The following is a 230,686-nucleotide window of genomic DNA, read 5'->3' on the forward strand; positions in this document are numbered from 1 at the left end:
TAGCTCGTCAGGCTCATAACCTGAAGGTCACAGGTTCAAATCCTGTCCCCGCAACCAAAATCACAAACAAAACAGCGACATACCGACCGCCCCCTACGCAAGCAGGGGGTTTTTTGCGTTAGCACGCCGCTAGCACAAATTTGACTTTTGCCGGCAATTGTAAAAAACTGCGCCCATTGGTCCACTTTGTACCGGTAGCGTCGTCATGCAGCGGCACGAAATCCTTGGCGGAAAAGTCCAGATCTACAGGCGCGCGGAGGGCGGAAGCTGGCATTGCTCCGCCTCTGTCGGCAACAAGCAGCGCCGATCGAGCACCAGGACGGATAGTCTGTCGCTCGCCAAGCAGGTCGCGGAGGACTGGTATCTCGGCCTGCGCGGCAAGCTTCATGCCGGCGTGCTGAAAAGCGAGAAGACCTTCAAAGAAGCGGCCTCACAGTTTACCCGCGAGTATGAGGTGATCACCGAAGGGCAGCGCAGCGTCCGCTGGACCCAGGGGCATGCCATCCGCCTGCGGATTCATCTGCTGCCGTTCTTTGGCGAGATGGGCCTGTCGGAGATTACCGCGGGCAGGGTGCAGGAATACCGCGTGCATCGCATGTCGTCGCGCGGCGTGGCTAACCCTCACTCGCTCAGCAACCGGCCGGTGACCGATAAGACGCCGGCCTGGAAGACCATCCACAACGAGATCGTGACGCTGCGACAGGTGTTGCATACCGCGGTCCGTCACGGCTGGCTTTCGCACGTACCCGACATATCCAGTCCGTACCGCGCCTCCAGTAAGGTCGAGCATCGGCCGTGGTTCAGTCCTGCCGAGTACAAGCAGCTGTACAAGGCGACGGGCGCGTATGCGAAGGAGCCGTTCCACGAACACTATCGCTGGAACGCCGAACAGGTGCACGACTATGTGCTCTTCATGGCCAACACCGGGCTGCGTCCGGACAAAGCTTCCAATCTCGAGCACCGCGATGTCGAGATCGTGATCGACGACGGACCGGACAGCGCATTCTCGAGATTGAAGTTCGCGGCAAGCGCGGCGTCGGCTTCTGCAAGAGCATGCCGAACGCGGTTCGCCCCTATGAACGTCTACTTGGACGTCCCAAGCCGGTTCAGGGCGAAACACGCCGACAGCGTAGGCGCCGCGAGCTGGAGGGGGTCACAGAAGCGCCGGAGACGCCCCTGGCCGAACTGCCCAAGCCAAACGACAAGGTGTTCCCCGGCAATCACGTGAAGCTCTTCAACGGCATTCTCGACAAGGCCGATCTCAAGTTCGATCGCGATAGTAAGGCGCGCACCGCTTATTCGCTTCGCCATACCTATGTTTGTCTCCGCCTGATGGAGGGGGCGGACGTGTATGCCGTCGCCCGTAATTGCCGCACCAGCGTCGAGATGATCCAGAAACACTATGCCGCGCACATCAAGAACATGATCAGCGCGGCCTCCGTCAACGTACGGCGCGCCAAGCCCAGCGCTCGGCGTAAGCCGCAGCCGGTTCAGTTCGAAGACGACGACCAAAGCTGACCGGGTACCGGTCTCCACACCCGGGCGCGAGCCGTTCACCGGCGCGCGAGCACCCCTTGCGGGGGCGTCCCCGGATGAGCGACCTTGCGGCGATCATCCGCGCTCGTACGAGCGTTTTCCTACTTAGCCGGCTGATGCAGCCTCTTGTGCAAAGCGGGTCACAGCGACGTAAGCTCGCGTGATGGCGCAGAGGTTATAAATGCGGACGGTCCGCATTTCGGCAAAACATGGTGGAAAGCGGCCCGGCCGCTTTCGGATGACGATCATCGTAAGCGGACGTTCGTTCATTTGATGGGGCAGGGGGGCCAATCTCCCAATCGGACTACGCACGATCGCTGATCGCGCGCGGAAAATATTTCTCGTGAATCCAGGAATCAGGTCGAAGGCCTTACTGGCCGTAGGACGTCACAAAGTTGCGGCTAGCTTTTAGTGGTCTAGCAGGTCACTCTCCCTCCAACGCCCGTGCAATGGGTTGAGAAGGGTACGGAATGCCGACCGTCTTCGAAATGTGGAACGGTGACGATTGGGAAGTTCATGTTCTTCGATTGTTGCATGATCGTCATGGCCCGACCAACGTCCAGAAGGTCCCGGCCCGCCACAAAGGTGATTGCGGTATCGACGCATACTGCCTGTCCGAACGGGCGGTCTACCAATGCTACGCCGTTGAGGAGCCTTGCACGGTAGCGTCACGCGCCGAGAAGCAGCGCGACAAGATAACTACCGACATCAACAAGCTTATTAACCCTGCGAAAGGTGCCGCGACTCTGTTCAAGGAGCACCCGATCAAGAGATGGATCTTGGTAGCACCGCTGCACGACAGTCAGGATGTCAATCGGCATGCCATCCGGAAGCAGGCGGAGGTACGAGCGTTGGGGTCCGCTCACATCGACCCAAATTTCGAAATTTTGATTCATGATCGTGACGACTTCGACGAAGAATCGTATGCGCGTCGGGCTCAGCAACGAGCGAAGATCAAGGCGATGGCCCGTGCTGCTTCGGATGCAGACGTGGTGGCGCTACAAGCCGGCTCGTCCGACCTTATTGCTAATCTCCGGCGCAAGCTGAAAAAACGGCTGCGTCCAGACGAACCGCTGGAGGATGCGGCCGACTTGGCGATGCGGGAGTATATAACAACGCAGAACGCACTCGACGATTTGCGCGTGCTTGCGCCTGAGCCGTACGAGACGATCGTCGCGTTAACCAACCAGCGACTGCGGCGCCTGCGGATGGTCGGCAGCCGATCGGGCCAGACTCCGGGAGAAACTCTCGAGGCCGAGATCGAGCTTTTTATCGCCGGACTGCGCGAGCGCTTGCCGACGCTCGACCCGGAAACTGTTGAGCAGCTCGCGATGGGAACGATCAGCGAGTGGCTAATGCTATGTCCGTTGGATTTTCATTGAGATGACCGAAGCACGTACATTGCGCGGGCTTCTGCGCGGTGGCTTCACCGTCTCCGCGCGACCGCAGCCGTTGCCTGGTGATCTTCGATTGGGATGGGGTGTCGCGCTGTTAATCTTGGTACTCGGCGCCTCTCGCGGGCAGCGCGCCAGTATCCAGAAAATACATTTTCTGGCCCATCTTGCCCGCGTCAAGGCAACCCGCGAGCAAACCCGTGCAGTGCTGAAGCGGACGATTGGACCACAGGCCCTTTCGGTGCGAGTCGAACCTTGGGTCAACCGCGCAATGGCTTTTGCGATCGCGGAAGGGGTGGCTGTTATGCGCGACGGGAAAGCTGCCGTACTCACCGATGCGGGCAGAGCGGTCTACCGCGACCTCGTCGCAATGCCGATTTTGGACGAGGAGAAAACTTTTCTGGCGGAGGTGGGTCCGCGTGCTACGGAGAAGGTGATAGAACAAATCATGAAGATGGAGCAGTTCTGATGGCGCTGCGGGTCCGGCACCTCCGGCTGCGGGTACAAACTACGGGTGGCCTGTTCGGTGCCGACATCGGCTTCGATGGCGCTTTAACGGTCTTGCACGCGCCTAATACGTCAGGCAAATCGACCTGCCTTCAAGCGCTAATCTACGCGCTAGGGCTTGAGCAGATGCTTAGCGCGAAACGCGAAACTCCGCTGCCATTTGCCATGCGGCAGTACATCGAGGATCCAGACTCTGGCATCACATACAACGTGACCGAATCGTTCGTTGCCGTCGAACTCGAAAATGGCGAGGGACAGCGGATCACGGTCCGCCGCAACGTCGTTGCGGACACCGACAGGCGGCTCATCACGGTGGTGGAAGGGCCGGCGCTGACAGAGCCATACAGTCAGCACGAAGCTCGCGACTATTTCGTCCATGATCCCGGTGCTGCCAAGCGCGATGCCGGCTTCCATCGCATGCTTGCGCAGTTCATGGGATGGACGCTGCCTACGGTGAAACGTTACGATGGCGGCGATACCATGCTGTATCTCGAGACCATCTTTCCGCTTTTCTACGTCGAGCAGAAGTCTGGGTGGAGCTCGATCCCGGCGGCTATCCCGACGCATTTTCGGATTCGAGATGTAGCGAAGCGCAGTGTCGAGTTTTTGCTCGCGCTTGAGACACACGCATTAGAACTACGGAGGCAAGAGCTCGAACTTCAGTTGGGCATCGCGCGGACTCGCTGGTCGGCGACTATCGACGAGATTCGCTCGCTTACCGGGGCTCAAGGCCTGCGGGTGCAACAACTATCGCAGGCGCCGACTACCATGCAGGCGGAGATTCAAGGTGCGTATCTCCAGGCGGGGCACGGGGATGAATGGCGCAACCTCGACGCGTTACTAGCCGAGCTTCAAGAACGCCTTGAAACGTTTGACACCGTCGCCATCCCCAACGCCGAAGGTGTAGCTGTCGAAGCGGCCGCCGAGGTGGACCGGGTGACGCTTGAAATCCAAGAAATCAACCGCGAGCGGAATGATATATTTCGCGGGCGTCAGGCCGAACTCGTCCAGCGCCAATCCACAATGACGCGGATCGCGCAGATCGACGAGGATCTCAAAAAGAACCAGGACGCCCTGAAGCTCCAGAATTATGGTTCGAAGGCGAGTGTCGATCTTTCGCCTCATCATTGCCCGACGTGCGAACAGCCGCTCATGGACGCGCTACTGCCACAGGGAACGATCGAACCGCTCATGTCGCTCGACGACAACATCGAGTTTTTGTCGGCGCAGCGCGCAATCTTCAAGCGCCTGGTGGGCCGATCGGACGTTGTCATCAAGGAACTAGACCTTGACCTCCTGAGCACCGGTGATGACGTACGTCAAAAGTCCGCCCGCCTGCGTGCGCTAAAATCGGATCTCATCGCGCCAGCACATGCAGCTTCGGCCTCGGTGATCGAGGAGCGCCTCCGGCTGGATGCCAGAATACAGCGGTTGTCTACGGTGCGAGACCATTTCGATGGTCTAGTGTCTCAGCTCATTGGTCAGGCCGAGATATATGGTGGGCTCCTTGCCGCCCAAGCAGAATTACCCCGCGATCGCTTAAGCGATGCGGACCGGGACAAACTACGTTTATTCGAACGCTCGATCCGCGAGCAGCTTGGCCGTTACGGGTTTAAGACCTTCGCGCCCAAGGAACTCGAGATCTCAGAAGACACGTATCGGCCGCAAAAGGAGGGTTTCGAGATCGGTTTTGAGTTGTCAGCCAGCGACGCAATCCGGCTGAAATGGGCGTACCAGCTTGGTTTTCTTGATGTCGGCCTGCAAACGATAACTCATCATCCCGGAATCCTCGTCCTTGACGAACCGCGTCAGCAGGAAGCTGCAGAGGCAAGCGTCAATGGTCTCCTTAGAACGGCAGCATTGCTTGCCGAAAAGGGATCGCAGATCCTTATCGCGACCAGCGAGCAGCTGGCGAACGTGAAGCAATTCGTGGCCGAATTGCCGTGCCAGCTCCTAACCTTCGACGGTCCGATCATTCGCCGCCTCGACGCGGAAGCGACGATGAATTGACGTACCACCCCGCGGCTCAACCGGCGCGAGCATGAGGTTCTTTACTCGACTCCAATCAGAGCCAACGAACCAAATCCTGGTTCGTTTGACAGTACCGACATTCACCGCTGCCTGCCGCGTGCCGTCGGATGAGATTGGTCGAGCCCGGGCCCGGCCCCTTGTGCCTGATCCTTAATAGGCTTTAGCTTTCTTTGATCAGGTAGTGCGGTGAAGGGGGTTGGGGATTGGAAGACGACGCGCGGGCGCTGGAAAACCTCGCCCTCTGGCCGCATCAGCTGGCCGCCGCGAGTGATGTAGAGAAATACTTCGCCGCTCGCAGCGAGAGGGGCTGCCTGGTCCAAATGCCGACCGGAACCGGGAAGACGGGTGTTATGGCCGTCGTCGCCAGCCGGCGTTGCACTGAGCGGCCGGTCCTCGTCGTTTGTCCCTCGGCCGCGCTGGTCGATCAGCTGGGCACGCAGTTCCGCGAAAGGTTCTGGGAGAGGATCGGAGCAGCTGCCGAGTGGCGCCCCGACTACGTCTGGCACGTCCTCCCGAGCGAGGTGGACACGCTCGCCGCACGGCTTGACGCCCTTGGGATTGAGCGTGTGATCCTGGTCGCGACCGTGCAGGCGATCCAGCAGATCGATGCCGACGGAAAGATCGATCGGTTGCACGGGCGCGTCGGAGCAATCCTGTTTGACGAGGGGCACCGCGAGCCGGCGCCGTCGTGGGCGCGGGTGATCCGGGGCTTTGGGATCCCGACGGTCCTGTTCAGCGCCACGCCGTTCCGTGGCGACCTCAAGGTCTTCGAGGTGGACGACGCCCACATCCACTTCCTGTCCTTCTCCGAGGCGGTGGAGCGTCGGCTCATCCGGGACGTGGAGGTCGTGGAGGATCAGCTGCCGGTAGACCCCGGAGCCTTCGCGACCGAGCTGGTGGCGCGGGCGGATGCTCTGCGCGCCGCTGGAAGGCTGGATCCCGGGGCTAAGGTGATCGTGCGCTGTGCAAGCGAGGAGAGCGTCTCCGAGATGGCGCAGTCGCTCAGGCACGCCCTCGCCGGGCGTGGCGACGGCGTGCTCGCCATCCACAACAACTTTCGCCCGCGGGCGGCCGAGGGCTTGGCTAACACGGTGCCAGCGGACCTCGCAGCGCGTACGGAGCGCTTCCTAGTTCACCAGTTCATGCTCATCGAAGGGATAGATGATCCGGCGTGCGCAATGCTCGCCCTGTACGAGCCCTTCTCGAACACGCGCATGCTCGTTCAGCAGGTCGGGCGGCTGATCCGCCACCCGGGGCCCCTCGGCCAAGCTGCGAGCGGAGCGTACGTTCTAGCGCCTGTCGACCATGCTGTCGCGTCGGACTGGCGTAGCTTCCTCGCGTTCGATCAGGCCTCGCGTGAGAACGGCGGCAAGCCGTTCCTTCGCAATGACGCGAAGATTCTGGACGACCTCATCGCGGCGCTGCCGACGCTCGACTACGTCGCGGGAAAGTTCCGCAGGCGCATCGACCTGGAGGACGAGGGGCTGCTCTCTGACCTTCGCTTCCCAAGTGCGGCCGTCGCGTTCACGGTAGGACCGGCGATGAGCATGGACGTGTTTCAGGAAGACGTCACCACGCTGCTCGAGCAAGAGGATCGTTATGAGGCCGTGGTGGGTCAGACTGCCGACGGGAGTTGCCGTTACCACATTTCGCTGCGGCTGACGCCTTCCCCGTTCCTTGCAGGCTACCTCTTCCAGGCTCCGAGCCTAGAGGCGACGATCTATACCAGGTGCGGCGACAGGCTCTTCTTTTACGACAGCGCGGGACTCTGGATCGACGATACCGAAGGCGTCGGCTCGCGAGCCGGTCCGAAACGCCTTGGCGCCCTGCTTCCCGAGGGTGCGGACAATCAGGTCTCCTTCATGAACGTAAAGAACACCGATCTGGGCCCGCTGGCACTACGGTCCCGCAGCCTGTCGGCCCGGTCACTGGATCGCGCAGGCGTCTTCGTGGGCGAGCACATGAACGTCGTTACGCGGGCGACCGGCTTGGTTGCGCAGGCCAACGGGAGCCGTACGAGGCGATCGGTCGGCTTCTCTCGTTCTCGCGTTCGTGACGGGCGGGGCACCCAACTCACGGCCGACGAGTTTGCGAGTTGGTGCGCGGACGTGAACGTCGAGCTGGACTCGGCCGCCGCCACCGCCACGATCTTCAGTCGGTTCGCCGTTCCCGCTGACGCGCCCGCCGACACGACCCCGGTCAACATCCTCATCGATATGCTGGAGGTCAGCGGCGGATTCGAAAAGGGAGGGGCGACGTCGACGTTCGAGGCCGAGGACCTCTGCGTGGCTGTCGTGCCCGAGCCGGACGCCGCGGCTCCTGGCCGCTACACGTTCGTTCTGCGGGTCGACGGGGTCGACCATCGGGTATGGGTCGATTGGAACACGCGCAAGCGCAAGTATTGGCTGACTTCTCCCGGACTGAGCAGCATCAAGTCGAAGGAGAACCCGCGCATTTCGCTGGCGCGCCGGATAAACCAGTCGCAGCCGTTCAGGATCATCACCGCCGGTCTCGATCACATCTACGTCAACGGGAGCTTCTACAAAGTTGATTTCGACCTCGCGAGGGCCAAGGGGCCGGGCAGCCTGGTGCTCGACCTGCTCACGCCTATCCCAGGGTTGGAGGCAATTACGTCGGAGAAGGGAGTTCTCACGCCGGGCATGCAGCAGGGCTGGGCGACCAGCTCTCTGTTCGCCTTCATCGACCAAGCCCTTCGGCCTGATCAGGGGCCGCACGTAATGGGCGAACCCTTCCCCGATCTCGTCTGCGACGACCTGCAGGACGAAGTCGGCGACTTTATCGGCATGGACGGACGTTCCGGAACTACGCGCGCCACGCTGGTCGTCGCGAAGTGGAAGACGGGCGCTCCAGGCGTTTCTGCCTCCGCGTTCTATGACGTGTGCGCGCAGGGCGTGAAGAACTTGGCCTACATGAAGTCAGACGGGGAGCCGCTGCCAGGCACGGCGACCCGCTTCGACGGGCTGTGGCGTCTCAGCTACAAGGGAAAGACGGTCACCCAGACGGTATCGCGCAGGCGGCACGGTCGGGGATCAAGGGCGTTCCGAAGGACCTTCCAAGAGATTCGCTCCGCCCCCACAACCGAACGCTCCATCTGGCTGGTATGCTCGGGCGGGATGCTCTCCTACGCGAAGCTAAGGAGGGAGTTTGCGAAGCCGCAGCCCGAGCCGCACGTGCTGCAGTTCCACCATCTTGTCATGGCCACCTACTCGGCGTGCCAGTCGGTGGGTGTCCAGCTTCGGATCTTCTGCGCTCCCTAGCGTGCTGCGCTGAGGCGGCTGTATCGGCGCGGGTGGTTGTCTCAGCGGCTGATACGAATGTGCGCCCAGCGTCGACGGAATCACCACATCGTTGATAATCGCCGGCACCCAACCGCTCTACTTCGCCTGGAATGGCATCGAGCGCAACGCGGGTCGTGGGAAGGCGTGGCTCCCCGCCGACCGCAGGTTGTCAGCTCAGGCATGAGCGTTGAGTTCCGGAACGCCGCGCTGAACGTTGGTGGCCTACGTTTCAGGCCCCGATCATATCACGATAGAGCTTATGCAGCCGACAGCCAGTTAATGGGCCGGTAAAAGCTTTGCCGCCTCTTCATCCTTTTGAAAGCTGGCGAGGCAGCGGGCAGGGCCGAGGCTCAGCACTTTCTCTGCTGCAATACTGAATGGATGGCAAAAATTGGGGAGCCAGAAAGAAGCCGCGAATGACCGCAAGTGGGTCTCCGCGCGGATAAGTAGCGCTGGCGGATGAATAGGTGCAGCAAGTAACTTCGAATACTGAGCTGCCCATTTGTCGCCCGCCGTAGTTATCTGGCGGAAGGCAATGTTACCATATTCGTACGCGGTCGGCCGGCACCAGATACTGCTTCTGGCTAGGATCAATCTTCCATGCGGCGTACCAAGCATCCACGTTGCGTAGCGGGTTCACCGCACGGATCTGGCCCGGCGAGTGCGGGTCGCTGACCAACTGCTGTCGGAGTGCCTCGTTGCGGAACAGCGTCCGCCAAACCTGTCCCCAACCCAGGAAGAAGCGCTGGTCGCCGGTGAAGCCGCCGATCACGGGGGCAGTCTTGCCGCCAAGCGAGGTATGATACGCGTCGAGCGAGATCAGCACCCCGCCCAGGTCGCCGATGTTCTCGCCCATCGAAGCGCGGCCATTGATGTGAATGCCGGGAAGCCCGTCGAAGCTGTACGCCTCGTATTGTTCGCCAAGCCGTGCCGCTTGCGCCTCGAACTTGGTCGCGTCCTCCGCCGTCCACCAGTCGCGCAGGATACCGCGGCCATCCGACTTTCGGCCCTGGTCGTCGAAGCCGTGGCTGATCTCATGGCCGATCACGCCGCCGATGCCGCCATAGTTCACGGCATCGTCCGCCTTCGGGTCGAAGAAGGGCGGCTGCAGGATGGCTGCGGGGAACACGATCTCGTTCTTGACCGAGTTGTAGTAGGCGTTGACCGTCTGTGGGGTCATTCCCCACTCGGCCTTGTCGACCGGTATACCGATCCGCGCCCGCCGGTAATTCCATTCGAAGCGTTGCGCGGCCTCTGCGTTGCCGACGAGGTCGCCTGGCTTGATCTGGAGCGCGGCATAGTCGCGCCACTTGTCCGGGTAGCCGATCTTGACGTTGAAGCCCTTGAGCTTGTCGAGCGCCTGCTCCTTCGTGGCGGCGCCCATCCAACTCAGATTGCGGATGCGTCCGGCCAGCGCCACGCGCAAATTGCCGACGAGCTGGTCCATCTTCGCCTTGGACGCGGGCGGGAAGTAGAGCGCGACATAGTCTCGGCCGATCCCCTCACCGACGCCGTTCTCGGCGAACGCCACCGCACGCTTCCAGCGCTCGCGCTGCTGTGGTTGGCCGTTCAGGAACTTCGAGCGAAACTCGAACTGCGCGTCGACGAAGCGCTTCGACAGGAGTGGCGCGATGTCGTCCGTGATGCGGAATGCCTCCCACGCCTTCAACGTTGCGAGGTCGCTATCGGCGAACACCTTGGCGATGCCGGGGAAGGCGGTGTTCTGCGCCACGATCGCGCGGTTGGCGGCGTCGACACCAGCGGCCTTGAAGAAGGTCGCCCAGGGAAAACCGGGTGCCTGGCTTGCCAACTGCGCGGGCGTCGTCGGGTTGTAGGTCTTGTCGCGGTCGCGGCTCTCTGCGCGCGTCCAGTGCGCCTGGGCGAGCTTGGTCTCCATCGCCACGACGTTCCCCGCCGCGGTCTCGGCGTCCGGCCATCCCGCGAGCGTCAGCATCTGCGTCACATATTGGCGATACCGCGCGACCTGTGGGGCGAATTTGGGGTCGAGATAAAGTTCGCGATCTCCGAGGCCCAGACCGGACTGGCGCAAATAGAGCGCGTATACGTCTGGCTGCTTGGCGTCGTCGTTGACGCCCGGCGCGAAGAAGCTCGCGCCGAAGCCGCCGAGCGAGCGTCCCATGAATTGTGCGATGTCGTCCTTAGACGTTGCAGCCTTCAGCAGCGCCAGTCGCTGGACCAGCGGTGCGGCGTCGAGCTTCTCCGCCGTCGCGGTGTCCATAAACCCGGCGTAGAGGATCGCTGCCTTCATCCGGTCGGGATGCTCGATATCGGAGGGACTGTAGCGGCCGATGAGGCTGCGCAGCCGCTGCTCGGAGATGTCGCGTAAAACCGCAAATGCACCGTAGGACGAGCGATCCGGTGGGATCTGGGTTCGATCCGCCCATGCGCCGTTGACGAAGCGGAACCAGTCGTCGCCGGGCTTCACGCTACGATCCATCCCGGTGACGTCGAAGCCCCAACTGCCATAGCTGGTCGCCGCGGTGCTATCCGCCGGCGCTAGTGCTCTTGACTGCGGAGTCTGTCCTGTAACTGCGCTCCCGATCGCGACGACGCCGAGGAGGGCAACAAGCGGCATATGCTTCAAAACCAACCATCTTCTCCGATCAAGGACATTGCACCTTACCTTTATGAGGGCTTCGCGCCAGCGGAAAACATTCAACAAGTGGCCCACATCAAGATGCTGCCGAGCTCGTTTGGATATTCAATGGATGCGTAGGTCTCGAAAGCGGAGAGGGGCGCGCGAATGCCAGCTATGGCCTTCCATGCCGCGGGCCATTCATATTCGCTAGTTCGCCGAAAGCCTGGGAACCTTTCTCAAGTCGTACACCTCCCGCTTGGATCGTTCATGGTGCATCGGATGGCTACAGCTACCAACAGCCTTGGCGCTTATTGCAAGATGTAAGAAGGGCATCCGAGTCGCCTCGAATGCCCTAATTTTGCAAGCCGCTTGGGAGCAACCTGCCTGCAACTCTAAGCGCTTAGTCTGTTAGATGCCATTCGAAAGATTGGTATCCGGATCGTTGGTGCGCATGTCTTCAGCCTGATTCTGGCCTGTCGCGCGTACTGCGTCGGCCTTGTTCTCCAGGCTTGCTTCAGCTGCTTCGTTGCCCGTGGCATCGGCCGCGTCTTCGAGGTTATCGGCGACGGCTTCTGTGTTCGACTCGATCTTATCGGCCGCCTGCTCGCGCGGGCTGGTGTTGCAGGCGGCGAGCGAGAGCAAGCCGGTGACGACGGCGACAGCGAAAACTTTCTTCATGATCAACCCTTTTTGTGGTGCGGTACGGATACACGACGGCGGTTAGAACTCAACGCCGATCCACTTGGTGGGGTATAACGGGCCAGCGGCCAGCGGCCAGCGGCCAGCGGCCAGCAATGCCTTGCCTAAGCGATCCCCTCAACTGGCTGGAACCAGTGGCTAAGCCCATGCGCTCCGAGCGGCACCACTAAGGAAACAGCGATGGATGAGTTTGCGCGCATGATGAGTATGGAGGGTGTCCGTCCGCTTGATACCCCAAAAGAAACATCCCGGCGGGTCTTCAAACAGCCATCTCCAGTTTCGAGCCAACCGTTAGTAACTACGCCGGAATTGGGGGCGGGCGGTTATGCATGGGTTACAGGAAAACGTGCGCGCACTGCGCTCGAGACGGCGTTGGAACGCTTGGCCAGCGAGATCCGCAGCGGACGGCGCGGCTGGGCAACCGGCATTCTTCAGGATGGCAGGACAGTCACATTGCCTGCTTTGTCAGGAGCGGCGTCACTGCTTGGCACCGCAGATCGACAATCGTTACGCCTAATGATTGTCGGCGGCGACGGCTGGACCTTCGTAATGCATCCGATGATGGGAGTCGCTACGCTAGATAACGATCCTGCCTAGCCCGATGAACAAGCGTCAGGAAAGGGAACGCAGGTGGAGCGGCTTGAACGTCGAGAACTAGGTTGTCCTAACTAAGGGGCGGCGGTCCGCGTTACTATTGCTGATCCGCCCCTCGTTGAGCCCTTTCGTTGGATTGTTGTTTCTGCCACGGCCAGCGCCCGTCAATCTCGACCTCGAGCGAAAAGCTCAGGAACGTCCTGATAAGAACAATGCCAGCAAGAACGAGCAGACTTTCGATTGTCGGCTCGACCGCTACCGTGTTGATGATGTCGGCCGCGACCAGGAACTCGAGGCCAAGAAGGATTGATCGGCCAAGACCCGACCGAAAGTCGGCGACTAGCACTGCTCGGCTGGTTTTGCCCCGAGCGAGACCGAGCAAGAACGCGGCCAGCGTTCCGAATGCCCCTACAACGATAATGGCTGTACCGACGATTTCGACGGCACTCGTTGCTAAGTGGATCCACTGGGCTTCGTTCCTGATCATGGTGCTTCATGCCTGAGCGGCTACAAAGGCACAAACTACCAGAGGGCAGGTTGGCAGTCCGACTGGTTGGAAGCGCCGCGCCTGCTTTAACGAATACGGCGTGGATAGATCGGGCCCATCGACGCGTTGCTGCGCCGCACAATTTGGACACCGTGATATGCCTGCTGCCAACACTACCTGCTCAGCAAGCGGGCCACGTCGGTCCGAAGCTAGGCGTGCTGTTACTCGAGGTTCGCAAAATCCTGACAGCCGCGTTGGTTGCGGAGCTTGGTCATGAACGCATCGTTAGCACCACAGACGGTCCGTCGGCCGCTCATTCTCGCGGCGGTAATGCTGGCTTCGTTCATGATTGCGATCGAGGCAACGATTGTATCGACGGCAATGCCCCAAATCGCAGGTCAGCTTGGTCAGCTTCAATACTATGCCTGGGTCTTCTCTTCATTCCTGCTTGCGCAGACCGCTACTACGGTGGTGTTCGGCAAGCTGGCGGATCTATATGGGCGGCGGTCGGTGCTGCTGGTTGGCATCAGCATTTTCCTCCTTGGATCAATTTTGTGTGGGTTCGCCTGGTCGATGCCGGCACTCATCGCGTTCCGTTTAATCCAGGGGCTGGGTGCTGGTGCGATCCAGCCTGTCTCCATCACTGTCATCGGTGATCTTTATGCGGCGCACGAACGTGGCAAGGTGCAAGGCTGGCTGGCAAGCGTCTGGGGCGTGTCATCAGTGATCGGTCCGCTTGCGGGCGGGTTGATCATCCAGCATGTCAGTTGGGCGTGGATCTTCTGGATCAATGTGCCGATCGGATTGGCCGCAGCCGCCGGCTTCTTGCTGTTTCTGCGCGAGACGGTCACGACGCACGAGCGTAGCGTCGACGTAGCAGGGGCGGGCCTGTTCACGGTCGCGATCGCGTCGCTGATGGTCGCGCTGACAGAGGCCGGGGCTTCGGACGGGCGCTTCGCGGTGCTAGCTGCGGCAGTATGCCTTGTCGCGGCCGCGTTGTTCGTAGTCCAGGAGCGGCGTGCTCGTGATCCAATGGTTGCTTTCGCGTTGTGGACGCGTCGCGCGATTGCCACCACCAATGCCGCAACGCTGTTCAGCGGCATGGCGGTGATCGGGCTGACTACCTTTTTGCCGATGTACGTGCAGGCCGTCATGGGCCGGTCGCCGCTCGAAGCAGGCTTTATGTTGACCGCGATGGTACTGGGCTGGCCGATTGCGGCGACGCTTGGTGCCCGTAACTTTGGCCGGTTTGGCCTACGGCGAATCCTTGTTTTCGGTGCCGCGCTACTACCAGTAGGCGCTGTACCGTTCGTATTGCTGTCACCCACCACTTCGCCTCTGGTGGCAGGTCTCGGTTCGCTGATCATGGGTTTCGGTATGGGCTTCCTGAGCACTGCGGCAATCGTACTCATCCAGGACAGTGTCGGGTGGACGGAACGTGGTGCTGCTACAGCATCAAACCTCTTCGCTCGTAATCTCGGCAGCACTCTTGGAGCCGCAGTGCTGGGCACGGTGCTTAACGCCAGCCTCGCACGAGACCATTCGGGGTCGTTGCAACAGGTACAGGAGCTGCTGCACGGCCAAGGGGCCATCGTCGGTGCAGCGGCAAGCCGCGCCGGCCTAGCTCATGGGCTTCACCTGACCTTCTGGGGCGTGTTGATCATAGCGCTGCTTGCTGTGTTACTTTCAGTTTTCGTTCCCCGCGTGACATTCGGGACCCGACCGCCGGAGTAGTTGGCATCCTAACTGCACCTGAACGAGCGTCTGAAGTTGGAAAGCCCAGGAGGACTGTGGAATGTCCACCAGTGGGTCGCGGCAACCGTTCGAACTCCGATTGAGTTTCAATCCAAAACTGGTCGCTGGCTACATCAGCTTAATGACTTGACGGTCGCGCGGCCTTGTTGGGTCTCACCATCGAAGGCCGCAGCGTCCGCGCATTTAACTGAAGAGCAAAGCAGTAGGCGGCGACCAGTTCGCCACTTGGGCGTTTAGCGGTCGAGCAAGCTTTTTGTTAGGAACGAGACCAACCTTATGAAGACCGTCGTAGTAACGGGAGCGAGCGCCGGCATCGGCCTCGCGACTGCGGATCGCTTTGCACGTAGCGGATGGCAGGTTGCAATCATCGCAAGGGACCCGACACGTCTTGATGAGGCTTGGGCGATGCTCGAACAGCATGGTGGTCGAGTCCTGGCGATCCCGGCAGACGTTGCCGATGCGAAAGCCGTCGACGAGGCCGCCGATAAGGTGGTCGCCGAATTTGGCGCGATCGACGCCTGGATCAACAACGCCATGTCGACGGTGGTTGCTCGCGCGCACGACATTACGCCGGATGAATATGCCCGCGTCACCGCCACAACCTATCTGTCGCAGGTCTACGGAACGCTTGCCGCGCTGCGTCACATGCGTACGCGGGATCAGGGGGCAATCATCCAGGTGTCGTCCGGCCTCGCGATCCGGGCCGCTCCCTTGCAGGCCGCGTATTGTGGCGCGAAGGCTGCGGTGGGCGGGTTTACGGACTCGCTGCGCTCGGAGCTGATCTCGGACAAATCAAAGATCACGCTCAGCGTCGTGTATCTGCCCGGCGTCAACACGCCGCAGACGAGCTGGGCACGCACCCACACGGGACGTGAGCAAATCATTCCCGATCCACTTTTCGACCCGCGCCTCTGTGCCGAAGCGATTTGGACCGCAGCGCGCGATCCTCAACGTGAGTTCTGGGTTGGGCGTTCGACACTGATGATGGCGCTCGGGCAGTCGGTCGCACCAGGCTTCTCCGATCGTGAGGCAGCCGGAATGCTCGACAAGCAGCAGGGCGATCCGATGCCCGATCGCATTGGCAATCTCGACGAGGCGGTTCCAGGACCGGCGCAGATCGACGGCGACGGCAAGGACCGGGTAAAAGGAAGCCGCCGCGAGTTCTTTACGAGCCGTCAGCGCGATATGCTAAAGCTAGGCGTGGTAGGTGGTCTGCTGGGTGCGGGTGCTTTGATGGGTGTCGGTGCGTCACGCGCGCTGCCGCGTCTGCTTCGTTGACCGGGATGCTGGAGCGGCTGCTGCCGCAGCATCATGAACGTATCGAACTCGGCGTTCGCAAGGACGGCTATCTGCCGCTTGAGCAATATGGCGCGCTTGGGGATGGCCGATCCGTCGCATTGTCCGGTGCCGATGGATCGATCGACTGGTGGTGCGTACCCAACATGGACTCGCCTCCACTGTTCGACCGATTACTCGATGGCGAGAATGGTGGGTGCTTTACGCTACAGCCCGATCGCCCCTTCACGGTCGAGCGCCAGTATCGCCCGGGCAGTAATGTACTCGAGACGATCTTTACGACGCCGAGTGGGAGAGCAAAACTGACCGAGTCTCTCAACAGTGGCACGGCGGGGCGTCTGCCATGGGCCGAGCTGGCGCGGCGGGTCGATGGGCTGGATGGCACTGTTCGCTTTAGGCTGACGATGAAGCCTGGTCGGCGAGGCGATACGGTCAGTCCGTACCACTCGAAGATTGGGGGCCACACGGTTTTCCATGTCGAGCGCGTCCTTGGTCTATTCGTTCACAGCGACACGGTACATTGTGACTGGGCCGACGAAGGCATCACGGGCGAAGTGACGGTGGCTGCCGGCGAGCGTCAGACCGTCGCAGTCGTGGCTGGTCGTGACGAGCCGCTGGTGGCCCCAACGATTGAACAGATTGATGCACGCATCGACATATCGGACCGGGAATGGCGAGACTGGTGCGAGCATGTCTCCTACTTCGGTGAAGACCGCGAGGCATTCCTACGCAGTGCACTGGCGCTGAAGCTGCTACTCTACTCGCCGTCTGGCGCCATCGCGGCCGCAGCAACAACGTCGATTCCGGAAGGTATCGGCGGAGCAAAGAATTATGACTATCGCTACGCCTGGATCAGGGATGCCGGCTACACGATCAAGGCGTTCCTGACGGCAGGCCTCGAAGCCGAGGCGAAGGCTGCGTTCAGCTGGCTGCTCGACCAGCTTCGCAGCGTGGGCACGCGCGTGGTCTATACCCTCGACGGCAAGGTCGTGCCCGGCGTGTCCGAATGGGCAATGCCAGGGTATCGCGGTTCGACCCCGGTCCGTACCGGCAATCAGGCTACCGACCAAAGTCAGCACGGCGTCTATGGTGACATCTTCGAGACCGCCGCCTGCTTCGTTGGCTGCGGCAACATCCTCGACCCCGCGAGCGCGGAGTTGCTTTCACACCTCGCCGACGAATGTGCTGACCGTTGGCGTATGCCCGATGCAGGTATGTGGGAGCTGGAGGAGGCGCAGCACTACACGATGTCCAAGGTCAGCTGCTGGCAGGCTCTGGCCCGCGCCGTGGAACTGGCGGACCAGGGTCAGCTGCCGACCACCTGCCGGGAACGCTGGTCGCGCGAACGCGACCGCATCAAGGACTGGATCGAAGGCGAATGCTGGTCGGAGAAGAAGCAGGCCTTCGTCATGTACCCGGGTACCGACAAGCTCGATGCCTCGTTGGCGCTTGCTGTCCGTTTCGGATTTGATGGTCATGATCGCCTGCTGGCGACGATGGATGCGATCGATCGTGAGCTCGGCAGCGGTGCTTTTCACTACCGCTATACCGGCATGGACAAGGAAGAAGGGTGCTTCCTCGCCTGTTCCTTCTGGATGGTGGAGGCCCGGGCGGAACTTGGTCAACGGCCTGAAGCGCGCCAGCGGTTCGATAGGCTGAACGAAGCATTGTCTCACGGACACGGCATCCTCGCCGAGATGATCGATCCGGCGAGTGGCGCGTTTCTCGGCAACCTTCCTCAAGGTCTCAGCCATTTAGCGCACATCATGGCGCTGTCCGTCCTCGACGAGGCAGCGGCCTGCAACTGACTCTGATCCTATCGCAACGGAGATAAGCATGACCGACCGTCTGACTATGCAGGATCCTCGCTCGCAGTACCCGCAGCCGCCTTTCCCGCGACAGCCGCAGCCCGTTCCCGGTGAAGCGGCGAAGATGGATCCCGTGCCCGACCATGGCGAAACGAGCTACAAGGGCTCAGGCAAGCTTGCCGGGCGCAAGGCGCTAATCACAGGCGCCGACAGCGGCATCGGTCGCGCGGCTGCTATCGCGTTCGCACGTGAGGGCGCCGACGTTGCCCTGTCGTATCTCGAGTCCGAGAAGAACGACGCGGCCGAGGTCATCCAGCTGGTCGAGGCAGAGGGGCGCACCGCCGTCGACCTTGCCGGTGACATCACCAACGAGGAGTGGTGTAAGACACTCGTCGCGCAAGCTGTCGAGAAGCTTGGCGGGCTCGACATCCTCGTCATCAACGCCGGACGGCAGCAGAACCGTGAGGACGTCTCGAAGGTCACGTCGGAGGATTTCGACAAGACCATGAAGACCAACCTCTATGCTATGCACTGGATCGCGCAGGCGGCTGTGCCGCACCTGCCGGCAGGCGGCTCCGTCATCACCACCGCCTCGGTGCAGGCCTATGAGCCGTCCGCGATCTTGCTCGACTACGCCACGACCAAGGCTGGGATCGTGGCCTACACCAAGGCGCTCGCCAAGCAGCTACTGGAGAAGGGCATCCGCGCCAACGTCGTGGCACCTGGCCCCTTCTGGACGCCGCTCCAGGCATCCGGCGGTCAGCCGCCTGAGGCGGTGATGAAGTTCGGTTCGGAAAGCCAGTATGGCCGTCCGGGTCAGCCTGTCGAAATCGCCCCTGTCTATGTGCTGCTGGCGAGCCAGGAAGGCAGCTACATCAGCGGCGAGGTGTACGGCGTCACTGGTGGTGCTGGCGTCGCCTGACAGTACAGAGCCCCGGTCAGTCCATACTAATCGGGGCCTTCAATCTGATATGGCATCTTTTGCCTCAAAGAGGAGGGCTCGCCTAAGTCATCTGCAGCGTCCCGATCGTTGCGCCAACTGATTGCTTCATCGAAGATCATTATGAACGCATGTCTGAAGAGGGGAAGCGGGCAGGGAGCTTGGAATAAACGTATCTGGATCACGCGACTTTAGCAGGGTTAATCGGAACGGCCCCAGATGTTCGTGGCGCATCGTAGGCAAGATCGTGGTGGTTCGGGCTGGGGTTGAGGACCTTAGATGGCCTTCCTTCCGTTCTCATCCGACGGTCCGCCTCCATCCAATCGGGCGCGATAGCATGAGCCTGTGTCCAATGAACAATACTGGCTTCGTCGCACCAGACGAGCAGCTTGGGCATGGCCTTCAAGTGCGCCCCGCTGGTGATGTATGCCCGCATGGCGGCTTGATCACGCCAGAGGCTGGCGGTCCAGAATGTGCGTTTACGATCAGCAAGTAGAGAGCCATCGATAAATCCATCCGCCCGCTTTATCTGCCTCCCGGTCCACATCGTATGAACGAGAAATTGCGGCATAAATCGAAGCGAGCGGATGCGTAGCCGGGTGATGCTGACATAAGTCATCATTCTGGCATCGGCTAAAATCGCATTTCGCTCAAGTCAGAAGCTGAATGAACGGCCATTTGTCAGAAGCAGTCCTTAGGGGCTAGGCGTCGGCCGTTGGGTGGATGAGCTTTGAGGCTGTTGCGCAACAAGTGGACGCTTTACGTCGTTTGCGGGCCGAACGGGGCGACTCATGCGCATGGCGCTGACACGCCAGGCGAGCGAACGTGGCGGACGATGCGCAACGAGGCGGTGCGCTTAGTGATGCAGTTGACCGACCAGCTGATCATACCGAATGGGGCGTGATTGGATTTTATGCGGCCCGTTGCCCCGCTCAAGGATAATGGTGTTGCGATGTTGATCTTCACAACTGGACGATCTTCAACCGGTACGTCGCCTGATGCCGTGGGTTCCAATAGCCGACTTTGGCCACGTGACCGACAATTGATCGACCTGCGCAATGAAGAAAATCAGCTTTTTCATTGCATCCGGATACATCACCGTGCGTTGGGACCTCGCATTATCGAGAAGGAAATCTGCATGTTTGAGAAGCTGCGCATCAAGGAGCATATGGAAATCGCCGGTTCGGACGGCGAACATGTCGGCACCGTCGACAAGGTCGAGGGCGAACAGATCAAACTGACGAAGACCGACGCCGCAGATCATCAGCATCATTACATCGCGCTCGATCAGATCGACCGGATCGAGGACAATCGTATCTATCTGAAGGTCACCAAGGCCGAGGCGAAGACCATCGTCGCCTGACCTTCAGCTACAGATCAGCGAAACGCCGCGGTGCCTTCGGTACCGCGGCGTTTTCGTTCATCCGGCGATGGTGAAGACCGAACCGGAATCGACGCGGATACCGGCGCCGTTTATGAAGCTCGCCCGTTCCGAACACAGGAAGGCGACGGCCGCGGCGACCTCCTCGGCACGGCCGCGCCGCTTGAGCACCATCCCCGGCCGCTCCTCCGCAAGGAAGCTCTCGATCGCCGCGTCGAAGCTCTCGCCGCGTTCCTCGGCGCGCTTGCGCATCATCTTGTCGGTCATCGGCGTGGCGATGAAGGCCGGCGACACGGTGTTCACCAGCACGTTGTCGCAGCCATAGGCCTTGGACAGACCCTTCGCGAGCGCGAGGATGCCCGCCTTCGACGCGCAATAGGCGAGTTCGTCGACATAGGGCTGCACCGCATCCTCCGACGCGAACAGCACGATCCGGCCCCAGCCGCTCTCGCGCATCGCGGGAATTGCCTCGCGGCACATCCGCACCGCGCCCATCAGGTTGATGTCGAGCGTCTGCTGCCAGCCGGCGTCGTCGACGTCGAGGAAGTCCCCCGTCGCCCCCGTCACGCCCGCGGCATTGACGTAGATGTCCGGGTTGCCGAACCGCTCGCGTACCTCCGCCCAGATCGACTTTACGTCGTCGGGGCGGGTCACGTCGCCGGTCACCGCGACGACCTCGCCCAGCGGCGCCAGGTCCGCGACCGCCTCGTCCAGCGTGCCGCCGGGCTGGTCGGTTATGGCGACGCGCACGCCCGCCTCGAGCAGCAGCCGCGCCGTCTCCTTGCCCATGCCCGAGTCCGCGCCGCTGATCAGCGCGATACGATTCCCGATGCCTAGATCCATGATGAACTCCTCAACGGTGGGATGCGAGAAAACGGTCGGCGGTACGCAGAGACAGCGCCATGATCGTCAGCGCGGGGTTCGCCGCCAGCGCGCTGGGAAAGATGGAATTGTCGCAGATCAGCAGATTGGGAACGTCGAAACTGCGGCCGTTGGGATCGACCACCGCCGCGTCGCCGTCTGTTCCCATGCGGCACGTACCGATCGTATGGGCGGAGCGGTCGACGGCAAAGATGTCACTGGCCCCCGCCGCGGCCCAGATCTCGGTGAGCGTGCGCCGGGCGTGGCGGTCGATCGCGCGTTCGTTGGCCCGATAGCTGAAGTCGATGCGCGCCTTGCGGTGGCCGAAGGCGTCGACCTCGTCGGCCAGCGTCAGGCGATTATCGGGATGCGGCAGGCATTCGCCGTTGATCCCGATCCCCGCCATCCGGTTGTAGCCCCGCAGGACGGCCTGGAGCCGCTCGCCCCACATGCCAGCGCCGCGCGCCAGCCCGGTGGCGAGGGTGACGGGCAGTACGCCAAGACTCTGGATCAGATAGCCACCTGCGCAGCCCGCATCGCCGGGCCGCATCATATCTTCGCTGATGAGTGACGAAGGATAGCCGCGGTTCATTCGCATGTCGGCATTAAATCGACCCCAGACCTGCGTCGCGACATGCGCCATGAAGTTGCGTCCGATCTGGCCGCTCGCATTGGCGATGCCAAGGTTGAGGAGCAGCCGCGGCGTCTCCACCCCGCCGGCGCACAGGAAGACTGCCGCGCAGCGCTGGCGATGATCCTCGTCACCTTGTCGATAGACGACCGCGCTGATCCGGCCGCTGCCGTCGAACTCGAACGACACCACGCGCGCCTCCGCGCGGATCTCGGCACCGTGCGCGACTGCAAGGGGCAGATAGGTGGTATCCATGCTGGTCTTGGCGGCGGTGCGGCAGCCCTGGTGACAGGTACCGCAATTGATGCAGGCCTGCCGCTGTCCCCAATACGGTTGGTCGCGATCGCGCGAGACCAAGGCGGCGGGTGCGTCGGTGGCGGTGATGCCTACCGCCGCACAGCCTCGCGCCATCGCATCGGCCGCAGCGTTGCGGGCGACCGGCGGATATGCGTAGCGGCGCGCGGCGTCCCACGGATAGTCAGGCGGGCCGGATACGCCGGTGAAATGCTCGACCTCAGCGATGTAGCGGATCAGTTCGGCGTGATCGATCGGCCAGTCCGCGCCCTCGCCGGTCAGCGTCTTGAGTTGCAGGTCGCGCGGATCGGGGCGGGGGCAGAAGGCGCCCCAGTGCAATGTTGATCCGCCGACCCCCATGCCCGAATTGTTCGAACCGAACGCAGTCGGCGTCGCCCCGCCGCTCAGCCGTTCCTCCATCCAGTATATGTCGGCCGCGACTTCGTCGGCGACGTGATCGTCGGGCCGGAAAGCGCGGCCCGCCTCCAGCGCCACCACCGACAAACCAGCTTGTGCTAGCCGCGCGGTGAGCGGCGCGCCGCCAGCGCCCGTCCCGATCACCACGGCATCGACGACGTCGGTTCGCGCGTAGCGTTTCGCCCTCACGACAGGCGCTCCCGCGCCTGCTGCCATGCTTCCGGATCGTCAGCGCCGGTGCGGATATAGCCCTGTTTGCGGCGGCCATCGCCACCCACGGCGAAGCCGTCATAGCCGATCGCCGCCATCGTGGCTGGCAGTGACATCCAGACGCGCACTGTCTCGGCGCGCACGTCCTCGAACCACAAGACCATCTGCTCAGGCGAGAGCTGTGTGATGTCGCCGGTGCTGCCGACCTCGCCGCCGTCGACGCGTTCGAGCAACCGGGTTTGCGCATCAGGATGGAGTGCGGCGAAACCGCCCGCCGCCTTTGTCAATGTCGCAAGTCCGCGCCGCCATGCCTCGCGATCGGGTGGCAATGCCGCGAAGCGCCAGCCGTCGCCCGCGCCGTCGGCGATGCCAGCGAGCATACGACCCGCCAGGACGGCCTCGCCGGCGCAATCGGGCAGGATTTGCGCGACCAGCGCGGCGACGGTCCCCTGCTCCTCCGTCGTCCAGACCGAGCTGGACGCCGGCGCGCGCATTCGATCCAGCAGCGTTGCGCGCGTCCTGTGGCTAACGCGATCGGAGTCGAGCAGGGTCGCGAAATGCGCAGGGAGGGCGGCTAACGCGACGTTCGTCGCGTGACCGTCGATCAGCGCGGCGAGCGCCTGCGGCTGTTCGTACGGGATGAGGTGCGCCGCGCCGCGCACGACCTGCATATGCGCGGTGATGTAATGTGGCAGGTTGAGCCGGCGCTGAGCATCTTCGCCAAGATCGCCGTCCTCGGCGCCGGCGAGGATCAGCGCCGGGATTGCGATGCGTCCAGCCTCGGCGCTCCAATCCTCGCGACTGCCACGTTCCAGCCAGCCGAGCCACGCCTCTCGGCTTGACCGTCGGACGTCGTCGATCGCGGTGTCGCGCAGAGGTTTGGCCAGTGTTCTGGCGGTATTGGCGTCGACGAAGGTCGCGGCATTGACGCCTTCGATCTGGCCGTTGGCGAACCAGTCAATCATCTGGTTACGGCGCTCTTCGTCCATCGGTTCGGGTGACGGTGGCGATGCCGCGACTAGTACGACCCCAAGTACGCCTGACAGGCCGATTTCGCCGGCTGCGGCGCGGGCCGCGACGAGCGTAACGATCTTGCCGCCCATGCTGTGACCGACGAGCACGCATGAGGTCAGCGCACGGGAGCGGATCTCGTCCGCCAGCCAGTCCGCCATCACTTCGACATCGCAATGCCCCGCCTCCGCCGCGGCGCCGAATCCTGGCAGGTCTAGCGCTACGCACGCTTGGTTTGGCAGGTGATCAAGAACTTGCTTCCACTCTCCTGCGCTGGCGCCGAGGGCATGAAGAAATACCAACGTCGGTCCGGTCATGCATCCTCGCTAAATCAACTGCATGCCCGACGTTGCAACGGTCAGTCCGTTCCGGTGTAATGCGTATTTCGTTGATTTATCTCACGATAAGGCGGCGACCATGATCGCTTCCCGGCGTCAAACCGACTGAAAGGGTTTTCCGTCAAGCCGCTAGAGCCCAACGAATAACTGATGGGCCTTTTCCTGCTGATCCTCACCGCCGCACCGATCGCTACAATCCAGGTGCTGTATAAGGAGGAACCCGGATTGGCATCTACAGTCCGACGCAGCGTCCCCACTAATCCCGTACCTAAGCTTCCCGCAAAAGCCGTCTGCAGCTCATAGGGAGTAAAACCTAAACTTGGACAGCCTTCCTGCCAAACTATCGCCCAGCTGCGACATTCGAGTTCGCAGGTCAGGCGCCAAAGCGGGCGTTACGCGGAGATGAACCAATGTCTGGAGTTGGGGAGAGGGGAAGGGCGCGCGAATGACCGGATGTGGGTCAGCGTGCGGAGGGTATCGTAGTGTAGTCGAAAGCACGAAGTTGCGGCTGGGCATTGGGTAGCTGACTAACCGCCCGATGCTCAGCGTACCATCGTAGCTGCCTTTCTCAGGTAGGGCATAACGTCGACCGACACGTAGCCTGGCGTCGTGGCCGCGAAGTGTCGCAGCCAGAAACCGTGTCCCGCCCCGTAGACAACTAGGATGCGATCCCCGGGACGCGCCACGTTGATCAGCTTGGCAAAGATCTTCGCGTTGCGCAGGTACCACATCGCATTCAGGTCAGCCCCAGGCTGGTCCTCGCCATTCCCGAAGCGCAGCATCGAGTAATAGAGGTCCTGTCCTGCCATCGGGGTGGAGGGATCATTGTAGCGGATCAGCATCTGGGGAATGCTTGTGGTTGCTTGCTCGGCCTCGAACCGCTGTGCTGATGCCTTTACTGTCGCGAACGCGGCATCGAGATATGCCTGCTCGCCATGCTTCTTAGCATAGGCCTCGACGGTATCGATCGGGAAGTAGCTGGGCTCGCCCTTGCCAGGTTGTTCGTCGATACCCTGGACGCTCTTGAGACCAGCCCTGGCGGCAATGCGGTAGCCGATCTGCGTTCCCTCGTCGCGATCGGTGAGGAGGGTCGCGGGTGAGAAGCTTGCATAGTCGGCTACGTCGTAGGTCGGGCCGGGGCGCTGCGCCTCCACCATGACCCTGGTCGGCTTGAACTCCTCGATGGCCTCCGCCAACACTTCCAGCTCCCGCTGCCGACGAGGCACCGTGACGTCGTCGACGCGCACGTTCACCTTGTCCAGGCCCGGGTTACCGAAATGGTACGTGCCGAGCACCATCACCTGGATCGGTGCCGGCTGCGGAGCGGGCGTTACGGTGGCGGTAACCGCTGCGAGAATTGCTGTCAGCATCATGACCCCAGGCTAGGTGACATGTTTGCATAATACACCTTACAGGACACTGTCCAGCATGTGGTGGTATGATCAGCTCCGCTGGCCCGACCTTATGGGAAGGCTCCGTCCGTCCGGTTGTCGTTCGTGCTGGCGATGAGCACCTGATGTCCATATGCCTCGGGATGAGATCGGGGGAGCAGCAATGATCGACAGGCGCGAGCTTATCATAGGTGGCCTGGCGGTAGGCGTTGCGACGGCCGCTCCTGGAAAGGTGATGCTTAGCGCCAAGCGACAGGCGATCGATGGGATCGAACTGCCAGCCAACTTCAACGGCGTGCTTGCGTACGGCACACAGGGCAAGCTCGAGCACATCCGCTGTGTCGGATTGGCCGATGTCGAGGGCAAGCGACCTGTTACCGCGCACACGCAGTTCAAATGGGGGTCGGGTTCGAAGTGGCTGGCAAGCGCCACTGCGCTTCACCTGGTCGACCGCAACGTGCTGTCACTCGATGCCCCGATCACCATCTACTTGCCGGACTTTCGCCGGGATACGGGTGACCATGTGCTGGTCAGGCATCTGCTGTCGAACACCAGCGGTATCACTGATCTCCTCGTACCGGCCATCAAGGCTGACCGATCGCTGCTCAACTCCACGGCGACACCAGCCGCGATCGTGGCAAAATATGGTGCAGGCGATCTGAAATTCACGCCTGGCGCTGGATGGGATTACGCCGCCCTCAACTGGGTGATTGTCGCCGCAGCGTTGGAACGGCTGACTGGCAAACCCTTGGCCGAGCTCGTCGGGCAGACCGTGCTCCGACCGCTGCGGATGACCGACACCGGCTATGCTCAGGTCGGTCAGCCGGCGATGCCGATGTTGGCCGCGGCGTACAGCAGCGTTGTGCCGCCAGTCCGCAAGATGACAGCTGTTCCCGCATACCTGGCCGGCAGCGGCAACACAGCCAGCACCGCACGGGACGCGATCCGCGCTGCCCATGGCCTATTCCATACCGGGCTTCTCAGCGCCGCATCGAAGCGGGAGCTTACGAAAAGCCAATGGCCGGATCAGGAATATGCTCTGGGAGGGCGCGTTCACCCGATCGGCAACGAGCCATGGGCATGGGAGACGGGCAAGGTCGAGGGATACCGGGCTCACATCGCGCATCGCCTGAGCCGCAGTGAGACCATCGTGGTCTTCAACACGACTGACATGTCGCAATCCCAGATTGCCGGCTGGGTGGAAACTATCGCCACGGCTTGAGCGGATAGCAGCCGTGATCAATCGGAGGCGGCACCTCCGTTTTCTTCGTCAGGGGGCTGGCTCACTAATGAGTGGTGAGCGGCGCCCGCTAACGCCTGCCATGGACATGAACAAACGTCTGGAGTTCGATACTGCCGGAGAGGGTGTGAATGACCGGTTGTGGGTCGATCCCGCCTGCCGCGTCCGACTATCAGGTGCTACAGGCCATAGGGTGCTGGTGGCCGTCGAACGACGTAACCGAACGGCTCGCCGATACCGTCTGAGGTCTTACGTTAATGGAGTAACTACCGCCTTCATTCGGCTGGCAAGTTCGCGTTCGACTTCGCGAGCCATTATGACAAGAAGGGACTGATCAAAGTCCCCCGCCAGCGGCTCACTGTCCGCAACGCATATCGCGCCAAGCGCCAGTCCCGCGGGATCAGTAATAGGCGCGCCAGCATAGAAGCGGACGAATGGATCATTTATAACACTGTCGAACTCTTCGAAACGCGGATCGCTGCGCGCATCGGGGATGACCAGCATCTGCCCGCCCTGCCGAACCGTGACGGCGCAGAAGGCCGTGTTTCGCGGGGTTTCGGTGACACCCAGTCCACGTTCCGCCAACAAAGTTTGCATGCGTTTGTCGATGATTGAGATCGCCGCATACTGCGTCCGATAGTAATCGCGAACGACGTCCACAATGCGCTCAAGCTCCTCGCTGCCGCGCATTGCTAACGCTCCGCTCTGATCTACGGCAAGCTGTCGCTTCTTCTCATTAGAAAAAACGTCCAACCATGAACCGACGTGTGCCCCGTACACATCCATCTCCACACATTACCGTCGCACAGATATAGAATGGTTTCATAAAGCACGTGCAAGGAAATTATCATGTGCTAGAAACGTAAATGCATAATTATAGCGTAATTACAGGGTGGAGCTTACGCCAAACATGCTTTATAGACGGTTGTTATTGGCCATATTGGTTATTTAGCGATATGTTAACTGACGGTCCCGTCATAGTTGGTACGACGAGACCTTTATAAGGTTGTCGTCGGGATCACGCACATAGACCGAACATATCGGCCCCCGCGCGCCCTTTTTGATGCCGGGGCCGGTTTCGATCGCAATGCCGAGGTTGCGGAAGTGGCCAGCGACTTCGGCGGGGGGCGTATCGGTCAGGAAGCAAAGATCATCGCTGCCGAGGTCGGCGTACGCGCGGTAAACCACGCCTCCTGCGAGGCGGATATCGGGCGAAGGTTGATCTTGTTGGGGCCAAATATCATGCTCATGCGAATTGGACCGTCATCCGAGGATGAAACATGCCGCTCCATGTCGAGCGCCTTCTCGTACCACTCCGCTGAAGCATCCACGTCGCGCACGTTGAACACGACGTGATCGATCGCCTTCACTTTCATCGACTGCCCTCTCGGTCGCTGCGTCGGGGTGAAGCGGTTGATGTACGATCCGACCTCTGGGTGGTGGTCTTCATCATGTCCGCCACCTTCAATGCCAACGCCTGCATGGTGAACGGCTTCGTCAACAGCTCCATGCCAGGTTCGAGATGACCATTACCGACCGCGGCTTTCTCTGCGTATCCTGTGATGAAGAGCACTTTCAGCCCCGGTCGCAGGGTCCGTGCCGCGTCGGCGACCTGTCGTCCGTTCATACCGTTCGGCAAGCCGACATCGGTAATCAGCAGCTCTATCTTGGCACCGGACTGAAGGACCTTGATCCCGGACGCGCCGTCCGCGGCACCTATGACCGTGTAACCGATCTCGTCGAGGACCTCGTCGATGAGATGGCGGATGCTTGCTTCATCATCGACGACCAGAATGGTTTCGCCGCTTGCGGATGCCGCTGCCGCCAGAGCCTCTTCCTCTTCGGGAAGTAGGGCCTCCCCCATGTAGCGTGGCAGATAGACACAGATCGTCGTTCCTTCGCCCACCTCTGAGTAGATGCGGACCTGTCCGTTCGACTGACGGGCAAAGCCATAGATCATCGACAGACCAAGGCCGGTTCCCTGGCCGATCGGCTTTGTCGTGTAGAAAGGCTCGAACGCCCTTTCGATCGTCTCGGGTGTCATACCTGTCCCCGTGTCGGTCACGCAGATCGAGAGGTACTGGCCAGCGGGAAGGTCCCGCTCGCGCGCAGCATGGTCATCAAGCCATTTGTTGCCAGTTTCGATCGTCAGCCGGCCTCCATCCGGCATCGCATCACGGGCGTTGATGCACAGGTTCAGTATGGCGCTTTCGAGCTGCGTGGCGTCGATCATGGCGGTCCACAAACCAGCGGCTCCGATAACCTCGATGTTGTTTGTAGGGCCGACCGTTCGGCGTAGCAGATCCTCCATACCGACGATCAAACGGTTTACGTCAGTGGCCTTGGGATCGAGCGTCTGACGGCGGGAGAAGGCAAGCAGCCTCTGGGTGAGCGATGCCGCACGTCGGCCGGCCCCTTGCGCCGCGAGGATGAAACGTTCCGCGTCGTCGAGCCTGCCCCGTGCAAGGCGTAGCTGGAGCAATTCCAGATTGCCCATCATACCGGTCAGCAGATTGTTGAAATCGTGCGCCAGCCCACCGGTGAGCTGGCCAACCGCTTCCATTTTTTGTGCTTGCCGAAGCTGGTCCTCGGCGACCGTAAGCGCTTTTGCGGCAGCGCGTTCTTCGGTGGAGTCGCGGCCTACCGCGATAATCTTTTCATCCCCCGGCCCAGCGGCCCAGACGATATCACGATAGCTGCCATTCTTGTGTCGGTAGCGGTTCTCGAACCGGGCATAGGTCTGCCCGCTCGCGATGCCGGAGGCGCCGGTGATCGTGTGATCGAGATCCTCTGGATGAATGAGGGAAAATAGCGAGACACCGATCAACTCGGCTTCCGACCATCCGAGAATACGCGTCCATGCAGGATTTACGGCTTCGATATCGCCGTCGAAGCTCGCTACCAGCATCAAATCGGACGAAAGCTGCCAGAGCCGGTTTCGATCAGCTGTCCGTTCGGCGACCTGTTGTTCCAGGGTGGCGTTCCACCGCTCAAGATCCTGCCGGGCCTTCTGGCGCTCTGTCTCATCACGAGCGATTTTGATGAAGCCCTGGTCATGGCCCTGAACGTCCGCGATGAGTGGATGCATCGATCCGCTTAGGAAAACAGGATGGCCATTTTTCTTTATATGCCAGCGTTCATCGGTAGCGGAGCCGTCCCGCGCGGCGCCAGCAAGCTCGCGAACATCGGCACCGCTAGCACGATCCTCATCGGTGAAGATCATTGAGATTGATTGTCCAACGGCTTCGTCGCCAGACCAGCCAAGCACGGCAGTCGCACCGGCTGACCAAGAGGTAATGATACCGCCAGTATCAACGGTCACGATCACATGATCCTTGGCGCCTTCGATAACGAGGCGAAGGCGTTCTTCACTTTGGCGTAGGGCAGCATCGCCAAGGACACGATCAGTCGTTTCGTTGGTGAGGATGAAGAGGCCGGCGACCTCGCCCTCTGCATCAAGGATGCGTGAATAGGAGAAGGTAAACCACGTATCCGCGGGCCCTCGGTCGGTCGCGAGCTTCCATGGCAGGTCCGTAAAGCGTTGGCTCTTGCCCTCGAAGGCATCGTCGATGATCGGCTTAGCCTGCGTCCAGGCGTCCGCCCACACATCCCTGAAAGGCGCCCCCATCGACCACGGAAGCCTAGGCCCGAGAAGCGGGAAATAGGTCTCGTTGAAAAAGAAGGTCAGCTCTTCGCGACCCCAGGCCAAAATCATAGATTCTGGTGAGTTGAGCACTGTACTTAGGGTCGACTTCAGAATGTCGGGCCAGCCCTCGGGAGGACCCAGAGGGTGGTTCGACCAGTCGCGATCAACGATGAGACGACTGGCTTCGCCGCCCCCCGCAAGAAACTGCAGCCCTGCTGGGAGGGAGGCGGGGGTACGAAACACGTCAGAAATCATGTCGATCCAGTGGATGGCGCCGGCGCTAGCAGGTCAAACCTACAGGCTGTGCCTACGATCCGGCAAGTCGGCGAAAAGCTTTAGGCAAACCCCTACTGCTGAGCAGGCCGATGCTACTGCGTATGGAGACGCCAGATTGGGACGCCGCAGGCGTCCCTGATCAATATGGTACCCCGATTGCCTTGGCCTGGGAACGCGATCCAAACCAGACGGTTACGATTAGATGCACCGACTAATCTATATCAGCAAATCGTTGATCGGGACCGATCGCAGCGATCTTGACGCGATTGTGAAAACCTCAGCCGTTCGCAACGCCTGCGCCGGCATCACCGGGGTGTTGTGGTTCGACAAGAATAACTTCGCACAAGTTCTCGAGGGTGATCGAGCAGCAATTATCGAAACTATGGACCGGATTAACGCCGATGAGCGCCACACGGATATCGAGATCATTTGCGACCGCGAAATAAAGCAGCCAATGTTCGGGAACTGGTCGATGACGCTTCCACGCGAAACCCCGGAGGGCATCGAGGCCACAGCTTTTCTGATCGGCTTTGCACAGAACGAACAAAGCGCCTCAGCAAGGAAGCTGTACGAGATCGCCATCGTCGCCGACGATCTTGGGTGATCAGCGATCGGTACCGCGCCTCTGAAAACAAGTTCTTAGTGCCGTGTGCCTTCCTGATTGTTCATCCCGACCGGGACGCAGGTTCCGCAGGAAAACTTGGTTTCGGACTACAGCACAGGCCGAACTCGATTGACGCATTGTCCAAGGCGCTGCGGGAGGTTTGATGCCTAGGATCGTGACGTGTTCTCGGCCCACCAGACGTCCGCGCGGCGACTGAAACAGGTCCCTTCCACGACCTTAAGACTTCGCTCGTTAGCGCCGGAAGGTCAGCCTGACCGACAAGCCGCTGTCATCCCAGTCGTAGGCAATGATCCCGCGACGGGCGCGCACGATCCGTTCCATCAATCGCAAGCCCAGTCCGCCGGTCCGATCACGCGCTAGGACCGGCTGGTTAGAACGCTCGACCCATAGGATCGTCAAGCTTTCGAGCTCTTCAACTGCGCTCACATGCACATTCCCGCCATGATGCAAGGCGCCGTGCTTGGCGCTGTTTACCGCCAGTTCGCCTATTACCAACGCAATGGCGTTCGCTTGGCCCTGGTCGACGATGGATGAGGAAAGCCGCTCGATCGTCACAGGACACGCCGGTTGATCGAATGGCGTCACAAGTGCGGGTATGAGGCGATCCAACTCCAGCGGCACCTCATCAGAAACAAATAGCGCCTGCGCGGTACTGAGCGCACCCATTCGCTCGGCCATCTCGTGCGCGAAGGCTTCGTTGTCCGCATTGCCCTTGGCGAACCCGATCAACAGGCTGCCGATCATGGAATAGGTATTCTTCAACCGATGTTTCATCTCAGCTGCCGCGATCTCGAGTGCCTCGCGCGCGGTCTCCGTCTCGGTGATATCGCGAGACACAGAGAGGTAGCCGGCGTGGTCGCCGGCATTGTCCGTCACCGGTGAGACAGTTACGTCCCACCACCTAGGCGATCCCTTTGCGGTCGGGCAAAATGCCCTGAACCGTACGGTTTGCCCGGTCGCTGCCTGCGGATACGATCCGATTATCGCCTGTCGCGCTTCGTCCGGCCACAGATCTGCCCATGGCTGACCTTCGACGGCGCAAAAATCGTCGATCTCCATCGCGCAAATGCCGTTGCCGTTCATGTACCGGATGTTGCCGTCGAGACCGATCAGCTTCACGCAATCCACGCTCTGATCGAGGACCGATGCGAGCGCGACGGACGAAAGACCGCTGACAGCGTGTGGCGCGACAATGAGTGCTTCGTTTTTCAAACCATGAACCCGACAAGAGCCCCGTGTGGTCAAGCTGACCGCCGCATCCGTCCATCTCGGCGAACGACTTCTTCTAACGTAATCCGATAGTTCGCGCCAATGCCTTGCCAAAACTGGTGAGCCGTCCCCGCTCTACCTGTGGTCCGTCGGCGATCCAGCGTCCCGCCTCGCCAATTGCTCTTGCACCAGTTTAACGAGCTGATCCGTCGCATACGGCTTGGGCAAAAACTTGCCGGAATCTGGAACTTCGGCCGAGTCCAAGCGAACCCCACCAGAGGTGACGATGATCTCGATGTGCGGCCAGCGCTTTGTCACCTCCTCTGCCAGATCAAGTCCGTCGAGATCACCCGGCATGTTGATGTCGGTAAAAATCAGGGCGATCTTCGACGAACGCTCCAGTATCTCCAACGCCTCGCGTGCGTCACCGGCTTCGATGATGGAGAACCCCCGGTCCTCCAGAGCATCAGCGGCGATCATCCGGATGAACATCTCGTCTTCGACGATGAGAAGCGGTTGCTGCGGGGTGTCGGTCATTGAGGTCTAACGCATCAGCGCGATAACCGCTTATCGCGCCTTAAATTTCTTTGATATTCGGCGACTTCGCTTCGCCACGTCGGTAACCTGTCACTAGCGATCGTTTAAGCTATAACGATTTCAATTGCCCCTGCTTTCTGGGAAAGGCGGCATATGTTCAAAGTCGCCTATCGCCACCCACCTTTTTAAAAGCGGAAGGTCCGCTCTCCGATCCCATCACGACATTTGCGAGCGGATAGCTGGGCGTCAAAATCGGTCATTCGCGAAGATGAACCAGCGTCCGAATTTAGGAAGCGAGGGAAGGGGCGTAAGCGTCCGGATGTGGGTCTGACGGAAGCCGTAGGGCAGGGCGTGTTCGCCCACTTGCGATCATTCCGATTGAACCGATAAGTTAGTGAAATGACATTGCATCCTGATGTTGCTCGGCTTGCTGAAACACTCGAGGCAATGACGACATTGCTGAAGCTGCACGGTGACAACAGATGGGCCGAGCAGGTCGAGCGATGTAGATCTAGTATCGCACAATCCGACTATCACGGGGTCGACCGATTTTTGTGTCTTTACGGTGGAATGGGATCGCTAAACGACGTGATTCTGCAATCCGGTGGAGTTACCCCGGCAGAAGACAACGAGCGGTTTGACGCGCTTCGAACTGATGCTTGGAAACAGGCGAATGCACTGGCGCGATAGGCAGTTCGCGGTAACGGCCGCTAACCTCTCCATCACGACCTTCGCGAGCGGATAGCCAGCCTTCAAAATCGGTCATTCGCAAAGATGAACCAGCGTCCGAAGTTGGGAAGCGAGGGAAGTGGCGTGAGCGTCAGACTATGGGTCATTGCGCAGTTTTTAGAGATCGGAGCGGGACTGGGGGGGGGGCTCGACCGGTAACAGGACCGCTATCGCCGGGGTATCTCCAACCGCTTTCCACGCGTCGGCCGAGGTATTCTGGCATATCAAAACGAGTAGGAGAATGGTTCATTCTGAGTCCTATCTCGGCTCTCACAGCCGCAGCGACAAATGTCATTAACTATCTGCAACCTTAAGTTTCAATCCCGAACCAAACATCGGTCTTGTAAATTTATGAACTTCGAATGTAACATAATTTAAGACAGTAGGCGGGGCGTAAATGACTACAGGATCAGCCAAGCGAGCCAACGGCAGATCTTGTCCACGGCCCGCCATATGGGGCGCGGCATTCACCGGTGTCGTTCTGCTATCCACGGCCGCCACGGCACAGGTTTCATCGCCCGCCGATCAGGAACAGGCCCGCATCCGCGCGCAGCAGCAGGCCGCGGAACGGGCGGCGCGGGAGGCGGCGCCGGTCGCAACGATCGACCGCGCCGCACCCGCGCCGCTAGGGCCTTTTCCGGTGGAGGCCGGCTGCTTCACGGTGCGCGACATCGTCGTCGAGAATGCTGGACGCGCAAAGCTGCGGTGGGTGCCGGGGTTCGTCGCGCAGTATCGCGGGCGGTGCGTCGGGACCGCTGGTCTCGACTACATCATTCGTAGTTTCCAGGGCGCGTTCATCGACCATGGTCTGGTGACGACGCGCGCGGGCCTGCCGGAACAGGATCTGGCCAGCGGCACGCTGCGCATCGTCGTGGTGCCAGGCGTCGTCGAGGATATCCGGGTCAACAAGACAGGCAGAACCAAGGCATGGGGCCGTGCGACGCCGGTCGGACGCGGCGACCTACTCGATCTGCGTGCGCTCGAACAGGGGCTGGAGCAGATGCGCAGCGTTCCCGGTCGAGCCGTCGCGGTCGACATCGTGCCGGGGGATGCGCCGGGCCAGTCGATTCTCGACGTCACGGTAGATCAGGCGCGGCCGATCGCCGGATCGCTGTCGATCAACAACTTCGCCGGCGAGCGGGTCGGTCGCTATCAGGGCTCGGCGCAGATTGCCGAACTCGGGCAGCTGGGCTTTTCGGAGGTCATCAGCGCCTATTACAACCGCCGGACGGATTCGCCGGGCGTGCCCGCCGACAGCCGCGGTGTCGGCGGCTCGATCTCCGTGCCGGCCGGCTGGTGGACGTTCAACGCGAGCGGCTCCGCCAATCGCTACAGCCAGACCGTCAACGGTGAAGTCAGCAGCTTCGGGACACGTGGCACGCTCGACCGGGTCGCGATCGGTGCCGAACGTGTCTTCTACCGCGATCAGACGACCAAGGACTCGATCAGCGTCGGGCTGGCCCGGCGATGGGGTCGCAACTTCATCAACGACGTCGAGATCGGCATCCAGCGGCAGGATCTCACCGATCTCGAAGTGCGGCTGATCGACCGGCGCACGTTCGGCGCTGCGCGCTTCGACGGGTCGGTGGGCGTCCGGTTCGGTCTCGGGATCCTCGGGGCGCAGAAGCAGCCGGACGATCGGCCCGATGCGCTGCCGAGCGCACGCTACCGGATCGTCAGCGCCGACTTCGGACTGTTCGTGCCCTTGGGGCAGGGCTTCATCGACGGGTACCGTGCCGAGTTTCACGGACAGGTCAGCGACCGGAATCTGTTCGGCTCGGACCTCATCCAGATCGGCGGCCCCTACACGATCCGTGGCCTGGATACCGACACGGCGGAACTGGGGCGTGACGGCTTCTACCTCCGCCAGGAGCTGGGAGCCAAGATCACCGATGGGTTCCGTCCATATGTGCTGTTCGACATGGGCGAGGTCCGCAAAGGGACCGGCGCACGCGGCGGCGCCGGCCTCGGGCTGAGGGCGCGGCGTGGGCCGTTCTTCGTCGACGTCTTCGGGGCGCGTCCGGTGTTCGGGCGCCAGATCCCCAATCGCAACCGCGTTCGGTTCGGCCTTTCCGCCGGTGTAGGATTTTGAGCATGACCAAGCTGACCTTCGCCGTGCTGCGTCGCCGGATGCGTTCGGCCAGCGCGCTGTCTCCGCTCGGCGGCGGCGCGGGGCTCGCGGCGCTGTTGCTGGTCGCGACGGTGCCGGCACGGGGCCAGGACGGCGGTGCGCCCAATCCCGTCGTCCCGGTCCCCGGTGGCGCGACGCATCTCGATTACGGCGCGAACGGCGTGCCAGTGGTCAAGATCGCAACGCCGGACGCAAGCGGGACCAGCTACAACCGCTACCAAGCGTTCAACGTCGATGCGCGCGGCGTGGTGCTCAACAACAGCGACAAGATCGTCCAGAGCCGGCTCGCCGGCTATATCGACGGCAACGCGCAGCTGAAGGCATCGGGCGGGGCGTCGCTGATCGTCAACGAGGTGGTGGCCGCCAATCCGTCTAGCCTGCGCGGCTATATCGAGGTCGCCGGCAAGACCGCCGATCTGGTACTCGCCAATCCCTACGGCATCGCGTGCAATGGTTGTGGCTTCGTCAACGCGCCGCGCGTGACGCTGGCGGCGGCACAACCCCTGGTCGACGGCGCCGGCGCGCTCAGCGGATTCCGGACGGCGACCGGCACTATCGACGTGTCCGGCAGCGGGCTCGATGCGACGAACGCGCGGCTCGACCTCTTCGCGCGCGCCGTCTCGATCAACGCCGGCCTATATGCGGATACCGTGACCGCCAGCCTGGGCGCTGGCGACATCACCCGCGACGGCGACATCGTGGTGGTCGGGCAGCGCACGGCAGCGCAGCCGAATCAGCCTGCCTTCGCGCTCGACGTGGCGGCGCTCGGCGGGATGTATGCGCGGTCGATCAAGCTGATCGGCACCGAACGCGGGCTCGGCGTCAATGTCGCCGGCGATCTCGCGGGGCTCGAACAGGGCGTGACGCTGTCGTTCGACGGCAAGATATCGGTCCCCGGCGCGATCACGGCGAAGACGGCGGTCGCGATCGAGACCGCCGGTGCGCTCGACGTCGCCGGTCAGATCTACGGCGAAGGCACGACGACGCTGAAAGGCGCGAGCCTGGCGGGCAACGGCCTGATCGGCAGTGGTGGCGACCTCACGATCACGACCGGCGCGCTGAGCAGCGGTGGCACGCTCGCCGCCGGGCTGACCCGCGACGGACGCGTCACGCAAGCTGGGACCTTGCGCCTCGACGTCGGCGGCACGGCGGCGCTGACGGGACGGGTTCTGGCGCGCGACGCCGTGTCGCTGACGGCCGGCAGCATCGTCAACCATGGGCTCGCGAGCGGCGGGACGCTAACGCTGCGCACCGCGACGCTCGACAATAGCGGCGGCACGATCGACGCGCGGACTGCGCTCGACGCGCAGGCTGGCGCGGTCGCCAACATCGGCGGCGTGGTCCAGTCGGGTGGGGCGCTGACGCTTGACGGGAGCAGTCTGGCCAACGAGCGTGGCGCGGTTCTGGCGCTAGCCGACGGCGCGCTGACGCTAGGCTTCACCGGTGCGGTGGGCGGCAGCGGTGGGCAGATCGGCGGCAACGGCGACGTGTCGGTCAAGGCTGGTTCGCTCGGCATCGACGGCGTGGCCGGCAGCCTCACAGCGAGCAAGGCGCTCGCTCTGATCGTCGGTGGCGATCTCGCGATCATCGGTAAGGGTTTAATCGCGGGCGGCGGTGCGACGACGACCAATGTCGGCGGCGTACTCAGCGTTATCGAAGGCGGCTTGCAGGGCGGCGGTGCACTGACCGTGCGCGCAGGCTCGGTCACGATCGGCAGCGGTGGCCAGATCAGCGGCGGGAGCGTGACCGCCGACACGCTCGGTGCGATGACGAACGCCGGCCTCGTCGCGAGCGCGGGCCGCGTAAACCTGACCGCGGCAACGCTAGCGAACACCGGCACGATTTCAGGCAGTGCCGGTACGAGTTTGAAGGCTGCCGGCCTATTGGCGCAGGACGGTCTGGTTGCGTCCGACGGCGCCATCGACATAAGCGCAGGAGCCTTCACCTCGCGTGGCGGCACCGTCGAAGCGGGTGGTGCGCTCGGCGTCACGGCCGGATCGATGGCGCTCGATCGCTCCAGCCTGACCGCGCTCGGATCGGGCACGCTTACGCTGGCAAGCCGGGACGCCTTGACCGCAGTGGGGTCGCGCATCGGCAGCAACGGCAATGTGGCGATCGGCGCCACGAAGCTGGCGTTCACCGACAGCCGGGTCACCGCGCTCGGCGCGCTCGCGCTCGATGCGACGGCGGGCGATCTGGCGTTCGGCAGCGGCGCGACGATCGAGAATGGCGGCGACCTGACGCTGACCGCGACGGGCACGTTGAGCCACGCCGCCGACATCGTCGGCCGCGGACGAAATCTCACGCTGCGCGCTGCGACGATCGACAACCGCGGCGGCGCGATCCTGCATCTAGGCACCGGCACGCTCGCGCTCTCGGGAACCGGCGCGATCGACAATGGCGGCGGTCGGATCGCGACTAACGGCGCGCTCTCGCTGATCGCCGGCACGTTTGCCAACACCGGTGGAACGCTGACGTCGGCGGGCGGCGCCGGTCTGACGATCGGCAGCGATCTGGCCAATGAGAATGGCCTGATCGCGACAGGCAGCGGCCTCACGCTTCGGGCCGGTGCGACCCGCAACGCCGGAGGGTCGATCGAGGCCGCCGGCCCGCTGGATGCGCGTCTCACCGCGCTTGACGGCGGCACGCTGGTCGCGACCGGTCCGGCGGGAGCGCTGACGCTCGACGTCCGAGATGCGATCAGCGGCTCGGTCCTGGTCGGCGCCGCTACCGACGCCACCGTCACCGCGAGTTCGCTCGACCTTGCCGGCCGCTCTCGCCTGACTGCAGGCGGAACGCTGACGGTCGGCGCGCGAAACGGGGACATCGTGCTGGCTGGGGGCACGCTCGACGCGGCGAAACTCACGCTGAACGCCGCGCGCTCGATCGTCACGGGCGATGGCGGGCTGACCCAGTCGACTGGGGCCACGGCGATCGTGGCGGACTCGCTGACCACGACCGGCGGCCGCATCGTGGCAGGCGGCAGGCTCGACGTGACCGCGAGCGCTCTCGACAATCGCAACGGCGTGCTGGCGTCGGGCGTCGATGGCGCGACCTTTACCGCCGATAGGCTGACCAACGATCGCGGCACGCTCGGCGGCGACGGGTCGGTCGCCGTGACGGCCAAGAGCGTGGACAATGGCGCCGGCACGCTCGCTGCGGGCGGCGATCTGACTTTGTCGACCGCAAGCCTGGTCAACGCCACCGGCGGGCAGATCTGGGCGGACCGCGACGCGACTGTGACCGCCACGGGGACGCTCGCCAACCGCGGGAGCATCGCCGCGGCACGCGACCTGACAGTGAAGGTCGGCACGCTAGAAAGCGGCAGCGGGACCGGCGCGGGCACGTTGGCGGGCGGACGGCTGCTCGACGTCACGTCGGGCGGCGGCACGTTCGGGCGGCTGGTCGCACCCACCGCGCTGACGCTGGGCATCGCGGGTGACATGACCAACGCGGCCGGCGAGACGATCGCGACGCCGGGCGCGCTGACGCTCAACATCGGCGGCAGCTTCGCCAACGCGGGCACGGTCCAGGGCGGCACCGCAGTCGGGATCACCACGGGCGGTTCGATCGCCAACCAGGGAAGCGGCACGATCGTCGCGCCGACGCTGACGCTGACGGCCGGCAAGACGCTGGAGAACCAGGGGCTGGTCAACGGCGGTGCCGTGACCATGGGCGCCGCACAGATCGCCAACGGCGGCGCGATCTTCGGCGACAGCGTCGCGCTGTCCGGTACTGGCGGCATCGTCAACGCTGGCGAGAACGCGGTGATCGCGACACGCGGCGGACTGCTGTCCCTGTCGAGTGGCGGCGACATCGTCAACCGCGACGGCGCGCTGCTCTACAGTCTCGGCAATCTGGTCGTCACCGGCGTCGGCGGCACTGGTCGAGCAAGCTCGCTGCAGAACCTGTCCTCGGACATTCAGGCGCAGGGCAGCATCGCGATCGCCGCCACCCGCCTGCTCAACGACCGCAGCGTGTTCACGACCGAGGAGGCGCTGCTCTCCACGCGCCACGTGGAGGACGAGGATCGGCGCGACCGCGAGCACCGCACGGTCACCGAGTTCGACGAGACGGTCAAGGACACGCGCGTCACGGCGGACAGCGGTGCGGCTCGCATCATCGGCGGGAACATCGGCATCGACGCCGCCAGCGTCGTCAACCACCTTTCCACGATAAGCGCATCGGGCAATCTGAGCGTCGGCGCCGCGACGGTGACAAACACGGCCTTCACCGGCTACAACACCACGACGCAGATCGGCACGATCAAGGACGAGAAGCGCAACTGCTTCCTGTTCTTCTGCGGCGACTGGGACACGCGATCGACGACCCCGTTCACGAGCGTCGACGCGCTCCCGACCTTCACCATTCCCTCGACCATCACAGCGGCCGGCACGCTGACGATCGACGCGGTGAGCATCGACAATCTCGTCCTGGTTCCGGGTGGCGGCACCGCCGACATCTTCGCCGCGAGCGCGCGTCCCGGTGCCGTCACGGCCGGTGGCGCCGTCGCCGTCGTGACCACGGGCGCGGTAGTCGCACCGGGCGGCGCGCCTGGCGTGATCGCCGGCACCGCGATCGATCCGACCTTCGGCTTCGCGGTGAAACCGCCGACCGATCGCGCGAGCGGCGGTGCGGGCAGCGCGACGCTCGATCTGGGCGGACTGTTCCAGTTCGCCAGCTCGAGTTCGCAGGTGCTGGTCCAGGCGGACCCCCGGTTCAACAATTACGACACCTTCCTGTCGAGCGACTATTTCCTCGACAAGCTCGGTTATGATCCGTCGCGCGTGCAGCGCCGTCTCGGCGACGGGCTTTACGAGCAGCAGCTGATCGCCAATCAGCTCGTTGCGCTGGTCGGCGCGCAGCGACTGGTTGGCTATGGCGACAACCAGGGTCAGTATCGCGCGCTGCTCGATGCAGGCGCGACCTTCGCAAAGACGTACAATCTGGCGCTCGGCGTCTCGCTGTCGCCGACGCAAATGGCGACGCTGACCAGCGACATCGTGCTGCTCGTGGAAACCACGGTGCAGACCCCGTCGGGACCGCAGACGGTGCTTGCACCGCGCGTCTACCTGACCAAGGCGGCCGCGGGTGATCTGACCAGCGGCGGCGCGATCATCGCCGGGCGCGATATCCAGCTGCGCGCATCGGACTCGCTGACCAACGCGGGCGTCATCCGGGCAAGCGCTAGTGGCACGCTGGTCGGCGGCACGATCGTCAACAGCGGTCGCCTCGATCTAGGCAACCGCGGTATCGTCTCCGCGACCGGCGACCTGATCGATCGGGGCGGTTCGATCACCGGCGGCGAACTGACACTCGCCGCGGGCCGCGATCTGACGCTGGCACCGGTCGCGACGACGCGCACCGTCGCGACGCGCTACTATGCCGGACGTTCGGATCAGCAGGTCTCGCTGACGACCACCACGACCAATCGCGGCAGCGACATCGCGGCGACCGGGAACCTCGACCTGTTGGCGGGGCGAACGCTGTCCGTCACCGGCGCGAGCGCGGCGGCAGGCGGCAATCTGGTCGCCTCGGCGGGTCAGAACGTCGCGATCGGCAGCGCGACCGACAGCGGCACCGCGTTCGCGATCGGTCGCGAGGGCAAGACACAGTTCAAGCAGACCCAAACCGACCGCGGCAACGTCCTGTCGGACCTGAGTGCGGGCGGCAACGTCACGCTGGCGACGCCCGGCGCGCTGACGGTGAACGGCGGCACGATCACGGCCGGCCGCGCGCTTACGGTGGACGCAGGCAGCATCGGCGTGACCGGTGTCGTCGACGGCACGCAGCTTCAGCGCGACACGCTGAAAAAGTCGGGCGGTTTCCTGTCCTCGACCAAGACCACCACGGTCTATAATGGCACCGATCAGAGCGTCGTCGCCTCGACGCTGTCTGGCGACACGGTCGCGCTGCGCAGCACCGGCGACACGCGGATCGCTGGATCGAACGTCGTCGCCAACAACGGCGTATCCATCGCCGCGGGCGGCGCTATCGACGTCGGCACGCTGACCGCGACCGACACCGAGCAACAGTCGACGCGCGTCAAGAAGAGCGGGCTGTCGATTGGCAGCGGCGGGCTGTTCCTGGGCGTCGCAAAGAACCGCAACGACGTGGACACGACCAGCATCACGAACACTGGCTCGCTGATCGGATCGACCGCGGGCGACGTGACGATCGATGCCGGTCGCGCGCTGACCGTGACCGGCAGCCAGGTTACCGGCACCGGTCTCACCCGGCTCACCGGCGAGAGCGTCGCGATCCGCAACGCGACCGACTTGACGACCACCGACACGCTGAGCAAGTCGTCGAGCATCGGGGTCAGCGTCGGCGCGCAGAGCCCCGTGCTCAGCGGGCTGCAGGGCGTGCGCGATTCCGGGCGCATCCTCGGCAACGCCAACGCGAACGCGCGGACCAGCGCGGTGGCTGGACTCGCTGGCGGACTGGCAGCCTACAACGCCGCGGATGCGCTCAAGGGCGGCGTCACCAATCTAGCCGCGATCGGCGTCAGCTTTGGCGTGTCGAGCAGCAAGGCGACCTCGAACACGCGCTACGAGACCAACGTCGCCAGCCGGATCGCCGGCAACGACGTGGCGATCGCGGCACGCGGCGCCGGCGCAGCCTCGACGATCGCGGTGCAGGGCAGCGAGGTCACCGCGTCGCGCGACTTGTCGCTGACCGCGTCGGGTGCGATCACTCTCACGTCCGGCACCGAGACCGACACGCTGACGCAGGCGAACAAATCCTCCGGTCTATCGGTCGGCGTGCAGATCGGCCTGTCGGGCGGCGTCACCCCTAACGCGTCGTTCAATGCGGGCAAGGGAAGCGCGAGCGGCACCGACCTGCGCCACGTCGAGAGCGTCCTCAGCGCCGGCAACGCGGTCTCGATCGCTACCCCTGACGCGCTTACGCTGCGCGGCGCGCAGGTGATCGGCAACCGCGTCGACGTAAACGCGGGTTCGCTCGCGATCGTCAGCGAACAGGACCGCGCGACCTATGCCGAGCGTCAGCGCAGCCTGGGGCTGTCCGTCAGTCCCGGTACCGTCGCCGGCAACCTGACCTCTAACCGTCAGACCGGCGACTTCGCCAGCGTGCGCGAGCAGTCGGGCATCTATGCCGGGCAAGGTGGCTACGGAATCACCGTGGCGGGGAACACCAACCTCGTCGGCGGCGTGATCGCGAGCGACGCGGCAGCGGCACAGAATCGACTGACGACGGGGACGCTGACCGCCGCCGATCTCGCGAACCGCGAACAGTACAAGGCGAGTTCGCTGACCATTGGTGGCGGCATTGGCGGCGTCGGCAAGAACGCGAAAGGCGAGCCTAGCGCGTCAGGCACCCCGGGAAGCACGCTCCCCGGCATTCGTACGGGCATAGGCACGATCAGTGCCAGCCCACCGGTCGCGCTAGGTGCGTCGGGCAGGCAGGCCAGCACCACCTATTCGGCGATATCGCCGGGCACCGTCGACATAACGTCGGGCGATACCGCCAGCCGCATCGTGGCAGCGACGATCGGGCGTGACACGACCGGCGCCAATGCCGGCGCACTGACGCCGCAATACGACGCGAACAAACGCGAGCAGATTTCTCTTGGCTTCGCCGCGGCCACCCAGCTGGCAAACCAGACCGGCACCTTCTTCGCCAATCGGGCGCGGGATGAAGCCGCTTTGCGCAAGCAGGCGGAAAGCGGCATCGGCAGGGATGGCGGCGCTCTGAGTCCCGACCAGCGGGCTGGGCTTCTCGCGGATGCAGATCGACTGAAGTCGTCCTACGGTGCCGGCAGCGCGGCCCGCATCATAGCGACAGCGCTGAACGGTGCTGCCGGGAGCAACGTGACCGGGTCGTTCAACAGCCTCGTCCAGGCCAGTGCCGTGAACGTGCTGCAGAGCTTGGCCGTCAGCCAGGTCAAGACTCTTGCCGATGGACTGGGCGCGCGCAACGCAGATGGGAGCTATCGCACGAACATAGACGGCAGCGTCGTGCAAACCCCGCAGAGCGAGACGTTGCGTGGTGCGCTGCAGGCGCTCGCCGGCTGCGGGGGGGCGATTGCCGGCGGGTCGGGCGGATGCGGCAGTGCCGCGGTCGGGGCATCGGCCAGCGTGGCGCTCAATCTTCTGCTCAATGGCATCGACGACGACGATCCGCGAGACAAGGCTCTGCGCTACGATGCCAACGGCAAGGCGATCAACCAGTCAACACTGGAACAGCAGGAGGCGCGCAGCAGCCTGGTCGGAACGGTAGTTGCCGCTATCGCGGAAGGGGCAGGCCTTGATGCGGCCCGGTCGCTTACCGCTGCACAGATCGAAACCGAGAACAATCAGCTCAGCGTTTCGGGACGCATCAATCGGGCGAGTCTCGTCGCGAACCCGACGCCGGCACAACTTGCGACGATCGCACGAAATTGGGGCGGCTATTTCGCGAGCCCGGATGGATCGCTCGTCTTGAAAGCCGCGGGCGGCGATCAGGCTCTTGCAAAGACCTGCTTGGCCAGCGCCGGCTCTGCCGCGTGCGGCGCCGTCCAGCTTCGACTGGATGGGCTGCGCGCAAACTATGCCAGCGACACCATAGCGACGTTGGCCGGTGCCGATCTCGACCAGCAGCGCGCGTTGGGGCAACTCGGCTACGGGCAGTTGACGGAACTGGGTGAGTACAAGGCGGCGATCGAGGCGCTGTCACCGGAGTCCAAGGCAGCACTGATAGCTTCGCTGCGAAACCGCAGTTCCGACGATGTCGGTGCCAACCTGCTTGCGTTCCTCGTCGAACCGGGAACCGCGGTCAACGTCGCCGCCAATCTGGCTCTGCTCGAACAGAGCGGGCTCGGTCGGACCGTCGCCGCGGTTTCAGCATTCGACAAGGCTCTCGAAGCAGGCTTCGTCGATCAGGGCAAGGACACCGTAGTCAGCTTGGCGAAGCTGCTCGGCAACACGGTCCGTTTCGGTGCCGACACGTCCAACGTCGGTGACGCCGGCGACGTGCTTCGCGCCGTATACCGCGATCAGTTCGGAGGCGAACTGCCAGCCTCCGTCGCAGCGCTGGTTCCATCCCGTCTGCGGGGCGATCAGAGCGCAGCCTATCTGAGTGACATGAGTTCCGCCTTGGCAACATATGCCAGCACTCGCGCCCAGGATCCTGCAAAGTTTGCTCAAGACGTTCGCTACGTCGTAAACAAGTACCGCGACGAGCTTGGAACGGCTTATGCGAAGGCAGAAGCCGACGGCACGCTTCCTGAGTTCTACGGGCAGATCGCGGGCCGCGTCGCATTCGAAATGGCGACGATCATCCTGCCGACGAAATTGGCCAAGGCTGGTTATGCCGGCGACGCACTAGCCACCACTGTCCACGGCGTCGACGAGGTGATTGATGCGCGTAGGGTCATCGACACGGGCGGCGGGCTGGGCGGCCAAGGCCCGTACAATCCACAGCAGGTTCAAGCCGAGCTGGAAGCGGTCTATGGCGCGGAAAGCGTTCGAGCAATGACGCTACCGGAATCGGCTTCGCGGTATCCCGCTCTTGCCGGCACTTCCAAAACGCTGAACGACGGGACGCGCGTTGCATTCGATAACCGGGGTTTTCCGATATTCGACGACTTCGCGGCCTATGAGACTCGGATCACCATGACCCCTGGTAACCGACCCATGGATCTACGAGCCGCCACTAGAGATTTGCGGGACGCGATAAATCAAGGAAAAGTGTCAAGCAGCTTGTTCCAGCCTAACCAGCTGAAAGCAATACAGGCTGGGGAACCCAGCATTCCGGATTGGACGTGGCACCATCATCAGGATACCGGCCGCATGCAACTGGTCCCGCGAGACATTCATAGCCGGGTCGATCATATTGGAGCTGTTTCGTTGCGAAAGGCGGACAAGTGAAAGTAGTATTTGGTGATTCATTAGATCTAGGCATAGCGCTCGCTGCTCTCATTAACGAGACCGTCAGTAAGGATGAAATAGGCAAGTGGGCGGTGCGCGTGATCGACGACATGGACGACCCTCCCGAGTATATATATACGATGTTGGATCTCGAAGGATATCACGGCCGCGGACTGCGTTACGACATTGGATTCGCACCGACCACCGGATTGGAATCGGAGGATGAATTTCAATATCTTAGAGAAGTGGCGGTTCGTCGAGGTTTTCAGGATAGATCATTTCTCGGTGGTAAGAAATTAACGAATCTCAGTTCGGAGCGTAAGCAATTTATCGATGGATTGCTTTATGAGAACTTTAAATTTATTGTCGACGATCTGCCGCCACTGTAGGCGTGGTCATCTTACCATTCAGAAGCCGGCCTCTGACATTACCCGCCAGACTTTTCGACATAACGGTTAGGCAGTGACGAAGAATCCGCCGGCGCCTTCCCGGTCCCCAACCGCTGAGTAATTTAATGTGTCGCGAACGATCGGCGCCGTCGTTCTGAGAAAACGACAACAACATTAGAAGAAGCGAAGCCGGTGATGAACGAATTTGAGAATCGGGCCGAAATAATAATTAGGGTCAGGACCCATTGATCTGAGAGGCAAGATCTGATTCGGGCTCTGTGAGGAGACCGCGCATGAGCGACCTGTACTGGCTCACCGACGAGCAGATGGCGCGGCTCGAGCCATATTTCCCAAAGAGCCACGGCAAGCCGCGAGTTGATGATCGGCGGGTGTTGAGCGGCATCGTTTTCGTCAACCGTAACGGACTGCGCTGGTGCGATGCACCCAAGGAGTATGGCCCCCACAAGACGCTCTACAACCGGTGGAAACGGTGGGGCGAAAGGGGTGTCTTCGTCCGCTTAATGGAGGGGCTGGCTGCCGCGAGCGCCACGCCCAAGACGATCATGATTGACGCAACTTACCTGAAAGCACACTGCACAGCATCGAGCCGGCGGGTTAAGAAGGGGGCCTTGGGCGCCTCATCGGACCCACCAAAGGGGGCATGAACACCAAGCTGCACGCCGTCACCGATGCAGACGGTAGACCGCTCAGCTTCTTCATGACCGCTGGCCAGGTCAGCGACTACACCGGCGCTGCCGCGCTACTCGACGATCTACCCGCGGCGCAGTGGATGCTGGGCGATCGCGGCTACGACGCAGACTGCTACAGGGACGCCCTTCAGGCAAAGGGCATAACGCCCTGCATTCCGGGCCGAAAGTCCTGGATCATGCCCGTCAAATACGACAAGCGCCGCTACCGAAGCCGGAACCGTATCGAGATTATGTTCGGTCGTCTGAAGGACTGGCGTCGCGTCGCCACCCGCTACGACCGATGCCCGACCGTCTTCTTCTCCGCTGTGGCTCTCGCCGCCACCGTCATCTTCTGGCTATGATCAACGATGCCTGACCCTAAGAGGGCGAAACAAGCCGCGTAGATGGAGCTGAAACACCCGTCACCTAGCCGCACGTGAAAGCGGCCATATCGCGGAAATGAACGAACGGCCGGAACTGGGGAGCGAGGAGGGTAGCCTGAATGTCCACTTCTGGGTCATGGAACATTGCGGTCTCTTGGCGAGCTCGGTCCGGGCTCGTCGACATCCCCCCTTAAAACCGCAACGAACTTTCAACACCGAACTCCTGCGGCCGACCGGGTGTGTAGCGGTCGATGCCAAAGCCGCCGAAATACCCCGTACGGGCCTGCTGTGTCACCTTGTCCAAGACGTTGGTCCCGTAAATGCCGATCCGCCAGCGCCCGTCAGCGTCAGGCGAATAGTCGAGCCGGAATCCAACCAAGGCATAAGCCGGCAAGCGGCAAACATAGTCGGCCCCTGACTGGCACGCGGGCTTCTTGCCGACACCGCGGACGTCGACACTGGGTGTCACAAGCCCATCTCCAACATGCAGATCATAGGCTACGGCCGCGCTGTAAGTGTATTTCGGTGCGGAATTGACCGGCGTATCGAGCGTTAACGTTACGGCGTTCGGGCGAATGCTGTCATAGCCCTGCGTCAGATACGAGACGTTGCCCCGTACCGTCAGATCCCGCACCGGCCGCAGCACGAATTCGCCTTCGAACCCTGCCTCGTGAGCAGACGCCGCGCTCTGAACCTGGCGCGTAGAGACGTTGCCGACCAGGACGTTCACGCTCGCCTGGATGTCGGTGTATTTCTGATAGAAGCCGGAAAGGTTGATTACTGCTCGCCTATCGAGAAGGTCGAGCTTCACGCCGGCTTCGTACGACCACAGCTTTTCGGGGTCGTAGGAAGACGGGAAGCGTCCGTCGGCTGAAGGGCCGCCCAATTGCTGGTTGAAGCCGCCGGAATTGTAGCCGTGTGCGGCAGTCAGATAGGTGAAGACCGTGTCGGACCAGCGATAGGAAAGCTGAAGCTTCGGATCGAAGCCGTCCCAGTGATCGGTATCGCGCGCTGTGAATGGGGCACCACCGCAGTTGGCGATGCCTCCGAGAAAGTCGCCGTTGAAATAGCCGCACTGCGTCGGCACGCCGTTGTAGAGAAACGTGTTCTCCCGCCCGGCGAAGAAGACGTAGCTGGAGCCCGTTTTGCGATCATAGGTGTAACGCCCGCCGAGAGTCGCCTCGAGTTTCGGCGTGATCTTGTACGACGCCTGCGCGAAGGCCGCGTAGCTGCGATACTTGAGCGAGGCGTCGTACACATAGCCAAGCGGATCGATCCAGTCGGGTCCGGTATCCTGGAGGAAGTCGGTCTTCTGCTGGAAATAGAAGGCGCCCGCGAGAAACGTCAGGCGGTCGTTCAGCACGGTGCCGCCGATCGTAAGCTCCTGCGTGAACTGCGTGCTGCGCGTGTCATCATACTCTGCGTAGATGTCATTCGGGGCGTCGTTCACTGGCGTGTAGAACTGGGCGTGCGAGCGGCGATACGCGGTGATCGAATGCAGGGCGATACCGCCGCCCAAATCGTAGCCGAGACGGCCGTTTAGCGTCGTCGCGTCGGTGTCGTTGAAGGGGCCGCGGCCCGCATAGCGGGAAATACCGCCCGCATCGCCACCGCGCGCGATGCCAGTCACGGCCGCACTCGTAGGCGCAAGGAGAGTGGCGCCGCCATAGACGGTGTAATCCTTCCCGAGCACGGGATAGGCGGTGCAATAGGGGACGGCGTGCAGCGCATCGTAGTTTTGAATGTATCCCGCCGTGGAAAGGCAGCCGACGGGTATGGTCGCGCCGCCATCGGTCTTCGACCGGTTATACTCGCCGAGCAGATCGATCGTGAGGGGCCCGCCCTTGTCGACACGCAGCTGAAGGCGGCCCGACTGATTGTTGACGTTCGCGCTGCGGTCGTCGTCCAGAACGTGCTTGATATAGCCGCGTACGCTCTGCGTGCGAAAGCTTGCCCGGGCATAGATGTCATCGGTCAGCGGCACGTTGAGCGCACCCTCGGTATCGATCCGCCTGAAGCTGCCAGCGCGGACCTGCGCATAGCCTTCAAACCGATCGGTCGGACGCTGCGTCGTGAGCAACACCGCGCCTGCCGTCGTGTTCTTACCAAACAGCGTTCCCTGCGGGCCTTTTAGGACCTGCAGCGACGCGACGTCGTAGAAGTAAAGGTCGTTGCCTTCCTGCCGGCTGACGTACATCTCGTCTACGTAGAAGCCGGCCTTTGTGTCCGAATTGACCTGATTGAACGTCTGTCCGATCCCGCGAATGGTGAAGCTCGTGCCGCCGGACAACAGGGGTACCAGTTCGAGATTGGACACGGCGCCGCGCAGATCCTGGAAGTTGCGGATGTTCTGCTGGACGAGGTTCCTGCCCGACAAGACCGTCGCGGAAACCGGCGTGGTCAGCAGACTCTCTTCCCGGCGGCGAGCGGTGACCGTGATCTCGCCGACGTCGTCCGTAGGGGCGGCTTCAGCGGCGTTGGGCGACTGCGCGATCGACTGCGCGGTAACTGGCGAAGCTGCCATGCCTGCAACCAATGCAAGCGCCGAGAGCGCGCGCGTCGTCGATGACGGATGTGCTGCCATGATACCCCTTTATGTCAGCGTTTGCCGCTGCTTGCCCTGTATGGCGATATACCTATGCTGACGGTGGGGATTGTGGACAGAGCTTTTGTTTTGCGCTGCATCGCTCGGCTTTCGGTGCCTGGCATGGCATGATTTTCATCCTGCAGATCAGGTTGCAGACAATCGAGTAGATGAGGGCTGAGAAATGATCACCAAGCTGGCGGTGTTGCTGTGATCAGGCCGATATTGAAGATGGGGGATCCGCTCCTTCTCCGCATTGCGCGGCCGGTGGTCGACCTCGCCGACCCGAAGTTGAGAAAGCTTATTGCTGACATGCACGATACGATGGCTGCGGCAAACGGCGTCGGCCTGGCAGCGCCGCAGATCGGGGTTGAGCTGCGCGTCATGGTCTTCGGCTTCGACGACAACCCGCGCTATCCAAAAGAACCGCCGGTGCCCATGACCACGCTGATCAACCCGCAGGTCGACACCCTGACCGACGAGACCGAAGACGGGTGGGAAGGATGCCTGTCGATCCCGGGTCTGCGAGGTTCGGTGCCCCGCTCGACGCACATTCGTTACCGTGGCATCGGCGAGGACGGTCGCGAGCTCGTACGAGAGGCCCGGGGTTTTCACGCACGGGTCGTCCAGCACGAGCTCGATCACCTGAACGGCGTGCTGTATCCGCAGCGGATTGCCGACATGACGAAATTCGGGTTCACCGACGCTTTGTTCCCCGACAGCGGCCTGGCCGCGCTCGAGACGGATCGGTGATGAGATCGGGTTCGAAAGACGCGAATGAGGTCGTCAGTCCAGACCGGGTCGGTCTCGTTCGCTCGCTCGGACGGTGGGGGCTGACGGCGCTTACGATTAATTGCGTCGTCGGCGCAGGAATCCTCGGACTGCCAGGCAAGGTCTACGCGCTTGCAGGCGCCTCGACCGGCTGGGTCGTAGCCGGTGCAGCCATCCTCGCGTTAGCGGCCGCGCTATGCCTTGCGGAGCTTGGCAGCCGCATGGACGGAAGCGGGGGCCCTGTCGAATATTGCACGGCGGCCTTCGGTCCGGTTGCGGGGTTCGCGGCGGGCTGGCTCTTGTGGGCGGCGACCGTCTTGGCTGCAGCGTCTTTGCTCAACCTCTTCGCAACGATGGTGGCACCTGACGCACACACTTTGATAGTAGTCAGTACGGGACTGGGACTGACCGTCCTGACCTGTGCAGGCATGGGGCGCTCGGCCATCGCGAGCGGTGCGTTGACCGTCCTCAAGCTAGGACTGCTAGGGGGGGTGGCTATCGCCGGCCTTACCGCATCAGCGGCTCCCGCTGCCTTACCCACTACAGCCGCCCAGCCCGTAACGGCGCTGATCCTGATGTTCTTCGCATTCGTCGGGTTCGAACGGCCAACAGCGGTCGCAGGTGAGGTGGTAGACGCGCGCCGCGCAGTTCCGTTCGCCCTGCTTGCCGGTATGGCGGTGGTCACCGCGCTGTATGCAGGCGTGATCGCCGCATGCTGGCGCGGCGTGCCGAACCTTGCGCTGAGCGAGCGTCCCGTTGGAGATCTGCTCGGTCGTCTGTTTGGGAGCGAGGTCGCGCGCGGCGCCGAGCTTGCCGCGGCGGTGATCGTGCTCGGTACGCTCGTCAGCCAATGGATCACGGCGCCGCGCCTCATGCTCGCGCTGTCGGAAAGCCGCCAATTGCCGGCGATATTCGGCCGCATCGCGTCAGGCAGGGGGACGCCGGACGTGGCCATCGTGACGACGGGCATCGTCGCCGTTTTTCTGGCGCTCGGAGGCGATTTCGTTACGGGCATCGCAGCGTCAAGCGCATCGCGGTTGTTGATCTTCATGGGGTGCGCCGCGGCGCTGCTCCGTCTTCGTCGCCAGCGCGGCATTCCGGAAGCGCGCTTTCACTTGCCGCTTGGAGCGGCAGTCGCCACCTGCGTGATCCTGGTGTGTGGGGCGCTGCTCGTTGTGGCATCGGCCGAGCTTGCGCGGCTGGGTGTTCTGATCGTCGTTGGAGGATTGCTTTGGCTGATATCGAACGGGAAACGCTGATTCCAGCGGGTGTGACCAACACTACGGGCCTATCGGTTGCGCCATCCGGTCCGGTCCTGGGTGCGGAGATCTCCGGCTTGCGCATCGACGGATCGATCGATGCCCAAGTGGCGGCGGCTCTTCGTAATCTGCTGCTGCACTACAAGGTCCTGTTCTTTCGACATCTCGATCTCACCCACGAGCAGCATCTGACGCTGGCCAGGGTGTGGGGCGACCTCGAAGGGCATCCGGTCATCAAGCATGTGCCGGGATATCCCGAGATCCTCGACATTCGCGGTTCGGAGGGACGCGTCGAGGACAACGCCGGCAACCAACGCTTCCAGACGCTCGACAAGTGGCATGCCGACGTAACCTTCCGCGCCGCACCCTCGATGGGGGCCGTGTTGCGCGCCCGTGAAATCCCGGAGATTGGTGGAGATACGTTGTGGGCCGATGCCGCCGCTGTCTACGCTGGGCTTCCCGACGACGTGAAATCCCGGATCGCAGGGCGGACCGCAACGCATGACCTGCTCTTCGATTTCGGCGACCGGATCGCGCCCGAGCGACGGGCGGCGTTTGCTCAAGAGTTTCCGCCTCAGCACCATCCGATCGTCCGCGTGCACCCCGAGACGGGGGAGAAGGTCCTGTTCGTCAACGCGAGCTTCACCAGTAAGATCGACGGGATGGATGAGGCCGAGAGTGGAGAGTTGCTCGGGTATCTGCTCGATCGGTTCAAGGTGCCCGAATATCAGGTTCGCTTCAGATGGTCGCCGAACGCGGTCGTCATCTGGGACAATCGAGCGACGCAGCATTATCCCGTCGCAGACTATTGGCCTGCGCGCCGCAGGATGGAACGCGTAACGATACGCGGTGACATTCCGGTCTGAACGCTTCTTCGCTTCCAGCATCGATGTGCTGCAAAGCAGGGCGGGCGCCGCACAGGCTGCCAATGACGCAACCGAGATTAGCCGCCTGATGATGGGGCGGGGTGGTCATCGCAGGTTCGGGTAGCCGAAGCGGATCGCCGTTTGTTGCAGCGCGTGGATCGGGGCCAGCGCGTCGAGGTTCGCGGTGACGATCCCCGCCAGCCCGAGGCTGGCTCGAGCCTCCGGCAGCCATGGGTCCGTCATGATTTCCTGCAAGGCTAGTCGCAGCGCTGCGATGGTCTCGACGCTCGTCGCAGCGGATGTCACGAACGGCAGCGTCGGAGAGGCCGGGCTACGGGCAACGATCTTGAGGGGGGCGGTCAGATCTGGTTCGTGACGCACCAGCGCCGCATAGGTGAACATATCGATCGCCGCGATATCCGCGTTCCCTGCGGCGATCGCCGCGACGCTGCCGCGATGCGATCCTGTCTGGACAACGCGAGCGAAGAAGGCACTGGTCTCGGCTATCGGCGCTAACGTCGCGCGGAAAAGGTTCATGCCTGTGTTCGACTGCGGATCGTTGGTCGCGGCGCGGGTGTCGCGGTAGTCGACCAGCGACCTCCGTCCATCGTTCGCGCGCGCCACCAGTACGCTGGCATGTGTCGCGTCGCTACTTGTGAACCCCGGCATATCGTAGATCGGTAAGGCGATCACTTGAAGAGCAAGGCTATCGTCGGCGATCAGCGGGTAGCCGCACGCCTGCCCGAACAGCAGGTTCGGGTCCCGCTAGAGATCATGGACGTGGCGCGTGCGGTCGAGGACGTCCGGCACGCCGTCGACCCCCCGTTTGCGCAGGATGCGGACGATCGCGGACCAGATCCGGTCGTTGGCGGGCTGCTGCGCCGGATGATCGTACATTCCGAGCGATGCGACCAAACGGGTCATGCGGTATGTTGCCGTGCACCGGGATGCAGCATGTCGTCATGCGATCGAAACGCGAAACGCCGGACGATCTCACCATAGCCGCGATAGACGGGCGCGCCTTGCGCCACGAACCGGTCACGGTGGCTGCTGTGATAGGACGGGAGGCGATACCAGGGGAGCCCCGGACGTTCGTGATGCGCGGCATGAAGATTGTTGTTGAGGTACAGCAGCGCGAACAGGCCGCCGCGCTCGACGATGGCGGCGCGTCCGGGACTCGTGAGGTCGGCGCGATGCTCGGCATAGGAGCGCAGCATCGTCAGCGCGGTGCCCGGATAGACGAATGCCAGCACATACCTGGCGAGGCTCAGTCCGACATGATCCAGCCACCACAGGATCGCAGCTACGCCGAGCAGATGCGGCACCCAGTCCCGCGCGACGGCAACGGGGTTGCGAACGGCGCGGCGGGTCTCGCCGAACAGGAATCGTCCGATCGACAATGCCGGGCCGAAGATCATCTGGCCAACCACAGTCGATTGTAGCGAGGCGATCAGGGCGTCGTGTCGGGATAGATGGTAGCGCGATTCAGGATCGTGTCGGGGATCGGTGATCACCTCGGCACCGTGATGCGCAATATGGCTTCGGCGATACAGCCGATACGGCAGCCAGAGCGACAAGGGGGCAAATCCGATCGCGCTGTCGATCCGGCCAATCCCGGTCGGATGGCCATGGATCGTCTCGTGCTGCAGCGATCCCTGCCAGGCGATAAACCATCCGCCGAGGACGATAAGTACGGGCAGCGGAACCTGCGCGTGAAACGCGGTAAGCGCGATCCAGCTGGCGTAGATCAGCACCGCGACCGTGAGCGTGGGCCACTCGATGACGGACATCCTTGCGAAGAGATTACGCATATCCAACTCCTTGGCTGATGCTAACATCCCCCAGAGTGATAGGAATTTAAAGCAAGCAAAGGTGCGCGGCTGGGATAGGTTTGCTTCGTCACGAGGATACGCGGGCTCGCCAACCCCAAACACGAAGTATGATCTTCGACAGAGCGCTCACATTGCCTGACGTTCGGCAGGTCTTACTGGGCAGCCGGCGTCCAGCTAGGCGTCCCCGATCGCCTGGATGATGCGATACGCGGCAACGACGTCGCGCTCGACGACAGCCGAGGTAAAGCGTTCGATGATGGCGCGGAGGCGGTTGGTCGGCGCCGTCGCAGCGTTCAGGAGTGGGCCATCGATGAGGCGACTGCCCCATTCCACGCCCAGGCGCTGCGCTTCGTCATCGGCGCCGACGACGATCGATGGGAAGGGCAAGCCGATTTTTGGCGCCGCGAAGTTACGTTGGTCCAAGCTCGTGCCTTCGGGGGCGACCAACAAGGCGCCGGCAACGTTCGCGGTATAGGCTTTCGGTGAGAGTCGCGCCCACCATGCGGCGGCCGCGCAGGCGCTGCCCTGCGCCAGGAGCATGACGGCACGATCAGACGCCGATACGGCGGCATCGATCCGCGCCGCCAGCGCCGTTCGCTCAGAAGCGGTACGGCTGCGAACAGCGATATGCTGCGGATCGCCAAACCGGGGAAACTCCCGAAAACGCCCGAATATAGAGGCGGCCTTTTCGGGAACGAGCGCGATGAGCGTCAGCCGATGGCTATCTAGGACAGCAACAGACACAATCCGGTCTCCCTTTCCGTGAATGCGTAAGCTGCCTTCTTCCGGTCGACGGTGCAACGCAGCTTCTCAGATACGCGCCAAGCCGTTCTATCTTGGGTTTCGGTCGAAATCAGAGCGATCAGATTTCATGCGAAATACCGTCCCATGCGGCAAGTCATTTTAAGCGGCGCATTCTCCCTTCTCATCAAATAACGGAGCGAGAAAAAAACCTCCGTCTCGCTCTAGTTCGAACTGTGAACGTGAACGTGTTGCGCTGACCCGTTCACGTTGGATCTTCTGTCTCTCAGTGCGATGCGAAGTAGGTCGCGAGATCGTAGATATAGTCGCGGCCACGGTACAGGGCATCAGTCGAGATGCGCTCGTTCAGCCCATGCGTGCCGGCCGTAGCAGGATCGTTCCACAGCCCGGGAATGCCATAGGTCGGGATGTTCAGCTTGCTCAGGTATGTTGCATCCGTTGCTCCTGCCGACTGTGTCGGGATGACTGGGATGCCCGGGAAATGCTTGGCGCCGATCGCCGCGATCGGTTTCAGGATCGCGGGGTCCAGTGGCGGGGTCACCGCTACGGGACGTTCCTGGATCTTGCTGCGAAGCACTTTGACCTGCGGGTCGGCGATAACCTGCTCGATGGCGGCCTTGGTTTGATCCGCAGTTTCGCCAGGAGCGATCCGACAGTTGATCGAGGCGGTGACGCGCTGGGGCAGGGCATTGGCGGCATGCCCGCCTTCGATCAGGGTCGCCACGCAGGTGGTGCGTAGCAGCGGATTCAAGCTTAGGTCCGACGATACCAGCGCGGCCGCCTTCGCGTCGTCAGGTTCCTTCGCAAGCTGGACCATTGCAACCCCGACGGCATCCTTTCGCAGGGCCCCCGCCTGTGCCAGATACGCCTTCGACACCGGGTTGAGGTTCACTGGAAATTGCAGCGTGCTGACCTTGGTAAGAGCCGTAGCCAGGCGATAGATCGCATTGTCGGGTTGCGGCTGCGAACTGTGTCCGCCGCGGTTGGTAACCTCCAGGATGAAGTTGCGCGGCGATTTCTGCGAGACTTGGACGCCGAGCGTCTCCGGGCCTCCGCCAGGTGCCGTTCGGCCACCGCCGCCTTCGTTGAACGCGAACCCCGCCTTGACCAGTTCTGGCCGGTTGTCGACCAGCCAGCCGGCACCGTTCAGCACGCGTTCGTTCGTCCCTTCCTCGCCGCAGGTCAGCGCGAGCTTCACTGTACGGCGTGGCTTGAACCCCGACTGCTTCCAGCGGATCAGCGTGTCCGAGAAGATCGCAGCCTGAGCCTTGTCGTCGCTGCTACCGCGCGCGTAGAAATAGCCGTCCTCCTCGATCAGCGTGAACGGGTCGCGGACCCAGTCCTCGCGCTTGGCTTCGACGACGTCGATATGCGCGAGCAAGAGCAGCGCCGGCTCCTTGGCGTTCGATCCTGCGTAGGTCGCCACGAGGCCTCCGTCGCGAGGGCGGCCGTCCGGCACGTACATTGTGAGATCGCGGTCAATGAAGCCGGCCGTGCGGAGCCGGGCCGCAACCTGCTGCGCGGCCTTCGTGCAGTCGCCGACCGACGAGGTCGTGTTCGTCTCGACCAGTTCCTTGTAAAGGCTTCGAAAGGCCGTTCGATCGGGACGTTCCCCCGCTCCCTGAGCGGTCGCAGCAAGCGGCAGGGTCAGGGCGACGGTCGCCATCAGGGCAGGCGCAATGTGCTTCATGCTATGTCTTCCTGGTCGATGAGATTGGATAAAGTGCCGGGAACGGTGACGCAGTCGACCCGGCAGGTTGTCTTCAGAAGCTCTTTCGGGCGTTGATACCGATCGTCCGGGGTCGGGAACTGACGTAATAGTCCGGTACGCCGGTCGCGGAGGCAACCCGGTTCAGGCCGTATTTGTTGAAGACGTTGTTCGCGAACAGCGAAACAGCAAGCCCGTTCTGCGCATCGACGCCGATGCGCGCGTTGAAGATGCTGAACTTGCCGATCTCGCGATAGAACGCATTGGTCTCTCGCAATTCGGTGTTCATCCGCCCGGTATAGGTCCAGTCGAACCGTACCAGACCCGTCAGCGTATCCGTCAGGGGCGGGAAATACTCGACACCAGCCGACGCCGTCGTCTTCGGGATGTACGCCAGCGTATCGCCGGTGCGGCCGGGAGCATTGATGAACCCAGTGGAATCGATCTGGTCCGAGGTCAGCTTGGCGTCGTTGTAGTTGACGCTGCCATTGATGCTGAGGTGGCGGACCGGGCGAACGCTTGCTTCGACCTCGACACCCTCGACCCGAACGCCGGCGAGATTGTAGATGAAGTTGAAATTGCCACCGCCCTGCTGAAGCGTCGATACCGAGGTCTGTACCTCGTCCCAGTCGGTCCGATAGATCGCGACGTTGAGCGTCGCCTTCCGATCAAACCACGACGTCTTCGCGCCGAGCTCGTAATTCCACAGCGAGTCCGGACGGTAGACGAGATATTGCGCCGGCAGATTGGGAATGTTGTTGGCGCCGCCGGGACGAAACCCCTGCGCGGCGTTGGCATAGATCAGCGCATCACGCGTGACACGGAGTTCGGCGTTGAACTTTTTCACCCAGCCCTTGGCGTTGGCCTTGGTTTCCTCATAGGGGCGCGGTTCTTGGCCGTTGGTGAAATTGTAGCCGAGATACTCGCCGCCAACGGTCTTGGTATAATCGAAGTGGCGCAGACCGACCGTCAGGGTCAGCGGCGACAGCAACCGGTAGCCGACCTCGCCGAAGAACGCGGTCTGCTTGACGCTGGTCAGGATGTTGCGACCGCCCAGATTGTCGACCGGATCGCGCTGCCCGCCGCTGACCGGGTCGCCGGCAAAGGGCAGGGTGTCTACGCGGTCGAAGCGATCCTCGTGGAACACGCCGACGGTATAGCTGAGTGGGCCATTCCCGTTCGAGCCGAGCCGTGCTTCCTGGATGAAATTCCGGACATAGCGCGGCTGATAGGCACCGAACGGCGCCTTCGACCGGGCATAGGCCTGATACGCGGTACGTTGTGCAGGGGTACAGGTCGTCGTCGGAATGCCCAGGGCGACGCGGGTATAGAGCGGGCACCACCGTGCGCCCGAAACCACGCTGGCGAACGCGGCATTGTTGTCGTTGGTGCTCTCCACGTTCCAGCGATACCAGGACGCGCTGGTCGTCAGGGTCGCGAAGCCGAGATTGAACCTCCCGACGCCGTTGTAGAGTTGCAACTTGTCATGCCACGGCTGGAATATCTGGAAGTCCGCGCGGAACGGCCCGAGGACCGAGTTATACTGCGCGGTGCCATCGATATTCTGGGTCTGCAGCAACGCGGTCGCGGTGATGGAAACATCGTCGCTCGGCGTGAAGCCCAGCATGACGCGACCGCCTTCGAGCGTCGCGCGGTTGGTGTTCTTCCGGTCGAGCAGCGTGTAGTCGACATAACCGCCCTGCCGCTCGCGGTAGCCGACGACACGCAGCGCGAGCTTGTCCGCGATGATCGGGACGTTAAGCGCTCCCTTTGCGAAATAGCCAATACCGCCATTCTGCGTGGTGGTCGCCTGGAGTTCCGCCGTACCTTCGTATTTGCTCGCATCGGGCTGGTTGAACAGCACGCGCAGGGTGCCGCCCATCGATCCGGATCCGTAGAGCGTACCTTGCGGACCGCGCAGGACTTCGACGCGTTCGACATCGAAGAGATTGAGGTTCGGCGTGTTACCGGCGGGGTCCGAATTCGTCCCGGAAGGACCGGTCAGCGGCGTCTCGCCGTAATACAGTCCGACAGTGCTTTCGCCAGCCGCCTGAACGCCGCGGATCGAAACGCGCGTGCGTCCTGAATCGCTCTCCGTCAGCTGCAGTCCCGGGACTTGCCGAATGATATCGGCAATGGTCGTCGCGCCGAGCTTGGCCAACTGGCCTTCCCCCAGCGCCGAGATGGCGATTGGCGTGGTCTGTACCGTCGATTGACGACGGAGCGCCGTGACGACGATGTCGCCGGAAGCATCCGCACTTTCGGCAGGCGCGGGGGCTGATGGCACGTCCACGGGAACGGTTTGCGCCAGCAAGGGGCAGGGCAGGGCTACGGTCGTTAGAATTAAAAAGCCGGATCGCACGGATACTAGCATTCCGCCCCCATTTGTCGTTTCAGCGTGTCCTCTTCAGGCTCACGCTCCGGGAGAATGGACTCAAATCCTAGTGGCTCAATGGGATATGGAATTGGAGCTGGCGAAGATAATCCATGTTGCACAAACCTGTCCGATCGAGGCCTCGTTCGAGCTGACGACGCGGCGTGGGATACACACGCCAGAAATAGTGTTCCCCATTCGTTCGTTTTGCGATATTCCGCTCGACCATGGTCGTTGAGCTCAGCCGCAAGATCATTCACGTCGATATGGACGCCTTCTTTGCCTCTGTGGAGCAGCGGGACAATCCGGCGCTCCGAGGCCAGCCGGTTGCGGTCGGTCACGCGGGGGCTCGTGGCGTCGTCGCGGCCGCCAGCTACGAGGCGCGCGAATACGGGGTAAAGTCCGCCTTGCCTTCGGTGACGGCACAACGTCGCTGTCCGAACCTGATATTCGTGCCGCCACGCTTCCAGGTTTACCAGCAGGTGTCTCGACAAATTCACGCGGTATTCTCGCGCTACACGACCTTGATCCAGCCGTTATCGCTGGACGAGGCTTATCTCGATGTCACCGACAACAAGGTGGGCCTGCCGACGGCGTGGCTCACCGCGAAAGCCATCCGTGCGGACATATTCCGCGAGACCGGACTGACGGCATCCGCGGGGATTTCGTACAACAAGTTCCTTGCCAAGATCGCGTCCGATCACCGAAAGCCGAACGGTCAGTTTGCGGTCACTCCGGACATGGGGCCGGCCTGGGTCGAAACGTTGGCGGTCGCCCGGTTTCACGGCGTCGGTCCTGTCACCGCGGCCAAGATGAAGCGGCTCGGTATCGAGACGGGAGCCGATCTTCGCGCACAGTCGCTGGACTTCCTGCGGCGGCATTTCGGCAGTTCCGCCGAATGGTATTACGGCATCGCTCGTGCGCGGGACACGCGTTGCGTCAATCCGAACCGGGTTCGTAAGTCGTCAGGTTCGGAAACGACGTTCGACCGCGATCTGACGGACGAGAGCGAGATCGAAAACGGGGTGCTGCGGATGGCGGACGATGTCTGGAACTGGTGCGAACGGCGCCGAGCGTTCGGCCGGACGGTCACCGTTAAAATCAAATACGCCGATTTTCAGCAAATCACGCGAAGCCGCAGCCAACCGGCTGTCGTGACGACCCACGACCAGTTGCGCCAGGCTGCGATCGATCTCGTGCGCTCGGTCTTTCCCGCGGCCAAGGGCGTCAGGCTGGTCGGCGTAACGGTGTCGAACTTTGCCGAAGCGACGGCGGCAGAGGTGGAGCAATTGCCGATCTTCGCAAAGGCCACAGCGGCATGATGCTCGACCTGTTCGATATGCCCGTACTGCCGGGGCTGCATGCGTGTCCCGACTTCCTCGATCGGGACGAGGAGCGGGCACTGATCGCGCGGATCGACGCGACCGATCCGACCCCGTTCAAGTTCCAGGGCTGGACCAGCAAGCGCCACACCACGTCATTCGGCTGGAGTTACGGTTTCGAGGTGGGACATCCGGTGGCTGCCGAACCGCTTCCCGATTGGCTGCTTTCGATCAGGGATCGCGCGGCACGTTTTGCCCAGCTGGACTCGACCTTTCTCGTTCAGGCACTGTTGATCCGGTATGATCCTGGTGCAGGCATCGGCTGGCACCGTGATCGACCGGTCTATGAGGATGTCATCGCCATATCGCTCGGCGAGCCAGCGACGATGCGCTTCAGACGTCGGTGCAAAGGTGGCTTCGAGCGGGCTAATGCCCCGCTCGATCCCCGCGCCGCTTACCATTTAAGCGGAGCTGCTCGCCATGACTGGGAACACAGTATTGTCGAGATGGATCGACCCCGGTGGTCGATCACATTCCGCAGCCTGTCTATAATCGGGCGAAAGATTTTGGCTGGAGAACCCATCTCCCGCTGTTAGATCGTAACATGCCGTATCTGATTAACGAATGTCCGAAATCGGACGGCGGAAAGTCACCCGCAAATGTCCACAACTGATGACGTGGACGGCTCTCCAACCCTCAAGCAGTATGTCCTGCGGAGAGTCGAAGGAGAGTCACGATGGGAAACGTCACAACGATCGGTCTGGATATCGCGAAGAACGTGTTTCAGGTGCACGGAGTGGATGCTGATGGCGCAGCGGTTGTTCGCCAGCGTCTGACGCGTGGGCGGATGTTGAAGTTCTTCGCCAAGCTGCCCCGGTGTCTGATCGGCATTGAGGCGTGTGCGACATCACACTTCTGGGCGCGCGAGCTGGTCGCGCTTGGGCATGACGTGAAGCTGATGCCGGCGCAATACGTGAAGCCGTACGTCAAGCGAGGCAAGAACGATGCGGCGGATGCCGAGGCGATCTGCGAGGCAGTGACCCGGCCGACCATGCGCTTCGTCGGGATCAAGTCGCCCGAGCAGCAGAGCGCGATGATGCTCCATCGTGTCCGCCTGATCCTAAACCGCCAGCGCACGCAGCTGTCGAACGCGATGCGGGCGCATTTGGCCGAGTTCGGGATTGCGGCGCCAATTGGTAGAAACGGCATCGAGCAGCTCCTCGACGTGATCGCTGATCCTACCGATGAGCGCGTACCGGCCGATGCGCGGTTCTGCCTGGAGATGCTGGCAGCGCAGCTGCGCATCGTAAAGGAGCAGATCCTCGAGAACGATCGTCGCATCCTGGCGAGCGCACGCGAGACCGAGCTCGGTCGCCGGCTGATGGAGATACCCGGCGTGGGTCCACTGCTCGCCAGCGCCATCGTCGCCACGGTTCCTGACCCCGCGATCTTCCGCTCGGGCCGCAACCTGGCTGCCTGGATCGGCTTGGTGCCACGGCAGAACTCGAGCGGTGGAAAGGAGCGGCTGGGCAGCATCACGAAGGCAGGCCACCAATATCTGCGTCAGATGCTGATCGTCGGCGCTATGGCAGTCGTGCGCTATGCCGAGCGGAACGGGGCCAAGCGGCCCTGGCTCGTGCAACTGCTTGCCAGGCGGAAGGCCAAGGTCGCCGCGGTCGCGCTAGCCAACAAGAACGCCCGCATGATCTGGGCGATGATGGCCAGTGGCGAACGGTATCGCGAGCCGCAGATCGTGTAACAGAATACGGGGCGGGCGACCGCACCGGACGAGGTTGGAAAGGGCGGATAGGAGCTAATGCAACAAGCCGGTTGAACCGCCGGATCGGGAAAACCCACAAAGACCCAAGCGCATCAAGCGCGTATAACTGATCGGGACCCGAACCGCGCGAATGGCATTATGGCCAGCGGCGCTATGAGCCGCACTAACAGGTCGGACACATGGCCGCACCAACCAGCATTGCAACGCGACTGTTCAAGCTTGCCAACGGAGGGCCGTCCACACATGGGTCTCTGAGGTTTATGATGACCTCGCGACCTTTCGTATTGCCGCCACCTATCAGCAACCAAGGCGCGCGGTTTAGCGAAGCACCGCCTCGGCGTTGATGACCGTCATGTCGTGCATCTGGTCGAGGTAGCGTTCAAGGTATGGCTTATGCGAGGCGCCAACGACGATAAGCCCGCGGATACCTGGTTGCACCGCAAACATGTCACGGATGTTTGAGGCCATGCGCAGGTTGCGCGTTTCCCAATAGCCGACATAGCCACGGCCAAAACGGTCTGCCGACGGCTCTTCTAAGGCAGCGCCGAAGTCGCTGGTAAATATGAGCTTCGCTTGGTCAGCCCGATTGTAGTCACGGTACATCGCAAGCATCGCGCCGGGCTGCCCGAGCCGGGCGGTCAGCGCCTCATCTCTTACCTTGCGCTTGGCCATGGCGGCGTTGTCCCACGCTTTAGAGATGACAGCTTCGTAGCCTTTCTCGTCGGCAACCGGCGCGTCGGCAGTGTGATCGTCCATCGCGTACACGCGCTCAAGCCCGAGCCGGGCAGCCAAGGCGGCTGCGATTAGCAAGCTCTCGTCGTTCCGAGTGCGGAGGCGTTCGAGCCTCGCGACTAATGCAGTATCAAGGGCCTCGCCGGCGTGACGCTCGTTCTCGGGGAGGCGAAGCCACTGAACCAGCGCGCTGGCGCTCTCGCCGCCAGCAAGGAACAAGGCGGCGAGGCGACGTCGGTCGGCAGGCGAAGGCGCTGAGGGCCAGGTCGCGAGCAGCTGGTTCCAGGCGGCCGTTGCCGCTGGCACGTCCAACCCCGTAGCTTTGGCGGCGGGTACCGAGTCCCAGCAGTAGCTTTCGACGCTGTCTTTGTAGCGTTCTGGGTAGTGCCGCATGAAATCGCACTGAGACCCAGACACCGCCTCGATCGCGATCGCCTGTGGACGCCACGCCGCCAGCTTGTCGAGGACCGGACCCAGTTGTTCAGGTCGGAACGTTGCAGGCATGTCAGAAAGGTGCGTGCTCCCAAGCACGAGCAGCTGGTTCTGCGGTCCGGACCGCGGTCCCTTCAACCGGCTTGTGTCGAAGGGGTGGTACGTCTGCGCCACCGCGGCCGACATGCCTGATACCGCCGCGATCGTTACTATGAACCTCGACAACCAACGCATTTTTGACCCTTCGATGCAGCTGTGACACTCACCTAATACAGCAAGGGCGATCAGGGAAGCGTTGCTGGCGGCTCCCAATGAGGGAAAGAGCAATCTGACCGGATTGGGGAGGGAGCCCGTTACCAAAACCCGTTTACCGAAGATCAGGCCCGCCCGCCGAACCGGTGTCGTGGCAAAACCATCGACGTCAGCGAATGGCACGTCTAAACGGCCACCATAAGCTATCCGGGGTGCAGGATTAAGTGACAGGGTCCGCCAGGATACGATCTGCAACCGTTGGGACGCCAGGCGGAATGCCACCGGTGATCTGGTTAGGCATCACAATCATTCTCACGATCGTCGACGCCTTTGGTGTCTCTACAGCGTTCGGATTTGCGCTCGGCCTCGCTTTCTGGGGCGCACTGGTCGGCGTTAACATGTTCGGCTGGTCCGTTTGGCGACGATCGCTGCCGGGGACGCGTGACCATGCCGGGCGGATGGCGCTAGGTGCCCTTTTCCTTAACTTGCTGCTCGCGATCGAGGTGCCGCTGCTCTACCGCCTGATGGGGCGGGGCGACGCCTCAGTGGACTCGAGACCGTTCGTCTATGGTTTGCTGGTTACAGGCTTCGTCATGGTCCTACTCCGCGCCACGCGGGCACGGCATACCCCGGCCAGGCAAGACAGTGACGTGGAAGACGCTGCTCACTCGCCAGCGACGCCGACCACGAGTTTCGGCATTCTCGCCCGCGCTGGCATAGACCCGGCAGACCTCCTGTCGGTTCGCGCCGAAGATCATTACTGCCGCCTTTCCGTGCGCGGTGGGGGCGCGCTGCTGGTGCATTATCGCTTCCGCGATGCAGTCGGCGACCTCGCCGACGTGCGGGGCGCGCAGGTCCACCGGGGAGCCTGGGTCGCAGACTCCGCCATTACGGGCAGTGAGCGAACCGGGCGGCGCTGGTCGCTTCACCTCGCCGACGGGTCACGCGTGCCGGTCAGCGAGACAAGCGTCGCGCTGTGTCGAGCGCGTGGCTGGCTGGAGCGCGGCGGACTCGCGTAACGCCAAACCGGTTTCGCGAAATCGGAGGCTTTCCGGCGCAATCACACCTTACCCGACCGCGGTCTATTGACCATCACGTCTCCTGGATCTGGGATTGGGAACGGACAATGGGTAGGATATCGGCAATCGGCGCGGCGCATGTCGCGATGGGAAGCGTGGCGCTAGTCAGCGGCGCCGTCGTATTGATGTTGCCCAAAGGGACAAAGCGACACAGGCGCGTAGGCACGGTCTATGCCGCCGCGATCCTCGCGATCAACGGTACTGCATTGTCGATGTACGACCTCACGGGGCGGCCCAACGTCTTTCACGTTATCGCGCTCGTCAATCTCGCGACGTTGGCAATGGGTCTGCTGGCGCTACGTAGTTGGCGCCGGATGCGCGAGCCTGATGATCTTGTCACCCACCAGCGACGGATGGCAATGAACTATGTCGGCCTGTGGATGCGTTCGTCACCGAACTGCTGGTCAATCCAATGATGGGCGTCAGCCGGATCAGCGACCCGCGAAGTCACTGGCCTCTGATGATCGCACTGAACCTCGCGCTGTTCGGCGCCGGTGGTTGGCTAGTGCGGACGCGCCTAACCGCTACATCGGTGCGGGCATGACGCCGCGGTCGTCTACCGATCCGCGCGCGCCACTCGCAGACGTCGTCGCATTGGCGGCGCTGGCGTGGGTCGCGGCGGCCACGCTGCACGAGGGGATGGGGCACGGCCTCGCCTGCACTGCAATGGGGGGCGATCCAACGAACTGGAGCACCTTCCACTTCGGCTGCAACCAAGAAGCCATGCCGCTGTGGGGCGGGCGGATCGTCGCAGCCGCTGGAACCGCGGTCAACGTCATCCTCGCCGCGCTTGGCTGGCTCGTCTGGCGAGGAAGCGGCTCGCTGAGGGGGCGGCTCGCCGGTTGGATCGTGTTCGCACTCAACGGATTGACCACCTTCGGCTATCTCGTCTTCTCCGCAGTCTTCGGCATCGGTGATTGGAACGGGCGCGGAGTGATGGCGGGGGTGACCGATCCTGGTCTCGTGCGTGTTGCGCTCGCGGTCGTCGGCATCGCCGGTTACTATGCCGTCGTCCGCCTCGCTGCGGGAATGCTGTCGCGCGTGCTTAACGGTGAAGGTGTGGCGGCGCAGGCACGGCGGTGTGCGGTCATTGTGTGGATGACGACAGGGGTGATCTCGCTGGCTGCGGCGCTGGCGGCGGGTAGTGATTGGCGGTCTACGATCGGCGCGTCGATTGGGGTCGCCCTCGGCGGTAATGCCGGGCTGTTGAGCATGGGACGGTTTGTTAAGCCAACGGCTGCCGCATCGGCGACCACACTTTCGCCAAGTTGGCTGCTGCGCGTGGCTGCTATCGTCGGGACGGTAGCGTTTGTTGCGATCCTCGGCCCGGGGATCGCCTTGTAATGCAACGGACTAGGGCTTCGCTGAGCAGTCAGAGGACTGCCTGCGGCACTACCTCGCCTAGGACATGAATGAGTGTCTGAAGTTGAGAAGCGGGGAAGAGCACTCGAATGGCGGGGTATGGGTCGTCTTACGAACGTCCGCGAATGGTTTGTATGATGCGCGTGCAAGATGGTGAACTTGCACGCGCTACCTTTATGGCTGACCGCTACCGCCCGCGGCCCCATAGATTTGACCGTTGGCATAGCTAGCGTCTGAGGCGGCGAGCTGGACGTAGATAGAGCCGAGTTCAGCAGGCTGTCCGGGCCGCCCGAGGGGGGTATTGCCGCCGAACTGCTGAAGCTTTCCCATCGTCGCGCCGCCCGAGACTTGGAGTGGCGTCCAGATCGGCCCTGGTGCCACACCATTGACGCGGATACCCTTCGGCCCGAGCTGTTTGGCTAGCGACTTCGTGAAGTTCATCATTGCCGCCTTGGTCATCGCGTAATCGACCAGGTCCTTCGACGGATCGTAGGCCTGCTCCGACGTCGTCTGAATGATGGCAGAGCCGGGTTTTAGATGCGGCAACGCCGCCTTCGTGACGTAGAACATGCCGTACAGGTTGGTCTTCATCGTCGCATCGAAATCCTCGTCGGTGATATCGAGCAACGACTGTTTCTGCTGTTGCCGGCTGGCGTTGTTGACGAGGATGTCGAGACCGCCGAGCTGTTTCACCGCGGTATCGACGAGCTTCAGGCAGTAGGCGCGGTCCCGCAGATCACCGGGTATGGCAACAGCCTTGCGCCCCGCCTGCTGGATAAGCGCGACCACTTCGCGCGCGTCCGGTTCTTCCACAGGAAGGTACGCGATCGCGACATCTGCGCCCTCACGCGCGAACGCAATTGCCGCCGCGCGGCCCATACCGGAGTCCCCTCCAGTGATCAGCGCCCTCCGTCCCTTGAGCCGGCCCGATCCTTTATAGCTGGTTTCACCGTGATCGGGGCGTGGCATCATCTTGCTCGCAAGCCCGGGAAACGGCTGAGACTGGCGCGCAAATGGGGGCTTCGGATATTGGGTTGTCGGATCGGTCAGCGGCGTATCTGACATGGTACCAGCTCCTTGAGCAAACGCAGGGGCGGCGGCGGCCGCAAGGCCGATCGCCGCACCGCCGACGACACCGCGCCTGCTCACATGATCGGACCCGCTCATGCCTTGGCACTGCCCGGCTCGGCCATCTTGCGATGCTGTTCAGCAAGTACCGAGCCGGGGACGACGTTGGCGATAACGCCCTGAACCTTGGTCATCCAACCCGAGAAGACCGACGCCTTGCCGCTCATCAGCGCATCCCAGCCGTCCTTGGCCACATCGGCGGGATCACGCTTGTTAGGATTTGCACCCACGGACGTGTCGTTCATGTCGGCGCGGTCGAAGAATTCGGTGTCAACCGGCCCCGGCATCAGCGTCGTCAGCGTGACGCCGTCTGCGTCCTTGATCTCGTTCCGCAGTGCTTCGGTAAAGCTGTCGATAAACGCCTTCGAGCCGTTGTAGACCGCCTGGAACGCGCCGGGAATGTAACCGGCAACCGACCCCGTCACGAGGACTTTGCCGTCGTTGCGTGCGACCATCGCCGGCAACACCCTCTGAACGAGGTACAGCGTGCCCGTGATGTTGGTGTCGATCACGTTGCGCCAGTCGTCGAGCTTCTGGTCGAGAAAGCCGTGGCCGAGGCCGTGGCCGGCATTTGCGCACAGCACATCGACTTTCCGCCCGTTGGTCGCGGCGAGCAGCGCATCGACGCCCTCGATCGTCGAGAGATCCTCCTCGACCGCAGTGACGTCGGTGCCGATCTGCTTGAAGTCGGCTGCGGCGGAGTGGATCAGCGCTTCGTTGGCGACGACGAGGATGTCGTAACCGTCCTTTGCGGCGAGCGTGGCGAGTTCGAAACCGATACCCGTCGAGGCACCGGTGATGATTGCGAATTTATCGGCCATGATCTCAGATCCTCTCAGTTAAAGCCGGGCTTGAGCACGACCTTGGTCACTTCGTTTTGGTTGTTCTTGAACATGTCGTAGCCCTTGGGGGCATCCTCCAGATCCATGCGGCGCGAGATCAGGAAGGTCGTGTCGATCTTGCCCTCCATGATCGCGTTGAGCAGCGCGGGCATGTAATGCTGGACGTGCGTCTGGCCTGTCTTGAGCGTCAGCCCCTTCTCCATCAGCGCACCGAGCGGGAACTTGTCGATGAACCCGCCATAGACCGCCGGCATCGACACGCGCCCGCCCTTGCGACAGGCGATGATCGCCTGGCGGATCGAATGCGCGCGATCGGTGCCGAGGAAGGTCGACGCCTTGATCTGGTCGAGCACGTTGTCGACGAAGAAGCCGTGTGCCTCCAGGCCGACGCTGTCGATCACTGCATCGGGACCGATCCCACCGGTCATCACCATCAGCGCCTCGTAGACCGCGCTTTCCTCGTAATTGAGCGTCTCCGCGCCGAACTTCTTCGCCAACTCAAGACGATGCGGGAAATGGTCGATCGCGATGACGCGCTCGGCACCCATCAGGAACGCCGACTGCACCGCAAACAGCCCGACCGGACCGCAACCCCACACCGCGACCGTATCGCCGGGCTCGATCTGCGCATTCTCCGCTGCCATCCAGCCGGTCGGCAGGATGTCCGAGAGGAACAGCACCTTCTCATCCTCGACGCCGTCGGGGATCACGATCGGGCCAACGTCGCTGAACGGTACGCGGACATATTCCGCCTGGCCGCCCGCATAGCCGCCGGTCATGTGGCTGTAGCCGAACAGGCCGGCCATCGGCTGACCATAGAGCTCCTGCGCGATGTCCTGATTGTCGGCGGGCAGGCCGTTGTCGCAAGCCGAATACTGGTGCTTACCGCAGTGATAACAGCTGCCGCACGCGATCGTGAACGGGACGACGACCTTCTGCCCCTTCCTCAGCGTGGACTTCGCACCGACCTCGACGACTTCGCCCATGAATTCGTGACCGAGAATGTCGCCCGCCTGCATCGTCGGGATATAGCCGTCGTACAGATGCAGGTCAGAGCCGCAGATCGCAGTCGCGGTGACCTTGATGATGCAGTCGCGGGGATTTACGATCTCGGGGTCGTCGACGGTGTCGACGCGGACGTCGTGCTTACCGTGCCATGCCAAGGCGCGCATCAGGCCATCTCCTCTTCGCGTTGCTTACGGTTCATCGCTGCGGTCGCGATCTCGCCGGTTTCCATCAATTGCTTGAAGCGACGCAGGTCGCGCCGTGCCTGGATCGCGGGCTCGCGCTGGAACATCTTGGCGATCAACTTGCCGACGACACCCGCGGGCGGATCATAGGCGATCGTCGCGGTGACGACGGTGCCGCGAGCGCCGGCATCGCGAAACTCGACCCGGCCGCTGTTCGCGACATCGGCGCCGGGCTCTGATGTCCATGAGATGGCGCGATCTTTTAAATCTTCGGTGACGATTGCGTCCCATTCGACCGTCTTGCCAGCGGGAGCCTTCACCACCCAATGCGACAGGGTGTCGGTCAGAATGTCGATCCGTTCGACGTTCTCCATGAATGTCGGCAGGTTTGAGAAGTCACGGAAATACGCGAACACTTCACCAATCGGTCGATTGATCGTTACGGCGCGTGCGACAATTAAGCTGCCCTTCTCCTCGGGAATAGCCGCCTCCGCGACAGCATCACCTTTTTTCCACGTCGTCGGCGGTGCATCGTCGCCATGCACGATTTTATTGTCGGTCATGTCGGTTAATCCTGTCCTGGAGCAATCGTCTATGGCGATTTCGCCTGCGTGCCCGGTTAACGCGCCATGATTAAAATGGGCTCCAGCCAAGATGACGATTTTGCTCGCACTGTCCGGTGACTGAAGATTAGAAGCGCGAGAGGGGGGCGGTAACGTCAATTCATGAGCGCTTGCAGACATTCAAGGCGCATGTGAAAGTAGCGTCGATGGAGGGTGTCTGTGACTGTATCGGCCAGTTCTCGAGCAGCTAATCTCGTACGCTGGCGTCCGGCCCTTTGGGCTTCCCTTGGGGTCTTACTCCTCCTTCCGGCCATCGCGATGTTGTTCACCGACGAGGTGCGTTGGACAGGTGCCGATTTCATTGCGGCTGCCGCCATTTTCGCCGTTTTCGGCTGTGCGATTAAGGTGATTGTTCGGTTCGTTGACCAGTCGGTCTTACGAATGGCTCTCGTTTGCGGAGTGATAATAGCGGCCTTGGCGATCTGGGCCGATGGTGCAGTGGGCATCCTCTAGCTTCTTTATCGGGACGACGATTTTCCTCTCGCATCACGACATTCGCGAGCAAATAGCCGGGCTTGAAAATCGGTTATTTGCACAGATGAACCAGCGTCCCAAGTTGGAGAGCGGGGGAAGAGGCGTGAGCGTCTGCTTGTGGGTCTTGATGCTTCAGATCATGGCTCATGAGCGACACACTGTAACCATAAGGTTGGTCGCCGGTGCCAAGCACCTAAATATTGGAGCTGCTTTCGGCTGGCCTGGTTTCGTACGTTAAGCCGCCCCCGAACTTGAACGCCCGATAAAAGTATATGGTACCTGAATCGATCGTGCGGGCCGGTCGCCGACCTGTTGATACAAGGGGTCGGCCAGGATATCGATGGCCACACTTGCAAGAAGGGCATTGGGTTGACGAATGGTCGTCAGTTGAGGCCACGCCATGCGAGAAATAGGCGCATCGTCGAAGCCCACGACGGACAGGGCCCCGGGTACGGCAATGTTCCTGCGCGCGGCGCTGACCAGAACACCCAGAGCCATCTCGTCGTTGGCGGCGAACACGGCGCTGGGACGATCGTTGGTCGACAGAATCGCGTCGCCGGCCGCCATACCCGACCTGAAGCTGAAGTCGCCGGCTTGAACCCAAGCTTCCCTGATGCCGATCCCCGCGCAACGCATCGCGTCGCAAAAGCCCGCCAGTCGTTTGCCAGCCGCATCGTGCGATACGATCCCCTGAACGAACGCAATGTCGCGATGCCCCAGCGTGATAAGGTGATCGGTCATATCGCGCGCGGCCTGGTAGTCGTCGATGTGAATCACCGCGGCCGATGAGCCGGTTCGTGATGAATTCAGTTTCACGACCGGGATGCCGCGGGAATCGAGCAGGTCGGTGAGATCGGACCAGTCGCAGATCGGCGGGGTTAGAATGACCCCGGCGAGCTGCAAGGCCTGCAACGTTCTTGATACCTCGTCGAGCGTCTCGGGCCCGTCGCGGTCGATCCTTTCGACGACGAGATGATAGCCGTGATGGCGGCAGCGGGCCATTGCGCCCAGTTGGACCTCTGCAGCGTACCCCGATGCCGGATCGTCGAAGAACAATCCGATGAGGTAGGACCGCGAACTCGACAGGCTGCGGGCGTAGGCGTTCGGGCGATAACCCAGTTCCGCGACGACACTCAGCACATGGTCCCGCACCGCTGGCCGAACATGTGCCTCCGCATTCATCACCCGCGAAACGGTCTTGGGCGACACGCCTGCAGCGCTCGCAACATCCTTGATGGTTACCGGCGGCATCATCGTGTTATCAATCCCATGTGCGATGCCGCCACCACGCGAACGCCGCGATGAACGTGTAGCAGATGCCAGGGAGCATGAATGACATCCTCAAGCCGACCGCGTCCGCGACAACGCCGGTCAGCAACGGGATGACGGCGCCCCCGACGACTACCATGCACAACAGCATCGAGGCATAGGTCGCGGTGGAATGATCGTCGGGCAGCGAAAGCGCGAAGATCGTCGGATACATGATCGCGTTGCACAGCCCGACTGCAAGCAGCGCCGTGGCAGCCACGGGCCCGTGCAGGCCGATCGCCGCCGCCACGAGCGCGACGGCGGCGATCGCGCAGCCGAGCAGCATCGTCGGCGCACCATAGCGGGTGAGGTAGCGGGCGCCTACCAGTCGGCCGACCAGCGCACCGGTCCAGTACAGACCTACAAGTTGCCCCGCCGCGACCGGCGAGACGTTCAGAATGTCGGGCATCGCCAGATATTCTACGAGTAGCGTGCCGATCGTAACCTCGGCGCCGACATAGGCGAACATCGCGCCGCCACCTGCCAGCAAGCGCCGGTTCGACAACACGCCGACGATGCCCGAAAGCGGGACGCGACGCGGCGCTGAGGACGCGCGCAGCAGATCGCGTTGGCAGATGAAGGCTGAGGCAAGCACAAGTGCTACCAGCGCGACCGCAAGGAATGGCAGAAAGACCCGTATGTGGTCTGCCAGTTCACCAAATCGTTGCCGACCCGTCCCGAGCAGCAGCGCGGATCCTGCCAGGGACGCCAGTACGGTACCAAGCGAGTTGAAGCCTTGCAGCAAGGTCAGTCGCGAGACGGCGCTGCGCGCCGGTTCGACAACCGGGACGACTATGTTGGCGGCGATCTGCAGGAAGGTGACGCCGCCGGCAATCGCGAGGAGCGCGAGTAGAACGGTCATGTACCCAAGCGACCCAAGCGAGGCAGCCAGCAGGCCGCAACCCAGCGCGATGACGACCAGCCCCGCCGCGATGCTTCGCATGTAGCCGAACTTCACCACCAGCACGGTGATCGGCACTGCGAAGAGGAGATAGCTTGAATGGAACGCGAACTGCACCAGCAGCGAGCGCGTGTGGTTCAGGCCTTCGATCATCCGCAACCGGGGCACCAGCAATCCGACAAGCGAGTTGAGGAATCCGCCGAGGAAATAGACGCCGATACAAAGCTGGAACAGCAGTGTCGCGCGCTGTTCGCCGGTAGTGGGCGCAAGGGGCATGCTGCTGGTGTTCACGCCTCATCCTAGCAAGGCGGGGCTGCTGCGCAATGTATGACGACGGCATCGTGCTTCGCATTGACATCGATGTCGGAGTTGGCGATCACGCTGCCAAGCCGCTCGGGAAAATGCGGCATGGGAGGATATCTACGATGAGCACGGGATTTCCGCGCATCGCCTGCGCGCTGCTGAGCGTCGCGCCAATGGCACTTTCGGCGCAGGCTCTGCCAGGGGTGGGGTCTGCAAAAGAATCAGCTCCCAAGGTGGCTGGCGGAACGGGCGCAAGGACGTCGGAAATCTGGCGTGACACGACGAGAACCGCGGCGGACCGGGCTGACGCTCTGGTAAGGGCGATGACCAGGGCCGAAAAGCTGCTGTACGTGCACGGCATATTTCCGCCGATGGCGAAGCCGATGACATCCGACATGATTCCGTCCGCCGGTTACGTGCCCGGAGTCCCCCGTCTGGGTATACCGACGTTGCGTGAGAGCGATGCGTCGCTGGGCGTTGCCAATCAGGTCGAGCAGCGCAAGGGCGATGTGGCCACTGCGCTTCCCGCAAGCCTTGCCACTGCCGCGAGTTTCGATCCCGCCATCGCCTATGCCGGTGGCGCGATGATTGGCAGCGAAGCGCGGGCGAAGACCTTCAACGTGTTGCTTGCGGGCGGCGTGAACCTGACGCGTGATGCCTGGAACGGGCGGAACTTCGAGTATCTCGGCGAAGATCCGCTGCTGACAGGCGTCATGGGCGCGGCGTCGATCCGGGGCGTCCAGTCGAACCATATCGTCTCGACGATCAAGCATTTCGTCCTGAACAGCCAAGAGACCGGGCGAGCCGTTCTCGACGCGCGGATCGATCCGACGGCACTACGGGAAAGCGACCTGCTGGCGTTCGAGATCGCGATTGTGGATGGGAAGCCGGGCTCGGTGATGTGCGCGTACAATCGCATCGACGGCGACTATGCTTGCGAGAACAAGTTCCTGTTGACCGACGTCCTGCGCAGGGAATGGAGATATCCCGGGTTCGTCATGTCCGACTGGGGTGCCGTACATTCCACGGAGAAGGCGGCCAACGCAGGGCTCGACCAGGAGTCAGGCCAGGAACTGGATGCCAAGGTCTATTTCGGCACGCCGCTTGCGAACGCTGTCGCTGCCGGGCGGGTCTCGACGGCGCGGCTCGACGACATGGTGCGCCACATCCTGACCGGGGTCATCGCCAGCGGTCTCTACGAAAATCCCACGCCCAAATCCGCACAGCCGATCGACTATGCCGCCAACGCCGAGATCGCACAGCGCACTGCCGAGGCAGGTATCGTTTTGCTCAAGAATGAGAATGGTCTTTTGCCGCTTGCCAAGACGGTACGATCGATCGTGGTCATCGGCGGTCATGCTGACGTCGGCGTGCTGTCCGGCGGCGGCTCGTCCCAGGTTCGCTCCGTCGGCGGCGTGCCGATCGAGATCCCGCTCAAAAGTGGCGCGGCAGCCTCGTTCGCCCGGATAACCTATCACTCGTCATCGCCGCTGCGGGCCATCAGGGCTCTGGCGCCGAACGCGCAGGTGACGTTCGTCGACGGCGCCGACCCGGTCGCCGCTGCCAAGGCGGCCCGCGCCGCCGACCTCGCGATCGTGTTTGCAACGCATTGGCAGACCGAAGCACAGGATGCGCCCTCCTTGTCGCTCCCCGATAATCAGGATGCGGTGATCGACGCAGTCGCCGCCGCCAATCGACGTACCATCGTCGTGCTGGAGACCGGTGGACCTGTACTCATGCCATGGGCTACGCGGGTGCCGGCGATCGTCGAAGCCTGGTATCCGGGCCAGCGTGGCGGTGAGGCGATCGCGCGCGTGTTGTTCGGCGAGGTCGATGCGTCGGGCCGGCTGCCGATCAGCTTCCCGCGGAACATCGAGCAACTCCCTCGCCCTCGGCCCGTGACTTCGCCGACCGGCGCGACCAGCAACGACGCCTCTGCCAATGCCGGTGCCGGAGATGCCAGCCTGCTTCCGGCCTATCCCGTCACCTATCAGGAGGGGGCGAACGTCGGGTATCGTTGGTATGCCTCACGCAAGGACACACCGCTGTTCCCCTTCGGCTTCGGGCTGAGCTACGCCAACACGAAGATCAGCAACCCACGGTTTTCGGGCGGGACCAATGCCAGCGTAACGTTCGCTGTCACCAATCAGACCGCACGTACCGGCACCGCCGTACCTCAACTCTACGCGACGTCGCCGGACGGTGGCGCGCCTCGGTTGGTCGGCTGGTCACGTCAAACGCTGGCGGCCGGCGAGACCAGGAACGTGACGATCACAGCCGATCCACGCGCGTTGGCACGGTGGGAGACCTCCGGCTGGCGCTTAAAGGGCGGCGCGTATGCGCTCAAACTCGCAACGGACGCTCAGACGACGATCGGCGCAGGGACGGTCATCCTGACTGACCGGCGCCTAGCGTCGGCCCGTGCTGCTTTTGACACACCTTGAAACAAATCCGCGCCTGCTGGACGTCGATGTCACGCTCTGATTGACATCGATGTCGGACGGCAGCACGGTTGAGTGATGCGGGGTTACACCGCCAGAATCATATACCGGTAGGGACATGCCGGTCAGGGAGGATGAGTATGAGGGGATCTATTCCGTCGGCGTTCGCGCGTTCGACGTCGGTGTTCGCGCTGGTGGCGGGGCTAACGATGCCCGGCTTGGCGAATGCGCAGGCCGCTCCAGATCAGACGCCGTCCGTTCAGGCTCAACAGGGCACGCCACAAGCCGATACGTCGCCAGGCGTTCCGCAGGTTGAGACCGGTGCGACCGCGACCAACGCGATGCCCGACCAGGCGCCAGGCGACGAGATCGTCGTGACCGGCGTTCGCGCCTCGCTCGAGCGGTCGATCGCGATCAAGCGCGACTCGTTCGGCGTCGTCGATGCGATCAGCGCCGAGGACATTGGCAAGTTCGCCAACACCAATCTCGCGGAATCGCTGCAGCGCATTACGGGCGTGTCGATCGATCGCCGTAATGGGGAAGGCTCGACCGTCACGGTTCGCGGCTTCGGCGCGCAGTACAATCTCGTCACGCTCAACGGCCGTCAGCTCGCGACATCGAACATCGTCGCGGTGGGCGGTGATCAGGGCGGCGACGGCGCGGGCGGCTTCGGTCGTTCGTTCGACTTCTCCAACCTCGCTTCCGAAGGCGTAAAGACGCTGGAGGTCTACAAGACCGGCCGTGCTGCTATACCCTCTGGTGGCATCGGCGCGGCCGTGAACGTCGTCAGCCGTCGTCCGCTTGATTCCAAGGACACGGGTCTGCTGGGCTCGCTCGGCGTCAAGGGCAGCTACGACAACAGCTCATCAGACTGTTTCGACTGCGGCGCGCGCGTGACGCCCGAAGTCTCGGGTACCGCCAGCTGGAGCGATCCCAACCAGCGCTTCGGCGTGTCGCTGTTCGGCAGCTACCAGAAGCGCAACTTCAGCTTCTCCAGCGTCGCGCCGGACAACTGGAACATCCGGTCGCTGACCGACTTCCTCAATCCCGGCAACGGCTTCGTCAACGGTCAGACGGTGATCAATAACCGTCCGACCAACGGCAACGTGCTGGTCTCCGTGCCGAACGACTCGCGCTATCACTTCTCCGAGGCGAGCCGCGAGCGCATCAACGGGTCGGGCGTCATCCAATTCCGTCCGACTGACACGCTGACCTTCACTGCAGATGGCCTCTATGCGCAGTTGCGCCAGTCGGAACGTCGCTCGACCCAGTCGAACTGGTTCAACCGCCCGTTCGGCGTGGTCACGTTCGACGACGCCAGCAACGGCATCGCGACGACGAGCTTCCTGTCCGAAACGATCAACGGCGTGAAGGACGAGGCGTTCGAGCAGGCGTATCGTGCGCAGAAGAACAAGCTGTACGACTTTGGCGGCAACATCGAATGGAAGCCGACCGACCGCTTCTCGCTCGCTATCGACGGCCACATCGGTCGCGCGGACAGCTCGCCTGACAATCCCAATGGTCAAACTTCGACCACAGTCGCCTTCAACGCGCCGGTCGTCGCCGCACATTCGCTTACACTCGGCAAGAATGGCTTCCCGCAGCAGACGATCGCGATCAATGACGGTTCGGCCAGCACGACGCCGACCGGCCAGTCCTTCATCAAGGGCAACGGCAACGGCGTGATCGATCTCGGCGACCTGTCGAGCGCTGTGCAGCGTCAGTTCGCATCCAACCAGACGCAGCGGGTCAAGGAACTTCGCGCGGACGCGGGATGGGCACTGAACGATCAGCTCCGCCTCGACGCTGGTGCTGACTACCGCACCACGAATACGCGTCAGACGCAGTATAACACGCGCCAGGTCCTGGGTGACTGGGGCAATTCGTTGCCGCCCGACATCGCGCGTCTCGCGCCCGGTCAGGTCTTCCAGTTCTGCAACGTGTGCAAGTTCGAGCACAACGATGGGAATCCGGACGCCAACACCCTGGTGGCATTCCGCACGCAGGACGCGACGAAGCTCTACAACACGCTGCACGACTATTATCTCGGCGTGACGAACGACGGTGTGAACCACGCCGACAACATCGACGCGAACGACGACAACCGCGTCCGCGAGAACATCTGGTCGGGCTATGTCCAGGGATCCTGGAACGGCAAGCTGTTCGATCACAACGCGCAGCTGGTTGCCGGCGTTCGGTACGAGAACACCAAGGTACGAGCGGTTTCGCTCCAGCCGGTGCCGACTGCGGTCGTGTGGACTGCCGACAACGACTTCTTCGTGTTGAACACCGCTGATCGGCAGACGCTGTCGTCGCGTGGCGGTTACAGCAACTGGCTGCCGTCGGTGGATGCCAAGTTCGAGGTCGTCGACAACCTCTTCGCCCGCGCCTCGTACAGCAAGACGATCTCGCGTGCAGGCTATGGCGACCTGTTCGCCTCGACCAACGTCGCCGGTCCCGGCCGCCCGACGGCGATCGGTGGCATTGCCACCGGCACTGCGCACAACACCGATCTCGATCCGCTGTCGTCGGACAACATCGACGTCTCGCTCGAATGGTATCCGCGCAAGGACGTGTTCTTGTCGGCGGGCTTCTTCAACAAGAAGGTCCACAACTTCATCGGCCAGACGGTGGTCAACCGCAATCTGTTCGGTCTGCGCGATCCCACCTCGGGCACCGCCGGGACGCGTTCGGGTACCGCGCGGGAGCAGCTCGCCGGTACGTTCAACGCCGACATCACCGACGTGAACCTGTTCACCTACACGGCGCTGCTGCAGCAGAATGCGGGCAACGTCGCGACGACGAACGCCCAGTTCGCGGAAAACTACAACACGCAGAGCCGCGCGTTGAACCAGGGGTTCGTCGATCAGATCCTCGGCCAGTACGATATCACCGCCAATGGGCAGGATCCGCTGTTCAACTTCGCGGTGAATACGCCCATCAACAACCAGGACGCGCACATCTACGGCGTCGAACTCGCCGGGCAGTATTTCCTCGGGGATACGGGCTTCGGCGTGGCAGCTAGCTACACGCTCGTACGCGGGAACATCGGCATCGACATCGCGGCTGATCCGAGCGTCAACACGTTCGCACTGGTCGGTCTGTCTGATACCGCCAACGCCACGCTGATCTACGACAAGAACGGTATCTCGGCGCGCATGTCGTACAACTGGCGCGACAAGTTCCTGAGCGGCATCAACCGCGGCGGCGATCGTAATCCGGTGTTCACCGCTCCCTATGGTCAGCTCGACCTGTCGGTGAACTTCGACCTCACCTCGCGTTTTGCACTCGGGTTCGAAGCGATCAACATCACCGAGGAGGGCGTGCGCTCCTACGGCCGCGACAAGAGCAACATCTGGTACCTGTCGGAAGGGTCCGCCCGGTATCTGGTCGGAGCGCGATACCGCTTCTGACCAAGCGGCGAGAAGGCCGCTGACGACAGCGGCCTTCCTCGTCTAGGATCATCTCATGGCGTCCTCGATACTTCTCAACAACATCGACCACCGCGACCTGCGTGTCGCGGTCGGTCATCACGCGCGCTACGGCGATGCAATCAACCAGACGCGCGTCTTCCCAGCCGAGTTCGAGGAACTGCAGCGCGACTATGCGATCCTGTTGCGGCGCGACGAGCACGGCGCCCTCTTCGCGACTGTTCTTTTAGGGCTCGATCCGGACGAGAACCTGTTTCTCGACGGCGAGCGGTGGGACGCGCGGTACGTGCCGGCGGCACGGGCGCGCGGTCCCTTCTCGATCGGCGTGGATGCCAATGGCGAGCCGATGATCCACGTCGACCCGAGCCATCCGCGCATCGTCGACAACGGCGAGCCGGTGTTCCGCGACCTAGGCGGGAACGCGCCGTTGCTCGATCACGTCTCGGCGATGCTGCAGCGAATCTATGTCGGTCTGGAGACCGAAAAGGCGATGTTCGAGGCGTTTGAGGTGGCCGGTCTGCTCGAACCCGCAACGCTGCACCTCGATCTTACCGATGGGCGGCGGTACGATATTCCTGAACGGTTCACCATCAATGCGGGGCGGCTTGCAGCGCTCGACGGCGATACCCTGGCACGGCTCCACCGCGACGACTTCTTGCGTCCGGCCTTTTGGATCGCCTCTTCGCTCGGCAACCTTCGACACCTGATCGATCGGAAGCTGCGGAAAGAGCTCCATGGCTGAGAAATTGCACGTATCGCGACGCGTACGCGAGATCGATCACTCCGGTGTCCTCGATCTGGAGGCATTGATAGCGACAGAAGAGCCGGTGATCCTGCGCGGGCTCGCCGCCGACTGGCCGCTGGTCCAGGCCGGACGCAGGTCGCCGCAAGAGGCTGCCGCCTATCTGCGCCGGTTCGACGCTGGCCGTCCCGTCACCGGCTATGTCGGCGATCCCGCGATCAGGGGACGCTTCCATTATGACGAGACTGCGACTGCGATGAACTTCGCCGCAAAGCGGATCGCTCTGGGCGAATTCCTCAATCATGTGCTCGGTCATCTTGGCGACGCCGGGGCACCCGCTTATTATATCGGCTCCACCGATCTCGACACCTATCTCCCCGGCTTCCGCGCCGAGAACGATCTGGTGCCGCACGGTGACGTCTTCGATCGCCACCCGCCGCTCGCCAGCATCTGGATTGGCAACCGCACGGTCGCGTCCGCACACCACGACATGTCGAACAACGCGGCTATCTGCGCAGTCGGACGGCGACGCTTCACGCTGTTCCCACCGGATCAGGTCGCCAACCTCTATCCCGGCCCGCTCTCGCCGACTCCCGGGGGGCAGGTGGTGAGCATGGTCGATTTCGCCGCGCCGGATCTCGATGCCTATCCACGCTTCGCTGCCGCTGTCGCCGCCGGATCGGTGGCGGATCTGGAGGCCGGCGACGTCCTCGTCTACCCGGCTTTGTGGTGGCACCATGTTGAGGCGCTCGACGACTTCAACGTGCTGGTGAACTATTGGTGGAACGCGGCGCCCGCCTTCATGGACACGCCGATGGATACGCTACTACACGCGCTGCTCAGTCTGCGTGACCGGCCAGCGCAGGAGAAGCGCGCGTGGCGCGTGATGTTCGATCATTACGTGTTCGGCGATGCGGAGGCGGTTGCGGCGCATCTGCCGCCACCGGCACGCGGACCGCTTGCGCCGCTTGACGAGCATGCTGCACGCCAGTTGCGCGCTTACCTGCTGCACAGGCTGAACCGATGAATGATACGTCTGAACCTCCACGTACCCGCGTCGTGGTCGCCGGCGGTGGCACGGCCGGATGGATCGCCGCCGCAGCGATCGTGCGGCAACTGGGATCGCTAGTCGATGTGACACTCGTCGAATCGGACGAGATCGGCACCGTCGGCGTCGGCGAGTCCACCATTCCGACAGCGCGCAGCTTTCACGCCTTTCTCGGCATCGACGAAGCGGCGTTCATGCGTGCCACGCAGGCGACCTTCAAGCTGGGCATCGCATTCGAGAATTGGCGCCAGGTCGGAGACCGATATTTCCATCCGTTCGGCAGCGTCGGCAGGTCGGTGGCGATCGCCGACTTCCAGCATTTCTGGCTGGAGGCACGCGCACGCGGGTTCGGTGGGGCGTACGGCGACTATTCGCTCGAACAGCAGGCAGCCGGCGCTGGCCTCTTCGGTCACGACGAGCAGCATTCGCTGGCCTATGCCTATCACCTCGACGCGACCGCCTATGCGCGGTTCCTGCGCATGCTGGCCGAACCCTGGGGCGTCCGCCGCGTCGAGGGATGCATCGAGCGGGTCGAGCGGGTCGAGCGTGACGGCGAGGGGGGCGATATTGCCGCGCTCGTCCTCGCCTCAGGCGAGCGGATCGCTGGCGACCTGTTCGTCGATTGCACCGGCTTCCGCGCACTGCTGACCGAAGGCACGCTTGAGACTGGATTCGAGGACTGGTCGGAATGGCTCACGACCGACCGGGCGCTCGCCGTGCAGACGGAGACGGTCGGGCCCCCCGTGCCGTACACGCGTGCGATTGCACACGGTGCCGGCTGGCGCTGGCAGATCCCGCTGCAGACGCGGACGGGCAACGGTCTCGTCTATTCCAGCGCGCACATGAGTGACGACGAGGCGCACGAAACGTTGATCGGTGCTTTGGATGGCCGCCCGCTGTTCGAGCCGCGACCGCTGCGCTTCCGTTCGGGAATGCGACGCCTGGCTTGGAACCGGAATTGTATCGCGCTGGGCCTGGCAGCGGGCTTCATCGAGCCCCTTGAGTCGACCAGCATCCATCTGATCATGAATGCGGTGATTCGCCTAATCCAGCTGTTCCCATTCCGTGGCGACGATCACGGTGCACTGGCCTCGCGCTTTAACGCGCAATCGCGACACGAGTGGGAGCATGTACGCGACCTCATCATCCTCCATTACCACGTCACCCAACGCGACGATTCGGCGTTCTGGCGGGAGTGCGCGCGCATGACTATTCCTGACAGCCTTGCTGAGCGGATCGCACTTTTCACGAAGAGCGCTGGCGCCTGGCAGGGACAGGACGACCTGTTCAGGATCGATTCCTGGGTCTCAGTCATGCTTGGGCAAGGCGTCGTGCCCCGCGCGCATCATCGCATCGCCAGCATCATCAAGGTACAGGAGTTGCGAACCTCCTTCGAAGATCTTTCCAGAGGAATAGCAAGTACGGTGCGGCTGCTACCGCGACATTGCGACTTCCTAGCCCGGTATTGCCCGGCTGACGGCTGATGCATTACGTAGCCGCTTGTTAGGACGGATATGTCAAATGAGGGAAATACCTTAATGTGAGGAGAAGGTGTTCTCTAGAAAGAGTGTTCCTATCCACAGGTCACTGATTTCTATCAGCCATCCGCGCTCCAGTTTCAAAAGGCGGCGCCGCACCCTCTCTCAAGATGAACGAGCGTCCCAAGTTGGAGAGCGAAAATGGACACCGGAATGTCCGGAAGTGGGTCATTTACTTACGATTGCACGTTGGCCGACGCGTTTAGCCACAATTGCAGAAGCGCGGCTATATTTGCCCGACAGGAAAATTACACTGCCGCCGATCAGCAGAAGGATGTCTACTCCCAAGCTGGCCGGCGTGACGAAATAAGCCGTAAGATGGCATGCGCCTAGTGTGATCATTGCTACTGCCAGCGCGAGACGTAAGCCGTGCGCGATCGCAGTCGCTGGAAAGCGCAGCGCCCCGGACCCTGACAACAGAACCACGGTTGCGACGAGCCAGGTCCATAATGCCGCCCCGCCAGTTGGCACGGCGATCGTTACGAGCGCGGCCAGCGCGAACGCGAGCGGTTGCCCCCAGGCGACCGACGCCCACAACCGTTCCCATTGCGGCACCGCGCGGCCCCGGTCGCGGCGGCGGGAAAGCCAGATGGTCACGCCGCTCGACGTGAGCACGCACAGTGCAAGGCCGAGTAGACCATAGATGATCCGCACCGGTAGCCCGCCATACCAGCCGAAATGCAGCTGACCGACACCGCCCAGGATCTTTGTCCCCGCGGCCAGATCGCGGGGGTGCCGATCCTTCAGCACGCGGCCCGCCGCGTCGAAGCTCGTGGTGTCTTGCGGGACGAGTAGCCGTAGGCGTTCGGAGGTGACCGTGATCCGTGCATCGGCGCGACCGGCGTTCTCGATGATCAATTGATGCGGCGCCGCCCCGGGTGCACGGCGTCGCGCCTCGGCGAGCAGGGCAGCGAGCGGCGGCAGTAGCGCGGGCGAGGCGTTCACGGCGGGCGGCGCGTCGATGAAGAGGCCGTACACTTTCGCCGTATCGCCACGGTACAGCAGCATGGCCAGCACCCCGACGATCAGGGTGCTGAGCCCCAGCAGTGCTCCGGTCAGCGCGATGACGACATGGAACGGAAGTGCCCATATGCCCAGCCGGTTGTGCAGGTCGGCCTCCTGCAACCGGCGCGAGCCGCCGCGGCGCAGGTGGAAGGCGTCCTTGAGTACACGCGGATGCGCAAGGATCCCGGACACCAAGGAAGACAACAGTGCCACGCCGGCCAACCCGACGATGAACTCGCCCCAATTACGCGGCAGGTGCAGCGCGATGTGGAGGTTCAAGACAAATTCGGAAAACGCGGTAGCCTTTTCGAGCAGTGCGCCCTGCGCATCGATCGACCATTCACGCTCGAATTTGGGTGAATACGCGGTGATCCCGGCGCCGGGTTCGTCAGCCGACGGCAGCGAGGCGTAGAGCGTCGTGCCCATCGGTACTTGCGCGCGCGCTGTGTCGAGCGCACGCATCATCGCCGTATCGTCGATCCGGGACACGACTGGCGTGGCCGGCTGCTCCCAGCGTTCCAGATCGTGGACGAACACCGTCAGCGTACCCGACAGGCACACAAGATAGATCACCGCCGCAAAGGCGAGTCCGAGGATACCGTGCCCGCTGAGTACCGCGCGCACCGTTGCAGGCGACAGCGGCCAGCGGTTCTTCACCTTCGACATGGTCATGCGAGGCCTCGCATTGCCGCCAGGGCGAAGCCGACGACCGTCGTTCCCACCAGCACCCCCAGTGCGCGCAGCAGACGCTGGTCGGCCAGCGTCCACGTCATCGCCAGCGCCCAGGCGACGGGCATCAGGAGGCCCCCGATGATGATCTGTGTCCGTGGATCACCCGGCGCCCAGGCGGCGTAGCAAAAGGCGACGCCCATTGCCGCGGTCATGCCAAGCGGACCGGCGAGCAGGAACTTCATCCACCCGCGCCACGCGCGCGACGGCCCCTCCAGCGGCTCCGGTGCCAAGCTGTCGCGCGATGCCCGCGCCGCACGTCGCACGCGGCCCTGTACGACGACGCCAAGCGCACCGATGCCGATCGCTGCAACCCCCACCGCTATACCCTTTACCGGCCCGATGCTCCACGCGGCGAGCAAGACGGTCGCGAGCAGCGTCACCCATCCGGCCGCAACCAGCACAGGGCGCTCGCGCGTGCGATCTGCCCACGCATGGCGCAGCAACACAGCGCCACCGGCGCCGCCCGCCATGCTGGCGAGCGCCACTGCCAACATCAGAAATGCACCTCCACACCGCCGCCGAACGTTTGCGGATCGCCGAGGATCGCACGGCTGCTGCTGGCGAAATCATACTGCTTGTAGTCTTCGTTCAGCAGGTTGCGCGCGAAGGCGAAGATCGTGACGTGATCCATCTCCCAGCCCAGTCGCGCATTGACGACTGTACGCCCGGACAATCGCCCCTGCACCTGCGTCACGCCGACATCGCTGAACACCGGCCCGCGGTAATTGGCGTTCAGGTTGCCGACGACAGGCCCCACGCGCGTGTTCACGCCGCCCGCGATCGTCCAGTGCGCGGCATAGGGAAATTCCGATCCGGCAAGGTCGACAGCGCTGGTCGAACCGTTCGGCAGCGTGAAATCGTCGAATTTGGTACGGACATGGCCAACGGACACATAGGCGTCGACCGCGCGGCTGATCTGCCCCTGCGCCTCCACCTCAAACCCGTAGAGGTGCGACTTGCCCGCATTGACGGTATTGTAGTCGAATTCGTTCAGGCCGAAAAAGGCGTTCGTCTGCTGATTCTTCCAGTCGATGTAGAAGACGTTGGCATTCAGTGTCAGCTTGCCATCAAGCCAGCGCGATCGCAGCGAGCCTTCGTAGTTCCAACTATATTCGGGGTCATACGCCACCAGCAGCGCGCGCGCCGGGTTTTGGCTCGATCCGCCCGAGCGGTAGGCGCGCTGCACGGTGAAGGCGGTGCTGACATCGCGTGTCCATGCCATGTTGAGCCCTGCCTTGGGCAGGAAGGCATCGAAGCTGCGTGCATTGCTCGCCCGCGCCGAATTGGCGTTGCCCACCAGACCAAGCACGCCTTGATTGACCGCAGAGACGGCGAGGAACAGCGGAGTTCCCGGTGCGCCGAACGCGGTGGGGCTGGGCAGAGTGCCGGTGAAGGTCGCTACCGTCTCCGCAGTATAGCGGTTGGTCTCGTGATCGTAGCGGAAGCCGCCAATCAGCGAGAGCCGGTCGGTCAGCTTGTAGCGCGCATCCCCGAACAACGCGGCTGTGCGCACGCGCTGTGGAAAATCCGCAGCATACGCCACCGGGATGACCGGCAGCGCCACGGTGTAGAGGTTGGCGATCTGCGTCGCGGCGGCTGCAGGGAAACCACCGCCCTGCAACAGTGCAGCGATCGTGCCCGTCGGCGTGTTGATGTTGAGCCGGTTCGCCGCGACAAGTCCGCCGGAGCGGCTGTAGGCCCAGGCGCCAAGCACGCCGCTCAACCGGTCGCCTTCGTAATTGAGCCGCAGTTCCTGCGTCCACGTGCGGAAGTCGTTGGTGTTATCGACCACCTGCAGGTCTGCCGCCGTCCCGTCGGTATCGATCACCGCGCGGGTATGAGTCTTGTTGAACGAGGTGATGCTGGAGAGCCGAAGCCGAGGCGTGATCTCGTAGCCGGCGTTGAGTACGGCGATGTCGGTCTTGATATGCCCGCGGCTTGGCGCGTCGCCGGTCGAGACGCGATTGTTGTAGAAATCGGGCACGTCGGTGCGGCTGTATTCGTAGAGGTAGCCGCCATCGCGCCGGACGCGATTGTAGCTTGCCTGAACGTCCAGCCCAGGCAGTGCGTGCGGCGTCCATTTGAGTTTGCCGCGTAAGTTCAGAGATTCTAGCGCATCGTCATAGCCGCCGCGGGTGACGTTGCGGATCAGCCCGCGATCGTTGCGGCGCTCCGCCGAGATGCGCACGCCGAGTTCGTCCTTCACCAGCGGGCCGCCGACTGCGGCCGAGAAGGTGCGGTCGTTGAACTCGCTCCATAGCAGGCGCGCATCGGCGCTGTAGTCGGTGGTCGAGGCGTCGCGGGTCTTCACCACGATCGCCCCGGCGAGCGCGTTGAGCCCCTGGATCGTCGATTGCGGGCCGCGCAGGATCTCGACCTGCGCCACGTCCCATAAATCTGTAGGGCCACCGAACAGCGCCTCGCGCGGGATCGGCGCTCCGTCGACATACACGGTCGCGGTATCAGCACTGCCTCCGGCGCCGACCCCCTGGTTGCTGATCCCGCGGATGGTAAATCCCGCCGCGCCATACGTCTCTGCGACGTTGGCAGTGCGGCTGTAGATATCCTGGATCGTCAGTATATTTTCCTGCCGGATCCGCTCCGGCGTTGTGACCGCTACGCTGGTCGGCGTATCCTGCAACGTGCGGTTCGACTTTTCACCGGTGACAATGATGTCGTCGCCTTGCGGCTCGTCCGTTGCCTGCTGAGCGCTCGCGGAACTCGCCCAACATATTGCGCACGCGAGCGCCGAGATATGAATAATACGCATTGTGTCCCCCACGATCGACGCACTTGACGGAGGGGCTAACGCGAGTCAATCGCATTATCGTTCAGCAGGTCTTCGCCGGCTGGCGGATCGGCGTGGCACACTGGGGTGACCGCTGAATGAGGTCGCACTCTGGGCGTTCGATCCGCCGGATTCCACGTAGCCGGGTGGCGTCGTAATGCCGGCAATACAGCCAACGTGGGTCATCTGAAGATACACGTAAGATGAACCTGGCGGTTGACGGAGGCGCGCTGTCTTAGTCGATTTCGCACGAAGCTGAACGAACGTCCGAAGCTGGAAAGCGTCTCCGACCGTCGCAGCGTCCACTTGTGGGTCGACCTTCCCCTCCGATTCCTCCACGTTCGTCGGCGCAGTGAAGAATTTAGTTTTAGCCGAGCCGACCCTCCCATATAGAAGTCCACTCGTTGATGCCGAGGTGGCTCGGTTTGAGGATCGTAGAACAATGCGTGCAGGAACGTTTGTTCGCCGGCTGGATGTTGGGGCAACCTCTTCCTTCATCGCGATGGGTCTTGGAATAATCGCGGTCGCGCCGACCGAGGCCGCTGTACAGTTAGTCGAGCCGTCTCCAGCGGCAATGCTGAGGCTTGATGCATTTGCGCAGTGCTTGGCAAAAACATATCCGGTTGAAATGCACAAGTTCCTGGCGGCGCCGCAATCGACCGAGACGGCGCGTGCGTTCCGCACCTTCATAGCAGCACGTCGGGCCTGTCCTTACACAGCTCCTGGCCCTGACAACTTCGTCTATTACACCGGTGCCGCTGCGCGCTTTTACCTACGACAGGCCCGTTTTCAACTTATGGGTCGAAACATTGCACGTTCTGTCAATTCGACGGGGTATATCTGTATCATGCAAAAGGCACCAAGGATGGTTGACCGCATTCTTGCTTCGACCCCGGGGACCGCTAGCTACGAGCAAGCTTTCCACGATGTCCAGCCGATCGTCGATCTGTGCATTGCCGATCCCCAAGCGCGCCCGACGCGTTATCTAGCGGGCGCGGGGCTTTCAGTCTTTACCTATCGCTTCGCTGGCCTTCGATAATCTGAGGCGTAAGCCGGACCTGAACGAACGTCCGTTTGTGGGCACCGCAATTTTGCGCTCGGATGTCCGCTCATGGGTCACAGGTCCCCAGTTGGTAAAGCCGGCCCAAGCAGAAATCTGTTCACTCCTCGAGGGTTGAGCGACAAAGCAGAGCCTCGGCTGCCGTGTCAGCGACGGCAAGCAGTCTTGGTTCGTCCCATCCCTCTCGCGCTGCAGCCGATAGGCCGAGCATTGTCGTAGCAACGTAATCTGCGACACGTCCGGAAGCTTTAATTCCCGCATCGTCTAGAAATTCCGTCACCCTACTGCGGTTTTCTCCCGCAATTTGTTTGGCTGCGATGCCCCAATCCGTTGTGCCCGCTTTTGCGTGTTCAAGGATCAGGCAACCACGCCGCTGCGGACTATTGGTATAAGCGTGCGCCGCAGCTCGCAGCATGTCGCCAAGCGCCGCCATCGGCGCTGCACCCGGTGTGAGGAAGCGGTCCAGCGGCACCACGGTGGCCGAGTAGAGCCTTAGGCTCTCTTTAAAGAATGCGGCCTTGCTGCCGAACGCTGCATAAAAGCTCGGCAGGGAAATCCCGATCGCCTCGGTCAGCACGGCCACGCTGACTTTCTCATAGCCGTGCTCATGAAACAGATGCTGCCCGGCTTCGATCGCAGCCTCAAGCGCGAACCCACGGGGGCGCCCCCGTTGTCGCTTATTTATATAAACGTCCATTACAGAATTCACTTGCCTCTGAAAGTCGCATTTATATAGCGGTCATTAACGGAAATAGCGATGCCTCAGAACCGTCACGGTGCAGAGGCGGGCATTACATCGACGAACAAGGACACCCATGCCGCCCTCCTCCAACAAAATTGGCGTTCAAGCGGGCTCAGCGGCGCGCGCCGCACTCCCGATCGCGGCCCTTGCCGGCCTCGCCGCCAGTGGCTTCCTGTGCATCGTTACCGAGACGCTGCCCGCTGGCCTACTCCCGCAGATCGCATCCGGCCTGCGAATCTCCGAGGCGATCGCGGGACAACTCGTTGCCGTCTATGCGCTTGGGTCCTTGCTCGCAGCTATCCCGCTCACGAGCCTGACCCAAGGCCTTCGCAGACGACCGGTACTGCTTGCCACCATCATCTGCTTCGTTGTGGGCAACACGCTGACCGCTTGGGCCGGATCGATCACGGTCGTGCTGGTCGCGCGGTTCGTCGCCGGGTGCGCGGCGGGTCTCGCCTGGGGGATCCTTGCGGGTTACGCGCGTAGCATTGTGCGTGCCGATCAGACCGGCCCGGCAATGGCCCTCGCCATGGTCGGCGTGCCGCTGGCGCTTTCAGTCGGTGTTCCCATAGGCACCTTCCTAGGCGGTTTGGTTGGGTGGCGCGGATCGTTCCTGATCCTCTCGGCACTGAGTGTCGTGCTGATCGGCTGGATTATCTTCAAGGTGCCCGATGCTCCCGGGCGGACGGGTGACGATCGTCCTTCTCTGCGCCGCGTCGTCGCGACACCGGGTATCATACCGATCCTGCTCGTCATCCTTGCATGGATGACGGGCCACAACATCCTCTATACCTACATCGCGCCGTTCGCGACCGCTGCGTCCGCGCGGGTCGATCTCGTCCTGCTGGCGTTCGGCATCAGTTCGCTCGTCGGCATCTGGATCGTCGGGCGACTGGTCGATCGGATGCTGCGCATGTTGGTATTGCTCGCGATCGGATCGTTTGCGGCCATTGCAGTTCTTCTGACGTTTGCCGGTGGGCAAGGCCTTGCCGTCTATGCGGCAGCCATCGTCTGGGGCCTTGGCTTCGGTGGTGTCGGGGCGATGATGCAGACGGCGTCGGCGGACGCAGCAGGGGACGGCGTAGATCTGGCGCAGGCGATGGTGACCACGGCCTGGAACCTGGCGATCGCGGTCGGCGGGGCGCTGGGCGGGGTGCTCCTTACAACGGGGGGGACCACGCTGCTGCCGCCCGCTGTCGTCGCGCTGACCCTGATCGCTTTCCTTATCGTGTTGGCCGCACGCCGTTTCGCCTTTCCACCGGGTCACCGCTCAATGCCGGCCAGCTAACTTTAAAATACTCCCAGAATGCCGTTCCCATTGAGAACGCCGGCCCGACATCGAGTTGGAATTGGTTCAGCACTCCTTAGCCACCAACATGAATGGACGGCAGAAGTTGGGCGGTGGTAAAGGGGCCGCGAACGGCCGTTTCTGGGTCTTCCTGGGTTAGACCTAGGCGGGTGGGCACGGTCCGTACAAAGTATCGATTTGGGCGGCGTTTTGCTTGAGCGACCCGAGTTTTGCCTTCGCGCGCAAAGCGTCAGTGACCGCATTAGTGTTCGCCAGTGGTAGCGGCACGCGGTTGCCGCGGTTGCAGGACCATTGTGTACCGTATCGCTGTTTACCGGAGAGCTTGAGCTCGACGCGGTCCGTTAACATCGCAAAGTTGCGCGGATCAATCTCGTCTTCAGAGGCCAGCGGTGCCATGAGGCGCAAGGCAGTCAGCTGGAAGGCTGGATTGGCATCCGCGTGTTGGACAAGTAGCCAAGCCGCGCTGGATGCAGCGTCACCTACTTTTGAACGCGTTGGCCAGCCTTCATGAGCCACCTTGGTCGAAAGCCATGCCGTATTACCTTGATCGCGGTCGTCTAGGGCACGCAGAAGAATGCCTTCGTACACGATCCGTTCGAGCGACGAATAAGCTGCAGTTTGCCCCTCATGACGCTGGCTTTCGACCCATGCGAAACGCAAGGTCTGCTCGCCAAGTGGTCGGGTGCGCAGTTGCTCGGCATAGTTGCCTTGATCGATCACCTGCTGCTCTTGAAGCGCAGTCGCACGAATAATGCCGAGTGCATATGGCCGGACGCGATCGAGCGCAGCGGAAAACGCTGACCATGTCACATCCGCTGGTATTGGGAGCTGTACGAACTGACGGCACGGTGCAGGCCGCGTATAGACGTCCTTACCAGGATAAAAACTTTGGCCCATCGTGGCCAGCAGGCCTTTCATCGCCGTACGCGACTGGTTCTCACACTTTTCATTCCACTCCAAAGCAGCGATGAATACCTGCTTGTCCACAGCTGTCGCATCAGCAAACCGCCCGCGTAACCATCGGTAGTCGCCGGGTTCGACGATGTCGTTGTGCAAGAAAGAGGTGAGGGCGGTTGGGACACCGGGGACACTCTGCGGCTGAGTCCCCGCACTGGCGGAAGCCGATCCGAGGAGTATGGCACTCAAACCCAGTTGGAATGCCCGCACCGATATTCTCCGTCAGCATCAACTGATTGATGCGACGGGCCGCTTGAAAAGACAACAGCGGCAATGATGTTCGATCTCAGCTCCGGCGTGCCCTTGGAAGGTAGCTCCGCTGGGTTCTCCGACTTATACCATCCAGCTAGCGGATCCCTTTCGAAACCGGTCTTTGACCGATTAACGAATGATCCAATCTGAAAAGCTTAAACAAGGCTGCGGATTTCTGGAATTGGGGCTCGCACTCCAAGCCGTGGCCGTGCGCATGTAGCAATTCCCTGTCTTAAGCGATTGAGCGAAGTCTCGGGGCAGTTGAAAGACGCAACCGCTTCCCGGCGCGTGAGCGGTTGCATCTCATGAGGTAAGCTTGTCGGTCTGCCACTTGTATGATCAGGGGAGGGGTGTGCTCGGCGGCGCGATGAACCCTCCGGCCATTCTTCCATTCGCGTCTAGGAAAGCAGACATCAATACTCCACCGTTGGCGAAGACCAAATTGTAGACGTCGTCTCCCATTCTGCCCTTTCCTTTGTAAGTGACCGACCTCAACTCGCCCATGGATTTGAACATAGGTTGTGACATCGGCATATCGCTCCGCACCAGATCACCGAATTTGGGGGCAAGTTTGTCGTAATCTGGCGAGCCACTCGCCAGGCCAGCAACAAGGTGCCTCACTGCAGCCTCAGTGCCAGGTGATGGCATCTCTGCAGAAGGGAGGCGGTTGCCTGGTTGCATTATGCCGCCCGCCATTCTGCCCTCGGGATCAAGCGCGGCCGACATCAGCACCTGACCGTTGGTGAAGACGAGGTTGTAGATGTCATCATTCTTCATGCCGCGTGAGCGAAACGTCACAGATCTCAGCTCGCCGAGGGCCTTGAACATGGGGTGTGTCATGGGGAGATCGCGTTGAACGACCTTAGCGAACCCAGGCGAAAGTTTTCCGTAATCGGGTGAGCCGCTCGCGAGGCCGGCGACAAGCTGCCGCAGCATAGCTTCGGTGCCTGCGCTTGGTGCTGCGTTCGCTGATGTTGCTAGCGCCGCATCGGCAACGGCTGGTGGAATTGCATGTTGGCCGCCAGTGCCAGGGGCCTGGAGCCAGAGGATAAGGGCGGCTGCCGCGACTAAAATCATAAGGAACGCTCCTGAAATCACGTAGATGGAGGGTCGCCGCTCACCTCGCGTGGTCAACAGGTGCGGAATGGCGGCAGCGACATCCTCAACGATCGCGTTGGTTCCCGAAAGTCCGGACGTTTGGGGTACTAGTCGATTGACCTCTTCGGCTGCTTCCACCAGCTTTGCCGCCTCAAGCGAGGACGTCACGCCCAGTTTGGCACGCGCCATCTTAAGGCGCTTTTCGACAGCGTGAGGAGAGACGCCAAGATCCAGCGCCATCTCCTTGGCCGTCTGATGACCCAGACAACGCTTCAAGCATTCCCGCTCACCTATCGTAAGGCGCAGGATCGCGGCCTGCATGCTGTCGTCTATCTCGTCTGTCTTCATGCCGGCCATGGTAGCGCTTAAGGAGAAAGTACCAACTATGGCGTCTGGTACCGCTCTAGTACTCTGATTGGGTACCAACCCGTTCCGGCGGCGTTCCGAGTCCGCATTTTGGCGAGATCGATTAGCCGATCGGCATTCGAGAGCCGAGGATAGGTCGGTGTCGTGCTGCAAACCAACCGTTCCGATAAACCTGGGCAGTCATAGTTCTCCGTGTTGATAAGCGGAGCCTAAGGTACGTAACTTGACACGTAACCTGTTACCGAACATTCTTTGAAGATGGCCGACTATATCGAGTCACATGGAAGCGCATTCCTAGCGCATCGACTGCGCCGTTCGTCGGACCGTATCGTCGATCAGATAAGCGGTGTTCTTCTCCAGCTAGGCCTCGACGTCCCACCGCGCGGCGCTTCAATGCTGTTGCTGATCGTTGAGCACCAACAGATCGGGGTAGTAGAAATCGCGCGACGCCTGCGATTGTCTCACCCGCTTATCGTTCGCATGGCACGGGAGTTCGAAGAGCGCGGCTTGGTCGAAGTCAACGCTGATCCGTCCGATGGCCGGCGACGGGTCTTAAGCCCGACGGACAAGGCACGTTACGAGGCTGCCGCGCTCAGCGCTTTCAACGCGGACCTCAACGCCCTGTTTGATGGCCTGTTTGCGGACATCGACGCTTCTCTGATCTCAGTTCTCGATCGCTTTGACGCCCAGCTTGATGCGTCATCGATCCCAATGCGCCTCGCCGCTCTCAAGTTGACCAAGGAGTAATCGATGTCCCCCCGTCGCCATGCCCTCGTTATGCTCCTCCCACTGTTAGCTTTGACCGTGCCACCGTCTGCCGGCGCTCAAACGGCTACAGCTTCGGCCACGCCTGCACGGACTTCGAACCTCGACGCGGCCGCTCGCACAGCTATTGTGGCACAACTGGCGGCTGAGTTGCGCAGCCGATACGTATACCCCGAAGTTGGCGAGCGGGGCGCCACCGCGATTACCGCCGCCGCAACGTCGGGCGCCTACGATCGGATTGTGGATCTGCCCGCACTCGCCACGCGACTGACCGAGGACCTCCGCGGCGTCATGGCCGACAAACATCTGATGGTGTTCGATACATCCAACCGGCCAGCGCCGGGCGTCGCATCGATGCCATCCGGCGAGGCCGGGATCGTCCGCGCTGATCGGCTGCCCGGTGGGATCGGCTATCTCCAGATCGATGGGTTCGCTAATCCCTGGGCGTTCAAACCCGCGCTCGACCGCGCGATGGCGGGGTTGAAAGGCAGTCGGGTCTTGATCCTCGACGTGCGCGGCAACGGTGGCGGCGATCCCGCGTCGGTAAGCTACCTGGTCAGCTATCTCGTGCCTGCGGGCAAGCGAACCGAGATCAACAGGATTGTCGAGCGTAAAACAGCGACCACCGAGTTCAAGCGCGATTCCTTCTTCAGCGAGCCGACCCCGGTCAGCTTCGCCGGTGTGCCTGCCTATGTCCTTACGAGCGGCAATACCTTTTCCGGCGGCGAGGAGCTCGCCTACGATATGCAGACGCTGAAGCTTGGCACCGTTGTCGGCGAGGTGACCGGTGGCGGCGCGAACCCCGGGGAGCGTGTTTCCATTGGACACGGTGTCATGGCGTTTATCCCGACCGGTCGCGCGGAGAGCCCCGTTACCGGGTCGAACTGGGAAGGACGTGGCGTCCAGCCCGATCTCAAGATCCCCGCCGCGGATGCATTCGCCACGACGCTGCGCCGCCTAGGCCAAATGCCTGCTGCCGCCACGATCGAAGCGGCGTCCCCCGTCTCGGTCTTCGCGCCACGGACCGTAGCGCTCAAGGGCGGGGAGGCGATGCTGCGCCGCCTCTTTGCCGGCCGTGCTGCGTCCGAGCCTGATTACACGTTGATGAAACCGGACGCCTCAGAGGCAGGCCGCGCAGCGCTTGCGGCCACGCACCGCCGCTTGCAACCGCTCGGCATTCCGCAGGCCATCCGCTTTCGACGGCCCGATGGGTTCGGGTTCGACGAGTTTACGCTCGTCTATCCCGATCGCACCCTTCTCATCGGAATCATGCTCGACTCAGACGGCAAGTTTATTGACCTCATCGGCCCTGATCGCAGCAAGTGAGTTTCGCGCTGTGCCTTTTCTCAAAAGGGAAGCGATGATTGGGAATGGAGGGGTGGATTGCGAACGACTTAGACCACTGCTTTTCCCCCGCCAGCCATGTTGTTGTCCAAATAATGTGAAAATTGAACCGGCACGGTCGCCATTGGAACGGCCGATAAGTATTACCGTGGCAGGAGATGAAGCTGTGCTCGTACGGAATGCTTCATGGTAATGGCCGCAGCTGTGGCTGCCTTTTTTGCAGCGTCTGGTGCTCAGACTACCATCACGCCGCGGATGGCCGAATTCGATCTTGAGAAGGTTCATCATAAAGAAGCGACATGCGCAGACCGCAGCCCCGCCGATGAAATAATAGTTTGCGCTCCCAAGAACATGAACATCTGGATTTCTGACGCGGATAAGGCAAAATTTGCACCGAAGCCGCTACGCGGTGAGTTCACCGGGCCGCTTAACGCAGAAACGAAGCTTCATGTCATTCAAAGCCAAAACCCTGCAGTTGTAACACCCGCTGCGGTCGTAACCCTTAAGTGGCGCTTCTAGCCCTTTTGCCCCCCGCTTTTACGTGAACGAACGACCGGTTTGAGTACACTGGGAAGAGGCTGTCAGTGTCTGCTTGTGGGTCGTCGCAACAAATCCATCAGTCGCCGGCTAACTACGCAAACCTGATAGCAGCCGTAAACATGATCTACTTGCCTAATGCACGTAGCGCCCGCCACGGTCCGATATTCACGACCCGCAATTGGTAGCGTCCGGGCGGAAGCATCAGCGCGACGTCATCCCGTGCACGGATCGCGACTCGGTCCATTGGAACGGAGGTGGCTGGCTCGCCAACTGGTCGGGCCTCGACGACGTTCCAGCCATTCTCTTGATAGAGCGCTCGCGGAATGCTCACCGGTAGATCACCCGCCTGCTGTCGCCATATTGGGCGCCCACGGACAAAGCGCGCGGTGGGATGGTCCACGACTAAGTCGAACGTGCCTGCCGGCTCATCGGTTGGCAGCGCAGACAACTGCACCTCCCCACTGCCACCGCGACAGACGGTTTGCGAGATGGTGAGCGGATCAATCCCGGTCATCTTCTTGAACCGTGCGGCCATCCATCGGGTGCCGTCGGGGCGTGGTACCTCTGCGGCGTGTGAATAACCGACATGGATTAGCAGCTTCGCACCTGGGTGAGCATGCACGTATGCAGCTAGGTTTCGCGCCTGCCCTTCCTCGCGTGTCGCAACTCGCTGTTCCATCGTAGCGTCGGCCGCCTGATGTTCATCGATGAACTCGTAGGCGAGGAGATGATAACCGAGCGCTTTGGCGCGTCGACCAAGCCGCCCGTATCCCGCCTCCGAGAGGTAATGGCCGTCGCCGTCCTCGAAATAGGGCAGCCTTGGCTGCCGGACGAACGACGGTAAATATCGCTCCGGCGTGCCGGGCATCGACGGAGACAAGGTCTCTAGTGCCAGCGTATCAAACCCTAGTGGTCGCAACCGGGTGGCGAGTGTTGTGCTGAACCCCCGATGTTCCGAGCGCTCGTGGCTTTCAGTTATAATGACGACCGACGTCTTCCGCGCGCGTCGCTCAATCTCGGTCAGGACGTCCGATGCTCCCTTGAGCGGCGCGCATCGGCTAGCTTGATAATCCGTACTGCTTGCTGCGATCAGATCCTCCCTGCCGAACAAGCTCAGCGTCTGGCCAGCGTTTTCCTGGTCTAGCGGGTGCGTCGGATCAATTGCCGCGAGCAGGATTATACTAGACGACAGCTCGGGTACGCTGGCGGCCGTAACTCTCTCTACCGGTCCAATGAAGCGTACGTCCTGCGGCGGAGGCATCTCTTCGGCCATTGACGAGGCGCTCAGCGTGATGAAGATCAGCAGGGGCGCGATGCGTGGTGCGGTAGTGACGAGCATAGCCAATTGTATCAAGCTCAATGCCTACTTTCTACCGCCTTAAGTCGCACTCCAAAGTTGATCAGATGCACCATAACGTCCCACCCGATCGAACTCTGGTATCGGGTGGGACCTTACTTTAGAAAAGCTTGTCGAGCGACATGCGCGCGCCAGCATAGAAAACGCGGCCTAGCACGTTGTAGGGCGTCCCGATGCCGGTCCGGTTGCCGACATCACCAATCTTACCCGACAGGTTATTCACGCCACCGTAAAAACTGAACCGATCACCAGCCCTCACCGATGCCTGAATGTCGTGCTCCCAGCGTTCCCGATAGAAGAAGTACTGTGGATCGGCGTAATTCGGGTTCGCGGTAATCTGGTCGACCGTAAAGCGCCGCGTCTTGCTCTGATACGTCAGGCCATAGTTGAGTGTCAGCGGCCCGTTCGTCCAGGTTAGGTCCGCCTGGCCACTATATTTCGGTGCCGACGATAGCAAGCGGCTGTCCTCGACTTCGGCACCTGGCGTTGGCACGAAGGTCAGCTTGTCTAGATAGTTCCCGTTCACCCGCAGACTGAATGCGCCGACTTCAGGCGATACGTCAAGCGTATAGGTCAAACTCAAGTCGAGTCCCGACGTGCGGAACGCGGCGACGTTCTGCGGTGCGAGGAAGTAATCGCTGACATAGCCCGTGGTCCCACTGCGGGTCACGTTTGCGCAATAGACGTTATCGAGCGAAGGCTGGTCTACGCATAGATCGACCAACTCCTGTGCTGAGGCCGTACGCACCGCATTCTTCAGTTTCACGTTGAACCAGTCTGCGGTAATTGTCAGGCGTGGCAGAAAGCGTGGTTGCAGAACGACACCGACGGTCCAGGTTTTTGCGGTTTCCTCCAGAAGATTGCGGTTGCCGCCTGCACGACCCGGGAGACTGACCGTCGCCGACGGATCGTTGACCGGATTGAATGCCGCTATCTGCGCTGGGCTCAAACCCGCCGCAGTCAACGTCGCCTGGCAATTTGCGACGCGATATTGCGTACCTTCGGGCAGATTTTCGGCGTCGCACGGATCGTCGATGAACGAGAAGGTCCCGTTCGTCGGCGAGAAGAGTTCGGTGATATTCGGTGCGCGGACTGCCTGCGAATAGGTGCCACGAACACGAAAATCGCGGATCGGCGCATAAACGCCACCCAGAGAATAGGTCGTGGTACGGCCGACGGTCGAATAATCCGACAGACGGATCGCGGCGTCGAAGCTCAGCAATTCGGCGAACCGCATGCCCTTAAGCAATGGCGCGCTAAGTTCCCCGAACGCTTCCTTGACGTCGAAGCTACCCTTTTCCGGTAGCACCTGTGCCAAGTCTAGCAACGCGCCCTGCTCGGCATAGGGATCGGAGTTGAACGCACTCTTCTCCTTCCGGTATTCGCCGCCGAAGGCAAACGCGATCGGTCCACCCGGCAGTTCGAAGAACTGGCCGAAGTCGCCGGAGATGGAACCCGAGAGAACGTGTTGCTGGACCTTGTAGCGGTTGACGAGATCTACGTTGATAAAGTCGAGCGCGGCTTGGCTCACTATGCCGTCGCCTAACAGGTTGAGGGGCTGGCAACCGCTGTTCGCGCCCGGCGTGAATGTGCTTGCCGCCTGGCCATAGTTGTTGGGGTCGATAAGCGCTGCCGGGTCGAGGTTCGATCGGCATACGATCTGTCCCGTTGATGGATCGCGCACTGCGTCGAGCGCCGCGTAATACCGGTCGGCCAGACGGTAGTTGGTGCTCAGGAACCGGCTCTTGGTCTGGCCATAGACATAGGACAGTTCGTACTTCGCATGGTCCGAAATCTGGCCGTCGGCACCGATCACGCCGCGTAATGTCTCTCGCTTGGTCGACTCACCGCGTACGCCCAGATCGTAATTGTCGCGCGACAGTAAGGCGCCATCGGAGGCGAGGCCGCCGAACCGGTCGTTCAGATACGCGTTATCCGGCGCGAGAAAGGTGAAGAAGTCAAAGCTAGGCTGCGCTATCGTGTAGCTCTTGGTATTGGCATACTTGCCCTATGCGAACAGGCGCAAAGCTGGAGATACCTGGAAGCTCGTCAGTAAATTGATATTGTGGATGCGGTTCTGCGGCTGGAAATCTCCCTGATATCCCGCCAGCGGTGTGCTGTCCCCGCCCTGGGTAAGGCCGCCCGGCAGCAACAATCCTCGATTATAGACGGTACCGTCACCGGTGAAATCCGGCAGGCCATCGAAATCCACGTCAATCGCGCCGTTTCGCGAACTGTCGGCATAGCGCAGATTGTTCTGCAGTATACGGTCGGGCCCTGCGTTGAGCGCCGGCGTATTTGCGTGGCGGGCGAACGAATATGTTTTCAGCGGGTCGCCGGTATCGTCGCGACTAAAGCTGGACAGTCGATCATCGTCGGTGAATTCATACGACAGCGCGACGTTGCCCCGCCCGTCGGCAAAGTTCTTTCCGCCCGTAATCGCAAAGAACTGGTTGCCGGCATCACCGTCCTCGGTGGCACCGGCCTGCCCACGTACCCGAAGGCCCTCGAAATCGCGCTTCAATTTAAAATTGACGACCCCGGATACGCCGTCCGCACCGTAAATGGCTGAGCCCCCGCCGCCTGTCAGTATCTCGGTACTTTCTATCAAGTCCTTGGGAATCGTATTAATATCGACTGCCGCCGTTCCAGGAAGCCCCGCGACGTGGCGGCGCCCATCAACCAATACCAAGGTGCGATTGGAGCCCAAATTACGCAGATTAAGCAGGTTCGTGCCCGCGCCGCCAAAGCTCGCGGTCGAGCCGGACTGGTTTGCGCTGGTAGTGGAGCCCAGCAGCGCAGGGTTCTGTACGAGGAAGTCCGTCAGGTTCGTCCGGCCTGATTGCTCCAGCGTCGCGGAACTGATCGACACAACCGGGCTTGGCGAGTCAATTTCTGGGCGAGCAATGCGCGATCCCGTCACGACAATTTCACTGTCAGTGGGGGTGGGGTTGACCACGTCGAGCGCGGTCGGCGCCACGTCCTGTGCAGCACCTCTAACAGACGGATCCGGAACTGGCGCAGTCTGCGCAGATGCTGCTCCGTGAATCAAAGCTACCGCGGAAATGGTTGCAAAATAGAATGATTTTGAGGTGTACCCTGTTTTCATCTGATCCATGCCCCACCTTATTTGACCTTTAAAGTCATCGATAAGGACATGATTGTCACCCTATCTTGCGGCTGCCCTTTGCGATTATTTGCGAGTGTGACAGTGCTGCAACATCCGCAAAATCTTCGAACCTGACGAGACGGTAATTTCTATTGCTGACTGGAAGGGGTTCAGCGGCAAATGATCAATCGCTGGTCCGTGAGACCTGAACGAACGGGCGCTTTCAGGCAGCGGGTACGATCCGTTGAACGTCCGTAACTGGATCGGAGGCGACGAAGGCATCGAGCGTGACATTCTGGCCATAAGGCCGGCAGCTGGATATCCCGTAAACACGGGGGGAGGGTGCACTGGGCTTCGCACCGAACGTGCATTAGGATGAGCAATCATGCGTCGTGACCTCGATCATCTGCCGTCCGCAAAACAGCGCGAGATCGAGCGCGTCGTGCAGATCTTGTTCGAGGAGTTCGACGCGGCCAATGGTGATGCCACGGGCCCCCGCAAGCGCGCACGGGTCCTCAAGGTCATCCTCTACGGATCGTACGCGCGGGGCGGCTGGATCGACGAGCCACACACCGCCAAAGGCTATCAGTCCGATTTCGATCTGCTGGTTATCGTCAGCCAGAAAGAGGTCGTCGACCGCGCCACCTATTGGTACAAGGCGGAAGAACGACTGAACCGCGAACGGGCGATTACCAGGACGTTGCAGACGCCGGTCAATTTCATCGTTCATTCGCTACAGCAGGTGAATGACGGTCTCGCGCACGGCCGCTACTTCTTTATGGACGTCGCCAAAGACGGGATTGCGCTGTACGAAGCAGACGAGGTCGAACTTCATCAACCGAAGCCAAAGACACCTGAGCAGGCGTATGCGATGGCAAAGAATTATTTTGAAGAATGGTTTCCGACCGGTGGCGAATTTTTTGATAACTATGAATTTAATCTAGCGCAGAGTCGAAATAGTAATGCAGCATTTCAACTTCATCAAGCTGCTGAGAGGCTTTACCATTGTGTTATGTTGGTTTTGACATTCTATACGCCGCATAACCACAACCTCGGCTTTTTGCGCACGCAGGCCGAGCGGTTGGATCCCCGCCTTCAACACATCTGGCCGATGAACAATCGGCGCGAGCGCGCGATGTTCGAGAAGTTGAAGGATGCCTATGTGAAAGCGCGGTATTCAAAGCATTACCGGATCAGCGCAGAGGAACTTACCTGGCTTGGCGCACGTGTTGAAGACCTGGGCCGGACTGTTCACGAAGTGTGTTCGGAGCGTTTGGCCGCGCTACAGTCCCGGCGCCTCGGCGCTGCTTAGTAGAGTACGTCACCCAGCCAAAAATGCGTGTGACCGGCCCCGTCTACGCTCTCACACTTGAGCTTATACCGCCAGAATGGATGGGAGCCAAAATGTCCGCACACAGAGCAGGCTTGTCAATCGGCGTCCAAAAAGGGCTCTGACTCAATTTTGATGCAGTTATGAGGTCTGATGGCGTTAGCTCCAGATGGGATCATCGTCATGCACAAGGCGCTTCACCCCTCGTCCCTCATCCCTGCTGGGTTTGCGATGGTCGCGGCGTCCAGCGATGGCGACCGAACGACCGTTAAGGTTCGCAGCATTTCGAGATCAAGCTGTTGTCCTACGTGTGGAACTGACAGTCACCGGGTTCATAGCCGCTATCAGCGTCGTGTCGCCGACCTGCCACTGGCTGGGAGATCGGTGCGCCTGATCGCCGAAGTTTGCCGTTTCCGATGTGCCGCGACGCAGTGTGAGCAGCAGATCTTTACTGAGCAGTTCGCCACTGGGGTATTGGCGCCTTGGGCGCGGCGTACGGGGCGTCTTGACGGCCTCGTACATCATCTCGGGCTGGCGCTTGGTGGCCGGCCTGCCGCGAGCCTAGCCAAGCGACTAATGCTCCCGGTCAGCAACGACACGTTGCTAAGAGTGGTACGTCGGCGCGGATGCCCGGTAAGGCCGGCGCCGACGGTCATAGGTATCGATGACTGGGCGTGGCGGCGGAATCATAGATACGGCACGATCATCTGCGATCTGGAGCGGCGAAAGCCGATCAGCCTGCTCCCGGATCGTGAACCGGCAACCGCTCAGGCATGGCTTACCACCCAGCCGCAGATCGCGGTCGTCGCCCGGGACCGAGGTGGGGCGTATGCGCGGGCTGCCGCAAAGGCCCTGCCGCACGCAGTCCAGGTCGCGGACCGCTGGCACCTGATGGAAAATGCGAGCCACGCATTTCTTGAGGCGGTCCGCCGGTCGATGCGGCAAATCCGCCGGTCCGTCGGCGCCATGACTATAAACCCCGTCCTGCTGACAGCGGCAGAGCGCCTGCAATACGAGGGCTATCTTCACCGTGAGGAGACAAACGCTTCCATCCTGACGATTGCCAAGGACGGGGCATCTATCAAGGAGATCGTGCGCCGCACCGGACACAGTCGTGGCCTAGTCCGCCGAATTTTGCGTGGCGAACGTAGCGATGTGTTCAGGGTTCGGGAAAGCTCCTTGGAAACCTATCTGCCGTGGTTGGATCGAGAGTGGGCAGCGGGATCTCACAATGGTGCTGACCTCTGGCGACGCATGAGATCACAAGGATTTCGTGGGTCGTTACGGGTCGTAACCGAATGGGCTAGCCGGCGACGACAGGCTGAGCGGGTCGATACGGAGTCCCTCCACCGCGTGCCGTCGGCAAGAACCATAGCCAGGTTGATGACGACCGGACGCGATACCCTGTCGAGGGCAGAAACTGTGACGGTTGCTGCGGTAGAGGCCGGCGTACCGACGCTCGTTGAGGCGCGTACCGTCGTCGAGGGGTTCCATGAGATGATCCGGCCCAAAACAGAGGAAGATCTTGTTCCCTGGATCGAACGTGGCCGAGGCAGCTTGGTAGCGTCTTTCGCCAATGGAATTGCACGCGACGTAGCCGCGGTTCGAGCCGCCATCGTCACCTCTTGGTCAAACGGGCAGACCGAGGGGCAGATCACCAAGCTCAAACTCGTCAAACGCCAGATGTACGGACGCGGTAAACTCGACCTACTTGAAGCGCGATTGGTCGGCACCGCATGGCTCTGAGATCATCAAATGTGCGTCAGAGCCCTTTTTCCACGCCGATCCACAACCTTGGCCGAAAGTCATGCCGTATTTCCTTGATCGCGGTCGTCCAGAGCACGCAGAAGAATGCCTTCGTACACGATCCGTTCAAGCGACGAATAAGCGGCAGTTTGTCCCTCATGGCGCTGGCTCTCGACCCATGCGAAACGCAAGGTCTGCTCGCCGAGTGGTCGGGTGCGCAGTTGCTCGGCGTAGCCGCCTTGATCGATTACCTGCTGCTCCAAGAGCGCGGTCGCCCGAATGATACCGAGGGCATATGGCCTGACGCGATCGAGCGCAGCGGAAAACGCAGGCCATGTCACATCTGCTGGTATTGGAAGCTGTACGAACTGACGGCACGGTGCAGGCCGCGCATAGGCGTCCTCACCAGGATCAAAAACCTGGCCCATGGCGACTAGCAGGCCTTTCATCGCCGTACGCGACTGGCTCTCACACTGTTCATTCCATTTCAAAGCAGCGATAAACACCTGCTTGTCCACAGCTGTCGCATCAGCAAACCGCCCGCGTAACCATCGGTAATCGCCGGATTCGACGATGTCTTTGTGAAGGAAAGAGCTGAGGGCGGGTGGGACACCGGGGACACCCTGCGGCTGAGTCCCCGCACTGGCGGAAGCCAATCCGATCAGTATGGCGCTCAAACCGAGTTGGAATGCCCGCACCGATATTCTCCGTCAGCTTCAACTTATTGATGCGACGGGCCGCTTGAAAAGACAACAGCGGCACTGACGTTCGATCTCAGCTTCGGCGTGCCATCGGAAGGTAGCTCGGCTGCGTTCTCCGACTGATACCATCCCGCTAGCGAATTCCCTTTGAGAAGGGCGCTGGCAACAGCGGTGTGCGTATAACGATCGTTTGTTGGACATATACAAATGGTACTGCCGAGACGTCTTATGTACATATCAGCGTTAATTGCACTCACTGTTAGCGGTAATTGTCAGAACAAAACCTGGACGCGTCCTAAGATCCTGTCTCCAGCGTTGCTTCGATCGGCAAACCTGCTGGCGGTGGCGGTGCGGGAAACGTCAGTCCCTACATATTCGACGCCGATTGTCAGACGGTTGCGACGATGTTCGAGGCCGAGCCGCCAGTTGGTGTAGCTGCCGCCCGGACGAAGACGCTCCGCCCGGACGGGGTCACTAACGCTGCCGGACGAGTGGCCGATTTCGGCGAGCATCGTGAGCGGCGTACCGGGAATACCGACGTTGGCGGTCGCATAGGCATGCACGTTGCTGCCGCCGATTGCACGCTGCGAGGGCGCGCCGATCACGCCGAGCGTGGCGTAGAGCGGACCATAGGCATAACTGGCCGACGCACCTGCCTCGACATAGTCCATCCGCCCCCGTGCGCCTGCGAATGCATGGCCTGTGGCGTCGGTGTGTATCCGCACCGCACCTAGATTCCAACCGGTTCCCACCGACAGATCGACGACTGCATCGGCACCGCTGTGTCGCACGCTGTTTCGAAGCGTTATCGTTCGCGCCGATACGTCAAGCCGGCCGCGCGAGACGCGAAGGTCGCCCGCCAGCGCGGCACGTCCCTCACTCCAGCTCAGCCCGCGCCGTTCCTCCTCGCTCATAAGCTCCAAGGTTGCCGGCCGGGCATCCTGTGCAAATGCAGACGTTATCAGACCGCAACTCGCGGCACCAAGCACGCCCGCCATTCGAATGCGCCGGATCATCCAGCGCGCTGCGGCCCGTGGATACGGTCGAGCTCGACGCGCAGCATCTGCTCGTCTTCCTCCGCCAACATCATCAGATGTTGCTGCATGTCCGCCGCCTTTGCCGCAACCTCCTTCTTGATGGCGCCATGGCTCGCGACGCACCAGCCGGGCCGCGTGCCCGAAACTACGGGTTTGCTGTCTATGCTGCGCACCAGCCTAGTACCCGACGCCGCGACCGCGTGCCGCGCGACCGATATGCTTGCGGCCCAGTCGCAGCGTAGCGACGACGCTCTGCCGCCTGGTGCGACCGCGCCCACCTGCTTGTGCGTGATGACGACGTCACCGCGATATTTGACAGCGACCGGACCGCTGCGATGATCAACCTCGTTCTGGTGATCGACAGTCATGCCGAGGGCGGCGCCGGTGGCGGCAAGCACCAGACCGGCGGTTAGGAAATAGGCCATATTCGTTCTCCTGTTGCCATTCCGATCCATTCTGATCGGTAAAGCTGATCGCTGCGGACGATGATTCTACAACGACGCTGCGGCGCGTCGGTTCAGTTCAATTGCGGCCGTAAGGTGCGGGCGCGCAGCCGATCCTTCACGTCGAGGCGCAGACGTTTTAGGCGAAACAGCCGCAAGCTATTGGGGATGCGCCGCTTTATCTCGGCGCGAATCTGCTCGTCCAGCCGCGCGTGCAACTGGGTCAGCTTGTAGGAAAATATATGCAAAGCCGCCCTCCAACCAACGATTGAACGATCGGATCAGTCGCGATGAAAGCAGGCAAACAGGCCAGGCCTAGACATCGAGGTAACCCGATGCGGTCCGACATCACGCTCGTCCTGAGACGACCGCCAGAGGGGCCCGGCCCGCTCCCTCAAACTAGGGTTTCGCCGGTCAAGGTCAATAGGATGCGACGAGATCTTGCACGAGTTGACATTAGGGCTTGGGTTGCCGATGTTGCTGACATGTACGCTCCTGCGACACATAAGCGTTTTCGCGACCACGCCGGCCAACTCGCCGCACGCGCGTAGCCCGAGCTCGCGGCTGCGGCCGTTCGAGCTCGGGCTTTATTCGATTTGACCTTTCGGGGCGCGTTCTGCGCGCCCTTTATCTCGGATAAGTGGAAACCATGCAGTGGCAAACCAAGTATCGAAATCCGAAGACTTTTGTCAGGATGATCGTCAGCATCAAGTGGCAAATCCAGCACCTCAGCCTTTCCTGCAGATGAGATCGCAAGGCGTCTTCTCGAATAAATTTAATTTGGAGATTGTGGAAGACTATTCAAAGGCTGATGCCGCCGATCTCGATAACCCTGATAAGAATTGGCTCAGCCGATTTATGGAGCTCAACCTATTACTCTTGATTGTTTTTGTTGGCGTTCCGGTTTTGGTATATTGTATCTTATCGTCCGCAGGTTGAAGTAGGACATCGGCGGGCAGCCAGCGTCGCATTTGGAGCTATCGATCCTCCGCGCGCTGTATTTTTGATCGGACGTGCTGCGCGAGAAGCTGATCGTAGCACGTCCGCTAGCGAAGCGGGCGCCAGTGCGTGACCTGACGATGATATGGCGTTCGTCATCGAAGCGGGAAGCCACCTATCGGCGCCGTGCGAAATGATGCGGCGTTGCGTAAGGCCGTGGGAAAAACCCGTACACGGGCGAACCGGCAAAGATATCGACCGGCTGGCAGTTCTAAAACACTATCTCTTTTGAGAAAGCCTGGCGGTCCAAGGGAGGGGCTCGCCGTCCTAACGTCACTCTGGCCGGGGACATGAACAAACGGCCGAAGTTGGGAAGGCCGAAGGAGCCCGCGAGTGTCTGATTGTGATGACGTGGACGGCTCTCCAACCCTCAAGCAGTATGTCCTGCGGAGAGTCGAAGGAGAGCAACGATGGGAAACGTCACAACGATCGGTCTGGATATAGCGAAGAACGTGTTTCAGGTGCACGGAGTGGATGCTGATGGCGCAGTGGTTGTTCGCCAGCGTCTGACGCGTGGGCGGATGTTGAAGTTCTTCGCCAAGCTGCCCCGGTGTCTGATCGGCATTGAGGCGTGTGCGACATCACACTTCTGGGCGCGCGAGCTGGTCGCGCTCGGGCATGACGTGAAGCTGATGCCGGCGCAGTACGTGAAGCCGTACGTCAAGCGAGGCAAGAACGACGCGGCTGATGCCGAGGCGATCTGCGAGGCCGTGACTAGGCCGACCATGCGCTTCGTCGGGATCAAGTCGCCCGAGCAGCAGAGCGCGATGATGCTCCATCGTGTCCGCCTGATCCTCAACCGCCAGCGCACGCAGCTGTCGAACGCGATGCGGGCGCACTTGGCCGAGTTCGGGATTGCAGCGCCGATTGGCAGAAACGGCATCGAGCAGCTCCTCGACGTAATCGCTGATCCTACCGATGAGCGCGTACCGGCCGATGCGCGGTTCTGCCTGGAGATGCTGGCAGCCCAGTTGCGCATCGTAAAGGAGCAGATCCTCGAGAACGATCGTCGCATCCTGGCGAGCGCACGCGAGACCGAGCTCGGTCGCCGACTGATGGAGATACCCGGCGTGGGTCCACTGCTCGCCAGCGCCATCGTCGCCACGGTTCCTGACCCCGCGATCTTCCGCTCGGGCCGCAACCTTGCTGCCTGGATCGGCTTGGTGCCACGGCAGAACTCGAGCGGTGGAAAGGAGAGGCTGGGCAGCATCACGAAGGCGGGCCACCAATATCTGCGTCAGATGCTGATCGTCGGCGCTATGGCAGTCGTGCGCTATGCCGAGCGGAACGGGGCCAAGCGGCCCTGGCTCGTGCAACTGCTTGCCAGGCGGAAGGCCAAGGTCGCCGCGGTCGCGCTAGCCAACAAGAACGCCCGCATGATCTGGGCGATGATGGCCAGTGGCGAACGGTATCGCGAGCCGCAGATCGTGTAACAGAATACGGGGCGGGCGACCGCACCGGACGAGGTTGGAAAGGGCGGATAGGAGCTAATGCAACAAGCCGGTTGAACCGCCGGATCGGGAAAACCCACAAAGACCCAAGCACCTCGAGTGCGTGATTGTGATCGGGACCCGAACCGCGCGAATGGCATTATGGCCAGCGGCGCTAAGAGCCGCACAACAGGTCGGACACATGGCCGCACCAACCAGCATTGCAACGCGACTGTTCAAGCTTGCCAACGGAGGGCCGTCCACACATGGGTCGTCGCGCCGCAAGCATCGTCGTCGGCGCAAGAAGCTGGCTAGCGCAGTATAAGCTTTTGTCGGGCTTGTCTGATCGTACCTGACCGACTGGAATTACGCCGCAAGCAGGCTGATGGTAGCGCGGTTGCGGCCGTCACGCTTGGATTGATACAGTGCCATGTCTGCCGCCTGGATAAGTGTAGAGCCATCCCGGTCCATGGCGTCGGACCAGGTCGCGATGCCGAATGACATGCTGGTCGAGCCCAGCGTGCGGTTGCCATGCCGGACGTTCAATTCGGCGATCGCCTGACGTACGATCTCGACGCGCCCGGCAAGCGCCTCCGCCGTCGTACCCGGCGCGATGATTGTGAACTCTTCGCCGCCGAAGCGGCAGATAACGTCGCCGTCACGGAACCGACTGCGCATTTCTGCGGCTACCGTCTGCAGCACGGCGTCGCCGGCATCGTGGCCGAACTCGTCGTTGAACCGCTTGAAATGATCGATGTCGCACATGACGAGGCTCAGCGGACCGCTAGCACGGGCTGCGCGGGCAATCTCCAGCTTCAACGCTTCTTCCATGTAGCGACGATTGAACAGACCGGTCAGCGGATCACGGATCGTCTGCTCGCGCAGCGATCGCTGCAGCCGGTGGTTCACCAGCGCGGACGCGATGTTCTCGGTCAGCACGCTCATCCTGAAGCCGTTCTCGGCTTCGATCCGTCCTTGCAAATAGAGCACGCCAATGACCTCGCCGCCCGCCAGCAACGGTTCGCAGTGATAGACCTCGTCCTCGGCCACGTGACCGCAGACGATTTCGCGGCTGGGATCTTCGACGGAGTGGCTCTGGCCGCGGCGTAGCGCCCAGCATCGTTCGGGCGCAAATCCGTCGATCGCCACGGTGATGCCACCCCAGGTCGCGACAGGCACCAGGCAGTTGCGCGAATTATTGTGCGCATACAGGGCGCCCGGGATGGCCGGGAGCACCTGCGGTACGAATACCCGGATGATCTGCGCCAACTCGTCGTCGGTACGCGCAGCCTGCATGCGATGCGCCATGCCGCCGAGCAGTTCGATTACGTCGCCACGTTCCCGAAGCGTCCTGGTATTCCGCTCCAGTTCCTTATTGACGACCTGCAATTGGCGCTCGCTGGCACCTTGGTCGGCGACGGCGCCCTCCAGTCGGTCGGCCATCGCATTGTAGCCCGTGGCGAGGCGGGTAAACTCGCGTGAGCCCATCGCGATCTCGATGCGCGCCTCCTGCTCGCCACTTCCCAGCGCGGTCATCGCGCGCATCATGGTATCCAGGGGGCGGCGGATCGCCCGTACCAGCAATGCAAAGCTGCCGACGACGAGAAGCGCGACGGCGATCGCACCGAGGATCGCGAGCCTTTTGCCGCTGCGCAGGCGTTGCACCGCGGCATCCTGCCGCATGGTCTGCAGCGCGCGTTCCTCATCGAGGAAGCCATTGGCCCGCACGCTGATCGCATCCATCAATTCCCGCCCCCGGCCACTCGAGATCATCGCGACCGCCCCGGAAAAATCACCGCGACGGGCACGATCGAGCGGCTGCAACAGGAAGGCGGAGCGCTCCTTCATCAGCGACGCGATCTCCTGCGCGCGCGCGTGCTGAAGCTGGTTGTCGTCGGTCTGCTCAACCACTCTCGCTATGGTCCGGGCGGCGCTGTCGACACGTTCGGCGAACGACCGGGCATAGGCCGGATTGCGGGTGATGACGAAGCCGCGCTGGCCGGACTCGGCCTCGCGCAGATCGCCGAGTGCGGCCTCGGTCGTCTCGATGATTCCGGCGGAATGCGCGGCCCAGTGGAAGCTCTGGCTGGCCTGGTACGACGCATCTGCGAGTAGCCCCGCCAAAGAGCCCAGCGCAAGCAGGACTATGAGCCCGATCGCGGCGATACGGGCGGTTAGCGAGACGAACATGGCAGCATGCTTAACGGCAAAGACTTAGCGTTTGGTTACTCGGCATTATGCATCGCACCGGTCTTGCTTCGTCGAGTTAGAAAGAGTGATCGGATCGATAAGAATGTGAATGAATGGCAAGTCACGAACCAGGCAAACCGCTGCTGAACGACCTCTATTGAGTCCTGCCCGTCCTCGGCGTGGAGCAGTAGCATGCGCGGTTGACAAGAACGCTGGGAAGGAAGGAAATATCCGGCCGACACGAGTGACCTCCGCATCGCCGGCAAAGCCGACGATACCGATCTGATGAATGCTGCTGACCCGAGAGCAGGCGGTCTCAACGTAGATCGCAATGATATCGGGGCGGGGCAGAGGAATAGCAGGGGTCGCTGCCGCGCGATGGCATGACAGCCGCCGGAATCTCTATCGGACTCCATCGCCCTCGGACAGGACATGCCGGGCGAAGTCGCGTCGGATAGCAACCAGCTTGGGGTCGATATAGCGTCGGCAAAACGGTCGGGTCGGATCGGTACGGTAATAGTTGCGGTAGCGCTCTTCCGATGACCGGAACCCGGCGAGCAGGAGCACCTTCGTCCGCGCAGCGGTGTCAACCTCCTTCCCAAGCCGGGTGATCGCCGTGCCAGCCTGATGCCGCTGGTTGGCATCCGCAACGTAGACTGCGCTGCGATAACGCCCGTTCGGCGTATAGCCGCTGTTTGCCGAATGGGTGCGCAGATGAACCTCGATCAGAATGTCGAGCGAAATGATCCCGGGATCGAAGCGGAGCACTACTCCTTCGGCCCAGGCATCATCGGGTGCGGTCGATTGCAGGAAGCCTTGATGGACCTCGGAAACACCGCGCAGGATTTGGAACACGCCTTCTGTGCACCAATGACACCCGCCGCCGAAGCCTGCCGTTTCCATGCTCATCCTTTCCATCCGGTCCAGCGAGATGGCGTTCCGCTTTTCGCGTTCAATGGCGGCAACGTGGAACGTTGATCGCATAACGGCCCAGCATCGGCCGAACCGTCGTCTCCACGAGCCTGTACGCCAACGGTGCTGACGGATATCGGCCGACTTACACCCGCTGGACGAGCGGCTGGTTTCGAGAGACGCGCAAGTCGCTTTGACCGTCCGTTTGTGGGAGATCGGGAATAGCCTATGACCGTCTGCTTGAGGGTCTGGCCGGAAGTCGTAGGGCAGGGACGTGCTTGCCCAGTTGCGGACGGTAGAGATCGCGGAGTTTGCATGCAACGCAGTGCATCGTCTGCAACTTCCACACAGGCAGCTTCCTGCGGACGAAAGAATACGCACGATGAGCCTCGCAGCAGCGACAGTTCGCTGGCGAGAAGGCGGGTATGCAGCACGCCCGACGCACTTATCGTGTTCGCCAATCGCGCTCTGTGTCACACAAAGGGCAACGGACAAAACCAAGTATCGACCGGCCTAGTGCTGGGCGCGTCAGCGTGGGGGGCGGCACAGGCCTAGGAGTTAGTCGTCGCATTTCCCTGCGTAGGATCGGATCGTCGTCTCCCGGAAATTTGCTCACCTCGATATGGGGCGAGAATTGACGCTCAAGGTCACGGTTTCGGCCCTGCTTGGGTTGAGCGTTGTATAGGTCTCTTTCTCTAGGTCGACCTTCGAAGGCAGCGCACAGATGTTTGTGCCGTCGGCGCATACTCATTGCAACAAAATCGTCTGATCGAGTCCGTTGGCCGGGCCGGCACTCGAATATGAGAATAAAGTAACCTCTTCTCGCGGTATGCGCCCGACTTCTCGGTGTTGGCGATCTGTCGGCCAAGCTACATGCGACGTCTATCAGAACGAGAAGCGCATCCCCGCCGTGAACTGTCGTCCGCTATGCGTCAGCACATTCAGGCGGTTGGTCTCGTCGACGAACTGGTCGTTGACCTGATCGGTGAGGTTGATCGCCTCGATGCTGAACTTGAGGTTGTCGGTCAAATTGTACGACATCTGCGCGTCGACGTTGGTGGTGCCGCTCGTGCCGTTATACGCGTTGCCCTCGGTGCCGGGGACGGCCGTCAGATAGCGCGAACGATAGGCGATCGAGCCGCGGATCTGGAACTTCGCCGTCTCGAAATACAGCGTGCCGTTGGCGGCGTGCTTCGACAGCCCGATCAGCGGCGCCGTCACCGACGTGCCACCGGTGGCAGACGTGAGATACTGGATGTTCGACGTCACGTGCGTGTAGTTGGCCAGCACGCCGAAGTTGGACAGGAAGCCCGGCAGGAAGCTGAAGGGCTGCTGGACGTTGACCTCGAAGCCCTTGAGCCGGCCACCGCTCGAATTGACCGGCTGGCTGACGATGAACAGATCGGTCGGCGATGCGCTAGTGCCAGCCAGGAGCGAGTCCGGCAGGCCCAGGCTGCTGAACGGAACCGTGGTGCTGAGCGACTGAACGAACGTGCCGATGTCTTTCTGGAACGCGGACACGGCATAGATCGCGCCGCGCGTCGGATACCATTCGACCGAAACGTCGAGATTGTCCGATTCCGTCGGCTTCAGATCGGGGTTGCCGCTGCTGAAGGTGCGGTTGCCGCCCGAAACGCTGAGGTTGCCGCCCGGTGCGATCGCCGAGATGCCGGCTCGTGCGAGCGTCTTGGCCGCTGCGAAGCGCACCAGCAGCGTATCGGTGACGTCCATCACCAGGTTCCCCGACGGCAACCAGCGATGATAGCTCCGGTCGGCGACGACGAGGTTGGTCGCGGCGCCCTGGCCTGCATAGCCGGTCGAGCGCTGATCGGTGTTGGCGTAACGCACGCCGACATCGCCGCGGATCGGCAGGCCGCGATCGGCGAAGTTAAACTCCGCCATGCCCCAGCCGCCGATATCGTCCTCACGCACGGTGATGTACGATCCGCGGGCGCTCGCGTTGGTCACCCCGCCGGTAGTGTAGAGCGGGTTGGAGTAGATTCCGTAGAGTTCGGCGAACTTGGCCAGATCGGGGACGACCCACGCTGTCGGTGTACCGGCTGGCGTGTCCAGTCCCTTGCCAAAGCCCGAGAAGAGCGTCGTGGCCGCGGCGAGTTGCGCGGGCGTCAGCGTCTGCACGACCGACTCCCCAGAGAGGCGCCGCTGCTCGGTCGAGCTGTAATCGAACCGGCGCCAGTCGACGCCGACCTTCAGCTTCAGCAACGGGTTGACCGTCCATTCGGCAAACGTCTTGGCGTTGGTGAAGCTGTTGCTGACGGTCTGCGGGCGGATACGAACTTCCGACGTGCCGTTGGTAAAGGCGAAGCTATTCGGATTGGTCAGGTCGACGCCCGGCCTGATGGTCGGAAACCGGGTGCGGAAATCGTAGAAGAAGTTCGGCGTATTGGCGGCATCGATCGTGACGGTCGACTGGATGGGATTGCTGAACTTCGAGTCCGCATAACCAACGACCGCACCGATCTTGAAATTCTCACCGAACTTCTGGTCGAGCGTACCGGTCACCTGGTAGAAATCGGTGACCAGCTTGTCGTAGCGTGACTGGGTGCGCAGATCGACGTTGTCGAACGTGCCGCTGATGATGTTGTTGTCGCCGTCGACCACGCCGTCGCGGATGATCGTCTGGGGCTTGCCCGTGCCCGAACGGCTGAAGCTGATCGCCTGCAGCTGCGATTCCTTGCGAGTCCCGTCGAGCCGCGAATACAGCGCGTCGAGCGAGATCAAGGTCTTGGGCGTCGGCTGGAACTGGACCGATCCTGCTGCACCGAGCCGCTTCTGGAAGATGTCGTAGCTTACCAAGCCGGGGATGCGCGGATGGTACAACCCGGTTGCGGGGTTCGGATCGTTGATCTGCGCGAGTGTCTTGCCCGGCAACCGCGACGCCGCGTTGAACCCGGCATTGAACCCGCCATAGGTCCAGCGGGTGATGTTCGCGCCTTCCTCCTTGATCGCACGCTCTTCGTACGCGACCGACAGCAGCACGCCGAACCGGCCATCGTCCGTGGTCTTGGTGATGAGTCCCGAGATCTTCGGCGTCACCTTCTCGCGCAGGTCGTTGTAGCTGGCGCTCGCCGAGATGACCGCGGTGGCCTTCTTGTAGTCGAACGGGCGTGACGATTGCAGGTCGACGGTGCCGCCCAGCGAGCCTTCCTCGACATCGGCGGTCGCGGTCTTGCGGACTGCGATGCTGTTGAACAGGTCGGACGAGAAGATGTTGAAATCGAACCCGCGGCCACGGTTCACGCCGCCCGAATTGTCGGTGCCGCCAGTCGTGCCGATCGCCTCCATCCCGTTGATCCGGACGCGCGTGTAGTCGGGGCCGAGACCGCGCACCGAAATGTTGCGACCCTCGCCGTTGACGCGACTGATCGAGACGCCGGGGATGCGCTGCAACGATTCCGCCAGGTTGAGGTCGGGAAACTCGGCGATGTCCTCCGCCTTGATGATATCGACGGTCGCGGTCTGCGTGCGCTTGATGTTGATCGCGGTGTTGAGGCTCGCGCGAAACCCGGTGACGACGATATCCGGCGCATCCGCTGCGAGCGGCGCGTCGGTCACGGTCTGCTCGGGCGGCAGGGCGGGGGAGGCGGGAGGCGCGTCGGTATCGGTCGTGTTGCCAGCAGCCCGAGCGTCTTTCTGCGCGGTCGTTTCCGGCACGCTTTGCGCGTGTGCCATCGTCGCCAGCGAACACGCGACGATCGCGCTCGACATGGCCAATACGGATTTGAAGCTGCGGATCCCGGTCATACTCACTCCCCTAACTCCGGCACGTTCGTGCCCGCCGCCGGCTTCGTTGGAGCCGGTCTGTCGCAATCTGTGTTAGGCCGGGTTTCGTTGCCTAAGCCAATCTCATTCAGGCATCGATCGATGCGAATGATGCACTGATCCGGCGTCGGCTTGGCGCCAAGTCACTCGATCAAGTCGCGGCTTGACTGGATCAACCCGTTTTAGGACTTGGACCGTCCGCCTTCCGCTCGATACACCGGACCGGAACACTCGCGCAGATCGAGTGCCGGACAGGAGAGCGAAGCATGACGATCGCCGCAGCAGCCCCCGCCAAAGACGCGGTTGCAGGAGGCGTGGCCGAGCGCCCGACCGCGGTGCGCTACCGTGTGATCGCGCTGATCTTTCTGATCACGTCGATCAACTATGCCGACCGTGCGACCTTCTCGATCGCGGGGTCTGCTGCATCGACCGAACTCGGGCTGTCGTCGGTCCAGACCGGCTTCATTCTGTCCGCGTTTGCCTGGGCCTATGTCCTCGCACAGATCCCCGGCGGGCTGCTGCTCGACAAGTTCGGTACCAAGCGCGTCTATGCCGGCGCGATCCTCGCCTGGTCGATCTTCACCGCGACCCAGGGGCTGACCGGTTTGATCGCGGGCGTTTCCGCGGTCGCCATGTTGTTTGCGCTGCGCTTCCTCGTCGGCCTCGCAGAAGCCCCATCCTTCCCTGGTAACGCCCGCCTCGTCGCCGCCTGGTTTCCGGGTGCGGAGCGTGGCACCGCGTCGGCGATCTTCAATTCGGCGCAGTATTTCTCGCTCGTCGCCTTCGCCCCGCTGATGGGCTGGCTGGTGCACAGCTATGGCTGGCGCGCGGTGTTCTGGGTGATGGGCGCGATCGGCTTGGCCGCGACGGCACTGTTCGTCCGCTACATCCACAGTCCGGTCCGTCATCCGAAGATCAACGCCGCCGAACTCGCGCATATCGAGGCTGGCGGCGGCCTGATCCGAATGGAGGATGCCGCCAACCGTCCGCAGGCCTTTTCGTGGACGAACCTGCGCCAGCTGCTCGCGAACCGGATGCTGCTCGGCATCTATCTCGGCCAGTATTGCATCAACGTGCTGACCTATTTCTTCGTCACCTGGTTCCCGATCTACCTGGTCAAGGAGCGCGGGCTGAACATCATGGAGGCCGGCTTTGCCGCCGCGGCACCAGCGCTGTGCGGCTTCGTCGGCGGGCTCGTCGGCGGCTACACGTCCGATCTGCTGCTCAAGCGCACCGGCTCGATCGACATCGCGCGCAAAGTGCCACTCGTGTTCGGGATGCTGCTGGCGACGCTGATCATCGCCTGCGTGTTCGTCGAAGCGGAGTGGCTGGTCGTCACGCTGATGGCGGTTGCGTTCTTCGGCAAGGGCGTCGCGTCGCTCGGCTGGGCGGTGATGTCCGACGTCGCGCCGAAGCAACTCGCCGGGCTGACGAGTGGCGTATTCAATATGTTCGGCAACGTCGCCGGGATCGTCACGCCGATCGTCATCGGCTTTATCGTCGGCGCTACGGGCTCGTTCGATTGGGCGCTGGTGTTCGTCGGCGCGCATTGCCTGCTGACGATCTTTTCGTTCCTCGTGATCGTCGGCCCGATCCGCCGGGTCGAGCTGGCTGCATGACCGTCGATCGCCGTACGCTGCTCGGGGGTGCCGCGGCCGCGCTCGCCACCTTGCCCGCCGCCGCCCGTGCTGCACCCGCGGTGCTGCGGGTCGCGACACCGATGCCGGCCCCGGAATGGGCGGTCCTGCAACGCCGGTTGCTCGCCGCCAATGCCGAGGCGTGCGAGGCATTCTACGCGAAATATGTCGATCGTCGCGGGTGGCTGCGCGTATTCGAGCGCTGGGGTGCGAACGACGGCCCCGACGATGCGGCGGAGGCGACGAACGACTGGGCGATACTCCACGCGCTCGGCGGCCCAGATCGTATCCGCGATCTCTATGCGCGAGCTTGGGAAGGCCACCTCAAGCAGTTCGCCGCGGCGCGCACCGTCGACGTGCCGATTGCCCGCGAGGGTATGTATTTCCGCGAGTTTCCCGTCCAGATGGACTGGCAGCACAATGCGGAAGGGCTGACGACCTTCAACATGATGGGGTTGTCCGGCCCGCGTGACCTGAAGCTGATCGAGCGCACGCGTCGCTACGCCGATTTCTACACTGGCCGCGACCCGACTACGCGCAACTACGATCCGAAGCTGCGGATCATGCGCAGCCTGATGAACGGGAGCCGCGGGCCGATGCTGCGCCGCGCGACCGAACTCGACTGGGCGGGCGATCCGTTCGCCGCCGGCGAACGCTTCCACATGGAACACGGCGAGACGACGTACGCGCAGACGCTCGCCCATTATGCCGACTATGGCGACGTCGTCGGCGACAATCCGCTCAACCTTCAGGCGACGACGCTCGGGCTCAACGCGTATGCGCTGGGGGCAGGGGATCGATACCGGACCTGGGCGCTCGACTATCTCGACGCGTGGGTTGGCCGGGCAAAGGCGAACGGCGACATCATCCCCAGCCGCGTCGGTCTGGACGGCATCGTCCCGCGCGACTGGTGGAGCGGCGTATACGGCTGGGGCTTCTCGCCAATCGTGCCGCAGACCGGCAAGCGCGAGAACCGTAACCGCGTGCCCCGCTCGATCACGGCGTTCATGACCGGCACGCTGCTGACCGGCGACCAGCGCTATATCGACATCTGGCGCCGCCAGACAGCGCGGATCAATGCGCAAGGCAAGACGATCGGCGGCGTGTTGTCGACCCCGACGATGCACGGAGCTGACGGCTGGTATGGCTGGCAACCCGGTCCGTTCAAGACCAACGGCTTCGAGATCTGGTACATGTCGCAAGCCCCGGCCGATCGCGCGGCTGCCGGTGATCATCCGTGGGTAAGCTTCCTGGAGGGCACGAACCCGACTTATGCCGTAACCGCGTTGCGCGCCGATTTGAAAGGTGTCGACGACCGAGTTGCCGCGCGTCTCGCCGACCCTACGACACCGCAAACCCGGCTTGCAGACTGGCCGATCGACATCAACCCCGCCTACGTCACCAGCCTCGTCCAGCTGATGACCGGCGGCCTCCACATCGCCCGTCCGCCCTGGTCGAAGACCTCGCCGTCGCAGGGCGGCGTGCCGCTCCACTGCCGGCTCCGCTATTTCGACGCGGACCGCAAACGCGCTGGTGTGCCGGAAGACGTCGCGGCGCTGGTGCATACGCTGGGCGACACGACGACCGAGGTGACGCTGGTGAACCTGAGCACCACGCAACCGCGAACCGTCGTGGTGCAGGGCGGCGCCTATGCCGAGCACCGGATCGAGGCGGTGACGATCGATGGCCGGACGGCGGACATCGCCGGCGCCGCGTTCACGATCCGGCTCGAGCCTGCCTCAGGGGCGCGCCTTAGTCTGCGCCTGCGCCGCTACGCCAACCGCCCGACGCTCGCCTTTCCGTGGGACCGCTAGCCGCCCGGCTTGATATACGGAGCGACCGCGAACAGCAGGCGTTCCTCGCGCCGGGGATCGTCTTCTATCTGCACCGCCCGATCGAAGATCATCGTCGAGCGCCGCGCCAGGTCATAGTGACGCCAGGTCGGCACGCTCGCACAGTTCGGATCGCCGGTCCGCGCCATCGCGATGAACGCATCCGCCATCCGCCCGGCCAGCTGTCTCGCCTCCGGCCCATCACCCGTCCGCGCGCTCGGCTCCCGCGTATTGTCGAACACCAGGCCGATATCGAGCGTATGGAACGCGCCGAGCACGCCGCCCGCTTCCGGCGAAGGAAAGTCGAGCTGATACATCCAGGTGGGCGCACCGATCTTCGCGCGTTCCTCGGCCTGGATCAGATGCCCGGGCCAGGACCGACCCGCGGTCGATGCCGCCAGCAGGATCTGCCCCGGCGTTCGATCTGGATAGAGGTCGCGGTAGCGCGCGATGACGTGATCGGGCTCGAGGTCCTTGGTCATCTCCCGCACCAACCGCGCGGGTAGGTTCTCCCAATTCGTGTCGCCGCGCTTCAGGATCTCGCCGATCCACAACCCGGTCTCGTCATGCGTATTGCCGACGATCAGCGGGATATGCGCCGCCTCGCGCGGGGCATCGGGAAAGAACGGATGACGCGTCAGCACATGATGATCGAGCGTCGAGGTAAAGCTGATCTCGCCCTTGTCCTCGATCGGATCGGTCGTCGCCATCGCCTCGACCAGCCGCTCGATCGGCAGTGCCTTAAGAGCCGCAAAGTCGCCCGCGCCGGCCTTCGCCATGAACGCCCGCGACCGGATCGTCGCGTGGTTCGGCCCCGCCGCCGTAACGTGCTGGCCGCTCATCGTCGCGGCGGCGTGGAACAGCGGGCGCGCCTCCGCCATCGCCATCAGCGTGACGATCTTGGCGCCGCCACCAGATTGGCCGAACAGCATCACTCGCCCCGGATCGCCACCGAACGCCGCGATGTTGTCGCGCACCCATTGCAGCGCGAGGACGATGTCGAGATTGCCGACATTGCCCGACTCCGCCGGCCCGCCGAGTTGGGCGAGATACGCGTAGCCGAGCGCCGCCAGCCGGTGGTTCAAGGTAACGACCACCACGTCGCCGCGCCGCACTAGATTGCCGCCATCATACAGCGGATCGGACCCGGACCCGTGCGCATGCGCGCCGCCGTGGATATAAACCATAACCGGCCGTCGCGCTGCGTCGAGCGCAGGCGTCCAGATGTTGAGGAACAGGCAATCCTCGCTGATCGGTTCAGTCGCCTTGGTCTGCGGCGAGGCCGCGCCGTAGCGCGTCGCGTCGGCAATGTCGGTCCACGGCGCCGGCGGCACCGCACGCCCAAACCGCCGCGTCCGCGTATCCGCGCCGTAGCGCACCCCGCGAAAGACCAGCACGTCGCGGTCGACCGTCCCTCGCACCCGCCCGTATCGCGTCGTCGCGACGGGGCTCGCCGGTGTACGCGCAGCAACCAGTGCCGGTGTCGCCGCGAGCCCGGCGAGCACCGCGCGCCGGTCGATCACGCCGCGGTTTCGGCGCACAGTCGCCGCATCGGCTCCAGCGCCGGGTTACTGTTGTCGCGCCGCCACGCCATGTGCAACTCGACCGGCTTCTCGGGCTCGGTCGCAAGCCGGCGGAACTGCACGTCGTTCATGTGCAGCCCCGATGCGGATTCAGGCACGATCGCTGCGGCCAGCCCCGCATGGACGAGCCCCAGCATCGAATGGATCTGCGTCACGTGCTGGACATAGTGCGGCGACACGCCGGCAGCGTCGAACAGCCCGATAAGCATCTGGTGGAAATACCCCGCGCCCTGCCGCGCATACATGATCAGCGGCAGGCCATCGAAATCACGCAGTTCGAGCACCGCCTTCGCCTGTCGCGGATCCCCTGCGGGCAGCGCGACGACCAGCGGCTCGACCTGTACGCAGACGGTGTCGAACTCGTGACGATCGAGCGGCGGCCGGACGAAGCCGATGTCGATCAGCCCTGTCAGCAACGCATCGACCTGATCGGTCGTCACCATCTCGCGCAGTTCGAGGTCGATATTGGGTAGGCTCGCTCTCGCTTGCGCGACGATCTGCGGCACGAGGTTATATCCCGAAACCGCGGTGAAGCCGATCGCGACGCGTCCCGCATCGCCCTTCGCCACGCGTCGCGCCGACAGCGCCGCGCTCTCCGACAGCCGCACGATCCGCCGCGCCTCGATCAGGAACACGCGACCCGCGGGCGTCAGGCTCACCTGCCGGCTGGTGCGTTCGAGCAGCGTCACGTCGAGGATCCGCTCGAGCAGCTGGATCTGCCGGCTAAGCGGCGATTGCGTCATGTTCAGGCGCTGTGCCGCGCGCCCGAAATGGAGTTCCTCGGCGGCGGCGACGAAGCAGCGAAGCTGGCTCAGTTCGAACATCATCGCCGGACTATCCATTGATTTTCGCCCGCTGTCACGCCGCCTTGGCGAGAGCAGCGGGGGCAACCTTCTCGATCAGCACGCGGAGCCGCTCGTCCTCGGCTGCGGACAAATCGGTCAGCGGCGAGCGCACCGGCCCGGCATCGCGTCCGACGACGCGCATGCCCCCCTTGACGATCGACACCGCATAGCCGCGGCCCTGGTTGCGCAGCGTGATGTACGGCAGCACGAAATCGCGGAGCTGGTTCAGCACCTCGACCCGGTCGTCGGCGCGCACCGCCTTGTAGAAGGCCAGCGCCCATTCGGGCAGGAAGTTAAAGATCGCCGACGAATAGGTCGTGACGCCCATCGTCAGATACGGCGTCGCGAACGTCTCGGCGGTCGGCAGGCCGCCGATATAGGTCAGCCGGTCGCCCATCCGCGCATAGACGCGCGTCATGAGCTCGATGTCACCGACGCCGTCCTTGAAGCCGACAAGATTGGGATTGCGGTCGCACAAGCCCGCCAGCGTCTCGTCGTCCAGGATCGCATTGTCGCGGTTGTAGACGATCACGCCGAGCCCGGTCGCCTTGCAGACCGCCTCGACATGAGCGGCAAGCCCTTCCTGCTTCGATCCGACCAGATAGGGGGGCAGCAGCAACAGGCCGTCCGCGCCCGCCTTCTCCGCATCGCGCGCGATCCCGGTGGCGATCGCGGTGCCGTAGCCGCAGCCCGAGATCACCGGCAGCCGCCCGCCGGCTTCGGCCACCGCGGCGCCGACAACCTGCGCGACTTCGGCTGGCGTCAGCGAAAAGAACTCGCCCGTGCCGCCCGCCGCGAACAGGCCGGACAGTTCGTGCTCGAGCATCCATGCGCAATGCTTGCGATAGTCGTCCTCGACGAACGCACCCTCCGCATCGAAATGGGTGACAGGGAACGACAGCAATCCGCCGCCAAGGCGCTGCGCCATCTCGGTCGGGCTCATGGTCGTCATAACGTGCATCCCCTCGATCGTCTGGCCGCTCTCAGGTCGCGGCCGTTTCGAGGGTGGTGGTAGGTCGCGGGACGACGCGGGTCCAAACCAAAGGCGCGCTAGATCGATGCACGCAGTGGCTTGATCGGCGCAATTGTACCGATCAAACTGCTATGTGACGTTCGCTGTCGAGTCCATAAATGGCGGCTTCGTCCCAGGTCACGTCGTTCCAAAGAGTAGTGATCGCCGTGGACATGAACAAGCGGCCGGAGTTGGTGAGTTGTCCCGATGTTCTGAGCGTCCGCTTATGAGTCAACTCTAAATCTTTTTTTGCAGATGTCGGCGAGTGCCCGAGATTTAGATCGTCAATCGGTCAATGAGGCTGGTTTTTCTTGCGTACACCTATGCCGAAACACATCAGGGCCGCTCAAGGTGACAGGCGTCGGATAGCCACACGTCGATAAGCCTGCTCGATAGCGGATGTAAACATGGCGATCCCATTCGTGCCGAAAACTACGCCGTATCGCGCATGTTTTCCCGATTCCGAACATGGCGGCGGGACAGGGATGCGACGTCATTGACGCCGGCCAGCGTCAGCGTGCGCTCGATTTCCTCGGTCAACAGCGTCAGCGCGCGGTCAACGCCTGCCTCTCCGCCCGCTGCCAGGCCGTACAAATAGGGGCGCCCGATCGAACAGGCGGTCGCTCCTAGCGCCAACGCCTTCACCACGTCCGACCCGCGCCTGATGCCGCCGTCGCAGATGACGTCCGGCGCATCGCCCACCGCGTCGCGTACCGCAGCGATCTGGTCGACCGGCGCGGGTGATCCATCGAGCTGGCGTCCGCCGTGGTTCGATACCATCACGCCGGTCGCGCCCGACGCGATCGAGCGCCGCGCGTCGTCGGGCGTCATCACGCCCTTTATCGCGAGTGGACCGTTCCACTCGCGCGCGAGCCATTCGACGTCGCGCCAACCGACCGAACGATCGAACTGGCCGCCGATATAGTCGAACAGGCTCATCGGCCCCGATGCCAGCGCGTCGATCTTGTGACTGACGTTCGCAAGATCGAATTTCGATCCCGTCAGCGCGGGCAGCGACCAGGAGGGATGACGCGCGAAGCTCAGCAACGACTTGAGCGTCAGCTTGGGCGGCAGCGACAGTCCGCTGCGTCGGTCTCGCTCGCGGTTGCCGGCGACGGGCGTGTCGACGGTCAGCGCCAGCCCGTGAAAGCCCGCGTCCCGGCAGCGCGCGACGAACTCCGCGGTCAGGCCGCGGTCCTTGAAGATATAGATCTGGAAGACCTTTGGCCCGGCAAACGCCTGGGCAAGGTCTTCCAGCCGCGTCGTTCCCATCGTCGACAGGCTGTAGAGCATACCGTGCCGCGCGGCCGCGCGCGCGACCGCGAGTTCGGCATGGCCGTGGAACATCCGGGTAAGCCCGGTCGGCGCCAGCATCAGCGGCCAGCGTGATGGCTGTCCGAACAGCGTCGTGCCGGTCCGGATAGCCGAAACATCGTTCAGCACGTCCGGCACCAACTCGTAGTGCGAGAACGCGTCGACGTTTCGGCGCAGCGACACCTCGTCGTCGGCACCACCGTCGATATAGTCGAAGATCGGTCGCGGCAGCCGTTTGCGTGCCATCAAGCGCAGATCGGCGATGTTGTTCGCACGTTGAAGTCGCGTCATGGGGCCTGCCACTGGTTGAAGTCGGTGCGGATTGCTCCCGTGATCAGGATGTCGGGGAAGCCATTTCAATCTGACCGCATTCGGAGCGAGCTACAAAACCATTCGCTGTGCCCGTCCGCTGCTTGGTTGTGCCTCCCAACGGCATCGGGCGTACACCAAGTTCTCGGGTACCTTGGGACGAGTCGATAAAGGCAGAGGGATAGACGCGTGGGTGTACGTCATCGATTGATCGGCAGGATAGCGAGGCTCGTATGGCGGATCGGCAAGCCGCGCACGATCGGTGTTCGCGCGCTCCTGCTGGATCGGGACGGGCGGGTTGCGCTGGTGCGGCACACCTATGCCGATCACTGGTATCTGCCGGGCGGCGGCGTGAAGAGGGGCGAGAGTATCGCCGCCGCGCTGATGCGCGAGCTTGCCGAGGAAGTGGCGATTGCCGACCCGGTGATCGAGCGGGTGCTCGGCGTCTATCACAGCCGCGGGGAGGGCAAGGACGACCACATCGTGATCTTCGTCGTGCGAACCGCGGCGAGCGGGATACTATACCGTGCCGACCTTCGGGAGATCGAACAGGCTGGCTGGTTCCCGGTGGACGACCTCCCGGAGGCGACATCGCCTGCGACCCGACGGCGCATCGCCGAATACCGGCAGGGGGCGACCGGAACCGGGGCCTGGTAATGCGGGCGCTCGCCGGCCCGCCGGACTGCACGACGAAAGCAACGATGGGCATAACGTGAGTTCGCGACGTGCGTTGCCGGGCTGCTACCTTTGCCCTCCGACCGGAGCCGCGGTCGGGAGGAGAGAACATCGTGAGCCCACCCATCGTCTCGACCGCCGACGGTATCGTGCAAGGGAGTGCCGCGGGCGACGTACGGCGGTTCCTCGGCGTGCCCTACGCCGCGGCGCCGGTGGGCGCCAACCGCTTCGCGCCGCCACAACCGGTCGTGCCGTGGCACGGCGTACGCGACGCGACATTGGCCGGCCCCAACGCGCCGCAGCGGACCAAGGCGTTTCCCGGCCTCGATACCGTACCGCTGATCGGCGAGGGCTGGGCGCCGGGCGACGACTATCTGACGGCAAATATCTGGCGCCCCGACGACGACCGGACTGGCCTGCCGGTGATGGTGTTCATCCACGGCGGCGGGTTCGTGATCGGCAGCAAGGATGCGCCGGTACAGGACGGCAGCACGTTCGCGCGCGATGGCGTGATCTGCGTCGCGATTAACTACCGCATGGGCGTGGACGGCTTCCTGCCAATCCCGGGCGTGCCAACCAACCTCGGCCTGCGCGACATGATCGCTGCGCTGACATGGGTGCGGGACGGCATAACCGCGTTCGGCGGCGATCCGGACAACGTCACGGTGTTCGGTGAGTCCGCCGGCGCGATGGCGATCGCCGACCTGATCGCCTCGCCGCTCGCCAAGGGATTGTTCCGGCGCGCGATCGTCCAGAGCGGCCATGGCGGAATGACGCGGTCAGTCCCGGTGATGCAGCGGCTGGTGAAGAAGCTCGCGAAGATCCTGAAGATCACGCCCGACGCGGCCGGTTTTGGCAGCGTAGCGTATGACCGCCTGATCGACGCGGTCGAGGCGGTATCGGCACCGACTGCGCGGATCAATCTGCGCGACGAGGCGGGCCACGAACCGGTGTTCGGAATCAGCCGCTTCGTCCCCGTCCACGGCGACGACGTGCTGCCGGAGCGTCCGCTCGATGCGCTGGCGAACGGCGCGGGCGCGGAGGTGGACCTGCTGATTGGGACCAATGCCGAGGAGATGAACCTGTATCTCGTCCCCACCGGCGTACGCGACAAGATCGGCCGGTTGCTGGCAACCTATGTCCTCCACAAGTCGCAACCGCAGGCGCGCAAAGTGCTGAAGGCGTACGGGATCGGGACGAAGGGCAGGAAGCCGGGGCAGGCGCTGACCGATGCGATGAACGATCTCGTCTTTCGCTGGCCCGCGCGGCGGTTTGCGGAGGCGCACACGGGGCGCACGCACATGTACGAGTTCGACTGGCGCTCGCCGATGTTCGGCGGCGAGCTTGGCGCGTCGCACGGCATGGAGCTGCCGTTCGTGTTCGACACCCTGGCGTGCGCGAGCGGCGAGCAGGGTCTGTGCGGACCCAATCCACCGCAGGATCTTGCCGAACGGATGCACGCGCTGTGGATCCGGTTCGCGACCGACGGCCGCCTGCCCTGGGTCGAATTCGATGCCGAAACGCGGCAGGTCTATTCGCTTGTCCGGCAGGAGGCGCGGCATGAGCCGGTCATGCCGGCCGCACCCTTCCTACCCTGAGGACCGACCATGTATCTCGAACGATTGAAGCTGACCGGCCGCCGTGCCCTCGTGACGGGTGGCGCGGCGGGGATTGGTCTGGCGTGTGCCGAGGCGCTGGCGGAGATGGGCGCCCGCGTAACGATCGCCGATCGCGACGAGACGGCGATCGCGGCAGGACATGCCGCGCTCTCAGGCAAGGGCTACGCGGTCGACGGTATCGCGATGGACGTTACCGATTCCGCGCGCGTGACCACCGTTGCCAATCAGCTCGGGGCGATCGATATCTTGGTCAACAATGCCGGAATCGCGCGCAGTGAAACCCCAGCGGAGGACGTCGCCGACGAGCATTGGCTGAACGTGCTCGACGTCAATCTCAACGGCACCTTCTGGTGCGCGCGCGCCTTTGGCCGGCACATGCTGGCGGCGGGGAAGGGTGCGATCGTCAATGTCGGGTCGATGAGCGGCTTCATCGTCAACCGACCGCAACCGCAGAGCTATTACAACGCGTCGAAGGCCGCAGTGCACCAGCTGACCAGGAGCCTTGCCGCCGAATGGGCGCCGCGCGGCGTGCGCGTCAACGCGGTTGCGCCGACCTATATCAACACCGTCCTCAACGGCTTCGCGGACCGCGAGGGCGAAATGTACAAGCGCTGGATCGACGGCACGCCGCAGGGTCGTCTCGGCGAACCCGAAGAAGTCGCGTCGATCGTTGCGTTCCTTGCCTCCGATGCGGCCAGCCTGATGACCGGCAGCATCGTCCTGGCCGATGGCGGTTACAGCTGCTGGTAGCGCACCGATCGGCGAAGTCCGTGAGCCGGACGGCACAGCGACAGACCTTTCATACAGGTAAGCTATCGGATAGCTTCGATCCTAGAAGTAGCCGGCGATGGATCGGCGCTCTACAGGGATGAGGATCCAATGCGCTTCAAGACATTGCTCGCCGCAGGATGTGCCGCCGCCGCTTTCACGACCACGCCGGCCCTGGCGCAGGACGCGACCAAGCCAACGCAGCCCGCAAGTTCCGATGACATCATCATCACCGCCCGCCAGCGCCAGGAATCGCTGAAGGACGTGCCAATCGCAGTCACCGCGATCACCGGCGATCGGCTGAAGGAGCTCCAGGTCAACACGGTCAAGGACATCGCGTCCTACACGCCCGGCCTCAACATTAATTCGGACAGCGTCGGTCGTGCGTTCGTCTCGATCCGCGGGATCGGCACGACGCTGATCGACACGGTACAGCCGGGCGTCGGGATCTTCATCGACGGCGTCTATCAGCCGAACACCTCATACCTGAACTCGCCGATCGTCGATGTCGCGCGGATCGAGGTGCTACGCGGGCCGCAGGGGACGCTGTTCGGCAACAACACGCTGGGCGGCGCGATCAACGTCATCACGCGGCAGCCGGGCAACGAATGGGAAGGCCGGTTCGACGCAGCGATCGCCGGCACCGACAATTACGCTTCGGTCTCGGGCTCGGTCAGCGGGCCGATCGTGCGTGATCTGCTCCAGTTCCGGATCGGCGCGTCCTATCATGAGCAGGACGGCTTCATGCGCAACACGCTGACGATCGGCGACATGAACCCGCTGAAGCAGCAGAGCATCGGCGGCACGCTCCGCTTCACGCCCGCCGACTGGGCGGTGTTCACCGTCAACGGCAACTACGACCAGGCCGCCGGCGGCAGCACGTCGTACATCCACGTCGCCGGGCCGACCGATTACCGCCTCGACGGCGCGACCAACGTCCTGAACCGCGCGGTGATCGATTATTACGGCGCGAGCGTGAAGGGCGAGTTCGACGTCGCTTCGCTAAAAACCAAGATCACCGCGATCGGCGCCTACAACGAGAAGGATCTCTCCACGACCGGTGATGGCGACTACAGCGTTGTCGACCTGTTGCGCGCGAGCGGTACGTCTACGCTCAAGACGAAGACCGCCGAACTGCGCTTCGATACGCAGTGGAGCGATGCGTTCTCGACGTTGATCGGGCTGTACGGCAACCGCTACACGCAGACGAGCGATCAGCTGACGACGATCGATTTCCGCGCGCTGTTGGGGCCGACCTTCCCGGCGCCGGCATCGACCACGCCATCGTCGACCTATGTCCGCAACGATACGCGCGCGATCTTCGCGACAGCGTTCTTAAAGATGGGCACGCTCGATCTCGCGGTCGGTGGGCGCTACGATCACCAGAAGCTGGTCGCGAGCCAGGTCAACGGCACGACGCCCTATTCCGCGCCCGACTACAAGAAGGACCAGTTCCAGCCACGCGTCACGCTGACGCAGCACTGGACGCCGGCGGTGATGAGCTACGCATCGGTCGCCAAGGGTATTCGCGGCGGCGGCCAGAACGGACCTGGCACGCGGCCGCAGGACGCGACGTACAAGGGGGACAATGTCTGGACCTATGAACTCGGTACGAAATTCGATGCGTTCGACCGTCGCCTGACGATCAACGCGGACGTGTTCTACAACGACTATAAGGACTTCATCGGCCAGAACTCGCTGGCACCGAGTGAGACCGGCGGGTTCGTCGCGATCAACCTCAACACCGGCACGGTTGAGAGCTACGGTGCTGAGGTCGAGGCGCATCTTCGCGTGACGAACCAGTGGCGGATCGATGCCGGCGCGTCCTATCTCCACGCCCGCATCACCGACGACAGTCAGTATTTCGCGACCACCGGCGTCCACGTATCGAGCGACCGGATCATCTTCACGCCCGATTACAACTTCAACTTCAACACGACCTATACTGTCCCAGTCGGCGCCAACGCGGTGCTGCTCGACGCCGGGATCTTCGGCAAGGGCAGCCGCATCGGCTCCTCGCTCGACCCCAATGTCGCGCCGAAACTATCGGCCTATGCGATCACCAATGCGTCGCTCGGCTTCCGTTTCTCCAGCGGCCTGACCGTCACGGCGTTCGGCACGAACCTGTTCAACACCAAGTTCATCGAAAGCTATATCGACAAATCGGCGCTGGTCCGCGCCGGGCTCGCACCGCTGGCGGCGAACCTCGCGATCCAGGGCGACCGCCGCCGCTACGGCGTGCGCGCGAGCTTCCGGTTCTAGGATGACCATGCATTTCGACCCCATAAAGCGCGCGCCGCTCGACCCCGCATTCGTCGCGGCGCTAAAGCAGCGGTTCGGCGATGCGCTCCAGATGAGCGACGCGATGCGGCTTCACCACGGCAGCAGCGAGGCGCATTTCGCACCGATGCTGCCCGACGCGGTCGTCTTTGCGCGATCGACCGCGGAGGTGGTCGATCTCGTCAAGCTGTGCACCGCCGCCAAGGTGCCGATCGTGCCGTTCGGGGCAGGCACCTCGATCGAGGGCAACACGCTGGCGGTGCACGGCGGCATTTCTGTCGACCTGTCCGAGATGACACAGATCGTCACGGTCAACGCCGAGGATTTCGACTGCACGGTGCAGGCGGGGGTCCGCCGCGAGCAGCTGAACGAGCATATCCGCGACCTGGGGTTGTTCTTCCCGATCGATCCCGGCGCCAATGCGACGATCGGCGGGATGGCCGCAACGCGGGCGAGCGGCACCAACGCGGTGCGCTACGGCACGATGCGCGAGGCTGTGCTGAGCCTGCGCGTGGTGACGCCCGACGGCCGCGAGATCCGCACCAGCCGCCGCGCGCGCAAGTCGGCGGCGGGGTATGACCTGACCCGACTGTTCGTCGGTTCCGAGGGGACGCTCGGCATCATCACCGAGGTGACGCTGCGGCTTCATGGGATACCCGAGGCGATCTCGTCCGCGGTGTGCAGCTTCGACACGCTGAACGGCGCGGTCGATACGGTGGTGCAGGCGATCCAGATCGGCGTGCCGCTCGCTCGCGTCGAGATCCTCGACGACATGCAGATGAAGGCGGTCAACGCCTGGTCCAAGCTCGACTATCCCGAACTGACGACGCTGTTCTTCGAATTCCACGGCTCGCCGCGCTATGTCGACGAACAGGCCGAGACGGTCCGCGAACTCGCGGCGGCAAACGGCGGCGGCGACTTCCGCTGGTCGAACCTGCCCGAGGAACGTTCGAAGCTGTGGAAGGCGCGGCACGAGGCGTATTACGCGGCGGTCAACCTGCGCCCCGGCGCGGTCGGCTGGGCGACCGACGTGTGCGTGCCGATCAGCCGCCTGGCGGAGTGCATCGGCGAGACCAAGGCCGACCTCCAGGCCTCGTCAGTGCCTGCAACCATTCTCGGCCATGTCGGCGACGGCAATTTCCATGTCGTCTTCTCGATCGATCCAGAGTCCGAGGCGGAACTGGCCGAGGTGTCGGCAATCAACGCACGGATGGTCGAGCGCGCGCTGGCGATGGACGGCACCTGCACCGGCGAGCACGGCATCGGCATCGGCAAGCAGGATTGGCTGGTCGCGGAACTGGGCGATGCGGTCGATCTGATGCGGACGCTGAAGCATGCGCTCGATCCTGACAACCTGTTCAACCCGGGCAAGATCTTCGCGTTTTAACTCGCTCGCCTCCCTGGAAGGGAGGGGCGGGGGTGGTGGGCTGATGGGCAAGCGCTAGGGTTCGCCGCGAGCCGACCCACCCCCGACCCCTCCCGCATGCCGGAGGGGGAAGAAGGACTTGATATGGACAGCCTGCACCTCGTCGATCCCACCCTCCGCCCGTTGCTGGAAATGATGCCGCAGATTTCGCTCACCGCGGATATCCTGCCGGCGATGCGCGACCGGCCGTCGATGCTGCCGCCGGCCGACGAGTCGCTGGCGACGCTCGAGATCCACACCGTTCCGGGACCTGCGGGCGCACCCGATATCGACCTCCACGTGTACCGCCCGGCGGGCGTCACCGGCACGTTGCCCTGCATCTATCACATCCACGGCGGCGGCTATGTGATGGGCAAGGTCAGCGAATATGATCCGTTGGTCCGCCCGCTGATCGCGGACCTGCAATGTATGATGGTGTCGGTCGAGTATCGCCTGGCGCCCGAGACGAATTTCCCCGGCCCGATCGAAGATTGTTATGCCGGGCTCGCCTGGACGATCGCGAATGCCGATATGCTCGGGTTCGATCCGACCCGGCTCGGTGTGATGGGGCAGAGCGCAGGCGGCGGTATGCCGCGGCGCTGGCGCTGATGGTGCGCGACCGTGGGGAACATGCATTAGCGTTCCAGCATCTGATCTATCCGATGCTCGACGATCGTACCTGCACCACATCGCCGCATCCGTACGCCGGCGAGTTCATCTGGACTGCGCAGAGCAATCGCTTCGGCTGGAGTTCGTTGCTCGGCCACGCGCCCGGTGGCGACGACGTCTCGCCCTACGCGGCACCCGCCCGCGCGACAAACCTCGGCAACCTGCCGCGTACCTATATTGCGACCGGTGCGCTCGATCTCTTCGTCGACGAGGACATCGACTACGCGACGCGGCTGATCCGCGCGGGCGTGCCGGTCGAGCTTCACGTCTATCCCGGCGGTTATCACGCCTTCGACATCTTCGCCGACGGTCCGGTCTCGCAACAGGCGCGCCGCGACAGCCACGAGGCACTGCGCCGTGCGCTCGCATAAGGATCTTCCATGACCGATTTCGTCCGACCGATCGAGGCAACCTCATCGCCGTTCGCAAGGACGCTGCTGCCGTTGCTCGCGCTCGCGCTGGCGATGGCGGTCGGCTTCACGATGATGGGCTCGTTCGGGACGGTGCAGGAGGGCGCGAAGGCCGAATTGCACCTCAGCGACTATACGCTGAGCCTGATCCAGGGACTGTCGGCGGCACTGCCGCTCGCGGTGTTCTCGATCCCGATCGGTATCCTGGTCGATCGCTACAACCGCGTGCGGATGATGATCGCGCTCGCGCTCGTGTGGACGCTCGGCACGGTGCTCACCGCGTTCGCGCAGGGCGTGCCGGTGCTGTTCGTGGCGCGCATGCTGACCGGGATCGGCACGACAGGCGCGTTGACCGCGGCGCTGTCGCTGTGCGCAGACTTCTGCGTCCCAACGCAGCGGGGCAGGGCAATGCTGATCGTCAACCTCGGCAAGTCGCTCGGTGTCGCACTCGCCCTGGGCTTGTCAGGCGCGCTGTTCGGCCTGTTCGCGCATGGCGACGCGCCGACCTGGTTCGCAGGCATGATGCCGTGGCGCAGCGTCCATCTGGGCCTCGCGGTCATCAGCGTGTTTGCCATCCTGCCGCTGTTCCTTTTGCGCGAGCCGGCGCGGCAAGAGGTCGCGGCGGGCACGCATGCGCCGTTCAAGGTCGTCGCTGGCGAGCTCTGGACACGACGAGTCTTCCTGATCCCGTTGTTCATCGGCCAGATCAGCGTGGTGATGGCCGATGCCGCCGCCGGGATCTGGGTCTCGCCGGTCCTGTCGCGCACTTTTCATCTGCAGCCCGACCAGTTCGCCGGCTGGATGGGTACGCTGCTCTTTGGCTCGGGCGTCGTGGGTGCGATCATCGGTGGGCTGTCCGCCGACCGGGGGCAGAAGAGCGGACGGCGCGGTGGCCTGCTGATTGGTGCGATCGTTGCCGCCACCGTCGGCGTGCCTGCCGCGCTGTTCCCGATCATGCCCTCGGTCCCGCTGTTCGGGGTCGCCGTCGGTCTTCTCGTGACGTGCGGCGCGGTGACGGGTGTCGTGACCTCGGTGGCATTGACCGTGCTCATTCCCAACGAACTCCGCGGGTTGTGCATCGGCGCGTTCATCGCGATCGCCGGGCTAATCGGCTACGGGCTCGCACCGACGCTGGTCGCGGCGGCAAGCGGCATGCTGGGCGGCGAGGCGCATCTCGCGCAAGGTCTCGCGATCGTCGGCGTGGTGACCAGCGCGATCTCCGTTGTCGCCTTCACGATGGCGATGCGTCGCGCGCCGACATCCGCAACCGCCTGACCTGTAAGATAGCTCTTGCGCGAGCTATCCGATAGCTGCATGGTCGACCCAATCCCGGCAATCGGGAACAGGAGATCGGTGTTGGGCGAGGGTAGCATGCAGAAGGAACGGGTCATGGTGTCGCCCGAGATGGCGGCATTCATCGGCGAGGGCCTGGTCGACCCGACGGCTGTTTCCGCCGACGCGGTGGTCCTCTGCTTCACGGTGGGCGAGAACGCGCCGGCGCACGTCACCGTCACCACCGGCACGGTTCCTTCGGAGGAGCGCGCGATCCTCGTCCTTGCGGTCGAACGTGGCGCCTGCCTGCGGGTCTTCGATTACGCACCCGACGCGAACATCGCGTGCCATCTGCCGAGCGAATTGCGGATGATGGTCGCCGCGATCCTCGATTGCACGCTGCCCGAACCCTGGCGCAGCACGCATCGTTCGGCAAAATGCATCGAGCTCCTGTCCAGCACGTTCCAGCGGATCGTCGAGGACGACCTGGTGCCGCTCGCGGGCGCCGGGCAATTGTCCGCCCGCGACAGCCAGCGGATCGTCGCGGCGAAGCGGATGATCGACGAACGCTGGGGCGAGAAGATGACGCTCGATTCCATCGCGCGCGCCTGTGGACTGAACCGGGCTAAGCTTACGCGCGGCTTCCGCGACATGTTCGCCTGCACCGTCGCCGACGCGTTGCTGGACAGGCGGCTGGGAGCGGCGCGCCAGATGCTGATCGCGACCGACCTGCCAGTATCGTCGATAGGGTACCAATGCGGCTATTTGAATAATGCCAGCTTCACGCGAGCCTTCTCCCGGCAGTTCGGCGCGACCCCGTCGTCGCTGCGCGCACCGCGGCTCGCGGCATGAGCGCGGCGAGCCTGCGACTGGTCGAGGGCGGCTCGCTCGTCGATCAGGCGGTCCACGCGGTCCGCACGCACATCCGCACGAACGACATGAAGGTCGGCGACACGCTGCCGTCCGAGGGCCATTTTGCAACAGAACTCGGTGTGAGCCGCCCAGTCCTCCGCGAGGCGTTCGGTGCGCTGGCGGCGCTGCGGCTGATCGACGTCGGCAACGGCCGGCGTGCACGCGTAGCGGCGATCGACGGATCGGTGATGGCGACGTCGCTCGATCACGCGGTAGCGACCGCGCAGATCTCGATGCTGCAGATCTGGGACGTGCGCCGCACGCTGGAACTGCGCACCGCCGAACTCGCCGCGATCGAACGCACCGACGACGAGGCGCGGACGATCGTCGGCCTAGCGGAAGCCATGGAAGCGGCCGGTACCGACGTCGATGCGCTGACCCGCCACGACATCGCGTTTCACCAAGCGATCGCGCAGGCGGGTCGCAACATGCTGTTCCTGCAGATCGTCCGCTCGTTCGCTCCGATGATGGTCCACGCGGTGCCCGCCGCCTGGGCAACGCGAACCACCACGCGGCAGCGTACCGCCGTGCTGGCGCACCATCACAACCTAGCGCGCGCGATCGCCGACCGTGACCCGAAAGCGGCGATCGCAGCAATGAGCACGCATTTCGTCGCGTCCATCGGAGATCTGTTTGCGCGTCGTGAAGAAGCCAATTAACCGGTATTTGGTCAGCGCGATGTAAGTAAGGCGTCCGGAACGGGTGCCTCCGAAGGCTAGAGTGTAAGTATATCAGTTGGGAAAGTTGGTCATTGTTTAATGCGAGCCGACGGCTGATCGCTGTTGCAACGGCAGCCCATCGAAGTTCTAGCCGATAAAGTAGGAGAAGTTTTTTTACTTCTGAAATCCATTCAATCGAATCTGTCTATAGACTGATGGAAATGCAAAGTAACACTATTTAAGTTAATTTCGCACTAACATGAACGGGCGTCCAAAATTTGGAAGGGCTTCAGTCCGCCTCAGCATCCGCTTCTGGGTCAGAAAGGCCAGCTTGTCGTAACCAGGCGCGGATTAGTCGCTGCCCAGCGTCATAATGCCGTGCGCGCCCAACTTCTCCATAATCCGTTTGGCGAACTCTGTCACCGCGTCCTCCGCCTCCCCGATTTCCTCGACCGTAGCCACACCGCGGTCTCGCTGAGTGTACTCTGCACCACGGCTTCCATTCGTCATCACAAGACCCTCTCCAACCGCCAAGTGCGAGCCGGCAACCTCCACAGACATCACCCGGATCAGGACGAGTTCGGTAGCTTCCGCCGACTCCGACCCGGCTATTCGCAATTCCGTGCACGTCCTGCGCGCTTGTCAGGTCGCCGATAACGAAACCATCGACCTGCTCGCGTAATTCACTTAGCTCGGTAGCCGCTGCGTAGAGTGTGCATGCAGAACCGCACGGTGCCCGTCAGATAGCAGTGACTGTGCTGTCGCGAGGCCAAGTCCGTCGGCACCGCCGGTATAAGACCCGTGCCATGTCTACCCTCCTGCGACTTTGAAAAGCCGCTGTAGATGTCCGTTGCGGTATAAACGCCGGAACGGCCCGGCCGATGCCTCTTTGATCACGCCAGGACGGGTCGTGATCCGAGTGCCTCACGCTGATTGTCCGCAGGCGGCCTTATACGGAACCACAGCGCATAAAGCGCAGGCAGGAACACCAGCGTCAGGACCGTTCCACCCAGCGTCCCGCCGATCAGCGTGACCGCCATCGATCCCCAGAATACCGAACTGATCAGCGGCACAAAGGCGAGCACGGCCGCGAGGGCGGTCAGGATCACTGGGCGCGAACGCTGTACGGTGGCTTCCACCACCGCATGATACGGATCCATCCCCTCCCGCTCGTGATCGTGGATCTGCCCGATCAGGATCAGCGTATTGCGCATCAGGATGCCCGCCAGCGCGATCAGACCGAGGATCGCGTTGAACCCGAACGGCTGGCCCGTGACGAGCAGCGTCGGCACCACGCCGATGAGCCCCAGCGGCGCGGTCAGCAGAACGATCGCCATCGCCGACAAGCTGCGGACCTGAAGGATGATCACGACCATCATCAGCACTATCATGATCGGGAAGATCGGCGCGAGCGCGGCATTCGCCTTGCCCGCCTCCTCGATCGAGCCGGCCATGTCGATATGGTAGCCTGATGGCAGCGTCTTGATGATCGGCTGCAACTTCTCGAGCATCGCGGTCGATACGTCGGGCGGCTGCAATCCATCGGCGATGTCGCCGCGAACCGCGATCGTCGTCAATCGGTCGCGGCGTTGCAGGATCGGATCTTCCATGCGGACTTCGAGCTTGCCGATCTGGCTTACGGGTACGCGCTGGCCATTGGAGCCGGTCAGCATGTAATCGCCGATGCGCGCCGGATCGAGCCGATCGCTGCCACTGGACCGCGCCACAACGTCGACCGTCCGGATATCCTCGCGCGCCTGGCTGACCGTCGTACCGGTCAACAGGAACTGAAGCTGCTCGGCAACGTCGCTCGATGTCAGCCCAAGCGCGCGCAACCGGTCCTGCTCGAGCACGAAGTGCAACGCGGGCGCACGGTCGCCCCAGTCGGCGTTGACGGTACGCATCGTCGGATCCCGTTGCATCACGCCCTGCACCTTGTCGGCGATTACGCGAACGGTTGCGAGATCGGGGCCGCTGACACGGAACGCGACGGGGAAGGGGGAGTAGGGGCCGAACACGAGTTGCGTCGCGCGAACCCGTGCCTGTGGCGCGAGCCCCTCCGCCGCGGCCTCACGCAGCCGCACCTTCAAGGCGTCGCGCGCCTCCTCATCGGCGGTCAGGACGATGATCTTGGCAAAGGACGGGTCGGGCAGCTCGGGCGACAGCGACATGAAGAAACGCGGTGCGCCCTGACCGACATAGGTCGTGACGACCTTGGCTTCGGGCTGTTTGCGCAACCACGTCTCGACCTGTTTCGCGGCCTCGCCGGTCTGCGCGATCGCGGTACCCTTGGGCATCTGGACCTCGACCAGCACCTCGGGACGGTCGGAGGCGGGAAAGAACTGCTTGTTGACCAGCGCCATGCCCGCGCCTGCAATCAGGAACGCACCCAGCGTCGCCAATACGACCAGCAATTTGCGCCGCACCGCCCAGGCGATGATGCTGCGGACCCTTTCGTAGCGCGGCGTCCGGTAGATCGCGGCGTGCCCACCCTCGATCGGCTTGATCGCGGGCAGCATCTTCACACCCATGTACGGCGTGAAGATCACCGCGACGAACCACGATGCGATCAGCGCGAAGCCGACCACCCAGAAGATGTTGCCGGCATATTCGCCTGCCGTCGACTGCGCGAAGCCGACCGGCATCAGCCCGATCACGGTCACCAGCGTGCCGGCCAGCATCGGCGCAGCGGTATGGCTCCACGCATAGGCCGACGCGCGGATGCGGTCGTATCCCTCCTCCATCTTCACCACCATCATCTCGATCGCGATGATCGCGTCGTCGACCAGCAGGCCGAGCGCGAGGATGAGCGCACCGAGCGTGATGCGGTCTAGCACCCGGCCGGTCGCCCACATGATGACGAGTACGACCGCCAGCGTCAGCGGTACGGCGGCGGCGACGACGATGCCCACGCGCCAGCCGAGGCTGACGAGGCTGACGATCATCACGATCGCAAGCGCCTCCAGGAAGGTGTGCATGAACTGGTCGACCGCGTCGGTGATGTTGACCGACTGGTCGGTGACGCGCGTGAGGCTCATCCCGAGCGGCAGTTCGTCGCCGATCTTCGCGACCTCGGCGTTCAGCGCTTTGCCGAGGTCGAGCCCGTTCCAGCCCTCGCGCATGACGACGCCGAGCAGCAGGGCGGGTTCGCCCTGGCTGCGGATGAGAAAGGTTGCGGGATCCTCGTAGCCGCGTTCGACCTTGGCGATCTCGGACAGCCGCAGCGTGTTGCCGTTCGCGACGATCGGCAGGTCGCGGATCTTCGACAGGTCGTCGAATGCGCCGTCGAGGCGGACCACGACCTGCTGTCCCTTGGTCTCGATCGAGCCCGCGGGCGTGATGAGATTCTGTCTCGAAAGCGCGGCGAAGATGTTGCGGGGTGAGACGCCCAGCGTCGCCAGTCGCTCTTCGGCGAACGCGACGTAGATGCGTTCCGGCCGCTCGCCGACGATGTTGATCTTGTTGACGCCGGGCACATGCAGCAGCCGCTGGCGCAGCGTCTCCGCCTCGCGCGCAAGCGAGCGTTGCGGCTCGCCCTTAGCCTTCAGCGCGTAAAGTGCGAAGGTGACGTCGCCATACTCGTCGTTGACGAACGGCCCGACCACGCCGCGGGGAAGGCTCGGCGCCTCGTCGCTCATCTTCTTGCGCGCCTGGTAGAACTGCTCCGGCTTGTCCTTCGGGGGAGTGGTATCGCGCAACGTCAGCGTGGTGAAGGCGAGACCGGGCCGCGTGAACGTCTCGCTGCGATCGTACCAGCGCAGTTCCTGCAGGCGTTTCTCGAGCGGCTCGGCGACCTGATCCTGCATCTCCTGCGCGGTCGCGCCGGGCCATGCGGTGACGACCGTCATCACCTTGATGGTGAAGCTCGGATCTTCCGCGCGCCCCAGCCTGGTGAAGGCGACGACCCCGGCGATGATGATCGCGATCAGGAAGAACAATGTCACCGATCGTTCGCGGACAGCGAGCGCCGACAGGTTGAAGCGGCCGGGTGCCTTTTGCTCGTCGCCACTCATCGTGCGGCAACCCGGACGATCTGGCCCTGGTGCAGCATATGCGCACCCATCGCGACGAAGCGGTCACCCGATCTCAGGCCCGAAGTCACGGTGGCGGTTTCTTCCCCGATCGCGGATATCTTCACCGGTCGCCATGTGATCCTTGGCTGCGCGTCGGCACCGATAATCCATACACCGGCCCCGTGGCCGGTATCGCGGAGTGCGCCGAGCGGGACTTCGGTCGCGACCGCGTCGCCGGGCTCTGAAAGCGTGACGGTCACGGTCGAGCCGAGCGGCGCACGCGCGGTCGCCCCGGCGAGGACATACCGGGCCTCGAACGTCCGCGACGCGGCATTGGCGGAATCGGCGAGCTGCCGCAGCGTCGCGCTGCCGGTAGCCCCGTCGAAAGTACGTGCACGCGCGGTCGAGCCCAGGCGCGGTCGCAGCGTCTCCGGCAACTGCACTAGAGCCTCGCGCGGTCCCGATCGGGCGACACGGACGACGATCTGTCCCGCGGCAACGACCTGTCCCGGCTCGGCCAGCGTCTCGACCACGGTCCCGTCGGCATCCGCGAGCAGGACGGTGTAGTTGGTTTCGTTGCGCGCGACGCGAGCCTGTGCCTGTGCGGCGCTCAGTTGCGCGCGCGCCGCGTCTGCCGCGGCCTTTGCCTGGTCATAGGCGGACGCGGAGACGGCGCCTGCGCCGACCAGGTCACGATATCGTTTCTCGTCCGCGCCGGTCTGTTCGGCGCGGGCGCGCGCTGCATCGACCGTTCCCTGCGACGCGCGGGTCGCGAGCGACAGGTCGGTTCCGTCGATCCGCATCAGCGGCTGGCCACGGCGCACGATCTGGCCGGTATCGACCAATCGCTGCGTGACCTTGCCGCCCACGCGAAAGCCCAGGTCGCTCTGGATGCGTGCCGCGACGACCCCTGTGAACTCGCGCGTTGCCGCATTGGCGGCGACCGGCGTGGCGATCCTGACCAGCGGCGGCCGTGTGCGGGCATCTGGCTCCGCGCTATGGCATGCCGTCAACGTCGCGGACGCCAGTACTGGCACGGCCAAGGCGATATACAGTCGGTTCGACACACGGATCCTCCACAGAAGCGGGATCCGAATGTTGCCTTATGACCATATTGTCAACTGGTCACATCGCAAAAGTCTACGGCGCGAGGCTTCTCAGGATGAGCCCGGTGACCTCGTTCTGCGCGTCGGGAAGCAGATCGAGATTGCGCTCCAGATGCAGCGGATCGATGAACGGCGTCATCGCGTAATAGATCGAGCGGACCGTCTCATCGAGCGGCGTCTTGCGCTCGAACTCGCCGTTTTCCCGGCCCTGTCTGACGATCTCCTGGATCATGTCCTGGAGCGACCGGGAATAGGCTTGCGCCGACCCCCAGCGCTCCGACGCGGCTAGGGCTGCGATCTCGTAAATCTTGCGATCCTCGAAGAACAGCGCGACGCCGAGCGTGGTTATGCTCCTGACCATGCGGCGAAACCGGTCGGTCGCGCTGCCGCCCGCGTCGACGGCTTTGCGCGCTTCGGCCAAAATCTGTTCGAGGCGCGCACCGCAGATCGCCTCGCCGATTGCCTGCTTCGACTCGAAGAACCGGTAGATATAGGCCTTCGAGAACCCAATCTCGCGCGCGAGGTCGGCGACGGTCGTCTTGCTGTATCCGTAATGGGCGAAACAGTCGTTTGCGGCTTCGACGATCTGGTCGCGGACCGCATGTTCGGCAGGGCCGCGCGTCGGGGAGGATTGGGGAGCGGGATCGGTCATCGCCGCGTCATAGGGGGACATCGGCCCGTTGACAAACAATGACCATATAGATCATTAGTCATAGACTGAGTCATCGAAGGTCGATCATGCGCCATTTCCGCTCTGCTGCTACCCTGGCCACGACGCTGCTGTCGGTGAGTGGCTGCACGACCGCGCCGCGCTACGCGGTGCCGGTGGCGTCCGCACCGGCCGCCTTTGTCGGCGCCGGCGCCGTCGACACGAGGTCGGCGGGTGCAGGGCAAGCCGATCTCGTCGACTGGTGGCGCCGGTTTCACGATCCGTTGCTCACCAGTTTTGTCGAGCGCGCGCTGGCACAGAATCTCGATCTGCAACAGGCCGGCGCGCGCGTGGCGCAGGCGCGGGCTGCGCTGAAGACCGCCAACGCAGCCCTGCTTCCGTCCGGTCAGGTCAGCGGGCAGGGGGGCGAGATCTATCAGTCGCTGGAGACACCGATCGGCCGGATCGGCAGCGCGTTTCCGCAGTTCGAGCGTTCGACCGAAACCTACGAACTCAATGTCGGCGCAGGCTGGGAACTCGACGTCTTTGGCGGGCGCGACGCCTCGCGCGATGCGGCACGGGCCGACTGGCAGGCGTCCGCCGCCGCTGCGGTAGCCGTGCGTCTTGCGGTCGCGGCGCAGACGGCGGACACGTACATCGCGATACGGGCCTTGCAGGCACGGCTCGGCGTTGCCCGCGCGCAGGCCGATACGCAGGCGCGTCTCGTCGATCTGATCGCGCTGCAATACCGCAAGGGCGTGGCGGCCGAATTGCAACTTCGGCAGGCGGAAGGGGCGCTGGCGCAGGTTCGCGCATCGGTCCCGGCGATCCAGAACCAGCTCGACATGGCGCTGACCGCGCTCGACATTCTCATCGGGGTTCAGCCGGGCGTGACGCGCTCCGAATTCACGGTCGTTACCGCGATCCCGTCTCCTCCGGCGATCGCGACCGCGGGCGGTCCGGCCAGCCTGTTGCGCCGTCGTCCCGACATCATCGCCGCCGAGCGAACGCTGGCGGCGTCGAACGCACGGATCGGCGTCGCGATGTCGGAATATTACCCGAAATTCTCGCTGAGCGGTCTGCTCGGCACCGCGACGACCGCAGCTGGCGGCCTGTTTGGCGGCAATGCGACACAGGCGAACGGCGTGCTGGGCCTACGCTGGCGCCTGTTCGACTTCGGCCGCGTCGATGCCGAGGTGAAGAGCGCCAAAGGACGGAACGCGGAAGCGCTTGGTGCCTATCGTCTGGCCGTCCTGCGCGCATCGCAGGATGTCGAGGATGCCTTCTCGACGTTGGTTCAACAGGAAGCGCGGTCCACCATGCTCAGCCAGGGCGAGACGTCGTTGAGCCGCGCGCGAGATGCCTCGTTCGCGGCCTACAAGGGCGGGGTGTCGAGCCTGATCGAGGTCCTGGATGCGGATCGTCGCCTGCTCGAAACGCGGGACGGGGTGATCCAGGCACGCGCAGCCGCCAGTCGTGGTGCCGTCGCGTCGTTCCGGGCGCTTGGCGGGGGCTGGGATCCAGTTGCTCCAGTGACCTTATCGACGCCTGCAATGTGAGGATAACCCATGACGACCGATGCCCTCACAAATCCCGACGGCCTTGCTCAGGTTCGTGCTCTGCTTGCTAGCGGACGACAACCTCCTCTGGGCGAGAAGTTGGGTATCTATCTAGTCGAAGCGGAACGTGGCCATGCCGTATTCGAAGCCACGCCCGACGGCACGTCCTACAACCCGATGGGATCGGTGCATGGCGGATATATCTCTGCGATCCTAGACAGCGCCTGCGGTATCGCCGCCCACACCGGTCTGAAACCAGGGTTAGGATATACGACACTGGAGCTGAAAGTGTCGTTCCTCCGCTCCTTGAACGACGCCAGCGGCAAGATCAGAGCGGTAGGGCGCCTGATCTCGATGGGTGGCCGCGCGGCTTTCTCCGAGGCCACGTTGTTCAACGAAAAGGGACAGATTTGTGCCACCGCGACGTCCACCCTGCTCGTCTTCGAACTCCGTCCCGCTAAACCCGCAATCGATATCGTGTGACGTCTGGATGCTGCAGTTTTACCCTGGCGTACCGCTGCCGGTCGGTCACGCCAATCCAGCAAATGCAGATGCTTGGATGTCGTTACAACTCGCGGGGCTCTCATATACTGACCACGGGAACTGGTTGCAGCGAACGGTCTCTGGTCTCCCTTGAAAGTTGCCATCTAACCGGATGAACGAACGGCCGGATTTGGGAAGTGAATATGAGGTCACAAGCGTCTGCTTCTGGGTCACCCTACCTGCCGCGGAACCCCAAGTTTCTGATACATCGTCGGCACGCTGCCATTGGTCTTCCACGCACGTCATTAGGGTTTCATAGTCGCAAAGTAGCAGATTGCATGGCCTGCGCACCGAAGACATTTCTAGATGGTAAGGGTAATCATGTCCGCTTTGCCACTGCCCACGCTGCGCGATCGTTGGGGTGGGCGACGACGGATTTGTTGCTCGCGTGGCATTTGCACAGTGTCGTTGGGTTTTCCGGGACGACGGTATCGATCCTGCTAGCGCTGTTCCTGTCGACCGGAGCGCTGGCTAATCTTAGCGTCGGGATTTTATTGACGGTACGAAAGGCTACCGGTCTCGATTATGTACGGGTGCAACTCTTTGGGGCAATAGCCACCGCCATATTGTTTGCGGGACAGTTTCTCGTCGTCGATCCGGTCGCAGTGACGGTGATCGCTTTCGCGTTTCGCATTGTTTATGCGGCGCAGGATGTTCCGCAAAATGCTCTTGGGTCACTGCTGCCCGATGATGACAGCGATGCGAAACGCTATGCGCGGTTGCGGGTTGTTTTGAGCGGTGTGATGCGGGTGGTTGCTGTGTCGGTCCACCTTTTGCTGTATCGGGGCGCTGCCGATGTCATCGCGTTTGCGGTTATCGGCGGTCTGAACGTAGCGAGTGCGATCGGCCTTCGAGGACTGCGGTTCCCGGACAGGCCGTGTGTTCGACCGACCGCCGATGAGCCTGCAACGTCATGGCCGACCGGGCTTCCCAAGCTTCTGCTGGGATTCGTCGTAGCCGCGGCGGTTCTGCCGACCATGAGCCGCCTTCTGATCTTCGCGCCCTCGAGCGACGGCGGGATGCTGCAGGCTGGCGGCTCAATGCTGACCGCTTTCTGCGTGGGATCGGTCGCGGGCCCGTTCGCACAGCGCCGCTTGGTCGACGCGTTCGGCGAGCGCATCGCGCTGATGACCGGCATCGTCGTCATACTCGCAAGCGCGATGCTCGTGACGTTTGGCGACGGGGTACCGGTACGCGCTCTGGCGGCAGCCGCGCACGGTGCCGGCCTGGGTATCGTCGGTGTCCATCTCTGGACGAGCGCCGCCCGCGTCGCGATGGACGACGCGGCATCGGGGACACGGCGCGACGGGATGGTGGCCAGCGCGGTGATCCTGACGACCCATGTGTCGATGGCGGCAGGGGCGTTGTTTCTCGCGCCGTTGATTGATGCGTATGAAGCCGGTGACCCGGTTGCGGCGCTGGCCGCGCTGGTCATCGTTGCGGTCGGCGGCATCGTGCTTGCGCTGACCGAACTCCCGCTCAGGCGAAGAACACCGCCTGTAGCGGCATGAGTGCGGCGCCGATCGCGCCGGCATCGCCGTCGACCTGACGCGCGACGATCTGCGGCAGGCGGAAGGGCTGACCGTTCCGCTCCGGACTTGGTGGGAGCGTGATGCGCGCCGCCAACCGTTCGGCCAGCCAGCCCGGCAGACGTCCGCCGATCACCACTTTCTCGGGCGCGACGATGTGGCCGAGCAGGAAGGCAAGCGAGGTGAACGGCCGTTGCGCCTCGCTGAGCCATGCCTCCACGCCAGGCGTCTCGCTATCGAGCGCGTCGAGCATATCCTCGACCGTCGCATAGTGCGTTCCCGCGTCGGCGACATGCGCGCGGAGCCGGTCGAGATTGGGATAGCCCTGATCGAGCATCCACCAGACGCCGCCGAAATCGCCGGCGTTGCCAAGCGCGCCGCGGACCGGCTTGCCATCGGCGATCAGCCCGCCGCCGAAGCCATTGGTGAGATGGCAATAGGCGAATGTCGGACAGTCCCGACCGACCCCCAACAGACTCTCGGCAATCGCCGCCGTCGTCGCCACGTTGTCGCAGAGCACCGACACACCGAGCGCGGGGCGCAGCAGGGCGGGGATGTCCGCATCGATCCAGTCGGCAAGGATCGCCGGGGGATTGAAGCGTAACGGACCCTCGACGAAGAACCCCGCGAAGCCGACGCCCGCCCCGACGATCCGGTCGGCGGCGATCCCGGATGAAACGACCAGGTCGTCCCGCATGGCATCAAGGTGCGCCACGACGGCCGCGCGGCGGCGATCCTGTAGCGGGATGCGGCGGGTACCACGGACCTGTCCCGCCAGGTCGACGATCGCCATCGACAGCGCGTCGCCGACGATGCCGATCCCCAGGCCATATGCGATGTCGGGTGCTAGCCGTAGCGTCACGCTGGGATTGCCGCGCCCAGGGGTGCTGCGTGCGGAGGCAGTCACCAGTCCGTCGTCGATAAAGCCGTTCACCAGTCGCGCGATGCTCGGCTGCGACAGGTTCAGCCGTAAGGGCAGATGCGCCTGCACCGCGCTGCCCTGCTTGACCAAGAGGTCGAGCAGCGCGCGTCCGCCGCTGCCGATCGGTTTTACCCAGGATGGCTGCTCGATCTGGCCGATCGGCGCAGCATGCAATTTCGACGTCATTCTACTGTCACTCTTTTACGATAGCAGGCGAATACTATTCGATCAGAGGGTAGCGGTTCGGTGACGGAACGCAACCGGGTCGGAGGGGGACTGGGTCTCCACGGCGGCATGCGGCGCGTCAGCAGCGAACCGACCGCACAGCGATGTGTCGGACGGAGCGATGGCGCCTGAATGCGTCGGGAAGGGCCTCGGGATCGAGACAAAAGGGGCAAGGCAATGAATTATCGGTATTTGCGCTATCTGTTGGCGGCGACGTCGCCGTTTGTATTGGCCTGTCCGGCGTTGGCGCAGGAGGTGACGCAGGATCGGCCCGCCGGCTCGCCGGCTGCGACGCAGGAGGCCGGCACCGATCCTGCACAGGCTGGCGCGGACATCGTCGTCACGGGGACGTCGACGCGGCAGCGCAAGTTCGACGCACCCTATTCGGTATCGACGATTGACCGCACGACGATCGACCAGGCCGCACCGCACAGCGTCGCCGACCTGCTGGCCGCGACGCCGGGGATCACCGCCGAAGCGTCGGGCGGCGAGGGCGGCGGCGAGAACATCGTCATCCGTGGCCTGCCGTGGAGCGGGTGGCGGCTGATCGACCTGAACCAAGACGGCATGCCGCTGTTCGAGAGCAACACCGAACGCTTCCTCAACGTCGACGAGCTCTACCGCGTCGATCTCGACACGCAGCGCGCGGAAATCGTTCGCGGCGGCACCGCACCGCTGTTCTCCAACAATGCGCCTGGTGGCGTCGTCAACTTCATCACCAATCACGGCACGCCGACCTATTCCGGCGCGATCCGGCTGGAGTCGGGCACGGGCAACCGCGCAAGGACCGACGTGATGATCTCGGGGCCGATCACCGACCGGCTGATGGCGAGCGTCAGCGGCTTCTATCGGCGCGACGACGGCCTGCGCAATCCGGGCTTCGACAATGCCGACGCAGGCGGCCAGTTCAAGGTCGGTGCGACCTATAAGCTCGACGGCGGCCGGATCTGGGGCGACTTCAAATATCTCAACGATCGCAGCATATTCTACACGGCGGTCCCGCTGGTCGATCCGGTATCGGGCGGATCGCTGGAGACCCTGATCGATCCGCGCAACGGCACGCTCAGTTCGGCGGCATTTCAACGAGTAACGCTGCGGACTCTCGACGCCAACGGCCGCGCGAACACGATCAAGCGCGACCTGCGCGACGGCATCCATCCGGACGTCTGGACGGCGACGTTGGGTGCGGATCATGAGCTCGGAAGTGGCTTCCGGCTGACCGGGACGTATCGCCACACTGAAGGGACGACCGGGTTCGATTCGATCCTCAACGGCGGGCCCGTGACCGCATCGTCTTTCCTCGCCGGACGCCTGGCGTCGGCGCGCACCGCGTTCGGGTCGGGGGTCTCATCGCTGCGCTATGTCGTGGCGGGCACCAACACCGTCTACGACCCCGCGACGACTGCGAACCTGGTGATGGCCAACACCGTCGCCAGCATCCGCACGCGACTGCGCTACGATGCCGGCGACGTGTATCTGAACAAGACGCTGGAGACGCCGATCGGCAGCCATGCGCTGACCGCGGGCGTGTATTACAGCGACTATCGCTATGCGCAGGACCAGTCGCTCAATGCGCTGCTGGTGAATGTAAAGAACCAGCCGACCGCGCTCGACGTGCAGGCATTGAACGCGGCGGGGCAGGTGGTCGGTCGCGTCACCGAGAACGGCTTCATCAGCTACGGCGCAGGCGGGCAAAGCGGTTCGCTCGACGGCCGGTCGGTCGCCTTCTACCTTGCAGATACTTGGGAGGTGACGCCCGCCTGGTCGATTGACGCCGGTGTTCGTCGCGTCTCGCGCAAGCAGGACGGCGTGCAGGGTGTCCTCGGCACCGTCAACGCCGATCCGACCGGCGCGATTGCCGCGCGAACCGTGCAGGGCGTGGTCCGCACCGTGGCTCGGTCGGAGAATCTGAAGGGCACCAGCTGGACGGTCGGCAGCGGGTATATCTTCGCCCCCAACGCGAACGTCTTCGGCCGCTACACGCGCAGCTTCAGCTATCCACGCTTCGACACGATCCTGGGCGGTGCGACGCTGCCGGGTTCGACGGATCCGTTGCCGGTCGCGAATGTACAGCAGGCGGAGGCGGGCTTCAAATACGCGCTGCCCGGCCTGCGCGTGACGACCACCGGTTTCTGGTCGGAATTCGACAAGCTGAACGGTGGTACGCAGGTCGCCGCGGCGGACGGGGCGATCACTAACGCCAACATCATCTACGACACGCGGACCTACGGCGTCGAACTCGAGGCGGTGGTTTCGCCGTTCGCGGGCTTCGACGTGACGGCGGTGGGGATGTGGCAGAACCCCAAGATCATCAGCGTCGACACGCTCACTGGCACGAATGCGCAAAGCTCGCAGGGTGGCGACATCGCCCGCGTCCCGCGTGTCCAGTTGACCGTGACACCATCCTATGCGGTCGACTTCGGTGAGGCGAAGGCGAGGCTCTACGGCAGCTTCTACACGATCGGTCGTCGCTTCCAGGACGCGTCCAACCTCAGCCGCCTGCCTGCCTATTCGTCGGTCGATCTTGGCGCGTCGATCGAAGTTTCCGGACTGGAGGTTCGCGGACAGGTCAGCAACCTGTTCGACGTCGTTGGCCTGACTGAGGGTAACGCGCGCGCCGCGACGATCGGGACGGGCGGAGTCGCCGATGCGACGGTCGGCCGCTCGATCTTCGGCCGCAACTTCACCGTGTCGCTCACCAAGCGCTGGTGATTTCCAACCAGGTTCGCGCTGCCATCGCCGCGATGGCGGTGCGTCCTCCTTTTCGAAAGTCCGTCATGTCCCTTCGTACCGTCCTGCCCGCTACGGCGGCGATGCTTCTGTCCACCGTCACGCCCGTCAACGCGCGTAGCGACGGTCTCGCCGTCACGCGGCGTGCGCTGGCCGATCCGTCATCGTCCCACTTGATCGTGGTTGCGCATCGCGGATGCTGGCATCCGGCGCCCGAAAATTCGCTTGCCGGACTGTCCGCCTGCGTGGCGCTCGGCGTCGATGCGGTCGAGCTCGACGTCCGGCACAGCCGCGACGGTGTCGCGGTAATCGTCCACGACGAGACGCTGGATCGCACCACGAACGGATCCGGACCGGTTGCGGATCACGACTGGGCAGAACTGGCGGCGCTTCGGCTCAGGGCCGGGCACGGCGGCAAGGACGCACCGCTGACCGATCAACGTATTCCGACGCTCGACCAGTATCTGAAGGCGGCGAAGGGGCGCGTGATGATCGTGTTCGACGTCAAGGACGGCAGCCAGCGCGAGACCTTCGCGCATATCGAGCGGGCGCACATGGCGAACCAAGCGATCTTCTTCTACGAATGCAACGACGCCAAGCTGGCCGACGCGATCGCCCCGTTCCGCCACCGCGTGACGACAATCCCGATCATGTTCGGGAAGGACGGTCCGCTGTCTCCTGCTGCGCGGCGGTGTACGTCGAACCCGGCGGGATGGGCGCATGTGAAATGGGGCGATGCCGGTTGGCTGCAACAGACTGCTGCCGCGCGCGGGAACGTGCGGCTATGGACCGCGACGATGTTCCCCGCCGACAATGCGGGTTTCGACGATGCTCGGGCGCTGACCGATCCGGATGCGGTCTGGGGTGCACAGCGGGCGGCGGGCGCGGCGATGATCATGACCAACCAGCCCGAGCCGTTGGTCGCCTATCGCGCGCGCGCCGCACAATAGAAGATCAATGATTTTCTGATCGTGCGTGAAGTAAATCGAGCATCGACGGACTCGGCGGGCTAAGGCGTCGGTATTGCCAGCCGACAGGATGATCGCGTGCGCCCGAAGCCGGAAATACTTCTCTCCGAGGATCAGAAACGCATCGTCTGGGATCTGCGGATTTCCGGCCCGAGTGCGCGAACGGCCCTCGCCGACCGGCTCGACATGCACAATGGCGCGGTCACGCGGCTGAGCCGCGAGCTGATCGCGCTCGGGCTGGTCGAGGAGCATCTCCAGGACCAGCGCGGTGGTCGCGGGCGGCCGATCGTGCCGCTCGGGATTTCGAGCCGGGGCGGCTATGCGGCGGGCGCGACCGTGCATCCGGGCTGGCTCGAGATTGCGCTGGTCGATTTCACCGGCACCGTGATCGTCCGCGATCTGGAACCGTTCGACAGCCCCGATCCGCGCGCGTTCGTCGAGGCCGTGGACCGGCGATTGCGCGGGCTGAGCATGAGCTACAAGATGCTGCGATCGCGCTTTCTGGGGCTTGGCGTGGCGGCGACCGGGCCGACGCTCGCGGGCGATCCGACGCGGCGCTGGGCGGTCGACTGGTTGCAGGGCTGGCGCGATCTCGACCTGCAGCGGCTGTTTGCGGATTATCTGGGGCTGCCGGTCTGGATCGAGAATGACGGGACGCTCGCCGCGCTGGCCGAATATTACGACAGCGGGCTGATCCGGACATGCAGCTCGGCGATCGTCTTCTTCATCGGCCACGGCGTAGGCGGGGGGATCATCGTCGACCGCGCGATCCTGCGCGGCGAACACGGCAATGCCGGTGAGATCGGCCGGCTGTTCCCGGGTGGATCGGCGCGCCCATCGGGGATCGATCTGCTCGCCGAGCTACAGGCGGCGGGTGCGGCGATCCACGCGCTGAACGAGGTCGAGATCCATCAGGACACGCATGCGGCACTGATCGCGTCGTGGGTCGAGCGCGCCGGGCGGCAACTCGCGGTGGCGGCGGACAGCGGGGTCGCGTGGCTCGATCCCGGGGCGATCGTCGTGTCCGGAGCGCTGCCGCTGCCGATCCTTCGGGCGCTCGGCGAGGCCCTCGAGCGGGCGGAATGGGCGACAGCCTTCCCGCATCTGCCGCGGCCCACGGTGTACGTGTCGCGGCTCGGTAGCTGGGCGGCGGCGGTTGGCGCGGCGTTGTTGCCGATCCACCAACTCGCCGCACCGAATGTCGCGCGCTGATCCGATTTATTTCCGATTAAATAAATAAAACTGCCACAACCGGGGCCTAGCCGCGCCGTCACTGGGGGCGGGCAGTCGACGCCGGCCGAACGGGGCAGGGATCATCACATGGCACATCATTCACTTCGGCTGCTGGCGCTCGCCGGCACCTCTTCGATCGCGATCGGGGTTCCCGCGGCGGCGCAGCTTGCAGCGCCGGTACCGGCACAGGCTGCGGACACGTCCGGCGAGATCGTCGTCACCGGCATCCGGCGCGCCAACAACGTCGCGATCGAGGCCAAGCGCAACGCGACCAACATCATCGACGTCATCGGATCCAACGACGTCCGGGCGTTGCCGGATGCGACGATCGTCGAGGCGTTGCGGCGCATACCCGGCCTGTCGGTGCTGCCCGCGACCGACAACGAACATCCCCGCGACGAAGCGGCGACACCGGTCATCCGCGGCCTTGGGCCGGCGTACAACAACGTCACGATCGACGGGTTGCAGCTCGCCTCGCCCGGAACGCCCAACGGGACGCTCGGGTCGATCTCGCGCGGGGTGCGTCTCGACATTCTCCCCGCGTCGATGATCAGCCAGTTGCAGGTGGTGAAGACGTTCACCGCCGACCTCGACCCGAACGCGGTCGGTGGCGCGATCAACATCGTGACGCGCAGCGCGTTCGAAGGCGGCGGCAAGCCGTTCGTCACGACCGAAGCCTCGCTCGGCCATGCGAGCGACACCGGCTTGCCGCGCCACCAGCCCGATTTCGGCACGCGGCTCGGTGCGACGGTCAGCACGACGTTCGGCGCGAACCACCAGTACGGCGTCGTCCTGTCGGGCAATTACCAGACGCTGAGCAGCTACACCGACACGCACATGACGACCGATACGATCCACTATTCCTTCTACAATGCGGCGGGGCAACTTCAGACCGGCGCCAATCTCGGCAACGGCTTCGCGGTGCCGCAGCAGGACAAATACTGGTACGTGATGGACAAGCGCGACCGCTACGGCCTGACAGGCAAGTTCGAGGCGCGCCCGACCGACGCGCTCGAAGCCTATGCCTCGCTCGGCTATTATTATTTCAAGGACAAGATGGACCGCAACGAGGTCCTGATCGATCCGCGCAACCGCGGTACCGTCCTCAACCAGACCGCGACCTCGGGCAGCTATCCTGGCGGCGACGTCGAGGTGGGCTGGGAGAATGCCGACATCGTTACGCGGACCCGCGTCGCGCAGGCGGGGCTGACGTGGCGGCCCGGTGATCGCAAGACGCTGTCGCTCAAGGGTGGCGCATCGCGCGCGACGTATGACGAAGTGTTCCAGATGATCAAATACGCTACCGGCGTCGCGCGGCCGGCGCCCGGCACGGCGGGGGCGACACCGACTGCGACGTCCAACTTCGCGTTCGCCTACGACACCAGCAAGCTCGACCAGAAGTTCGCGGTCGATCCGGCGGCCTACAACAATCTCTCGAACTACAGCCTGCTCTATTACCGACCGAACGGCGAGCGGCACGCGAGCGACACAGTGCTGACGGGCCGGCTCGATTATGCCTTCAACCAAGGTGCCGATGCGGACGGCATCGGCTTTGCGGCGGGCGCGAGCTACACCGACGATCGCCCCAAGTTCAATCTCGACCGGATCGACCAGGCACCCAACACGACCGGCCGGGTAATCGGCCTGGCGACCGCGGTCGGGCCGGGCGGCGCGCCGCTCAACTATTCGAACGGGCTGTACCTGCTCACGATCGATCCGGTTGCCTCGGTCCGCGACATCATTGCGCAGCCCGGATCGATCCTGAACACCACCGATCAGTCGAACTACAACAACCAGGATGATTTCCGCCACGTCGAGAAGATTGCCGGTGGTTATGCGCTGGCGAGCTACGCTTCGTCGGCCATCAACGCGCAAGCCGGCGTGCATCTCGATCACACCGACCAGTCGACAGTCGGGCGGATTAGGCGCAACGGCGTGTTCGTCGATCAGCCGACCAAGTCTAGCTACACCTACGTCCTGCCTTCAGCGATAGCGACCTGGCACGCGACGCGCGCCATCGACCTGCGCGCCGCGGCGAGCCAGACGATCGGGCGGCCGAGCTATGACAGCTATGCCGCGCGCAGTTCGATCGGCTTCGTCAATGCGAGCGATCTCGGCAACGGCGCGGCGACGGGCGTCAACGTCACGATCGGCAACCCGGACATCAAGCCGCGCCGTTCGACCAATCTCGACCTCGCCACCGACTGGACCCTGTCGAGCCGCTATGGCGGGATCGTGTCGCTCGCGGCGTTCTACAAGGACATCAAGGACGAGATCTTCAACGCGGCCTCGGTTGGCTACACCTATGAAGGCGTGAACTACGTCAACGCGGTCGTGACCAAGCCGACCAACGCGACCAAGGCGAGCATCAAGGGGATCGAGGCGAACGCGGTTCTCAACTCGCTCGAGTTCATCCACCCGCTGCTGAACGGTTTCGGCGTCAGTGCGAACGCGGCATTGCTACGCGGCCGGATCGACGTGCTCAGCAGCAGTGGCGTCGCGCGTAGCATCGATCGCCTCGTCGGCCAGCCCGACAGTACGCTCAACGCCAGCGTGTTCTATGCGAAGCACGGCCTGGAACTGCGGGCGGCGTATAATCGGCAGGGCAGGGCGCTGCGCACGATCATCAACGATATCTATTGGCAGGATCTGTACTGGGCGCCGCGCGAGCAGATCGATTTGACCGCGAACTATACGCTGCGGAACGGCGTCGCGGTGATCGGCCAGGTGAGCAACCTGACGCACACTCGCCTCACGAGCTTTGCCGGCCCGGACAAGAATTTGCTCAAGGATAGCTATTCGGTCCCGACGACGTTCTGGCTGGGCCTCCGTTTCACGCCCAAATTCTGATCTCCGAAAGGTCCGACATGACACGATCGCGTTTCGGGACATTGTCCCTGCTTATTCTCGCTGCAATGCCGGTGGTGTCCGTTGCGGCTGCTCCGGCTCCGCCGCGGACCGTACGGGAGATCCACGCGGCGCTGCTCGATCCGAACGGGCGCCTGCTGATCGCGGCCCATCGCGGATGCCATAATCCGGCGCCGGGCCACGCCTTGCCGAGCGCACCGGAAAATTCGCGGGTGGGGCTCGATCACTGCGTGGCGATGGGCATCGACATCATGGAGACCGATGTGCGGCGAACCCGCGACGGCCATCTGGTGATGATTCACGACGCGACGGTCGATCGGACCACCAACGGGACCGGCGCGGTCGATCACCTGACGCTCTCTCAGATCAAGGCACTACGCCTGCGCGACAACGAAGGCGAGAAGGGCGCTGGGCTTACCGATCAGCAGGTTCCGACGCTCGACGAGATATTGGCGCACGCCGGCAACCGGATCGTGCTGAACCTGGACATCAAGGACGCGATCTATGCCGAGGTGATCGATGCCGTCGTCCGTGCCGGCGCGACCGACCGGGTCATCGTGAAGACGGTCGCGGGGATCGGCAGCGCGCCGCTGGCCGCGATGGCGCCGTACGACCGCGTACCGTTCATGCCGATCCTTTCGAGCGGCGATGCGCAGGGTGCGGACCTGGCTGCGATCGTCACGCGCCAAGCGTCGGGCGGGCGGCGTCCGATCGGCGTCGAAGTGCCGCGCATGCCAGCCGCTGCTTTGCCTAGCGTTGCTGCCGCTGCTCGTGCTGCACATGGTCGCGTGTGGGCCAACACGCTGTGGGAAGGATTCATTGGCGGTTATGGCGGCGACGTCGATGCCTTGCGCGATCCCGACGCAGTATGGGGACGCCTGCAACGCGCGGGTGTCGGTATAGTCCAGACCGACGAACCCGAGGCGCTCCGGCGCTACCTCATGCGGTAATCACCATCTCCGTTCTCCCAGGATGTTTGGATAGGTATGTATCAACTCAGTCCACCGCTGCGAACACAGTCGGGCAGGACAGAATGCTGGCATATCCCAAAATGCCAACCAAGATGAACGCCATAGGTGGAGGGCAGGGCACCTGAATGTCCATACTCGTGTCGTCAGTCGACGATTGGCGCATACTGGTGAACGATTTCCGCCGCTGTCATCCTGGCTTCATGATCGTCTCATAGGACGCTCCGGAACTGCAGACGGGGGCGTGGTGAGCAGCAGAGCATTTCCTGTCGACGGTATCGGCATACGCTCGTTACCCGAGCATACGCTGGCGCTGGAGTATCCGGACGCCGAACTGGCGGGCGCATTGCGGCGTTTCGTGCAAGGTCGGCTGGCTCACCATGCCGATGGCGACGATGTGGTGCAGGAAACCTATCTGCGCCTGTTCGCCTATCAGGCGACCGCGCGGGTCAACGACATGAAGGCGCTGTGTTTTTCGATCGCGCGCAACCTGCTGCTCGATCATCACCGCGCCGCACGACGGTCTGCGCATGTCGAACTGGATGAGGCGATCGCCTGTCCGCAACCCACTGCCGACCGGGTGCTGGCCTTCCGTCGCGCCGTGGTGATCATGGCGGACGCGCTCGAGCGCATGCCGCCGCTGCGCCGCGAAATCTTCCTGCGCAAGCGCCTCGACGGGCTGAGGACCGATACGATCGCCCGAAGTCTCGACATGAGCATGGCGGCCGTCGAGAAGCACGTCGTCCGCGCCTTTCAGGACCTCCGCAGCGCGCTTGCCAAGCGCGGCTTCACGATGGAGGCCGGCGCGTGACCGTAGCGGGTGGCGCAACATCGGTGAGCGAAGCCGCGCTTGCCGATGCACTGCAAACGGCGGCGATGCGGTGCGGCCGACTGTCCGACGAGCAGGTCCGGTCGCTTCGGCGTCGACGGCGATCGGCTATCGCGGCCGTAGCGACGGCCCCGGTCGCCATTGCCCTGCTGTTCATGGCCAGTGACGGGTTCGTTGGGACACCGACCGCGCCGCGGGTTGCGACGCGCATGTTCGCCACCCGTGCAGGGGAACGCTCGACCGTGACACTGGCGGACGGCTCGACCGTCGCACTCAATGGCGCGACCAGGCTTCGGGTTGTCTATGCCGACGGACAGCGCCGTGCCGAATTGCTTGCGGGACAGGCGTTCTTCGACGTGCGGCATGACGTTGCGCATCCCTTCGTCGTACGCGCCGGCGCCACCGAGACACGCGTCCTCGGCACCGCGTTCGACCTCGACCTGACCCGGACACAGATAGCGCTGGCGGTCTATCGCGGCGCGGTCGGCTTCGATCCGGTAGGGACGCCGCGTGGCGTCGTGGTCCGCGCCGGTTACCGCAGCGTCGTACGCGGTGGCGTGGCGGCGGTGCCGACGACGTTCGATCCGGCGTTGCCCGACTGGCGCAAGGGCTGGATCGACACGACTGGCATGCGCCTGGACGACTTGGTCGAGGTTCTCGACCGGCAGGGGGGCGTCAGGATCGCACGTCCGCGGGAACCGCTGGCATCGACGACGGTGTTCGGGCGGTTCCGCACCGACCGTCCGCATCAGCTATTGAAGGCAATCGGCAGCGGGTTCGGCTTTACGGTAGTCGAGCGGCAGGGGGCGTTGGCGCTCGAAACCGCGGACTGAAAAAAACACTGTCCGGATTTGGTGGCCTCCACCGTCTTCCCTCTGGGTGGCGTCCGATGGCGCCAAGACGGGGGAATATGATGACGCGGTTTCATGGAACGTCGGCACTGGCCTTGGTAGCGTTCGCTCTAGCCGCACCGACGGTAGCGGATGCACAGTCGACGGGGGCACGAATGTTCGCCATTCCGGCGGGCGATCTGGCGCAGGCGCTGTCGGCCTATTCGAGCGCCACGGGCATGCAGGTTATCGCCGCGCCCGCACTCATTCACGGGCAGCGGACGGAGGGCGTCAGTGGGCGGCTCACTACGTCGGGAGCGCTCGCGATGCTGCTACGTGGTACGGGGCTGCGTCCGGTCGAGAGCAACGGCGTGACGATCCTCCGCCGGGACCAGGCACCGTCGGCGCCGAGCACCGTCAGCGCGCGCGCTCCAGTCATTGCAGCCGGTGCGACGCAAGCTACCACGCTTTCGCGTGAAACGCCGGAGGGCGCCCCAGATATCGTCATCAACGGCTATCGCAGCAGCCTGCTTGCCGCGCAGGACCTGAAGCGTCGCGCGGTCGGCACGGAGGACAACATCGTCGCATCCGACATCGCCGCATTTCCCGACATGAACCTTGCCGAGGCGCTGCAACGCGTGCCCGGTGTCGCGATCACGCGCGACACGGGTGAGGGACGTCAGATCGCCCTGCGCGGCCTGGGCCCGGATTTCACCCGCACGCAGCTCAACGGCATGGAAGTGCTCGGCAACACCGCCTCCGGCATGGACAACCGCGGCAACGTCAGCCGCAGCCGCGGCTTCGATTTCAGCCTGTTCGCCTCCGAGCTGTTCAACCGCGTCAGCGTCCAGAAAAGCTACGCCGCCAACCAGGACGAGGGCGGCATTGCCGGCACGGTGCAGCTCTTCACCGCCAAGCCGTTCGACTATGACGGCCAGAAGATCGTGCTGTCCGCAAAGGGCCAGACCAACGACCAGACCAGCGGCGTCACCCCGCGCCTCGTCGGCCTGTTCTCGCAGCGTCAGGGCGATTTCGGTGCGCTCGTCTCGGTCGCCTATTCGAAGGTTCGCAACAACGAATATGGCTATCGCAACTGGAACTGGGGGAAGGTTACCTACGGCGCGAACAATATCGGGCCCGAGATCGACGCGCCGACGCGGGCGCTGCTGCGCGGCGGCACGATCTTCGCCCCCCAGGCACAATCGCCGTCGACCTGGTACACCGATCGCGAGCGGATCGGCGTCACGAGCGCGCTGCAATATCATCCTGGCGACAATCTCAAGATCGACGTCGACCTGCTGTACGGACACCTCGCCGACAAGCGCGACGACTGGGCGATCGCGGCAGGCGGCTACAACGCGCTGACCGGCAACGTCAGTGGCACACAGGTGATCCGGTCCGCGACGATCCAGGGCAATTCGCTCGTTGCCGCCAGCTACACTGGCATCGATCAGCGCACCGAGCATCATCGCGTCGAGAACCAGACCGACTTTTACCAGGCGGTGGCGAATGTGAGCTGGGACGTCGGCGATCGGCTGAAGCTGACCGCGTTGGGCGGGTACCAGAAGTCGAATTTCGTCCAGCCGACGTTCGACAAGATCTTCCTGCAGGCGCGCAACACCGCGTTCAGTTTCGACATGCAGCCGACGATTCCCGTGAACACCTACGGTTTCGACCTCACCAACCCGGCGAACTGGAACGTCCAGCGGTTGGTCACGCAGGAGAACATGATCAAGAGCGACTATCTCAACGGTCAGCTCCAGGCGGTCTATGACCTCACGCCGATCCTGAAGCTTGAGGTTGGCGGCGAGTACAAGCGCTTCACGAACAGCGGGTATCAGTATCTCACCAACATCTTCTACGGCACGGCGGCGACCAGCGATCGCGCGATACCCGACGCGCTGAAATACGTCATCAACCGCGACAGTCTGCTCCCGTATATCGGCGGCGATATCGCCGGGATCTACGCGCTGCTCAGCAACAACCGGGATTTGACCGCCGCCAACCTGACCGCGGGCAGCGACTTTCGCATTCGGGAAAAGACCTGGGCGGGCTTCACGCAGCTCGATCTCGATACCGACATCGGCTCGATGCGGCTGCGCGGTAATGCCGGCGTCCGCTACTATCACACCGACCTGGTCTCGAGCGGGTCGCTGGCCACCGCGACCAACGGCGTGACCACGCTCCAGCCGGTCACGGTCGGGACCAGCAACGACGATTGGCTGCCCGCGCTCAACGTCGCGCTCGACATCACGCCGAAGCTGATCGCGCGCGCTTCCGCCAGCCGCAACGTCAATCGGCCTGGCCTTCCTCAACTTGCCGCAGCGGGGACGCTGACCGTGGCGCCGTTCGGTGGGTCCGTCTCCGTCGGAAACCCCAATCTCCAGCCGTTCCGGTCGACTTCGGCGGAGGCCGGCCTCGAATATTACATGGACCGCAACGGCTTCGCGTCGGTCGGCTTCTTCTGGAAGGACCTTAACAGCTTCATCACGTCGGAGACGTCGCAGGTTCCCTATAGCGCGACGGGCTTCCCGGTCTCGCTGCTGTTGCCGAGTCAGGACGGTACGACGCCGTACAACTACACGCGCCCGATCAACGGGGACGGGGCCAGCATCAAGGGTATCGAGGCGGCATTCCAGCACGACTTCACCTTCCTGCCCGCGCCGTTCGACGGGTTCGGCATCGTCGCGAACGGCACCTGGATCGATGGTGACCAGACCGCGGTCTACAACGGTGTCGTCAAAAGCATCCCGCTCTACAATCTGTCGAAATGGGCGGCCAACGCGACGCTCTATTTCGAGACCGAACGCTTCGGCGCGCGTGTCTCGACCGCCTATCGCAGCCGGTATCTGACGGGCGCAGGCGGCAACGCGAATGTCGGTGACGGCATCCGCCCAACCAACAACGTCGATTTCCAGGTCCGCTACAGCCCGGTCAAGAACCTGCGCTTCGTCGTCGAGGGGATCAACGTCACCAACCGGCCAATCGAGCAGTTTACCGACCTCTCCACCGACCGGACGCTCGTCTACACCCGGAGCGGCCGCATCTTCACCTTCGGCGTGACGACCAGTTTTTGAGCTCCACGTCCGCGGCGTTCCCGCCGCGGACGAGAGCGTACGGCGTACCTCACGACATCCTGCAACGGGAGTTTGTATGACAAGCCATGTCTCGACGAACCGGCTATCCTTGATGATCGGCACCGCCGCCGCCATGCTGGTGGCACAAGCGACGCCCGCATTTGCACAGGGTTGGCCCGCGCCGGTCGTGCCACTGCCCGAACGCGCCACGGCGCTCGACAAACGTTTCCAGCCTGCGATCGACTTCGACACCGACGTCTGCTTCAAGGTGCCCGCCGTCGACGCGGCAGGCGCCATCAGCCCGGCGGCATCCACCTACGCCACCCGGCCCCCGGCGACGTGCCGCAGCGCCAGCTACCGGACGCAAAGCAACGTCTATGCACGCAGCCGCTGCAACAACGGCTATTGCGGTCGGGTCTACAGCTATTTCTGGCAGTCCGATTTCTCGCACGCCTATGACTGGGAATCGATCATCGTCTGGACGACCGACCAGGGCACCGGCAGCCGCGTCGTCGGCGTCACGCGCGGCGACCATGGCAAGTGGGATACCCGCGCCACGAGTGGCGGCCAGCTCCGCTTCGTCAGCGATTCGAGCGGCGAGCACGCGAAGCTCGTCTTCCATTACGAGACCTGGGGTTTTTCCCATCTGTGGCGCTTCTCCAAGACCGACGGCGGCGACGAGCCCGCCGAGAATGGCACCGGGCAGTGGCTGATCCAGCCGCTGGTAAGCTGGAACGGCTACCCGTCGGTGGCAGTCAGAAACGCGGTATCCAACTATGATTTCAAGGGTGCGAACTTCGACAACAAGGAGGCGCGGTTCGCAAGCACCCTCGCGGCGGCCAACGCGAGCGGCATAGCCCCCGGGTTCGACGCGAACGTCGATGCGGGGAGCGATTCACCGGGCTGTCCGTCGGGCTCCACCACCTGCTGATCGTTACCCTGCGTCGCCGCTATGTCGGCGGCGCAGGGTGCCCGCGTTACGGAGGTCGCATGCCAAGCGTTCGTTCCCGATCGATCCTCATCTCGCCTGGCAGCTTGACCTTGGTCGTCATGGCAATTGCCATCGTCATAGCGATGTTTGCCGGATGGACTCGACGCCCTCGACAAGCCTCGGCGGCAGGTATTACCGTGGTTCGTGGGTCAGCCGCTAGCCCAGCCAGGGCCGTACCGCTTACCCCCGTCGCCCCTGCACGCGTGGCCTCCACCGCCTCGCCCGTCGAGACGGTCGTTGCAGACATTCGAGGCGCATACCCGGTACTGTCCGACGTCGCGATGGTGTGCGAGGCTGGGCGGTGTTCGCTGACCGGAACGATCCGCCCTTTAGCGACGCAAGCCGATCTCGATCAGCGACAGGAGATGTTGCTCGGAGGCCTCGCAGCCGCTCTCGCCACGAACGGATACCGGATGGCGATTCCGTTCCAGTTTGACGAAGTGGCGGACAACACTTTCCAAATCCGCGCAAATGTGGCCCCTGACACTCGCCCGTAGCGAACGCCTGCTGAGCTCTCTGCGTCTACTATGCTGCTCCCGCTTCGATTTGCATTGCGCCGCGCATCACGTTCGCTGCCAGCACAAGTTTCGAGCGTGCCGTGTCCCTGTCGCGTCGGGAATCGGCTGAGGTATGCAGCACCGGGACCAGCACCATCTTGCCATATAATCCGTCTCTACCATGCTATTGGTCGCTTATCCGCGCAAAGCTGAGAATGGGGAAAATGGGCGTGAACGTCCAGGTTTGCGTCACCGCGACCGCGGGCTTGCGATACGATTACGATATCCGGCCCTCCATTACGTCCCTAGTCGGGCAGCGCCCTTGGCATACCGCGTACTGGCATTGTTCCTGAACGCCGATACCTTTGTAGTCGGTCGGGTTGCCCACCGTATCGCGGTAGTTGATCCCCTACTCAGAACCGCCGACGTATCGTTCCGAATACCTGACGTGGTGAACCCGCCTGCATCGTGTTGTTGAGCGATGTTGCGGTGTTGAAGAACTGTCCCGAACCGAGCGCGGCGATGTATTTCTCGTCCGTCAGGTTCACGCCGTTGACCTGGATCTCGACGCCGGCCAGCGCGCTGCTCGACGGAAAGCGATAGCCGACCGCGGCGTCGAACAGCGTGTAGCCTTTCACCGATACATCGCCGGTATAGGTGACGTTACGCCGCGAGGTGAAAGCGCTGGCGACGTTGCCGAAGAACATCCCGTCGTCGTAATTGATTTCGCCTTTGGCGAGATGCGCGGGCGTGTCGACAGTGCGGACGCCCCTGGTCGGCACGAAAGCGGTGCCGTTGACGGTGTCGTCGTCATAGGTGCTGTCGTTGTACGAATACGAAGCGATCAGCGAGAGCGGGCGGGCGACCTGATAGGTCGCGCCGATCTCCACGCCGCGGCTCGTCACGCTGCCGACATTCTGAAGGATGCTCGGGTTACCCAGGATGTTCGCGCCGCTGAACGCTGCGAGCAGGCGGTTCTTGAACTTGACGTCATAGCCCGCGATCACGCCGCGAAGCTTGCCCAGATCGAACCGCCAGCCAGCTTCGATCGTGCGCGAGGTCTCGGGCTTCAGCGTGTCGCGGATCGCCTCGAAACCGACCTGCGTCGTGCCGAAGGGCCCACGGAACGAACTGATATAGGCGCGCATGTTCTCGGCATAATTGGCGAAGAATTCCTGCCGCCCGAGCTTGTACGTCGCGCCGACCTGAGGCTGGAACCAGTCCTTCGCGGCGATCTTGCCGTTGATGAACGGCGTGCCGAACGTCGTCGTGATGCCGTTGGCCACGCGCGCGCCTTTGAAACCGCCGGCGATCGTCAGCGCGTCCAGGATCTTCCAGCTGTCGCTGACGAAATACTGGTTCGTGATCGTCGTGAGATCGGTCAGGAAGTCGCTGCGGAACGGGTTGGTCAGGAAATCGGTGACGTCTGGACGGTCGGTGAGGCTCGCCGCGTAGTAGTTGCGATCGGTACGGGCTTGGTTGTCCTCATGCCAATAGCCGATCTGGAACGTGTGATCGCCGAGGCGTGCGGTCGCGTTGGCGATGCCGCCGTCACGGTTGATGCCGTATTCGGTAGTGCGGACCGACAAGGGGAAGCCGTCGGGCGAGAAGACCGCAGGCGTGTAGATGCCGCCGCTGCCCTCGTCGTAATGATGATAATAGGTTGCGCTAGCGTCGAGCCAGTCGGCGATCGGCACGTTCAGCGTCATCGCACCGAGCCAGTCGCGCCGCACGCCGCCGCTGTCGTAATAGGTATCGTTGACGTTGGTGTACGGCGTCGGGAACACGACCCCCGCCGCGGGGAAGGGCAGTGCCCGATTGGCGGCGCGCGCGGTCTGGTTCGCACTCACCTGGGACAGCAGGATGGCGGTCGCATAGTCCGGCCGCAGGAAGTCGAGGCCATACCCGATCCGGGCCAGCGTCGCCGGCGACAGATCGGCGTAGTTGCGCTCCTTGTGGAGCGAATAGTTCAGCCACCCAGTCAGCGTCGCGTCGCCGAGCTTCTGGACGATCTTGCCGTTCACCTTCGTATCGGACTGGTTGCCGTAACCCTTCCATTTGCTGGCATCGTGGACCACGCCCGAGACCGATAACAGCGTACCTGTCGACAATTCACCGCTGTCGAGCCGGCCGTAGAGATGCACGGTATCGTACATACCATAGGTCAGCGCCACCTCGCCGCCCATCACCTGCGACGGCCCGCGCGAGACGAATTCAAGGTTGCCGCCGAGATTGCTGGTCGATGCGATACCGAGCGAGCCGGCACCCTGCGACACGTCGACGCGCGCGATGTTCTCTGCGGCGATCGCGCGGCTGACGTGCAGACCGTTGTGGCCGTTGTAGAACATGTCGCCGAGCGGCACGCCGTCGAGCGTATAGCCCATCTGGCTCTGGTTGAAGCCGCGCACCGACAGCCGCGTACCGAGCTCGTAGCTGCCGAACGGGTCCGAGCTCTGCAGCGCGACGCCGGGCAGGCGGGCAACCGCCTTCAGCGGCGAACTGCCGGGCGGGAGGATTTCGATCGCCTTGCGCGACACCGTCTGTTCCTGGCGGACTTTGCCCGTGCCGTAGACAACGATTTCGCCGTTCGAGTCCGGTATATCCGGCGAGGGGACAGCGTTAGACGAGGTCTGGGCGAGGGCAGGGCTGGCGACGGCTAGCATCGCGCTCGCCGAGGCAAGCAGAAGCGTCTTCGAAATCACTGGAGGTTCCCGCCTGTCTAGACTGTGCAGCGTCGCCGCTAGGGCGGCGATCGTTGGAGACCAACTAAGCTTGGTTAGGGACGCTTTCATTACGACGGCGCTACGGAAATATGACGGTTGGCTCGCTTGTCACGATCCCGTCACGCGTCCTGATTAGGACCGGATCGATGGCCAACCCAGACACCCTCTGGCATCGTCGCGCGTTGCTCGGCGCGATGGCCTCGCTCGCCATGCTACCGTCGATCACGGTCGATGCGGGGGCACAGGCGGTCGTCGATCCGTTCGCGCTGGGCGTGGCCAGCGGCGATCCCGGTACCGATGGCTTCGTGCTCTGGACGCGACTTGTCGGCGTACGTGCCGAACCGCTGCAGGCCGCGGCCGTCGTCGTGCGGTACGAAATCGCAACCGACGCCGCGTTCCGCGTGATCGTGAAAACGGGGCGCGGGCTGGCGCATCCAGAGCGCGCGCATGCGGTGCACGTCGAGGTCGCCGGACTGCTCGCCGGGCGACCCTATTGGTATCGTTTCCACGCTCTCGGCGCGACGAGCCCGGTCGGTCGCGCGACGACGGTGCCGCACGTTGCGGACCGACTGCGGCTTGCGGTGACGTCGTGTCAGCATTGGGAGCAGGCGCGGTTCGGCGTCTACCGCGACATCGTCGCTGCCGAGCCCGACCTGATCCTGCAGCTCGGTGACTACATCTACGAGCAGAGCTATCCGGGCGTGCCGCATGTGCGCGATTTCGGGGCGCCGGAGCCACGCGACCTCGCCGGTTACCGGCAACGCCATGCGCTCTACAAGACCGACCCGGATCTTCAGGCTGCGCATCGTGCCTGCCCCTGGCTGGTTACGTGGGACGATCACGAGGTGCTCAACGACTATGCCGGGCTCGCCAATCGCGAAGGGTTGCCGCCTGCGCAATTCGCACTTCGCCGCGCGGCGGCGTACCAGGCGTATTTCGAGCATATGCCGATCCGCCCAAGTCTTTGGCGAGGACGGCTCGAACCGCGGCTGTATCGCGCTGTGGATTGGGCCAACCTTGCGTCACTGTCGGTGCTCGACACGCGCCAATATCGTAGCATGCCGCCGTGTGCCGCGCCGAACGTTGCGCGCAACGTGCGGCTCGACGCGTGCGCGCAGGCCGCCGCACCATCGCGGACGATTATGGGCGCGGCACAGGAACGGTGGCTGTCCGGGCGGCTTGCCGGAGAGCGGTGCCACTGGTCGCTCGTTGCGCAGCAAGTGTTCTTTGCGCCGCTTTGGCTCGACGGGACGCGACAATCGACCTTCAGCGATCAGTGGGACGGCTACACCGCCAATCGCGACCGGTTGCTGACCGAGTTAAGTCGTACGACGGTCCGCAATTCGGTGGTGCTGAGTGGCGACGTGCACTCGTTCTGGGTAAACGACCTGAACGGGCAGGGCGAGGCACCGATCGGCAGCGAGATCGTGACGTCGGCGTTGGGCGCTGCTTCGCCGCCAGTCGGTCGGTTCGGCGATGTCAGCCGGAACAATCCGCATGTGCGCTTCCACGATGTCGAGCATGCCGGTTGGGTGAGACTGGATATCGATCGCCGTGCCCTGCGGGCCGACATCCGCATGATCGCCGATCGTGAGGATGCGAGCAGCATCGTACGATCGGGTGGCGTATTCGTCATGCCGTCCGGCGCACGACGAATGCGCAAGGCTTAGAAATCGGTCCAATTCCGGAAGTCTTAGGCAAATGATCGCATCCGTAAGACGGCCGCCTCGAAGACAGATCGCTGTCCCAACGGCACGGAGAGCGCGTAATCTGGCAGCCGCGTTTGTCACACAGGGTTAAGATGCGCGCCGTAGCGCCCGCCTATGAAAAATCGAACGTTAAGGCTGTGGTCCCAGAGCATGGTGGCGCGACTGATGGTACCCATCGCCATCATGTTGAGATTGGTGTGCCTTCTGGGCCTGATCGGATACGGTACAAGAGAACGTGTTCAGACTGCGCGCGACGCAGCGAATGCCGGCCAGATCGTTCGGATCAGCCTGATCGAGGTACGGTCAATCAGCCGCTCGTTGCAACGTGACGCGTTAAATCTGTTGCTTGAACGCAATCCAAGCGAACTCGCGATCATCCAGGGGAAATTCACGAAACGGTCGATCCAGATGCGGATGCAGCTTAACCAACTGGTTCGGAACCCCAGCGCGGGACTGAGCGCACGGAGTCCATATATAGGCAGTCAGATAATCGTATTACGGCAGTTGGCCATCATGGCCGACGACGCCACGAAGCATCGCCGGGATCGGGCGTGGACCGTCTTTCGCGATGACGTCCGTCCCAACGAGCGGATGGCATCCAAGATCGCCGATACCCTCATCGCTGGACAGGAAGCCGAGGTCGAGCGTCTGTTCCGCACCGCCCATGATCTGGAGAAGCAGGAAGTAGCGATCAGTATCGCGGCGGGCATCATCCTGTTTTCTCTCGCCGCATACGGCACAGTGCTGATCATTCAGAAGACCATCGTCCACCCGTTGCTGGACATCGAGCACACGTTGGCGGTGATCGCCGGAGGTGATGCAGAAGGCCGCACGCCGCACGGGGAACGACAGGATGAGATCGGCCGGATGTCACGCGCGATCGAGGTCTTTCGTGCGTCGGTGGTGGAGCGCGGGCGGTTGGAAGCCGATATTGGCCGGCAGCGCTTCGCAGAGGTTCACCGCGAACGTCAGGTCGAAGATGCGCGACGTACAGCACAAACTGCCGAGGCTGAACGTGATCGTATCGTCCGGCAGGCCGCAACCACGTTGGAAGGAGAGATAGCGAACGTCCTTGCCGAACTTCGCGGAGCAGCCGGACAATTGTCCACGACATCCGGGGAACTCGAGGATCATTCGACCGATGCGACCCGCGAACTGAATAGCGTTGGCGTAGCCGTTAGGCGAGCGATCGACGGAGCGACGGATATTGCCGCGGCAACGAACCAGTTTATGGGCGCGATCCATCAGTCCAGCAAGAGCACACGCCTGTCTGCCGATCTCAGCGCAAAGGCTGCGGACTGTGCGGCCAGGCTCGCACAGGATATGACGGACGTCCAGGATGACGCCCGTGCGATTGGTGCGATCGTCGGAGTCATCACAAGTATTGCTGCACGAACCAAGCTCCTCGCGTTGAACGCCGCCATGGAGGCGGCCCGCGTCGGCGAAGCCGGAAAGGGGTTTGCAGTCGTTGCCGACGCGGTAAAATCGTTGGCCGCGCAGACCGCGGAAGCTACGGGTGAGATTGCCGAGCAGATAGCTGGCATGCAACGCGGCACCGGGGCAGCTTTTGCCGGCCTGTTGCATATCCGCGCGATGGTCGAGGAGATGGCTAGCGGCACCGATGATCTCGCTTCGAGCATTGGCGAACAGGCACAGAGCGGCCAGGTCATCAGCCGGAACGTCGATGGAACCGCTACTGACCTGGACCTGATCGGGCGTCTGGTGACAGGTGTATCCGTCGCGACACAGAGTACTACGGGGATGGCAGCCAAGGTCCGCATGGACTCACGGTTGGTCGAAAACGGCGCATCGTCAATCGACGCTGCCCTGTTGCGCTTTTTTGAAAAGCTGCACGTGACTTGAGCCTACGCGCCGTCGATCCGGAACACTGGATAGGTGCGGCCTAGCGTAGACTGCTGCCCTCCAATGCGAGGACCGCAGCCCGCATTGCTACGATGCGATCGGTAGCCGTGGGCGAAAGCTCGCCCCAGGAAAATGCGGAACGGTCACGCACTCCTTCGCGCCACATCCGCGCAGCGACATTGTACAGGTCCACTGCGGTCGGGGACCGACCCGTCGACACGCAATCGATTATTTGCTGGGCAACGAGCGAGCTAGCGCGAGACATCTGGAATTACCTCTACTGCAAGCGCTGTCCCTAGTTGCGTTTGATGGCACCAGAATGACAGCGCCGTGTCTTCAAACACCTAACAGTATCAAAAGGGCTTCCCGAGCTTCGCGGTCTGACGCAGAAATCACGTCCAGCCAAGCGCCGTGCTGGTCCGAATATAGGCCCCGGCAATTCACCCGTCCGGGTGCGGCGCGACGGACGTATGGTCGCGTTTCATTCCGATGCATTAGCGGCTCGCCAAGATTTGTAGGCAGTGCGAGGGGCCAATTACAGGCCCAGGTGTCGTGGTGAATGAGTGTCCGTGTGTGGACGCCCCGCTGGATACAAGGGGGTTTTTGAGAGATTTGTTCGCGCAGGTTCAGGTGCTTCCGTGTGTCCGGCCTGTTGATGCAGCCATCATCACGGCTGCTGGCCTGTATGGAGATCGCGGATCGGGTCCAGACCGAAGTTGCGCGCTCGAGGCGCTCGGACACATCCCTGGTTTTCCCAATCCCGTCTTCTGACCGTTGCGCCATACCTCTCTATTGACCTTCCTTGCGTCCCTGACGCCTCAAGCCTTGACGGTTACACCGCCGCGGCCGGAGCTCTGTATGACCCGCCATGCGCCATCAGCGCCCAGACGGTCCTCGCCATCTTGTTGGCCAACGCCACCGTGATCAGCATGCGCGGCCTGCGAGCCAGCATGCCGGCCAGCCATGCGTCGGCTTTATCGTGGTAACGCGCCGCAACCTTCGTAACCGAACTTGCGCCGATAATAAGAAGCCTCCGCAAGCTACGCTCGCCCATCTTTGTTGTGCGCCCCAGCCGCTCCTTGCCGCCGCTAGAGTGCTGTCGGGGTACGAGGCCAAGCCAGGCTGCAAAATCACGCCCGCGTCGGAACGTGCTGGCAGCAGGCGCTAGCGCCACAAGCGCAGTCGCGATCACCGCCCCACCCCTGGAATGGTCATCAGCCGGTTCGCCACGGGGTCAGTCTTGGCCCGGTGCGCGATTTCGCGATCCAGAAGAGCGATCTGCGACTGAAGCGCTTGAAGGCTTTGAGTGATAACTGTCAGCACTGGCCGCGCCACAGGTGGTATATCGGATGCAGGATCGGCAACAAGCTCGACCAGCTTTCCGACATGCCCGACACCCTGCCGAACGATGTAGCCAAATTCGGTAAGGTGTCCTCGTAGGGCGTTGATCAGCTGCGTGCGCTGGCGCACGAGCAGATCGCGCGTACGGAAGATTACTCCGGAGGCCTGTGCTTCGGCGCTCTTACCCTGCACGAACCGCATCGTCGGGCGCTGCGCAGCCTCGCAAATCGCTTCGGCATCGGCCATATCGTTCTTCTGCCGCTTCACGAACGGCTTTACGTAGGCCGGTGGAATGAGCCGCGTGTCGTGACCTACTGCGGCGATCTCGCGAGCCCAGTAATGGGCGCTCGCACAGGCCTCCATTGCCACCACGCATCGTGGCAAGGTCGAGAAGAATGACAGAACCTGATCACGCCGAAGCTTTTTGCGGAAGATGACAGCACCGCTCGGATCCGAGCCGTGAACCTGGAAAACCGACTTGGCCAGATCGATGCCGACTGTGCTAACCTCACCCATGGACGCCTCCTCAGTGGTGTTTTCAACACCTCCACTATGGCACATCAATGCCGTCAGGGGGCGTCCACCCCAACGAAGCTGCAAGGTTTGAAATCATAGCGAGTGTTTGTTTGTTGGGCTGGCCGGTAGCCGTAGGGCAGGAGCGCGACTGCCTGATTTATCCGTTTCATCGATCAAGCCGTTCATGATCTCGGACGAACGTTCAGATGTAACATCAACTAGCTATATAAGATAAAGCCCGTTGAGCTTTGTACAAGGCTTGATTGATTCTTATTCCGTCACTGCTAATATCTGGCTAGTTACCTGAAGTGATCATATGCAGATCAATCAGATGAGAAGCGATTTCTAACAATTTATCGGACAAAGATTGGCTCTGTGCGGCGAAATTGACAGTAATAATTCGGTAGTTTGTTTCGATACGATACAGCGTATTCTCGGGCGAGTAGGTTTCAGGCTCGGTGGGTACGAGATGGCAGGGCGCGATCGGTGCGTAACTGGGTATCTTGTTCGCGACGATGGCGAGAAGCCACCAGTGCGGAATAAGCCAAGGGAGTTCCTGTTTTCAGATTCCGCCGTTCAACCTAATTACGTGTTCGTTGCCAGCAATCCGTGATTGTCGACGCGCGTGCCGTCGATGCTATGCCCAGCAATGAAGGCCGACGTTCCGCTCTCCGCTCCCTTTCAAGTCGTCCAGGCAACGGATCGGCTGCTTGGCGCTATCGTCCAACCGGATGAACGAATGGCTGAAGTTGGGAGGCGGGGAAGGGCATCAGAACGTCCGTTTCTCTATCGCGGCCTGAGTCAACAGGCGCAGGCCACTCTCCGCCGCCGCGAGTGCGCCGGTCTGAGGAATTGGTAGGCTACGAAATACAAATACTGTTTTTTCTGCCAGGCTTGAGATTGCCGCGCGGGGTTCGTGCTTCTCTCCGGGGTCGGCACGTAGCCGCCCCATGATGGGGTAAGAGAAAGCGGTGTGGATCAATCTTTTGGACGCCCTTGTCGCTGCGACAGGCTGCGGACGCTACGATCTCACACCACCTTCGTCCCCGTGAGGACCTCTTCCTGCCGAGGCAGAACCGTGAAAGCTCCTTTCTGAGATCGTATCAGGAGACCGCGACCGCGGTGCCGGGTCCGCTTCCCCAGCGGAAGTCGGTGCCGTCCGTCCACATGCGGTGGAGAACGACGGCCAGGCGGCGCGCGACGGCGACAATCGCGCGCCGCATACCCCGGCGCTGGGCGACCTTCATCCCCCAGGCCTTAAGCCACGACCAATGCCGGCTCTGAGTCATCAGGATCTGCGCCGCTTCATTTGCCACCGTTCCGAACTACGGGCTGAGTTAAATCGCGAGCATATCTTGCCGAACTGGCATTTACGGGAGTTTGGTCTTCACCGGGTATCCGTAACGCTGCCGAACCGCGAATTGCACGGCCACGTTACCGAAGTGGGTTGGCGCCGCTCCCGGAGCCTTGCGCCTCGGCCTCTGGTGACGATCGCTGACCCTGGCTTGAGGCCCCGCGGAGAAGTGCGTTGAACGTTTCCGTCCGCCTTTATAATAGCACCGGACCAGTTACTTCGGTCGCCTCGTGCTCGGCAACCGCGCCCGGCAGCACGCATAAACGTAGATCGTCAGGATTTTGAGAAGCAATGAATTATCGCCATTCCTTCCATGCTGGCAATAGTGCCGATGTCGTGAAGCACAGCTTGCTGATCGCGCTCGTGCGGGCCTTGCAGCAAAAACAGGCCGCCTTGACCCTGATCGACACCCATGCCGGCTGCGGGCTGTACGACCTCGACGGCGACGATGCTCAACGTACCGGCGAGTCTGCGCAGGGCGTGCTGCGGGCCCTTGCCGACCCGAACCCGTTGCTGCACGACTACCGCGCCGCCATACGGGCGGTGAACGTAGGCGCCGAGCCGCATTTATACCCCGGATCGCCGCGGATACTGGCGCAGCTTCTGCGCCCGCAGGATTTCCTGATCCTGAACGAAAAACATCCCGATGACGCCTACACCCTGCGCGGCGTGATGCGCGGCACATCCGCTGCCGTGCATGAGCGCGACGCCTACGAGCTTTGGCTGGCGATGCTGCCGACCCGAACCGCGCGGGGCGTGGTGGTTGTCGATCCGCCGTACGAGCAGCCCGACGAGCGCGAACGTATCACAGCCACGCTCGCTGCCGCTCACCGCAAATGGGCGCATGGCGTGACGGTGATCTGGTATCCGCTCAAAGACCGCACCACGCATTCGCGGTGGACGGAGCAGTTACGCAAGCTCGGCATCCCAAAACTGCTGCAGGTTGACCATTGGTTGTACGATGACGATCAGCCCGGCATCTATAATGGCGCAGGCCTTTACATCGTCAACCCGCCCTACGCCTTCACGCAAGCGCTGCCACCTCTGCTGGAAGCCCTGCGCTCCGTGCTGGCGCCGGAGGGACATCGGGGCGAGATCACGACCGATTGGTTGGCCAGTTAATAGAGTGCCCGATGGTAAGGGCGACGACGATCGAAAGCCGCTACTGCTCCGGCTCCAGCCATTTGAACTTCCCGATCCCTGCCAAGGCATCGAAAACACCGTTCGACGCGGCGAAAAGCTGAAGTGCTTTCGATCGGCACGAGTTGAGTGCCTTTGCGGCTGAAGAAGCTTCGGCCCGATCATTCTTCGAATTGGGATAGGGGGCAGCCTTGGCCTAAAGTCGTGCAAAGACGGTGAAATTAGCGGGGGCGCCGGAGCGCCCCCGCTACCTCTCAAATTTTCACGCGAAGACGGGTGTAGTAAAAACCTCCGTTGAAGCCGAACGGACCGCCGTTACGCGGATAGACCTGACCATCCGACGTGCCACCGGTGAGCGGATAGATCTGCACCGTCGAATTGGGAGCCAACCGATCAGGATGCTCGTCGGTGAAATTCTGAGCGCCGACGGACAGGGTGAAGTATTTGAAGGTGTAGCTCAGTTCCAGATCGGTGGTGAACTTGCCGCCGAACGTCTGGTTCGCAACGCCGTTTGTCTGGCCGTAATCCTGGGCACTGGTGAATGAGCTGTAATAGTTCTCGCGAACGTTGAAGCTCAGATTGTCCAGGGACCAGTTAGCATTGAACACGACGCGGTGCTTGGGCGCGAGATTTTCGGCGTCGATAAGCTGGGCGACGCTGATGATCCGGGCGTCGTAATCGGTGACCTTGGTATCGTTGTAGTTGTACGCCAGCGAGAAGTTGAGCAGCGCATCGCTCAGCTTCGTCCGGTACGTCCCGACGACGTCGATGCCCTGCGTACGGGTCTTGAAGCCGTTGGTGAAGTACTGAACCTGACCGCCGATGCCGACCGGCAGCAGCGCCGGTTGCGCCGCGAGGTCCGCTGCCGTGACGATGAACGGCGAGGTCAGGCCGATGCGGTTGCGCAGATTGATGCGGTACCCGTCGACCGTGATGGTCATGCCGCGAACCGGTTCGAGGATGACGCCCAGACCGTAGTTGGTCGACTTCTCCGGCGACAGGTTGGTCGCCCCGTAATATTGCGCGACCGCGGTATTCGTCGGGTACGTTCCGGCCTGGAAAGCGACACCGTTGTTGAACGACGTGGTGACGATCGAGACGTTCGACTGACCCGGCGACGGTGCGTGGAACCCGGTGCCGAAGCTGCCGCGGACCGAGAATCCTTCGACGAACTTGTAGAGCGCGTTGACCTTGCCGACCCAGGCATCGCCGAACGTGTTGTAATGCTCGTATCGGCCCGCTGCACCGACGGTCAGCGCCTCGGTGAGATCCGTCTCCAGGCCGACATAGGCGGCATAGGCCTTTTGACTGAACTTGCCTGCCGTTGCCGGGCTCGTGCCGGCATAGCCACTGGCGCCCACGCCCTGCGGCGCAGTCGCACCCGATAGCGTGTAAACGCCCGGTGCAGTCAACGTGTAGAGCTGCTGCGCTACGGCATAGGGACCTGCGCTATAGGATTGCAGGTCGCCTGCGGTCTGCTCGTAGGTTTCCTTACGGAATTCGCCACCAGCCGAGATGGTCAGCGGAGCAGCGAGGCCGAGGTCGGCGGCATAGGTGAAGTCGGCGTTGAAGTTGGCTTCCTTCTGGATCAGATCGCCGAAGTCGAAGCTCGTCTCCGTCGCTGGACCGTAGGAAAAGTTGGCCGAATTATACATCGACAGCGACAGCTTGTTCCGGGCGAGCGTGCCGGAAAGATCGTAGGTAAAGTCGCCAGCCGTGCCCTTGTAGCCAAGCACGCCGTAGAGTTCCTGCGTCTTGCCGACGAAGCGGGGGGTAAAACCCGCGGGGTAGAGCTGGCTGTACCGGAACGTGTTGCCATCGCGTACGAAGCCTCCGGTCGGACAGGTCGCGTTGCCAGCCGGGCAGGGGGTCAGGAAGAACGTGTTGTTGAACGCGCCGTTGGCGCCCTGATTGCGCACCACGCCGTTCGTGTCGACCGCAGTGCTGGAGACGGACGGACGGTAGTTGAAGCTCTGGTTGCCCTTGCTCTGCGCGAAGTTGCCGAAGAAGTAGAGCTTGCTGTCCGCGGTCACGTTGAGCGCGGCGTTCAGCACCGATTTGAAGCCGTGCGAGGGAGAGTTGCCCCAGATCTGCACGGGGAGGGGGTAGTTGGGCAGCTGCGAGGCGAGCGCGGGAAAGTTCTGCGCGAAGTTCGCTGCCGATGGGCGTTGGCGACCGCGGCTGGTCTGTCCTTCGTCGACATATTCGCCGGTGGCGTTGATGAAGCCCCAATCACCCTTGAGGCCGGCATTCCCGGCGATCTGATAGCTTTCGCCGTCGCCGGCATAATATTGGCCGGCGCGGCCGACCAGTTCGATCCCCTGATCCTCGCGAAGACCGTAGTTGAGCACGCCCGCGATGGCGTCGGAGCCGTATTGTGCGGTCGCGCCTTCGCGTAGCACCTGGAGGTTGCCGATCGCGAGCGACGGGATCGCGGAGATGTCGGGGCCCTGCGCGCCGCGGCCGAGACCGGTGTCGCTGCCGCCATAGACCTGTACCAGCGCCGACCGGTTGTACCGCTTGCCGTTCAGCATCACGAGGACCTGATCGCCCGACAGGCCGCGAAGCGAGGGCGAGCGCACGAAGGTCGATGCATCCGAGATCGAGTTCTGGCCAGCATAGAAGGACGGAACGATGTTCTTCAGCGCATCGATCATGTTGGCGGCAGGCTGCGTCGTCAGATCGGCCGAACTGATGATGTCGACGGGCGAGGGCGAGTTGGCGAGCGTACGGTCGGTACGGCGCGTACCGAGTACGAGGATGTCGCTCGGTGCCTCGGCCTCGGCGGGCGCTACTGCTTGGGGCGTCGAATCTTGGGCAGAGGCTATGGCGACGTCCTGACCACTACCAGATTCGGCCGCAAAAGCAGCAGAGCCCGATAGCAGTGCGACCGCCAATGCAACGGTCGAAGTCGTGTATCTGATCATCTGAAACCCCTTAAGAAACCCGGCCCTTCAAGAGCCTTCTCCAGATGTTCCTGCCCTCGATCGTCGATTGCTCTCGGCGTATCGAAAACGCTTTTTGATCAGCCCTGCGAATGTCGTGACGATGTCATTTCATGCACCGTCATCGTGGAACAAACGGCCACAACGGGTTCGGTCTGGCAATCGGAAACTTCGCTGCAGATTACGCATCTGTAACAATGTTGCAATTTTATCGCACTTCGGTGAGAGCGAGTCGGAACTGCTGAGTGAACCGTCGAGTGTATCCAATCGCATGAACGACTGGCAGAAGTCGGAGGCGGAAAACCATCCGCAGATGTCGGTTCTGGTTTCACTCGTTAATTTCAGACGAAATGGTTCGGCCAGACCATTGGACGCGTTCGGAGCACTGCTGTCATCGAAAAGGTCGAAAGAACGCCCGTATCTCAGCCGCTAGCAGGTCCGGTTTCTCCAGCGCGGCGAAATGCCCGCCAGCTGGCATTTCGGTCCAGCGTTGTACGTCGAAGACCCGCTCCACCCAGGAACGCGGCGGCATGGCGATCTCGCGGGGAAACACCGATACGCCAAGCGGTGGTTTGACGCGCTCACTCTGCTCGAACACGAGAGGGCGCAGCCGGTTTTCCTTGTAGAGCCTGAGCGATCCGGTGAGGGAATCACCGAACCAATAGAGCGAAATATCGGTCAGCAGGTCGTCGAGCGGGATCGCGCTTTCGAGGTTTCCATCGCAGTCGGTCCAGGACCTGAACTTCTCCGTCATCCAGGCCGCGAGCCCGATGGGAGAATCCGTCAGCGAGAACGACAGGGTCTGTGGTTTGGTGCCTTGGAGGGCGGCATAGGCTCCCTCCTGCGCGGACCATTGCGCGACGTGATCGAGATACGCCTGTTCCTGGAGTGTGACGGGCGCGGTGTCGGCAGATGTCGGGGGGCGGTAACTGCCTGGGATGAAGTTCAGATGGATGCCGCGGACGACGTCCGGAAACAGCCGTGCCAGCCAGACGGATACCCCTGCACCGATGTCGCCGCCCTGCGCGGCGAACTTGTGATAGCCGAGCTCGGCCATGAGCTTGCGCCACAGCAAAGCGATTTCCCGCGAGCTGATGCCCCCTCTCGCCGGCGCAGGTGAGAAGCCGTAGCCGGGCAGAGATGGCACGACGACATGGAAGGCATCGGCAGGATCGCCGCCATGTGCGCCCGGGTCGGCGAGCAGCGAGATCAGTTCTTCCATCTCGACGAACGATCCCGGCCAGCCATGCGTGATGACGATGGGTATCGGGCTGGGGCCAACGCCACGCCGATGTACGAAATGGATGTCCTGATCGTCGATCGTGGCCATGAACTGCGGCAGTCGGTTTAGCCGTCGTTCCTGTAGCCTCCAGTCGAACCGGTTCTGCCAATGATCGGCGAGGCGGCGCATGAACGCGAGGCTTGCGCCATCGTCCCAGCTTTCGTCGTCGATCGAGCCCGGCCAGCGCGTCGCGGACAGTCGGTTCTGTAGGTCTTCGAGCGCAGCGTCCGGCACGTCTATCGTGAATGAAACGGGCGGCATGACTGTCTCCAAGCTCTGAGCGTCTCTATCCTGACTGCGGCTTAGACGCGACGGCCGCTCGCTTGCGGTTTCTTCCGGCTTAGCAGACGGATCGGGCCATTGCTTGTTCTCCGCCTCGCCAAGGATCGGGCGCGCGGACCTAACGGCTGCTTCGACGAAGAACCACGCACGTCCGCGATCGGGGCAACGCGAGATCGCTTGCGCCGCTAGCCACCGTAGCGTTCGGTTTTGATAACGGAGGCGTCCAGGCCGGCCAGCAGCGCGCCCTCGGTCGCGATGTTGACGAAACCGTTGGACCCGCAAACGAAGACGTGGCTGAGCGTTTGCTGGAGCCGGGCCACGATGTCCTGCACCATCACGCCGTCGATCCGTCGCCCGAAGTCCGATGGGCGGATCGGTTCTTCACGCGTGATCGCCAATGCCAGGACGAATGCTGCGTCGCGGGTCTCTGTGGCATGAAGCTCGTCCGAAAAGAGAACGTCTGCAGCGGTCCGTGCGGACAGGAGCAGCGCCGTTGGCACCGCCGGGGACTGTGTGCGGCGTTGTCGGATCATGGCCATCAACGGCGCGAGGCCGGAGCCGGCCCCGATCAACAACACCGCGTCCACGGCAGGGGCATGGGCAGAGGCAGGGGCGGGCCACAGGAAATGGCCGCCAAGCGGACCACGAAGCTCGATTTCGTCGCCAACCGCCGCGACATCGTGAAAGAACGACGAGACTTCGCCATCCGGCAGGCGCTCGATCGCGAGTTCGATGATCGGGGACGAAATTGTCGCCGACGCGATCGAGTAGCTGCGCATCGCGCTGTAGCCATCGGGCGCGGTCAGTCGGACATCGACGTGCTGCCCCGCGATGTGCGCGAACGGTTCACGCAACCGCAGGAAGACGCTCTTGATGCTCGGTGTCTGCTGGACGATGTCCTCGATCGTGCACGACTGCCACGGCACGGTTTGCGCGCCGCCCTCAGTCATTGGTGTATCGCTGCTCGCGCCACGGATCGCCGTAGATATGGTAGCCATGCCCCTCCCAGAATCCCGGCTCGTCGCGCGTCGTGAATTGCAGCGCATTCACCCATTTGGCCGACTTCCAGAAGTAGAGATGCGGGACGAGAAGTCGCGCCGGCCCTCCGTGGTCGCGCGAAAGCGGCTTTCCCCCATAGGTGAGCGCGACCATCGCCTTGCCCGATAAAAGATCCGCCAGCGGCACGTTGGTCGAATACTTATCGTAGCAGTGCGCCAGCACGAAATCGGTGGGCTGATCGAGCCCGGCATCGGCGAGGATGTCTTCGACGAGTACGCCCTCCCAGGCGGTATCCAGCTTGGACCAGGAGGTGACGCAGTGAATGTCCTTGGTCACCTTCGTCTTCGGCAGCGCGTTGAACTCGCTCCAGTTCCAGACTTTTACGGGCTTTGGACCGATCTTGACGGTGAAGTTCCAGTCGGATGGCTCCACGTGCGGCGTGGGGCCGGCTGACAGGACGGGGAAATCGTCCACGAGGTGCTGGCCTGGTGGAATCCGGTTCGACTGATCCCCGCCCGAGCCGCGGCCCGTAAATCCTCTTGTGACCATTGCGAATCCCCTTGCTTGTCACGACGGGTTGAAACTGGCTTGGATTTGAGATCTCTTGAAGACTCTCAGCATCCGCAACCGGTCAATCGATCGTCTGCCAAATATATGCCGAGTTCTGTATCAGAATAGCGATGATATCGTCCGCTGCGAAGCGTGGTGATTGCATGGGGACTATAGCGCCAGGCGAGCCTGATTTTCTAATACCCTGTTGCTATAGTTTCTATAGCATCGCAACACCGCGCCCGCATATAGGTTTCGATCCCGCTCGACGTGCCCGCTGCCTCGATTTCGTCGTCCTCGACATACGCGAAGCGGTCGGCGGGTTTTCCGGTACGGGCGACGACCGTACCGGCGGTGTACCGTGCCGACGGCCTACAACGCCGTGACATGCGGTGTCGAAAGGCGATACGCTGCATCTCACACGGATCGCGCCCAATGTTGTCATGCGTCGCATCCCCTGTTGCTGTCGGAGAGATAGGTGCCCAAGTGGCTAGTCTTTGGAAGTGTACTCAAACGTATTGTCGGCCGTGTGGCGTAGATTTTTGGATCGTTTTCGTAGCTAATATGCCAGGATCGGCGATGTGAAATAGCGGTGGGTATGAAAACTATGCTTCCTCGTTATTGGGAATACTATGCCGACCCCGCCATAGTTCGGGTTGTAGCAGCGTCTCAATGCCAGTCCAATTCGGAAGACCTTTCGATCTGATCGATCAGGGCATCGGGGCGCGGCAATCTGGAGATACCTGATGAAAGCAGTTGGTTACAAGCTTCCTGGCCCCATCGCCGAGGATGCCGCGCTGGTCGACATCGATCTGCTCAGGCCCGTCGCTACAGGATACGACATCCTGGTCGAGGTGAAGGCCGTCTCGGTCAATCCAGTCGACTACAAGATTCGCAGCAGCACGGCGCCCGCCGATGGCGACTGGAAGGTGCTGGGATGGGATGCCGCCGGGATCGTGCGTGAGGTCGGCCCCGATGTGACGCAATTCGCGACAGGCGACGAGGTCTATTACGCCGGATCGCTTCTGAGGTCGGGCACCAATGCCGAGTTCCATCTCGTCGATGCCCGGATCGTCGGTTGCAAACCCGCGTCGCTCGACTGGGCGGAAGCGGCGGCGCTGCCGCTGACGGCGTTGGCGGCGTGGGAAGCGATGTTCGATCGCCTGGACGTGGCGAAGCCCGTTCCCGGCGCGGCGCCAGCGATCCTCATCGTCGGTGGCGCGGGCGGGGTCGGCTCGATCGCCATCCAGATCGCGCGACAGTGTACGGACCTCATCGTTATTGCCACGGCCTCTCGACCGGAAACCGAGGAATGGGTGAGGGGGCTCGGCGCGCATCACGTCATCGACCATTCCCGTCCGCTCGCCGCGCAGGTGGCCGCGCTCGGCATCGGCGCGCCCGCGTTCGTCTTTTCGATCACGCATACCGAGCAGCATGTCGCCGACATCGCCGAACTGATCGCCCCGCAAGGACGGTTCGCGCTGATCGACGATCCTGTCGCCCTCGATATCATGCTGTTCAAGCGCAAGGCGGTGTCGATCCATCATGAGTTGATGTTCACACGGTCGATCTACGGCACGCCCGACATGCATGAGCAGGGCGAGATCCTCGATGCGCTGGCCGTTCTGGTCGACGACGGCAAGATCCGCACGACGCTGACCCGGACCCTGTCGCCGATCAATGCCGCCAATCTGGAGACGGCGCATGCGCTGATCGAAAGCGGCGCGACGAGAGGCAAGATCGCGCTCGAAGGCTTCTGACGGCAACCGCCGCCAACATCGTTTCCAACCTCAGAATCGGAAAAACCCATGGCCAAATCCATCGCCACCGCATCGATCAACCGCGAAACCGCGGTCGCCCTCATCGACGCGGCGATCGCCGCAGCCCGCGCGATCGGCATCCCGGCTGCCGTCGCCGTCGTCGACGCCACCGGGTATCTGCGCGCGTTCGAGCGCACCGACGATGCGCCGTTCCTCACCGTCGACGTCGCCATCGACAAGGCCTGGAGTTCCGCCTCGTTCGGGTTCCCGACGCACGTCTGGAACGACTATGTGACCAACGATCCGAAGGTGGCGCCGCTGGCCTATCGCCCGCGGATGGTGGCGGTCGGCGGCGGATATCCGATCCTGGAGGACGGGAAGTTGATCGGTGGGATCGGCATCTCCGGGGGTAATTATCAGCAGGATCAGGATGCCTGCGTCGCGGCACTCGAGAAAATCGGGTTCGAGCTACCGGCCTGACGACCGTCAAGCCGACGATCCGCATCGTAATTGGAGCAGCATATGAGCATCGACCAAAGCCAAGCCCCCGAGCTGCGGGTGCGGAAATGGATCGGCCACGATGGAAACGCGATCGCGCCCCTTGTGCTGTCGGATATCGGGACCGGCCCGAAGATCCTGTTCGCCTTCCAGCATTGGTGCCCCGGTTGCCATCTCCACGGGTTTCCCACGCTACAAAAACTACATCGCGCATTAAGCCCGAGGGACGTGGGGTTTGCGGTGATCCAGACCGTCTTCGAAGGCGCGGACGAGAACACATTCGAGACGTTGCGCGTGAACCAGCGCAAATATGACCTTCCCCTCGCTTTCGGTCACGATGAGCCACCGACCGGGCAGACGCTTCCGACGTTCATGGAAGACTACCGCACGCGAGGAACACCCTGGTTCACCGTTATCGATGCAAACGGCCGCATCATCGTCTCGGATTTCCATCTCGATGCGGACACGCTCATCGCGGACTTGAGTCAGGCATAGCTTATGCAGCGAGGGCTCATCCTGACTGCTAGATTTGGGCGGTTCAATCGTCCCGCATGCGATCAGGAAATCTCATGCCAGACGCAGCGCACCCCGGTATCGTGTTCAGCCACACGATCTACGTGCTTGGCCACGGCCTCCTTTGCGGCATCGAAGCGTCTATGATCCGTGCCCACAAGCCGGAGCGACAAGCTATCGCCATCGGCTGTCATGATAAGCTGGCCACCGGGAAGCTCGATTTCCGCGGTCAGCGCATCGTAGCGAACCGGATAAGTGTGCACCCACGCCTTGGCGATCTCGGTAAGATAACGGCTGCTATCGATGGTGGCGATGCGTGCTTCGGCTTCGAACATGAAGTGCTCCCGTAGACTGTGTGCTTCGATTAAAATCGCGAAATTTCTCGAGATACGCGTCGTGTCACAGATCAAAGGCGGATCACGCTATGATCGCCGTCACGCGAATTTCGATACGCATGGTGGGAAGCCCCAGCGCTTCGACCCCCAGTTGGGTCCAGATCGGCGCGCGGTCGGGCATGTAGTAGCGGAATAGCCTGGCCATCGTCTCGTTGATGGCGGGAGGGAAGCCGCCGACGTGGTAGGAATTGACGTGGACGACGTGCTGCCAGCTTGCCCCGGCTGTCGCGAGCGTCCGTTCGACGTTCTCGAACGCCTGCGCGATCTCGTCCTCGATCGACTCCGGAATGACGAGATCGTCGTTCCAGCCGCCTTGTCCGGAAATCTCCACGCGGTCGCCGATGCGCATCGCCTGGGAGTAATGCAGCGCGTCATGCAGGCGCGTCCCGTAGCCGGGGGTTATGAAGAACGACGGTGTCGTCATGGGTTTGCCCTTGATGAGATGAACGGCGTTCGGGACTGGCGGCGATGGCCGGGGCTAGACTCTATTCCACGTCTTCGACGATGAGGTCGCGGCCGTTGAACTGTACGGTTTCCCCGGCCCGGGCGCCTTCGATCGCTTCGAAGATCGGCGCCATCGTCGAAATGCCCATCACTTCCCGACCCTGACAGGTGAACCGGCTGGTCGACACCGCGATCGCAAAGTAGCGGCCGGACAGCTTGACGACAGCACCTTCCTCGACGGTCGACTTGGGGCCGAAATCGATCATCCTGAGCTTGTCGATCTTGTCGGCGTAATCGTGCAGCGTGTCGTCGAGCGCTTCGGCGAGGTCGCTGGCGATTTCGGCCTGCGCCAGTTCGTCGTTCTCGACCGGTTCGCTTTGATCGACCTTGGCGGTGAAGACATAGTCGAGGTAGTTTTCCCGGGCACTCTGCAGGGCTGCCGTCTCCAGCGAGAGCATCGTGTCTCGGATGTGAGCCTTGTTCCAGTCCATGATGACGTCCTTGCGTTATGGTGCTTCGATAGTTCGGTGGACAAGTGGTCCGGCGACGCCGCTATTCGTCGCTGATGACGTCTTCGCCCTGGTAGGGAACGCGGATCAGCCGGGGATCCCGGATGATGCTCGTGACGAGCCAGACATAGTCCTGCTCGGCGGTGTCGAAGCCGAGAATGCTGAAACCGCCGCCGAACGGGCATGACGGGAAGTCGGGAAAGCCCTCCCGCAGAACGTAGCGCTCGGGATCGCGGTGGAACTCGTCCTTGAAGACCTTGCGCAGTCCGTGCTTGGTCGGCGCATCCCGGTCGCGTGCCGCCACCGTTTCCCGATCCGCGACGAGCCGCTCAGACAGGTCGCGGGGACAGATTTCGTGGAACACGTCGAACGCGTCGATCAACAGGCCACGGTGCCCGGTCGCCGGGTCGGTGATCGCGTAGATGTTGGAGGCGTCTTCGCCGTCCTCGCCGCTTTCGAGGCGCAACGCTGCGTCGACGCGAATGGTGCAGGCTTCGATGGTCGATCCGAGTTCGAGATCGACGAGAGTGCTGTCCTTGACGCGGTACTCGTGGTCGTAGCCCTTGGCGACGAACGCCTGCACCGCTTCGAGAACGTCGGTCAGTGGGGTCGTCATAGCCACTTGGCCTTCTTGAAGCGCACGAAGAGCAACACGCAGAACACTGCGATCACGCCGAGCACGATGAAGTATCCGTAGGTCGCGTCCAGCTCCGGCATGTTCTTGAAGTTCATGCCGTATATGCCGGCGATTGCGGTCGGGACCGCGAGTATCGCCGCCCACGCCGCCAGTTGGCGGGTGATCACGCCCATCCGTTGCGCCTCCAGGAGGCTGCTCGCCTCGAAGACCGTGGACAGGACGTGGAGAAGGCCGTCTACCATCGACTGGACACGGTGGAGATGGTCCGCGACGTCGCTGAAATAGGGTGTCACGTCGGCGCTGATGCAGGGGAAATGGCCGCGAACCAGCTTTCCCACCAACTCCCCCATGGCGCCGAGCGTGCGCTGGAACCGCGTGAGTTCGGATCTCAGTTCGAAGATGCGGACGACGTCCTCCCGCTCTAGGAAGTCGTCGAGCGACCGTCTCTCCATCGCCAGGACATCGTCCTCGATCATCTCGAAGATCGGCAGATACTGGTCGACGATGCGGTGCAGGATGGCGTGCAGGATATAGTCGACACCCTTTCGGGACAAGGTGGTCGATCCCTCGAGTTGCGCGCGAAGATTGCCCAGCGCGCCCGCGGTGCCGTGCCGTACGGTGATGAGATGATTGTGACCGGTGAAGATCGCCATCTTGCCGTAGATGATCCGATCGCCCACCAGCGCCGCGGTCTGCGCGACGATGTAGAGTTCATCATTGTAGACTTCGAGCTTGGGCGGGCACAGCGGATGCATCGCGTTGTCGATCGCCAACGGATGGAGGTTGTAGGTCGCCTGGATCGCGGCAAGTTCGTCGTCGGTGGGCTCGCCGAGCGCGATCCAGCAAAAGCCCGTGCGATCCTCGCCCAGTTCGATGCTTTCATCGAGCGCGATCGCCCGGACCCGCTTGCCTTCGTGGTAATAATAGGCGGCAATCACGCTCATGCCGGCTTCGCGGGGATATGCAGTCCGCGCTGCACCGCGGGTCGCGCCAGCGCGCGGTCGAGCCACGCCTGGACGTTCGCATAGTCGTCGAGGCCGAGTATGGCACCGGCAGCGTAGAACGCCCCAAGCGCATTCACCCAGCCGATCGTCGCGATGTCCGCAATCGAATAGTCGTCGACGATCCAGTCGCGGTTTTCCAACTGGCGATCCAGGACCCCGAGAAGACGCTTGGTCTCGTCGACGAAGCGCTGTCGAGGCCGCTTGTCCTCGAAATCCTTGCCGCCAAATCGCAGGAAGAAGCCGAGTTGACCGAATATCGGGCCGATCGCCGACATCTGGAAGAAGACCCAGGCAAGCGTATCGTACCGTCGGGCAGGGTCGACGGGCATGAACTGGCCTGTCTTTTCGGCGAGGTAGAGAAGGATCGCGCCGGATTCCCATAGTGCCAGGGGGTTGCCGTCAGGCCCCGCCGGATCGATGATCGCCGGGATGCGGCCGTTCGGATTGAGCGCCACGAACGCCGGATCTTTCGACTCGTTGTTCGAGATGTCTACGAAGTGCGGCTCGTACGCGGCGGCGGTTTCCTCCAGCATGATCGAGACCTTGACGCCGTTGGGGGTGGGCGTGGCGTAGAGTTGGATGCGATCGGGATGCGATGCCGGCCAGCGTTGCGTGATCGGGAAGGACGAAAGGTCGGTCATAATCTGCGATCCTGGTGCTGCGGTCATGGAGGATTGCGCGCCAGACCGGCGCTGCGCGGTGGTGACGTCTATTCCGCTGCGATCCCAGCCGCGGGCCGCGCATCGTCATCCGTCTGGCGCTTCGGAAGCACCCAGCCGGGACGCACGAAGTGGCAAGTGTAGCCGTTCGGCCGCGTCTCCAGATAATCCTGATGGTCCGGCTCGGCTTCCCAGAATTCGCCGACCGGCACGACTTCGGTGACTACCTTGCCATTCCACAGCCCGGAGGCATCGACATCGGCGATGGTGTCCTCGGCAACGCGCTTCTGCGCGTCGTCGACGTAATAGATGCCCGACCGGTAGGAGAGCCCCATGTCGTTGCCCTGGCGGTTCTTGGTGGTGGGATCGTGGATCTGGAAGAAGAATTCGAGGATGGCCCGGTAGCTCGTCACCGCCGGGTCGAAGACGATCTCGATCCCCTCGGCATGCGTGCCGTGGTTGCGATAGGTGGCGTTCGGAATATCGCCGCCGGTATAGCCGACGCGGGTCGAGACGATGCCGGGCCGCTTGCGGATCAGATCCTGCATGCCCCAGAAGCATCCACCCGCGAGAATGGCGCGCTCATGCATATTAAGCCTCCTCTGCCTGATCGAGATATTCGCCGTAGCCTTCGCTCTCCATCCCATCGCGTGGGATGAAGCGAAGCGACGCCGAGTTGATGCAATAGCGCAGGCCACCGCGGTCGGCGGGACCGTCCGGGAACACGTGGCCGAGATGGCTGTCGGCATGCACCGACCTCACCTCGGTCCGGACCGTCCCGTGCGTGGTATCGCGCACCTCGTTCACGTTTGCGGGCACGATCGGCTTGGTAAAGCTCGGCCAGCCGGAGCCTGACTCGTATTTGTCGGTCGAGGCGAACAGCGGTTCGCCCGATACGACGTCGACGTAGATACCGGGCTCCTTGTTGCCGTCATACTCTCCGGTGAAGGGCTGCTCGGTACCCGAATCCTGCGTAACCCTGCGTTGCTCCGGGGTCAGCCGATCGACCGCATCCTGCGACTTTTCAAAATTCATGATAGTCTCCGATACTTATCTTGGAGGACCAGGCGTGCTTCAGCATATTTATCGTTCACCGCGTAAGCTATTGCAGCGCTATTTTGATTTGGCCAATACGTTGTGCGTATAGTTTCAATAGCGTTGCAGTCTTTCGCGTTGTGGTCGAGTCCCACGCGTGTATTGCTGACAGTTGCGCGATCACGATTTTTCAACCCAGATGATAAAGCGATTTGGCGCTGTCACACTCGCGCGTTTGGACGCTATCCTGCACGGCATGAACACCACCCGGCTGCAGCCTAATCCTGAAGCCAAAGCCGTCGTCGCGGCTCTAGGTTTCGCGTCCGTCTACGATGATTTCGTCGCCCGATTGCAAAGCCTGAACGTGGGAAAACTGGCGCCTCGCGTCGACGAGGCGTTCCCGGACTTCTCGCTGCCCGACGCGTCGGGACGCTACCGTTCGCTCGAGCAGTTGCGGGACGGAGGGCCGCTCGTCATCAGCTTCAATCGCGGACTTTGGTGCCCGTTCTGCGTGCATGAGCTGCAGTCCTGGGCTGCTGCCTTGCCCGCCCTTGAAAATGCTGGCGGGAGGCTGATCGTCGTGGCGGGAGAGACCGGCGAAGGCGCGTCCGCCATACAGGACATGATCGGACCGAGCGCGACGCTGCTCTGCGACGTCGATCACGGGGCGGCGCTGGCCTGCGGATTGGCGTTCCCGGTAGGCGACGAGATGAAGCGGCGGTATCTGGCGATTGGGCTCGATCTTGCGGCAACATATGGCAGCGATGGAGGCTTCCTGCCGATCCCGGCAACGTTCGTCGTCGGCGAGGATGGCATCATCCGCTACGCCCATGTCGACGCCGACTTTCGCCTGCGTCCCGATCCACTGGACATCGTCGCGTTTCTAACGGCGATGCACTGAGCGCGCCAACGGCGTGGTGAGCTTAGGACACGTCCTTGCGCCTGGGCTCAAGTGGCAGCCGCCGCCCAGCTACGCGCGCGGGAGGCGCGCACGAAGGCATCGGCGGCGATGCTGCGCTTACGACCCGCCACCGCGCCTAGTACGACGTCACGCCTGACCTCGACGTCGGCAAATGTGAAGGCGCACAAGCGCTCGTCATCCCGAGGCCGCGGAATGAAGGCACTGCCCAACCCGGAGACCACCAATTGCTTCACCTGGGCCATACCGATCGCGCGGTGCCGCACGATCGGCACGAAGCCATGCGAGGCAGCGAGAGTCTTGAGCCGCGCGCATCCGTTGCCCTCGTGATCGATCCACGACTCCTCGCGCACCGAAAGCAGCGGCGGCATCCCGCCTCCGGCGAGCGGATGATCCGCACGCGTGACCATATGATAGCTGTGGTCGAACAGCGGCCAGACATCGAGGCGATCAGGCGTGTCGTCTGGCAGTTCGACGACAACCAGGTCCAGCGCACCGTTCATGGCGGCTTCGATCAAATCGTCCGGCGGCCCGCTCGACAGTGACAGTTCGAAACCGGGCAAGCAGTCGGCAAGCTCCTCCAGGATGCGGTCGAGCGTGTCCGATTCGATCGCGGCATCTACGCCAAGCGCAAGCGGCACCACGCCCGCCCTCTCGATGGACTTGGCGAATTGTATCGCGGCTTGCGCCGCCTCGAACGTGCGGTCGAGATGAGGCAGCATCTGACGTCCGAGATCGGTGAGGTGGGTGTGGCTGCACTCGCGGCGGAAGAGTTGTCCGCCAAATTCACTTTCGAGCTTCTGAATCGCGCGGGTCAGCGACGGTTGCGTCACGTCGCATTCTTCGGCCGCCCGCGTGAAGTTGAGCACCCGCGCCATTGCGAGGAAATACCTGATCTGCTGCATCTCCATGAAGCAATACTAGCACTTGATCCGGCAGGTGGCGATTCGAAGCGCATCGATCAGCGTATGGGTTATTGCCTCAGAGAAGAATGCCACCTTATCAAGAAGTTGATTGCCTCAGGCCATGTAACCGCACACCAATTGATGCCGTACGAATATTGTACAGGGATTGCCCACCGGCCCTGACGAAGGATCATGATCATGTGGGCGCCAGGGTGTTCCTGCAGCGGATCGAAGCGAGCAACAGCACGAGGGACGCGGCCAGCAAAACCGCATCCTTGAGGAGAAACTGTCCCGGTACGGCCGAAATGGCAGGAAAACCGCCCGCAGTCGGCTCCGCGACACCGGGGGTCGTGAAGAGAAAAGTCAGCGTGATCAGATACGTCGCCGCGGACATCAGTGCGCCGAGCGCAGACAGCATTGGACGAAATGCACCGAGGATCAGAATGGCTGCAGTCGATAGCTCCAGAACGCCGATGAAGTAGCTCTGCCCCTGGGTGCCCAACACGCCCAGCCATCCCATGATCGGGCTGTGTTCGATAAACGGAGCGATGCCGCCAGCCTCGTACGCCGTGAACTTCATCACGCCGAACCACAGAAACACGATCACGAGAGCCCATCTGAGAAGGGCGAGATCCTTCCGACCGCGCTCGGAGACGAAGAATTCGTAGCGGTCGAGAATATTCATCTGAAAATCCTAACATCAGGTCGCGCCGAGGTTCGATTGGTAATGGCAGGCTCGGCATCGTGGTTGCCCGCGAGCCACCGGGCGGCTCGACCGGTGACGAGCGGGCTGTAGGCGATGGTCCTTGACGACGCGGCCATCGGTATCGTGTGGGCATTGCTGGCTGAGGGTGTCGATTGACGGGATCTCGCGCTATTGCGCGTCGAGGCTCGTGGCTGCCACGGTCCGATTGGCATACTCGATCGGGATCCACCGGTAGCCGGTGCCTTCACGGGCGATGTGGTCCACCCCCGGAAACGCCAGGTGTGGCGCGGCAACCAGCGTGCGGCCGTCTGCGAACGCGGAGAAAGCGAGTCGCCGGACCGCGCGCGCCTTTGACTGGTTCTCGTCGAACGTGATGGTCACGTCCGGGTGGGGAAACTGGACGGCGGTTGCATGGATGCTGTCGCCGATGAAAGTGCTGCGTCATCCGCATGACACGTGACCGCGAGACTCTTACGTTTTGCGCGTTGCGCCGGATGGAAAGACCTCGCCTTCCATCGTACCGATCGGGTGGAGCAGCATGGCGTGAACTCCGTTGTCTTCTGCCCTGAAGCTACCGTGGCGTCGTCTGCAGGGGAAATGCCGCTGACGTATAGTTTCGATAGCCGCAGGGGCGGGGGCTGGCGTTGTCGGCGGGTAGCTGCGGCCGTCCAGGCGCGGCGACAGCCATCTGCGCGGGTTGCTCAACGAGGCCGAAACAGTCCTGCTCACGCGCAGCCGACCCGAAGCCGATCTACGGCCGCTTGTGCGAAGTCGAAAGCGACCGAGGAACATTGAACACAAAAAAGGGCGGCCGGTCGATGACCCGCCGCCCCAAATATCGATCCCGATGGATCGATTACATGTCGATCGTAAGACCAACGAACAGGTAGCGGCCGATGGCCTCGTAGATGCCCGGATAGGTGTTGCCGTTACCGAACGCACCGATCGGCGATGCCGTCGCGCTGAGGATCGGCGGCGTCTTGTCGAGGATGTTGTTGACGCCCATGCGGTAGGTGAACTTGTCGGCGACCCGCACCGTCGCGGCCAGATCGAAGTAGTTCTGGGCCTTCACGCGGGCATCGTTGACGAAGAACGGACCGGCCAGATCGCTGTCGCTGCTGGTGCGCTCGAACTTCGTCGCCGACAGGTACCGCCAGTTACCCGACAGACCGATGCCGTTCGGCGTGGTCAGCGAGACGCGGGCCTGGTGACGCCACTTCGACATCGGATACAGACACTGTGCACCGTACAGGCCTGCGCAATCGAACTTCGCACCAGCCTTGTCCGACGTGAACTTGTCGACATAGGTGCCGTTGAACGAAAGCCCGATCGTGCCGATGCTGTCCGACCGATAGGTGTAGCCCGCCGACGTCTCGATACCCTGCGTCGTCAGCGAACCCGCATTGACGTTGGTATCGACGATGAAGCCGGTGGTGCCCTGCCAGAGGGTGCCGTTGGCGTCACGGTTGATCGCGCTGCAGAACTGCGGATCGGCGGTCTGGATGCATTGCGCGATGATCGTGTCTGCACCAATGACGCCAATCCGATCCTTCAGCTTGATGCGGAAACCGTCGACCGACAGGTTGAAGCCCGGCAGGAACGACGGACGCAGGATCACGCCAGCCGTGAACGTATCCGCCTTTTCAGGCTTCAGGTTCACATTGCCGCCGACCAGGCCGTTATACTGCTCCGAAGGATTGTCCTGGATCAAACCGAAGCGACCCGCCGATACACCGGTGAGCGCGCACTGCGCGGCGGTGTTGCCGTTGACCAGACCACCGACGGCCAGGCCCGCGCACGGATCGGTCGCGCCATCGATCTGCACCGACTGCTGAGCGAACAATTCCTGCGTGTTCGGTGCACGAACCGCACGGTTGTAGCCGCCGCGGAAACGGATGTCCGAGATTGGCGCCCAGACGATTTCGCCCTTGTACGAGTGCGCCGAACCGGCCGTGCTGTAGCTTGAGTAACGATAGCCACCGTTGACCGTGAGTTCGTTGAAGAACGGGCGATCGCTGACGAGCGGCACCTGGATCTCGCCGAACGCTTCCTTCACGTTGTAGCTGCCGTTGATCGGCAGGGTCGCGCCGCCCTGGCCGGCCAGATCGCCGCTGAGGAAGCCGTTGTCGACCTCGAGGCTCAGCGACTCCTTGCGGTACTCGCCGCCGATGTTCAGCGCGATGCCCTCGCTCGCGAACGGCGACTGGACGCCGTACTCGGCCCCCTTGAAGGTGAACGAGCCGTTGACGACCGTTTCCTTGTTCTCGCCCGACTGGAAGCCCGGAGTCTGGACATAGTTCAGCGCGGCCGGCGTAATGCCCGCCGACCCGAAGATGTTCAGCGGGACGCAGTTCGGATCGGTGCCGTCGACGAACGAACGACAGACCGCCTGGCCGGTCGTGGCCAACCCGGGACGTGTATCGGTAATGGCATCGAGCGCCCGCGTCGTGCGCGAGACTGAGAACTCGTTACGATACACCTGGTTGAACACGGTGCTGCCGAACTGGCCGTACGCCTCGTACGAGACACCCTTGGCAATGTCGCCGCGTGCGCCTGCAACGAAACGATACTGGGTGTGGCGCAGATCGGCCTGGCGACCGCCGCCTTCGACGTTACGGCGACCGATGGTAACCTTGCCCTGCTGATACTGCGAACCGTCGGGGTTCGTCAGATTGATGACATTGCCATTGGCGTCTCGCACCAGGTTCGTGTCGCGAAAGAAGGTAGCCCTCTGCGCAGCCGACAGGAACGGGTTGTTGCTGTTCAGGACCGTCGTATTGCTGAAGTCACCCGACGGCGCGATCTGTGCGACCGAGCGATCGTCCATGAACATGAACTCAGTATAGGGCTTGAACGCGTCGCTCACTTCGTAGTTCGCGAGGAAGCCCGCGGTGTAGCGCGTGTCCGGACGCTGGTAATAGTTCAACGGATTCGCATTGTAGAGCGTGCGCCCGGGAACCAAGGCACCCGCACCGTTCAGCGTATATTGCTGTTGCAGACCGCTTGCCGCGCCATTGACGACGGCGTCGCTCAGCGAGAAGTTCGCGGGGAATGCCGTGGTCGAACCGCCGCAGACATAATCGTTGCCCACGTTGCCCGCCGGCGCGTTCAGGCCGCACGAGCTGTAGTCGCGCGAGCCCTGCAGGATCGCACCGATCTTGCGGTAGCCGCCATAGCCGACGATATGGCCGCGACCGTCGCTGGTGCCGACACCGACCTTGAAGTTGATGTCGAACTGCGTCCCATCAAACGACTGACCGGTCGGCGCCGGGTAGCCGGCGGCGGTGTTCAGCGCCTTGAAACGATCGCTGCGGTTGTTGTGGTTGTAGATGCCGCCCGATGCATCGACGCTGAAGCCCTCGTAATCGGTATCGAGCACGAAGTTGACGACGCCGCTGATCGCGTCCGAACCATAGACCGAGCCTGCGCCGCCGGTCAGCACGTCGACGCGCTTGATCAGCGATGCCGGGATCATGTTGACGTCGGCAGCGGCACTGGCCGTGCTGCTCGACGATGGGTTGCCCGGCATCAGGCGGCGGCCGTTGATCAGCACCAGCGTGCGCGACTCACCGAGGTTGCGAAGGTTGATCGTCGCGGTCCCGGTCGAACCGTTGGATACCGACGAAGTCTGCGTGGCGAAGGACGACGGAAGGCTGTTCAGCACGTCCTCGATGCGCGTCGCGCCACGCAGCTTGATGTCGGCTGCATTGACGACGGTCACGGGGCTGGCCGACGTCAGGTTCGGGTTCGAGATACGCGAACCGGTAACGACGATGTCACCACCCTCGGCCGTACCCGCAGCGGCGGGATCCTGGCTCGGCGTGTTGGAGATCGCGGGCGTCGTCGCCGCTGCGCCGTCGTCGCTCGTCGTACCCTGAGGCGCGGGTGCCGGTGCGGTCTGCGCAAACGCGGGCAATGCGGCAACCGCGCCCGTGATCATCGTAGATGCCAGCAGGCAATCTCGAAATATATGGTTTCGCATCGTGCTATGGTCCCTGTTCGGTATCGGCGAAATTTCGCGCGACATGATCTAAAGTGCGGCCGTGTGACCCCAATGGCGACTTTTTTGCAAAACCGAACCAGCCTGTCCAAAGCTAAGTGACACTTTTGGTTTCAGTTCGTCGCATTGCGTCAACATTGTTGCCCAAGGGCAACAATGTTGCGTGCGTCGTCGCCTTGCATCTTGCCAAGCCGCGATTGCAGCGCCCCGTACGTCAGTCTATCGCTTTGCCTCAAAGTAGATTTTGGGGGGCGATATGCGGGTTGCGATGATGTCGACGATGACCGGCTTGATTGGGATCGCGGCGGTTGCAGTGGCGACGACCGCTGCCAAACCGCGCAATACGGAGCGTGCAACTTTACTGACGGCGGTCACGCAGTGCCGTGCCGTTATGGATCCCTCCGCCCGCCTTGCATGTTTCGATCGATCGGTAGCAGCACTGGATGCAGCTGAAGCCGACAAGACCGTGATCGTCATCGACCAGCAACAGATGCACGAAACTCGGCGCAGCCTGTTCGGTATCAGCCTTCCGAATACCGACCTGCTCGGCAACGGCAAAGATCTGCCGCAGATCGAGACGACGCTGACGAGTGCCTCGGTGAATGACACAGGGCAGTGGAACTTCGTCCTTGCCGACGGCGCACGGTGGACGCAGACGGACGACTATGTAATCGCGCGGCGGCCTCGGGCGAACGACAAGGTAATCATAAAGCGCGCCGCACTCGGCAGCTTCCGATTGAGCGTCGGGGGGCAGCCCGGTGTGAAGGCCAAGCGGCAAAATTAGCGCCTGCGAACTCGTGCCTGGTGTCTCTTTTCCCTGCCGCGCCAACGCACCGACACGGATCTCGTCGAATAGGATGAGTTCGACGACTTTCGCGAGCAGGTAGACGGAAGTTGAAATGGTCATATCGCAGAGCTGAGGAAACGTCGAAATCTGGGAGACGAAAAAGGGGGCCTGAGTGTCTGAAGGCGGGTCGTGTGGCGAAACGTGGGGTCTTCGACAGCATCCCGTATTGACGGCATCTCGCATCTGAGACCATCGCGTTGCCCATGACCAAGAGCAAGGGACGTACCGGCGCGTACGCACGCGCCAATATCCAGCCTGCACCGACAGCCGCCGAGCTCGATGCCGCCAAGCGAGAGGTCGTGCAGATCGAGGGGCGGCTGGTCGGCCTGGCTGCCGGGCATCCCTCGGTCAAGATCTGGAAGGCTCGCCTTCGTTCGGCCCAAGCCGTGATCGCCCGCGCTCCGCGCGACGGATAGGCGGTGCGGGGTCCGCGCATCCGCTGGTGACGCAGGCCGGGATCGACATCCTGCGCCGAGGCGGATCGGCGGTTCGGTGAGCGTTATCGATAGTATTTCAACGCGGCGGCGACGTCCGCGGCGAAGCGCGCGATGTCGAACCGCGCTGTGCCGGGATCCTCGCCGCGCCTGACGATGACGAGCTGCCGGGACGGGATCACCATGACATACTGTCCCCGGTTGCCTTGCGCGGCGTAGCTGCCCTCGGGCAAGCCCTGCTTAGGGCCGAACAGCCACATCGTCGCGCCATAGCCGGGGCCGCTCGCGGGCTGCGGTCCGCTCGGCTTCGTCATGTTGCGCATCCACCCAGCCGGTAGCAGGCGCTTGCCTTGCCAGACCCCGTCCTGCGACCAGAACAACCCCAGCCTCGCGAGGTCACGCGCGGTCGACCAGACCTGGCTGGAGAGGATGTAATTGCCGTGCCAGTCGGTCTCGGCGACGGTATGCGCCATGCCGAGCGGACCGAGCAGGCTGCCCGGCAACGCCCGGTACCGCGCCTCGCCGATCGCGTTTCGGGTGGCATAGACCGCAAGCAGGATATCATTGTTGGCATAGCGGAAGCGCGTGCCGGGCAGCGCTTCCAAGGGCCATGACACTGCCTGTTCGTCGACGGTGGTGCCGCCGAAATAGATGGCATCGGTGCGATTGCCGGCGGTGTCGCTGTGCAGGCCGGACGCCATGCGCAGGAGATTGTCGAGCGTGATGGCCTGACGCGGATCGCCGGTCTTCTTCCATTGCGGAACGGCGGCGGGGTCCTTCAACGCGGTTGCATTGTTCAAGCCGATGAGCGTGCTGGCAATCGACTTGCCGACCGACCAGGTCCGGTTGGATACGAACGGCCCGAAACCGCGGCCATATTGCTCGGCGAGAACCTGGCCGTCTTTCACGACGATCACGCCGACCGTCTTGGTGTCGACGCCATAGGTGGTCCCGAATGCCTTGCCGACCGCGCCGGTCAGTGAGGCGGACGGGCGCGGTGCGATGCCGGCGTCACCCTGCGGCCAGCGCCGCGGATCCGCCGGTGCAATCGACGGTGCCGCCATCGTCTTGCGGCCAGCCGGTGCCGTGCCGCCGATCGGCAGGGTCACGCAACCATGCCCGCTGGTCCACGTCGCGCGCCTCGGGGGAAGCTTTGGATCGAATGCTACGGAGACGGACTGGAGGCTGCGGTCGACGTTCGCCGTGAGCGTCGGCACGATCTTCTCATAGTCGGGGTAGATGCCGGCCAACTCATCGGCATCGATCTGTTCCGGCGTGCGTCCCGCATTGAAGATGCCGGAGCAATAGAGCGCCGCCTTGTATCCGGCCGCCACTGCGCGCTGATAGGTCCCTGCCGATGGCTGGGCAACGATCTGGGCGTGGGCGGGCACCGACGCGAGAAGGGCAAGACCGGCCGCTTTTAGTATCTGCATGGCGGCATCCTCCCATTACGCAACGGGCTCGGCAATTCGTTTTCCTGAACTGCCGCGATCGGGGAGCGTCCCGCGCAGGCGAACCAGGATCGAGCTCAAATCTTATTCGGGGGGACCGGCACGGCTGCGATGGTTCGCTGTACAGGTCCCCCAGGACGCGATCAGTTTCGCATGAACTCCGCAAACGCGTCGCGCCAATCTGCATGCCAGCGGGACAGGGCAGGGAAGTTTGCGATCAGGTCTCCCGCCGCCCACGCTATCCGCTTCGCATCCTGTTCGGAGGTCGTCTCGTTGTCCGGGCACAGGATGTAGAAATCGCCCGCTGCCACCCGGTCCATCATCAGCGCGACGACCTGTTCAGGGGGCCACGCACCGGGTGGTTTCTCCGCCAGTCGACCGGCCGTCATCCCGGTCCAGGTGAAGCCGGGCACGAGCAGGTGGGCGCTGACCCGACGTCCGGTCCGTTCGCGCAAGCTGTGGGAGAGGCCTTCGGTCAGCGATTTCACCCCGGCTTTCCCGCACGTACCAGATCGGCCATCGCACCGACGGTATCCTTGATCGGCACGTCGGGGTCGACGCGGTGCTGGTAGTAGAGATCGATGACATCGAGCCCGGTCCGCTGCAAGCTCGCGTCGCAGGCCGATCGCACATAGTTGGGGCGACCGTTGACCCCCTTGAAGCTGCCATCCGCCCCGCGCACGTTGCCGAACTTGGTCGCGACGACGACCCACTCGCGCCGCTCGCGCACGACGCGGCCGACCAGCTCTTCGTTGGCCCCGACGCCGTAGATGTCGGCGGTGTCGAGGAACGTCACGCCGAGATCGAGCGCGCGATTGATCGTCGGAACCAATTCCGCCTCGTCACGGCTACCGTAGAAGTCGGACATGCCCATGCAGCCAAGGCCGAGTGCGGAGACTTCGAGACCTTGTCGGCCGAGTTTGCGGGTTTTCATCGGATCGGTCCTCGATAGCTGGCGACAAGATACGCGGTCGATCGGCTGCACGCCGCGGTATCCCGACCGGGAACTTGACCATACCGATATCGGTGTGGCCGAGGAACAGGACGCCATTCCTCGGCCAGCCACTCATACTCGCCTCGCCCGAAGCGAACGCTCGCAGACGCGACCCCTCGGCCCACGTCGTTCGCGCCGGGTAAGGCGCTCAGTTCGGCGTCCGGTCTTAAAAGGCGATCTTGAACTGGCCGCCAATGATGCGTGGTTCGTTGATCATGCCCGTCAGGTTGTTGAAGTCGATCGCGCTGATGCTGCGATACTGGTTGGTGATGTTGCGGACGAACGCGCCGACCTCATACCCCTGCGGCGATTTATAGCCGACCTTGAGCCCGCCTTCGAGCGACGACTTGCCGGTGAACTCTACCGCTTCATACAAGAAGAAGTTGATACGGCTGCGATAGACCCAGTCGGTATAGGCATAGACCTCGCCGCCGTTCGCGAGCGGGATGCCGTAGCGCGCGGTCCAGTTGGCGATCCAGCGCGGCGCCTGCGGAAGGTCGTTGCCGTCGATCACCGCGAACCCGTTGACGATCGGATCGAGCACGGTGCAGGTCGCGCATACCCCGACGCCAATGTTGCGGTCGCGGATCTCGGTGAAGTTGTAGCTGCCGCTCGCGGTCAACGTCAGCTCGGGAAGCGGACGCGCCTCGAACTCTCCCTCCACGCCGTAGCCGATCGCCTTGTTCGCGCTGATCAGGCGTGCCGAATTGCTGCTGCCGCCGACTGCAGTGATCTGCAGGTCCTTGGTGCTGTACCAATAGGCGTCGAGCGAGAAGCTCACCTTGCGGTCGAGCAGCGTGCCCTTGAAGCCGCTCTCGCTCGAGAACGTGGTCTGCTTCGGTGCGGTACTCTGGACACTGCCGAAGGTCACGCGGTCCTGGATCGCCGGGCCCTGATAGCCGGTCGCGAGCCGCGTATAGACGTTGATCGCGGGCGTCAGTTCATAGGTCGCGCTCGCGTCCCAGGTCACGTTCGAGCCACGAACGATCGCGCGCGCGGGCAGCGTGTCGCTGATCCCGGTGCCGGGGATCGGCGCGGTCACGAGGTCGTTGCGATAGTCGTGCGAATAGCGGACGCCAGCGCGCAACGTCAGCAGTTCGGTCGGCTTGGCCTCGATCGAGGCGAACGCGCCGTAATTCTCGTTGCGGTTGTCGTGGAAGATATCCTGGTCGAGATCGGTCGCGCGCGCTCCGGTCCCGCCGAACGCATAGTCGTACTGGTGATAGCGCAGCGTCTGGTGGAAATAATACAGACCGCCCTGGAGGCGGATGCCGTTCATGTCCTCGCTCGCATACCGCAGTTCCTGGCTAAACTCCTTGGGCTTGGTCAGGCCGCCGGTGTTCGACGGGAACAGTCCGACGCCGATCGCGCCGATCGTGCCGCCGAGGAACGTGTAGTTGTTGCCGCCGTCGACGTCGCCGGTGCTCTCGACCTTGGCCTGCTCGTATCCGGTGACCGAGTAGAAGGTGCCGATGCCGTCGAGATGATAGTCGAGCCGCAGGTTGGTGCCCCACTGCGTCAGGCTCTGGCTGGTATAGCCGTCGAGCGTGACGTGCTTGGGGTCGAACCCGGTGTTGAAGTCGTTGGTGCCCGGCTTGAACAGCCCGGCGCGGAAGATGCGCGGCGAGCCGGTCAGGTCGCGAACATGAACGTTCAGCAAGGCGTTGAAGTCGCTGCTGGTATAGCCGAGCTGGAAGCGGCCCGCGACGTCGCGATAGCCCTCGAGCTTGCGGTCGGCGTTGCCCGTCGTCGAATCGTTCTTCACCCAATCGTCGCGCGACTGGATGATCCCCGACGCGCGGAACGCAAAACCGTTGCCGATCGGCAGGTTGAGCGCCGCCTCGCCGTTAATCGTGTTGTAGGTCGCCCAGGATCCGGTCGCATAGCCGGAGACCTTGTCCGGGTTCGGCTTGGCGGAATCGATCTTCACGACGCCCGCGGGCGTGTTGCGCCCGAACAACGTGCCCTGCGGACCGCGCAGCACTTCGACGCTCTGCAGATCGAAGACGGGGAACGACTTCAGCATCGGGTTCTCAAGCGCGACGTCGTCATACACGACCGAGACGGGCTGGGCCGCGTTGGGATCGAAATCGGTGTTGCCGAGGCCGCGGATGTAGAAGCGCGGGAAGGTGCGACCGAAGGAGGATTCGACCTGGAGGCTCGGCGTGCGGCCGGCGAGGAAGCGGATGTCGAGGCCGCTCGAATTGAGCACGTCGAGCTTCTCGCCGCTGATCGCGGTGACCGCGAGCGGGACGTCCTTCGACGATTCCCGGCGGCGAGTCGCGGTGACGACGATCTCACCGACGCCTTGGTCGCTCGCCGGATCGCTCACGGCTTGTGCAGCCGGCACTTGTTCCTGTGCGATGGCGGGCACGGCGAAAACGAGCAGCGGCGCGCTGGCGGCGAGCAGGCGGGCGATGGCAGACGTACGAACGGGCAAGCGAATCATGGATGGTCCCCCCTTGGGTTTCGAACATCCTCCTGCGTCGATCCGTGTGACCCGGATCCGTCACCGACCGGTAACACCGCTGTAACGCGCGGCAATAGGGCGGATCAGGCCCAATGCGTTTTTGCCGGACACCGCGACATCTTTGCCCCAGTCGGCGCCGCCGCCACGGTGACGTTCAGCGCTTGAGAGATCGCGGGTAGAGCGCGTGCATCATCGTCGCACTGTCTGACAAAGAACGACGGTCTGCGCGCGTATGAGGGGGCAACCGGCTACCAGAGTACGCCCAAGCCGCACCTGCCCGATCTTACGAGGGCGCGGCGCGGTATCGCCAGTTTCTCACTGGGTCGGCTATTTGGAATAGGTTTGGATTACGACACTGGGCGACCATCGTACGTGTTGCGTGAGCCCGCGAATTTCGCGGGTTACACGATTGTGTCACCCCGCTGAAACGTGTTTGGCATAGCGACTGCCGGTGAACCCGTGGTCCCCATCGTCCCCGCCGTCGACGAAATTCCTTCCGGCCAGGCTATCGGCGGTCATGCCGGGCGTCGCTGCGTTCTGCGTGTATTTCGCAATGTACGGGTTTCGCAAGCCGATCGCGGCGGCGGGGTTCGACGGCGTGCCGGCGGTGTTTGCCGGGATCGATTACAAGACGGCGCTGATCCTGTCGCAGGCGGTCGGCTATGCGCTGTCGAAGATGATCGGGGTGCATGTCGTCTCGGTCCATCGGCCCGAGCATCGCACCCACCTGATCCTGTCGCTGATCGGTGCGGCGTGGGTGGCGCTGTTGCTGCTCGCGCTGTTGCCCGCCCGGTTCGGCCCGCTGGCGATGCTGTTGAACGGTTTGCCGCTCGGGATGATCTGGGGGCTGGTGTTCAGTTATCTGGAGGGACGGCGCAATTCGGAGGTGCTCGCGTCGATCCTGACCGCGAGCTTCATCCTGTCGTCGGGCGTGACGCGATCGGTCGGCAGCCTGTTGCTCGAGCACGGCGTCAGCGCGTTCTGGATGCCGGCGCTCACCGGGCTGATCTTCACGCCGCTGCTGCTGGCGGGCATGGCGGCGCTTGCGCGATGCCCGCCGCCGGACGTCGCGGACTGCGAGGCGAGAGGCGTTCGCGGTCCGATGGATGCCGCAGCGCGGCGTGCCTATCTGCGGCGACATTGGGTACCGGTGACGGCGTTGGTCGCGGGCTACACGATGCTCGCGGCACTGCGTGACCTGCGCGACAATTTCGCACCCGAACTGTGGATCGCGCTCGATCATCCGGCAACGCCCGCGCTCTATGTCGCGACCGAGGTGCCGGTCACGGTGATCGTATTGCTTGGCCTGGCCATGCTGGGGCTGGTGCGCGACAACCGGTATGCGGTGGTCACGATCCACGTCGTCATCATGGCGGGTGCCGCGATCCTTGCCGGATCGATGCTGGCGTTGCGCGCAGGGGCGATCGGCCCGGTGACCGGCATGATCCTGACCGGCATCGGTATCTACCTCGCTTATGCCCCGTTCAGCGCGATCCTGTTCGACCGCATCATGGCCGCGAGTCCATCGCCCGGCACCGCCGGCTTCCTGATCTATCTGGCGGATGCGTTCGGCTATTCGGGCAGCATCGGGCTGTTGCTCATGCGCAGTACGACTACGCCAGGGCGCGACTGGCTCGGGTTGTTCCTCGATGCTGGGGTGCTGACCGGGTCGGCGTTGCTAGTGTTGACCTTCGTCTCGGCGCTGTGGTTTGTCCGCCACCCCCCGACGCGGTGAGCACGCTCAGGCGATATGGAGCCGGACGTCGGCGTGCCTCGCTGCCTCCGCGATCGCCGGTGGCACGGGCAAGTCGGTGACGAGATCGTGCACCTGCGCGAAGTCGGCGACGTGGACGGTGCCGGCGCGGTCGAACTTCTCCGCGTCGGCGACGACGATCACCCGGCGCGCGCCGTCGAGCAGTGCGCGCTTGTAGGCCGCTTCGTCGGGTTCGAAATCCATGAAGCCGCGCTTCGCTTCGATCGCACCCATCGAAAGGATCGTCGCGTCGGGCGAGAAACAGCGCGAGTAGCGGATCGCCTCGGCATCGAACGTCGCGCGGTAGTCCACGTTGACCGCGCCGCCGGCCAGGAAGACGCGGATCCCGTCGCGACCGAGCATGTCGCTCGCAACCTCCAGATTATTCGTGACGATCGTCAGCCGTCGGCGATCGGCGAGCGCACGCGCGACCCAGCACGAGGTGGTGCCCGAATCGATCAGCACGGTCATCCCGTCCTCGATCAACGACGCGGCACGGCGCGCGATCGCCTGCTTCGCGTCCGCCTGCGCCTGCATCCGCAACCGGTATGGCGCTTCGAGCCGATTGTCGGGAAGCTTGACCCCGCCATGGACCTTGTACGCGCGACCGCTCGCCTCGAGTTGCCGCACATCGCGCCGGATGGTCTCGTCCGATACCGCGAAGTGATCGGCGAGCATCGTGATCGAACACGACCCTCGCGCCTCGAGCAACGCGACAAGACTGGCGATACGATCCGACTGCGTCACACGACTTCTCCCGTTCGGCCTGTTTCTCCGCATCTCCCGTTGGGCACAAGTCACAAAATACCAACAATATCCACACGATGTCACAGGCATGTCACATGACGCTTGCAAGGGCTGCGTCACAGGATGCCCGGCAATACTCGGACCGTGGCAAGGGGAAGACGACATGACCAAGTGGATGATGGGGGCTGCGATCCTGGCGATCGCGGCGACGACGAACGCGCGCGCGCAGACGACCGTAACGCCGTCCGCGACGCCAGCTGGCGATGCGGAACAGCCGCGCAGCGACGAGATCGTCGTGACCGGACAGTCGACCGCATTCGCCAACACGCGCGTGACCACGGCGATGATCGACCGCCAATCCGCGCTCGCCAGCGTCAACGACGTCATCAACGAACTGCCCGGCGTATTCGTCGCGGAGGGCGACGCGTTCGGCTCGTCCGACTGGGCGACCTCGATCAGCATCCGCGGCTTCAACAGCGGCGGCGGCGGTGGCCAGCAGATCGGCTCGACGATCGACGGCATGCCGAACGGCGGCTCGGGCTATGGCGGCGGATCGCGCGCCAACCGGTATATCGACGTGCTCGACCTCAAGACCGTCAACGTGTCGCAAGGGACCGCCGACATCTCGTCGCGCTCGAACGAAGCGCTCGGTGCGACTCTGGATTACGTGACCTCCGATCCGACCGCGGACAGCCGGTTGCGCTTCACTGCCGCCGGGGGCGATTTCAGTGCGCGCAAATTCTACGTGCGCGGCGATACCGGCACCATCGCGCCGAACACCACCGCCTATGTCAGCGCCTCGACCTCACGCGTGCGCGACTGGATCGGCGGATCGGGCAAGACCAGCCGCGATCATATCGACGCCAAGGTGTTGAGCCGTGTCGGTACGGTCGACCTGACCGGCTTCGTCTCGTACGACGATGCGGATGAATCCGAGTTCGGATCGGTATCGCCCGCGCAGTTCGCGAACGATCCGAACCACGACGCGTACACCGACAGCTGGACCGGGCTGCCGTACGTCGACCAGGCCTATCGCCCGACCTCGCGCGCGCTGCGGAAGAACCTGTTCGGGTATCTGAAGGCCCGTACCGAACTCGGCGAAGTGAAGCTGCAGGCGGCGGGCTATTATCACCGGATGCGCGGCCGCGGCGATTTCGCGCCGCCGTATCTGGTCGACGCGCGCAACGACGGCGCGGGCAACCCAGAGAGCGAATTTGTCGGCGGTCCAACGGTGCGGGGCAGCGATGCGCTCGGCAAGATCTACTTCGTCACGCCGACCGGTGCCGCTGCGCCGATGACCGCCGGGTGCGTCGGCACCAGCAACGTGCCCGCCGAATACTCGCCGACCTGTTATGCGTCCAACGCGACCCCGGTCATGTCGTACCGGCACACCCACTACAAGAACGACCGCATGGGTTTCACCAGCGACGTCGACTGGCAGCATGACTTCGGCGTGGTACAGAACCAGTTTCGCGCCGGCTTCTGGTTCGAGCACAGCCGCGCCAACCAGCTTCGCGACTGGCACAAGATCACCAACGCGCGGGTCGGGCCGGCCTTCGACGGCACGCCGTATTACGTGCAGTTCAGCACCGACTACGGGCTCGACGAAGTGATGTATTACGCCGAGGACGCGGTGACCTACGGCCCGGTCACCGCAAGGCTCGGCGTCAAGCAGTTCTTCCTCGACCAGAGCCGCACCGAACTGCTCGGCAATCTGAGCGCGACGTCGATCCAGTCGCATTCCGATCCGCTGATCAACGCCGGCCTGACCTATGCGACGCCGTTGCAGGGCATGGAGCTGTTCGCCGGTTATTCGCAGAACTTCGCAGCGATCGGCAACGGCCCCCTCGGACAGCCGCCCGAGACGATCCGCAACCTGCGACCGGAAACCGCGAACAACATCGAGATCGGCACACGCTACAACACCGGGCGGATCCAGGCGTCGCTGACCGGCTACGACATCAAGTTCAAGAACCAGATCGTCTCGATCTCGTCGAACCTCGTCACCGGGATCGATTATCTCGAGCAGCAGGACAGCGTTTATCTCAACGTCGGCGGGGTGAAGAGCCGCGGAATCGAAGCGGCGCTGGCCTACCGAGTGCTGCCACCGCTGACGCTGTCGGGCAGCTTCACCTACAACCACGCGACCTATATCGGCACCGGCAACGCCGCGCAGGATGCCGACGTCGGCGTGACGCCCGGCCAGCAGGTGATCAATTCGCCGCGCACGATGTGGGTGGTCTCGGCGGACTACAAGAAGTCGATCTTCAAGGCTGGCATCGCCACCAAGTTCGTCGGCGACCGCAACATCGACACGCGTGGCGTCGCCAAGGCCGGCAACTTCACGCTGGTGAGCGGCTATGTCGGTGCCGACCTGGAGGCGGTGAGCGAGCAGATGAAGGGCGTGTCGTTCACGGTGCAGGCGACCAACCTGACCGACGAACGCTATCTGTCGAGTGCCGATGGCGGCTCGGCGTTCCTGGGCACCCCGCGGACCGTGACCGCGTCGCTGTCGCTCGACTTCTGATCTGAAACGGGCATGGTCCGCCGACGTTTGCGGATCATGCTATTCTCCTGTGGATTGCCCCGATGACTGATGTCTCTCGCCGTACGCTGCTCGGGGCCAGCCTTGCCGGTGTGGCATTGTCTGCGTTTCCCGCAGCGATCGCGCGGGCGGCCGCGATCGCGCCGGACGTGAAGACGGGCTCGATCATGGATGTCGAACACGTCGTGATCCTGATGCAGGAAAATCGCGGCTTCGATCATTATTTCGGATCGTTGCGCGGCGTGCGCGGGTTTGCAGACCGGTTGCCGATCCCGGTCCCGTCGGGGTCGGATGCGACGAAGCCTGCGCCGGTCTGGTATCAGCGCGACCGGACCGCACCCGGCGGTGCGCGCACCGTCCTGCCGTTCCACCTCGCCACGCGCACCAATTTCGACCTGATGCGGATGGAGGGTACGCCGCATAGCTGGCCCGATGCGCAGCGCGGCTGGGACGAGGGGCGGATGGCGCACTGGCCCGAGGCGAAGAGCCAGCGCGCGATGGGCCATTACCGGCGCGAGGACATCCCGTTCCAGTTCGCGCTCGCCGAGGCGTTCACGGTCTGCGACGCGTATCACTGCTCGGTCCAGACCGGGACGAACACCAACCGCCTGTTCCTATGGAGCGGCACCAACGATCCCGGCGGCACGCTGGGCGGTCCCGCGATCGGCAATTCGCACGACAGTTTTCCCGCGGACGGCGGCGCTGCCGAGCCGTATCGCTGGACGACGGTGGTCGAGCGGTTGCAGGCGAAGGGCGTCGACTGGCGCATCTACCAGGACATGGCCGACAATTTCACCGACAACCCGCTGGTCGGTTTCGCTACGTTTCGCGACGCGCACCAGGGTGGCGGCGATGCCATATTACGAGATCGCGCGCTCACGACGCGCGGACTGGACGTCCTGCGCACCGACGTGCTCGCCGGGCGACTGCCGCAAGTGTCCTACGTCATCGCCACCGCGAAGGGCTCCGAGCATCCCGGCCCGTCGAGCCCTGCGCAAGGCGCCGCTTACACCGCCGAAGTGCTCGACGCGCTGACCGCCGACCCCAAGGTCTGGGCGCGGACGGCGTTGCTCGTCATGTTCGACGAGAATGACGGCTTCTTCGATCACGTCCCGCCGCCGGCCCCCCCGTCGCATGCCGACGACGGCACGCTGCTCGGCGGATCGACGGTCGACCTCGAGGGCAGCTATCACCGCCACCCGAGCAAGGGCGATGCGGCGCTCGATCTCCCCGCCTATCGCGGCCGGGCTTATGGGCTAGGCCCGCGCGTGCCGATGTACGTCGTCTCGCCGTGGAGCCGGGGCGGGTGGGTCAATTCGCAGGTGTTCGATCACACTTCGGTGATCCGCTTCCTCGAACGCCGGTTCGACTTTCACGAACCCAATATCGCACCGTGGCGCCGCGCGGTATGCGGCGATCTGATCTCGGCGTTCGACTTCACCGCCGCGGATCCCGCCCCGTTCGCCGCCATGCCCGATCCGCGCGTCGATGCCGTGCGCGCGGCGGCGATCCCCAAGCAGATAAGTCCCCAGGCGCCCCTCGGGGTAGCATTGCCCTGGCAGGAACCCGGCATCCGCCGCGCTCGCTCGCTGCCCTATGCCTTGACCGTCAGCGAGGCGATCGGTGATGGCGCGATCCAGCTTCGGTTCGCTGTCGATGGTGCCCAAGCTGCTGTCTTCCATGTCTACGACCGGACCGATCTGAGCCAGGCGCCACGCCGCTTCACGGTCGAACCCGGACGTGCACTGGACGGGCGCTGGGCGTTCGACGGCGAGGGGCGCTACGACCTCTGGGTACTCGGCCCGAACGGCTTCCACCGACATTTCATGGGACATCGCGACGACCCGGCGCCGTTATCCGGCCTCGTCTGGCGCGCGACCGACACCGCGATGACGTTGACCCTTCCCAACGGGCACCGCACCCATAAGCTGGTCGCGCATGCCGAACGCGTGGGCGCGAAGACCGCGGTGACGCCGCTGGCCGAAGCGCGGAGTAGCTGGCCGCTGAGCAACAGCTATGGCTGGTACGACATCACGGTCGTTGCCGGGACGGTCCCGAACTATCTGCGCCGGGTATCGGGGCGGATCGACGCACCCGGCCGGATGACGTGCAGCGATCCGTTCGTCATTGCTCGGCCGGTCTGACTTCCTTTCCGTTAGTCTCGGCGAGACCATGCACCGCGTCGCCGTACCCCCGGCTAACAATGGTAGAACGGTACCGACCTGGTGTTCTGGCGAGATGGCGCTCCACTCGATGCGAATGTCAGGGTTGGGTCAGCCGTCCCCCGGCTCGTGCGTGTCACCAGCATGTCGAGCCTGGAACAGCCTTCGTCCTTCCGTGAAGTACACGACGACCAGAACCGCGACGCCGATCGCCAGGTATCCGATCGCCAGCGGATAGGTCGTGCCGTCATAGGCCTGCCCGATGATGGAGCCGACGATCACCGCCCCGACGCTGGTGATGAAGCCCTGTATCGAGGATGCGGTACCGGCGATGTGTCCTACGGGCTCCATCGCCATGGCACCGAAGTTCGACCCGCACAGTCCTATGCACGTCATGCTGAGTGCCTGGAACAGCATGTACGTCCCCAGCGACTCCCGTCCGACGCCGATCACCACGAGGTGGAGCAGCGACAAGGCGATCAGGGCGAGCAACGCGGACTGCGAGATGAGGCGGGTGCCAAGCCGCTCGACGAGGCGACTGTTGGCAAACGATGCGCAACCCATCGAGAAGGCGCAGATGGCGAACAGGATCGTGAAGCGTTCGCCCGCATGGAACTCGTCGACGAAGATCTGCTGGGCGGAGGAGACGAAGGCGATGATGCCGCCAAACGTCATCGACGCCGCCACGGCATAGCCCGCGGAGAACCGGTTCGTCAGCGTCAATCGGTAGGCGGCGCCAAGAGACGCGCGCGACAAGGGAGAACGACGTTCTACCGGCAGGGACTCACGCAGGCGGAGCGTGGACCAGGCCAGGACGACCGCCGCAAAGGTCGCCAGCGCATAGAAGATGAAGCGCCAGGGTCCGAACGCGAGCAGGACCTGGCCGAGGCTCGGCGCCATGATCGGCACCAGGAAGAAGATCATCTGGGCGACGGAGAGCGTGCGCGCCATCTGGCGGCCCGAATACCGGTCCCGCACGATTGCGACCGCGAGTACCCGCGTCGATGCGGACATGAGGCCCTGGAGCACGCGCGCGCCGAGAAGGGCGGAGAACGTCTGCGAACCCGCGGCGAAGATGCTGGCCGCCACGAAGCCGGCAAGCGTGATGAGGAGGATGGGCCTGCGGCCATATCTGTCAGCAAGCGGGCCGTAGACGAGCTGTCCGGCACCGAAGCCCAGCATGTAGACCGTGATGATCCACTGCCGGTGGTTCGCCGTCGTGATGGCAAGTTGATGGCCGATGTCGGCGAGCGCAGGGAGCATCAGGTCCACGCCCAACGCGTTGACCGCCATCAGTGCGGCGACGAACGCGACGAATTCGCCAGCGCGCATGGAGGTGGAAGTCTGCTTATCGATCATGGGGCCGTCATCTAGGACAGCAATTCACCAGTGACCATGCCTGCCGGCACGCTCAAAGCAACCTCTGTGACTGGCATCGCCGATATCAGTCACAGAGACGATATACGATGGCCCAAGGAACGGGTTTCGCCGATCACGACGCTCACCCTATTGCCGGACCGTCACCGGTACATCGATCACTTTTCCGCGGCCGCCGCCGCCACCGTCGCCGTCGATCCGCTCTGCTTCGGCTTGACGTAGCGGTCGAGCCAGTCGGTCATCTGCCACAACGTCTCCTCGGTCGATTCCAGCGCGCGATAGCCGTGCGGCTCGTTGGGCAGGACGACGTAGCGTACCGTCGCGCCGTTGCCCTTCAGCGCCGCGTACATCCGCTCGGACTGGATCGGGAAGGTGCCGCTATTGTCGTCCGCGCCGCCATGGATCAGCAGGATCGGCGCCTTGATCCTGTCGGCGTAGGTGAACGGGCTCATTTCCGTATAGGTCGGCGTCGCCTGCCAATAAGTGCGCTGCTCGGCCTGGAAGCCGAACGGCGTCAGCGTGCGGTTGTAGGCGCCCGATCGTGCGATGCCGGCGCGGAACAGATCGGTATGCGCGAGCAGATTGGCGGTCATGAACGCGCCGTAGCTGTGCCCGCCGACCGCCATGCGGCTGCGGTCGCCGACACCGAGTTTGACCACCGCGTCGACCGCGGCCTGCGCATCCTGCTGTAGCTGTTTGACGTAGGTGTCGTTGGCCTCCACGCCGCCCTCGCCGATGATCGGCATCGAGGGATTGTCGAGGATCGCATAGCCCTGCGTGAGCAGGAACAGGTGGCTGATACCGCGCGGGCGGACGAACCGGTTGCCCTGATCGACCGTCTGGCCGGCGACCTTCGCGTCGGTGAACTCCGCCGGATACGCCCACAGCAACGTCGGCAGCGGCCCGTCGCGTTTCGCGTCATAGCCGGCGGGCAGATACAGCGAGCCCGACAGCGGCAGTCCGTCGGCGCGCGGATAGGTGATCGTGCGCTGCGTGACGCCGGCAAAGACCGGGGCAGGATCGGCGAAGGCGGTAACGGCCTTGGCGCCGCCGCCCTTCACGCCGCGGATCATGTAGTTGGGCGCTAGCTTCGCGCTTTCGCGCCGTGTCAGGATTCGCTGGCCGCGCTCGTCGAGCAAGGCGACGACCGTTTCGTAATAAGGCGCCTTGGCGGTCCACAGTCGCGTGTGTTCGCCCCCGGCCAGCGGCATCGTCGCGAGGAAGGGGAACGCACCCGCTTTGGTCGCGCCGTCGCCGGTGACGTACACGCCGTCATGCGCGGGCGTGAAGCGCATCACCGGTTTGCCGGCGGCATTGTCTTCGACCATCGGTTCGCCGGGATCACCGTATCGGTCCTGATAGTTGAGCGTCGATATCGTCCGCGTCTGGCCCGGTCGCGATGGCGCGACGGCCAGGCGATGCTCGGTGCGCGTACGCCACTCGCGGTCGACGACCACCGCGAAACCGTCGTCGCCCCATAGTGTCTCCGCATAACGGGCCGGGGTCTGCGCGAGTTCGACCGGTGCCGCATCGAACGGCGCGGGCTGCATCATCACCTTGTCGTGGAACGCGATCTTGGCGCGCGGATTGCCGCCGTCGAGTGCCTCCGCCCAGACCAGCGTCGCCGGTGCGTCGGACCGCCACATCGCCTCGCGCGGGCCCTTGACGGTGGCGTCGAAATCGACCGGCAGATCGTCGGCGAGCGGGCGATCGACCAGTGTCTTCACCGGTTGGCCGCCGATCGTCGACACTGCGATCTCGGTCGGGAAGAACCTGGCGGGCAGCAGATAGGAATACGGCCGCTTGAGCCGCTCGGTCAGCAGGTAGCGACCGTCCGGGGAGACGCTGAACTCGGTGATCAGACCCGGCGTTCCGATCGGCTGTGCCGCCCCCGTGAGATCGATCCGGACCAGCTGCCCGGTGAAGTAATGATCGAACAGCGCCTCGTCATGCGCATCGCCGAGCAGATCCTCGTAGGTCCGCGCCGCCGAGGTGCGGCCGGCGCTTTCCTGAATCACCGGGCCGGTGGGAGTGCTGCTCGCGACGGGCGCGGCGCCGCGACCGGCGGGCACGGTATTGGCGACCAGCGTCTTGCTGTCCGGCATCCAGGCGAAGGGCGTGCCGAACGTGCCGTTCAGCCCCTTGGCGACAGCGCGGGCGCTGCCGTCGCGCTCGGCGATCCATAGCGACAGGCCGTCGGCCTGTTGCGCGTAGAAGGCGAGGCGGGTGCCGTCGGGCGACCAATTGGGCGCGGCGAAGCGCAAGCCGGCGGGCAGCTTGACCGCGACGGTCCGGCCCGAGCCGACGTCCTTGAAGCTGAGCGCGTTCAGCCATTGCACGCGGACCTCGGCCTGGCCGTTGGTGGCGGGATCGATGCGGTAGCCGCCCAGCCGCAGGATCGGCTTCGACAGATTGGCGATCGACGGCAGGTTCTCACGCCCCAGGATCGCGAGCGTCCGGTGATCGGGACTGACGGTGACGAAGGGGGTGGGCGGCGTCTCCAGCGCCTTGGCGATAGCATCGGGCGCGCGATGATAGGCGCTGCCGCCGGGAGTCTGAGCGGAGGCGGCGGTGGTGAGGAGCAGGGCGATCAGACAGGCACCGACGCGCATTCGAATTCCTTTGTCTCTGTCGCCAGGCCGTTCGGCGCCCGGGGTCTGCAGGGGCCGACGACGATGCGAAAGGCCAGAGCTTACGAGAGTTTCGTCGTGGAGCAAGGTGTTGGACCGACCTTGGGGTCTCCACGAACCCGAATGAACGAGTGGCTGCCGTCGTGGAGTCGCTAAGGGTCGGTGAGAGGCTGCGGCGGACCTGTGCCAGCCCCGCCTCAAGGGCAGTAAACGGCGCAAATTTGACCGCATTGAGTGTGCTAGCAGGCGTGCATGAACTATCTCATGCTAGCAATCGCGATTGTCTCCGAGGTTTGTGCCACGACCGCCATGAAGCAGTCGAATGGTTTCACCCGCCTGCCTTGGACGGCCGTTACCGTCATCGGGTACGGCATTGCCTTCTACTTCCTGTCGCTGACCCTCCGTACGATCCCGACAGGCATTGCATACGCGATTTGGTCAGGCGCCGGCATTGTCCTGATTTCGGCCGCTGCTTGGGCATTCCAGGGTCAGAAGCTCGATGCCGCTGCTGTGACTGGAATGGGCCTGATCGTCGCCGGCGTCATCGTTATGAACGTTTTCTCGAACGCTTCGAGCCACTGAGAGTGGCTGCGGCTTTCCGAGCTTGCGACTATCCGGGAACCAGCGAAACCTATCGCAGGTTGCTCCGTGTACGAGGCGTTGCGATTTTGCGGGAAGGTATCCGGTGGCACAGGAAGTCGAACTGAAGCTGGTATTGGATGCCGCGTCGGCCAATGCCTTTGCGGGGTCCGACCTGGTCGATCGCCCGGCGAGTACGCGGCAAATGCACGCAGTCTATTTCGACACGCCCGATCTGGCGCTTTCGAAAGCTGGCGTCTCGTTGCGCATCCGCCGGTCCGGCGACATGCTGACACAGACGATCAAGGTCGCGGATGCGAAGGCGGCGGGCCTCTTCGCGCGGTCCGAATGGGAAATGGAGGTGTCCGGCATGACACCGGTCGTCGACGATCGGACCCCCATTCCGGCGCTGCTCGGCGACGAGGCCGGCACCGTCGCTCCAATCTTCACGGTCGCGGTCGAGCGCCTGACGTGGATGGTCGACTACGACGAGGCGTCGATCGAACTGGTGTTGGATCGTGGGTACGTCGCCGCGGGTGACCGTCAGTCGCCAGTCTGCGAGCTCGAGCTGGAGTTGAAGCAGGGAGAGCCGGCCGCCTTGTTTGCGCTTGCCAAGACGATAGCGGCACATTTTCCGGTCCGCCTGGGCATCGTGACCAAGTCGGAGCGCGGCTACGCCCTGCTTCGTCCCATATCCAAGGCATTCAAGACGGAGCGGGTCGCGCTCAGCCGGACCGCATCCGCGGCGGATGCTTTCGAGGCAGTCGCCGGCTCGTGCATACGCCAATACCGCCTGAACGAGACTATCCTGCTCGACCAGGCCGACGCCGAGGCACTGCACCAAGCGCGCGTGGCGTTGCGTCGGCTGCGATCCGCCTTTTCGATCTTCAAGCCCTTGCTCGACGGCGACGAGGTACCGCATTTCCGCAGCGAGTTGCGCTGGCTGGGCTCGGTGTTGGGCGAAGCGCGCGATCTGGACGTGTTGCTGGCGAAGGCGAAGCCTGGCGCCTCGCTGTTCCAGGATCTCAACCGGGCGCGCGATGCCGCCTATGCCGCGGTCGACACCGCGCTGAGCTCAGACCGGGTTCGTGCCCTGTTGCTCGATCTGACGGAGTGGCTGGTATGCGGGGCATGGCGCACCGCCCCGTCGATGCGCGATGCTCTGGACGCGCCGGCAAGGCAGTTCGCGGCGGAGACTCTGCACAAGCTGCGTCGGCGCGTCAGCAAGCGTGGTCGATCGCTCCCCACTCAGGCGGACGAGGAACGGCATGAAGTCCGCAAGGCCGCCAAACGGCTCCGCTACGGGGCGGAGTTTTTCGACTCCCTGTTCCCGGGCAAGAAGCGTGCGCGGCGCTATGGGAAGTTCTTGAAGTCGCTGGAAAAGCTGCAGGATCAGCTCGGCGCGCTTAACGATATGGCGACGGCGCCGACGGTTCTGGACCGGCTCGGCCTGCGGGACGAACCCGGTGCCAGGAGCCTGTTGGCACACCGCAAGAAATCAAAGATTATCGACTCCGCAGCCGAGGCGTACGACGACCTCCAGGATCGCAAGACGTTCTGGGGTTAGCCCCGGACAATTGGCGCCCGGTCGGACGATCGCGTCGGACGCGGCCGAGCCTCGGCCGGCCTACTTCACCTTTACCGCCGACATGAAGAATGGCGGACGTTGTTAAGGCCGCACGGATTTGTCGGATTGCCCCAAGGACGCTGTCCCCGTCGTGTAAGAATACGGCTCTAAGCGGCCCAGCATAGCTTCTGGAGCATGTGTTGAGCTGGCTGCGTGACATCGATCGGTGGTTTCTCGCAGAGGTGCTGCCGCATGCGCCGGCCTATCGCGCGAAGGCCGCGTATCTGTGCGGCCGAGACAACGCCGAGGATCTGGTTCAGGATGCCTATGCGCGGGTTCTCAAGACGCCGGATTACCGCGCGATCGTCACGCCGCGCGGCTTCGTCCTGACGATCGTGCACAATCTTGCGCTCGAACGACTGCGTCGCGCGAACGTGGTGCGGATCGACATGCTCGCGTCGCTCGACATGCTGGGTGTCGCGGACCCGGCGCCCGACGCCTTTGCAATCGCGTCGGGACGATCCGAGTTGCAACGCCTGCTCGACCTGATCGACACGCTGCCTGCGCAATGCTCGCGCGTCCTGCGCATGCGGAAGGTCGAGGGGATGACGCCGGGCGCCATCGCCGAAGCGCTTTGCATATCGGTCTCGACCGTGGAAAAGCACATCGCTAAGGGGCTGGCGCTCATCACGAGAGCCAGGCGCGATAGCGAAGCGCAGGCGGAGGAAGCGTGCCAGGCCGTTCCGACATTCCGCAGCGTCATGCCGACCTGACCGACGAGGCTGCCGGCTGGCTGGCCGCGCTCGACGCGGGATCGGCGGATGTCGCGGCATTCGAGGCGTGGCGCGACGCCGATATTCGCCATGCGGTGGCCTTTGCAGAGGTCGCCGGTACGTGGCGGGATCTCGACGGCCTGCGCGGGGTACAGGGCGAGACGAGGGCTTCGTCTGAAGCGCAGCCCGTGCCGAAAACCGTCGCACGGCCGAATCGGCGCCAGCTCCTGCGTGCTGCCGGCTCGATCGTAGCCGTTGCCGCGGCCGGCGGGGGAATCGCCTACCGCGCTGCGGCGCGCGATATGGCGGAGACGCGGGTCGGTCAGCGGATGGCGGTCGCGGTGACGCCCGGCATCTCGCTCGATCTGAACACCGATAGTCGCGTCTACTGGCGGACGGGTGCGCCTGCACGTCTCTGGCTCGATCGCGGCGAGATTGCGCTGCGGTTGGCAGCCGACAACCGCCTGCAGTTGTTGACGCCGGGGGGGCAGTTCCAGCTCGACCCCGGTGCGTACAACGTCCGGCTGCGCGGTGCGGGGTGCGAGCTGGCGGTGCTGACGGGCGGTATCGCCGATGGATCGACGATGCGCATCGGTGCGGGCGAAGTCGCGCTCGTCACGGCAGGGCAGGTCAGTGTCCAGGCGCGCGACGATCTCGGCGGGGTCACGGCGTGGCAGCACGACACGTTGGTGCTCAACGGCGAAAGCCTCGACTATGCGGTCGCGGAGATGAACCGGTATCTGCCGAACAAGATCGTGATCGGCGACCCCGCGCTGTCGCGGCTCCGGGTGGGCGGCAGTTTCGCGACCACCCAGCCGGCGGAATTCCTGCGCGCGCTGCGCAGCTCGTTCGGCATCCGCGCGACCGCCGGCCCTTCCGGAGGGATCGTCCTGACCCGCGCGTAAAATTTATTTACGCGGTCGATGGCGGTTTGTCCGCGCTCATCCATCCCTGCTCCGACACACGGTGCGATGCGGGGATTTCATGTTCAGGTTTTTGACGACGACGGCCATCGTGGCGGTGGCGATACCCGTTGCCGCCAACGCGCAGGCGCAGGCGACCAGCGTCGCGTTCGACATCAAGGCGTCCGACACGGCGACCGCTATCAACGCGTTCGCCCGGCAAGCCGGCGTGCATGTCAGCTTTCCCTACGATGCCGTCGCCAATCGTCGTTCGGCAGCGCTTCGCGGTCGGTTCACGCGCGGCGAGGCGCTCCGCCGTCTGATCGCGGGGCAGGGGCTGATGATCGCCGAGGAGACCCCCTCGATGATATCGCTGAAGGTCACTCCGGTCGAAACGCCGCAGGACTCCACCGATGCTGCGACCACCAGCCCCGTGGGACAGGATATCGTCGTGCTCGGCCAGGGCCAGTCCCGTCAGGTCCAGACGGTGTCCGCCAAGGCGATGGCGAAGCTGACCGGCGGCTCGTCGCCGCTGCGCTCGCTCGGCAGGTTGCCCGGCGTGAACTTCGACTCGTCCGACGCGCACGGCACGTATGAGGCAGCGACGCAGCTCTCGATCCGCGGCTTCCTCACCGACCAGATGGGCTTCACGCTCGACGGCGTGCCGCTCGGCAACATGCAGTACCGCAACAACAACGGCCTTTCGATCAACCGGGCGCTGCTCAGCGAGAACAACGGCGCCGCGACGCTTTCGCAAGGCAGCGGCGCGCTCGGCACAGCCTCGACCAGCAACATCGGCGGCACGGTCGATTTCACCTCGATCGATCCCACCGACAAACTCGGCATCGATCTCGAGCAAAGCTACGGCAGCGCCAATTCGTGGCGCTCGTTTGCCCGCGTCAACAGCGGCGAGCTGCCGTGGGGCGGGCGACTGGCGGTGTCCTACGCGCATGACCGTCAGGGCAAATGGCGTGGCTGGGGCAAGCAGGTGCAGGACCAGATCAACGCGAAATACGTCCAGCCGCTCGGCGACGCGGTCAAGTCGACCACGTTCCTCAACCTGATCGACCGGCGCGAGGACGATTACAACGATGTCTCGCTCGCCCGCCTAAAGACCTATGGCTACAGGTTCGACAACATCCGCGACTTCGCGCTGGCCGAGCAACTCGCGACCATCGTCCAGAATGGCGGCACCCCGCCGGCACCGTTCGCCGCCGCCGACGACACGATCTACCAGGGCGGCGGCGTACGGCGCGATCTGCTGGCGTACGAGAAGCTCGACTATGCGCTCGGGCCGCGGTTGTCGGGTTTCACGACCGCTTACATCCATCTCGACAAGGGGATCGGCACCTATGCCAGCCCCTACGACGCAACACCCGCGGCGTTTGGCGGCTCGCCCGTCTCGGTGTCGGCGCTACGCTACGCCATCAACCGCAAAGGCGTGATTTCGCGCATCAAGTTCGCCGCTGGCGATCACAAGATCGAAGGTGGCATTTGGTACGAACGCAATGCCTTCGATCAGGGTTCGTATCTCTACGGCCTGCAAAAGGGCGTCGCGCCGAGCGAGTTCCAGAAATTCTACACCAACCCGTTCAAGACCAATTTCTACAACGAATACGTCACGAACACCGTCCAGCTCGACATCAGCGACACGTGGCAGGCGACCGACGCGCTGCGGCTGAACGCGGGCGTCAAGGGTGTGGTCTCGACCAACCGCGCGCGCAGCGTCGTCAGCACCAAGCCGATCGACGGCTCGATCCAGGCGAAGAACTGGTTCCTACCGACCGTCGGCGCGCTCTACACGCTGGACGGCAACAACGAGGTGTTCGCAGATTATACGCGCAACATGGCGGCGTTCGTCGCGTCGACCTCCAGCGGCCCGTTCTCGAGCAGCTCGCAGGCCGGGTTCGATTTCATCCGAAGCGACCTCATGCCCGAGATGACCAACACGTTCGAGGCCGGTTATCGCTTCCACGATCGTAATCTTCAGCTCTCACTGACCGGCTATTACGTGAAGTTCTCCAACCGCCTGCTCGCGTCGTCGATCAGCGCGACCATCGTCGGCAACCAGAACGTGCTCCAGAACGTCGGCGGCATTTCGTCGAGGGGCGCTGAAGCGGCTGCCAACTGGAAGTTTGCGCGCGGCTGGTCGCTCTACGGCAGCTATGCGTATAACGACGCGACCTATGACGACGATGTCCAGCCGCTAGGCGGCGCGGTGGTCGCCACCAAGGGCAAGCAGGTCGTGGCGTCACCCAAAAATGTCGGCACGGCCGAGCTCAATTACGACGACGGCACGATCTGGGGCGGGGTCAGCGCGCATTATCGCAGCGCCCGCTATTACAGCTATCTCAATGACGCAAAGCTGCCCGGCGCGGTCAACGTCAACCTGTCGGCAGGCTATCGGTTCAGCCGCATGTTCGACGTCCAGTTCAATCTGACGAACGTGTTCGACAAGAAATACATCGCCTCGACCGGGACCGCCGGTTTCGTCACCTCCGATCCGAACGGCACGTACACGACGCTCCAAACCGCCGCACCGCGCCAGGTGTTCGGCACCGTTCGCGTCCACTTTTGAGCGTCGCCGCGTATCGGGAATGCCCCCTCTTCCTCCTGTCGACAGGTGCCCCATGGAACGCCGCAATCTCCTGAAGCTCGCGCTTGGCGCGCCGCTCGTTCCCTTGGCAGCGCGGGCCGCGGCGACCGAGCCGGTACGCGGCGACAGCTTCAGCTTCGCGTTCGTGGGCGATTGCCACATCCGGCCGGAACTGGGCGCGGATCGCGCCTGCGCGCAGTGCTTCGAACAGATTTCCGCGTCGCCCGTCGATTTCGTGATCCTAGGCGGCGACCATGTCGAGGATGCGCTCGAGACGGGGCGGGACCGCGCGACGCTGCTGATGGATCTCTATCAGCGCACCGAACGCGCGCATTTGCGCAAGCCGATCCATCACGTCATCGGCAACCACGACTGCCTGGGCGTCTTCCCCAAGAGCGGCATCGATCCGTCAGCGCCCGATTACGGCAAGCAGTTCTACATCGATCGGTTCGGGCCGCGCTATTACGCGTTCGATCACAAGGGCGTGCATTTCGTCGTGCTGGATTCGATCGGCCTGACCCCGGATCGCAGTTACGAAGGTCGTGTCGACGCTGTCCAACTGGCATGGCTGCGCGCCGATCTCGCCGCGCAATCCAAGGGCACGCGGATGGTCGTGGTGACGCACATCCCGCTCGTCACCGCGATGCGATGCTACGAACCCGAATCCTGGCTCGACACCCCGCACAACTGGACGTTCGTCGTCAACAGCCGGGACGTGCTGCGCATCCTGCGCGACTATGATGTGCTCGCCGTGCTCCAGGCGCACAGTCACGTCTATGAGCGGATCGAGCTCAATGGGGTATCGTTCATCACGACCGGTGCCGTCGCCGGCGCGGACTGGCGCGGATCGTTCCTCGGCACGCCGGAGGGCTATACCGACATCACGATCTCCGGTCGCAAGGTGGACAGCCGGTACAGAACCTATGGCTTCACCAGCGTCGATCGACAGGACGTGCCGATGTGAGCCCAGCGGATGAGAGGCCATACGTGCTTTCCAAATTTCACTTCGCCGCTCGGAACCCGCTTGGAATCTCTGCGAGCCGCACGATTACCGCGATTTTCGCAATTGCTCGATGAAGCGACTGAGGGTGACGGACAGGCGCACGGGTTTTGTCAGGTCGTTTGCCCGCCCACGTCGTCCGCCAATTAAGACGAATAGACGTCCCGTTTCGGTAAGCATCCGGTAGCTGCTGAGAGTCCGTGTCTGGGCCGTCGTTACTTCATTAAAGGCGAAGCCAGTTGGTCGCGGATCCATGACGCGCCGTCGCGGATGGCTTGCTCAGCGAGAGGGGCGATCGACATCGCTTCGAGGAAACTGTGAGTTGCCCCCCGATAAACGTTGCTTGCCACGGCACAACCCGTGGCCCGTAGCCGCGCTTCAAGCGCGAAGCTTTGTTCGGCGAGGACGTCGAGCTCGGGGACGATGAGCAACACCGGCGGTAGAGCAGCCACGTCGCTTGCCGAAAGCGGGCAGGCATAGGCATCGCCGCGTTGATCGCCCGATACGAGATACTGGTCGAAAAAATAGCGCATGTCGGCCTGGGTCAGGAGCGCGTCGGGACCGCCATACGCCGCCTCTGCCGCATCGGACACATCGCCCGAAAACGCGCCATAGTTCGAGAGTATGCCACGTATTGCGGAGTTTCTGCCGCCATCTCGGAGTCTCAAGCACGTCGCCAGGGCAAGGTTCGCGCCTGCCGAGTCCCCGCCGATCGCCACGCGCGTCGCGTCGATGCCGAGCTCGGTGCCGTGCTCGCCCAGCCAGTCGACCAGCGCGACGATCTGGTCGAGTGCTACCGGATACTTCGCCTCAGGCGACAACGGATAGTCGATGCCGACCACGACGAAACGACCGGCATTGGCGTATTCGCGCATCAGCCGGTCATGCGTATCGAGGCTGAAGAAGACGAAACCGCCGCCGTGGACGTAGAGTAGCGCAGGCGCATCTTCCGCAGCAACGCCGTCGGGACGGTAGATCCGCACGCGAAGCGCGCCCGCGCGGGTGTCGACCACGACGTTGCGGGTCTCGCTCATGATCGGTCCGCCAGCCGTCCAGCGTGCGCGCACCAGCTCGGCGATCCGACGTGCCTCTACCGTCGATACCGTGTCGAGCGGTGGATGCCGGCTCCAGTCCTCGCGCAGGATGTCGGTGAAGATGCGGATATCGGGGTCGAGCCGGTCGTCCATGGAGCCTGTCTTACAGATGCGCGTCGAACCAGGCCAGGACGCGGCGCTGAATGTCGGCCTGATGCTCGGGTTCGTGGAACCAGTGCGGTTCGCGCGGATAGCGGACCATCTCGGCGGGCTTCCCCAGCAGCTTCAGGCCGCGGTAGAATTCGAGGCCGAGTGTGACGGGCACGCGCGTGTCCTGTTCGCCGTGCAGGACTAGTACGGGCGTATGGACCTTGTCGAGCAACCGTATCGACGACACGCGGTCGAGATCGGCAAGATGCGCAGACGGCTCGCCGAAATAGCCGGTGGTGAAGTCGGGCGTGTCGGTGATCCGCGCCATCGCGGTCATGTCGGTGGGACCGGCGCCGACCACCGCCGCCTTGAAACGGTCGCCGTGCGTAACCGCCCAGGCCGACAGGAACCCGCCATAGCTCCAGCCGCCGATACCGAGCCGCGCGGGATCGGCGATCTTCTGTGCAACGAGCATGTCGACGCCGTCGAGCACGTCCTGATAATCCATCCCGCCCCAGTCGTTGCCGACCGCACGCGCGAACGCCGTACCCTGGCCGTCCGAGCCGCGCGGGTTGGGCAGCAGCACCGCATAGCCGTGCGTGGCCAGCATCTGCGCCCATTCGTGCCAACTGCCGAGCCAGCCCGACCACCATGCCCATTCGGGGCCGCCATGCCCCTGGACGACGGTCTTGATCGGCGTGCCGGGGACGTAACCCGGCGGCGTGACGAGGACGCCGTGGATCGCCTGTCCGTCGCGGCTGTTGGTCCAGGATATCTGGCGGACCTGGCCGAGCTTCCAGGTCGCGACCTGCGGGTTGATCGTCGTGATCGGGCGGACGCGCGCGCCGTCGACCGTCCAGACGTCTGCGGGTCGGTCGGGGCTCGACAGCGAGACCGCGAGATGGCGTCCGTCGCGGCTTGAAGTGACGTCCGACGCTTCGCCGTCCAGCTGGGCCAGCGGCGTCACGCGCCCAGTCGCGCGCGCGATCCGGACGAGCTTCGATCGGGTCTGTTCGAACGACAGCGCAACGACCGAGCGGCTGTCCGGTGCCCAGCGGACCTGCGTCAACAAGCCGGGGTGATCGTCCGCCAGCGCCGACAGCGTGCCGGTGGTGAGGTCGTACACGCGCGCGCCTACGCCGATGAAACCCGGCGTGCGGATTTCCGAGCCGAGGATCGCAGTGCCATCGGGCGACCAGAGCGGTCCTTCCGCTGCGTGTTCGATCAGCGTCTTGCCTACCGTGCCGCTCGCCGGATCGAGCAGCGCGATCCGGGAATGGTAGAAATACTCGTTGATCCCTGTCGAGTCAGTCACGCGCACCGCCATGCGCTTTCCGTCCGGCGACCACGCCATGCTGCTGACGCTGACGTTCGCTGGAGAAACACGCCGTGCCGCATGGGCAGCCAGATCGAGGATCCAGAGCCGGGTCACGTGGCGCGTCTTGTCCATCTCGACCCAGTCGCGCTTGGCGGCGCGATCGGCCTTTTCCGCAGGGGTATCGGGATCGGCGCTGAGGAAGGCGATCTTGGTCCCATCGGGCGACCAGGCGAAGTCCGCGATGTCGCCCGGCAGCGCGGTGAGCGGTGTCGCTTCGCCGCCATCGCGTGCGATCACCCAGAGCTGCCGTGATGGTTCGCCGGACGCCGCCGGTGCGGTCGGCGGAGTCGCGTCGACCGGCGCGCCGGGACCGGCCGAGATATCCGGTTTGAACTCGAACCCGGTGTCCGCGCCACCCGACAGCGGGTTCTTGCGGTTCGAGAGGAATGCGATCGAGCGTCCGTCGGGCGACCAGCGCGGTGTGTCGTCCGCACCGGCACTGGTGACGAACCGTCGCGCGGGCGCGCTGCCGTCGGTTGGTACCGACCAGATCATCCGCTGATCGGGGCCGAAGGTCGCCATCTGCGGCTGAACGGTGAACAGGATGGTCCTGCCGTCGGGCGACATCTCGACATCGCGCATGTCGTGAAGCCGCATGATGTCGGCGGGCGCGATCGGCCCGCCCTTGTCGGCGGCAACAGGTGTTGCGGTCTGGGGAAGCGGCGCTGCGCCAGCCAGCACCAGTGCCAGCGCCGGAAGCGTCCAGGTCTTGCGATACCGCACCCTCAGAACCCGATGTCGACGCGGAGGCCGTAGGTGCGCGGCCGGGTGATCGAATAGGCCGGCGCGACCTGATCGGTGAACGGCGCATTGAGGACGCCGCGCTTGTCGAGCACGTTGTTGACGAACCCGAGCAGCCGGACGCGCTCGATCACCGTGACCGAGGCGCGCGCATCGAACTGGTTGAAATTCCCCCGGGTGTTGGTGTTGCCGAACGCGACGGGCGCGGACGAGATGTAGCGATGCGCGATCTCGAACGTCGGTGCCAGTTTGACGTCGGGCAGGTCGAGCACGAGGTTGTTCGCGACCGCCCATTTCGACGACCCCGGCAACGTCGTGCCCGAGGCATAGCCGCCGCCGACCGCAAAGCTGTCGGGCAACAGGCTGGTGAGTTGCGCATCTTGATAGGTGACGTTGGAGCTGAACGTCAGCGCCTTGGTCAGCTTGACGGTGCCCGAGAACTCGACGCCGCCGATGTTCGCGCTGCCCGCGTTGGTGACGTAGGAATAATAGGCTGGCCCCGGTCCGAACAGGCGCGCCTGGATGTTCTTCCAGTCGATCGTGAACACCGTCGCGTCGAGCAGGATGCGGTGGTCGAACAGGCCGAACTTCACGCCGGCTTCGTAATTGTCGACCGTGTCGCTGTCATAGGCGGACGGGATTGCCGCGAGCAGCCCTGCGTTGGGATTGATCCCACCGACGCGGAAGCCTTTCGAATAGGTCGCGTAGGCGAGGAAGCCGGAGACCGGGCGGAACGAGATCGTCGCCTTCGGCGTGAAGCCGTCCTCCTTCTGGTCGACGCTGCCGGTCGAGCCGACCGGCGTATATCCGCCGGGATAGCCGCCGAGCGCGCCGGCCTGATTGGTGACGGTCGCCTTGGCGCGCGTGTCGTAATAGCGGCCACCGACCGAAATCTCGAACTGCTCGACCGGCCGCCACGACAGCTCGCCGAAGATGCCGAGATCGGTGTTGAGCGTGTCGGAGGCATAGCCGTAGAGGCGGTCGTTGGGCGTCAACTGCGTCCCGCTGAAGCCGCCGAACAGTGCCGGGTTGGCATTGATGAAGGCGCCGGCACCCTGCTGGAAGATCTGGTCGTAGCTGAACTTCTTCGCGCGCAGATAGCTTGCACCGATCAGCCAGCGGACCGGGCCATTGCCTGCGGATGCCAGGCGGGCCTCGACCTGCTTGATGTTGGCGGTAGCGTCACCGAGCGAATAGGCTGCCGCGTCGCCCGCCGTGACGCCGGTAACATAGGCATAGGGGTAGGACAGCACGGTCCTGTTCGTCTTCTTGTCGACCGAGCCGAACACGGTGAAGTTCGCGAACCCGAGATCCTGGTCCAGGCGCAGGGAGTTGAGGAAGAAGCTCGTCTTCTGCGGTTCCTCGCGCGCCGATACCCGCGTCAGCGAATCCAGCGAGGTGAGGTAGGTCTGGTCGGACAGTTTGCTCTGCTGATAGGTCGCCAGATACGTGATCTTGGTCCCCTCGGCCGGCGTGAAGACGATCGATCCGCGCGCACCGCGGGTGCGGAAATCGTTGCTGCCCTGGTTGTTGGTACCGGTGTTGTCGAGATAGCCCGCATCATAGCGTTGCAGCGCCATCACGCGGACGGCGAGCTTGTCCTTGATGATCGGCAGGTTGAACATGACCTTGCCAGCGTAGTTCAGGTCGCCGCTCGCATTCTTGGTCGAGCCGATCAGGCCTTGCGCGGCGGCGTCGATCTTGCCCGGATCGGCGGTCTTGACGACATAGTTGACGAGGCCGCCAAGCGTCGACGAACCGAACAGCGTGCCCTGCGGCCCGCGCAACACCTCGACGCGGTCGAGATCGAAGGTGTCGACGTCGGGGATGCCGATCGGGAAGCCCGGCTCGACCAGTGGAATCTCGTTGAGGTAATAGCCGACCGTGGTCTGGCCCTGCTCGTGGTAAGTGGTCGCGGCGATCCCGCGGATCACGACTTCCGATATGCCCGGCTGGTAGTCGTTGAAGACGACGCCCGGCAGCCGCGCGATGTAGTCGGACAGGCTGTTGGCGTTGGCCTTGGCAAGCTGGTCGCCGGTCACCGCGCTGATCGGCATCGCGACGTTGCGCAGCGATTCGTTGCGCTTGGTCGCGGTCACGACGATGTCGTCGGAGCTGTTCGTGACGGGCTCGGACGCGACCGGATTGTCCGGTGACGCGTTGCCGGGCGCGGTGACGCTGGCGACCTGTGCGGCTGCAGGTGTCGCGGTCAGCCCGAGCGCTGTTGCGCTCACCAACGCCGTCGTAGTGAGAAACCGGTATGTCATTAGCTCGCCCCCAATGCTCGGCGACCGGCACCTCTGGCGCCGTCCGCATCAAATTGCCCGAACCGTCCTGCGGCCATCTGCGGTCTTTTCGACCGTCGCGGCTCTGATCTTGAGGGCATAGGGTCAGCCCAAACTGGAACCTTACAAACATCCAGTCCTATGATGCCGACGGGACCAAGGTGTCTCTCTCACCAACGCTGGACCCGGCGACGGGAATACCGCCTGCCGCCGCCAGCGACGTCAGCGCCCGGACCGCTTCGGCTTCGGTCAGGCTGGCGAAGCCGAGCCTTAGTCCGCGTGGCGCGTCTTCGGTGGTCGCGAACGACGCCGACGTGGCGAGGCTCAGCCCGTGCGCAGGCGCGCCGGCCTCGATCCGGTCGAGCAACGCGGGATCGGCGAACCGCAGCCAGAAGGCGAGGCCGCCGTCGGGAACACGGTAGTCGATCGCGCCACCGAACGTCGCTGCGAGCGCCTGGTCGAACGCGGTGCGCCGCTTCGCATAGACTTGCGTCACGCGGCGGGCATGCCGGCGGAGTTCGCCTTCGACGATCAGGTCGGCCGCGGCGTCCTCGGTCAGCGTGTTGCCCATGCCGTCGGTCAACGAGACGCCGTGCGCCACCGCCTCGATGAACGCGCTGGGCGCGGCGATATAGCCGACGCGCAACGCCGGCAGCAGCAGCTTCGATAGCGAGCCGACATAGATCACGCGGCCGGGCGCATAGCTCGCCATCGGCAGCAGCGGCTGCGACTCGAAATGGAACTCGTGGTCGTAATCGTCCTCGATCACCGCGAAGCCGAATTGCCGCGCGAGTTCGAGCACGCGCAGCCGGCGTTCGGGGCGCAGCGCGACGGTGGTCGGGAACTGGTGATGCGGGGTGAGGAAGATCGCACGGACGCGGTGCTTGCGGCAGGCGCGCTCGATCGCCTCGACATCCGCGCCGTTCTCGTCGAGACCGACCGAGACGACGTTGGCGCCGAGATCGGTGAAGGCGGCGACCGCTGGTTCGTAGGTGAGGGCCTCGACCAGCACGGTATCGCCCGGTTGCAACAGCGTTCGCGCGGCGAGGTAGATGCCGTTCTGGCTACCGCGCGTGATGCAGATATCGTCGGCGGTCACCGCCAGCCCGCGCTCTCCCCGCAGCATCGTCGCGACCGCCTCGCGCAGCCGGGGCGAACCGCGCGGGTCACGATATTGCAGCCGGTTGTCGCGGCTCGCGCGCTGCACGGCGGTCCGATACGCACGCGAGAGGATGTCGGCGGGAAACAGGCGACCGTCCGGCGCACCCTCGTCAAGCTTGACGCCCTTGCCCGGCGATAGCGCGAGTGACCGCTCCGGCGGCGCGCGGAAGCGGTATTCGGGCGCCGTGGTGGCGCTTGGCATCGAGGGTCGTGGCGGCGGCTTGCGCATTTCGGTCGACAGCGCCGCGACGACGGTGCCGCGCGTGCCTTCCGACAGCAGCCAGCCTTGGGATATGAGGTCCTCATAGGCGAGGACGACGGTCTTGCGGTTGACGTCGAGGATCGTCGCGAGTTCGCGGCTGCTCGGCAGGAAGGCGCCGGGGGGCAGGCGGCCGCGTTCGATCTCGTGGATGATCGCGTGGACGATCTGGAGATAGAGCGGCGTCCGCAATGCCGGATCGATCCGGCCCAGCGTGATCTTCCAGGGTCTCAACATTGGCCCGCTCTCCCGATCTTGGAGCGGTCAGCATAGGGGGCCAAGCCTCGACGGCAAGCCACGTTCTATTCCCGCTTCCGTGCGAACCTTTGCATCCAGGAGACGAGGGCTTTGTCGGGATGACGTTCGACGATCGCCGCGAACGTGTCGGGTGCCTCGTCCTGGCCAAGCTTGAAGCGACCGGACAGGCTGGTGACCTCGGCGCGAAAGGCGATGATCGCCGCAGCCATGCCGTCGTAGCGCGATCCGAGTTCGCGCGGCGTCCAGCGCTCCCCCTCCATCGCAAACGTCAGCGCGCCCAGCGCGTGATCCGTCTCGTCGGGCAGGAAGACGACCTGCGCTTCGATGACGAGCTGCGCGTAGTTCCAGGTCGGTCCCCAGTCGCGGCGGTCGGCATGCGCGGGCGAGACATAGCCGTGCGGTCCGTTGACGAGGATCGTCGCGGACGACGCCGCGACAAGCTGCGCATGCAGCGGATTGCGCCGCCCCATGTGGCCGAGGAGGTGCGTGAGCCGTCCTTCCGCATCATATTCGCCGAGAAGCGGGAGTAGGCTGGGCGGAGCGTGTCCCGGTGCCGTCACCCATGCGAGCGGATAGTCCGCTATCAGGTTGCGCACGTCGCTGGCGTCGAACGTCTCGAAAATGCCGGTCATGCGGGCGCCGACGCGGTGGCAGGGCGGTGGTTCGTCATGATCTCCCCTTGTGCCGCCACTGTCGCGTGGCGCACCGTCGCCGCAAGCGCCAACACGCAAAATCCGGGAGGGCCAGTGTTGGCTCCGTCAGGTTCGGAAAATTGGCGGGTCCGGGCTGGGCCGGCATCTGACACGATCGCGCGATGGGTGGGAGCACGACGATGATCGACCGGCGGATGGTGTTGGCAGGCGGATTGGCATGGGCGTCAGTGGGGCGCGCGCTTGCGATCGAGCGCGTGCTGGACGTCGCCTATGTCAATGCGAATGCCTGGACCGGCGACCCGCGGCAGCCGCATACCGACGCGATCGGCCTCGTCGGCGACCGGATCGTCGCGATCGGGGCGGGGGCGGTGAAGGCGGCGATCGGTCGCACGACGAAGGTGGTCGACCTTGAGGGCGCGTTCGTGACGCCGGGGTTCATCGACAACCACACGCATTTCATGATCGGCTCGGCCGCGTTGATGCAGCCCGACCTGCTGTCCGCGACCACGATTCCCGACTTCGCCGCGCGGCTCGGCGCGGCGGCGAGAGCGCGGCCGGGCAAGTGGATCCTCGGCGGCAGTTGGGACGAGCAACGCCTGGGCGGCCAGTTGCCGACGCGCGCGTGGATCGATGCGGCGACCGGGGACACGCCGGTCGCGATCCCGCGCACCGACCTGCACATGTACCTGCTTAACAGCGCGGCGCTGAAGATCGCGGGGATCACGCGCGATACGCCCGACGTCGCGGGCGGGGTCATTGTCCGCGACGCGAAGGGCGAGCCGACCGGCATCCTCAAGGACAATGCCAAGACGCTCGCCGAGCGGGTGTTCCCGGTGCCGACGCTGACCGAATGGCAGGCGATCATGCGCGGCGGCATCACCCACGCGCTCAGCCGCGGCTTCACCCAGGTCCACACCCCCGAACCGTTCGACTGGACCACGTACGAAACCGCGCGCCAGCTTCGCGCCAAGGGCGAGACCGACCTGCGCTTCTACTGCTTCGTGCCGATCCGCGACTGGGAAAAGATGGCCGCGATCGTCAAGGCCGAGGGGCGCGGCGACGACTGGGTCCGCTGGGGGGCGGTCAAGGCGCTGGCGGATGGCTCGCTCGGCTCGCGCACCGCGGTATTCCGCGTTAGCTATTCTGATGCGCACGACCAGCACGGCGTCCGCGTCACCAGCCTGGCCGACCTCAAGGCGTATATCGGCGGCGCGGACGAGGCCGGGTTGCACGTGACTACGCACGCGATCGGCGACCTCGCCAACGACGACGTCCTCGACCTGTATGCCGAGATCGTCCGCGAGAACGGCGTGCGCGATCGCCGCTTCCGGATCGAGCACGCGCAGCACCTGTCGCAGGCGGCGATCGCGCGCTTTGCCAGACAACAGGTGATCGCGTCGGTTCAGCCGTTCCATGCGATCGACGACGGACGCTGGGCGGTCGAGCGTATCGGCCAGGCGCGGCTGCGTGGCACCTATGCGTTCCGCTCGCTGATCGACAGCGGGGCGACCGTCACGTTCGGATCGGACTGGCCGGTCGGGCCGCTCGACGCGGTCGAGGGTATCTACGCCGCCGTGACGCGCGAGACCATCGACGGCAAGAACCCGGCAGGCTGGCTTCCCGACCAGAAGACGACGGTCGATCAGGCGCTCACCGCGTACACCGTCAACAACGCCTATGCAGGGTTCCAGGACGGCAAGCTCGGCCGCATCGCGCCGGGCTATCTGGCCGATCTGACAATGCTCGATACGAACCTTCTGACAACGCCCGCGGAACGAATGAACACGTCGAAGGTCACACGAACATTAGTAGGCGGAAAGGAACGCTTTCAGGCATAGTAACGATTACGATCGCTCTTGGTCTAACTCGTGGTTATTCTGTAACATTCTATAAGAACGATAACTCAGCCGAGACGCTGCAAGGGCCACATCCATTTTTCGCTGGCTGCTGCATTGGTTCAGGGCGACGTGCCGCCGGTTCCGGGTCAGTGCTTTGCGCCGGTGCGGCTGTTACCAGACCAGCCAATCGAACTCGGCGGCACGTCGCATCGGATCGGCGCGGGGATCGGCATAGCGCTGCTCCCTGCCGACGCGATCACCCCTGACGAGGCACTGCGTAAGGCCCATGGTGCACTGTACCGGGCAAAGCGCGAGCGCCGCTCCGCGATGCGGTTCTGCGAGGAGGGCATGGATGCGCAGGTTCGCGGAGCGCGCGGCGATGGAAGACGCGTTGCGCAGGGCGGTGGGCTTGGGTGCGATCCAACCGGCGTTCCTGCCGACTGTCCGGCTATCGACGCACGAAGTCGTCGGCTTCGAGGTGATCCCGCAATGGATCTCAGACAACGGTGCCAGCATCCCGCTCCAGCGGTTCATACCGATCGCCGAAGGAGTGTTGCGCGAGGCCTGCATCGGCGCGTGTACCTAGCGGACCGGCGTGCGACTGGCCGCCGATATCTACCCGAGCCAGTTGCGACGAACTACTACCTGCGCGGATCATCCGGCTGCTCCGTGACACGGGCATGCCGCCCGATCGGCTTGAACTGGAAATCACCGAAAGCGCGCTGGTCGCGGATATCGAGTTCGCCCGTACCACCTTGGGCGCCTTGCGCGCCGCGGGCATGCGGGATCGTGCTAGGCAATTTCTGCACCGGCTACCTTCTTGCCAGCCTTGATATTGCGTTTCGTTCGCGATAGTGGGCGGCCCACGCCGGAGAGGCATCGCCAGACCGCAATGCCCGAACGATCGGGGCCGCGGCGTGGCAACGGTTAGCTATCTTCGGGGATGACGACGTGACAATCAGAGCGATGACGGGTGTCTGCAGTGCAGTCGCCATGCTGGCACCGTGCGCGGTGCACGCGCAACAGCGTCCGGCCGACGACACGACCGGGTCCGAGATCCTAGTGCTCGGCGACCGCGCGGACGGATACGGGGTCGACAAGATCACCACGGCAACGCGCACCGGCACCGCGCTGATCGACATTCCGCAATCGATCCAGGTCGTCACGCGCGACGTGATCGACGACCAGCAACTGGTCGATCTCACCAGCGTATTGCGCAACGTCAGCGGCGTGCAGGCCGGGACCAACGCCGGCAATCGCTCCGAAAGCTTCACCATTCGCGGGTTCCGCTCCTCCTATTACGCGATCGACAGCGTCGTGCTGAGTCCTGCGATCGAGACCAATGACAGCTACCGCGACCTTGCCAATGTCGAGCGGATCGAGGTGCTCAAGGGGCCGGCGTCGGTGCTGTACGGGCGCGGCGATCCCGGTGGGCTGATCAACATCGTCACCAAGCAGCCGCGCTTCACCCCCGGGATGCAGGCGAGCATGCAGGTCGGGCTGAACCAGTTCGTCCGCGGCGAGGCGGACATCACCGGGCCGATCGATGCGGCGCATACTCTGGCCTACCGGATCATCGGCGCGGCGCAGACCGGCGACACGTTTCGCGATGTCTTCGTGCCGTATCGCCGCCAGTTCCTGTCGGGCTCGCTGCTGTGGACCCCAGGATCGCGAACCCGCGCGATCGCCAGCCTGACGTATACGCATCAGGAGAACCAGACCGATCGCGGCATCGTCGCGTCGCCCGACGGCAATGGTGGCTATGTCGTCGATCTAGCGCGCGACCGGTATCTGGGTGAGCGGTTCGCGGTCACCGCGTCCAGCCGCTACGAATTCAACTACCGGATCGAACACGACCTGACCGACTGGCTCACGGTCCGCCAGATCGGTCATTACGACAACGGTGCGCTCGACCTGCTGGGGATCAATTACGGCACGACCGTCGCGGTCAATGCGCGCACCGGTGCCCGTACGGTGACGCGCGCGGCGGTCGAACAGCATGAGAAGAACCACAATTACGATTTCCAGGCGGACTTGATCGCCAAGTTCGCGACCGGCGGCATCGGCCACACCGTCGTGTTCGGCGGCGAGCGCGTCGATGGCTATCGCTTCCGCACGTTCTTCCGCGGCACGTTGGCGGCGATCAACATCGACACGCCGGTCTACGGTGCGACGCCCGGTGCGTTCGTCAAAGCCGCCGATCGCCAGGTCGACGCGACCTCCTGGTCGTCCTATCTGCAGGACCAGGTCGACTTCGGCGAGCATCTCGATCTGCTGGCCGGCATCCGGTTCGACAAGGCGAAGCAGTCGGATGCCGGCGCCTCGGTGATCCGCACGAACGATACCGCCTGGTCGCCACGCGTCGGGTTGGTGTGGAAGCCGATCGGCGATCTGGCACTGTTCGCCGACTACACGCGGTCTTTCCAGGCGCAGGCGGCACCGACCTTCACCGGGATACCGATCGAGCCCGAGCGCGGCGTGCAATATGAGGCGGGCATCAAGGCGGAATTGTTCGGTGGCAAGCTGGCGACGACTGCGGCGGTGTACCAGCTGACCCGCAGCCATGTCGCGCAGACCGATGCGGTCAATATCGGCTTTAATATCGACGCGGGCGTGCAACGCTCGCGTGGGGTCGAGTTCGATGCGACCGGCGCGATCGTCCCCGGCGTCAAGCTGATCGCAAGCGGTGCGTATATCGATGCGGAAGTGCGCCGATCAACCGATTACGCGATCGGCAACCGCCTGATCAGCGTGCCGACATGGAGCGGTAGCCTCTGGCTGACGATCGAGCCGGAGAGCGGTGCTCTCAAGGGCGTCGGGCTAGGCGGCGGCGTGTTCGCGGCGAGCAATCGCAAGGGCGACCTCGAGAACAGCTTTTCGCTCGGCGGCTACACGCGGGTCGATGCGAGCCTGTGGTACCGGGTCTCGGACAAGCTCCGGCTGACGGTCAGCGGCCGCAACTTGTTCGACACCTATTATGTCGAATCGGCGGTCTCGCGCGCGCAGATCACGCCGGGCGAAGGGCGCGGCCTCCTCGTTGGCATAGGCACGAAATTATGATCGCACGCCTGACCGCGATGCTGACGCTGGCAGTCCTGCTGGCTGCGATGCCTGGCGCACAGGAGACGGGTGTGATCGTCCGAGGACCCGGCCCTGCCTGCGCACATGATTTGTCGAAGATCCGAGCGACATCGGTCACCGGCCCACGCGTTGCAACGAGACGATTACCTCGTAGCCGCCGCCTCCGCCGCCCGCGCTTCAGCGCCTGCAGCACGCCGGCCGTGGCGAGCCAGCCGACAGCATAATCGTTGACCACGCCGATCGGCGGATGCCCGGGTTTCTCGTCGGTACCTTCGAGAATGCACCGCCTGTCAGGGGGACCTGGTTCTACTCAGCGTTTCGGAGCTATCCCCAGCAGGCGTGCATATTCTTCCTCCGGCTGGCCATAGGTGTCGCCAGCGAGCGCCATCAGCTTGGTGCGATCATTGACCAGAACCCGCGCACGGATCGCGCGGATCGCTCGATCTTCCTCAAGGCGATGCAGCGCGTCGGTGACGCTGCTGCGGCGGACCCCGAGCATCAGCCGGAACTCCTCGTGCGTCATGCAGATCTCGTCCGCCTGCACACGGTCGTGATACAACAGGATCCACCGTGCCATCCGGCGCTCGATCGAATGCGCCAGCGACGACACGACGGTCCGCCCCATCTGCAGCATGAAGACATGCGCGAACCGCAGCAGCGTCATGCGCAACGTCGGGCTCTGGTCGACCGCGGCCATCAACGCCTTGGCGGGAATGCGCAGCGCTTCGCCACGCTCGGCCCGCATGGTGACGTCGTAGGGGGAGCGATCGTCGCCCATCACCAGCGGCCAGCCGATGAAACCCTCCGCGCCGACCAGCCCGACGGCGTAGCGGCGGTCGTCATCGAGCGCGTCCAGCACGCCGGCGATGCCCTGTTCCAGAAAGCAGACGCTGTCGATCGAATCCCCGGCTCGGGTGATGAAGTCGCCGACCGCGAACGAGACCGGCTCCAGATGAGGCGCGAGCAGGCCGAAATCCTCCGGGGATAGGCTCGCCAGCAGCCGATTGCCGACCCTGCCGTCAAGGGCGCCGGCTACCATGGCGTCGTCGCGATCGCGCGGGGCGATGGCCGCTCCCCCTGCAAAAGATACGATCGTCGACATCCACGCTTCCCCTCTAACCGCCGGACTTTGCACGGTTCCGTACAGCAACGTTGCCCATCCTGCTTTGTTCATGCTCGGACAAACAGGAGGACTATATGGTTTCCATCTCGAAGCGACCCGTCGCGCGCAGCCTTTTCGCAGCAGCGCTGCTGACTGCATCGGCCGGCGTTCTAGCCCAATCGGCCCGCTCGCCGAGCGCACCGCCGCCCGCCGCCCCGCCGGCGAGCGCGACGCAGCCTCCCAAGGCGGCACCCGACATGCAGAAGGTGCTCGACGCGCTTGCCGGTCTCGGCGGCAAGCCGATCGAGACGCTGACCCCGGCGCAGGCGCGGATGCAGCCTTCGGCCGCCGACGGTGCCAAGGCGGCGATGGCCCAGCAGGGCATGTCGACCGCACCCGACGCTTCGGTCACGACGCAGGACGTGCCGTATGGCGCCGACGCGCAGCAGTTCGCACGCATCTACAAGCCAGCGGCAGCGCCCGCGAATGGCAAGCCGATGCCGGTCGTAGTCTATTATCACGGTGGCGGCTGGGTGATCGCGGACGTCAACACGTATGATTCGGCGCCGCGTGCGATGGCCAAGGCGCTCAACGCGATCGTCGTGTCGGTCGAGTATCGCCACGCGCCGGAGTTCAAGTTCCCGGCGCAGCATGACGATGCCGCAGCGGCCTATCGCTGGACGTTGCAGAACGCGGCGAGCTGGGGCGGCGACCCTGCGAAGATCGCGGTGGCGGGTGAAAGCGCGGGCGGCAACCTCGCGGTCGCGACGGCGATCTACGCGCGCGACAATCGCCTGACCGTGCCGCGCTACATCGTCTCGGTCTATCCGATCGCCAACAGCAGCATGACGATCCCGTCACGCAAGGATTCGGCGAACGCGAAGCCGTTGAATGCGGCGATGCTGAAGTGGTTCGGCTATTACTACCAGACCAGCGCCGCCGATGCGCAGGACCCACGCTTGAACCTGGTCGCCGCCAACCTGCGCGGCCTGCCGCCAACGACGATCATCAATGCGCAGATCGATCCGCTGCGCTCGGACGGCGAGACGTTGGCCGCTGCGATGCGGACCGCGGGCGTCAAGGTCGAACAGAAGACGTATCCGGGCGTCACGCACGAGTTCTTCGGCATGGCCAAGGTCGTACGCGGTGCGAAGGACGCCAACGATCTGGCGGTCGCACGCCTGAAGGCAGCGTTCGCTGGTTCGCCCCGCCGCTGATCGGCCCGACGGGCGGCCGATCCGCCGCCCCGTCGTATGTTTGTTACCGGCGTTTTGGTCGCCGGCGCTCCATTGCAAGGACGTCCCATGCTGAAAAACCCGATCCGCTACAGCCCCGATGTCGAGACGATCGGTCCCGACGAGCAGAAAACGATCGACGGTCTGAACGAGACGTTCCGCTACATCGTCGAGAAGACGCATGAGGACCTCGGTCATGCGCAACGCGGCGTCCACGCCAAGAGCCACGCGTTGCTCGAAGGCGAGATGGTCGTGCACGCCGACCTCGCCGACGAGCAGGCGCAAGGCATCTTCGAGCGCGGCCGCCGCTATCCGGTCGTGGTCCGCATGTCGGCGATCCCCGGCGATCCGATCCGCGACAGCGTGTCGCTGCCGCGTGGCTTCTCGATCAAGGTGATCGGTGTCGACGGCGAGCGGCTGCCGGGCGCCGAGGATGAGGTGACGCAGGATTTCCTGATGGCCTCCGGGGTCGCCTTCTCGAACCCGACGCCGGTCGGGTTCCTGCGCAACACCAAGCTGCTCGCCGCGACGACCAACCGCGCGGAATGGGCGAAGGCGGCGCTGTCGAAGGTGTTGCGCCCGATCGAGCAGGCGTTGGAAGCCGTCGGCGGCGAGAGCGCGCTGCTGAAGGGCTTCGGTGGCTATCCGGACACCAACCCGATCGGCGACCGCTATGGCACGCAGGCGCCACTCCGCTTCGGCGACTATATCGCCAAGTTCGACATCGTGCCGGAATCGCCCAACTTCCGCGCGCTGACCGATCAGAAGCTCGACGAGAGCAAGAGCCCAGACTCGATCCGCGAAGAGCTCATGGCGATCTTCGCGAACGAGGGCGGTGCCTGGACTCTCCGCGCGCAGCTCTGCCGCGACCTCGAGGAGAACCCGATCGAGGACGCAGCGACGCCGTGGCCCGAGCAGGGCAATCCGTACATCCCGGTCGCGACCATCACGGTGAAGCCGCAGGAAAGCTGGTCGGAG

General features: G+C 63.3%; 170 protein-coding genes and 3 pseudogenes (1 of these 173 cut by a window edge). 88 read left to right on the forward strand and 85 right to left on the reverse strand.

The window, feature by feature from the left end:
- The first annotated feature begins 205 nt into the window (after nucleotides 1-205).
- The 6 genes from IFR23_RS11025 to IFR23_RS11045 all read left to right on the forward strand — a co-directional run bounded on the left by IFR23_RS11025 (nucleotide 206) and on the right by IFR23_RS11045 (nucleotide 8,746).
- The gene (locus IFR23_RS11025) at nucleotides 206-1,228 is read left to right on the forward strand and encodes a site-specific integrase (protein WP_244655612.1); all 1,023 of its coding nucleotides are present in this window, start codon (nucleotides 206-208) and stop codon (nucleotides 1,226-1,228) included.
- On the forward strand, nucleotides 1,225-1,518 hold the full coding sequence (locus IFR23_RS20195) for a hypothetical protein (protein WP_244655613.1): 294 nt from the start codon (nucleotides 1,225-1,227) through the stop codon (nucleotides 1,516-1,518). Before IFR23_RS11025 ends, IFR23_RS20195 begins: the two co-directional genes overlap by 4 nt.
- A 488-nt stretch (nucleotides 1,519-2,006) precedes the next feature.
- Nucleotides 2,007-2,918, forward strand: a complete 912-nt coding sequence (locus IFR23_RS11030; protein ID WP_192975954.1) for a hypothetical protein — start codon at nucleotides 2,007-2,009, stop codon at nucleotides 2,916-2,918.
- 1 nt (nucleotide 2,919) lies between these two features.
- Nucleotides 2,920-3,399 carry a hypothetical protein gene (locus IFR23_RS11035; protein WP_192975955.1) on the forward strand — a complete coding sequence of 160 codons (480 nt, stop codon included), beginning with the start codon at nucleotides 2,920-2,922 and terminating at the stop codon, nucleotides 3,397-3,399.
- Nucleotides 3,399-5,447: an ATP-binding protein gene (locus tag IFR23_RS11040; RefSeq protein ID WP_192975956.1), complete on the forward strand. Its 2,049-nt coding sequence runs from the start codon at nucleotides 3,399-3,401 to the stop codon at nucleotides 5,445-5,447. Before IFR23_RS11035 ends, IFR23_RS11040 begins: the two co-directional genes overlap by 1 nt.
- A 224-nt stretch (nucleotides 5,448-5,671) precedes the next feature.
- Entirely contained in the window at nucleotides 5,672-8,746 is a 3,075-nt protein-coding gene (locus tag IFR23_RS11045; protein WP_192975957.1) for a DEAD/DEAH box helicase, read from the forward strand.
- 559 nt (nucleotides 8,747-9,305) lie between these two features.
- On the opposite strand, the gene IFR23_RS11050 is transcribed toward IFR23_RS11045, so the two are convergent.
- Together IFR23_RS11050 and IFR23_RS11055 are read right to left on the reverse strand one after the other, a co-directional pair.
- Nucleotides 9,306-11,363, reverse strand: coding sequence for a M13 family metallopeptidase (locus IFR23_RS11050; RefSeq protein ID WP_192976112.1), 2,058 nt, complete (start codon nucleotides 11,361-11,363; stop codon nucleotides 9,306-9,308).
- Nucleotides 11,364-11,774: 411 nt separating this feature from the next.
- Nucleotides 11,775-12,044, reverse strand: coding sequence for a hypothetical protein (locus IFR23_RS11055; RefSeq protein ID WP_136191116.1), 270 nt, complete (start codon nucleotides 12,042-12,044; stop codon nucleotides 11,775-11,777).
- A gap of 201 nt (nucleotides 12,045-12,245) precedes the next feature.
- Here IFR23_RS11055 and IFR23_RS11060 point away from each other — a divergent pair, with 201 nt between their 5' ends.
- Nucleotides 12,246-12,662, forward strand: coding sequence for a hypothetical protein (locus IFR23_RS11060; protein WP_136191115.1), 417 nt, complete (start codon nucleotides 12,246-12,248; stop codon nucleotides 12,660-12,662).
- A 94-nt stretch (nucleotides 12,663-12,756) separates the two neighbouring features.
- Here IFR23_RS11060 and IFR23_RS11065 read toward each other — a convergent pair whose 3' ends face one another.
- Nucleotides 12,757-13,146 (reverse strand): DUF1622 domain-containing protein, encoded by a 390-nt coding sequence (locus IFR23_RS11065; RefSeq protein WP_136191114.1) that lies wholly within the window; start codon nucleotides 13,144-13,146, stop codon nucleotides 12,757-12,759.
- 273 nt (nucleotides 13,147-13,419) lie between these two features.
- Between IFR23_RS11065 and IFR23_RS11070 the strand changes: the two genes are divergently transcribed.
- The 4 genes from IFR23_RS11070 (at nucleotide 13,420) to IFR23_RS11085 (ending at nucleotide 18,927) form a co-directional block, all read left to right on the forward strand.
- Nucleotides 13,420-14,880: an MDR family MFS transporter gene (locus tag IFR23_RS11070; RefSeq protein WP_192975958.1), complete on the forward strand. Its 1,461-nt coding sequence runs from the start codon at nucleotides 13,420-13,422 to the stop codon at nucleotides 14,878-14,880.
- 297 nt (nucleotides 14,881-15,177) lie between these two features.
- Nucleotides 15,178-16,179 carry an SDR family oxidoreductase gene (locus IFR23_RS11075; protein WP_192975959.1) on the forward strand — a complete coding sequence of 334 codons (1,002 nt, stop codon included), beginning with the start codon at nucleotides 15,178-15,180 and terminating at the stop codon, nucleotides 16,177-16,179.
- Nucleotides 16,180-16,184: 5 nt separating this feature from the next.
- Entirely contained in the window at nucleotides 16,185-18,005 is a 1,821-nt protein-coding gene (locus IFR23_RS11080; protein WP_192975960.1) for a glycoside hydrolase family 15 protein, read from the forward strand.
- 28 nt (nucleotides 18,006-18,033) lie between these two features.
- A complete protein-coding gene (locus IFR23_RS11085) occupies nucleotides 18,034-18,927 on the forward strand; it encodes an SDR family oxidoreductase (protein WP_192975961.1) in 894 nt (297 codons plus the stop codon).
- A 199-nt stretch (nucleotides 18,928-19,126) separates the two neighbouring features.
- Here IFR23_RS11085 and IFR23_RS11090 read toward each other — a convergent pair whose 3' ends face one another.
- Nucleotides 19,127-19,564 carry a DUF3291 domain-containing protein gene (locus IFR23_RS11090; protein WP_192975962.1) on the reverse strand — a complete coding sequence of 146 codons (438 nt, stop codon included), beginning with the start codon at nucleotides 19,562-19,564 and terminating at the stop codon, nucleotides 19,127-19,129.
- A gap of 519 nt (nucleotides 19,565-20,083) precedes the next feature.
- Here IFR23_RS11090 and IFR23_RS11095 point away from each other — a divergent pair.
- Entirely contained in the window at nucleotides 20,084-20,308 is a 225-nt protein-coding gene (locus IFR23_RS11095) for a DUF2171 domain-containing protein (RefSeq protein WP_192975963.1), read from the forward strand.
- A gap of 57 nt (nucleotides 20,309-20,365) precedes the next feature.
- On the opposite strand, the gene IFR23_RS11100 is transcribed toward IFR23_RS11095, so the two are convergent.
- The 4 genes from IFR23_RS11100 to IFR23_RS11115 all read right to left on the reverse strand — a co-directional run bounded on the left by IFR23_RS11100 (nucleotide 20,366) and on the right by IFR23_RS11115 (nucleotide 25,461).
- A complete protein-coding gene (locus IFR23_RS11100; protein ID WP_192975964.1) occupies nucleotides 20,366-21,169 on the reverse strand; it encodes an SDR family NAD(P)-dependent oxidoreductase in 804 nt (267 codons plus the stop codon).
- Between the two features lie 10 nt (nucleotides 21,170-21,179).
- Entirely contained in the window at nucleotides 21,180-22,718 is a 1,539-nt protein-coding gene (locus IFR23_RS11105) for a GMC family oxidoreductase (protein WP_342344936.1), read from the reverse strand.
- Nucleotides 22,715-24,067 carry an alpha/beta hydrolase gene (locus IFR23_RS11110; protein ID WP_192975966.1) on the reverse strand — a complete coding sequence of 451 codons (1,353 nt, stop codon included), beginning with the start codon at nucleotides 24,065-24,067 and terminating at the stop codon, nucleotides 22,715-22,717. The genes IFR23_RS11105 and IFR23_RS11110 overlap by 4 nt, the downstream gene beginning before the upstream one ends.
- Before the next feature lie 563 nt (nucleotides 24,068-24,630).
- On the reverse strand, nucleotides 24,631-25,461 hold the full coding sequence (locus IFR23_RS11115) for a DUF5694 domain-containing protein (protein WP_192975967.1): 831 nt from the start codon (nucleotides 25,459-25,461) through the stop codon (nucleotides 24,631-24,633).
- A gap of 181 nt (nucleotides 25,462-25,642) precedes the next feature.
- Here IFR23_RS11115 and IFR23_RS11120 point away from each other — a divergent pair, with 181 nt between their 5' ends.
- Complete coding sequence (locus tag IFR23_RS11120; protein ID WP_192975968.1) at nucleotides 25,643-26,701, forward strand: serine hydrolase domain-containing protein; 1,059 nt, start codon at nucleotides 25,643-25,645, stop codon at nucleotides 26,699-26,701.
- Nucleotides 26,702-26,968: 267 nt separating this feature from the next.
- Here IFR23_RS11120 and IFR23_RS11125 read toward each other — a convergent pair whose 3' ends face one another.
- From IFR23_RS11125 to IFR23_RS11135, 4 genes are all read right to left on the reverse strand, one after another.
- The gene (locus IFR23_RS11125; protein WP_192975969.1) at nucleotides 26,969-27,409 is read right to left on the reverse strand and encodes a GAF domain-containing protein; all 441 of its coding nucleotides are present in this window, start codon (nucleotides 27,407-27,409) and stop codon (nucleotides 26,969-26,971) included.
- A gap of 285 nt (nucleotides 27,410-27,694) precedes the next feature.
- A complete protein-coding gene (locus IFR23_RS20200) occupies nucleotides 27,695-27,907 on the reverse strand; it encodes a hypothetical protein (protein ID WP_235517088.1) in 213 nt (70 codons plus the stop codon).
- Nucleotides 27,856-28,095 carry a VOC family protein gene (locus tag IFR23_RS20205; protein WP_235517089.1) on the reverse strand — a complete coding sequence of 80 codons (240 nt, stop codon included), beginning with the start codon at nucleotides 28,093-28,095 and terminating at the stop codon, nucleotides 27,856-27,858. Before IFR23_RS20205 ends, IFR23_RS20200 begins: the two co-directional genes overlap by 52 nt.
- Nucleotides 28,092-30,620, reverse strand: a complete 2,529-nt coding sequence (locus tag IFR23_RS11135) for a PAS domain S-box protein (protein WP_192975970.1) — start codon at nucleotides 30,618-30,620, stop codon at nucleotides 28,092-28,094. The genes IFR23_RS20205 and IFR23_RS11135 overlap by 4 nt, the downstream gene beginning before the upstream one ends.
- Before the next feature lie 223 nt (nucleotides 30,621-30,843).
- Here IFR23_RS11135 and IFR23_RS11140 point away from each other — a divergent pair, with 223 nt between their 5' ends.
- Nucleotides 30,844-31,245, forward strand: coding sequence for a BLUF domain-containing protein (locus tag IFR23_RS11140; protein WP_056420887.1), 402 nt, complete (start codon nucleotides 30,844-30,846; stop codon nucleotides 31,243-31,245).
- A gap of 252 nt (nucleotides 31,246-31,497) precedes the next feature.
- Here the strand turns inward: IFR23_RS11140 and IFR23_RS11145 are convergent, their stop codons facing one another.
- Together IFR23_RS11145 and IFR23_RS11150 are read right to left on the reverse strand one after the other, a co-directional pair.
- Complete coding sequence (locus tag IFR23_RS11145; protein WP_192975971.1) at nucleotides 31,498-32,478, reverse strand: PAS domain-containing protein; 981 nt, start codon at nucleotides 32,476-32,478, stop codon at nucleotides 31,498-31,500.
- A 132-nt stretch (nucleotides 32,479-32,610) separates the two neighbouring features.
- Entirely contained in the window at nucleotides 32,611-33,012 is a 402-nt protein-coding gene (locus IFR23_RS11150; RefSeq protein ID WP_192975972.1) for a response regulator, read from the reverse strand.
- Between the two features lie 447 nt (nucleotides 33,013-33,459).
- On the opposite strand from IFR23_RS11150, the gene IFR23_RS20615 reads away from it, so the two are divergent.
- The 5 genes from IFR23_RS20615 (at nucleotide 33,460) to IFR23_RS11170 (ending at nucleotide 47,181) form a co-directional block, all read left to right on the forward strand.
- Nucleotides 33,460-33,702 (forward strand): DUF6966 domain-containing protein, encoded by a 243-nt coding sequence (locus IFR23_RS20615; protein WP_435368562.1) that lies wholly within the window; start codon nucleotides 33,460-33,462, stop codon nucleotides 33,700-33,702.
- A gap of 436 nt (nucleotides 33,703-34,138) precedes the next feature.
- Nucleotides 34,139-35,833, forward strand: coding sequence for a ShlB/FhaC/HecB family hemolysin secretion/activation protein (locus IFR23_RS11155; RefSeq protein ID WP_192975973.1), 1,695 nt, complete (start codon nucleotides 34,139-34,141; stop codon nucleotides 35,831-35,833).
- Between the two features lie 2 nt (nucleotides 35,834-35,835).
- Nucleotides 35,836-45,741 (forward strand): two-partner secretion domain-containing protein, encoded by a 9,906-nt coding sequence (locus IFR23_RS11160; RefSeq protein WP_192975974.1) that lies wholly within the window; start codon nucleotides 35,836-35,838, stop codon nucleotides 45,739-45,741.
- A complete protein-coding gene (locus IFR23_RS11165) occupies nucleotides 45,738-46,130 on the forward strand; it encodes a hypothetical protein (protein ID WP_192975975.1) in 393 nt (130 codons plus the stop codon). The genes IFR23_RS11160 and IFR23_RS11165 overlap by 4 nt, the downstream gene beginning before the upstream one ends.
- 293 nt (nucleotides 46,131-46,423) lie before the next feature.
- Nucleotides 46,424-47,181 (forward strand): IS5 family transposase gene (locus IFR23_RS11170; protein ID WP_192975976.1). Its coding sequence is split into 2 segments (ribosomal slippage): nucleotides 46,424-46,751 and nucleotides 46,751-47,181, totalling 759 coding nucleotides; the frame shifts between segments, so codons are not numbered across the junction.
- A gap of 211 nt (nucleotides 47,182-47,392) precedes the next feature.
- Here the strand turns inward: IFR23_RS11170 and IFR23_RS11175 are convergent.
- A complete protein-coding gene (locus tag IFR23_RS11175; protein ID WP_244655614.1) occupies nucleotides 47,393-49,786 on the reverse strand; it encodes a TonB-dependent receptor in 2,394 nt (797 codons plus the stop codon).
- A 210-nt stretch (nucleotides 49,787-49,996) separates the two neighbouring features.
- On the opposite strand from IFR23_RS11175, the gene def reads away from it, so the two are divergent.
- Genes def through IFR23_RS11190 form a run of 3 tightly spaced genes read left to right on the forward strand, consistent with a single transcriptional unit; the run spans nucleotide 49,997 to nucleotide 52,682 of the window.
- Complete coding sequence (def, locus tag IFR23_RS11180; RefSeq protein ID WP_192975977.1) at nucleotides 49,997-50,539, forward strand: peptide deformylase; 543 nt, start codon at nucleotides 49,997-49,999, stop codon at nucleotides 50,537-50,539.
- Nucleotides 50,539-51,816 carry an APC family permease gene (locus IFR23_RS11185; RefSeq protein WP_192975978.1) on the forward strand — a complete coding sequence of 426 codons (1,278 nt, stop codon included), beginning with the start codon at nucleotides 50,539-50,541 and terminating at the stop codon, nucleotides 51,814-51,816. The genes def and IFR23_RS11185 overlap by 1 nt, the downstream gene beginning before the upstream one ends.
- Nucleotides 51,817-51,827: 11 nt before the next feature.
- Nucleotides 51,828-52,682: a TauD/TfdA dioxygenase family protein gene (locus IFR23_RS11190; protein ID WP_342344937.1), complete on the forward strand. Its 855-nt coding sequence runs from the start codon at nucleotides 51,828-51,830 to the stop codon at nucleotides 52,680-52,682.
- Nucleotides 52,683-52,787: 105 nt separating this feature from the next.
- Here the strand turns inward: IFR23_RS11190 and IFR23_RS11195 are convergent, their stop codons facing one another.
- From IFR23_RS11195 to IFR23_RS11215, 6 genes are all read right to left on the reverse strand, one after another.
- Nucleotides 52,788-53,375: a phosphate/phosphite/phosphonate ABC transporter substrate-binding protein gene (locus IFR23_RS11195; protein WP_342344938.1), complete on the reverse strand. Its 588-nt coding sequence runs from the start codon at nucleotides 53,373-53,375 to the stop codon at nucleotides 52,788-52,790.
- A 72-nt stretch (nucleotides 53,376-53,447) separates the two neighbouring features.
- Nucleotides 53,448-53,606 carry a hypothetical protein gene (locus tag IFR23_RS20210; protein WP_244655615.1) on the reverse strand — a complete coding sequence of 53 codons (159 nt, stop codon included), beginning with the start codon at nucleotides 53,604-53,606 and terminating at the stop codon, nucleotides 53,448-53,450.
- Nucleotides 53,603-54,493 (reverse strand): fatty acid desaturase, encoded by an 891-nt coding sequence (locus IFR23_RS11200; RefSeq protein WP_192975980.1) that lies wholly within the window; start codon nucleotides 54,491-54,493, stop codon nucleotides 53,603-53,605. The genes IFR23_RS20210 and IFR23_RS11200 overlap by 4 nt, the downstream gene beginning before the upstream one ends.
- Nucleotides 54,494-54,688: 195 nt before the next feature.
- A complete protein-coding gene (locus IFR23_RS20435; protein WP_192975981.1) occupies nucleotides 54,689-55,258 on the reverse strand; it encodes an alpha/beta hydrolase in 570 nt (189 codons plus the stop codon).
- 283 nt (nucleotides 55,259-55,541) lie between these two features.
- The gene (locus IFR23_RS11210; RefSeq protein ID WP_192975982.1) at nucleotides 55,542-56,966 is read right to left on the reverse strand and encodes a M20/M25/M40 family metallo-hydrolase; all 1,425 of its coding nucleotides are present in this window, start codon (nucleotides 56,964-56,966) and stop codon (nucleotides 55,542-55,544) included.
- A gap of 73 nt (nucleotides 56,967-57,039) precedes the next feature.
- A complete protein-coding gene (locus IFR23_RS11215; protein WP_192975983.1) occupies nucleotides 57,040-59,271 on the reverse strand; it encodes a TonB-dependent receptor domain-containing protein in 2,232 nt (743 codons plus the stop codon).
- A 314-nt stretch (nucleotides 59,272-59,585) separates the two neighbouring features.
- Between IFR23_RS11215 and dinB the strand changes: the two genes are divergently transcribed.
- The 3 genes from dinB (at nucleotide 59,586) to IFR23_RS11230 (ending at nucleotide 62,439) form a co-directional block, all read left to right on the forward strand.
- Nucleotides 59,586-60,680, forward strand: a complete 1,095-nt coding sequence (dinB, locus tag IFR23_RS11220) for a DNA polymerase IV (RefSeq protein WP_192975984.1) — start codon at nucleotides 59,586-59,588, stop codon at nucleotides 60,678-60,680.
- Nucleotides 60,677-61,276: an alpha-ketoglutarate-dependent dioxygenase AlkB gene (locus IFR23_RS11225; protein WP_192975985.1), complete on the forward strand. Its 600-nt coding sequence runs from the start codon at nucleotides 60,677-60,679 to the stop codon at nucleotides 61,274-61,276. The genes dinB and IFR23_RS11225 overlap by 4 nt, the downstream gene beginning before the upstream one ends.
- Before the next feature lie 140 nt (nucleotides 61,277-61,416).
- Entirely contained in the window at nucleotides 61,417-62,439 is a 1,023-nt protein-coding gene (locus tag IFR23_RS11230; RefSeq protein WP_132737998.1) for an IS110 family transposase, read from the forward strand.
- Nucleotides 62,440-62,778: 339 nt separating this feature from the next.
- Here IFR23_RS11230 and IFR23_RS11235 read toward each other — a convergent pair whose 3' ends face one another.
- Nucleotides 62,779-63,810, reverse strand: coding sequence for a DUF5694 domain-containing protein (locus IFR23_RS11235; RefSeq protein ID WP_244655617.1), 1,032 nt, complete (start codon nucleotides 63,808-63,810; stop codon nucleotides 62,779-62,781).
- A gap of 350 nt (nucleotides 63,811-64,160) precedes the next feature.
- Between IFR23_RS11235 and IFR23_RS20540 the strand changes: the two genes are divergently transcribed.
- From IFR23_RS20540 to IFR23_RS11250, 3 genes are all read left to right on the forward strand, one after another.
- Nucleotides 64,161-64,895 (forward strand): LytTR family transcriptional regulator DNA-binding domain-containing protein, encoded by a 735-nt coding sequence (locus IFR23_RS20540; RefSeq protein ID WP_192975986.1) that lies wholly within the window; start codon nucleotides 64,161-64,163, stop codon nucleotides 64,893-64,895.
- Between the two features lie 107 nt (nucleotides 64,896-65,002).
- Nucleotides 65,003-65,371 (forward strand): DUF2306 domain-containing protein, encoded by a 369-nt coding sequence (locus IFR23_RS11245; RefSeq protein ID WP_192975987.1) that lies wholly within the window; start codon nucleotides 65,003-65,005, stop codon nucleotides 65,369-65,371.
- Nucleotides 65,372-65,495: 124 nt separating this feature from the next.
- On the forward strand, nucleotides 65,496-66,299 hold the full coding sequence (locus IFR23_RS11250; RefSeq protein WP_192975988.1) for a hypothetical protein: 804 nt from the start codon (nucleotides 65,496-65,498) through the stop codon (nucleotides 66,297-66,299).
- Nucleotides 66,300-66,491: 192 nt separating this feature from the next.
- Here the strand turns inward: IFR23_RS11250 and IFR23_RS11255 are convergent, their stop codons facing one another.
- The 6 genes from IFR23_RS11255 to IFR23_RS11280 all read right to left on the reverse strand — a co-directional run bounded on the left by IFR23_RS11255 (nucleotide 66,492) and on the right by IFR23_RS11280 (nucleotide 73,074).
- A complete protein-coding gene (locus tag IFR23_RS11255; protein WP_244655618.1) occupies nucleotides 66,492-67,382 on the reverse strand; it encodes an SDR family oxidoreductase in 891 nt (296 codons plus the stop codon).
- 98 nt (nucleotides 67,383-67,480) lie between these two features.
- Nucleotides 67,481-68,266: an SDR family NAD(P)-dependent oxidoreductase gene (locus IFR23_RS11260; protein WP_192975990.1), complete on the reverse strand. Its 786-nt coding sequence runs from the start codon at nucleotides 68,264-68,266 to the stop codon at nucleotides 67,481-67,483.
- A gap of 14 nt (nucleotides 68,267-68,280) precedes the next feature.
- On the reverse strand, nucleotides 68,281-69,459 hold the full coding sequence (locus tag IFR23_RS11265) for a zinc-dependent alcohol dehydrogenase (protein WP_192975991.1): 1,179 nt from the start codon (nucleotides 69,457-69,459) through the stop codon (nucleotides 68,281-68,283).
- Nucleotides 69,459-70,040, reverse strand: coding sequence for an SRPBCC family protein (locus IFR23_RS11270; protein ID WP_192976115.1), 582 nt, complete (start codon nucleotides 70,038-70,040; stop codon nucleotides 69,459-69,461). The genes IFR23_RS11265 and IFR23_RS11270 overlap by 1 nt, the downstream gene beginning before the upstream one ends.
- A gap of 768 nt (nucleotides 70,041-70,808) precedes the next feature.
- Entirely contained in the window at nucleotides 70,809-71,828 is a 1,020-nt protein-coding gene (locus IFR23_RS11275) for a LacI family DNA-binding transcriptional regulator (protein WP_342344939.1), read from the reverse strand.
- Nucleotides 71,829-71,835: 7 nt separating this feature from the next.
- On the reverse strand, nucleotides 71,836-73,074 hold the full coding sequence (locus IFR23_RS11280; RefSeq protein WP_342344940.1) for an MFS transporter: 1,239 nt from the start codon (nucleotides 73,072-73,074) through the stop codon (nucleotides 71,836-71,838).
- A gap of 185 nt (nucleotides 73,075-73,259) precedes the next feature.
- Here IFR23_RS11280 and IFR23_RS11285 point away from each other — a divergent pair, with 185 nt between their 5' ends.
- The 5 genes from IFR23_RS11285 (at nucleotide 73,260) to IFR23_RS11305 (ending at nucleotide 82,232) form a co-directional block, all read left to right on the forward strand.
- Nucleotides 73,260-75,530, forward strand: a complete 2,271-nt coding sequence (locus tag IFR23_RS11285; protein ID WP_192976118.1) for a beta-glucosidase family protein — start codon at nucleotides 73,260-73,262, stop codon at nucleotides 75,528-75,530.
- 137 nt (nucleotides 75,531-75,667) lie between these two features.
- Nucleotides 75,668-78,940: a TonB-dependent receptor gene (locus IFR23_RS11290; protein ID WP_192975992.1), complete on the forward strand. Its 3,273-nt coding sequence runs from the start codon at nucleotides 75,668-75,670 to the stop codon at nucleotides 78,938-78,940.
- Nucleotides 78,941-78,995: 55 nt separating this feature from the next.
- Nucleotides 78,996-79,700 (forward strand): SapC family protein, encoded by a 705-nt coding sequence (locus IFR23_RS11295; RefSeq protein WP_192975993.1) that lies wholly within the window; start codon nucleotides 78,996-78,998, stop codon nucleotides 79,698-79,700.
- Nucleotides 79,693-80,727 carry a cupin-like domain-containing protein gene (locus IFR23_RS11300; RefSeq protein ID WP_192975994.1) on the forward strand — a complete coding sequence of 345 codons (1,035 nt, stop codon included), beginning with the start codon at nucleotides 79,693-79,695 and terminating at the stop codon, nucleotides 80,725-80,727. The genes IFR23_RS11295 and IFR23_RS11300 overlap by 8 nt, the downstream gene beginning before the upstream one ends.
- Nucleotides 80,724-82,232, forward strand: a complete 1,509-nt coding sequence (locus IFR23_RS11305) for a tryptophan halogenase family protein (RefSeq protein WP_192975995.1) — start codon at nucleotides 80,724-80,726, stop codon at nucleotides 82,230-82,232. The genes IFR23_RS11300 and IFR23_RS11305 overlap by 4 nt, the downstream gene beginning before the upstream one ends.
- Before the next feature lie 222 nt (nucleotides 82,233-82,454).
- Here IFR23_RS11305 and IFR23_RS11310 read toward each other — a convergent pair whose 3' ends face one another.
- The 3 genes from IFR23_RS11310 to IFR23_RS11320 are packed head-to-tail and all read right to left on the reverse strand — an operon-like array spanning nucleotide 82,455 to nucleotide 86,793.
- A complete protein-coding gene (locus IFR23_RS11310) occupies nucleotides 82,455-83,963 on the reverse strand; it encodes a PepSY-associated TM helix domain-containing protein (protein ID WP_192975996.1) in 1,509 nt (502 codons plus the stop codon).
- The gene (locus IFR23_RS11315) at nucleotides 83,960-84,517 is read right to left on the reverse strand and encodes a hypothetical protein (protein ID WP_192975997.1); all 558 of its coding nucleotides are present in this window, start codon (nucleotides 84,515-84,517) and stop codon (nucleotides 83,960-83,962) included. Before IFR23_RS11315 ends, IFR23_RS11310 begins: the two co-directional genes overlap by 4 nt.
- Nucleotides 84,517-86,793 (reverse strand): TonB-dependent receptor, encoded by a 2,277-nt coding sequence (locus tag IFR23_RS11320; RefSeq protein ID WP_192975998.1) that lies wholly within the window; start codon nucleotides 86,791-86,793, stop codon nucleotides 84,517-84,519. Before IFR23_RS11320 ends, IFR23_RS11315 begins: the two co-directional genes overlap by 1 nt.
- Before the next feature lie 460 nt (nucleotides 86,794-87,253).
- Here IFR23_RS11320 and IFR23_RS11325 point away from each other — a divergent pair, with 460 nt between their 5' ends.
- Entirely contained in the window at nucleotides 87,254-87,850 is a 597-nt protein-coding gene (locus tag IFR23_RS11325; protein ID WP_192975999.1) for a hypothetical protein, read from the forward strand.
- Between the two features lie 121 nt (nucleotides 87,851-87,971).
- Here IFR23_RS11325 and IFR23_RS11330 read toward each other — a convergent pair whose 3' ends face one another.
- Nucleotides 87,972-88,568: a TetR/AcrR family transcriptional regulator gene (locus IFR23_RS11330; protein ID WP_192239495.1), complete on the reverse strand. Its 597-nt coding sequence runs from the start codon at nucleotides 88,566-88,568 to the stop codon at nucleotides 87,972-87,974.
- 79 nt (nucleotides 88,569-88,647) lie between these two features.
- On the opposite strand from IFR23_RS11330, the gene IFR23_RS11335 reads away from it, so the two are divergent.
- Nucleotides 88,648-89,901: an MFS transporter gene (locus IFR23_RS11335; RefSeq protein WP_342344941.1), complete on the forward strand. Its 1,254-nt coding sequence runs from the start codon at nucleotides 88,648-88,650 to the stop codon at nucleotides 89,899-89,901.
- A gap of 162 nt (nucleotides 89,902-90,063) precedes the next feature.
- Here IFR23_RS11335 and IFR23_RS11340 read toward each other — a convergent pair whose 3' ends face one another.
- Both IFR23_RS11340 and IFR23_RS11345 read right to left on the reverse strand, forming a co-directional pair.
- Nucleotides 90,064-90,978: a DUF6624 domain-containing protein gene (locus tag IFR23_RS11340; RefSeq protein WP_192976000.1), complete on the reverse strand. Its 915-nt coding sequence runs from the start codon at nucleotides 90,976-90,978 to the stop codon at nucleotides 90,064-90,066.
- Between the two features lie 492 nt (nucleotides 90,979-91,470).
- Nucleotides 91,471-92,586, reverse strand: coding sequence for a helix-turn-helix transcriptional regulator (locus IFR23_RS11345; protein WP_192976001.1), 1,116 nt, complete (start codon nucleotides 92,584-92,586; stop codon nucleotides 91,471-91,473).
- A gap of 267 nt (nucleotides 92,587-92,853) precedes the next feature.
- Between IFR23_RS11345 and IFR23_RS11350 the strand changes: the two genes are divergently transcribed.
- The 3 genes from IFR23_RS11350 to IFR23_RS11360 all read left to right on the forward strand — a co-directional run bounded on the left by IFR23_RS11350 (nucleotide 92,854) and on the right by IFR23_RS11360 (nucleotide 95,223).
- Nucleotides 92,854-93,342 (forward strand): MarR family winged helix-turn-helix transcriptional regulator, encoded by a 489-nt coding sequence (locus IFR23_RS11350; protein WP_192976002.1) that lies wholly within the window; start codon nucleotides 92,854-92,856, stop codon nucleotides 93,340-93,342.
- A 30-nt stretch (nucleotides 93,343-93,372) separates the two neighbouring features.
- On the forward strand, nucleotides 93,373-94,686 hold the full coding sequence (locus IFR23_RS11355) for a S41 family peptidase (RefSeq protein WP_244655620.1): 1,314 nt from the start codon (nucleotides 93,373-93,375) through the stop codon (nucleotides 94,684-94,686).
- Between the two features lie 204 nt (nucleotides 94,687-94,890).
- Complete coding sequence (locus IFR23_RS11360) at nucleotides 94,891-95,223, forward strand: hypothetical protein (RefSeq protein ID WP_192976004.1); 333 nt, start codon at nucleotides 94,891-94,893, stop codon at nucleotides 95,221-95,223.
- Between the two features lie 145 nt (nucleotides 95,224-95,368).
- Here IFR23_RS11360 and IFR23_RS11365 read toward each other — a convergent pair whose 3' ends face one another.
- The 3 genes from IFR23_RS11365 to IFR23_RS11375 all read right to left on the reverse strand — a co-directional run bounded on the left by IFR23_RS11365 (nucleotide 95,369) and on the right by IFR23_RS11375 (nucleotide 99,719).
- The gene (locus IFR23_RS11365; RefSeq protein ID WP_192976005.1) at nucleotides 95,369-96,583 is read right to left on the reverse strand and encodes a hypothetical protein; all 1,215 of its coding nucleotides are present in this window, start codon (nucleotides 96,581-96,583) and stop codon (nucleotides 95,369-95,371) included.
- 118 nt (nucleotides 96,584-96,701) lie between these two features.
- Complete coding sequence (locus tag IFR23_RS11370; protein ID WP_192976006.1) at nucleotides 96,702-98,417, reverse strand: TonB-dependent receptor domain-containing protein; 1,716 nt, start codon at nucleotides 98,415-98,417, stop codon at nucleotides 96,702-96,704.
- A gap of 192 nt (nucleotides 98,418-98,609) precedes the next feature.
- Entirely contained in the window at nucleotides 98,610-99,719 is a 1,110-nt protein-coding gene (locus IFR23_RS11375; protein ID WP_192976007.1) for a TonB-dependent receptor plug domain-containing protein, read from the reverse strand.
- A 376-nt stretch (nucleotides 99,720-100,095) separates the two neighbouring features.
- Here IFR23_RS11375 and IFR23_RS11380 point away from each other — a divergent pair, with 376 nt between their 5' ends.
- Both IFR23_RS11380 and IFR23_RS11385 read left to right on the forward strand, forming a co-directional pair.
- Nucleotides 100,096-101,022, forward strand: coding sequence for a nucleotidyltransferase and HEPN domain-containing protein (locus IFR23_RS11380; protein ID WP_192976008.1), 927 nt, complete (start codon nucleotides 100,096-100,098; stop codon nucleotides 101,020-101,022).
- Between the two features lie 201 nt (nucleotides 101,023-101,223).
- Complete coding sequence (locus tag IFR23_RS11385; protein WP_192976009.1) at nucleotides 101,224-102,786, forward strand: ISL3 family transposase; 1,563 nt, start codon at nucleotides 101,224-101,226, stop codon at nucleotides 102,784-102,786.
- A 59-nt stretch (nucleotides 102,787-102,845) separates the two neighbouring features.
- Here the strand turns inward: IFR23_RS11385 and IFR23_RS11390 are convergent, their stop codons facing one another.
- The 4 genes from IFR23_RS11390 to IFR23_RS11405 all read right to left on the reverse strand — a co-directional run bounded on the left by IFR23_RS11390 (nucleotide 102,846) and on the right by IFR23_RS11405 (nucleotide 105,215).
- Nucleotides 102,846-103,484 (reverse strand): hypothetical protein, encoded by a 639-nt coding sequence (locus IFR23_RS11390; RefSeq protein WP_192976010.1) that lies wholly within the window; start codon nucleotides 103,482-103,484, stop codon nucleotides 102,846-102,848.
- Nucleotides 103,485-103,759: 275 nt separating this feature from the next.
- Nucleotides 103,760-104,401, reverse strand: a complete 642-nt coding sequence (locus tag IFR23_RS11395; protein WP_244655621.1) for a TorF family putative porin — start codon at nucleotides 104,399-104,401, stop codon at nucleotides 103,760-103,762.
- A gap of 98 nt (nucleotides 104,402-104,499) precedes the next feature.
- Complete coding sequence (locus IFR23_RS11400; protein WP_192976011.1) at nucleotides 104,500-104,949, reverse strand: hypothetical protein; 450 nt, start codon at nucleotides 104,947-104,949, stop codon at nucleotides 104,500-104,502.
- 92 nt (nucleotides 104,950-105,041) lie between these two features.
- On the reverse strand, nucleotides 105,042-105,215 hold the full coding sequence (locus IFR23_RS11405) for a DUF465 domain-containing protein (RefSeq protein ID WP_192976012.1): 174 nt from the start codon (nucleotides 105,213-105,215) through the stop codon (nucleotides 105,042-105,044).
- 406 nt (nucleotides 105,216-105,621) lie between these two features.
- On the opposite strand from IFR23_RS11405, the gene IFR23_RS11410 reads away from it, so the two are divergent.
- Entirely contained in the window at nucleotides 105,622-105,906 is a 285-nt protein-coding gene (locus tag IFR23_RS11410; RefSeq protein ID WP_192976013.1) for a hypothetical protein, read from the forward strand.
- 470 nt (nucleotides 105,907-106,376) lie between these two features.
- Nucleotides 106,377-107,399 carry an IS110 family transposase gene (locus IFR23_RS11415; RefSeq protein WP_192976014.1) on the forward strand — a complete coding sequence of 341 codons (1,023 nt, stop codon included), beginning with the start codon at nucleotides 106,377-106,379 and terminating at the stop codon, nucleotides 107,397-107,399.
- A 363-nt stretch (nucleotides 107,400-107,762) separates the two neighbouring features.
- Here IFR23_RS11415 and IFR23_RS11420 read toward each other — a convergent pair whose 3' ends face one another.
- From IFR23_RS11420 to IFR23_RS11430, 3 genes are all read right to left on the reverse strand, one after another.
- Nucleotides 107,763-109,586 carry a diguanylate cyclase gene (locus tag IFR23_RS11420; RefSeq protein ID WP_192976015.1) on the reverse strand — a complete coding sequence of 608 codons (1,824 nt, stop codon included), beginning with the start codon at nucleotides 109,584-109,586 and terminating at the stop codon, nucleotides 107,763-107,765.
- Nucleotides 109,587-109,988: 402 nt separating this feature from the next.
- Nucleotides 109,989-110,570 carry a peptide-methionine (S)-S-oxide reductase gene (locus tag IFR23_RS11425; RefSeq protein ID WP_244655622.1) on the reverse strand — a complete coding sequence of 194 codons (582 nt, stop codon included), beginning with the start codon at nucleotides 110,568-110,570 and terminating at the stop codon, nucleotides 109,989-109,991.
- An 813-nt stretch (nucleotides 110,571-111,383) separates the two neighbouring features.
- Nucleotides 111,384-114,263, reverse strand: coding sequence for a TonB-dependent receptor (locus IFR23_RS11430; RefSeq protein WP_192976016.1), 2,880 nt, complete (start codon nucleotides 114,261-114,263; stop codon nucleotides 111,384-111,386).
- A gap of 284 nt (nucleotides 114,264-114,547) precedes the next feature.
- On the opposite strand from IFR23_RS11430, the gene IFR23_RS11435 reads away from it, so the two are divergent.
- A complete protein-coding gene (locus IFR23_RS11435) occupies nucleotides 114,548-115,900 on the forward strand; it encodes an MFS transporter (protein WP_192976017.1) in 1,353 nt (450 codons plus the stop codon).
- A complete protein-coding gene (locus tag IFR23_RS11440) occupies nucleotides 115,897-117,732 on the forward strand; it encodes a hypothetical protein (RefSeq protein WP_192976018.1) in 1,836 nt (611 codons plus the stop codon). The genes IFR23_RS11435 and IFR23_RS11440 overlap by 4 nt, the downstream gene beginning before the upstream one ends.
- On the opposite strand, the gene IFR23_RS11445 is transcribed toward IFR23_RS11440, so the two are convergent.
- The 4 genes from IFR23_RS11445 to IFR23_RS11460 form a co-directional block, all read right to left on the reverse strand.
- Entirely contained in the window at nucleotides 117,729-119,291 is a 1,563-nt protein-coding gene (locus tag IFR23_RS11445; protein ID WP_342344942.1) for a carboxylesterase/lipase family protein, read from the reverse strand. The genes IFR23_RS11440 and IFR23_RS11445 overlap by 4 nt on opposite strands.
- Nucleotides 119,270-120,160, reverse strand: coding sequence for a LysR substrate-binding domain-containing protein (locus IFR23_RS11450; protein ID WP_244655623.1), 891 nt, complete (start codon nucleotides 120,158-120,160; stop codon nucleotides 119,270-119,272). The genes IFR23_RS11445 and IFR23_RS11450 overlap by 22 nt, the downstream gene beginning before the upstream one ends.
- A 31-nt stretch (nucleotides 120,161-120,191) precedes the next feature.
- Nucleotides 120,192-121,130 (reverse strand): 5-dehydro-4-deoxyglucarate dehydratase, encoded by a 939-nt coding sequence (kdgD, locus tag IFR23_RS11455; RefSeq protein ID WP_192976019.1) that lies wholly within the window; start codon nucleotides 121,128-121,130, stop codon nucleotides 120,192-120,194.
- Between the two features lie 492 nt (nucleotides 121,131-121,622).
- The gene (locus IFR23_RS11460) at nucleotides 121,623-122,795 is read right to left on the reverse strand and encodes an alpha-hydroxy acid oxidase (RefSeq protein WP_192976020.1); all 1,173 of its coding nucleotides are present in this window, start codon (nucleotides 122,793-122,795) and stop codon (nucleotides 121,623-121,625) included.
- Between the two features lie 207 nt (nucleotides 122,796-123,002).
- Between IFR23_RS11460 and IFR23_RS11465 the strand changes: the two genes are divergently transcribed.
- From IFR23_RS11465 to IFR23_RS11505, 9 genes and pseudogenes are all read left to right on the forward strand, one after another.
- Entirely contained in the window at nucleotides 123,003-123,470 is a 468-nt protein-coding gene (locus IFR23_RS11465; RefSeq protein ID WP_192976021.1) for an NUDIX domain-containing protein, read from the forward strand.
- A 131-nt stretch (nucleotides 123,471-123,601) separates the two neighbouring features.
- The gene (locus IFR23_RS11470; protein WP_192976022.1) at nucleotides 123,602-125,086 is read left to right on the forward strand and encodes a carboxylesterase family protein; all 1,485 of its coding nucleotides are present in this window, start codon (nucleotides 123,602-123,604) and stop codon (nucleotides 125,084-125,086) included.
- Nucleotides 125,087-125,095: 9 nt separating this feature from the next.
- A complete protein-coding gene (locus IFR23_RS11475; RefSeq protein ID WP_192976023.1) occupies nucleotides 125,096-125,857 on the forward strand; it encodes an SDR family NAD(P)-dependent oxidoreductase in 762 nt (253 codons plus the stop codon).
- Nucleotides 125,858-125,986: 129 nt separating this feature from the next.
- The gene (locus IFR23_RS11480; protein ID WP_192976024.1) at nucleotides 125,987-128,137 is read left to right on the forward strand and encodes a TonB-dependent receptor; all 2,151 of its coding nucleotides are present in this window, start codon (nucleotides 125,987-125,989) and stop codon (nucleotides 128,135-128,137) included.
- A 1-nt stretch (nucleotide 128,138) separates the two neighbouring features.
- Nucleotides 128,139-129,542, forward strand: coding sequence for an FAD-binding oxidoreductase (locus IFR23_RS11485; protein ID WP_192976025.1), 1,404 nt, complete (start codon nucleotides 128,139-128,141; stop codon nucleotides 129,540-129,542).
- Nucleotides 129,543-129,773: 231 nt separating this feature from the next.
- Nucleotides 129,774-130,600, forward strand: a pseudogene (locus tag IFR23_RS11490) (alpha/beta hydrolase).
- A 9-nt stretch (nucleotides 130,601-130,609) separates the two neighbouring features.
- Nucleotides 130,610-131,914 (forward strand): MFS transporter, encoded by a 1,305-nt coding sequence (locus IFR23_RS11495; RefSeq protein WP_197978404.1) that lies wholly within the window; start codon nucleotides 130,610-130,612, stop codon nucleotides 131,912-131,914.
- Nucleotides 131,915-132,010: 96 nt separating this feature from the next.
- The gene (locus IFR23_RS11500) at nucleotides 132,011-132,763 is read left to right on the forward strand and encodes a helix-turn-helix transcriptional regulator (protein WP_192976026.1); all 753 of its coding nucleotides are present in this window, start codon (nucleotides 132,011-132,013) and stop codon (nucleotides 132,761-132,763) included.
- Nucleotides 132,760-133,482: a FadR/GntR family transcriptional regulator gene (locus IFR23_RS11505; protein WP_192976027.1), complete on the forward strand. Its 723-nt coding sequence runs from the start codon at nucleotides 132,760-132,762 to the stop codon at nucleotides 133,480-133,482. The genes IFR23_RS11500 and IFR23_RS11505 overlap by 4 nt, the downstream gene beginning before the upstream one ends.
- Nucleotides 133,483-134,375: 893 nt before the next feature.
- Here IFR23_RS11505 and IFR23_RS11510 read toward each other — a convergent pair.
- The 3 genes from IFR23_RS11510 to IFR23_RS11520 all read right to left on the reverse strand — a co-directional run bounded on the left by IFR23_RS11510 (nucleotide 134,376) and on the right by IFR23_RS11520 (nucleotide 139,253).
- Nucleotides 134,376-137,495, reverse strand: coding sequence for an efflux RND transporter permease subunit (locus tag IFR23_RS11510; protein ID WP_192976028.1), 3,120 nt, complete (start codon nucleotides 137,493-137,495; stop codon nucleotides 134,376-134,378).
- Nucleotides 137,492-138,532 (reverse strand): efflux RND transporter periplasmic adaptor subunit, encoded by a 1,041-nt coding sequence (locus IFR23_RS11515; RefSeq protein ID WP_342344943.1) that lies wholly within the window; start codon nucleotides 138,530-138,532, stop codon nucleotides 137,492-137,494. Before IFR23_RS11515 ends, IFR23_RS11510 begins: the two co-directional genes overlap by 4 nt.
- A gap of 103 nt (nucleotides 138,533-138,635) precedes the next feature.
- Entirely contained in the window at nucleotides 138,636-139,253 is a 618-nt protein-coding gene (locus IFR23_RS11520; protein WP_192976030.1) for a TetR/AcrR family transcriptional regulator, read from the reverse strand.
- Nucleotides 139,254-139,339: 86 nt separating this feature from the next.
- Between IFR23_RS11520 and IFR23_RS11525 the strand changes: the two genes are divergently transcribed.
- From IFR23_RS11525 to IFR23_RS11535, 3 genes are all read left to right on the forward strand, one after another.
- Entirely contained in the window at nucleotides 139,340-140,809 is a 1,470-nt protein-coding gene (locus IFR23_RS11525; protein WP_192976031.1) for an efflux transporter outer membrane subunit, read from the forward strand.
- 9 nt (nucleotides 140,810-140,818) lie between these two features.
- Nucleotides 140,819-141,292 carry a PaaI family thioesterase gene (locus IFR23_RS11530; protein WP_192976032.1) on the forward strand — a complete coding sequence of 158 codons (474 nt, stop codon included), beginning with the start codon at nucleotides 140,819-140,821 and terminating at the stop codon, nucleotides 141,290-141,292.
- A gap of 338 nt (nucleotides 141,293-141,630) precedes the next feature.
- Nucleotides 141,631-142,863 (forward strand): hypothetical protein, encoded by a 1,233-nt coding sequence (locus tag IFR23_RS11535; protein ID WP_192976033.1) that lies wholly within the window; start codon nucleotides 141,631-141,633, stop codon nucleotides 142,861-142,863.
- Here the strand turns inward: IFR23_RS11535 and IFR23_RS11540 are convergent.
- A complete protein-coding gene (locus tag IFR23_RS11540) occupies nucleotides 142,832-143,989 on the reverse strand; it encodes an ROK family protein (RefSeq protein ID WP_192976034.1) in 1,158 nt (385 codons plus the stop codon). The two genes, IFR23_RS11535 and IFR23_RS11540, sit on opposite strands and share 32 nt — an antisense overlap.
- A 216-nt stretch (nucleotides 143,990-144,205) precedes the next feature.
- On the opposite strand from IFR23_RS11540, the gene IFR23_RS11545 reads away from it, so the two are divergent.
- The 9 genes from IFR23_RS11545 to IFR23_RS11585 all read left to right on the forward strand — a co-directional run bounded on the left by IFR23_RS11545 (nucleotide 144,206) and on the right by IFR23_RS11585 (nucleotide 158,462).
- Entirely contained in the window at nucleotides 144,206-146,740 is a 2,535-nt protein-coding gene (locus IFR23_RS11545) for a TonB-dependent siderophore receptor (RefSeq protein WP_192976035.1), read from the forward strand.
- A 65-nt stretch (nucleotides 146,741-146,805) separates the two neighbouring features.
- Nucleotides 146,806-147,708: a glycerophosphodiester phosphodiesterase family protein gene (locus tag IFR23_RS11550; RefSeq protein ID WP_192976036.1), complete on the forward strand. Its 903-nt coding sequence runs from the start codon at nucleotides 146,806-146,808 to the stop codon at nucleotides 147,706-147,708.
- Between the two features lie 96 nt (nucleotides 147,709-147,804).
- Nucleotides 147,805-148,938, forward strand: coding sequence for an ROK family protein (locus IFR23_RS20545; protein ID WP_192976037.1), 1,134 nt, complete (start codon nucleotides 147,805-147,807; stop codon nucleotides 148,936-148,938).
- A gap of 108 nt (nucleotides 148,939-149,046) precedes the next feature.
- The gene (locus IFR23_RS11560; protein WP_192976038.1) at nucleotides 149,047-151,809 is read left to right on the forward strand and encodes a TonB-dependent receptor; all 2,763 of its coding nucleotides are present in this window, start codon (nucleotides 149,047-149,049) and stop codon (nucleotides 151,807-151,809) included.
- A gap of 17 nt (nucleotides 151,810-151,826) precedes the next feature.
- Nucleotides 151,827-152,777, forward strand: coding sequence for a glycerophosphodiester phosphodiesterase family protein (locus IFR23_RS11565; protein WP_244655624.1), 951 nt, complete (start codon nucleotides 151,827-151,829; stop codon nucleotides 152,775-152,777).
- 265 nt (nucleotides 152,778-153,042) lie between these two features.
- Nucleotides 153,043-153,606, forward strand: a complete 564-nt coding sequence (locus IFR23_RS11570; protein ID WP_192976039.1) for a sigma-70 family RNA polymerase sigma factor — start codon at nucleotides 153,043-153,045, stop codon at nucleotides 153,604-153,606.
- A complete protein-coding gene (locus tag IFR23_RS11575) occupies nucleotides 153,603-154,457 on the forward strand; it encodes a FecR domain-containing protein (RefSeq protein ID WP_192976040.1) in 855 nt (284 codons plus the stop codon). The genes IFR23_RS11570 and IFR23_RS11575 overlap by 4 nt, the downstream gene beginning before the upstream one ends.
- 80 nt (nucleotides 154,458-154,537) lie before the next feature.
- Entirely contained in the window at nucleotides 154,538-157,531 is a 2,994-nt protein-coding gene (locus tag IFR23_RS11580) for a TonB-dependent receptor (RefSeq protein ID WP_192976041.1), read from the forward strand.
- Nucleotides 157,532-157,607: 76 nt separating this feature from the next.
- Nucleotides 157,608-158,462, forward strand: a complete 855-nt coding sequence (locus IFR23_RS11585; protein ID WP_192976042.1) for an NPP1 family protein — start codon at nucleotides 157,608-157,610, stop codon at nucleotides 158,460-158,462.
- A 970-nt stretch (nucleotides 158,463-159,432) separates the two neighbouring features.
- Here the strand turns inward: IFR23_RS11585 and IFR23_RS11590 are convergent.
- Nucleotides 159,433-161,721: a TonB-dependent receptor domain-containing protein gene (locus tag IFR23_RS11590; RefSeq protein ID WP_192976043.1), complete on the reverse strand. Its 2,289-nt coding sequence runs from the start codon at nucleotides 161,719-161,721 to the stop codon at nucleotides 159,433-159,435.
- A gap of 167 nt (nucleotides 161,722-161,888) precedes the next feature.
- On the opposite strand from IFR23_RS11590, the gene IFR23_RS11595 reads away from it, so the two are divergent.
- Nucleotides 161,889-163,412: an alkaline phosphatase D family protein gene (locus tag IFR23_RS11595; protein ID WP_181321254.1), complete on the forward strand. Its 1,524-nt coding sequence runs from the start codon at nucleotides 161,889-161,891 to the stop codon at nucleotides 163,410-163,412.
- Nucleotides 163,413-163,616: 204 nt separating this feature from the next.
- Entirely contained in the window at nucleotides 163,617-165,314 is a 1,698-nt protein-coding gene (locus tag IFR23_RS11600) for a methyl-accepting chemotaxis protein (RefSeq protein WP_192976044.1), read from the forward strand.
- Nucleotides 165,315-166,146: 832 nt separating this feature from the next.
- Here IFR23_RS11600 and IFR23_RS11605 read toward each other — a convergent pair.
- Nucleotides 166,147-167,171, reverse strand: a pseudogene (locus tag IFR23_RS11605) (IS110 family transposase).
- Between the two features lie 1,103 nt (nucleotides 167,172-168,274).
- Nucleotides 168,275-168,478 (reverse strand): annotated as a pseudogene (locus tag IFR23_RS11610) (IS110 family transposase); the annotation flags it as partial.
- A gap of 338 nt (nucleotides 168,479-168,816) precedes the next feature.
- On the opposite strand from IFR23_RS11610, the gene IFR23_RS11615 reads away from it, so the two are divergent.
- Entirely contained in the window at nucleotides 168,817-169,647 is an 831-nt protein-coding gene (locus tag IFR23_RS11615; protein WP_192976045.1) for a 23S rRNA (adenine(2030)-N(6))-methyltransferase RlmJ, read from the forward strand.
- Nucleotides 169,648-169,919: 272 nt separating this feature from the next.
- Here IFR23_RS11615 and IFR23_RS11620 read toward each other — a convergent pair whose 3' ends face one another.
- The 4 genes from IFR23_RS11620 to IFR23_RS11635 form a co-directional block, all read right to left on the reverse strand.
- A complete protein-coding gene (locus IFR23_RS11620) occupies nucleotides 169,920-172,592 on the reverse strand; it encodes a TonB-dependent receptor plug domain-containing protein (protein WP_192976046.1) in 2,673 nt (890 codons plus the stop codon).
- 409 nt (nucleotides 172,593-173,001) lie between these two features.
- The gene (locus IFR23_RS11625; protein ID WP_192976047.1) at nucleotides 173,002-174,153 is read right to left on the reverse strand and encodes an epoxide hydrolase family protein; all 1,152 of its coding nucleotides are present in this window, start codon (nucleotides 174,151-174,153) and stop codon (nucleotides 173,002-173,004) included.
- A 206-nt stretch (nucleotides 174,154-174,359) separates the two neighbouring features.
- Nucleotides 174,360-175,124: a ferredoxin reductase gene (locus IFR23_RS11630; protein ID WP_192976048.1), complete on the reverse strand. Its 765-nt coding sequence runs from the start codon at nucleotides 175,122-175,124 to the stop codon at nucleotides 174,360-174,362.
- A complete protein-coding gene (locus IFR23_RS11635) occupies nucleotides 175,117-175,647 on the reverse strand; it encodes a molybdopterin-dependent oxidoreductase (protein WP_446740906.1) in 531 nt (176 codons plus the stop codon). The genes IFR23_RS11630 and IFR23_RS11635 overlap by 8 nt, the downstream gene beginning before the upstream one ends.
- Nucleotides 175,648-176,468: 821 nt before the next feature.
- On the opposite strand from IFR23_RS11635, the gene IFR23_RS11640 reads away from it, so the two are divergent.
- Genes IFR23_RS11640 through IFR23_RS11650 form a run of 3 tightly spaced genes read left to right on the forward strand, consistent with a single transcriptional unit; the run spans nucleotide 176,469 to nucleotide 178,475 of the window.
- The gene (locus tag IFR23_RS11640; protein ID WP_192976050.1) at nucleotides 176,469-177,482 is read left to right on the forward strand and encodes a zinc-binding alcohol dehydrogenase family protein; all 1,014 of its coding nucleotides are present in this window, start codon (nucleotides 176,469-176,471) and stop codon (nucleotides 177,480-177,482) included.
- A gap of 48 nt (nucleotides 177,483-177,530) precedes the next feature.
- Nucleotides 177,531-177,962, forward strand: a complete 432-nt coding sequence (locus IFR23_RS11645; RefSeq protein ID WP_192976051.1) for a GlcG/HbpS family heme-binding protein — start codon at nucleotides 177,531-177,533, stop codon at nucleotides 177,960-177,962.
- Nucleotides 177,963-177,992: 30 nt separating this feature from the next.
- Entirely contained in the window at nucleotides 177,993-178,475 is a 483-nt protein-coding gene (locus IFR23_RS11650) for a peroxiredoxin family protein (protein WP_244655625.1), read from the forward strand.
- A gap of 62 nt (nucleotides 178,476-178,537) precedes the next feature.
- Here IFR23_RS11650 and IFR23_RS11655 read toward each other — a convergent pair whose 3' ends face one another.
- The 8 genes from IFR23_RS11655 to msrB all read right to left on the reverse strand — a co-directional run bounded on the left by IFR23_RS11655 (nucleotide 178,538) and on the right by msrB (nucleotide 183,176).
- Complete coding sequence (locus tag IFR23_RS11655) at nucleotides 178,538-178,828, reverse strand: DUF2218 domain-containing protein (protein WP_192976052.1); 291 nt, start codon at nucleotides 178,826-178,828, stop codon at nucleotides 178,538-178,540.
- A gap of 82 nt (nucleotides 178,829-178,910) precedes the next feature.
- A complete protein-coding gene (locus tag IFR23_RS11660; protein ID WP_192976053.1) occupies nucleotides 178,911-179,312 on the reverse strand; it encodes a RidA family protein in 402 nt (133 codons plus the stop codon).
- Between the two features lie 61 nt (nucleotides 179,313-179,373).
- Nucleotides 179,374-179,823, reverse strand: a complete 450-nt coding sequence (locus IFR23_RS11665) for a hypothetical protein (RefSeq protein ID WP_192976054.1) — start codon at nucleotides 179,821-179,823, stop codon at nucleotides 179,374-179,376.
- Nucleotides 179,824-179,884: 61 nt separating this feature from the next.
- On the reverse strand, nucleotides 179,885-180,457 hold the full coding sequence (locus tag IFR23_RS11670) for a hypothetical protein (protein WP_192976055.1): 573 nt from the start codon (nucleotides 180,455-180,457) through the stop codon (nucleotides 179,885-179,887).
- Nucleotides 180,454-181,422, reverse strand: a complete 969-nt coding sequence (locus IFR23_RS11675; protein WP_192976126.1) for a magnesium and cobalt transport protein CorA — start codon at nucleotides 181,420-181,422, stop codon at nucleotides 180,454-180,456. The genes IFR23_RS11670 and IFR23_RS11675 overlap by 4 nt, the downstream gene beginning before the upstream one ends.
- Nucleotides 181,419-182,123, reverse strand: a complete 705-nt coding sequence (locus tag IFR23_RS11680; RefSeq protein WP_192976056.1) for a glutathione S-transferase N-terminal domain-containing protein — start codon at nucleotides 182,121-182,123, stop codon at nucleotides 181,419-181,421. The genes IFR23_RS11675 and IFR23_RS11680 overlap by 4 nt, the downstream gene beginning before the upstream one ends.
- A gap of 68 nt (nucleotides 182,124-182,191) precedes the next feature.
- Complete coding sequence (gene msrA, locus IFR23_RS11685; RefSeq protein WP_192239603.1) at nucleotides 182,192-182,731, reverse strand: peptide-methionine (S)-S-oxide reductase MsrA; 540 nt, start codon at nucleotides 182,729-182,731, stop codon at nucleotides 182,192-182,194.
- A gap of 1 nt (nucleotide 182,732) precedes the next feature.
- Entirely contained in the window at nucleotides 182,733-183,176 is a 444-nt protein-coding gene (gene msrB, locus IFR23_RS11690; RefSeq protein ID WP_192976057.1) for a peptide-methionine (R)-S-oxide reductase MsrB, read from the reverse strand.
- A gap of 256 nt (nucleotides 183,177-183,432) precedes the next feature.
- On the opposite strand from msrB, the gene IFR23_RS11695 reads away from it, so the two are divergent.
- Nucleotides 183,433-184,077, forward strand: a complete 645-nt coding sequence (locus IFR23_RS11695) for a peroxiredoxin-like family protein (protein WP_192976058.1) — start codon at nucleotides 183,433-183,435, stop codon at nucleotides 184,075-184,077.
- A 47-nt stretch (nucleotides 184,078-184,124) separates the two neighbouring features.
- On the opposite strand, the gene IFR23_RS11700 is transcribed toward IFR23_RS11695, so the two are convergent.
- The 4 genes from IFR23_RS11700 to IFR23_RS11715 all read right to left on the reverse strand — a co-directional run bounded on the left by IFR23_RS11700 (nucleotide 184,125) and on the right by IFR23_RS11715 (nucleotide 189,646).
- Nucleotides 184,125-185,006: a LysR family transcriptional regulator gene (locus IFR23_RS11700; protein WP_192976059.1), complete on the reverse strand. Its 882-nt coding sequence runs from the start codon at nucleotides 185,004-185,006 to the stop codon at nucleotides 184,125-184,127.
- A 190-nt stretch (nucleotides 185,007-185,196) separates the two neighbouring features.
- Entirely contained in the window at nucleotides 185,197-185,685 is a 489-nt protein-coding gene (locus IFR23_RS11705) for a YkgB family protein (protein ID WP_192976060.1), read from the reverse strand.
- Between the two features lie 189 nt (nucleotides 185,686-185,874).
- A complete protein-coding gene (locus IFR23_RS11710; protein WP_192976061.1) occupies nucleotides 185,875-186,087 on the reverse strand; it encodes a hypothetical protein in 213 nt (70 codons plus the stop codon).
- 475 nt (nucleotides 186,088-186,562) lie between these two features.
- Nucleotides 186,563-189,646: a TonB-dependent receptor plug domain-containing protein gene (locus tag IFR23_RS11715; RefSeq protein WP_244655626.1), complete on the reverse strand. Its 3,084-nt coding sequence runs from the start codon at nucleotides 189,644-189,646 to the stop codon at nucleotides 186,563-186,565.
- Between the two features lie 340 nt (nucleotides 189,647-189,986).
- On the opposite strand from IFR23_RS11715, the gene IFR23_RS11720 reads away from it, so the two are divergent.
- Nucleotides 189,987-190,490: a hypothetical protein gene (locus IFR23_RS11720; protein WP_244655627.1), complete on the forward strand. Its 504-nt coding sequence runs from the start codon at nucleotides 189,987-189,989 to the stop codon at nucleotides 190,488-190,490.
- 266 nt (nucleotides 190,491-190,756) lie between these two features.
- Complete coding sequence (locus tag IFR23_RS11725) at nucleotides 190,757-190,969, forward strand: hypothetical protein (protein ID WP_192976064.1); 213 nt, start codon at nucleotides 190,757-190,759, stop codon at nucleotides 190,967-190,969.
- Between the two features lie 83 nt (nucleotides 190,970-191,052).
- Here the strand turns inward: IFR23_RS11725 and IFR23_RS11730 are convergent, their stop codons facing one another.
- From IFR23_RS11730 to IFR23_RS11745, 4 genes are all read right to left on the reverse strand, one after another.
- The gene (locus IFR23_RS11730) at nucleotides 191,053-192,420 is read right to left on the reverse strand and encodes a serine hydrolase domain-containing protein (RefSeq protein ID WP_192976065.1); all 1,368 of its coding nucleotides are present in this window, start codon (nucleotides 192,418-192,420) and stop codon (nucleotides 191,053-191,055) included.
- Nucleotides 192,421-192,581: 161 nt separating this feature from the next.
- Nucleotides 192,582-192,926, reverse strand: coding sequence for a hypothetical protein (locus IFR23_RS11735; protein ID WP_192976066.1), 345 nt, complete (start codon nucleotides 192,924-192,926; stop codon nucleotides 192,582-192,584).
- Nucleotides 192,923-193,372: an aldo/keto reductase gene (locus IFR23_RS11740; RefSeq protein ID WP_244655628.1), complete on the reverse strand. Its 450-nt coding sequence runs from the start codon at nucleotides 193,370-193,372 to the stop codon at nucleotides 192,923-192,925. The genes IFR23_RS11735 and IFR23_RS11740 overlap by 4 nt, the downstream gene beginning before the upstream one ends.
- Nucleotides 193,373-193,598: 226 nt before the next feature.
- Nucleotides 193,599-195,881, reverse strand: coding sequence for a TonB-dependent receptor (locus IFR23_RS11745; RefSeq protein ID WP_192976067.1), 2,283 nt, complete (start codon nucleotides 195,879-195,881; stop codon nucleotides 193,599-193,601).
- A gap of 538 nt (nucleotides 195,882-196,419) precedes the next feature.
- Here IFR23_RS11745 and IFR23_RS11750 point away from each other — a divergent pair.
- A complete protein-coding gene (locus IFR23_RS11750; RefSeq protein ID WP_192976068.1) occupies nucleotides 196,420-197,637 on the forward strand; it encodes a DUF5690 family protein in 1,218 nt (405 codons plus the stop codon).
- A gap of 6 nt (nucleotides 197,638-197,643) precedes the next feature.
- Here IFR23_RS11750 and IFR23_RS11755 read toward each other — a convergent pair whose 3' ends face one another.
- The gene (locus tag IFR23_RS11755) at nucleotides 197,644-198,402 is read right to left on the reverse strand and encodes a DeoR/GlpR family DNA-binding transcription regulator (RefSeq protein ID WP_342344944.1); all 759 of its coding nucleotides are present in this window, start codon (nucleotides 198,400-198,402) and stop codon (nucleotides 197,644-197,646) included.
- 163 nt (nucleotides 198,403-198,565) lie between these two features.
- Between IFR23_RS11755 and IFR23_RS11760 the strand changes: the two genes are divergently transcribed.
- Both IFR23_RS11760 and IFR23_RS11765 read left to right on the forward strand, forming a co-directional pair.
- Nucleotides 198,566-200,929 (forward strand): TonB-dependent receptor domain-containing protein, encoded by a 2,364-nt coding sequence (locus IFR23_RS11760; RefSeq protein ID WP_192976070.1) that lies wholly within the window; start codon nucleotides 198,566-198,568, stop codon nucleotides 200,927-200,929.
- 62 nt (nucleotides 200,930-200,991) lie between these two features.
- Nucleotides 200,992-203,091: a phosphocholine-specific phospholipase C gene (locus IFR23_RS11765; RefSeq protein ID WP_192976071.1), complete on the forward strand. Its 2,100-nt coding sequence runs from the start codon at nucleotides 200,992-200,994 to the stop codon at nucleotides 203,089-203,091.
- Between the two features lie 129 nt (nucleotides 203,092-203,220).
- On the opposite strand, the gene IFR23_RS11770 is transcribed toward IFR23_RS11765, so the two are convergent.
- Both IFR23_RS11770 and IFR23_RS11775 read right to left on the reverse strand, forming a co-directional pair.
- Nucleotides 203,221-204,441 carry a multidrug effflux MFS transporter gene (locus IFR23_RS11770; RefSeq protein ID WP_192976127.1) on the reverse strand — a complete coding sequence of 407 codons (1,221 nt, stop codon included), beginning with the start codon at nucleotides 204,439-204,441 and terminating at the stop codon, nucleotides 203,221-203,223.
- A 203-nt stretch (nucleotides 204,442-204,644) separates the two neighbouring features.
- Nucleotides 204,645-207,098 (reverse strand): S9 family peptidase, encoded by a 2,454-nt coding sequence (locus IFR23_RS11775; protein WP_192976072.1) that lies wholly within the window; start codon nucleotides 207,096-207,098, stop codon nucleotides 204,645-204,647.
- A gap of 270 nt (nucleotides 207,099-207,368) precedes the next feature.
- Here IFR23_RS11775 and IFR23_RS11780 point away from each other — a divergent pair, with 270 nt between their 5' ends.
- The 6 genes from IFR23_RS11780 to IFR23_RS11805 all read left to right on the forward strand — a co-directional run bounded on the left by IFR23_RS11780 (nucleotide 207,369) and on the right by IFR23_RS11805 (nucleotide 214,497).
- Nucleotides 207,369-207,698 carry a DMT family transporter gene (locus IFR23_RS11780; protein ID WP_192976073.1) on the forward strand — a complete coding sequence of 110 codons (330 nt, stop codon included), beginning with the start codon at nucleotides 207,369-207,371 and terminating at the stop codon, nucleotides 207,696-207,698.
- A gap of 103 nt (nucleotides 207,699-207,801) precedes the next feature.
- The gene (locus IFR23_RS11785) at nucleotides 207,802-209,262 is read left to right on the forward strand and encodes a CHAD domain-containing protein (protein ID WP_192976074.1); all 1,461 of its coding nucleotides are present in this window, start codon (nucleotides 207,802-207,804) and stop codon (nucleotides 209,260-209,262) included.
- A 200-nt stretch (nucleotides 209,263-209,462) separates the two neighbouring features.
- Nucleotides 209,463-210,035, forward strand: a complete 573-nt coding sequence (locus IFR23_RS11790) for an RNA polymerase sigma factor (RefSeq protein WP_192976075.1) — start codon at nucleotides 209,463-209,465, stop codon at nucleotides 210,033-210,035.
- On the forward strand, nucleotides 209,993-210,940 hold the full coding sequence (locus IFR23_RS11795) for a FecR domain-containing protein (RefSeq protein ID WP_192976076.1): 948 nt from the start codon (nucleotides 209,993-209,995) through the stop codon (nucleotides 210,938-210,940). The genes IFR23_RS11790 and IFR23_RS11795 overlap by 43 nt, the downstream gene beginning before the upstream one ends.
- Nucleotides 210,941-211,019: 79 nt before the next feature.
- Nucleotides 211,020-213,515 (forward strand): TonB-dependent receptor, encoded by a 2,496-nt coding sequence (locus IFR23_RS11800; RefSeq protein WP_192976077.1) that lies wholly within the window; start codon nucleotides 211,020-211,022, stop codon nucleotides 213,513-213,515.
- A gap of 52 nt (nucleotides 213,516-213,567) precedes the next feature.
- On the forward strand, nucleotides 213,568-214,497 hold the full coding sequence (locus IFR23_RS11805; protein ID WP_192976078.1) for a metallophosphoesterase family protein: 930 nt from the start codon (nucleotides 213,568-213,570) through the stop codon (nucleotides 214,495-214,497).
- 251 nt (nucleotides 214,498-214,748) lie between these two features.
- Here IFR23_RS11805 and IFR23_RS11810 read toward each other — a convergent pair whose 3' ends face one another.
- The 5 genes from IFR23_RS11810 to IFR23_RS11830 form a co-directional block, all read right to left on the reverse strand.
- The gene (locus IFR23_RS11810; RefSeq protein WP_192976079.1) at nucleotides 214,749-215,720 is read right to left on the reverse strand and encodes an alpha/beta hydrolase fold domain-containing protein; all 972 of its coding nucleotides are present in this window, start codon (nucleotides 215,718-215,720) and stop codon (nucleotides 214,749-214,751) included.
- A 10-nt stretch (nucleotides 215,721-215,730) separates the two neighbouring features.
- A complete protein-coding gene (locus IFR23_RS20550) occupies nucleotides 215,731-217,818 on the reverse strand; it encodes an alpha/beta fold hydrolase (protein ID WP_192976080.1) in 2,088 nt (695 codons plus the stop codon).
- Between the two features lie 2 nt (nucleotides 217,819-217,820).
- Complete coding sequence (locus tag IFR23_RS11820; RefSeq protein ID WP_342344945.1) at nucleotides 217,821-220,070, reverse strand: TonB-dependent receptor; 2,250 nt, start codon at nucleotides 220,068-220,070, stop codon at nucleotides 217,821-217,823.
- 190 nt (nucleotides 220,071-220,260) lie between these two features.
- The gene (gene pdxR / locus IFR23_RS11825; protein ID WP_192976082.1) at nucleotides 220,261-221,778 is read right to left on the reverse strand and encodes a MocR-like pyridoxine biosynthesis transcription factor PdxR; all 1,518 of its coding nucleotides are present in this window, start codon (nucleotides 221,776-221,778) and stop codon (nucleotides 220,261-220,263) included.
- Between the two features lie 65 nt (nucleotides 221,779-221,843).
- Nucleotides 221,844-222,431, reverse strand: a complete 588-nt coding sequence (locus tag IFR23_RS11830) for an FMN-binding negative transcriptional regulator (protein WP_192976083.1) — start codon at nucleotides 222,429-222,431, stop codon at nucleotides 221,844-221,846.
- Nucleotides 222,432-222,631: 200 nt separating this feature from the next.
- On the opposite strand from IFR23_RS11830, the gene IFR23_RS11835 reads away from it, so the two are divergent.
- Nucleotides 222,632-224,290 carry an amidohydrolase gene (locus tag IFR23_RS11835; protein ID WP_192976084.1) on the forward strand — a complete coding sequence of 553 codons (1,659 nt, stop codon included), beginning with the start codon at nucleotides 222,632-222,634 and terminating at the stop codon, nucleotides 224,288-224,290.
- A gap of 352 nt (nucleotides 224,291-224,642) precedes the next feature.
- Nucleotides 224,643-224,876 (forward strand): EAL domain-containing protein, encoded by a 234-nt coding sequence (locus IFR23_RS11840; RefSeq protein ID WP_192976085.1) that lies wholly within the window; start codon nucleotides 224,643-224,645, stop codon nucleotides 224,874-224,876.
- 55 nt (nucleotides 224,877-224,931) lie between these two features.
- On the opposite strand, the gene IFR23_RS11845 is transcribed toward IFR23_RS11840, so the two are convergent.
- On the reverse strand, nucleotides 224,932-225,099 hold the full coding sequence (locus IFR23_RS11845) for a hypothetical protein (protein WP_192976086.1): 168 nt from the start codon (nucleotides 225,097-225,099) through the stop codon (nucleotides 224,932-224,934).
- Nucleotides 225,100-225,241: 142 nt separating this feature from the next.
- Between IFR23_RS11845 and IFR23_RS11850 the strand changes: the two genes are divergently transcribed.
- Complete coding sequence (locus IFR23_RS11850) at nucleotides 225,242-227,350, forward strand: TonB-dependent siderophore receptor (RefSeq protein ID WP_192976087.1); 2,109 nt, start codon at nucleotides 225,242-225,244, stop codon at nucleotides 227,348-227,350.
- A gap of 331 nt (nucleotides 227,351-227,681) precedes the next feature.
- Here IFR23_RS11850 and IFR23_RS11855 read toward each other — a convergent pair whose 3' ends face one another.
- Complete coding sequence (locus IFR23_RS11855; protein ID WP_192976088.1) at nucleotides 227,682-228,410, reverse strand: Crp/Fnr family transcriptional regulator; 729 nt, start codon at nucleotides 228,408-228,410, stop codon at nucleotides 227,682-227,684.
- A 158-nt stretch (nucleotides 228,411-228,568) separates the two neighbouring features.
- On the opposite strand from IFR23_RS11855, the gene IFR23_RS11860 reads away from it, so the two are divergent.
- Entirely contained in the window at nucleotides 228,569-229,690 is a 1,122-nt protein-coding gene (locus tag IFR23_RS11860) for an alpha/beta hydrolase (RefSeq protein ID WP_192976089.1), read from the forward strand.
- 87 nt (nucleotides 229,691-229,777) lie between these two features.
- Nucleotides 229,778-230,686 carry the 5' portion of a catalase family protein gene (locus tag IFR23_RS11865; RefSeq protein ID WP_192976090.1) on the forward strand. The gene runs 183 nt beyond the window's last position, so the window shows 909 of its 1,092 coding nt (coding positions 1-909); it begins with the start codon at nucleotides 229,778-229,780; the stop codon falls past the right edge of the window.

The sequence above is a fragment of the Sphingomonas sp. CFBP 13603 genome (genome assembly GCF_014892665.1).
In the GTDB taxonomy this organism is placed as follows: Bacteria; Pseudomonadota; Alphaproteobacteria; order Sphingomonadales; family Sphingomonadaceae; genus Sphingomonas.

Bases quoted from the DNA above. Each gene is read 5' to 3' on its own strand.
- IFR23_RS11675 (WP_192976126.1), bottom strand. From the start codon at position 181,422: ATGAGCGTGATTGCCGCCTATTATTACCACGAAGGCAAGCGGGTCCGG.
- IFR23_RS11075 (WP_192975959.1), top strand. From the start codon at position 15,178: ATGAAGACCGTCGTAGTAACGGGAGCGAGCGCCGGCATCGGCCTCGCG.
- IFR23_RS11645 (WP_192976051.1), top strand. From the start codon at position 177,531: ATGGCCAAATCCATCGCCACCGCATCGATCAACCGCGAAACCGCGGTC.
- IFR23_RS11375 (WP_192976007.1), bottom strand. From the start codon at position 99,719: ATGGATCAGATGAAAACAGGGTACACCTCAAAATCATTCTATTTTGCA.
- IFR23_RS11200 (WP_192975980.1), bottom strand. From the start codon at position 54,493: ATGCGTAATCTCTTCGCAAGGATGTCCGTCATCGAGTGGCCCACGCTC.
- IFR23_RS11065 (WP_136191114.1), bottom strand. From the start codon at position 13,146: ATGATCAGGAACGAAGCCCAGTGGATCCACTTAGCAACGAGTGCCGTC.
- IFR23_RS11325 (WP_192975999.1), top strand. From the start codon at position 87,254: ATGCGTGCAGGAACGTTTGTTCGCCGGCTGGATGTTGGGGCAACCTCT.
- IFR23_RS11400 (WP_192976011.1), bottom strand. From the start codon at position 104,949: ATGGCCTATTTCCTAACCGCCGGTCTGGTGCTTGCCGCCACCGGCGCC.
- IFR23_RS11665 (WP_192976054.1), bottom strand. From the start codon at position 179,823: ATGGACTGGAACAAGGCTCACATCCGAGACACGATGCTCTCGCTGGAG.
- IFR23_RS11275 (WP_342344939.1), bottom strand. From the start codon at position 71,828: ATGATGCCGCCGGTAACCATCAAGGATGTTGCGAGCGCTGCAGGCGTG.
- IFR23_RS11230 (WP_132737998.1), top strand. From the start codon at position 61,417: ATGGGAAACGTCACAACGATCGGTCTGGATATCGCGAAGAACGTGTTT.
- IFR23_RS11085 (WP_192975961.1), top strand. From the start codon at position 18,034: ATGACCGACCGTCTGACTATGCAGGATCCTCGCTCGCAGTACCCGCAG.
- IFR23_RS11725 (WP_192976064.1), top strand. From the start codon at position 190,757: ATGACCAAGAGCAAGGGACGTACCGGCGCGTACGCACGCGCCAATATC.
- msrB (WP_192976057.1), bottom strand. From the start codon at position 183,176: ATGAATTTTGAAAAGTCGCAGGATGCGGTCGATCGGCTGACCCCGGAG.
- IFR23_RS11100 (WP_192975964.1), bottom strand. From the start codon at position 21,169: ATGGATCTAGGCATCGGGAATCGTATCGCGCTGATCAGCGGCGCGGAC.
- IFR23_RS11615 (WP_192976045.1), top strand. From the start codon at position 168,817: ATGAATTATCGCCATTCCTTCCATGCTGGCAATAGTGCCGATGTCGTG.
- IFR23_RS11270 (WP_192976115.1), bottom strand. From the start codon at position 70,040: ATGACCGACAATAAAATCGTGCATGGCGACGATGCACCGCCGACGACG.
- IFR23_RS11700 (WP_192976059.1), bottom strand. From the start codon at position 185,006: ATGGAGATGCAGCAGATCAGGTATTTCCTCGCAATGGCGCGGGTGCTC.
- IFR23_RS11055 (WP_136191116.1), bottom strand. From the start codon at position 12,044: ATGAAGAAAGTTTTCGCTGTCGCCGTCGTCACCGGCTTGCTCTCGCTC.
- IFR23_RS11125 (WP_192975969.1), bottom strand. From the start codon at position 27,409: ATGCGCGGCAGCGAGGAGCTTGAGCGCATTGTGGACGTCGTTCGCGAT.
- IFR23_RS11840 (WP_192976085.1), top strand. From the start codon at position 224,643: ATGCGCAGGTTCGCGGAGCGCGCGGCGATGGAAGACGCGTTGCGCAGG.
- IFR23_RS11435 (WP_192976017.1), top strand. From the start codon at position 114,548: ATGACGATCGCCGCAGCAGCCCCCGCCAAAGACGCGGTTGCAGGAGGC.
- IFR23_RS11500 (WP_192976026.1), top strand. From the start codon at position 132,011: ATGCAGAAGGAACGGGTCATGGTGTCGCCCGAGATGGCGGCATTCATC.
- IFR23_RS11345 (WP_192976001.1), bottom strand. From the start codon at position 92,586: ATGGCCGGCATGAAGACAGACGAGATAGACGACAGCATGCAGGCCGCG.
- IFR23_RS11300 (WP_192975994.1), top strand. From the start codon at position 79,693: ATGGCTGAGAAATTGCACGTATCGCGACGCGTACGCGAGATCGATCAC.
- IFR23_RS11745 (WP_192976067.1), bottom strand. From the start codon at position 195,881: ATGATTCGCTTGCCCGTTCGTACGTCTGCCATCGCCCGCCTGCTCGCC.
- IFR23_RS11050 (WP_192976112.1), bottom strand. From the start codon at position 11,363: ATGCCGCTTGTTGCCCTCCTCGGCGTCGTCGCGATCGGGAGCGCAGTT.
- IFR23_RS11080 (WP_192975960.1), top strand. From the start codon at position 16,185: ATGCTGGAGCGGCTGCTGCCGCAGCATCATGAACGTATCGAACTCGGC.
- IFR23_RS11305 (WP_192975995.1), top strand. From the start codon at position 80,724: ATGAATGATACGTCTGAACCTCCACGTACCCGCGTCGTGGTCGCCGGC.
- IFR23_RS11260 (WP_192975990.1), bottom strand. From the start codon at position 68,266: ATGGCCGATAAATTCGCAATCATCACCGGTGCCTCGACGGGTATCGGT.
- IFR23_RS11680 (WP_192976056.1), bottom strand. From the start codon at position 182,123: ATGACCGACCTTTCGTCCTTCCCGATCACGCAACGCTGGCCGGCATCG.
- IFR23_RS11420 (WP_192976015.1), bottom strand. From the start codon at position 109,586: ATGTTCGTCTCGCTAACCGCCCGTATCGCCGCGATCGGGCTCATAGTC.
- IFR23_RS11310 (WP_192975996.1), bottom strand. From the start codon at position 83,963: ATGACCATGTCGAAGGTGAAGAACCGCTGGCCGCTGTCGCCTGCAACG.
- IFR23_RS11580 (WP_192976041.1), top strand. From the start codon at position 154,538: ATGACGCGGTTTCATGGAACGTCGGCACTGGCCTTGGTAGCGTTCGCT.
- IFR23_RS11720 (WP_244655627.1), top strand. From the start codon at position 189,987: ATGACCGGCTTGATTGGGATCGCGGCGGTTGCAGTGGCGACGACCGCT.
- IFR23_RS11640 (WP_192976050.1), top strand. From the start codon at position 176,469: ATGAAAGCAGTTGGTTACAAGCTTCCTGGCCCCATCGCCGAGGATGCC.
- IFR23_RS20210 (WP_244655615.1), bottom strand. From the start codon at position 53,606: ATGACCCGTTTGGTCGCATCGCTCGGAATGTACGATCATCCGGCGCAG.
- IFR23_RS11855 (WP_192976088.1), bottom strand. From the start codon at position 228,410: ATGGTAGCCGGCGCCCTTGACGGCAGGGTCGGCAATCGGCTGCTGGCG.
- IFR23_RS11425 (WP_244655622.1), bottom strand. From the start codon at position 110,570: ATGCGATCAACGTTCCACGTTGCCGCCATTGAACGCGAAAAGCGGAAC.
- IFR23_RS11495 (WP_197978404.1), top strand. From the start codon at position 130,610: ATGACCGATTTCGTCCGACCGATCGAGGCAACCTCATCGCCGTTCGCA.
- IFR23_RS11155 (WP_192975973.1), top strand. From the start codon at position 34,139: ATGACTACAGGATCAGCCAAGCGAGCCAACGGCAGATCTTGTCCACGG.
- IFR23_RS11525 (WP_192976031.1), top strand. From the start codon at position 139,340: ATGCGCCATTTCCGCTCTGCTGCTACCCTGGCCACGACGCTGCTGTCG.
- IFR23_RS11060 (WP_136191115.1), top strand. From the start codon at position 12,246: ATGGATGAGTTTGCGCGCATGATGAGTATGGAGGGTGTCCGTCCGCTT.
- IFR23_RS11225 (WP_192975985.1), top strand. From the start codon at position 60,677: ATGATGCTCGACCTGTTCGATATGCCCGTACTGCCGGGGCTGCATGCG.
- IFR23_RS11355 (WP_244655620.1), top strand. From the start codon at position 93,373: ATGCTCCTCCCACTGTTAGCTTTGACCGTGCCACCGTCTGCCGGCGCT.
- IFR23_RS11070 (WP_192975958.1), top strand. From the start codon at position 13,420: ATGAACGCATCGTTAGCACCACAGACGGTCCGTCGGCCGCTCATTCTC.
- IFR23_RS11290 (WP_192975992.1), top strand. From the start codon at position 75,668: ATGAGGGGATCTATTCCGTCGGCGTTCGCGCGTTCGACGTCGGTGTTC.
- IFR23_RS11805 (WP_192976078.1), top strand. From the start codon at position 213,568: ATGGAACGCCGCAATCTCCTGAAGCTCGCGCTTGGCGCGCCGCTCGTT.
- IFR23_RS11810 (WP_192976079.1), bottom strand. From the start codon at position 215,720: ATGGACGACCGGCTCGACCCCGATATCCGCATCTTCACCGACATCCTG.
- IFR23_RS11365 (WP_192976005.1), bottom strand. From the start codon at position 96,583: ATGCTCGTCACTACCGCACCACGCATCGCGCCCCTGCTGATCTTCATC.
- IFR23_RS11110 (WP_192975966.1), bottom strand. From the start codon at position 24,067: ATGACCGGACCGACGTTGGTATTTCTTCATGCCCTCGGCGCCAGCGCA.
- IFR23_RS11440 (WP_192976018.1), top strand. From the start codon at position 115,897: ATGACCGTCGATCGCCGTACGCTGCTCGGGGGTGCCGCGGCCGCGCTC.
- IFR23_RS11395 (WP_244655621.1), bottom strand. From the start codon at position 104,401: ATGAGCGAGGAGGAACGGCGCGGGCTGAGCTGGAGTGAGGGACGTGCC.
- IFR23_RS11585 (WP_192976042.1), top strand. From the start codon at position 157,608: ATGACAAGCCATGTCTCGACGAACCGGCTATCCTTGATGATCGGCACC.
- IFR23_RS11505 (WP_192976027.1), top strand. From the start codon at position 132,760: ATGAGCGCGGCGAGCCTGCGACTGGTCGAGGGCGGCTCGCTCGTCGAT.
- IFR23_RS11545 (WP_192976035.1), top strand. From the start codon at position 144,206: ATGAATTATCGGTATTTGCGCTATCTGTTGGCGGCGACGTCGCCGTTT.
- IFR23_RS11625 (WP_192976047.1), bottom strand. From the start codon at position 174,153: ATGCCGCCCGTTTCATTCACGATAGACGTGCCGGACGCTGCGCTCGAA.
- IFR23_RS11535 (WP_192976033.1), top strand. From the start codon at position 141,631: ATGGCCTGCGCACCGAAGACATTTCTAGATGGTAAGGGTAATCATGTC.
- IFR23_RS11140 (WP_056420887.1), top strand. From the start codon at position 30,844: ATGCACCGACTAATCTATATCAGCAAATCGTTGATCGGGACCGATCGC.
- IFR23_RS11255 (WP_244655618.1), bottom strand. From the start codon at position 67,382: ATGTCAGATACGCCGCTGACCGATCCGACAACCCAATATCCGAAGCCC.
- IFR23_RS11750 (WP_192976068.1), top strand. From the start codon at position 196,420: ATGCCGGGCGTCGCTGCGTTCTGCGTGTATTTCGCAATGTACGGGTTT.
- IFR23_RS11430 (WP_192976016.1), bottom strand. From the start codon at position 114,263: ATGACCGGGATCCGCAGCTTCAAATCCGTATTGGCCATGTCGAGCGCG.
- IFR23_RS11775 (WP_192976072.1), bottom strand. From the start codon at position 207,098: ATGCGCGTCGGTGCCTGTCTGATCGCCCTGCTCCTCACCACCGCCGCC.
- IFR23_RS11040 (WP_192975956.1), top strand. From the start codon at position 3,399: ATGGCGCTGCGGGTCCGGCACCTCCGGCTGCGGGTACAAACTACGGGT.
- IFR23_RS11035 (WP_192975955.1), top strand. From the start codon at position 2,920: ATGACCGAAGCACGTACATTGCGCGGGCTTCTGCGCGGTGGCTTCACC.
- IFR23_RS11160 (WP_192975974.1), top strand. From the start codon at position 35,836: ATGACCAAGCTGACCTTCGCCGTGCTGCGTCGCCGGATGCGTTCGGCC.
- IFR23_RS20205 (WP_235517089.1), bottom strand. From the start codon at position 28,095: ATGAAAGTGAAGGCGATCGATCACGTCGTGTTCAACGTGCGCGACGTG.
- IFR23_RS11540 (WP_192976034.1), bottom strand. From the start codon at position 143,989: ATGACGTCGAAATTGCATGCTGCGCCGATCGGCCAGATCGAGCAGCCA.
- IFR23_RS11620 (WP_192976046.1), bottom strand. From the start codon at position 172,592: ATGATCAGATACACGACTTCGACCGTTGCATTGGCGGTCGCACTGCTA.
- pdxR (WP_192976082.1), bottom strand. From the start codon at position 221,778: ATGTTGAGACCCTGGAAGATCACGCTGGGCCGGATCGATCCGGCATTG.
- IFR23_RS11770 (WP_192976127.1), bottom strand. From the start codon at position 204,441: ATGCGCGCTGGCGAATTCGTCGCGTTCGTCGCCGCACTGATGGCGGTC.
- IFR23_RS11475 (WP_192976023.1), top strand. From the start codon at position 125,096: ATGTATCTCGAACGATTGAAGCTGACCGGCCGCCGTGCCCTCGTGACG.
- IFR23_RS11480 (WP_192976024.1), top strand. From the start codon at position 125,987: ATGCGCTTCAAGACATTGCTCGCCGCAGGATGTGCCGCCGCCGCTTTC.
- IFR23_RS11320 (WP_192975998.1), bottom strand. From the start codon at position 86,793: ATGCGTATTATTCATATCTCGGCGCTCGCGTGCGCAATATGTTGGGCG.
- IFR23_RS11715 (WP_244655626.1), bottom strand. From the start codon at position 189,646: ATGATCACGGGCGCGGTTGCCGCATTGCCCGCGTTTGCGCAGACCGCA.
- IFR23_RS11265 (WP_192975991.1), bottom strand. From the start codon at position 69,459: ATGCGCGCCTTGGCATGGCACGGTAAGCACGACGTCCGCGTCGACACC.
- dinB (WP_192975984.1), top strand. From the start codon at position 59,586: ATGGTCGTTGAGCTCAGCCGCAAGATCATTCACGTCGATATGGACGCC.
- IFR23_RS11135 (WP_192975970.1), bottom strand. From the start codon at position 30,620: ATGATTTCTGACGTGTTTCGTACCCCCGCCTCCCTCCCAGCAGGGCTG.
- IFR23_RS11630 (WP_192976048.1), bottom strand. From the start codon at position 175,124: ATGACTGAGGGCGGCGCGCAAACCGTGCCGTGGCAGTCGTGCACGATC.
- IFR23_RS11655 (WP_192976052.1), bottom strand. From the start codon at position 178,828: ATGTTCGAAGCCGAAGCACGCATCGCCACCATCGATAGCAGCCGTTAT.
- IFR23_RS11295 (WP_192975993.1), top strand. From the start codon at position 78,996: ATGGCGTCCTCGATACTTCTCAACAACATCGACCACCGCGACCTGCGT.
- IFR23_RS11760 (WP_192976070.1), top strand. From the start codon at position 198,566: ATGACCAAGTGGATGATGGGGGCTGCGATCCTGGCGATCGCGGCGACG.
- IFR23_RS11660 (WP_192976053.1), bottom strand. From the start codon at position 179,312: ATGACGACACCGTCGTTCTTCATAACCCCCGGCTACGGGACGCGCCTG.
- IFR23_RS20615 (WP_435368562.1), top strand. From the start codon at position 33,460: ATGACGACATTGCTGAAGCTGCACGGTGACAACAGATGGGCCGAGCAG.
- IFR23_RS11245 (WP_192975987.1), top strand. From the start codon at position 65,003: ATGGGTAGGATATCGGCAATCGGCGCGGCGCATGTCGCGATGGGAAGC.
- IFR23_RS11360 (WP_192976004.1), top strand. From the start codon at position 94,891: ATGGTAATGGCCGCAGCTGTGGCTGCCTTTTTTGCAGCGTCTGGTGCT.
- IFR23_RS11450 (WP_244655623.1), bottom strand. From the start codon at position 120,160: ATGATGTTCGAACTGAGCCAGCTTCGCTGCTTCGTCGCCGCCGCCGAG.
- IFR23_RS11595 (WP_181321254.1), top strand. From the start codon at position 161,889: ATGGCCAACCCAGACACCCTCTGGCATCGTCGCGCGTTGCTCGGCGCG.
- IFR23_RS11185 (WP_192975978.1), top strand. From the start codon at position 50,539: ATGAGATCGGGTTCGAAAGACGCGAATGAGGTCGTCAGTCCAGACCGG.
- IFR23_RS11830 (WP_192976083.1), bottom strand. From the start codon at position 222,431: ATGACCGGCATTTTCGAGACGTTCGACGCCAGCGACGTGCGCAACCTG.
- IFR23_RS11860 (WP_192976089.1), top strand. From the start codon at position 228,569: ATGGTTTCCATCTCGAAGCGACCCGTCGCGCGCAGCCTTTTCGCAGCA.
- IFR23_RS11565 (WP_244655624.1), top strand. From the start codon at position 151,827: ATGACACGATCGCGTTTCGGGACATTGTCCCTGCTTATTCTCGCTGCA.
- IFR23_RS11330 (WP_192239495.1), bottom strand. From the start codon at position 88,568: ATGGACGTTTATATAAATAAGCGACAACGGGGGCGCCCCCGTGGGTTC.
- IFR23_RS11730 (WP_192976065.1), bottom strand. From the start codon at position 192,420: ATGCAGATACTAAAAGCGGCCGGTCTTGCCCTTCTCGCGTCGGTGCCC.
- IFR23_RS11695 (WP_192976058.1), top strand. From the start codon at position 183,433: ATGAACACCACCCGGCTGCAGCCTAATCCTGAAGCCAAAGCCGTCGTC.
- kdgD (WP_192976019.1), bottom strand. From the start codon at position 121,130: ATGACGACCATGAGCCCGACCGAGATGGCGCAGCGCCTTGGCGGCGGA.
- IFR23_RS11485 (WP_192976025.1), top strand. From the start codon at position 128,139: ATGACCATGCATTTCGACCCCATAAAGCGCGCGCCGCTCGACCCCGCA.
- IFR23_RS11380 (WP_192976008.1), top strand. From the start codon at position 100,096: ATGCGTCGTGACCTCGATCATCTGCCGTCCGCAAAACAGCGCGAGATC.
- IFR23_RS11415 (WP_192976014.1), top strand. From the start codon at position 106,377: ATGGGAAACGTCACAACGATCGGTCTGGATATAGCGAAGAACGTGTTT.
- msrA (WP_192239603.1), bottom strand. From the start codon at position 182,731: ATGCATGAGCGCGCCATTCTCGCGGGTGGATGCTTCTGGGGCATGCAG.
- IFR23_RS11285 (WP_192976118.1), top strand. From the start codon at position 73,260: ATGGCACTTTCGGCGCAGGCTCTGCCAGGGGTGGGGTCTGCAAAAGAA.
- IFR23_RS11120 (WP_192975968.1), top strand. From the start codon at position 25,643: ATGATCGACAGGCGCGAGCTTATCATAGGTGGCCTGGCGGTAGGCGTT.
- IFR23_RS11600 (WP_192976044.1), top strand. From the start codon at position 163,617: ATGGTACCCATCGCCATCATGTTGAGATTGGTGTGCCTTCTGGGCCTG.
- IFR23_RS11210 (WP_192975982.1), bottom strand. From the start codon at position 56,966: ATGAAGCACATTGCGCCTGCCCTGATGGCGACCGTCGCCCTGACCCTG.
- IFR23_RS11385 (WP_192976009.1), top strand. From the start codon at position 101,224: ATGCACAAGGCGCTTCACCCCTCGTCCCTCATCCCTGCTGGGTTTGCG.
- IFR23_RS11315 (WP_192975997.1), bottom strand. From the start codon at position 84,517: ATGTTGGCAGTGGCGCTCGCCAGCATGGCGGGCGGCGCCGGTGGCGCT.
- IFR23_RS11550 (WP_192976036.1), top strand. From the start codon at position 146,806: ATGTCCCTTCGTACCGTCCTGCCCGCTACGGCGGCGATGCTTCTGTCC.
- IFR23_RS11095 (WP_192975963.1), top strand. From the start codon at position 20,084: ATGTTTGAGAAGCTGCGCATCAAGGAGCATATGGAAATCGCCGGTTCG.
- IFR23_RS11025 (WP_244655612.1), top strand. From the start codon at position 206: ATGCAGCGGCACGAAATCCTTGGCGGAAAAGTCCAGATCTACAGGCGC.
- IFR23_RS11520 (WP_192976030.1), bottom strand. From the start codon at position 139,253: ATGACCGATCCCGCTCCCCAATCCTCCCCGACGCGCGGCCCTGCCGAA.
- IFR23_RS11510 (WP_192976028.1), bottom strand. From the start codon at position 137,495: ATGAGTGGCGACGAGCAAAAGGCACCCGGCCGCTTCAACCTGTCGGCG.
- IFR23_RS11705 (WP_192976060.1), bottom strand. From the start codon at position 185,685: ATGAATATTCTCGACCGCTACGAATTCTTCGTCTCCGAGCGCGGTCGG.
- IFR23_RS11350 (WP_192976002.1), top strand. From the start codon at position 92,854: ATGGCCGACTATATCGAGTCACATGGAAGCGCATTCCTAGCGCATCGA.
- IFR23_RS11175 (WP_244655614.1), bottom strand. From the start codon at position 49,786: ATGGCAGCACATCCGTCATCGACGACGCGCGCGCTCTCGGCGCTTGCA.
- IFR23_RS11460 (WP_192976020.1), bottom strand. From the start codon at position 122,795: ATGACGCGACTTCAACGTGCGAACAACATCGCCGATCTGCGCTTGATG.
- IFR23_RS11250 (WP_192975988.1), top strand. From the start codon at position 65,496: ATGACGCCGCGGTCGTCTACCGATCCGCGCGCGCCACTCGCAGACGTC.
- IFR23_RS11090 (WP_192975962.1), bottom strand. From the start codon at position 19,564: ATGACTTATGTCAGCATCACCCGGCTACGCATCCGCTCGCTTCGATTT.
- IFR23_RS11835 (WP_192976084.1), top strand. From the start codon at position 222,632: ATGATCGACCGGCGGATGGTGTTGGCAGGCGGATTGGCATGGGCGTCA.
- IFR23_RS11115 (WP_192975967.1), bottom strand. From the start codon at position 25,461: ATGATGCTGACAGCAATTCTCGCAGCGGTTACCGCCACCGTAACGCCC.
- IFR23_RS11235 (WP_244655617.1), bottom strand. From the start codon at position 63,810: ATGTCGGCCGCGGTGGCGCAGACGTACCACCCCTTCGACACAAGCCGG.
- IFR23_RS11560 (WP_192976038.1), top strand. From the start codon at position 149,047: ATGGCACATCATTCACTTCGGCTGCTGGCGCTCGCCGGCACCTCTTCG.
- IFR23_RS11150 (WP_192975972.1), bottom strand. From the start codon at position 33,012: ATGACCGACACCCCGCAGCAACCGCTTCTCATCGTCGAAGACGAGATG.
- IFR23_RS11670 (WP_192976055.1), bottom strand. From the start codon at position 180,457: ATGACGACCCCACTGACCGACGTTCTCGAAGCGGTGCAGGCGTTCGTC.
- IFR23_RS11780 (WP_192976073.1), top strand. From the start codon at position 207,369: ATGAACTATCTCATGCTAGCAATCGCGATTGTCTCCGAGGTTTGTGCC.
- IFR23_RS11800 (WP_192976077.1), top strand. From the start codon at position 211,020: ATGTTCAGGTTTTTGACGACGACGGCCATCGTGGCGGTGGCGATACCC.
- IFR23_RS11030 (WP_192975954.1), top strand. From the start codon at position 2,007: ATGCCGACCGTCTTCGAAATGTGGAACGGTGACGATTGGGAAGTTCAT.
- IFR23_RS11740 (WP_244655628.1), bottom strand. From the start codon at position 193,372: ATGAAAACCCGCAAACTCGGCCGACAAGGTCTCGAAGTCTCCGCACTC.
- IFR23_RS11530 (WP_192976032.1), top strand. From the start codon at position 140,819: ATGACGACCGATGCCCTCACAAATCCCGACGGCCTTGCTCAGGTTCGT.
- IFR23_RS11765 (WP_192976071.1), top strand. From the start codon at position 200,992: ATGACTGATGTCTCTCGCCGTACGCTGCTCGGGGCCAGCCTTGCCGGT.